The 230,686-nt window shown below is 54.0% G+C and carries 205 protein-coding genes, 3 pseudogenes and 1 riboswitch (2 of these 209 only partly in view); of the genes and pseudogenes, 89 read left to right on the forward strand and 119 right to left on the reverse strand.

The window, feature by feature from the left end:
- Positions 1 to 193 carry the 5' portion of a M20 family metallopeptidase gene (locus ACXIZX_RS23310; protein WP_479405179.1) on the reverse strand. Its footprint begins 950 nt before the window's first position, so only the first 193 of its 1,143 coding nucleotides appear in the window; the start codon lies at positions 191 to 193; its stop codon lies beyond the left edge, outside the window.
- Between the two features lie 111 nt (positions 194 to 304).
- Here ACXIZX_RS23310 and ACXIZX_RS23315 point away from each other — a divergent pair, with 111 nt between their 5' ends.
- On the forward strand, positions 305 to 1,225 hold the full coding sequence (locus tag ACXIZX_RS23315; protein WP_479405180.1) for a LysR family transcriptional regulator: 921 nt from the start codon (positions 305 to 307) through the stop codon (positions 1,223 to 1,225).
- 15 nt (positions 1,226 to 1,240) lie between these two features.
- On the opposite strand, the gene ACXIZX_RS23320 is transcribed toward ACXIZX_RS23315, so the two are convergent.
- The 7 genes from ACXIZX_RS23320 to ACXIZX_RS23350 all read right to left on the reverse strand — a co-directional run bounded on the left by ACXIZX_RS23320 (position 1,241) and on the right by ACXIZX_RS23350 (position 5,472).
- On the reverse strand, positions 1,241 to 1,738 hold the full coding sequence (locus tag ACXIZX_RS23320; protein WP_286176287.1) for a surface-adhesin E family protein: 498 nt from the start codon (positions 1,736 to 1,738) through the stop codon (positions 1,241 to 1,243).
- Complete coding sequence (locus tag ACXIZX_RS23325) at positions 1,735 to 2,358, reverse strand: hypothetical protein (protein WP_479405181.1); 624 nt, start codon at positions 2,356 to 2,358, stop codon at positions 1,735 to 1,737. Before ACXIZX_RS23325 ends, ACXIZX_RS23320 begins: the two co-directional genes overlap by 4 nt.
- Positions 2,359 to 2,466: 108 nt before the next feature.
- Positions 2,467 to 2,652, reverse strand: coding sequence for a hypothetical protein (locus ACXIZX_RS23330; RefSeq protein WP_179452561.1), 186 nt, complete (start codon positions 2,650 to 2,652; stop codon positions 2,467 to 2,469).
- A gap of 12 nt (positions 2,653 to 2,664) precedes the next feature.
- Complete coding sequence (locus ACXIZX_RS23335; protein ID WP_179452560.1) at positions 2,665 to 3,141, reverse strand: hypothetical protein; 477 nt, start codon at positions 3,139 to 3,141, stop codon at positions 2,665 to 2,667.
- A gap of 302 nt (positions 3,142 to 3,443) precedes the next feature.
- Positions 3,444 to 3,947: a VENN motif pre-toxin domain-containing protein gene (locus ACXIZX_RS23340; RefSeq protein WP_479405182.1), complete on the reverse strand. Its 504-nt coding sequence runs from the start codon at positions 3,945 to 3,947 to the stop codon at positions 3,444 to 3,446.
- 207 nt (positions 3,948 to 4,154) lie between these two features.
- Positions 4,155 to 4,412 carry a DUF6966 domain-containing protein gene (locus ACXIZX_RS23345; protein ID WP_179452559.1) on the reverse strand — a complete coding sequence of 86 codons (258 nt, stop codon included), beginning with the start codon at positions 4,410 to 4,412 and terminating at the stop codon, positions 4,155 to 4,157.
- Between the two features lie 529 nt (positions 4,413 to 4,941).
- On the reverse strand, positions 4,942 to 5,472 hold the full coding sequence (locus tag ACXIZX_RS23350) for a hypothetical protein (RefSeq protein WP_179452558.1): 531 nt from the start codon (positions 5,470 to 5,472) through the stop codon (positions 4,942 to 4,944).
- A 24-nt stretch (positions 5,473 to 5,496) separates the two neighbouring features.
- Here ACXIZX_RS23350 and ACXIZX_RS23355 point away from each other — a divergent pair, with 24 nt between their 5' ends.
- On the forward strand, positions 5,497 to 5,649 hold the full coding sequence (locus tag ACXIZX_RS23355; protein ID WP_353620997.1) for a SymE family type I addiction module toxin: 153 nt from the start codon (positions 5,497 to 5,499) through the stop codon (positions 5,647 to 5,649).
- Positions 5,650 to 5,696: 47 nt separating this feature from the next.
- Here the strand turns inward: ACXIZX_RS23355 and ACXIZX_RS23360 are convergent, their stop codons facing one another.
- Genes ACXIZX_RS23360 through ACXIZX_RS23370 form a run of 3 tightly spaced genes read right to left on the reverse strand, consistent with a single transcriptional unit; the run spans position 5,697 to position 6,715 of the window.
- Positions 5,697 to 5,984: a MafI2 family immunity protein gene (locus ACXIZX_RS23360; protein WP_179452556.1), complete on the reverse strand. Its 288-nt coding sequence runs from the start codon at positions 5,982 to 5,984 to the stop codon at positions 5,697 to 5,699.
- A 14-nt stretch (positions 5,985 to 5,998) separates the two neighbouring features.
- Positions 5,999 to 6,202, reverse strand: coding sequence for a polymorphic toxin type 50 domain-containing protein (locus ACXIZX_RS23365; RefSeq protein WP_479405183.1), 204 nt, complete (start codon positions 6,200 to 6,202; stop codon positions 5,999 to 6,001).
- A gap of 3 nt (positions 6,203 to 6,205) precedes the next feature.
- Complete coding sequence (locus ACXIZX_RS23370; protein WP_479405184.1) at positions 6,206 to 6,715, reverse strand: VENN motif pre-toxin domain-containing protein; 510 nt, start codon at positions 6,713 to 6,715, stop codon at positions 6,206 to 6,208.
- On the opposite strand from ACXIZX_RS23370, the gene ACXIZX_RS23375 reads away from it, so the two are divergent.
- A complete protein-coding gene (locus ACXIZX_RS23375) occupies positions 6,698 to 7,009 on the forward strand; it encodes a hypothetical protein (RefSeq protein WP_479405185.1) in 312 nt (103 codons plus the stop codon). The genes ACXIZX_RS23370 and ACXIZX_RS23375 overlap by 18 nt on opposite strands.
- Positions 7,010 to 7,215: 206 nt before the next feature.
- On the opposite strand, the gene ACXIZX_RS23380 is transcribed toward ACXIZX_RS23375, so the two are convergent.
- From ACXIZX_RS23380 to ACXIZX_RS23405, 6 genes and pseudogenes are all read right to left on the reverse strand, one after another.
- Entirely contained in the window at positions 7,216 to 7,563 is a 348-nt protein-coding gene (locus ACXIZX_RS23380; protein WP_179452552.1) for an immunity 8 family protein, read from the reverse strand.
- A gap of 1,083 nt (positions 7,564 to 8,646) precedes the next feature.
- The gene (locus tag ACXIZX_RS23385; RefSeq protein ID WP_479405186.1) at positions 8,647 to 8,961 is read right to left on the reverse strand and encodes a type II toxin-antitoxin system RelE/ParE family toxin; all 315 of its coding nucleotides are present in this window, start codon (positions 8,959 to 8,961) and stop codon (positions 8,647 to 8,649) included.
- A gap of 2 nt (positions 8,962 to 8,963) precedes the next feature.
- Positions 8,964 to 9,239 (reverse strand): type II toxin-antitoxin system ParD family antitoxin, encoded by a 276-nt coding sequence (locus ACXIZX_RS23390; protein ID WP_008105709.1) that lies wholly within the window; start codon positions 9,237 to 9,239, stop codon positions 8,964 to 8,966.
- Between the two features lie 482 nt (positions 9,240 to 9,721).
- Entirely contained in the window at positions 9,722 to 10,018 is a 297-nt protein-coding gene (locus tag ACXIZX_RS23395) for a contact-dependent growth inhibition system immunity protein (protein ID WP_353620993.1), read from the reverse strand.
- Entirely contained in the window at positions 10,015 to 10,266 is a 252-nt protein-coding gene (locus tag ACXIZX_RS23400) for an RNase A-like domain-containing protein (protein WP_479405390.1), read from the reverse strand. Before ACXIZX_RS23400 ends, ACXIZX_RS23395 begins: the two co-directional genes overlap by 4 nt.
- A pseudogene (locus tag ACXIZX_RS23405) lies at positions 10,205 to 10,420 on the reverse strand (hypothetical protein); the annotation flags it as partial. The gene ACXIZX_RS23400 and the pseudogene ACXIZX_RS23405, both read right to left, overlap by 62 nt.
- A gap of 8 nt (positions 10,421 to 10,428) precedes the next feature.
- Between ACXIZX_RS23405 and ACXIZX_RS23410 the strand changes: the two are divergent.
- A pseudogene (locus ACXIZX_RS23410) lies at positions 10,429 to 11,030 on the forward strand (tyrosine-type recombinase/integrase); the annotation flags it as partial.
- 377 nt (positions 11,031 to 11,407) lie between these two features.
- On the opposite strand, the gene ACXIZX_RS23415 reads toward ACXIZX_RS23410, so the two are convergent.
- The 11 genes and pseudogenes from ACXIZX_RS23415 to ACXIZX_RS23465 form a co-directional block, all read right to left on the reverse strand.
- Positions 11,408 to 11,662, reverse strand: a complete 255-nt coding sequence (locus ACXIZX_RS23415) for a MafI family immunity protein (RefSeq protein ID WP_179452548.1) — start codon at positions 11,660 to 11,662, stop codon at positions 11,408 to 11,410.
- A gap of 13 nt (positions 11,663 to 11,675) precedes the next feature.
- A complete protein-coding gene (locus ACXIZX_RS23420; RefSeq protein WP_353620994.1) occupies positions 11,676 to 11,990 on the reverse strand; it encodes an EndoU domain-containing protein in 315 nt (104 codons plus the stop codon).
- Positions 11,905 to 14,511, reverse strand: coding sequence for a hemagglutinin repeat-containing protein (locus tag ACXIZX_RS23425; RefSeq protein WP_479405187.1), 2,607 nt, complete (start codon positions 14,509 to 14,511; stop codon positions 11,905 to 11,907). Before ACXIZX_RS23425 ends, ACXIZX_RS23420 begins: the two co-directional genes overlap by 86 nt.
- Positions 14,512 to 14,641: 130 nt before the next feature.
- Positions 14,642 to 14,938 (reverse strand): barstar family protein, encoded by a 297-nt coding sequence (locus tag ACXIZX_RS23430; protein WP_179452547.1) that lies wholly within the window; start codon positions 14,936 to 14,938, stop codon positions 14,642 to 14,644.
- A complete protein-coding gene (locus ACXIZX_RS23435; protein WP_479405188.1) occupies positions 14,935 to 17,121 on the reverse strand; it encodes a VENN motif pre-toxin domain-containing protein in 2,187 nt (728 codons plus the stop codon). The genes ACXIZX_RS23430 and ACXIZX_RS23435 overlap by 4 nt, the downstream gene beginning before the upstream one ends.
- The gene (locus ACXIZX_RS23440; protein ID WP_479405189.1) at positions 17,102 to 17,317 is read right to left on the reverse strand and encodes a hypothetical protein; all 216 of its coding nucleotides are present in this window, start codon (positions 17,315 to 17,317) and stop codon (positions 17,102 to 17,104) included. Before ACXIZX_RS23440 ends, ACXIZX_RS23435 begins: the two co-directional genes overlap by 20 nt.
- Positions 17,314 to 17,907 (reverse strand): annotated as a pseudogene (locus ACXIZX_RS23445) (NAD(P)H-dependent oxidoreductase). Before ACXIZX_RS23445 ends, ACXIZX_RS23440 begins: the two are co-directional and overlap by 4 nt.
- Positions 17,908 to 17,969: 62 nt before the next feature.
- Entirely contained in the window at positions 17,970 to 18,422 is a 453-nt protein-coding gene (locus ACXIZX_RS23450) for a GNAT family N-acetyltransferase (RefSeq protein ID WP_179452546.1), read from the reverse strand.
- Between the two features lie 323 nt (positions 18,423 to 18,745).
- Positions 18,746 to 19,372 (reverse strand): hypothetical protein, encoded by a 627-nt coding sequence (locus ACXIZX_RS23455; protein WP_179452545.1) that lies wholly within the window; start codon positions 19,370 to 19,372, stop codon positions 18,746 to 18,748.
- A complete protein-coding gene (locus ACXIZX_RS23460) occupies positions 19,362 to 29,723 on the reverse strand; it encodes a hemagglutinin repeat-containing protein (protein WP_479405190.1) in 10,362 nt (3,453 codons plus the stop codon). Before ACXIZX_RS23460 ends, ACXIZX_RS23455 begins: the two co-directional genes overlap by 11 nt.
- Positions 29,724 to 29,735: 12 nt before the next feature.
- Positions 29,736 to 31,400 carry a ShlB/FhaC/HecB family hemolysin secretion/activation protein gene (locus ACXIZX_RS23465; protein WP_479405191.1) on the reverse strand — a complete coding sequence of 555 codons (1,665 nt, stop codon included), beginning with the start codon at positions 31,398 to 31,400 and terminating at the stop codon, positions 29,736 to 29,738.
- Positions 31,401 to 31,853: 453 nt separating this feature from the next.
- On the opposite strand from ACXIZX_RS23465, the gene eptB reads away from it, so the two are divergent.
- Positions 31,854 to 33,506, forward strand: coding sequence for a kdo(2)-lipid A phosphoethanolamine 7''-transferase (gene eptB, locus ACXIZX_RS23470; protein ID WP_479405192.1), 1,653 nt, complete (start codon positions 31,854 to 31,856; stop codon positions 33,504 to 33,506).
- A gap of 60 nt (positions 33,507 to 33,566) precedes the next feature.
- Here the strand turns inward: eptB and ACXIZX_RS23475 are convergent, their stop codons facing one another.
- Positions 33,567 to 34,139, reverse strand: coding sequence for a helix-turn-helix domain-containing protein (locus ACXIZX_RS23475; protein WP_479405193.1), 573 nt, complete (start codon positions 34,137 to 34,139; stop codon positions 33,567 to 33,569).
- A 63-nt stretch (positions 34,140 to 34,202) separates the two neighbouring features.
- Here ACXIZX_RS23475 and ACXIZX_RS23480 point away from each other — a divergent pair, with 63 nt between their 5' ends.
- Both ACXIZX_RS23480 and ACXIZX_RS23485 read left to right on the forward strand, forming a co-directional pair.
- On the forward strand, positions 34,203 to 34,712 hold the full coding sequence (locus tag ACXIZX_RS23480) for an N-acetyltransferase family protein (RefSeq protein WP_479405391.1): 510 nt from the start codon (positions 34,203 to 34,205) through the stop codon (positions 34,710 to 34,712).
- A gap of 44 nt (positions 34,713 to 34,756) precedes the next feature.
- Positions 34,757 to 35,290: a GNAT family N-acetyltransferase gene (locus ACXIZX_RS23485; RefSeq protein WP_154156721.1), complete on the forward strand. Its 534-nt coding sequence runs from the start codon at positions 34,757 to 34,759 to the stop codon at positions 35,288 to 35,290.
- A gap of 589 nt (positions 35,291 to 35,879) precedes the next feature.
- Here ACXIZX_RS23485 and malT read toward each other — a convergent pair.
- Positions 35,880 to 38,582 (reverse strand): HTH-type transcriptional regulator MalT, encoded by a 2,703-nt coding sequence (malT, locus tag ACXIZX_RS23490; RefSeq protein WP_479405194.1) that lies wholly within the window; start codon positions 38,580 to 38,582, stop codon positions 35,880 to 35,882.
- A gap of 274 nt (positions 38,583 to 38,856) precedes the next feature.
- Between malT and malP the strand changes: the two genes are divergently transcribed.
- Together malP and malQ are read left to right on the forward strand one after the other, a co-directional pair.
- Positions 38,857 to 41,250, forward strand: a complete 2,394-nt coding sequence (malP, locus tag ACXIZX_RS23495; RefSeq protein WP_479405195.1) for a maltodextrin phosphorylase — start codon at positions 38,857 to 38,859, stop codon at positions 41,248 to 41,250.
- A complete protein-coding gene (gene malQ, locus ACXIZX_RS23500; protein WP_479405196.1) occupies positions 41,247 to 43,289 on the forward strand; it encodes a 4-alpha-glucanotransferase in 2,043 nt (680 codons plus the stop codon). Before malP ends, malQ begins: the two co-directional genes overlap by 4 nt.
- Before the next feature lie 143 nt (positions 43,290 to 43,432).
- Here the strand turns inward: malQ and malM are convergent, their stop codons facing one another.
- The 3 genes from malM to malK all read right to left on the reverse strand — a co-directional run bounded on the left by malM (position 43,433) and on the right by malK (position 46,906).
- Entirely contained in the window at positions 43,433 to 44,356 is a 924-nt protein-coding gene (gene malM, locus ACXIZX_RS23505; protein ID WP_479405197.1) for a maltose operon protein MalM, read from the reverse strand.
- Positions 44,357 to 44,453: 97 nt separating this feature from the next.
- A complete protein-coding gene (locus tag ACXIZX_RS23510) occupies positions 44,454 to 45,755 on the reverse strand; it encodes a maltoporin (protein ID WP_179452535.1) in 1,302 nt (433 codons plus the stop codon).
- 41 nt (positions 45,756 to 45,796) lie between these two features.
- On the reverse strand, positions 45,797 to 46,906 hold the full coding sequence (gene malK, locus ACXIZX_RS23515; RefSeq protein ID WP_061719670.1) for a maltose/maltodextrin ABC transporter ATP-binding protein MalK: 1,110 nt from the start codon (positions 46,904 to 46,906) through the stop codon (positions 45,797 to 45,799).
- Between the two features lie 363 nt (positions 46,907 to 47,269).
- Here malK and malE point away from each other — a divergent pair, with 363 nt between their 5' ends.
- Genes malE through malG form a run of 3 tightly spaced genes read left to right on the forward strand, consistent with a single transcriptional unit; the run spans position 47,270 to position 50,941 of the window.
- Positions 47,270 to 48,460, forward strand: coding sequence for a maltose/maltodextrin ABC transporter substrate-binding protein MalE (gene malE, locus ACXIZX_RS23520; RefSeq protein ID WP_061719671.1), 1,191 nt, complete (start codon positions 47,270 to 47,272; stop codon positions 48,458 to 48,460).
- A 60-nt stretch (positions 48,461 to 48,520) separates the two neighbouring features.
- A complete protein-coding gene (gene malF / locus ACXIZX_RS23525; RefSeq protein WP_479405198.1) occupies positions 48,521 to 50,041 on the forward strand; it encodes a maltose ABC transporter permease MalF in 1,521 nt (506 codons plus the stop codon).
- Between the two features lie 9 nt (positions 50,042 to 50,050).
- The gene (gene malG, locus ACXIZX_RS23530) at positions 50,051 to 50,941 is read left to right on the forward strand and encodes a maltose ABC transporter permease MalG (protein WP_479405199.1); all 891 of its coding nucleotides are present in this window, start codon (positions 50,051 to 50,053) and stop codon (positions 50,939 to 50,941) included.
- 327 nt (positions 50,942 to 51,268) lie between these two features.
- Here the strand turns inward: malG and ACXIZX_RS23535 are convergent, their stop codons facing one another.
- From ACXIZX_RS23535 to ACXIZX_RS23570, 8 genes are all read right to left on the reverse strand, one after another.
- A complete protein-coding gene (locus ACXIZX_RS23535; RefSeq protein ID WP_479405200.1) occupies positions 51,269 to 51,886 on the reverse strand; it encodes a hypothetical protein in 618 nt (205 codons plus the stop codon).
- 117 nt (positions 51,887 to 52,003) lie between these two features.
- Positions 52,004 to 52,492 (reverse strand): DUF4236 domain-containing protein, encoded by a 489-nt coding sequence (locus ACXIZX_RS23540; protein WP_479405201.1) that lies wholly within the window; start codon positions 52,490 to 52,492, stop codon positions 52,004 to 52,006.
- Positions 52,493 to 52,574: 82 nt separating this feature from the next.
- On the reverse strand, positions 52,575 to 53,054 hold the full coding sequence (locus ACXIZX_RS23545; protein ID WP_479405202.1) for an Hcp family type VI secretion system effector: 480 nt from the start codon (positions 53,052 to 53,054) through the stop codon (positions 52,575 to 52,577).
- Positions 53,055 to 53,064: 10 nt separating this feature from the next.
- Positions 53,065 to 53,256 carry a hypothetical protein gene (locus ACXIZX_RS23550; RefSeq protein ID WP_479405203.1) on the reverse strand — a complete coding sequence of 64 codons (192 nt, stop codon included), beginning with the start codon at positions 53,254 to 53,256 and terminating at the stop codon, positions 53,065 to 53,067.
- Positions 53,253 to 53,951, reverse strand: a complete 699-nt coding sequence (locus ACXIZX_RS23555; RefSeq protein ID WP_479405204.1) for a hypothetical protein — start codon at positions 53,949 to 53,951, stop codon at positions 53,253 to 53,255. The genes ACXIZX_RS23550 and ACXIZX_RS23555 overlap by 4 nt, the downstream gene beginning before the upstream one ends.
- 277 nt (positions 53,952 to 54,228) lie before the next feature.
- The gene (locus tag ACXIZX_RS23560) at positions 54,229 to 54,996 is read right to left on the reverse strand and encodes a 3-oxoacyl-ACP reductase (RefSeq protein ID WP_479405205.1); all 768 of its coding nucleotides are present in this window, start codon (positions 54,994 to 54,996) and stop codon (positions 54,229 to 54,231) included.
- A 110-nt stretch (positions 54,997 to 55,106) separates the two neighbouring features.
- Positions 55,107 to 56,555, reverse strand: coding sequence for an acyl-CoA reductase (locus tag ACXIZX_RS23565; protein ID WP_479405206.1), 1,449 nt, complete (start codon positions 56,553 to 56,555; stop codon positions 55,107 to 55,109).
- The gene (locus ACXIZX_RS23570) at positions 56,552 to 57,634 is read right to left on the reverse strand and encodes a LuxE/PaaK family acyltransferase (RefSeq protein WP_479405207.1); all 1,083 of its coding nucleotides are present in this window, start codon (positions 57,632 to 57,634) and stop codon (positions 56,552 to 56,554) included. Before ACXIZX_RS23570 ends, ACXIZX_RS23565 begins: the two co-directional genes overlap by 4 nt.
- Before the next feature lie 101 nt (positions 57,635 to 57,735).
- A riboswitch (TPP riboswitch) is annotated at positions 57,736 to 57,863 on the reverse strand.
- 112 nt (positions 57,864 to 57,975) lie between these two features.
- On the opposite strand from ACXIZX_RS23570, the gene ACXIZX_RS23575 reads away from it, so the two are divergent.
- Together ACXIZX_RS23575 and ACXIZX_RS23580 are read left to right on the forward strand one after the other, a co-directional pair.
- On the forward strand, positions 57,976 to 58,242 hold the full coding sequence (locus ACXIZX_RS23575) for a DksA/TraR family C4-type zinc finger protein (protein WP_479405208.1): 267 nt from the start codon (positions 57,976 to 57,978) through the stop codon (positions 58,240 to 58,242).
- 336 nt (positions 58,243 to 58,578) lie between these two features.
- The gene (locus ACXIZX_RS23580; protein ID WP_479405209.1) at positions 58,579 to 59,268 is read left to right on the forward strand and encodes an NYN domain-containing protein; all 690 of its coding nucleotides are present in this window, start codon (positions 58,579 to 58,581) and stop codon (positions 59,266 to 59,268) included.
- A gap of 18 nt (positions 59,269 to 59,286) precedes the next feature.
- On the opposite strand, the gene ddpX is transcribed toward ACXIZX_RS23580, so the two are convergent.
- The 8 genes from ddpX to ACXIZX_RS23620 are packed head-to-tail and all read right to left on the reverse strand — an operon-like array spanning position 59,287 to position 68,526.
- A complete protein-coding gene (gene ddpX / locus ACXIZX_RS23585; RefSeq protein WP_154156709.1) occupies positions 59,287 to 59,847 on the reverse strand; it encodes a D-alanyl-D-alanine dipeptidase in 561 nt (186 codons plus the stop codon).
- A gap of 15 nt (positions 59,848 to 59,862) precedes the next feature.
- The gene (locus ACXIZX_RS23590; RefSeq protein ID WP_479405210.1) at positions 59,863 to 60,975 is read right to left on the reverse strand and encodes a M24 family metallopeptidase; all 1,113 of its coding nucleotides are present in this window, start codon (positions 60,973 to 60,975) and stop codon (positions 59,863 to 59,865) included.
- Entirely contained in the window at positions 60,975 to 62,201 is a 1,227-nt protein-coding gene (locus ACXIZX_RS23595; RefSeq protein WP_479405211.1) for a M20 family metallopeptidase, read from the reverse strand. The genes ACXIZX_RS23590 and ACXIZX_RS23595 overlap by 1 nt, the downstream gene beginning before the upstream one ends.
- A gap of 10 nt (positions 62,202 to 62,211) precedes the next feature.
- Entirely contained in the window at positions 62,212 to 63,849 is a 1,638-nt protein-coding gene (locus tag ACXIZX_RS23600; RefSeq protein WP_479405212.1) for a dipeptide ABC transporter ATP-binding protein, read from the reverse strand.
- Positions 63,849 to 64,676, reverse strand: a complete 828-nt coding sequence (locus ACXIZX_RS23605) for an ABC transporter permease (RefSeq protein WP_479405213.1) — start codon at positions 64,674 to 64,676, stop codon at positions 63,849 to 63,851. The genes ACXIZX_RS23600 and ACXIZX_RS23605 overlap by 1 nt, the downstream gene beginning before the upstream one ends.
- Positions 64,669 to 65,616: an ABC transporter permease gene (locus ACXIZX_RS23610; protein ID WP_007885920.1), complete on the reverse strand. Its 948-nt coding sequence runs from the start codon at positions 65,614 to 65,616 to the stop codon at positions 64,669 to 64,671. Before ACXIZX_RS23610 ends, ACXIZX_RS23605 begins: the two co-directional genes overlap by 8 nt.
- Before the next feature lie 9 nt (positions 65,617 to 65,625).
- Positions 65,626 to 67,224 carry an ABC transporter substrate-binding protein gene (locus ACXIZX_RS23615; protein ID WP_479405214.1) on the reverse strand — a complete coding sequence of 533 codons (1,599 nt, stop codon included), beginning with the start codon at positions 67,222 to 67,224 and terminating at the stop codon, positions 65,626 to 65,628.
- Positions 67,225 to 67,245: 21 nt separating this feature from the next.
- Positions 67,246 to 68,526 (reverse strand): M20 family metallopeptidase, encoded by a 1,281-nt coding sequence (locus ACXIZX_RS23620; RefSeq protein WP_479405215.1) that lies wholly within the window; start codon positions 68,524 to 68,526, stop codon positions 67,246 to 67,248.
- 79 nt (positions 68,527 to 68,605) lie between these two features.
- Between ACXIZX_RS23620 and ACXIZX_RS23625 the strand changes: the two genes are divergently transcribed.
- From ACXIZX_RS23625 to ACXIZX_RS23635, 3 genes are all read left to right on the forward strand, one after another.
- Complete coding sequence (locus ACXIZX_RS23625; protein WP_479405216.1) at positions 68,606 to 69,376, forward strand: GntR family transcriptional regulator; 771 nt, start codon at positions 68,606 to 68,608, stop codon at positions 69,374 to 69,376.
- A gap of 129 nt (positions 69,377 to 69,505) precedes the next feature.
- Positions 69,506 to 69,739 (forward strand): YgdI/YgdR family lipoprotein, encoded by a 234-nt coding sequence (locus tag ACXIZX_RS23630; protein ID WP_155727019.1) that lies wholly within the window; start codon positions 69,506 to 69,508, stop codon positions 69,737 to 69,739.
- A 27-nt stretch (positions 69,740 to 69,766) separates the two neighbouring features.
- The gene (locus tag ACXIZX_RS23635; RefSeq protein WP_479405217.1) at positions 69,767 to 69,997 is read left to right on the forward strand and encodes a YgdI/YgdR family lipoprotein; all 231 of its coding nucleotides are present in this window, start codon (positions 69,767 to 69,769) and stop codon (positions 69,995 to 69,997) included.
- 75 nt (positions 69,998 to 70,072) lie between these two features.
- On the opposite strand, the gene ACXIZX_RS23640 is transcribed toward ACXIZX_RS23635, so the two are convergent.
- The 4 genes from ACXIZX_RS23640 to ACXIZX_RS23655 all read right to left on the reverse strand — a co-directional run bounded on the left by ACXIZX_RS23640 (position 70,073) and on the right by ACXIZX_RS23655 (position 74,597).
- Positions 70,073 to 70,867 carry a sugar phosphate isomerase/epimerase family protein gene (locus tag ACXIZX_RS23640; protein ID WP_479405218.1) on the reverse strand — a complete coding sequence of 265 codons (795 nt, stop codon included), beginning with the start codon at positions 70,865 to 70,867 and terminating at the stop codon, positions 70,073 to 70,075.
- 99 nt (positions 70,868 to 70,966) lie between these two features.
- Positions 70,967 to 71,965 carry a 4-hydroxythreonine-4-phosphate dehydrogenase PdxA gene (locus ACXIZX_RS23645; protein WP_479405219.1) on the reverse strand — a complete coding sequence of 333 codons (999 nt, stop codon included), beginning with the start codon at positions 71,963 to 71,965 and terminating at the stop codon, positions 70,967 to 70,969.
- Positions 71,966 to 71,975: 10 nt separating this feature from the next.
- Complete coding sequence (locus tag ACXIZX_RS23650) at positions 71,976 to 73,271, reverse strand: MFS transporter (protein ID WP_479405220.1); 1,296 nt, start codon at positions 73,269 to 73,271, stop codon at positions 71,976 to 71,978.
- Positions 73,272 to 73,811: 540 nt separating this feature from the next.
- Positions 73,812 to 74,597 carry a MipA/OmpV family protein gene (locus ACXIZX_RS23655; RefSeq protein WP_479405221.1) on the reverse strand — a complete coding sequence of 262 codons (786 nt, stop codon included), beginning with the start codon at positions 74,595 to 74,597 and terminating at the stop codon, positions 73,812 to 73,814.
- A 124-nt stretch (positions 74,598 to 74,721) separates the two neighbouring features.
- Between ACXIZX_RS23655 and ACXIZX_RS23660 the strand changes: the two genes are divergently transcribed.
- From ACXIZX_RS23660 to ACXIZX_RS23675, 4 genes are all read left to right on the forward strand, one after another.
- Positions 74,722 to 75,417, forward strand: a complete 696-nt coding sequence (locus ACXIZX_RS23660; RefSeq protein WP_179452515.1) for a response regulator transcription factor — start codon at positions 74,722 to 74,724, stop codon at positions 75,415 to 75,417.
- Positions 75,414 to 76,607, forward strand: a complete 1,194-nt coding sequence (locus ACXIZX_RS23665; protein WP_479405222.1) for a sensor histidine kinase — start codon at positions 75,414 to 75,416, stop codon at positions 76,605 to 76,607. Before ACXIZX_RS23660 ends, ACXIZX_RS23665 begins: the two co-directional genes overlap by 4 nt.
- A 79-nt stretch (positions 76,608 to 76,686) precedes the next feature.
- Positions 76,687 to 77,832, forward strand: coding sequence for an efflux RND transporter periplasmic adaptor subunit (locus ACXIZX_RS23670; protein WP_479405223.1), 1,146 nt, complete (start codon positions 76,687 to 76,689; stop codon positions 77,830 to 77,832).
- Positions 77,829 to 80,894 (forward strand): efflux RND transporter permease subunit, encoded by a 3,066-nt coding sequence (locus tag ACXIZX_RS23675; protein ID WP_479405224.1) that lies wholly within the window; start codon positions 77,829 to 77,831, stop codon positions 80,892 to 80,894. Before ACXIZX_RS23670 ends, ACXIZX_RS23675 begins: the two co-directional genes overlap by 4 nt.
- A 36-nt stretch (positions 80,895 to 80,930) precedes the next feature.
- Here the strand turns inward: ACXIZX_RS23675 and ACXIZX_RS23680 are convergent, their stop codons facing one another.
- Entirely contained in the window at positions 80,931 to 83,630 is a 2,700-nt protein-coding gene (locus ACXIZX_RS23680; protein ID WP_479405225.1) for a cation-transporting P-type ATPase, read from the reverse strand.
- Between the two features lie 507 nt (positions 83,631 to 84,137).
- On the opposite strand from ACXIZX_RS23680, the gene ACXIZX_RS23685 reads away from it, so the two are divergent.
- Both ACXIZX_RS23685 and ACXIZX_RS23690 read left to right on the forward strand, forming a co-directional pair.
- Complete coding sequence (locus ACXIZX_RS23685) at positions 84,138 to 85,226, forward strand: efflux RND transporter periplasmic adaptor subunit (RefSeq protein ID WP_479405226.1); 1,089 nt, start codon at positions 84,138 to 84,140, stop codon at positions 85,224 to 85,226.
- Positions 85,226 to 88,270 carry an efflux RND transporter permease subunit gene (locus ACXIZX_RS23690; protein WP_479405227.1) on the forward strand — a complete coding sequence of 1,015 codons (3,045 nt, stop codon included), beginning with the start codon at positions 85,226 to 85,228 and terminating at the stop codon, positions 88,268 to 88,270. The genes ACXIZX_RS23685 and ACXIZX_RS23690 overlap by 1 nt, the downstream gene beginning before the upstream one ends.
- 74 nt (positions 88,271 to 88,344) lie before the next feature.
- Here ACXIZX_RS23690 and ACXIZX_RS23695 read toward each other — a convergent pair whose 3' ends face one another.
- Complete coding sequence (locus ACXIZX_RS23695; protein WP_154191602.1) at positions 88,345 to 89,385, reverse strand: AI-2E family transporter; 1,041 nt, start codon at positions 89,383 to 89,385, stop codon at positions 88,345 to 88,347.
- A 125-nt stretch (positions 89,386 to 89,510) separates the two neighbouring features.
- Positions 89,511 to 92,198: a cation-transporting P-type ATPase gene (locus ACXIZX_RS23700; RefSeq protein ID WP_479405228.1), complete on the reverse strand. Its 2,688-nt coding sequence runs from the start codon at positions 92,196 to 92,198 to the stop codon at positions 89,511 to 89,513.
- 761 nt (positions 92,199 to 92,959) lie between these two features.
- On the opposite strand from ACXIZX_RS23700, the gene ACXIZX_RS23705 reads away from it, so the two are divergent.
- The 3 genes from ACXIZX_RS23705 to ACXIZX_RS23715 are packed head-to-tail and all read left to right on the forward strand — an operon-like array spanning position 92,960 to position 98,069.
- On the forward strand, positions 92,960 to 94,045 hold the full coding sequence (locus ACXIZX_RS23705) for an efflux RND transporter periplasmic adaptor subunit (protein WP_312663913.1): 1,086 nt from the start codon (positions 92,960 to 92,962) through the stop codon (positions 94,043 to 94,045).
- Complete coding sequence (locus ACXIZX_RS23710; RefSeq protein ID WP_479405229.1) at positions 94,045 to 97,107, forward strand: efflux RND transporter permease subunit; 3,063 nt, start codon at positions 94,045 to 94,047, stop codon at positions 97,105 to 97,107. The genes ACXIZX_RS23705 and ACXIZX_RS23710 overlap by 1 nt, the downstream gene beginning before the upstream one ends.
- Positions 97,104 to 98,069 (forward strand): acyltransferase, encoded by a 966-nt coding sequence (locus tag ACXIZX_RS23715; RefSeq protein ID WP_479405230.1) that lies wholly within the window; start codon positions 97,104 to 97,106, stop codon positions 98,067 to 98,069. Before ACXIZX_RS23710 ends, ACXIZX_RS23715 begins: the two co-directional genes overlap by 4 nt.
- Here the strand turns inward: ACXIZX_RS23715 and ACXIZX_RS23720 are convergent.
- Together ACXIZX_RS23720 and pagP are read right to left on the reverse strand one after the other, a co-directional pair.
- The gene (locus ACXIZX_RS23720) at positions 98,056 to 99,573 is read right to left on the reverse strand and encodes an alpha/beta hydrolase (protein ID WP_479405231.1); all 1,518 of its coding nucleotides are present in this window, start codon (positions 99,571 to 99,573) and stop codon (positions 98,056 to 98,058) included. The two genes, ACXIZX_RS23715 and ACXIZX_RS23720, sit on opposite strands and share 14 nt — an antisense overlap.
- Entirely contained in the window at positions 99,563 to 100,120 is a 558-nt protein-coding gene (gene pagP / locus ACXIZX_RS23725; RefSeq protein WP_479405232.1) for a lipid IV(A) palmitoyltransferase PagP, read from the reverse strand. The genes ACXIZX_RS23720 and pagP overlap by 11 nt, the downstream gene beginning before the upstream one ends.
- A 352-nt stretch (positions 100,121 to 100,472) precedes the next feature.
- On the opposite strand from pagP, the gene fic reads away from it, so the two are divergent.
- From fic to ACXIZX_RS23745, 4 genes are all read left to right on the forward strand, one after another.
- A complete protein-coding gene (gene fic, locus ACXIZX_RS23730) occupies positions 100,473 to 101,549 on the forward strand; it encodes a protein adenylyltransferase Fic (RefSeq protein ID WP_479405233.1) in 1,077 nt (358 codons plus the stop codon).
- Between the two features lie 484 nt (positions 101,550 to 102,033).
- Positions 102,034 to 103,935: an acyltransferase family protein gene (locus ACXIZX_RS23735; RefSeq protein ID WP_479405234.1), complete on the forward strand. Its 1,902-nt coding sequence runs from the start codon at positions 102,034 to 102,036 to the stop codon at positions 103,933 to 103,935.
- A gap of 261 nt (positions 103,936 to 104,196) precedes the next feature.
- Positions 104,197 to 104,409 (forward strand): transcription antiterminator/RNA stability regulator CspE, encoded by a 213-nt coding sequence (gene cspE / locus ACXIZX_RS23740; protein ID WP_007885867.1) that lies wholly within the window; start codon positions 104,197 to 104,199, stop codon positions 104,407 to 104,409.
- Between the two features lie 191 nt (positions 104,410 to 104,600).
- On the forward strand, positions 104,601 to 105,248 hold the full coding sequence (locus ACXIZX_RS23745) for a dTMP kinase (RefSeq protein WP_479405235.1): 648 nt from the start codon (positions 104,601 to 104,603) through the stop codon (positions 105,246 to 105,248).
- Positions 105,249 to 105,275: 27 nt separating this feature from the next.
- Here ACXIZX_RS23745 and ACXIZX_RS23750 read toward each other — a convergent pair whose 3' ends face one another.
- On the reverse strand, positions 105,276 to 106,178 hold the full coding sequence (locus ACXIZX_RS23750) for a LysR family transcriptional regulator (RefSeq protein WP_479405236.1): 903 nt from the start codon (positions 106,176 to 106,178) through the stop codon (positions 105,276 to 105,278).
- 94 nt (positions 106,179 to 106,272) lie between these two features.
- On the opposite strand from ACXIZX_RS23750, the gene ACXIZX_RS23755 reads away from it, so the two are divergent.
- A complete protein-coding gene (locus ACXIZX_RS23755; protein ID WP_479405237.1) occupies positions 106,273 to 107,280 on the forward strand; it encodes a zinc-dependent alcohol dehydrogenase family protein in 1,008 nt (335 codons plus the stop codon).
- Positions 107,281 to 107,377: 97 nt separating this feature from the next.
- Here the strand turns inward: ACXIZX_RS23755 and ACXIZX_RS23760 are convergent, their stop codons facing one another.
- The 8 genes from ACXIZX_RS23760 to ACXIZX_RS23795 form a co-directional block, all read right to left on the reverse strand.
- Entirely contained in the window at positions 107,378 to 107,566 is a 189-nt protein-coding gene (locus ACXIZX_RS23760; protein WP_008110591.1) for a YjfB family protein, read from the reverse strand.
- 91 nt (positions 107,567 to 107,657) lie between these two features.
- Positions 107,658 to 108,884 carry an L-fucose:H+ symporter permease gene (gene fucP, locus ACXIZX_RS23765; protein ID WP_154182697.1) on the reverse strand — a complete coding sequence of 409 codons (1,227 nt, stop codon included), beginning with the start codon at positions 108,882 to 108,884 and terminating at the stop codon, positions 107,658 to 107,660.
- 36 nt (positions 108,885 to 108,920) lie between these two features.
- Positions 108,921 to 109,271 (reverse strand): L-rhamnose mutarotase, encoded by a 351-nt coding sequence (locus ACXIZX_RS23770; protein WP_479405238.1) that lies wholly within the window; start codon positions 109,269 to 109,271, stop codon positions 108,921 to 108,923.
- Positions 109,268 to 110,044: an L-fucose dehydrogenase gene (locus ACXIZX_RS23775; RefSeq protein WP_479405239.1), complete on the reverse strand. Its 777-nt coding sequence runs from the start codon at positions 110,042 to 110,044 to the stop codon at positions 109,268 to 109,270. The genes ACXIZX_RS23770 and ACXIZX_RS23775 overlap by 4 nt, the downstream gene beginning before the upstream one ends.
- On the reverse strand, positions 110,022 to 110,876 hold the full coding sequence (locus tag ACXIZX_RS23780; RefSeq protein WP_479405240.1) for an amidohydrolase family protein: 855 nt from the start codon (positions 110,874 to 110,876) through the stop codon (positions 110,022 to 110,024). Before ACXIZX_RS23780 ends, ACXIZX_RS23775 begins: the two co-directional genes overlap by 23 nt.
- 1 nt (position 110,877) lies before the next feature.
- A complete protein-coding gene (locus tag ACXIZX_RS23785; RefSeq protein ID WP_479405241.1) occupies positions 110,878 to 112,164 on the reverse strand; it encodes an L-fuconate dehydratase in 1,287 nt (428 codons plus the stop codon).
- Entirely contained in the window at positions 112,164 to 113,009 is an 846-nt protein-coding gene (locus ACXIZX_RS23790) for a fumarylacetoacetate hydrolase family protein (protein WP_479405242.1), read from the reverse strand. The genes ACXIZX_RS23785 and ACXIZX_RS23790 overlap by 1 nt, the downstream gene beginning before the upstream one ends.
- Before the next feature lie 13 nt (positions 113,010 to 113,022).
- Positions 113,023 to 113,763: an SDR family oxidoreductase gene (locus ACXIZX_RS23795; protein ID WP_479405243.1), complete on the reverse strand. Its 741-nt coding sequence runs from the start codon at positions 113,761 to 113,763 to the stop codon at positions 113,023 to 113,025.
- A gap of 195 nt (positions 113,764 to 113,958) precedes the next feature.
- Between ACXIZX_RS23795 and ACXIZX_RS23800 the strand changes: the two genes are divergently transcribed.
- Complete coding sequence (locus ACXIZX_RS23800; protein WP_179452484.1) at positions 113,959 to 114,705, forward strand: FadR/GntR family transcriptional regulator; 747 nt, start codon at positions 113,959 to 113,961, stop codon at positions 114,703 to 114,705.
- A 151-nt stretch (positions 114,706 to 114,856) separates the two neighbouring features.
- Here the strand turns inward: ACXIZX_RS23800 and ACXIZX_RS23805 are convergent, their stop codons facing one another.
- Positions 114,857 to 115,750: an ABC transporter six-transmembrane domain-containing protein gene (locus ACXIZX_RS23805; RefSeq protein WP_479405244.1), complete on the reverse strand. Its 894-nt coding sequence runs from the start codon at positions 115,748 to 115,750 to the stop codon at positions 114,857 to 114,859.
- A gap of 94 nt (positions 115,751 to 115,844) precedes the next feature.
- On the opposite strand from ACXIZX_RS23805, the gene ACXIZX_RS23810 reads away from it, so the two are divergent.
- The 6 genes from ACXIZX_RS23810 to ACXIZX_RS23835 all read left to right on the forward strand — a co-directional run bounded on the left by ACXIZX_RS23810 (position 115,845) and on the right by ACXIZX_RS23835 (position 125,572).
- Entirely contained in the window at positions 115,845 to 116,417 is a 573-nt protein-coding gene (locus ACXIZX_RS23810) for a TetR/AcrR family transcriptional regulator (RefSeq protein ID WP_479405245.1), read from the forward strand.
- A gap of 366 nt (positions 116,418 to 116,783) precedes the next feature.
- A complete protein-coding gene (locus tag ACXIZX_RS23815; RefSeq protein WP_179452481.1) occupies positions 116,784 to 118,019 on the forward strand; it encodes an oligosaccharide flippase family protein in 1,236 nt (411 codons plus the stop codon).
- A 5-nt stretch (positions 118,020 to 118,024) separates the two neighbouring features.
- Positions 118,025 to 118,894 carry an ATP-grasp fold amidoligase family protein gene (locus ACXIZX_RS23820; RefSeq protein ID WP_479405246.1) on the forward strand — a complete coding sequence of 290 codons (870 nt, stop codon included), beginning with the start codon at positions 118,025 to 118,027 and terminating at the stop codon, positions 118,892 to 118,894.
- Between the two features lie 261 nt (positions 118,895 to 119,155).
- Complete coding sequence (locus tag ACXIZX_RS23825) at positions 119,156 to 120,235, forward strand: mechanosensitive ion channel family protein (protein ID WP_061718967.1); 1,080 nt, start codon at positions 119,156 to 119,158, stop codon at positions 120,233 to 120,235.
- Positions 120,236 to 120,494: 259 nt separating this feature from the next.
- Complete coding sequence (locus tag ACXIZX_RS23830; protein ID WP_479405247.1) at positions 120,495 to 121,727, forward strand: autotransporter strand-loop-strand O-heptosyltransferase; 1,233 nt, start codon at positions 120,495 to 120,497, stop codon at positions 121,725 to 121,727.
- A 74-nt stretch (positions 121,728 to 121,801) separates the two neighbouring features.
- On the forward strand, positions 121,802 to 125,572 hold the full coding sequence (locus ACXIZX_RS23835) for an AIDA repeat-containing protein (RefSeq protein WP_479405248.1): 3,771 nt from the start codon (positions 121,802 to 121,804) through the stop codon (positions 125,570 to 125,572).
- Between the two features lie 53 nt (positions 125,573 to 125,625).
- Here ACXIZX_RS23835 and ACXIZX_RS23840 read toward each other — a convergent pair whose 3' ends face one another.
- A complete protein-coding gene (locus ACXIZX_RS23840; RefSeq protein WP_479405249.1) occupies positions 125,626 to 126,162 on the reverse strand; it encodes a GNAT family N-acetyltransferase in 537 nt (178 codons plus the stop codon).
- A 198-nt stretch (positions 126,163 to 126,360) separates the two neighbouring features.
- On the opposite strand from ACXIZX_RS23840, the gene ACXIZX_RS23845 reads away from it, so the two are divergent.
- Positions 126,361 to 126,822 carry an OsmC family protein gene (locus tag ACXIZX_RS23845; protein ID WP_154156670.1) on the forward strand — a complete coding sequence of 154 codons (462 nt, stop codon included), beginning with the start codon at positions 126,361 to 126,363 and terminating at the stop codon, positions 126,820 to 126,822.
- Position 126,823: 1 nt separating this feature from the next.
- On the opposite strand, the gene ACXIZX_RS23850 is transcribed toward ACXIZX_RS23845, so the two are convergent.
- From ACXIZX_RS23850 to ACXIZX_RS23860, 3 genes are all read right to left on the reverse strand, one after another.
- Positions 126,824 to 127,900, reverse strand: coding sequence for a diguanylate cyclase (locus ACXIZX_RS23850; protein WP_479405250.1), 1,077 nt, complete (start codon positions 127,898 to 127,900; stop codon positions 126,824 to 126,826).
- A gap of 170 nt (positions 127,901 to 128,070) precedes the next feature.
- Positions 128,071 to 129,906, reverse strand: coding sequence for a methyl-accepting chemotaxis protein (locus tag ACXIZX_RS23855; RefSeq protein WP_179452476.1), 1,836 nt, complete (start codon positions 129,904 to 129,906; stop codon positions 128,071 to 128,073).
- Positions 129,907 to 130,055: 149 nt separating this feature from the next.
- A complete protein-coding gene (locus tag ACXIZX_RS23860) occupies positions 130,056 to 130,973 on the reverse strand; it encodes a LysR family transcriptional regulator (RefSeq protein WP_479405251.1) in 918 nt (305 codons plus the stop codon).
- A 110-nt stretch (positions 130,974 to 131,083) separates the two neighbouring features.
- Here ACXIZX_RS23860 and ACXIZX_RS23865 point away from each other — a divergent pair, with 110 nt between their 5' ends.
- The gene (locus ACXIZX_RS23865; RefSeq protein ID WP_479405252.1) at positions 131,084 to 131,524 is read left to right on the forward strand and encodes an ester cyclase; all 441 of its coding nucleotides are present in this window, start codon (positions 131,084 to 131,086) and stop codon (positions 131,522 to 131,524) included.
- A 303-nt stretch (positions 131,525 to 131,827) separates the two neighbouring features.
- On the opposite strand, the gene ACXIZX_RS23870 is transcribed toward ACXIZX_RS23865, so the two are convergent.
- Entirely contained in the window at positions 131,828 to 132,877 is a 1,050-nt protein-coding gene (locus ACXIZX_RS23870) for an NAD(P)-dependent alcohol dehydrogenase (RefSeq protein WP_479405253.1), read from the reverse strand.
- Between the two features lie 111 nt (positions 132,878 to 132,988).
- Between ACXIZX_RS23870 and ACXIZX_RS23875 the strand changes: the two genes are divergently transcribed.
- Entirely contained in the window at positions 132,989 to 133,420 is a 432-nt protein-coding gene (locus tag ACXIZX_RS23875) for a winged helix-turn-helix transcriptional regulator (RefSeq protein WP_479405254.1), read from the forward strand.
- Here the strand turns inward: ACXIZX_RS23875 and ACXIZX_RS23880 are convergent.
- Complete coding sequence (locus tag ACXIZX_RS23880; RefSeq protein ID WP_479405255.1) at positions 133,362 to 134,186, reverse strand: helix-turn-helix transcriptional regulator; 825 nt, start codon at positions 134,184 to 134,186, stop codon at positions 133,362 to 133,364. The genes ACXIZX_RS23875 and ACXIZX_RS23880 overlap by 59 nt on opposite strands.
- 103 nt (positions 134,187 to 134,289) lie before the next feature.
- Here ACXIZX_RS23880 and ACXIZX_RS23885 point away from each other — a divergent pair, with 103 nt between their 5' ends.
- A complete protein-coding gene (locus ACXIZX_RS23885; protein ID WP_479405256.1) occupies positions 134,290 to 135,177 on the forward strand; it encodes an SDR family oxidoreductase in 888 nt (295 codons plus the stop codon).
- Between the two features lie 62 nt (positions 135,178 to 135,239).
- Here the strand turns inward: ACXIZX_RS23885 and ACXIZX_RS23890 are convergent, their stop codons facing one another.
- Together ACXIZX_RS23890 and ACXIZX_RS23895 are read right to left on the reverse strand one after the other, a co-directional pair.
- A complete protein-coding gene (locus ACXIZX_RS23890; RefSeq protein ID WP_008109141.1) occupies positions 135,240 to 136,061 on the reverse strand; it encodes a Cof-type HAD-IIB family hydrolase in 822 nt (273 codons plus the stop codon).
- Between the two features lie 122 nt (positions 136,062 to 136,183).
- Positions 136,184 to 136,822 carry a TetR/AcrR family transcriptional regulator gene (locus ACXIZX_RS23895; protein ID WP_154190738.1) on the reverse strand — a complete coding sequence of 213 codons (639 nt, stop codon included), beginning with the start codon at positions 136,820 to 136,822 and terminating at the stop codon, positions 136,184 to 136,186.
- Positions 136,823 to 136,913: 91 nt separating this feature from the next.
- Here ACXIZX_RS23895 and ACXIZX_RS23900 point away from each other — a divergent pair, with 91 nt between their 5' ends.
- Entirely contained in the window at positions 136,914 to 137,582 is a 669-nt protein-coding gene (locus ACXIZX_RS23900) for an O-methyltransferase (protein WP_479405257.1), read from the forward strand.
- 34 nt (positions 137,583 to 137,616) lie between these two features.
- On the opposite strand, the gene zigA is transcribed toward ACXIZX_RS23900, so the two are convergent.
- The 3 genes from zigA to ACXIZX_RS23915 all read right to left on the reverse strand — a co-directional run bounded on the left by zigA (position 137,617) and on the right by ACXIZX_RS23915 (position 140,976).
- Positions 137,617 to 138,837 (reverse strand): zinc metallochaperone GTPase ZigA, encoded by a 1,221-nt coding sequence (zigA, locus tag ACXIZX_RS23905; RefSeq protein WP_479405258.1) that lies wholly within the window; start codon positions 138,835 to 138,837, stop codon positions 137,617 to 137,619.
- 163 nt (positions 138,838 to 139,000) lie between these two features.
- Positions 139,001 to 140,107 (reverse strand): ABC transporter substrate-binding protein, encoded by a 1,107-nt coding sequence (locus ACXIZX_RS23910; protein WP_479405259.1) that lies wholly within the window; start codon positions 140,105 to 140,107, stop codon positions 139,001 to 139,003.
- 116 nt (positions 140,108 to 140,223) lie between these two features.
- Positions 140,224 to 140,976, reverse strand: a complete 753-nt coding sequence (locus ACXIZX_RS23915) for an IclR family transcriptional regulator (RefSeq protein WP_008109148.1) — start codon at positions 140,974 to 140,976, stop codon at positions 140,224 to 140,226.
- 391 nt (positions 140,977 to 141,367) lie between these two features.
- Between ACXIZX_RS23915 and ACXIZX_RS23920 the strand changes: the two genes are divergently transcribed.
- The 6 genes from ACXIZX_RS23920 (at position 141,368) to ACXIZX_RS23945 (ending at position 146,185) form a co-directional block, all read left to right on the forward strand.
- Entirely contained in the window at positions 141,368 to 141,760 is a 393-nt protein-coding gene (locus tag ACXIZX_RS23920) for a RidA family protein (protein WP_008109150.1), read from the forward strand.
- Between the two features lie 142 nt (positions 141,761 to 141,902).
- Positions 141,903 to 142,739, forward strand: coding sequence for an ABC transporter substrate-binding protein (locus ACXIZX_RS23925; protein ID WP_479405260.1), 837 nt, complete (start codon positions 141,903 to 141,905; stop codon positions 142,737 to 142,739).
- A gap of 50 nt (positions 142,740 to 142,789) precedes the next feature.
- Complete coding sequence (locus ACXIZX_RS23930) at positions 142,790 to 143,527, forward strand: amino acid ABC transporter permease (RefSeq protein WP_008109154.1); 738 nt, start codon at positions 142,790 to 142,792, stop codon at positions 143,525 to 143,527.
- Entirely contained in the window at positions 143,524 to 144,168 is a 645-nt protein-coding gene (locus ACXIZX_RS23935; protein WP_061718986.1) for an amino acid ABC transporter permease, read from the forward strand. Before ACXIZX_RS23930 ends, ACXIZX_RS23935 begins: the two co-directional genes overlap by 4 nt.
- Positions 144,165 to 144,902, forward strand: coding sequence for an amino acid ABC transporter ATP-binding protein (locus tag ACXIZX_RS23940; protein ID WP_008109157.1), 738 nt, complete (start codon positions 144,165 to 144,167; stop codon positions 144,900 to 144,902). Before ACXIZX_RS23935 ends, ACXIZX_RS23940 begins: the two co-directional genes overlap by 4 nt.
- Positions 144,903 to 144,913: 11 nt before the next feature.
- Positions 144,914 to 146,185, forward strand: coding sequence for an alanine racemase (locus ACXIZX_RS23945; RefSeq protein WP_479405261.1), 1,272 nt, complete (start codon positions 144,914 to 144,916; stop codon positions 146,183 to 146,185).
- 100 nt (positions 146,186 to 146,285) lie between these two features.
- Here ACXIZX_RS23945 and ACXIZX_RS23950 read toward each other — a convergent pair whose 3' ends face one another.
- Both ACXIZX_RS23950 and ACXIZX_RS23955 read right to left on the reverse strand, forming a co-directional pair.
- The gene (locus ACXIZX_RS23950; RefSeq protein WP_479405262.1) at positions 146,286 to 146,975 is read right to left on the reverse strand and encodes an aspartate/glutamate racemase family protein; all 690 of its coding nucleotides are present in this window, start codon (positions 146,973 to 146,975) and stop codon (positions 146,286 to 146,288) included.
- A gap of 15 nt (positions 146,976 to 146,990) precedes the next feature.
- Positions 146,991 to 149,048, reverse strand: coding sequence for an FUSC family protein (locus tag ACXIZX_RS23955; RefSeq protein WP_479405263.1), 2,058 nt, complete (start codon positions 149,046 to 149,048; stop codon positions 146,991 to 146,993).
- Between the two features lie 254 nt (positions 149,049 to 149,302).
- On the opposite strand from ACXIZX_RS23955, the gene ACXIZX_RS23960 reads away from it, so the two are divergent.
- Positions 149,303 to 150,250 (forward strand): sulfonate ABC transporter substrate-binding protein, encoded by a 948-nt coding sequence (locus tag ACXIZX_RS23960; protein ID WP_479405264.1) that lies wholly within the window; start codon positions 149,303 to 149,305, stop codon positions 150,248 to 150,250.
- A gap of 37 nt (positions 150,251 to 150,287) precedes the next feature.
- Here the strand turns inward: ACXIZX_RS23960 and ACXIZX_RS23965 are convergent, their stop codons facing one another.
- The 9 genes from ACXIZX_RS23965 to ssuD all read right to left on the reverse strand — a co-directional run bounded on the left by ACXIZX_RS23965 (position 150,288) and on the right by ssuD (position 160,344).
- On the reverse strand, positions 150,288 to 150,488 hold the full coding sequence (locus ACXIZX_RS23965) for a hypothetical protein (RefSeq protein ID WP_479405265.1): 201 nt from the start codon (positions 150,486 to 150,488) through the stop codon (positions 150,288 to 150,290).
- 382 nt (positions 150,489 to 150,870) lie between these two features.
- Positions 150,871 to 152,085 (reverse strand): acyl-CoA dehydrogenase family protein, encoded by a 1,215-nt coding sequence (locus tag ACXIZX_RS23970; RefSeq protein WP_479405266.1) that lies wholly within the window; start codon positions 152,083 to 152,085, stop codon positions 150,871 to 150,873.
- Positions 152,082 to 153,521 carry an MFS transporter gene (locus ACXIZX_RS23975; RefSeq protein ID WP_293792463.1) on the reverse strand — a complete coding sequence of 480 codons (1,440 nt, stop codon included), beginning with the start codon at positions 153,519 to 153,521 and terminating at the stop codon, positions 152,082 to 152,084. Before ACXIZX_RS23975 ends, ACXIZX_RS23970 begins: the two co-directional genes overlap by 4 nt.
- A gap of 177 nt (positions 153,522 to 153,698) precedes the next feature.
- The gene (locus tag ACXIZX_RS23980) at positions 153,699 to 154,574 is read right to left on the reverse strand and encodes a MetQ/NlpA family ABC transporter substrate-binding protein (protein WP_479405267.1); all 876 of its coding nucleotides are present in this window, start codon (positions 154,572 to 154,574) and stop codon (positions 153,699 to 153,701) included.
- Complete coding sequence (locus ACXIZX_RS23985) at positions 154,571 to 155,269, reverse strand: methionine ABC transporter permease (RefSeq protein ID WP_479405268.1); 699 nt, start codon at positions 155,267 to 155,269, stop codon at positions 154,571 to 154,573. Before ACXIZX_RS23985 ends, ACXIZX_RS23980 begins: the two co-directional genes overlap by 4 nt.
- Positions 155,266 to 156,285 carry a methionine ABC transporter ATP-binding protein gene (locus ACXIZX_RS23990; RefSeq protein ID WP_479405269.1) on the reverse strand — a complete coding sequence of 340 codons (1,020 nt, stop codon included), beginning with the start codon at positions 156,283 to 156,285 and terminating at the stop codon, positions 155,266 to 155,268. The genes ACXIZX_RS23985 and ACXIZX_RS23990 overlap by 4 nt, the downstream gene beginning before the upstream one ends.
- On the reverse strand, positions 156,282 to 157,676 hold the full coding sequence (locus ACXIZX_RS23995; RefSeq protein ID WP_061718995.1) for an LLM class flavin-dependent oxidoreductase: 1,395 nt from the start codon (positions 157,674 to 157,676) through the stop codon (positions 156,282 to 156,284). The genes ACXIZX_RS23990 and ACXIZX_RS23995 overlap by 4 nt, the downstream gene beginning before the upstream one ends.
- A 74-nt stretch (positions 157,677 to 157,750) precedes the next feature.
- A complete protein-coding gene (locus tag ACXIZX_RS24000) occupies positions 157,751 to 159,157 on the reverse strand; it encodes an FAD/NAD(P)-binding protein (RefSeq protein ID WP_479405270.1) in 1,407 nt (468 codons plus the stop codon).
- 14 nt (positions 159,158 to 159,171) lie between these two features.
- Positions 159,172 to 160,344 carry an FMNH2-dependent alkanesulfonate monooxygenase gene (ssuD, locus tag ACXIZX_RS24005; RefSeq protein WP_479405271.1) on the reverse strand — a complete coding sequence of 391 codons (1,173 nt, stop codon included), beginning with the start codon at positions 160,342 to 160,344 and terminating at the stop codon, positions 159,172 to 159,174.
- Positions 160,345 to 160,618: 274 nt separating this feature from the next.
- Here ssuD and ACXIZX_RS24010 point away from each other — a divergent pair, with 274 nt between their 5' ends.
- Positions 160,619 to 162,550 carry an aliphatic sulfonate ABC transporter substrate-binding protein gene (locus ACXIZX_RS24010; protein ID WP_479405272.1) on the forward strand — a complete coding sequence of 644 codons (1,932 nt, stop codon included), beginning with the start codon at positions 160,619 to 160,621 and terminating at the stop codon, positions 162,548 to 162,550.
- Positions 162,551 to 162,999: 449 nt separating this feature from the next.
- Here ACXIZX_RS24010 and ACXIZX_RS24015 read toward each other — a convergent pair whose 3' ends face one another.
- The 3 genes from ACXIZX_RS24015 to ACXIZX_RS24025 form a co-directional block, all read right to left on the reverse strand.
- The gene (locus ACXIZX_RS24015; protein WP_008109175.1) at positions 163,000 to 163,971 is read right to left on the reverse strand and encodes a ParB family protein; all 972 of its coding nucleotides are present in this window, start codon (positions 163,969 to 163,971) and stop codon (positions 163,000 to 163,002) included.
- 7 nt (positions 163,972 to 163,978) lie between these two features.
- The gene (locus ACXIZX_RS24020) at positions 163,979 to 165,178 is read right to left on the reverse strand and encodes an AAA family ATPase (RefSeq protein ID WP_008109176.1); all 1,200 of its coding nucleotides are present in this window, start codon (positions 165,176 to 165,178) and stop codon (positions 163,979 to 163,981) included.
- A 1,614-nt stretch (positions 165,179 to 166,792) separates the two neighbouring features.
- Positions 166,793 to 167,722 carry a RepB family plasmid replication initiator protein gene (locus tag ACXIZX_RS24025; protein ID WP_007886110.1) on the reverse strand — a complete coding sequence of 310 codons (930 nt, stop codon included), beginning with the start codon at positions 167,720 to 167,722 and terminating at the stop codon, positions 166,793 to 166,795.
- A gap of 481 nt (positions 167,723 to 168,203) precedes the next feature.
- Here ACXIZX_RS24025 and ACXIZX_RS24030 point away from each other — a divergent pair, with 481 nt between their 5' ends.
- The 4 genes from ACXIZX_RS24030 to ACXIZX_RS24045 all read left to right on the forward strand — a co-directional run bounded on the left by ACXIZX_RS24030 (position 168,204) and on the right by ACXIZX_RS24045 (position 173,044).
- The gene (locus ACXIZX_RS24030; RefSeq protein ID WP_179452449.1) at positions 168,204 to 169,580 is read left to right on the forward strand and encodes an aldehyde dehydrogenase family protein; all 1,377 of its coding nucleotides are present in this window, start codon (positions 168,204 to 168,206) and stop codon (positions 169,578 to 169,580) included.
- A 182-nt stretch (positions 169,581 to 169,762) separates the two neighbouring features.
- Complete coding sequence (locus tag ACXIZX_RS24035) at positions 169,763 to 171,037, forward strand: nucleoside permease (RefSeq protein WP_479405273.1); 1,275 nt, start codon at positions 169,763 to 169,765, stop codon at positions 171,035 to 171,037.
- A 17-nt stretch (positions 171,038 to 171,054) separates the two neighbouring features.
- Positions 171,055 to 172,077 (forward strand): ADP-ribosylglycohydrolase family protein, encoded by a 1,023-nt coding sequence (locus ACXIZX_RS24040; protein WP_479405392.1) that lies wholly within the window; start codon positions 171,055 to 171,057, stop codon positions 172,075 to 172,077.
- Complete coding sequence (locus ACXIZX_RS24045; protein WP_479405274.1) at positions 172,064 to 173,044, forward strand: PfkB family carbohydrate kinase; 981 nt, start codon at positions 172,064 to 172,066, stop codon at positions 173,042 to 173,044. The genes ACXIZX_RS24040 and ACXIZX_RS24045 overlap by 14 nt, the downstream gene beginning before the upstream one ends.
- Here the strand turns inward: ACXIZX_RS24045 and ACXIZX_RS24050 are convergent.
- Entirely contained in the window at positions 173,031 to 173,771 is a 741-nt protein-coding gene (locus tag ACXIZX_RS24050) for a GntR family transcriptional regulator (protein WP_479405275.1), read from the reverse strand. The genes ACXIZX_RS24045 and ACXIZX_RS24050 overlap by 14 nt on opposite strands.
- A gap of 141 nt (positions 173,772 to 173,912) precedes the next feature.
- Here ACXIZX_RS24050 and ACXIZX_RS24055 point away from each other — a divergent pair, with 141 nt between their 5' ends.
- Positions 173,913 to 175,019 carry a glycosyltransferase family 9 protein gene (locus tag ACXIZX_RS24055; RefSeq protein WP_479405276.1) on the forward strand — a complete coding sequence of 369 codons (1,107 nt, stop codon included), beginning with the start codon at positions 173,913 to 173,915 and terminating at the stop codon, positions 175,017 to 175,019.
- Between the two features lie 108 nt (positions 175,020 to 175,127).
- On the opposite strand, the gene ACXIZX_RS24060 is transcribed toward ACXIZX_RS24055, so the two are convergent.
- The gene (locus ACXIZX_RS24060; RefSeq protein ID WP_008109189.1) at positions 175,128 to 175,313 is read right to left on the reverse strand and encodes a tautomerase family protein; all 186 of its coding nucleotides are present in this window, start codon (positions 175,311 to 175,313) and stop codon (positions 175,128 to 175,130) included.
- Between the two features lie 167 nt (positions 175,314 to 175,480).
- On the opposite strand from ACXIZX_RS24060, the gene ACXIZX_RS24065 reads away from it, so the two are divergent.
- The 4 genes from ACXIZX_RS24065 to ACXIZX_RS24080 are packed head-to-tail and all read left to right on the forward strand — an operon-like array spanning position 175,481 to position 180,124.
- Positions 175,481 to 177,007 carry an ABC transporter substrate-binding protein gene (locus ACXIZX_RS24065; RefSeq protein WP_479405277.1) on the forward strand — a complete coding sequence of 509 codons (1,527 nt, stop codon included), beginning with the start codon at positions 175,481 to 175,483 and terminating at the stop codon, positions 177,005 to 177,007.
- Positions 177,007 to 177,942 (forward strand): ABC transporter permease, encoded by a 936-nt coding sequence (locus tag ACXIZX_RS24070; RefSeq protein ID WP_479405278.1) that lies wholly within the window; start codon positions 177,007 to 177,009, stop codon positions 177,940 to 177,942. The genes ACXIZX_RS24065 and ACXIZX_RS24070 overlap by 1 nt, the downstream gene beginning before the upstream one ends.
- A complete protein-coding gene (locus ACXIZX_RS24075) occupies positions 177,939 to 178,724 on the forward strand; it encodes an ABC transporter permease (protein ID WP_479405279.1) in 786 nt (261 codons plus the stop codon). Before ACXIZX_RS24070 ends, ACXIZX_RS24075 begins: the two co-directional genes overlap by 4 nt.
- Entirely contained in the window at positions 178,721 to 180,124 is a 1,404-nt protein-coding gene (locus ACXIZX_RS24080) for an ABC transporter ATP-binding protein (protein ID WP_479405280.1), read from the forward strand. The genes ACXIZX_RS24075 and ACXIZX_RS24080 overlap by 4 nt, the downstream gene beginning before the upstream one ends.
- On the opposite strand, the gene ACXIZX_RS24085 is transcribed toward ACXIZX_RS24080, so the two are convergent.
- Positions 180,121 to 180,642 carry a GNAT family N-acetyltransferase gene (locus ACXIZX_RS24085; protein WP_008109198.1) on the reverse strand — a complete coding sequence of 174 codons (522 nt, stop codon included), beginning with the start codon at positions 180,640 to 180,642 and terminating at the stop codon, positions 180,121 to 180,123. The two genes, ACXIZX_RS24080 and ACXIZX_RS24085, sit on opposite strands and share 4 nt — an antisense overlap.
- 141 nt (positions 180,643 to 180,783) lie before the next feature.
- Positions 180,784 to 181,332 carry a helix-turn-helix domain-containing protein gene (locus ACXIZX_RS24090; protein ID WP_061719009.1) on the reverse strand — a complete coding sequence of 183 codons (549 nt, stop codon included), beginning with the start codon at positions 181,330 to 181,332 and terminating at the stop codon, positions 180,784 to 180,786.
- Positions 181,333 to 181,434: 102 nt separating this feature from the next.
- Here ACXIZX_RS24090 and ACXIZX_RS24095 point away from each other — a divergent pair, with 102 nt between their 5' ends.
- Together ACXIZX_RS24095 and ACXIZX_RS24100 are read left to right on the forward strand one after the other, a co-directional pair.
- A complete protein-coding gene (locus ACXIZX_RS24095) occupies positions 181,435 to 182,109 on the forward strand; it encodes an AzlC family ABC transporter permease (RefSeq protein ID WP_179452440.1) in 675 nt (224 codons plus the stop codon).
- Positions 182,099 to 182,419 (forward strand): AzlD domain-containing protein, encoded by a 321-nt coding sequence (locus tag ACXIZX_RS24100; RefSeq protein ID WP_008109204.1) that lies wholly within the window; start codon positions 182,099 to 182,101, stop codon positions 182,417 to 182,419. The genes ACXIZX_RS24095 and ACXIZX_RS24100 overlap by 11 nt, the downstream gene beginning before the upstream one ends.
- Here the strand turns inward: ACXIZX_RS24100 and ACXIZX_RS24105 are convergent.
- On the reverse strand, positions 182,401 to 182,943 hold the full coding sequence (locus ACXIZX_RS24105; protein ID WP_479405281.1) for a GNAT family N-acetyltransferase: 543 nt from the start codon (positions 182,941 to 182,943) through the stop codon (positions 182,401 to 182,403). The genes ACXIZX_RS24100 and ACXIZX_RS24105 overlap by 19 nt on opposite strands.
- 93 nt (positions 182,944 to 183,036) lie before the next feature.
- Between ACXIZX_RS24105 and ACXIZX_RS24110 the strand changes: the two genes are divergently transcribed.
- Genes ACXIZX_RS24110 through ACXIZX_RS24120 form a run of 3 tightly spaced genes read left to right on the forward strand, consistent with a single transcriptional unit; the run spans position 183,037 to position 185,257 of the window.
- On the forward strand, positions 183,037 to 183,507 hold the full coding sequence (locus ACXIZX_RS24110; RefSeq protein WP_008109208.1) for a GNAT family N-acetyltransferase: 471 nt from the start codon (positions 183,037 to 183,039) through the stop codon (positions 183,505 to 183,507).
- A 43-nt stretch (positions 183,508 to 183,550) separates the two neighbouring features.
- Positions 183,551 to 184,519 (forward strand): magnesium/cobalt transporter CorA, encoded by a 969-nt coding sequence (gene corA / locus ACXIZX_RS24115; protein ID WP_081113251.1) that lies wholly within the window; start codon positions 183,551 to 183,553, stop codon positions 184,517 to 184,519.
- A gap of 51 nt (positions 184,520 to 184,570) precedes the next feature.
- A complete protein-coding gene (locus ACXIZX_RS24120; RefSeq protein WP_479405282.1) occupies positions 184,571 to 185,257 on the forward strand; it encodes a DJ-1/PfpI family protein in 687 nt (228 codons plus the stop codon).
- Positions 185,258 to 185,301: 44 nt separating this feature from the next.
- On the opposite strand, the gene ACXIZX_RS24125 is transcribed toward ACXIZX_RS24120, so the two are convergent.
- Positions 185,302 to 186,033: an SDR family oxidoreductase gene (locus tag ACXIZX_RS24125; RefSeq protein ID WP_179452438.1), complete on the reverse strand. Its 732-nt coding sequence runs from the start codon at positions 186,031 to 186,033 to the stop codon at positions 185,302 to 185,304.
- A 159-nt stretch (positions 186,034 to 186,192) separates the two neighbouring features.
- Between ACXIZX_RS24125 and ACXIZX_RS24130 the strand changes: the two genes are divergently transcribed.
- Positions 186,193 to 187,125: an AraC family transcriptional regulator gene (locus tag ACXIZX_RS24130; protein WP_479405283.1), complete on the forward strand. Its 933-nt coding sequence runs from the start codon at positions 186,193 to 186,195 to the stop codon at positions 187,123 to 187,125.
- A gap of 336 nt (positions 187,126 to 187,461) precedes the next feature.
- Here the strand turns inward: ACXIZX_RS24130 and ACXIZX_RS24135 are convergent, their stop codons facing one another.
- Complete coding sequence (locus tag ACXIZX_RS24135) at positions 187,462 to 188,166, reverse strand: SDR family oxidoreductase (RefSeq protein ID WP_179452436.1); 705 nt, start codon at positions 188,164 to 188,166, stop codon at positions 187,462 to 187,464.
- A 105-nt stretch (positions 188,167 to 188,271) separates the two neighbouring features.
- Between ACXIZX_RS24135 and ACXIZX_RS24140 the strand changes: the two genes are divergently transcribed.
- From ACXIZX_RS24140 to ACXIZX_RS24180, 9 genes are all read left to right on the forward strand, one after another.
- A complete protein-coding gene (locus ACXIZX_RS24140; RefSeq protein ID WP_479405284.1) occupies positions 188,272 to 189,162 on the forward strand; it encodes a LysR substrate-binding domain-containing protein in 891 nt (296 codons plus the stop codon).
- Positions 189,163 to 189,412: 250 nt separating this feature from the next.
- Entirely contained in the window at positions 189,413 to 190,600 is a 1,188-nt protein-coding gene (locus ACXIZX_RS24145) for a M20 metallopeptidase family protein (RefSeq protein WP_479405285.1), read from the forward strand.
- Between the two features lie 21 nt (positions 190,601 to 190,621).
- Entirely contained in the window at positions 190,622 to 191,470 is an 849-nt protein-coding gene (locus ACXIZX_RS24150; protein ID WP_479405393.1) for a transporter substrate-binding domain-containing protein, read from the forward strand.
- Positions 191,471 to 191,482: 12 nt separating this feature from the next.
- On the forward strand, positions 191,483 to 192,202 hold the full coding sequence (locus tag ACXIZX_RS24155; protein WP_479405286.1) for an ABC transporter permease: 720 nt from the start codon (positions 191,483 to 191,485) through the stop codon (positions 192,200 to 192,202).
- 9 nt (positions 192,203 to 192,211) lie between these two features.
- On the forward strand, positions 192,212 to 192,898 hold the full coding sequence (locus tag ACXIZX_RS24160) for an ABC transporter permease (RefSeq protein ID WP_008109229.1): 687 nt from the start codon (positions 192,212 to 192,214) through the stop codon (positions 192,896 to 192,898).
- A complete protein-coding gene (locus ACXIZX_RS24165; RefSeq protein ID WP_061719023.1) occupies positions 192,895 to 193,671 on the forward strand; it encodes an ABC transporter ATP-binding protein in 777 nt (258 codons plus the stop codon). Before ACXIZX_RS24160 ends, ACXIZX_RS24165 begins: the two co-directional genes overlap by 4 nt.
- 284 nt (positions 193,672 to 193,955) lie before the next feature.
- Complete coding sequence (locus ACXIZX_RS24170) at positions 193,956 to 195,263, forward strand: sensor histidine kinase (protein ID WP_479405287.1); 1,308 nt, start codon at positions 193,956 to 193,958, stop codon at positions 195,261 to 195,263.
- A gap of 4 nt (positions 195,264 to 195,267) precedes the next feature.
- Entirely contained in the window at positions 195,268 to 195,879 is a 612-nt protein-coding gene (locus ACXIZX_RS24175; RefSeq protein WP_179452432.1) for a response regulator transcription factor, read from the forward strand.
- An 86-nt stretch (positions 195,880 to 195,965) separates the two neighbouring features.
- The gene (locus tag ACXIZX_RS24180; RefSeq protein WP_008109237.1) at positions 195,966 to 196,436 is read left to right on the forward strand and encodes a GlcG/HbpS family heme-binding protein; all 471 of its coding nucleotides are present in this window, start codon (positions 195,966 to 195,968) and stop codon (positions 196,434 to 196,436) included.
- A 33-nt stretch (positions 196,437 to 196,469) separates the two neighbouring features.
- Here the strand turns inward: ACXIZX_RS24180 and ACXIZX_RS24185 are convergent, their stop codons facing one another.
- The 3 genes from ACXIZX_RS24185 to ACXIZX_RS24195 form a co-directional block, all read right to left on the reverse strand.
- Positions 196,470 to 197,225 (reverse strand): molybdate ABC transporter permease subunit, encoded by a 756-nt coding sequence (locus tag ACXIZX_RS24185; protein WP_179452431.1) that lies wholly within the window; start codon positions 197,223 to 197,225, stop codon positions 196,470 to 196,472.
- On the reverse strand, positions 197,225 to 198,148 hold the full coding sequence (locus ACXIZX_RS24190; RefSeq protein ID WP_479405288.1) for an extracellular solute-binding protein: 924 nt from the start codon (positions 198,146 to 198,148) through the stop codon (positions 197,225 to 197,227). The genes ACXIZX_RS24185 and ACXIZX_RS24190 overlap by 1 nt, the downstream gene beginning before the upstream one ends.
- 115 nt (positions 198,149 to 198,263) lie before the next feature.
- Positions 198,264 to 198,824, reverse strand: a complete 561-nt coding sequence (locus tag ACXIZX_RS24195) for a thioredoxin (protein WP_479405289.1) — start codon at positions 198,822 to 198,824, stop codon at positions 198,264 to 198,266.
- Between the two features lie 280 nt (positions 198,825 to 199,104).
- Here ACXIZX_RS24195 and ACXIZX_RS24200 point away from each other — a divergent pair, with 280 nt between their 5' ends.
- From ACXIZX_RS24200 to ahr (ACXIZX_RS24210), 3 genes are all read left to right on the forward strand, one after another.
- On the forward strand, positions 199,105 to 199,374 hold the full coding sequence (locus ACXIZX_RS24200; protein WP_008107999.1) for a hypothetical protein: 270 nt from the start codon (positions 199,105 to 199,107) through the stop codon (positions 199,372 to 199,374).
- A gap of 122 nt (positions 199,375 to 199,496) precedes the next feature.
- Positions 199,497 to 200,513: an NADPH-dependent aldehyde reductase Ahr gene (gene ahr, locus ACXIZX_RS24205; protein WP_008108001.1), complete on the forward strand. Its 1,017-nt coding sequence runs from the start codon at positions 199,497 to 199,499 to the stop codon at positions 200,511 to 200,513.
- A 151-nt stretch (positions 200,514 to 200,664) separates the two neighbouring features.
- The gene (gene ahr / locus ACXIZX_RS24210; protein WP_479405290.1) at positions 200,665 to 201,681 is read left to right on the forward strand and encodes an NADPH-dependent aldehyde reductase Ahr; all 1,017 of its coding nucleotides are present in this window, start codon (positions 200,665 to 200,667) and stop codon (positions 201,679 to 201,681) included.
- Positions 201,682 to 201,729: 48 nt separating this feature from the next.
- Here the strand turns inward: ahr (ACXIZX_RS24210) and ACXIZX_RS24215 are convergent, their stop codons facing one another.
- The 3 genes from ACXIZX_RS24215 to glsB form a co-directional block, all read right to left on the reverse strand.
- Positions 201,730 to 203,460, reverse strand: coding sequence for a DUF2534 family protein (locus tag ACXIZX_RS24215; RefSeq protein ID WP_479405291.1), 1,731 nt, complete (start codon positions 203,458 to 203,460; stop codon positions 201,730 to 201,732).
- Between the two features lie 72 nt (positions 203,461 to 203,532).
- Positions 203,533 to 203,949 (reverse strand): DUF2946 domain-containing protein, encoded by a 417-nt coding sequence (locus tag ACXIZX_RS24220; protein ID WP_479405292.1) that lies wholly within the window; start codon positions 203,947 to 203,949, stop codon positions 203,533 to 203,535.
- Between the two features lie 346 nt (positions 203,950 to 204,295).
- Complete coding sequence (gene glsB, locus ACXIZX_RS24225) at positions 204,296 to 205,219, reverse strand: glutaminase B (RefSeq protein WP_175501710.1); 924 nt, start codon at positions 205,217 to 205,219, stop codon at positions 204,296 to 204,298.
- Positions 205,220 to 205,457: 238 nt separating this feature from the next.
- On the opposite strand from glsB, the gene ACXIZX_RS24230 reads away from it, so the two are divergent.
- On the forward strand, positions 205,458 to 205,808 hold the full coding sequence (locus ACXIZX_RS24230; RefSeq protein ID WP_061719033.1) for a cupin domain-containing protein: 351 nt from the start codon (positions 205,458 to 205,460) through the stop codon (positions 205,806 to 205,808).
- An 82-nt stretch (positions 205,809 to 205,890) separates the two neighbouring features.
- Positions 205,891 to 206,355 (forward strand): heme-degrading domain-containing protein, encoded by a 465-nt coding sequence (locus ACXIZX_RS24235; RefSeq protein WP_176972027.1) that lies wholly within the window; start codon positions 205,891 to 205,893, stop codon positions 206,353 to 206,355.
- Positions 206,356 to 206,476: 121 nt separating this feature from the next.
- On the opposite strand, the gene ACXIZX_RS24240 is transcribed toward ACXIZX_RS24235, so the two are convergent.
- The 5 genes from ACXIZX_RS24240 to ACXIZX_RS24260 form a co-directional block, all read right to left on the reverse strand.
- Positions 206,477 to 207,790 (reverse strand): c-type cytochrome, encoded by a 1,314-nt coding sequence (locus tag ACXIZX_RS24240; protein WP_479405293.1) that lies wholly within the window; start codon positions 207,788 to 207,790, stop codon positions 206,477 to 206,479.
- Between the two features lie 2 nt (positions 207,791 to 207,792).
- Positions 207,793 to 209,562, reverse strand: coding sequence for a GMC family oxidoreductase (locus ACXIZX_RS24245; protein ID WP_479405294.1), 1,770 nt, complete (start codon positions 209,560 to 209,562; stop codon positions 207,793 to 207,795).
- An 18-nt stretch (positions 209,563 to 209,580) separates the two neighbouring features.
- On the reverse strand, positions 209,581 to 210,309 hold the full coding sequence (locus tag ACXIZX_RS24250; protein ID WP_479405295.1) for a gluconate 2-dehydrogenase subunit 3 family protein: 729 nt from the start codon (positions 210,307 to 210,309) through the stop codon (positions 209,581 to 209,583).
- Between the two features lie 245 nt (positions 210,310 to 210,554).
- The gene (locus tag ACXIZX_RS24255; protein ID WP_179452422.1) at positions 210,555 to 211,379 is read right to left on the reverse strand and encodes a sugar phosphate isomerase/epimerase family protein; all 825 of its coding nucleotides are present in this window, start codon (positions 211,377 to 211,379) and stop codon (positions 210,555 to 210,557) included.
- Between the two features lie 17 nt (positions 211,380 to 211,396).
- On the reverse strand, positions 211,397 to 212,410 hold the full coding sequence (locus tag ACXIZX_RS24260; RefSeq protein ID WP_479405296.1) for a LacI family DNA-binding transcriptional regulator: 1,014 nt from the start codon (positions 212,408 to 212,410) through the stop codon (positions 211,397 to 211,399).
- 405 nt (positions 212,411 to 212,815) lie between these two features.
- On the opposite strand from ACXIZX_RS24260, the gene ACXIZX_RS24265 reads away from it, so the two are divergent.
- The 3 genes from ACXIZX_RS24265 to ACXIZX_RS24275 all read left to right on the forward strand — a co-directional run bounded on the left by ACXIZX_RS24265 (position 212,816) and on the right by ACXIZX_RS24275 (position 215,386).
- Positions 212,816 to 213,994 (forward strand): Gfo/Idh/MocA family protein, encoded by a 1,179-nt coding sequence (locus ACXIZX_RS24265; protein WP_008108027.1) that lies wholly within the window; start codon positions 212,816 to 212,818, stop codon positions 213,992 to 213,994.
- Positions 213,995 to 214,002: 8 nt separating this feature from the next.
- Entirely contained in the window at positions 214,003 to 214,944 is a 942-nt protein-coding gene (locus tag ACXIZX_RS24270) for a sugar phosphate isomerase/epimerase family protein (RefSeq protein ID WP_479405297.1), read from the forward strand.
- Between the two features lie 97 nt (positions 214,945 to 215,041).
- Positions 215,042 to 215,386: an ArsR/SmtB family transcription factor gene (locus ACXIZX_RS24275; protein WP_110867017.1), complete on the forward strand. Its 345-nt coding sequence runs from the start codon at positions 215,042 to 215,044 to the stop codon at positions 215,384 to 215,386.
- On the opposite strand, the gene ACXIZX_RS24280 is transcribed toward ACXIZX_RS24275, so the two are convergent.
- Positions 215,379 to 216,569, reverse strand: a complete 1,191-nt coding sequence (locus ACXIZX_RS24280; protein WP_179452417.1) for an MFS transporter — start codon at positions 216,567 to 216,569, stop codon at positions 215,379 to 215,381. The two genes, ACXIZX_RS24275 and ACXIZX_RS24280, sit on opposite strands and share 8 nt — an antisense overlap.
- A gap of 229 nt (positions 216,570 to 216,798) precedes the next feature.
- Here ACXIZX_RS24280 and ACXIZX_RS24285 point away from each other — a divergent pair, with 229 nt between their 5' ends.
- The gene (locus ACXIZX_RS24285; protein WP_008108032.1) at positions 216,799 to 217,332 is read left to right on the forward strand and encodes a sterol desaturase family protein; all 534 of its coding nucleotides are present in this window, start codon (positions 216,799 to 216,801) and stop codon (positions 217,330 to 217,332) included.
- Here ACXIZX_RS24285 and crtB read toward each other — a convergent pair.
- The 5 genes from crtB to ACXIZX_RS24310 are packed head-to-tail and all read right to left on the reverse strand — an operon-like array spanning position 217,271 to position 223,038.
- Positions 217,271 to 218,200, reverse strand: coding sequence for a 15-cis-phytoene synthase CrtB (crtB, locus tag ACXIZX_RS24290; RefSeq protein WP_479405298.1), 930 nt, complete (start codon positions 218,198 to 218,200; stop codon positions 217,271 to 217,273). The genes ACXIZX_RS24285 and crtB overlap by 62 nt on opposite strands.
- Positions 218,197 to 219,678: a phytoene desaturase gene (locus ACXIZX_RS24295; RefSeq protein ID WP_479405299.1), complete on the reverse strand. Its 1,482-nt coding sequence runs from the start codon at positions 219,676 to 219,678 to the stop codon at positions 218,197 to 218,199. Before ACXIZX_RS24295 ends, crtB begins: the two co-directional genes overlap by 4 nt.
- A complete protein-coding gene (gene crtY, locus ACXIZX_RS24300; RefSeq protein WP_479405300.1) occupies positions 219,675 to 220,841 on the reverse strand; it encodes a lycopene beta-cyclase CrtY in 1,167 nt (388 codons plus the stop codon). The genes ACXIZX_RS24295 and crtY overlap by 4 nt, the downstream gene beginning before the upstream one ends.
- Complete coding sequence (locus tag ACXIZX_RS24305; RefSeq protein ID WP_479405301.1) at positions 220,841 to 222,118, reverse strand: glycosyltransferase; 1,278 nt, start codon at positions 222,116 to 222,118, stop codon at positions 220,841 to 220,843. Before ACXIZX_RS24305 ends, crtY begins: the two co-directional genes overlap by 1 nt.
- Before the next feature lie 14 nt (positions 222,119 to 222,132).
- Complete coding sequence (locus ACXIZX_RS24310; RefSeq protein WP_323271755.1) at positions 222,133 to 223,038, reverse strand: polyprenyl synthetase family protein; 906 nt, start codon at positions 223,036 to 223,038, stop codon at positions 222,133 to 222,135.
- Positions 223,039 to 223,227: 189 nt separating this feature from the next.
- On the opposite strand from ACXIZX_RS24310, the gene ACXIZX_RS24315 reads away from it, so the two are divergent.
- The 3 genes from ACXIZX_RS24315 to ACXIZX_RS24325 all read left to right on the forward strand — a co-directional run bounded on the left by ACXIZX_RS24315 (position 223,228) and on the right by ACXIZX_RS24325 (position 226,165).
- Positions 223,228 to 223,689, forward strand: a complete 462-nt coding sequence (locus ACXIZX_RS24315) for a helix-turn-helix domain-containing protein (protein ID WP_479405394.1) — start codon at positions 223,228 to 223,230, stop codon at positions 223,687 to 223,689.
- A 234-nt stretch (positions 223,690 to 223,923) separates the two neighbouring features.
- The gene (locus ACXIZX_RS24320) at positions 223,924 to 224,865 is read left to right on the forward strand and encodes a 2-hydroxyacid dehydrogenase (RefSeq protein WP_479405302.1); all 942 of its coding nucleotides are present in this window, start codon (positions 223,924 to 223,926) and stop codon (positions 224,863 to 224,865) included.
- A 118-nt stretch (positions 224,866 to 224,983) separates the two neighbouring features.
- Entirely contained in the window at positions 224,984 to 226,165 is a 1,182-nt protein-coding gene (locus tag ACXIZX_RS24325) for an NAD(P)/FAD-dependent oxidoreductase (protein ID WP_479405303.1), read from the forward strand.
- A gap of 18 nt (positions 226,166 to 226,183) precedes the next feature.
- Here ACXIZX_RS24325 and ACXIZX_RS24330 read toward each other — a convergent pair whose 3' ends face one another.
- A complete protein-coding gene (locus ACXIZX_RS24330) occupies positions 226,184 to 227,518 on the reverse strand; it encodes an aminotransferase-like domain-containing protein (protein WP_479405395.1) in 1,335 nt (444 codons plus the stop codon).
- A 143-nt stretch (positions 227,519 to 227,661) separates the two neighbouring features.
- Between ACXIZX_RS24330 and ACXIZX_RS24335 the strand changes: the two genes are divergently transcribed.
- Positions 227,662 to 228,513 (forward strand): DMT family transporter, encoded by an 852-nt coding sequence (locus ACXIZX_RS24335; protein WP_479405396.1) that lies wholly within the window; start codon positions 227,662 to 227,664, stop codon positions 228,511 to 228,513.
- A 46-nt stretch (positions 228,514 to 228,559) separates the two neighbouring features.
- On the opposite strand, the gene ACXIZX_RS24340 is transcribed toward ACXIZX_RS24335, so the two are convergent.
- Positions 228,560 to 229,987, reverse strand: coding sequence for an alpha,alpha-trehalose-phosphate synthase (UDP-forming) (locus ACXIZX_RS24340; protein WP_479405304.1), 1,428 nt, complete (start codon positions 229,985 to 229,987; stop codon positions 228,560 to 228,562).
- 279 nt (positions 229,988 to 230,266) lie between these two features.
- On the opposite strand from ACXIZX_RS24340, the gene ACXIZX_RS24345 reads away from it, so the two are divergent.
- Positions 230,267 to 230,686, forward strand: partial view of a Gfo/Idh/MocA family oxidoreductase gene (locus ACXIZX_RS24345; protein ID WP_479405305.1) — the beginning only. The gene runs 606 nt beyond the window's last position; only the first 420 of its 1,026 coding nucleotides appear in the window; its start codon is at positions 230,267 to 230,269; its stop codon lies beyond the right edge, outside the window.

Consider the following 230,686-nt stretch of genomic DNA (forward strand, 5'->3'; position numbering starts at 1 on the left):
GATTGCCGTAGTGTGGTTGCTCATCAATCTCTGCTGCCACGCCCAAACGTTTGGCAAACAGCGATTGTAAGACTTCGCCACAACGATCCACGGCGGCATTATTCATTGATGGTGATTCCGCTGCGACCAATTCCTTGATATCCAGAAGAATTTCATCGGCATGTTGTTGCAGGTAATTTTTTATAGTTTTCATTTGTACTTCCCTCGCATAGTGAATCTTCGAGTATGGAGATAAAAATGCGCTTAAAAAATGGAGATAAAAGGCTATTATTGTTGACCTCAGATCAACAGATAGGAAAAACCTATGGCGATGCTGCTCTATCCAGAAAAATCCATAAGGTATCTGTATGAAGTGGGCAATTACGGCGGTATTCGTCGGGCGGCGGAAGCCTTGGATGTTGATCCCGCCGCCATCAGCCGTCAGTTATCGCAACTGGCGCGGGAGATGCAGTTGCCGCTGCTGGAGCGACGTGGACGGAATGTGGTGCTGACCGAAGCTGGAAAGTTGCTGGCTGAAGATTATGCGCACACCCATCAGCGCCGCAGCCAGTTGGATCGTCAGTTAAAAGATCTGCGCCATAAGCGCGGTGGCTCGATCAAATTACGCGTCGGTCAGGGCATGGTGGATGAAGTCGTCAGGCATGTATTGCAGCCGTTTTCGCGAACTTATCCCGACGTGTTTATCGATATCCTGTCGGGCGATATGCAAACCACCGTGTCGCTGATTGCCAAAGGCGACGTTGATATGGCGGTGGGTTTTGGCCCGATTGGCCCTCCCGGCCTGAAGTGTTTGAGTTTTCACCGCGGACCAATCTGTGCGGTGGTGCACAGCCAACATCCCATCGCGGATTTCCCGCAAATTGAAGTGGCCGAACTGGTTAATTATTCGTTGATTGGTATGGACAAAAATTTTGGCATTCAAAGTTATATGAATGCCATGTTCAGTCAGGAAGGATTTATATTCAGCCCGGCTTATAGCTGTAATCTATTTTCCAGCGCCATCGCCTTGAGCCAGGCCGGAATGGGCATCGCGTTTATGACCGCCAAAGTGGTTGAAGACGACCTCATCGCCAAGAACTTAGTCGCCGTGCCGATTCACCATCGCATCGCCCGCGAAAGCCAATGCCACTTATTACGCAGCGCCGATCATCGCTTCACGCCCGCAGCGCAGCATTTGTGGCAATTGCTGGTGGCGTTTTTTGAAGGTACGGCGGGAGCGGTTTAATCGCTGCTTATTTGATTACAAATCTAATAATGGCTTGCGGCTCTCTTTTGCGGGTTCCGGTTTGAGTTTCTCAACTGGAATTCGGCACATCATCCCAGCAGTTATGCCTATAAGAGAGTTATCCGGGAATGATTCCCACTGTCCTATTTCGACACTCGCATGAACAAGTTCACCTTCGGCAAAAGGTTTGGAAAAGAAAGATCTTCCCATCACGGCACGCTGATTTTTATCACAGTTAATAACATATATTGCCCGTGAACTGGCAATATACAACGGTGGGTTATCAATGATCTTCGTCTGCTGCGCATAGTTATTGATGAAATAATACCGCCGTAAATGACTATTACCTTGATAAGTTGAAATCACTCGGAAATCGATATAGGAGGTGATTTTGTCATCCTGAAGAATTTTCACAAAACCCGGTGGTGCCTTCTCAGGTGTTTGCGGCTGGGGTTTATTATTCATGGCACAACCCGTGAGCATCAATAATGCTAATCCTGTCAGCTTTTTCATTTTACTGCCCCGCTGGTTAAATCAGGGCGTAATGACTTAAGCATGTCAGGCGTGACATTGCCCTGAACTGAACAGAGCAATAATGTTCCTTCATTGCTTTGGCTAAGCATCAACAGTTTTTCAGTGCTACCTTTTTCTGGCGCAATGCCGGACACTGCCTGGTTATTTATTTCCCATGCACTGTTTTTATCCGCCTTGATCATCGCTTGAGCAACGTAATCATCGCCAGCCTTATTCCAGCTTAGCTGGTTAAGCGCGGACATCACCGCTTCAGGTGATTCTTTGATAATCAATCCCCAGTAATAATATTTACCGTAGTTCATTTCACTTAAGTCGCTGGTTTGCAGATGATAGCCAGTCAGCGTTAGTTTTAACTCTTGCAGAGGCTGAGCGAACCAGACTTTGCCATTTCCTTCTGGCGGTGTTTTGAACCAGGCATGATGTTGCTGATCGAGTGTTAATGGAGCCACACGGCTAATTGAAGTACGCTGATGATAAATTTCACTGAAGAACGAAGCGTCGCAGCGCGTTAGACTTTGCGTCAATGTGTTGGCTTGAGCAGATGTCGTTATACCTGTCATTCCCAGAATCAAACCAAAAGTGCAGATAATATTACGCATTGAATATCCTTATAATAAAAAACATCTTTTTTATCGGCATGCTGAGATGAAACTTTAGGTTTTTTATCATTGACCGAAATTTCGCCAGGCGAGTGCGTGTTGCTTAGATTAAGCTAACAGAAAAGCCTCCATTTCTTGCCACACATCTTCATTTTTATCTGATGCAGGGACTAACGATTCAATTAATCCAGTTGCCGTCGCGATGGATAGCGCTTCGATGTCGGATGCCATTCCTTTTTCAATATGTTGGGTTTGCCTAATCTCGCTGTGAATACGGTTGCTGAAGCCAGGCATAAAACCCACTGTTTAGCTCAAAAGATCAATAAATGAAATATTATAATCAGACGACTCGAAAGGGTTAAGGTTCGTAAACAGCAACTCATCACCTGCATTAATTAAGAAAATATCAGGATTGTTACTGAATGATAATTTCATTCCAACTATAGCATTGTCATCCTGTGAAAGAATAGAGTGAAAATTATTAGGGCTTAGCCCAATATAACGTGAATAAGGCTCTGCACCCGAAATATCCATAACTATTTCCTTTCCATACTCGCCTAAGTCTCGATTAATTAACCAAGCACGCTCTAAAGCAAGAGTGGTTCCATCCCTACCGCATGAAAATTGATATTCCTCATTGCTGCCTGAGAATTTTATTTGCAATCTTTGAGGAGCATCTAAATCAGGGCTATCAAGGAAATAGATAAGACCATATATAGCCTCTATCTCTTTATCAAAGAATTTTTTGGCCCATATTTTCATGTTTTCCAATGAGCTGTTCACCTTGCATCTCCTTTTAAAGAATTTATCACTTAGGTGTTTTCATTTACACCGTCGTTAAGAATTGTGACAAAGCTTCCATCAGGTTTTGTCACCACTGCGTCATTTCTTTTTATCCTGAAAAACACATCTCTACGGCTTGCCCCAGATCCTATACTTTGGCCAGCGAACCTTTCAGGAATTACTTCGTCTGGATTTTCCCTATATCATTGATTAATTCTACAACCGGACCCGACGCCACAGCCCCTTGGGAGGCGTCAGTTCAGAGGCCTTCGAAAAGGTCTCGTCGTGAGGACAGGGAATGTCTACAGGTTTTGGGGTTCAGTGCAGGCAAGGCCCCCTGCTAAGCCTGCTGCCAACTGGCTCAACGCACTCACTGTCTGCTTCTGGCTTTCTGTAAGGTCACTGGCCTTAACGCCAGGATACATTACCGACACTATCGCCCGGGCTATCAGCTCACCGCCTGCGGCTCCAGCAGCACCGGCCGCAGCATCTCCACCGCTAATCTCTGCCAGAATCGCACCTGCCACGGCGTGAGCCATGGTGTTTGCTACCAGATTAGTCTTTTCTGTGCCGTCAGCGTTGTATGATGTGGTGGCTTTCTTTATAGCATTAGCAATATATGATGCCATCGCGCCGCTGGCTGCCGCGCCCATGTTGTTAGCACTTAAGCCGCCAAGCGCACCCGCGGCTGCACTGGCCACCATCGAATAAGAATTTTCCAAACAATCTTGACGGGCGCTTTGGTAAAGAACCAAACGCCAAATTTGTCTAAATCCGGCACATACTGACTGGATATTTACACTCAAGTAGGTGATTTTTGCTAATTCTGTCTAATGAATTTTCAGTTATACAAGGATCGGATCCTTAAAGAATCGCATATTGCTTAGGTTAACTCCTTGAAGTAACAACGCCCATTTACATGATTTTTTAATCATTTATGACGCATGATAATTCCTTTGAAGAACATCAGAGCACCAAGGCTAAACGATTTTTACGACGTCCATATCTTATACTTAGAGAATATTATTAATCCATTTTAAATCATCATATAACTCAGATCTGATTTTATCGAACTCTTCATTTTCATCGATGCTGATCTTTCCATTTATATAAATCAATAAATCATTTAGCGACCCCATTCCACCATATAAATTCAAAAAATCTGAACGGACTCGTTCGGAGGAGTATTCGAAATCATTAGCAAGACTTCTAATGCTTGCCGACCAATCATTATAGCCACCTAATTGCAGCAGTGCGTCCATACGATTCATTTTTTCTATTATCCTGGACTTATCTTCAGACGTCATTTTAGTGGATTTATCTCTATGATTTCGGTGCCTGTTATAGACCACGGCTTAGGTACGACAATTTGCCGAGTTCCACCCACGTAAAATCCATTTTGTGTACCAACTTCACCTAGATATACCTTAGTGCCAGCAGGAATTTTTATCGCAATTGATGAATCAATTGGGGAGGTAGCCCCCCAGGCCACTGAGGTAACACTGCTTTATCAATTCGTGTCTGCAGTACTCCCTGAGGTGATTCGAACTGAAAAACTGCCCATAGGGTTTATCTGCTACTCCCGCACGATACAGGATGGTATCCTTTTGTAACACAATTTCTTTATATTTGCCGCCGCTAAAGATCTCAGATAAGTCATTTGATAGAGGACCCGGTTTTACGGTTGAGTATTCACCTAAAATTTTAACTGGGAAATCAAGATTTAGCGATTTCCCAGCATTAATAGCCAGCTTTCCCGCTACGGTTGTAACAACTTTATCAGTTATTCCAGCCGCCAATTTAGTCGAACCCAAACCGCCCGTTAGCAGGCCGACTATGTCTGAAACAAGTTTTCCTCCCTTTAAATGAGCCACTTGTTCCGGCTTTTTGATACTCGGCTTCCATTAGATTAATACGGTCAATATAGGACTGTTTAACGACTTCTGAAACATCGCCCAGTACATCACCGTTGTTAAAAAGAGTTTTCAGTGCTTCGTAGGTTTCAATCGGGCTGCTCGCGGTTTTCACTATACCGTCAATAGTGTCGTATAAACTCACTGGGACACCGGCTATCATTCCAGCAGCAAAGCTTCCATCCTGACCTAAACTAATAGCAGTCCATTTTACTCCAACCTGAACAAGGCAAATTTGGCCCTGGCACTCTTCAAGTTTGAGTCTTTTGTTTGTCGCTAAGATGGTTATTCTCAACAACAACTTTATCCGGTGCAGAGTTAACCGACGTACAACCTTTTTTCCCTGTGCTTTCCGTGGGTTAGAGGTGGTTTTTCCTGACGCGTTTTCAGTACCGTAACTTTTTGACCCGACGCGCATTTTAACAACACCGTTCTGTCTGTCATTACCGGGTTTACAGCGAGGAAGTTTACGCCGTCACCATCCATCACCCTTAAGGGGCACTGGATGGGAGATCTGGGGTTTGAGACCGGGCAGAAGATCGAGGTGATCACAAAGCCGGGGCAACTGATCATCCGGCTGGCGACTGAAGGGTAACTGACTGATAAAAAAATAATCCCGGCACGGTGGCCGGGATTACTTTTTTATTCTTTTCTAAGATAAAGTAAAAAGCCGCTGGATTTTATTGGCTCAGGATAATCCAGCCTTGTGACAACTGTATGAACAACTGAACTATCATCAAGATCAGCAATAATTTCGGTTTGTACTATAGAAGCATTTTCTTCATCATCTTCACTAATTATTCCATCATAAAAAAATTTTAAAGTAATGCTATCACCTTCCAATAATGCCGATATTGCTCTGATATTTTTAGTTATATTTCCAAGTAAAGCCCTTTGAATAGATAACTTAAAATAATCATTACTTTTCATATACTAACCCTTCATTACTTTTCTGCTGGTCTTGCTGGAAAAATATGAACACCATTCTTTCCATAATGGACTATTTCATTAGTCTTTGGAGCCGACACACCTGTCTGTGGATCGATATAATTACCAATATTCTGCCCATAATTAATTCTTTCCTTTGAACCCGGACTCCCTACAGGGAGATTGCTAACTTGCTGCCCTGTTCCTAACTTTGGAAGCAATGACTATGCGGGAACAGTAATTATACTTTTATTCAACCCTGCTTCAGATGCGATTTTATATTCATTTGTGCCGGGAACATGCTTCTTTTGCTGCCCTTTGTGGATGGATGTTTTGGCTATTCCACCGCCTCCAGCCTTAAGTGGATCTCCGTCTCCGTCAAGCACATTCGGTCTCATCGGGTTGATCGAGTAACTATTCACAGAGGGTTTCTTGCCATCACTCAGTGCATTATTCTCCACTTCCGTCCTACCCGCAGACGCGCCACTTACAACACCAACCCGTCCATCAACTGCGCCTCCAGCCGCTGCTCCCGCCAGAGTAACGATGTTGACGACCAGCATTTTTTCATCTTCAGAGAGTTCAGAAACAGATTTGCCAAAGAACATCTGGCTCAGCTTGTCACTTGAATTCATTACACCGGCGACTAATCCTCCGGCAGCTCCGCCTGTTGCGCTGCCGCCCTGCGCTTTGGCAATTAAACCTGATGCGAGAGTGTGCAGAATCACGCGCATAGGCTCATTGCCTTCAGACACCACTTTCACCATTTTCGCCAGCAACGGCGCTGCCCCGGCCGCTGCTGCGCCGCTGAAGTTTCCACCCGCGAGACCGGCAAATACGCCGCTGATGGCCTGCGCCGCTATCTGCAGGTCCTAACCGATGCCGTATTGCTTTTCGACCTCTTTGTCACGATCGCTGAGATATTTCTCTTGCTCCTGTGCGGTCATTTCATTGAACGTTTTATCGTTCTTAAGCTTGTCGCGCTCCTGCTGCTTCGCCTGGAGCTTAAGGTAGTCGAAGTCTGCTGAATGACCTGCTGTCCCAGCACGGCCATTTCACGCTGTACGGCTGTACTGTCCTCGGCCTTTTCCGCATCAAACTTATCCTTCAGCGCATTCTCCGCAGAGGCGGTATCACGGCTGATTTGCGACACGTCCTGCTTTTGAGCATCCGGTTTACTAATGAGTAAGTGGCTGGTAAAACGATCTTGACGCGATTCCTCGAGATATTTTATTTAAGACTGATAGTCTTCATATTCCCAAGCAAAAAAGTGAGAGAGCTTTTGTGCTATCTCCATCCAGTCATTGCCTTCACACCGATCGATGTAGCCTGTGATGTTTTTTTTAATTTCATCCAGATCGTATTTACGTACCAGAAGCGTATGCCGTATCAGTTCCGGAAGCCAGAGGTGCTTGCAGAGCCATTCCGGGGTGCATATACGGAGATCAAAGTTGTCTGCCCCAGAGCTATCTTCACCTCCAATACGCAATAACAACCGGAGAGAAAAACACTGCTCATTTTCCGGATGAAAATTATCCAATTCAAAATCGTCATTTGAAATACTTTTCAAAATAGCCTTCATTTTTATTTCCTATTCTATATCAAGATGACCATTACCAATCTTACTCCTATCTCCAGTCGTCGGGTCTAATTACAACAAGCTCAAGTGTGCTCAAGTTAAAATGACGTTAAGCTGTAGAAACTCGTTCTTAAAATAAATCCCATTTAGTTGGCCGGGATTTACTTTATAAAAGTATAATATTACTCCAACAATTGGATGTCATCTGGATACACGGTTAAAACATATAACGTTTCACCATTCGCATCCATAAACTCTACTTAATAGCCCAGTGTTGGGTCTGTATATACCATAACAACAGTCCCCTTACATCCTACAACAACAGAGTCAGATAACACTTTGAGAGTTTATAGCAAGCTGCTTCGCTTCTGGAGAGTCCCCCGACATCAATGCATTGTGAATAGCAGCCAACCTATCCGCTTCCAGCTGAATTGAAGTAACCTGAAGGATTGAAAGTTCGTACTGTTCTTCTGCACTTAGCTTGCCATTAACTCGTTTATGCGATTGGCATAATCCGTCATTAATTGGCTAACTTCATTAGCTTTGTTGACACAATCCAGAGCGCCTGTGCATCCAATAACACTCTGATGCTGCTCTGCATTTAGCTTTTTATACTTTTCAATCACGTTCTTTTCACAGTCAGAATTGCCCCTGCACTGTGTCATTTCGTGAGCGCGTGACTGGTTCTGCTTAAGAGTCAGCGTATTATTCTCAACAACAATATCTTCCGTTGCGGAGTCAGCCGACGTTCACCGCTTTTCCCTGTGCAGTCAGCAGTTTGCAGCGCATTTTTGTCGGTGCGTTTCCGGGAGCAGAGTTTTTTGCCCCGATGCGCTTTTTGCCAATGTTATGAATAATCGGCCGCCGTGCATTACATCAGTGCTGCCGCTGTGATTGCTGCTGCCCTTCACCTGATGCACCCGTTACCGATTTTGTGTTTGCTCACCCTGACCAAAACCGAACCGGGCAGATGATAATTCGCCTGGCAATAGACGATTGCTCACTCCATGCAAAGGCTCTCTACCCCAGGATAGAACACAGCATGCTTATAAAGAGCCGACGAACCCATTACTGCGCCCCTGACACTCAGTCCGCTTCATCGCTAAGCAGATCATTTTCGTAATCCTGCCCGCCGTGCCATACACCCAGAACACTCACTGTCTTATCTCGGACCATAAAGGCGATGATTGTTCTCTTGCGATAGTTCGTAACTCTCAGCCCTGGCAGGATATCGTCCCGGCGATTTCCCCGATGCGGAAAACGCTCCAGAGACTCACAGTAACTGATAACGCCTTCCGTATAGCTCAGAGCCGTTTCCGGTGTCGCCGCCGTTGCGATGTATCGATACAGTTCCGCCAGTTGTTCTTCCGCTTCCGGTGCGAATACTACCCTGTAGTCCATTTTTACTCTCCGGTTGCCTTCCTGTGCTCGGCTTTCAGTCTGTCCCTGATATCGTTACCACTGAGGCTTTCTGTTTCACCGCGTTGCAGTGCTTCCCAGGCCGGTACTACCTTTTCCCGCAGCCATTGTTCCACCGCATTATCACGAGCCATCAGCGCCCGCAGACCTTCCCGGATAACTTCACTCTCTGAGGCATATTCGCCACTGGCAACGCGTGCTTTCACCTGTGCCGCCATTTCATTCGGCAGCGTGATACTCATCTGCTGTGTTGTTCTCATTGGAACACCTTCACTCCGCTAAGTAGGATTAAATCCTACTTTCTTTTTTCGGCATTGTCAGTGATCTTTACCTCGTTTTCTTCGATTTTAGTCAGGCATTACCTCAACAACGTGCTTAAGCGCAGCAGTAGGAGATAGGCAGCTGACAGAGAGAATTTTTGGCGCGGACTGAACGTGGTAAGACGTCGACAACCCGCTAGCCACAACGACTAGAGGAGCGAGTTACTATGGCTGAACTGCATCAGAAGTCAGAGGTGTCATACGCCCGCAAGCTGTCACCGGCTTTACAACGCAGGTTATGTGCGAGATTACCGAAACTTCACGCAGCCACCGGCCATCCCCCTGAAGGGGTAATGGATGGCGGCGCTGGGGTTTGAGACCGGGCAGAAGATCGAGGTGATCACGCAGCCGGAAGAGATGATCATCCGGCTGGCGATAGCTGGCTGATAATGTAAAATCCCGGCTCGGTGGCCGGGATTTTTTTAGCTTAACTGATCAGCAATGTGTTGCAGCCACGATTCTGATGAGTCCCATGCATTAGGGTAGTAATAGTTACAATCCATTTTATTAAGCAATATGTCCTGCAATTTGTCCTCTGGCAGAGCAAGTACAATCAGATTTTCTATTTCAGTTTTCATCTTCGACTGCTCTTCTGCTGTTTCCGTCACTCGATAAGCTGCTATGGTTTCATCAGCGCTACCGAACAGCACATCAAAATCCTGATGGAAATAACTTGTTAAAAAATAATTCAATGATGGATACTTTTCTTCAATATTCACGGTGTTGGATATCCTGTAATAATTTTATACCCATCAGGCATAGAAGAATCTCTTCCAATAACAACTTTTGCATTTGTTGCCTGAACTACACTTGTTGAGCCATTTGTAACACTAATACCAATCGCAGAGGAAGATTGGTAGTTAAGTGTCAAATATCCCTTTTGATTACCAGATAGATAGCTTTGGATAGCGGCTGCCGGTCTGGTTAAGAACGGTGTTGCTAACGTAACGCGTATCAAATGCCGCATCGCCAAGGAAAGTATTCACGTCGGTATACTGCTGACGGCTTTCCTGTGGTGCGCTGCCAGGCTGTTTACCCAGCAACTGATTGAGGTCACCAAACAGGCTGGCGTCCAACTGCCCCAGACCGTTTAATTTCGGGTTTACGGTGATGAGATAGGGACTGCTGCTGGTCAGGCTCCAACAAGATGGAGCAGAGCCGCGATTTGGCATTTCTGCATGTGGCATATACCACGTTGCTGCGTGTCAGTGAACTTGGACATCTGCGTGTGCGGCATCTCTCTCACGCAAGATGGCCGAATCTTTCTAGATGTGGCCGGGACCAAAAACTTGTGATGACCGGAGGCCTGATAAAGGCGCTGGGAGATCTGTTATTGCATAGGTTGACCTAGTGGATAAACAAATCAGGGCTGATTGCTAATCCTGATGCATTTATCTTCGGTCCTGTTCATCGAACTAATTGTGCGACAGCCCTAACTCTAAAGCCTTTGTCTACCCGCACGATGGAGGATATTTTTGCCCGCGCATGGCGTGAAGCTGGCTCCGGGCAGGATGCGCCGCCAAATAAAAATTGTTATCGGTATCGGGGATGGTCAGGCCACAGCACTCGCGTGGGCGCTGCGGTCGATATGGCCACAAAAAATATAGCACTGCGCAAATTATGCAGGAAGGTACGTGGAAGAAACCAGAAACGGTAATGCGATATATCCGGCATGTTGACGCTCATTCCGGCGCTATGGTCGACTTCATGGATAATTACGCTCAAAACTAAGAACTTAAGTCTACAGTTAGTCAACATTAAAAGCATACGGTGGCTTTGATCTTAGTATCGAAACTGTTCAACCTTTACTCTGCCTCAGCGTTGCCACAAATAAAGGAATATTATCCTGCAGCTTGCGATAGCTCAGCGTTTGGTAAGACAGGAGTTAACGCGCCTGCGACCTACCACCGACTTTAAACCGTGCATTATGTTCGAAAGCAGGGGAACCACAACGTAACGGGCCATCCTCCGGAGGTGCACTGAATGATGGCACATGGGTTCAGGTTGGCCGAAAAATCGTGGAGATCCCGAGGTTGGTAGAGATGAACACTTAGCTGACAACTGCTGGGTGATAAGGTAAAACCCCGGTTTGGTGACCGGGGTTTTTATCATACAACCAACTGTTTCATATGCCTAAATGGAACATCATTCACATCTAACCCCATGTCTTTTGCAAGCGCTATCACTTCGTCATACTCTGCTTGATTGAGTGCTACGTCATACTCACATATATGATCACAGAGAATCTCCAAAGCCAAGGGCTCCTCATTAAAATTTATATAATCCAAAGCACCTTTTAAAAGCTCCTGGTCTAACTTGTCATCAAGCTTGCGTCCAAAGTTAGTTATTCGATCAGCAAACATCCCTAATTTACCTCTATTGTTTTGCCGGTTTGTATGGTGGCATTGGGTTACTATCTGGGAATGCAGTTATTATTTTACCATTAGCGGGTTGGTAGACGACACGAATACGTACTCCATCTCGCTCTTCGTATGCAACCCACTTAGCAGGGTCCCCTTTACTGGTATATTTACCACCAGTACCAGTTTGGGCATACCAGACAGTGTCCGGTGAAGTAGCAATATCACCTATTTCATGTACAACCTTATCGGCTGTCCAATCTTGTGGAAATACTGTTTTTCCTGGATTTCCGGGGGTATAAATGCCCCCCGCTAGTCGGCCCATCTCCATATAAAATATGCTGCTTAGCTTCAGGCGAAAGGATATCAACATATTTCTGATTTGCCAGGTTGATTGAACTTTCAGCGATTAATCCGTTTAGTTTTCCGGCAGCAGCAGCACCCAGCACTGGCGCGACAGATGCAATAACTAGCTTCATCCCATCATAGGTTTCAATGTATGCAGATGCCGCGGCTTTATCAGTATGGAGATACCCCATGACATAGTTCACCATCGCATCTTTCACCTGCTGCTGATTTTGCGCATCAACGCTGGTGATGTTCAGCAGGTTTACTATCTCGCCGTAAGCATCGGCATACATCTGGCTGGCTTTCGAGTTATAGTTGCCGGTGCTTTCGTACTCAACCTTCACAGCATAAGCCTTCAACCTAGCGCTAGCACAACCCGCACTTGCCGCCTGACCATTGCTACAAACCGCTATCACGTTCTCATCCCTTGAAAAATTGAGTTCCGCTAATCGGGTAATATCTTTCTCAGCTTGCTCACGCTCTGCCGGGTCTCGGCTGTTTTTAAGTTTTTGCTTCGCTATTTCAAGTTCTGATTTTTCCGACACACTCAGATAGTTATTTTCAACTTCCGTTCTACCCGCCGATGCTCCACTTACAACACCAACCCGCCCATCAACCGCGCCTCCAGCCGCTGCTCCCGCCAGAGTAACGATGTTGGCGACCAGCATTTTTTCATCTTCAGAGAGTTCAGAAACAGATTTGCCAAAGAACATCTGGCTCAGCTTGTCACTTGAACTCATTACACCGGCGACTAATCCTCCGGCAGCTCCGCCTGTTGCGCTGCCGCCCTGTGCTTTGGCAATTAAACCTGATGCGAGAGTGTGCAGAATCACGCGCATTGGCTCATTGCCTTCAGACACCACTTTCACCATCTTCGCCAGCAACGGTGCTGCCCCGGCCGCTACTGCGCCGCTGACGTTTCCACCCGCGAGACCGGCAAACACGCCGCTGATGGCCTGCGCCGCTATTTGCAGGTCCGAACCGATGCCATATTGTTTTTCGACCTCTTTGTCACGCTCGCTGAGATATTTCTCCTGCTCCAGTGTCGTCATTTCATTGAACGCTTTATCGTTCTTAAGCTTGTCGCGCTCCTGCTGCTTCGCCTGGAGCTTGAGGTAGTCGAACGTCTGCTGAATGACCTGCTGACCCAGCACGGCCATTTCACGCTGCACGGCCATACTGTCCTCGGCCTTTTGCGCATCAAACTTATCCTTCAGCGCATTCTCCGCAGAGGGGGTATCACGGCTGATTTGCGACACATCCTGCTTTTGAACATCAGGATTACGGATCTCAATCGTCCCTGCCGAGATGGCGCTGTAGGTGGTTGAACTCGCGCGATCTTTAGTCTGCTCCAGTGTCGCTACAGGCATAGGATTGTTACCCGACTGCTGCGACAGCCCACCGTTCGGTAATTTTGAAATAAAGCTACCGGATTCCGGCGCAGTAGGAGCGCCCACGCTGCCACTGACCGCCATGCTGTAGCCATTGCCGCCCGAGTTGGCGTGGTTTTCAATATTGGTCCAGCCGAGCGTCCCGGTGCTGAGGTGGTTTTTGTCCGGCGTTGCGGATGAAGCGATGATTGCGCCGTCCAGCTGTGTGTGGTTGCCGACAAAAATGTTGTAGCCATTGTCACCCGCAGTGATACCGCTCTGCTGCTGCACGGAGGCGTAATCGTTATAGATTTTGCTGCCGCTCATGCCGGCGCTGCCCTGCACCGGTACGCCGGCACAGATAGGCGGCACGCAGATGCTGGCGCTGAAACCCGTGGAACTTTGCTTGCTGTCGTAGCTGGCGCGGTCCTGCTGGCTGGCAATCTCAAGGTTACGGCCTGCATCCAGGTCCACGTGGTTGCCGTTCAGGTTGGCACCGTTGAGTGTGACGTCCTGACCCGCTTTCACCGTCAGGTCGCCCGCTGCCGTCACTTCGCTGTTATGGTGGGTAACGCTGCTGCCGTTGCCTTTAGCGCTGCTCTGGCTGGCGGCCAGCTCAATTGAGAAGCCGTTCTGGCTGCCGCCGAGACCAAACCCGACGCCTACGCCGTAGTGGCTGCCACCGCTGCTGGATTTCTGGCTGTTGTTGTCCTCACTGCTGCTTAGTGCGATATCGCGGCCTGCGCTGAGTGAGACATTGTCGCCACTGATTTTTGCACCCTGGCCGGTAATATCCTGCTTTGCAGTCAGAGAAGTATCACCGCCGGACTTAAGAACGGTGCCGCTCTGTTCGCTGCTGTTCTGCTCCATCGACTGGTGACTGCTGCCGGCCGTGGCGCTGACGGTGACTTTTACCGCCGCACTGCTCTGCGTGTATGCCGAAAGCGCGGTCATCGCCGCCTGCGCTGCATAAATTGCCTGCAGGCGCGGATCGCTGCTGTTCTTGTGCGAATCCACAACCTTATCTGCTGCCTGTGCGAGGCTCACGCCATAGCCTGACATTTGCACCGTCACGCCGTACTGGGTGGATTTGCTGTCGCTGCTGGCTTTACTGCTGTCCAGCGAAGTCGTCACGTCCCGATTACCTGCACCTAGTATCGGGTACAGCGATCGGTTAGTAATGTCAGTTTGTTAATCTTCGATTTAACGCAGGATATCCTCGATTGCCCCCATTAAATATCAGCCATAAGGCTGAGATCAATAATTACTCCAGCACGTAATCAAACTTATCATCCCATGAAAAATCAATGTCTTGTTTTTTTGTCCGCTCGAATATTTGGATGATTTTATCAAATCTATCCCCAAGACGTTGCTTTGATAATTCCGAATGCACCCATGTTATTTTTACTGGTCTTTCCACATCTGTACTTAAACGATCCCATAAAGCGTCTAAATTTGAACCATAATAAGGACCGAAGTCCAGTAAATCGGCTAAATACCGGTGTACATCTGATTCGCTAAATATCTTTAACCCATCTAAAACTACATCGTTTTTACTCATTTCCACTTACCTATAGATGTGGCTGTTTCATAATGGTCTGTCGTGATGTATAGCAACCCGTCGTCTGAATACAACAATCTTGTCCCTGCTTGATTGCCTCTTGACATCGTATTATCTATGCCAATATCTGCTTCGCGCCATACTCTTCCCTGTACAGAAGGTAATAAATTGTTCGAGTTTTCAAATATATCCCCTCCAATCTGCTTCCCGGGGGATGTGTTATTTAAAGCTTTACCTGCCTTCCAGCCATTTTCAATAGCTTGAGATTTGTTTACATAATTATCAGGTAGTTTTCCTGTGTTTCGTAAACTATCCACAAGATCATTCGCTGCTTCAGTCGTTTTTAAATCTAGCTTTAGAGCAGCATATTTCGCCGCATTGTGAGCTTCATTGCTAGCTTTCGCTGCAATCAACTCAGCATGGCCGGCTACTTTCGCTACGATTTTTTCCGTTACACTGCCAGTGACTTTAGCGATACCACCACCGCCAGCAAGCAGCCCGGCTATATCCGCAACTAGCTTACCACCTTCAACTCCCGCATTAAACGAACCGCTAGCTCCAGCTTTTTGATATTCCATTACCAATTGGTCAATGCGTTCAATATAGGACTGCTTGACAGCATCCGCGATGTTACCTAGCAGATCATCGCTATTAAATAGCGTTTTTAGTGCCTCGTAGGTTTCAACTGGGCTACTAGCCGTTTTAACAACACTCTTTATAGTGTCATATAAACTCACAGGGACACCGGCTATCATCCCAGCAGCAAAGCTTCCATCCTGACCTAAACTAATAGCAGTCCATTTTACTCCAACCTGAACAAGGCAAATTTGGCCCTGGCACTCTTCAAGTTCTTTCTCCCTCTGAGTCTTTTGTTTGTCGCTAAGATAGTTATTCTCAACTTCCGTCCTACCCGCTGATGCACCACTTACAACACCAACCCGCCCATCAACCGCGCCTCCAGCCACTGCACCCGCCAGAGTAACGATGTTGGCGACCAGCATTTTTTCATCTTCAGAGAGTTCAGAAACAGATTTGCCAAAGAACATCTGGCTCAGCTTGTCACTTGAACTCATTACACCGGCGACTAATCCTCCGGCAGCTCCGCCTGTTGCGCTGCCGCCCTGTGCTTTGGCAATTAAACCTGATGCGAGAGTGTGCAGAATCACGCGCATTGGCTCATTGCCTTCAGACACCACTTTCACCATCTTCGCCAGCAACGGTGCTGCCCCGGCCGCTACTGCGCCGCTGACGTTTCCACCCGCGAGACCGGCAAACACGCCGCTGATGGCCTGCGCCGCTATTTGCAGGTCCGAACCGATGCCATATTGTTTTTCGACCTCTTTGTCACGCTCGCTGAGATATTTCTCCTGCTCCAGTGTCGTCATTTCATTGAACGCTTTATCGTTCTTAAGCTTGTCGCGCTCCTGCTGCTTCGCCTGGAGCTTGAGGTAGTCGAACGTCTGCTGAATGACCTGCTGACCCAGCACGGCCATTTCACGCTGCACGGCCATACTGTCCTCGGCCTTTTGCGCATCAAACTTATCCTTCAGCGCATTCTCCGCAGAGGCGGTATCACGGCTGATTTGCGACACATCCTGCTTTTGAGCATCAGGATTACGGATCTCAATCGTCCCTGCCGAGATGGCGCTGTAGGTGGTTGAACTCGCGCGATCTTTAGTCTGCTCCAGTGTCGCTACAGGCATAGGATTGTTACCCGACTGCTGCGACAGCCCACCGTTCGGTAATTTTGAAATAAAGCTACCGGATTCCGGCGCAGTAGGAGCGCCCACGCTGCCACTGACCGCCATGCTGTAGCCATTGCCGCCCGAGTTGGCGTGGTTTTCAATATTGGTCCAGCCGAGCGTCCCGGTGCTGAGGTGGTTTTTGTCCGGCGTTGCGGATGAAGCGATGATCGCGCCGTCCAGCTGTGTGTGGTTGCCGACAAAAATGTTGTAGCCATTGTCACCCGCAGTGATACCGCTCTGCTGCTGCACGGAGGCGTAATCGTTATAGATTTTGCTGCCGCTCATGCTGGCGCTGCCCTGCACCGGTACGCCGGCACAGATAGGTGGCACGCAGATGCTGGCGCTGAAACCCGTGGAACTTTGCTTGCTGTCGTAGCTGGCGCGGTCCTGCTGGCTGGTCAGCGTCAGGTTATCTTTATCATTGACGCGGCTGTTCACGTATTCGGTTCTGTTGCCGTTCTCCAAGCCGCTGGCCTGCACGCCGATGCCGGTGTTTACTGACGCTCGCTTCTTCCGCCACGCGTCCTAACGTCAGCGCATCGCTTCCCTGCTCGCGCACCAGATTCCACGCCACGCCTATCAGTTGTTGACGACGTGCCTGATGCGTCATGCGCTGCCGAGTGGGTTGATTCATGCCGGTTCCTTCACGCTGAAAAGTCGCTGTCCGTGTTGATGTGCCAGCGCGAAGTGTGCGTCGGGATAATTTTCATCGGTTGGCAGCAGTTATTCGCTGGTCACCACCGGCGCGCTACAGTAGCCAAAAATCCCCTCATCGATCTGCGTGCGCATGCTGCTGAAAATAGCCGCGACGCACATAGGTGCGATGACTCGCCGCGCCCAGCGCCAGCAAATGCACCTGCAAATAGCCGAGCTTTTTCACCACGGTTTGGCCGTCAACATCTACGCCCAACCTTAGGTAAATACGCGATCGATCCAGCCTTTGAGCTGCCCCGGAAACGACCACCAGTAAATCAGGTAGACCAGCACCAGCGCATCTGTTCGATCCAGCCGCTGCTGCTCCGCTACGGCGTCGGTGGGCGACGGTGCGACACTTTTGAACTGTTCAAAATCGGCTTGATTGAAGCGCGGATCGAACTGCTCCGCCGCCAGATCGGCAATTTCATAGCTGTGGCCGCAAGCAGCAATACCTTGTGCCACCTGCGAAACGATGTGGTGCGTGTGTGAATGTTGGTCCGGATGAGCAGTAACGATCAGAGCATGCATAGCGACAACCTCCGTCATGGGTAAGCTACTAGTAGCAACTTACCATTGGTAGGTTGTCAAACTCACAGCGTTTTAGCAAAACAGATCGATTCGTTTCTGCCGATGTAAGGTTCATAGCTCTGGATTTGCGCGTAGCCGGAACGGTGATAAAACGCCACGGCACGGCTATTGATAACGCGGGTCGATAGCCGAATTTCGCGGTATCCCATACTTTTGGCCCGCGTTTCCAGATACTCCAATAGCGCTGCGCCAACGCCCGGCACACTACGATCGGAGTACATGCGTTTTACTTCGGCGGTATTGTTCCCAAGCGACCGCAACGCCCCGCAACCCACGGCATTGCCGGCTTCATTTCTGGCTAGCACCCACAAAGAACACTCATTGTTGAGTTCCTGGGCGTTGAAATGACTTTTGCCGTTGTCGCCTGTAATGTTGGCGAGTTCGGCTGATAGTTTCTCAACCAGTAACTGGGATTCTGATGAGAGGGGATCGGTTTGCTGGATTTTGATGTTCATGGAGGGTTTTGATTCCTGATTGAGGGGCTGGGACGCTGTATGCTTATTATGTTGAATTGGGTACCTAAACGCGCACTCGACGCTATTCACTTAGGTCAAATGCCACCCTTTGCAAGGAACGTACTGTTCACCCGAAATAACAAGACCTTCTATCACGAACGTCTAAAAAGATGTCAAGACGGAATATTATCAGGTGTTAACCCACGAATTTAAGATGGCGTATGTGTCGCCTACTTATCCATGTAACATCCCCAAATATTCTCTAATGATTTCATCACTGGCCATCATCTGAATTGAAGAATGATGGCCAGCATTCCAAACTTTCATTTTTTGCTCAAAGGATGAATGTTTTTACTCTTACCTAGCGCAACAATCTCACAAGATGTGTCATCATTATATCCTAGTGGGAAAAATATTATGCCATCGCGCTCAATAATTTCCTCCATCCATTTAGACTTGTTAATATCATAATCAATATCTCCTTGAAGTAAAGTCGATTTTTTATTTGCAAGTGCAAAAAAAACGTCCTCATTCGATTTTATCAGGCTTTCTATGACATTATTATTTTGAATATCAATTTCGCCAAAACCAATTAGTTTTAGTCCACCTTCAAAATCAAATGAATAGTTTTTTTTGTTTTTGATCATGGTACTATTCACTCCCCTTTCCTCCAGCAGCCCCCAAGTTTTTTTATGTTTAACAACCGCATTTTTAGGTTGCGGTGCAGAAAATTCAACAAACACCAGTAAACTATTAAGGTGAAAATTCATTAACTTAGAAACCATCTCCTTGAGTAAGACCTCGGCACCTTTGCTTCTTGTAAACTCTAATAGCTCCCAGCTTATAGCAGAAGTATTTTTTAAAAAAACATTATACCGAGTACTAAAATTAGCTATTTCGTTTTTCTCTTGAATATCTGTTGCATGCCTAACTATCACATCAGTAATCATAATGATTTCCTTTAGGATCATTAAAATGTGCACCCCGATTTTGAGGATTGTCACTGCCAAAACTATGGCCCCCAGCATCATCTCTTATATAGACCTTTGCAGTACCGCCGCCTGACTTTGGCACATCAAATTCATATATTAACCCTGGTTGAGAATTACCACGTTTATCAACATTAGGATAAACATTACTTGGATTTTGCCCAACAGGAATTCCTGCTTGCCGCTTTGCCTCTCTAAATGCACCATTTCTTCCTGCACCTTCAGGAGACATGTTAGGTGGTCGAGTCGCTTTACCACTAATTTCTTTAGAAACAGCGGAAGCACCCCCACGCCCACCACCTCCTGTAAAGAGCATTTCATCAGGCTTGCCGATGCACATCGGTTCATTAGAACCCATGCAACCCATGGCATTATTCTCTGCGGCATTCTTACCCGCCCTCGCACCAGCTGAGATCCCGGCTGATGAATTCGAGGCAAGGCTCCCCGCAAGGCCTGCTGCCAACTGGCTCAGCGCACTCACGGTCTGCTTCTGGCTTTCTGTAAGGTCACTGGCCTTAACGCCAGGATACATTCCCGACACTATCGCCCGGGCTATCAGCTCACCGCCTGCGGCTCCAGCAGCACCGGCTGCGCCATCTCCACCGCTAATCTCTGCCAGAATCGCACCTGCCACGGCGTGCGCCATGGTATTTGCTACCAGATTAGTCTTTTCTGTGCCGTCAGCGTTGTATGATGTAGTGGCTTTCTTTATAGCATTAGCAATATATGGTGCCATTGCGCCGCTGGCTGCCGCGCCCATGTTGTTGGCACTCAAGCCGCCAAGCGCACCCGCGACTGCACTGGCAACCATCGAATAAGTTCCACCAGTACCCCACTTATCCGCCACGTCCTTATATCCAGAATCGTTGCGAACCAATGTGTTGAAATCTTCATTAGATAAACTGGCGTATTCAGGATGTTCCTTAAGGAGGCGGTCTGAGGTCTGTTTTGCAGCTTCATCCAGCTTGTAAGCTTTGACATCACTGACAACCTTGCCCGCCAGTTCCTGTACGCCTTGTGCAAAAGCCATCTGGTTTTCGACTTTTTCCTTATCGAAAATCTTACCAATACTGCCGTTCGCGTTATCGGTATCGCGGCTTAGATCCGCTACATCCTGCTTCTGGTTCCGTTCATCCCGAACCGTAATGGTGCCAGCTGAGATCGCAGATTGTGTTGTGCCGGATGCACTTCCATTCAAATTCACTAAAGCCGGCAGCGCGGAGCCTGCATATTGCTCTCCCGGTTTATTGTTGCTGTTATATCCTCCACTGATACCCATTGCCGCACTGCTGGCGCTGTAAGAAGCATGATTATCTATGCTTCCCCAGCCCAGTGTGCCGGTAGACAGGTGGTTGTCTGCCGCTTGGGCGGTTGAGGCGATTACAGCACCATTCAGCTGTGTATGATTGCCAACGTAAATGTCATAGCCACCGTCACCCGCAAACAAACCGCTCTGATCCCCAACGCTTGCGTATTCACTCTTAACTTTGCTCTTGCTAATACTCAGCCCAGCCGAGCCAGTCATACTGCCAAAGGTGAAACTGAAGCCACCGCTGGCGCTCTGCTGCTTACTTTGGTAGTTGTCGATATCCTGCAGGCTGGTCAGTGTGAGGTTGTTACCTGCATCAACGGTGATACGGTTACCCAGCGCCTGAGCTCCGGAGAGTAGCGTATCGTTCCCACTGCTCAACGTCAGATTATCTTTCGCGTTGACGCGGCTATTAACGTAAGACGTTGTGTTGCCATTCTCCGAGCCGCTGGCCATGAACCCGCTGGCCTGCACTCCAATACCGGTTTCCTGACCAATAGCAATATGTACGCCCGCACTCCAGCCAGATGACTTATTGCTACTCTTCTGATCGCTATTGTTGCTGGCGGCGATCAGGTTGAGGTCATGCGCTGCGGCAAGAGTGACGTTACCTCCAGTGATACCGCTGCCAGTCAAATTCAGGTCACCACTGGCACCGTTTGCACCCGTGGCAACCACAGTGACATTACCACCGCCGTTAAGCGAACTGCCGCTAATCGTATTGGCGTTGTATTCTGAAGAAGACTTGCTTTTGCTGGCACCGACGCTCAGCTCAATCTTAATGCCGGCATTATTTAAATCACCCTTCGCCAGGGCTGCCGCAGACTGTCCTGCCGCGCCTGACATTGCCCAGCCACTCTCCAGCATTTTTACCGCGTTAAGCGCTTTAAGACGATCGTCTCCTGCCTGTCCGGCCTCTTTAGCCTGAGACCCCAAACTCAGTAACGCGTCAGTAATCGGGCTGGTTAGCCTTAAGGTCAGACCACTTTGTTTCTGCTCAAAGCTCTGACGGCGCGTTAACGTGTCGTTGCCCGGATCGATAGTGACCGAGCCGCCGACCAGGCTGATGTCCTGCTTAGCAATCACATCCGATCCCGCTACGTGCGCGTCATGACCCGCAACCAGCGTTACGTTGCCACCCGTGCTGCCAACGGTACTGGCACTCTGACTTTCTGTAGTGCCGTCCTGCTTAAGCTGCTGTTTCGAGGATGCGCTGCCAAAAGTGACCCCAATCCCGCCACCGCTAAACATGCCGCTCTTCTTGGTTTCACTCAGCCGATAGCTGCTCTGGGTATCGGTTGCCGCCGTAATAGTGAGATCGTTGCCAGCTTTAAGACCAACATTGTTTTCACCGACAACAGTGGAGCCTTTTAGAGTCAGGTCATTACCCGCGACGATTGAAATCTGGTCGCCATTTAGCTGAGAAGCTTTTCCAGTGGTTGAGCTGTCTTCGCTGATGGTGTGAGTCGTTTTCTTGCTGAACAGGCCTTTTTTGGTTTTAGTTTCTTCCTTGTAGGCATAATCACTTTCCGTCGCCGTGGTGATATTTACGTCGTGGCCGGCCTGTAATCCAATATCTTTGTTTGCGGTGATGCTAGCGGCCTGAGTGGTGATGTCGTTCCCGGCAAGCATCGTCGTGCTGCCACCACTGACAATTTCAGTGCCCTGCTGACGCACTGCTTCGTTGATAACCGTTTTTTTACTGCCGCGCTCGCTGTCGCCTGAACGGTTTTCTACGGAATTCAGATTGATATCGCGGCCCGCATGCAGACCAATATCGCCTTCGGCTGCCAGCGCTGCCGCCTGGCTGGTAATATCCTGCCCGGCTACCAGCGTCAGGTTGCCGCCGCTGGAAACGGTCGTGCGTTCAGCTCCGGAGCTATGCGTTTCCTTGTTACCCGTTTTACGGCTTTCGCTGGTCTCGATGCTGTTGAGACTGAGGTCGTGCCAGGCATTGAGCAGCAAATCGCCGCCTGCGTTCAGTGAGGCACCGGTGATGTTGATATCGTTGCCGGATTTCAGGCTGAGCGCATCCAGTGACGTAATCGCCGCCGTCTGGCCAAGCAGTGTCTTGCTTGCCTGCACTGGCACGTTGCCGCCGATCGTCCATTGTGAGCTGATGGTAGTGTTGTTGATGTCACCGTTGACGCTTTCCAGCGCCACCTTTTTACCGCTGATTGTCGAGCTGACGTTGTTGATGCTATTCAGCGCGCTGAGATTCAGCTCGCCTCCGGCTTTAATCAGCCCGGCTTTAAGGTTGGCGATATTGTTCTGGCTGTCGGCGCTGACAGCGTTCTGCGCCACAATGCTGCTGGCGCTGTTGGTGATGTTACCGCCAGAAAGCGTCACGTTGTTCCCGGCAATCACGCTGCCGTTGTTCATCGCCGCATCTTTTTCGGACAGGTACACTTTCGGCACCATCACCGTCTGACCATTCACCGAGGTGGCTTCCCACCAGATGATGCTCTTATCCAGTGAAGCAACCTGATCCGCAGTAAGCGACACGCCAAACTGCAGGCCTAAAGCCTGCTGTGACGCGGCGGCGTTATCCATCAGGTAACGCATCTGGTCCAGATCGGAACCCACGCCATTCAGATAGCGGCTGCCGGTCTGATTAAGAACGGTGTTGCTGACGTAACGCGTATCAAATGCCGCATCGCCAAGGAAGCGGTAATCGTTGTCAGGCTTGAGGTTCAGCCTGTCCAGCAGATAGGACGAACCGAGGAAAGTATTCACGTCGGTAAACTGCTGACGGCTTTCCTGTGGCGCGCTGCCAGGCTGTTTACCCAGCAACTGATTGAGATCGCCAAACAGGCTGGCGTCCAGCTGCCCCAAACCGTTTAATTTCGGGTTTACGGTGATGAGATAGGGACTGCTGCTGTCGCCAGAGACAAAGTAGCCATTGTCACTGGTGGGGAGCGGATAGGCGCTGGTATCCACCGCTGAAGCACCATAGCTGCCCAGAGCCGATGGTTTTACTGCGCTGCCTGACGCCAGTTCAGCGGTTTTCCCAAGGTTCGCGTTGCCCTGTTGTTTGCCATTGTGACTTGAGAGCCCAACGGTTTCAGACTGTGCATTTTGCAGCGATGTGCCACCGTTGACCTGCTGCAGGGCATTTTGCAGCTGGTCGCGCCATTCAGGAGAATTAATCGCCACTTTATTTGTGGCGGCGAGCTGCTGACGCTGCTGAGCTGCCACCTGGCCGATCGCGGCGAGCTGATTTAATGCAGGCGCATTGACAGTGGTGCCTGTCCAGCCGGCGTTGGAAGTCGTGGAAGTATTGCTGATATCACCGCTGAAGCTGGCGTTAACGTTGCCGCCTGCTTGAATGACGGCACGATAGCTATATCCGTCCTCAACTGAGACATATTCAGGTTGACCTATAAAGCCAAAACGGAAAGAGGAGGCGTTGGAAATTTTTCCATCTTTGACATTCTGGTTGCAGCTGGTAAACCTTGTGGCGCCACAATCATATGTTTGCCAGGTCTGATAACGTCCCGTCGCAGAGGAGCTGTTGTTCAGACTATCACCAGATAAGAAAGCGTTCCTGCCCGCCAGAATATCACTGGCTACATTATCAAGCGTTGTAGCGCTGGCCATTATATCGCGACCTGCTGCGATTCTTGCGGCTCCTCCACTGGCAGTCGCGCCTACAATTTTCTCTTCGACAAGTACCTTTTGCTGATGCTGATCCTCATTAAGGGTTAAGGGATAGCTCGTATGGCAGCTATCGTTGCGCCCTCCTCCACAGCTCACATATTTGGTTAAGGTGTACTGCGTTGGATCAAACGTAGAAAAGGGTAAATCGATGTAAGCAGCGCTGCCGTCAAAATACTGATGCGTTTCCTCCGTGACCAGATATCCGTCTCTCTGATTCAGCAGATGTGCGGTTTTAATCGTGATATCACCACTCTCAGACTCAATGGTTCCCGAAGTATTGATCACCTCGCCATTGGCATTCCCCGCCGCGTCGCGCTGCATCCACAGACTGTTACCTGCCAGCATATCGCCACGCTGATTTTGAATGCTGTTGGCGTACAGGTTGAGATTCTGTCCGGCGTAAAGTAACGCCGTATTCACAATGCTGCCTGGCGAGGAAATGGTGAGGCTGCCACGCGTGCCGGTGAAGCCATTGAGTGCTACGTCGCTGCGGCTGGCCAGCGTAATGTTGCCGCCACCCTGCAGCGAGCCCGCGCTGTTCATATTGATGCGGTTACCGCTCAGGCTGCTGTCACCGGTTCCGGTGGTGAGCTGGCCGTTGTTCGTCAGATCGCCGCCAGCACTCAACGTCAGTGCCTGCCCCTGTAATGTGCCCTGGTTCTCAATCGCTCCGTTACTGGTTACCGTCAGGCGATTACCCGCAGCCAGCGTGCTGCGTGCAGTAAAGCTGTTGATGAGTTTCAGCGTGGCATCGCCCAGCGCCACCACTTGGCCCAACTGATCGAATCCGGTACTTTCAAGCAGCAGGTTGCCGCCGCTGAAAAGTTTACCCGCTGCCTGCTGCGTGACCTGGCTGGTCTTCACGTTCAGCTGATTGACACCCAGCAGCGTGCCGCTGTTGTTGAGCTGGCTATAATTGACCGCCAGCGAGCCACCCTGCGCAGTTCCCTGATTCAGCAGTTGCGAGCCGGTTAAGGTTCCCTGCTGATCGGCCAGCAAGGTGCCGCTGTTGCTGGCGTTGGCAGCATTCAGCGTCAGCTGCGCTGCCTGCAACCAGCCGCTATTGGTGAGTTGAGGCGTGGTGAGCGTAAGTTCACCAGCGGACAGCATTTTTCCGCTGTTGGTCGCGCTGCTGCTGGCGGTGATGCGGTTGGTGGTGCCCTGAATCAGGCCGTAGTTATACAGCTCTGGCGTGGTCAGCGTCAGAACGCTCTGGCTTATCAGCGTCCCGCTATTGTTGTTGGTGATGCGGCCACGGGTGGTCAGCAACAGGCTGTTATCTCCCTGCAACCGCCCGTTGTTAGTCAGTGTTCCAGTGGTGATCGTCAGATCACCGCCCTGAATGCGGCCATCATTGCTAGCCGTCGCCGCCTGAACATCCAGTTTGCCACCTGATAACAGCGCGCCATTTTGCTGCTGCGTCAGCGTGCCGCCGAGCACTGCCGTCAGTCCGTTAACGCCGGAGATTTCTCCACCGTTGTTCAGCGTCGTGCCTTTCAGCGTCAGGTTTCCGGCAATCCACTGCCCCTGATTGGTGAGGCTGAGTGCGTTGAGCGCAGCGTTGCCGTTCGCGGTGATTTTACTGCCAGTGGCGGACGTCAGCGCATCGCTGAGGTTGAGCGTCAGATCGCCCGCGCTCTGAATCGCGCCGTTGTTAGCCAGGCGGGTGGCGTTCAGCAGGATTTGCTGTCCCTGCCAGCTGCCGTTGTTGGTGATGACATCACCGGTAATGTTCAGCGCGCCCTGCGTAAGTAGCTGACCGCCGGTGTTGTTGATTAATTCACGTGCGGGCTGCGACTGTACCGCCAGCATGCGGAAACCACGGGCCAGCGCCGGACCGATAGTCAGTGATTGTAAGCCAATCAGACTGCCCTGATTGGTCACGCTGGCCGGGGTAATAGCCAGCGTTTCGCCCTGCACGCTGCCGCTGTTATTCAGCGCATCGCCACTCAGCGTCATCGCTTTATCCGCCAGCAGCGAGCCGCTGTTATTCAGGTTCTGCGCGCTGACCTGTGCCGTGCCCTGCGACAATATTTCACTGCTGTTGCGCAGCTCACCCGTAACGTCCGCAGACACGCCTTCGGTGCCCAGCAGCGAGCCCTGATTCTGCCAGCGTCCTGCGCTGATTTGCGCATTGTCACCCTGGATTGTGCCCGCCGTGTTGAGGTCGGCAGCGTTCAGCAGCAGGTCACCGCCGGTCAGCGTTTTGCCGCCAGCCGCCTGTGTTAAAGCGCCGCGCGATTGCGCATCCAGCGAGGATGTTCCCTGCCATAAGCCACTGTTGCTAAGGTTATTTCCGCGCAGTACCAGATTATCGGCAAGCACCTTACCGCTGTTTTGCAGGTTACTCGCCGTCAGGCTGGCGTTGCCGCCCGCAGTCAGGCTGCCACGGTTATCCAGCAGCCCGTCAGATTGGCCTTTAAGTGCGTCAATACCGTAAACCGTGCCACTGTTGGTCAGCGAGCCAAACTGATAGTCAATGCTGTTGCCCTGCCACACACCGGCGTTATCAGCTGTGGCGCCCTTCACTGCAAGAATACCGTTGCTCAGTAGCTGCCCCGCGCTCAGGTTGCTGAACTGCCTGAAATTCGCGTTAAGTCCGCTGTCACCCTGGAGCAGGCTTTGATTCTTCAGCACATCACCTGAAACGTTCAACTGCTGTGCCGCAATCGAACCACTGTTATTCAGCGTGCCGCTCAGGTCTGCTTTCAGATTGGTTGCGGTGATGCGTCCGCTGTTGGTGAGGTCACGGCCATTAAGGCTGAAGTCATCCGCCACCTGTAACAGGCCCGCATTGGTCAGCTGTACCGGGGAAAGCGTAAGCGAACCGCCGCTAATAAGCTGACCGCTGGAGGCGTTGGTGATATTCGCGCTGTTCAGTAAGAGCGAGTTGTTACCCTGCAGCAGTCCGGCGTTGGTCAGCTGAGGTGCCGTGATGCTGAGTCGGTTAGCCGCCAACGTACCGCTATTAGTAATTTTATCGCTGATGAGGGCAAAATCGTTCTGGCTCAGCAGCGTGCCTCTGTTATCCAGCGCGCCGCTCAGCGTACCAAGGAACTGCGTGGTCGCCTGAGCACTGCCGGCGTTCTGCCAGCTTTGCAGCCGCATATCAAGCATGTCGGCCTGAATGCTGCCCTGATTATCCAGGCTTCCAGCCTGAGCAGTCAGCGTGCCGGCACTCAATAACTGGCCGCCGGTTTTATTACTGAGCTTATCGCCCATCACGGTCAGTGCATCACTGCCCTGAATCAGCCCGCTGTTAACCAAATCGCCCTGAAGCCTGAGCGCCTGCGCCAGCAGCCAGCCGCTGTTATCAACCGAATCTGCTTTGAGCTGTAGGTTCTGCTGACCAAGAATTTTGCCACTGTTATCAAGCGTTGCGGCGTTGAGTACGCCTTCACCCGCACTCAACGCATTGCCGCTGTTATGCCAGTTGCCCGCCGTCACCGCCAGCTGTTGTCCTTGCAGCTGGCCCCGGTTAGTGAGCGTGTCTGCTGCGATGGTTAATTTGCCGTCACTCAGTAACGTACCGCTGCTGGTTATCACCTTGCCGCTGGCCTGCAGCGATTGTTTGCCCTGCAACGTGCCGCTGTTGTTCAGCGTACTGGCATCAACAGTGGTTGTCGCTGCGGCGATTTGACCGTCATTGGTCAGCGCAGCGTTTTGAAGACTGAGGGTGTTATCCGCGAGCAGCAGGCCGCCCTGCTGATTATTCAGCTGCGCGTTTGAGGCAAACAGGCTGGCAGCGTTGATTTCTCCGCTGTTGGTGAGCGCGTCGCCACCCAGCGTCAGTGCTGCCTTGCTGGTGATGAGCCCGCTGTTACTCAGCTGCGGCAGATTGAGTGCAAAGCTGTTATCCGAACTCAGGGTGCCGCCCGCCAGATTATTCAGGCGGTTGCCGCTGTAGGTCAGCGCTTTGCTGCCCTGAATTAGCCCGCTGTTGTCGGTTTGCACGCTGCTGAGTGAGAGCACCGGCGCTGACAATACGCCCTGATTCAGCAGACTGTCGCTGCTGAGGCTTAGACTCTCTGCGCCGGAGATGGCCGCGCCCTTACCATTCTGCAGGCTGCTTGTACTAATGCCGGTGGTGTTACCGGCCAGCATGCCGCGATTATCGAGTTGTTTTGCCGAGATATTGAGGTTTTTTCCGGCCGTCAGCTGGCCGCTGTTGCTGATCCGATCCTGCGCCTGCAGTCTGATATCGTTACCGGCTTTCGCGACGGCATTGCTGTCCGTGACAACGGTTGCGCCACTCAGCTGAATATCACGTCCTGCCGTGATGCTGGTGCCATTGGTGGTGAGATTTCCTTTCGCCGTGACGCTTACTCCGGCGTCGCTGACCAGCGTCCCTTTGTTGAGCGTTGCATCCTGCTGTGCACCGAGCGCGACCTGTCCGGACGCTTTGTTTTCCCCACCAAGCGTCACTGATTCAGCATTTGCCGTCAGCGCGCCGCTGCTCAGGCTGTTGTTGAGCGTCAGTTTACCACTGGCATCCAGCTGAATATCACCTTGCTTCGCCACCAGGTTACCGAGGTTAACCCCAACGCCCTTTTCGCTCGACACCAGATGAATGCGGTTGGCATACATGCCGCCAAGCGCGCCGGTATCCACCGCCACCGACGGCGCCGCACCTTCACCGGCAATCGGCGTGACGGAACCATCTGTACCCACGCGGTTTGCCCCGACCGTAACAGACAGATCTTTCGCATGGATCCCGGCGTTGATCTCCGTTGCGCGCGCGACGATCGACACCGCATCGGCGCTGCTGCCGTCCAGTCCCTGACCTTCGACGATCACCGATCCTTTCGTCACCTCCAGCGCAGCCAGATTGCCGTTGGCATCCAGCTGCGGTTTACCGGTGGTCAGCGTGACGTTCGGTGTGTTAATAAAGCCGCAGCCGTTACAGGTAATGCCGTACGGGTTGGCCACCATCACGTTAGCGGCTTTACCCGCCACTTCGGTGTAGCCCTGCAACTGCGAGCGGTTAGCGCCAACCACTTCGTTGATGATCGCCTGCGCTTCGTGCCCGGCTTTAAGGTTGGGGTTGTTCTGGACCAGGCCGCCAAGCTGCGTCTGGGTAAGCTGGCCGGTGGCGTTATTGAGGATTAAACCTTCTTTGCCAACGTTGTACTGCTGGTACTGGTTATGCGAAATCCCGGCGCCGTTGGGCGTGGTGATATTCACCACCGGCACGCCGTTGCCGGCGGCATCCATTTTTGTGCCCGGTGTTACCGGCGTAATTTGCGCGGCGAAAGCAGGCAGCATCGGCTGGACCGCCACCAGATAGCAAATCAGGTAACTCAGCGCGCGACGGGCGAGGGAAACGGGTTGACGATCGTCCATAATCTTTGCCTCTTAGAAAACCAGCCCGACGCGGGCGTAAATGCTGACGTGATCCGGCTGGAGATGGCCGGGATAGCTAAGCGGAATGCCGACGGTGTACTGGGTGTAGAAGTTGCGGCCACGCGTGCTGAGACCTAGCGCGCTGCCCCACAAGGTGCCGGTGGACTCGCGGTTCTGCGCGTCGCTCTTTAACCAGCCGCCGTCGATGGCGGCCAGCGCACTGACGTCGCCCAGAACCGGCAGCGTGAACAGGCTGTAACTCAGTTCGTTGCGCAGATAGCCACCGGCATCACCGGAGAGATACTGCTCCTTAAAACCGCGCACCGAGCTTTCGCCACCCAGCGTCAGGCGTTCACTGCCGTACAGCCGATCCGGCGACCACTGACCGTAAATGCTGCTGAGCAGCCACAGTTTGTCAGCCAGCGGCCGCTGGAAACTGCCGCTGATGCTCCACTTGCGGAACTGCGCTTTGGGCAGATCGCCGGTCTTGCCCGCGTCATCTTCGGCATCGAACCAAGGCATGCCGCGGCTGAACGTTGGGTTGAGCGTGGCGACGCCGCCGAGGATTTTCTGCGTGTGATTGAGTCCCAGCTGCGCGCTGGTGATTTTGCGGCTGCTGCTCTGCAACAGGGTATTGTTGAGATAGTTGTGACTGGAGTAATGATTCAGGCCGAGCTGAACGCCGGTTTTGATATCGCCGTTACGGAACAGCACCCATGAACCGTTAAGCTGGTGCGACACGTTGTCGCCGTTGCTCAGCCAGGTAAAGCCGTTGTTAACGAAGCTGCTGTGATAGTTGCTCCAGCTGTAGCTATAATCGAGTAAGCCGTAGCCGTAGGGCACGCTGACACCCGCCTGCAGGTTCTGCGCATCACGCCAGTCGCTGAAGGCGCTGCTACGCCCGCCGCTGATAAACCAGCGGTCAGCCAGTCCCAGCAGATTGTTTCCCGTCAGCGACGCGTTGAGCTGACCAACGCCGGTACTTTTCTGTCCGCTATTATCGAAACCTAATGATGCGCTGATCGGAAATTCCGGTTTGGCCGTTAGATTGACTACCGAATAACCGGTTTTAGGCGACGGCTGTATTTCGATCTGCACCGGCATCGTGCGCACGCGGTTAATCTGCTCCATGCCCTGCTCAATATCGCGCAGGTTAAGCACCTTGCTTTCCAGGCCGGGAAATGCCATCTGTAATGAACGCGGATGCTGGCCGTCGAGACGAATGGCATCCAGCTTCCCTTCCAGCACCGGAATAATTAACTCGCCCTGCGATAAATCCTGTTCAATTAAAAATGCCCGGCTGGTGATATAACCGCGCTGCATATACCAGTCAGAAATGGTATGCACCAGCGAATTAATTTCGGTTAAGTTCAGGCAGCGATGAATATAAGGTGCGGCCAGCGATTGCTGCTGGCTGGCAGAAATTAGCGTGGCGTTGCGAATAGCGATATGCTGCACCGGAAAGCAGGGGCCGGCCTGGCCGGAATCCACTGCTGGCGTGCTCTGCGGCGCGGTAGCACTCCACAATGCGTCACGCTGCTGCTGGTCATTTTGCAAACGTTGCTGTTGCTGGTTCTGAATATAATCACGGTCGCCGGGATTTAACGGTGCCGCAAATGCAGAAGTTGTGATCATACCGACGCACAGCGCCAGTGACATCCATGTTTTTGCCATCATAATAAGACTTAAGGGAAATTGATTGTAAGTTTTGTGTAAGCACTTTTGTGCAGAATATCACCTTAACAATCAGAAAGTTCCTGGCTCCTTATAAAAACTTTAATTTCCTGTTTATTCAATTTTATAAATCATGAAGTTTCCCCTTAACGCAAATAGTCAGTCATTCCATCATTTTTACCGACAATGTTTACTTTCATGGTCATGCATGCTGAATGAAATGATGAGAGAAATGCATATACAGAATGAGGATCTTCACTGCATTGATTAGCAGTCTGAGGGGAATGTGGTGGTAGCGAGCCCTAATCGAGGCATAAGCGCCTACCTTTGGTTGTTACATTATAACATACTTTAGGCCCAGCAATGGTTGAACTGATCCCCAAATCCATCCTCTTACCTAGGGCTGTCAATTTACAGGCAAGTGATTTAGTTGTTCATTATAATAACGGGGAATACATGTTTAAAAAGGGTTGGGTTAAGCAGTTTTATATACCGGCGTTTATTTCGCTCTATATCGGCGTACTTCTTAATATTCCGATTTTCATCCGTCGCTATACGCAACTGCAGTTTGATAACACCCTTTCATTAGTGACGGAGGTCATCGCTGCATTTTGTTTGGTGATGCTGTTAACGTTGTTAACAACATTAACCGGAAAATATCTGTCGCGCGTATTAATGACCATGCTGGCGATATTCTCCAGCGCTGCCAGTTATTACATGATTTTCTTTAATATTGATATTGGTTATGGAATTATAGCCGCAGTTTTAGCCACCGATTCATTAGACCTTTCTAAGGAATCGGTGGGTTGGCACTTTATGCTGTGGATGGTGATCATTAATATCGTCCCGCTTTGGCTAATCTGGCGCGGAATGCGCATTAATCCAGTAACAAATATCAGTAAAAAGCGTTACTGGTCCTATAAAACTATCGCCATTGTTATCGCCGCATTAGGTTGCTGGTTGCCGTTGAATTTAATGGGCAAAGTGCAGGATGAACAGGATAAGAAGAATAATCGCATGATGGCCAGCTACGGCGGCATTGTTGCGGGTACCTATTCACCGTCTAACTGGTTATCGGGCGTTGGCTTGCTGGCTTATAGTTCGTTCAGCCAGGCTGAAGATAATCGTAATCTTTACGATCCCGCTGAGCACTTTAAATACGTTCCACCGAAAAATGCGGATAACTTGTATATTGTGTTTGTGATTGGTGAAAGTGCCCGCCGCGATCATATGGGTTTATATGGTTACGATCGCGATAACACGCCTTATCTCGATCACGAAAAAAACCTGGTTCACTTGCAGGGCTATTCCTGCGATACCTCCACCAAGCTCTCGCTGCGTTGTATGTTTGTCAGAGAAGGTGGCGCCTCAGAAGCCCCGCAGCGCACGCTAAAAGAGATGAATGTCTTCACGGTGATGAAGAAGCAAGGCTTCTCGGAAGATCTCTATTCCATGCAAAGCGAAGCCTGGTTCTATAACAAAGTCATGGCCGACAGTTATTCGATGCGTGAATCTATTCAGGCGGAGAAACGTAATGTCGGTAAGCCGGTGGATGATATGGCGTTGATTAATGAATTGCAGGACTCAATTCAGCGTCATCCGCAGGGGAAACATATTGTGATTCTCCATACCAAAGGCTCACATTATATGTATACCGAACGCTATCCACGCGCGTTTGCACGCTATACGCCGGAGTGTCAGGGCATTGATGATGCCTGTAGCACGCAGGAGATGATCAATTCTTACGACAATAGCCTTTTGTATACCGATTATTTTCTCAAGCAGACTTTCGATAGCCTGAAAGATAAAAATGCCATCGTGTTTTATGCCTCAGATCATGGGGAATCGATTTCCGATAATCTGCATTTCCACGGCACGCCACGCGATCATGCACCGATGGCGCAGCGCACGGTGCCGATTATGGTTTGGGCATCCGACAAGTTTTTAAGTGACAGTAATAACAAAGCGTCATTTGCCAAACTTCAGCAACTGCAGAATGACAAAACGCCGGTATTCCACGAGAAGTTATTCGACTCGATATTAGGTTGCTCAGGTTTTACCTCACCGGATGGCGGAATTAATTCGCTCAGGAACTGGTGCGCGCATTAAGGTACAATCCAGGCGGCAGTTTTACGTCCATTAATAATGGATGTTTAACTGCTGCTGCTTTTATTTGAGTACGATTACCGCATAGCGACAACGTTGTTCCGAGTCATTCCTGAAAATACAGTCAGCAGGATCGCCCAGTTCAAGACAATCGCCCGCCTGCATTTCGAAGATTTTATCGCCTTCTTGAAAACGTAATTCACCCTCTAGAACCCAGATAAGCTGACGGCGCGACACATAGGAAATAACCGGCATCGGCACGCTAACGCCGGGCGGCAATTCTATGCTGACAAGATCGAGCGGTATCTGCCCCGGCGACACATGTCGTCGGATATATCCCGTTTCAGGATCCTGCCAAACCGGTTGCTGATGCTGCTTCAGTAATGTGCCCGTTTGCACTTCACTCAACGCAATCAGTTGCGACATGCTCATATCAAACGAACCCGCCAAACGTGCCAGCAACGTTGCTGTAGGACTGCTTTCTCCCCGTTCAATTTTATGGATCATCGCCCGTGATACGCCTGACTGCTCAGCCAATTCGGTCAGCGACCAGCTGCGTTTTTCTCTTTCAGCCTTCACTTTTTTGCCAATTCGCGCGTTTAAATCATCTTCTTTAGTGGATTTTTCGTCTGACATAGTAGATATATAAGATAGTGTACGAAGCGTCTACTTTAGTGGCATAACAGCGAGGTGTCTATGGTGAACATACGTCCGGCAGTTGAAAAAGATGCAGCGATTATCACGGATATTTATAACCATGCAGTGCAGAACAGCACAGCCATATGGAACGATAACACGGTCGATATTGCTAACCGAATCAAATGGTTGTCAGATCGGCAATCGGCAGGATTTCCGGTTCTGGTCGCTGTTGATGAGGATGACATTGCGCTCGGTTACGCTTCCTATGGTGACTGGCGTCCGTGGGATGGATACCGCTATACGGTTGAACATTCGGTTTATGTCCATAACGCCGCCCAGGGAAAAGGTCTTGGATTAGCATTAATGCGGTCACTTATCACGCATGCGACCGCGCAAGGTAAACACGTGATGGTGGCGGGCATTGAGTCTGAAAACACACCTTCAATCGCGTTACATCTCAAGCTAGGATTTACCGATGCCAGACAGATAAAACAGGTAGGAACGAAATTTGGCCGCTGGCTGGATCTAACATTTATGCAGCTACGGCTGGATAACAGGGACCAACCTTAATTGACGATGACCTGGCTGGAGCCAAAGCCCAAAATGGAGGAACTATGACGCCAGAAATCAAAACGGAACGACTAATCCTGAAGCCGCTGGAAAGCCGCGATGGGCAGGCGATGCAAATCGCTTTCCCACGCTGGGAGATCGTGCGTTATCTCAATGCCAATGTACCCTGGCCTTACCCTGAAGGTGCCGCGCAGGATTATGTCGATAACGTGGTGTTGCCCGCCGTCAAGGAAGGTCGATGCTGGTGCTGGAGTATCAGACGCCAGGAGAAACCTGAGGAATTAATTGGGCTGATCGAACTGCGCGATGGAGAAAATGATAACCGCGGATTCTGGTTGGTGCCTGAGTGGCAGCAACGTGGATTCATGAGTGAAGCCTGCAACGCCGTGAATGATTTCTGGTTTAAAACGCTGGGCCGCGAAGTTTTACGCGTGCCAAAAGCGGCGGTGAATACCGGCTCGGTGATGATCTCACGTAACTCTGGCATGCGTCTGATAGAAACCGGTAAAAAAGAGTATGTGGCGGGTGTTCTCGATTACGAATTATGGGAGTTAACCCGCGAAGAGTGGCTCACATAAAAAATCAGCCAAATCAACGTAGGTCCGCCATTTATGGCGTAATGCTTGTCAGTTAAGAAAGCATGTTGATCTACATTTGGTGCGGGCTCTGACACATCTGCTGCGTCACGGGCCGTCCTCGCGCCGCTAACGCGGTACCTTCGGCTTCCACGTTGTGCCAACGGACCGTTCGCGGATCGGCCGTCCTGGCCGGCCCCGAACTGCCTCACGCATCCATGCGTGAGGCTCCTGGCCCAACGTAAAAGCCTCAGCGCTGCGAATGCCCTTTTGCCGCAGCAGACGTGCCAGCGCCTCTGAAAATGTGCCCTTTTCAACAACACGCACTGAAGCTTACGAGCAGGCCGGGGACACTTTTGGACAGGCAATCCGCAGCGCTGAACGGAACGAGGAAGCCAGGAGAGCCCGCAGGACGCGGGCGAAAGGCGGAGCCGGGACAGGACGTCCCGGCTCCGCCGGTCCGTCAGGCAAACGAGCGAAGTGAAGGTACCGCGCTAGCGGCGCGAGGACCGCCAGCCCAAAAGAGGCACCGGCCAGCGCCATCGCCGCTGGCTTAATGGATAAGCATTACGCCATTTATGGCGACCAACCCCTACACATACCCCATCATCCGCAGCATCGACTGCGCCTGATTCATCGCTTCCGCGCGGTGCGTCACGCCCAGTTTTTGGTACAGATTGCGGATATGCGTTTTGATGGTGGTGGCCGCAACATCCAGCTCGCCAGCAATCTGATCGTTGCTGTATCCCGAATAGATCAGCCCCAAAACCTGCCATTCGCGTTGGGTCAGCGGGCTGGTGCGGATCAGCTCCGGCACATCGGGATGATTAATCAGGCGGCTAACAAAGCCTTCGTCAAAATGGGCAAACTTATGGCGATGATATTTATTAATCTCGCTGAGGATGCGTCTGGCGCGATGGTTATCGAGTTCATCCAGCGTATTCAGCTGAATCAGCTGACGCAGCTGCTGCGCCATCGCTTCACCTTCAATCACAAAATGGCTGACGAAACCGGTGCTGCGCGCCAGTTTCAGCGCTTCGGTCAGCGCCAACTGCGCTTCTGCTTTACGCTGGGTTTGCCAGTAAATCTGATTTAACAGCAACAGATTGCGGTTCATGTCGCTCATCAGGTTGAGCGCGCGGGCGTTATCATTCAACTCGTCCAACACCACTTCGGCCTGGCTCATATTTCCCAGCAAAATCTGCGCGCGCGCCACGTTGCGCCACTGCCCTTGCAGGAAGTGATTATTGGCAAACTCCGGTTTCGCCGTCTGGCGCATCCAGCTGCTGGCGCTTTGGCTGTCGCCGGTCATCTGCCAGAAAATCACCCGCACTTTATCGGCATTGGCGATCCAGTCGCTGTGCAGCGATCCGTTGTTGAGTAGATTCTCAAGCCGACTAAGGTGGCTGCGGGCGTTATCAAGATTGCCGCGCGCTAGCGAACACTGCACCAGCAAGCCGAGGCACTGAATCTGCTGCTGCGGCTGATAGCCTTTCAGCACTTTTATCCCTTCCCGCGCCGCCTGTTCCGCTTCGTCGAGTCGGCCCCACGCCCATAACAGTTGCGCGCGAATACGCAGCAGGAACTCATGCATCGGGAACTGCGTCAGATGCTGCTCTTTGACCAATACAAACGCCCGATCCTGCATCTCATAAGCGGATTGTAAAAATCCCTGCGCGAACAGAATTTCACTCTGCTGGATCAGGCTCCACAGCGCGTAATTCCACGCTTCTTCACGGCGCGCCATCTGCTCGGTCTGACGCATCAGCTTCAGCGAACTGGTTAGCTCGCCTTTGCAATGCATCACTTCGCCCAATACCGAAGTGGCCACAATGCAGCTGTATTGACGGCTTTCCGGCAGTGCCTCAAGCGCCAGCATCGCCAGCCGCTCGGCTTCCTCGGCGTTACCGTCGTTGATGGAAACCTGCGCCAGCAGCGCGTTAAATTCGCCGCGCAGCACATCATCAATCTCTTCGCTGCAGGAGTGCTCAAAGCGCGTCAGCAAACTGCTCACCTCGGAAAAACGGTGCTGGCTTTGCATCAGCCACGCCTGCAACAGCAGCAGCTTCGGATTTTCCAGTAGAATCTCCCACGGCAGCGCCTTGAGAGAATTTTCCAGCAGTGTGAGTTCGCTCTGATTAAACAGCGTCCACGCGTATTGCAGCAGCACGTCGCGCAGCATTAGTGCATCACCGGCAGCCAGCGCGTGATGGATCGCTTCGCCGGGAAAACCCAGCCGCATCCAGCTTTCAGCCGCCGCGCGATGCAGTGCAGGCAGTTCCGCCGCCAGTTCCCACTGACAGCGTTGACGCAAAAAACTGCCAAACAGCGGATGATAGCTAAACCACTCGCCCGAGTTATCCATGCGCTGCAAAAATAGGCCCTGACGCTCAATCTCTTCCAGCCGCATCTGCCCTTGCTCTTCACCGGTTACGCAGGCGATCAGCGTGTCATTCATCGATCGCAGCAGCGCGCTTTTCAGCAGAAACTGTCGCGTGGCGCTATCGACGTTATTCAGCACTTCCTCAACCAGATAATCCGCCAGATGGCTGGCGTTAATGCCGGACAGGCGGCGCGCAGAATCCTGGGCAGAGCTGGCGCCCTGACGCGTCGAGAGCGCGATCAGCTGCAACGCCGTCGCCCAACCCGCCACGTCATCACACAAACGCCCGCTCTCTTCCGATTCCAGCGGCGTCGTCAGGCGGCAATCAAAAAACTGTTTGGCTTCGTGATGGGTAAACGCCAGCTGCTGGCTGCCCAATTCAATCAGCTGTTCACGCACGCGCAGGTTGGCAATGCCGAGCTGCGGCAAATTACGCGACAGCAAAATCAGCGTCACATTTTCCGGCTGGTTACGGAGAAAGAAGCGCATCGCGTCATGAATCGCGGGATTGGTGATGTGATGGTAATCATCAATGATCAGCCAAATCGGCTGCTGCCACGCCGCCAGCTCACTGAACAGTTGAGCGAACAGCGCATTTAAGTTGATGTACTGCCGTTTCTGCGCCAGCGCTTCGCTGGAGGCACAGCCACCCTGCGTTGCTTGCTGCAGGGCGGCGATTAAGTAATCGACGAAGCGTTCAGCTTGATTGTCGCCCTCATCCAGTGAATACCAGCCCAGATTGGCTTTCCCCGCCGCCCATTGTGATATCAGCGTGGTTTTGCCATATCCCGCCGGACTGGTCACCAACACCAAACGGTAATTGCCCGCCGCGCCCAGTTTTTGCATCAGGCGCTCGCGCGCAACGGTGTTCTCAAGGCGGACGGGTCGGCTAAGTTTGGAGGGTATTAACATCGGTGAACGCTTCTCCCTAAACGTGGCGCATCATTATTTTACGCTTCGTAATTAATAGTCACATACGTTCAGACATTCATTTACCTATTGCAAGCGAACCCATTAAGCAGTCTTAACAAAAGCGACGGTTATCACATTCCTGTCACACTTTAAGATTTCCCTCAGCCTCTCCTCCCCGCTCATCCTCCCCGCTGAATTTGGTGCAGGAGGAGGAGCGCGTAATGGCTGACGCGCAGAATGAAGCACATTCACCTCCGCCCTTACAGGACTGATTATGAAATTTGATCGCACCCGTTTTAAACACGCGCTAACCCGCCAATGGCAACGTTTTGGTCTGCACGATGCGCAAGAGATGACGCCTAATCAATGGTGGCAGGCGCTGAGTGGCGCGCTGGCTGATATGCTGGCGGAGATGCCTGCGCCGCCATCCGCCACGCCGCAGCGCCACGTTAACTACATCTCAATGGAGTTTTTGATTGGCCGACTGACCGGTAACAACCTGCTCAACTTAGGCTGGTATGACGAGGTCAACGCGGCGCTGGCCGAATGGAATATCACGCTGAGCGATGTGGAAGAGTGTGAAACCGATCCGGCGCTGGGCAACGGCGGTTTGGGCCGGCTCGCTGCCTGTTTTCTCGATTCGATGGCGACGGTCGGACAACCCGCCACCGGCTACGGACTCAATTATCAGTACGGCCTGTTCCGCCAGCACTTCGTTGATGGCGCGCAGCAGGAGATGCCGGATAACTGGCAGCGCGATAGTTATCCGTGGTTTAACCACAACGCGGCGTTAACCGTGCCGGTCCATCTTGGCGGCAAAGTCATCACGCAGAATGGCGTTGTGCGCTGGGAGCCTGCGGTGCAAATTCTTGGCGAAGCCTGGGATCTGCCGGTGGTCGGTTATCAGAATGGCGTCACCCAGCCGCTGCGTCTGTGGCAGGCGAAACATGCGCAGCCGTTTAATCTGCAGCGCTTCAATAACGGGGATTTCCTGCGCGCCGAGCAGCCGGGCATTGAGGCCGAAAAACTCACTAAAGTGCTCTATCCCAACGACAATCACGACAACGGCAAAAAGCTGCGCCTGATGCAGCAATATTTCCAGTGCGCCTGCTCGCTGGCGGACATTCTGCGCCGCCACCAGCGCGCCGGACGCAGCATTGCCAGCTTGCCGGATTATGAGGTGATTCAGCTCAACGATACCCATCCGACGCTGGCGATCCCCGAGTTGATGCGTCTGCTGCTGGATGAACACGCGCTAAGCTGGGATGAGGCGTGGCACATCACCCAGCGCACCTTTGCGTATACCAATCACACCTTGATGCCTGAAGCGCTGGAGTGCTGGGATGTACGCATGGTGCGCGCCCTGCTGCCGCGCCATATGCTGATCGTTAACCAACTCAATTCGCAGCTGAAAAAGCAGGTGGAAGCGCAATGGCCGGGCGACGAAGCGACCTGGGCGAAACTGACGCTGGTGCACAACAATCAGCTGCGCATGGCCAATCTCTGCGTCACCAGCGGCTTTGCGGTGAACGGCGTGGCGGCGCTGCACTCGCAGCTGGTGGTAAAAGATCTGTTCCCGGAATATCACGCGCTGTGGCCGGAGAAATTCCATAACGTCACCAACGGCATCACGCCGCGCCGCTGGATTAATCAGTGCAATCCGGCGCTGGCGGCGTTGATCACTAAAACCCTCGATCAGCCGTGGCTCACCGATCTCGATCAGCTGAAAGCGCTAGAAACCTACGCCGATCACGCCGCATTCCAGGCGCAGTATCGCGCCATCAAGCAGCAGAACAAGGTGGCGCTGACCCAATGGATTGCTGAACGCACCGGCATCCAGGTGAATCCTGAGGCGATGTTTGATGTGCAGATCAAGCGTCTGCACGAATACAAGCGTCAGCATCTGGCGCTACTGCACATTATCGCGCTGTGGCAAACGCTGGTGAGCGATCCGCAGGCCAACCTGACGCCGCGCGTGGTTCTATTTGGTGCCAAGGCCGCGCCGGGATATGTGCTGGCTAAAAACATCATCTACGCGATTAACAAAGTGGCGGCCACCATCAACAACGATCCGCGCATTGGCGATCGCCTGAAAGTGGTGTTTGTGCCTGATTACAACGTTTCGGTTGCCGAGCGGCTGATCCCGGCGGCGGATCTCTCCGAGCAGATTTCTACCGCTGGCAAAGAGGCATCCGGTACCGGCAATATGAAGCTGGCGCTAAACGGTGCCTTGACCATCGGCACGCTGGATGGCGCTAATGTGGAGATCGCCGAGCAGGTCGGGTCCGATAATATCTTTATCTTTGGTCACACCGTTGATCAGGTCAGCGCGTTGAAAGCGGAAGGCTATTCGCCTGATGCCTGGCGCAAAAAAGATGCACAGCTGGATCGGGTATTGAAAGCGTTAGAAGACGGCACCTTTAGCGACGGCGACGTCACCGCGTTCGAGCCGTTGCTGCACAGCCTGAGCGCTAAAGGCGGCGATCCATACTTGGTGCTGGCCGATTTTCGTCACTACCTCAATGCGCAGGCGCAGGCAGAAACCTTGTGGGCCGACCAGCACGGCTGGACGCGCGCAGCGATCCTCAATACCGCGCGCTGCGGCATGTTCAGCGCCGACCGCGCCATCCGCGACTATCAGCAACGCATCTGGCAGGCCGCGCGATGAATAGCACTATCACACCAACCGCCGAAATCGCCAGCGAATACATCGACGCCCACGGTCAGCTGCAATCGGTCTCTGCCGTTACCCGCCAGCGTTTGCTGGCGGCGATGCATCCCGCAAAACCGCACGCTTCGCCGCTGCCGCCGGTGCTGATCGTGCAAGAAGAACACGCAGAGATTGTGCTGCCTGCGCCCGGCATGGCAGGCGAGTGGCAGCTGATCGCGGAACAGGGCGAAAGCTGGCACGGGCGCGCTATCGCCAACCAGCCGATCGCTTTGCCTGCGCTGCCTTTGGGTTATCACCAGCTCAGTTACACCGCACATCAACAGACCTTTCACTGCCGGATTATTGTCGCGCCGGTTCGCTGTTACGAGCCGTCAGCCATCCAGCAAGGGCAATCGCTGTGGGGCGCCTGCATTCAGCTTTATACGCTGCGATCGGCATCCAACTGGGGAATCGGCGATTTCAGCGACTTAAAGCAGATGCTGGTCGAGGTCGCGCAGCGTGGCGGTGCCTGCATTGGGCTGAACCCGCTACATGCGCTGTTCCCGGCAATGCCGGAAAGCGCCAGTCCGTACAGCCCGTCGTCGCGGCGCTGGCTCAATATGCTGTATATCGACGTCGCCGCCGTTGAGGATTTTACGCTGAGTGAAGAAGCGCAACGCTGGTGGCAGGCGGCTAGCACGCAGCAGGCGTTACAAGCGGCGCGGGATGCTGAGTGGGTTGATTACTCAGCGGTAACTGCGCTCAAACTGCAGGCGCTGCGTCTCGCCTGGCAGCACTTCAGGAAGCGCGGCGCGGACGATGATCTGGTTATCGCCTTTGAACATTTTATGCAGCAAGGCGGTGAAAGTTTGCTGCATCAGGGCATTTTCGATGCGCTGCACGCCGCGCAGATCGCCGAAGATCCTCAGCGCTACGACTGGACAACCTGGCCTGCGGCGTTGCAGTCGCCCGACAGCGCAGCGGTGCGCGCATTCCGCATCGAACACACCTATGAAGTGCGCTTTTATCTGTGGCTGCAATGGCTGGCCGCCCGTCAGTTCGCCGACTGCTGGGCGGTTTGCCAGCAGCAGGCGATGCCGATTGGTTTATACCGCGATTTGGCGGTGGGCGTGGCGCAGGGTGGCGCAGAAACCTGGAGCGATCGCGAGCTTTACTGCTTGCAGGCCAGCGTCGGCGCGCCGCCAGATATTCTCGGCCCACTGGGCCAGAACTGGGGATTGCCGCCGATGGATCCACAAATTATGCAGGCGCGCGCCTACGAGCCGTGGATTGCGCTGCTGCGCGCCAACATGCATGACTGCGGCGCACTGCGCATCGATCACGTAATGGCGCTGTTGCGGCTGTGGTGGATCCCGCAGGGCGAAAGCGCGGCGGAAGGTGCCTATGTCCATTATCCCATCGACGATCTGCTGGCGATTCTGGCGCTGGAGAGTCAGCGTCATCACTGCATGGTGATTGGTGAGGATTTGGGGACGGTGCCGGAGAAGATTATCGGCAAGCTGCAGCAAGCGGGCGTCTACTCCTACAAAGTGCTCTATTTTGAGCAGACATCCAAAGTGGCTTTTCGCGCCCCTGCCCGCTGGCCACGTCAGGCGATGGCGGTCGCCACCACTCACGATATGCCAACCCTGCGCGGCTGGTGGCAAAGCGACGATTTACGGCTGGGCAGCGAGTTGGGACTGTATCCCGATAAGCAGATTCTTGCCGGGCTAAACAAGTCGCGTTTGGCCGCACGACGCGCGCTGTTTAAGAGCCTGCAACGCAGCAATTGCTTGCCCGAGCAGGCCGAACCGCAGGTGATGGATCGCGCGTTAAGTGCGGCGATGCAGCGCTATCTGGCGGAGAGCAACAGCGCGCTGCTGGGCCTGCAACCCGAAGAGTGGCTGGATATGGCTTCTCCAGTGAATATCCCCGGCACCACCAGTCAATATCCCAACTGGCGGCGCAAACTCAGCGCCTCGCTGGAGGAGATGTTTGCTGACGCGCAGATTAATGCGTTGCTGGCGGATGTTGATAAACGGCGGAAGCGGGTTTGATTGGGCATTTATATGTAGCTGGTCGCCATAAATGGCGACCCTACAGGCTGCACGGTTTTGTAGGGTGCGCATTTATGCGCACCTGGCAAAAAAAGGTGCGCCGAAGCGCACCAGATGGGACAAATCAGCACTGCCGGGGCGGATTACCCCTTGCCTTTAACACTGCTGATAAACACTTGTCTGGCGGAGGTGGAACCTAAACGTTCGGCCTCATCCAGCAGCTTCAACGCCTTATCGATATTGCCCTTCTCAACCGCTTCGCGGATGTTCTGATTAAAGTAACCTTCGGTATCCGTCATGATCGGTTTAGGTTTTGCATCCGAAACCGGGGCAGCACGATAAGTCGCCGGCGCAACTGGCTGCGTATTACCGACGGTTACCGGCGCCGGGCCCGATGATCCAAACAGCGGCCCAACCAGAATTGATGAACCTGAACTGGTCTTCACTTTGAGTTTCAGCGTGCCATCGCGGCTGTGCTGCGCAATCGGATCGGGGATATCCGGCACCGCATTACCGGTGCCGCGAGCGTAGGCTTTCGCCGGATCCAGTAACGTGGTGGTTTCGGTCAAATCCTTCTCGGTGGTAAACACCAGCAGATAGATTTTTTGCTGACCCAGCGCCGGCGTCAGTTTCATCACACCTTCCAGCCGATCTGCCGCCATCACGCCCGGCTGCTGATAGGTGAAAAAGCGCGCCGGGAACCAGGCTGCTGGACGCATATTCTCATCCAGCACCAGCACATTCGGCGCAAATACCTGATTTTGTTTTACTTCACTGCTCAGCGTAATGGTGAGTTCACCGATATTGGCTGGCAAGCTGTAGGCCGCCACCGAACCCGTCACGCCTGCGGCATTAAGATTGGTGTGGTTTTCACTCAGCGCGGTGACCTGCGTGCGGGAGGTATCTACCGGCAGCCAGCTCAGCGTTTGCAGGCTGGCGGCGGGGAATGTGGGTGCGGCAGAGAGATCCTGTGGCACCAGATTGACATCAGCCAGCGCCGGTAAACTTTGACCGGCCAGCAACGCGGCGCTCAGGCAGAGCGCAAAAACCGTTTTTTTCATTCTCATTTTATAACCTCAAAAAACTGTCAGGCGGCGGCGCGAACCAGGCAATGGCGCGCCGCGCCAAAAAGAGATCGTCTCAGTTAAGCCACAAGCGGGAGCATTACCACCAAATCTCCATCTGCGCCCCGAATGTCACTTCGTCGTTGTTGCCACGGCTGTTGGTCAGAATGCCGTTACCGCTGCTGTCGTTAGAGGCAAAGGAGGTCAAATCACCTGAGCTGTCTTTGCTGTAGCCCCACTTCTCATCCCACTTGGCGTAGGTAGCGAACAGACGCAGCGCCGGACGCGACCAGATGCTGTCGCCCGCCTGCCACTGTTGCGCCAGCGTCACTTTGTACTGGCCGTTGCGCTCGTTAACCTGCTGCGATTTCACGTTGTCGTAGCCCACTTCAAGCAGCGTGCTCATGATCGGCGTCCATTTGTACATTGGGCGCACGCCCACGGTGTACCACTCGGTACCACGGTTGTTGTCGAGGTCGGTGTTCTGGTACATGGCGACGTACATCAGATCCCAGCGATCGGCGAGGTTAATTGCACCGTGGTCGAGTACGCGATACATGCTGCCGCTGTTATTGATGTTGGTGCCCTGCGGCAGCCCTTTGCCTTGTGAGGTCAACGCATCGGTGGCGTACTGCAGCACGAATTTGTTGTAGCCCTTCATCATGCTCTGCGTATGTTCGGCGGTGAACATCCAGCCATCTTTGGAGGCGTTATCTTCGAGGCGATAACCGTCACGCGCGTTGGCGCGGCCATAATCGACGCCCAATTCCAGCACGCCGTTCGGGTTGGTTTCGAGGCCCGCTAAACGCACATCAAACACGTCGTTGGCGGTGCTGGTAGCGTAATCACGAATCTGATCGCTGGAGAAGGTGTAAGAACCGCCCGCTTCCGAGGAGCGCGTGGCGGCAAAAGAGAGTTTGCCGAAGCCGAGATCCACATCTTCCAGACCAGCACCGGGACCGGAAATATCCCAGTAGTAGAAGTCGATCATATGTACGTCATGACGCTGGTAGAAACGCTTACCGGCCCAGATGGTGGAACCCGGCAGCGCATCAATCAGGTTTTTGCCCTTCACGTTGGCTTCGCGGAACGCCGGGGATGTCGCTTCCCAGTCATTCTGCTGGGAAACCGAATAGGCGACGTTGGTATCGAAATAGAAGCTCTTATCGCCCTCTTTCCACACTTCCTGGCCCAGCTTCAGCTCAGCGTAGGTTTCACATTCGTTGCCCAGACGGTATTTACTTTGTGCGCCGGTGGCCTGAAAACATTGCTGTTCCCCGCCGCTGCCGGTCCAGCCGATGCCGGAACGGGCATAGCCGGTAAAATCGACTGCCATCGACGGGGCAGCGAGCGTACCTGCCGCGATAGCAACCGCGATAGGGAGTTTGCGCAGAGTTAACATTTTCTATCTCCTGAGGTCATTGCTTTTATTGTTTTGCAGGGCTAAACACCGGGTTCCTGATGCAACCTGCGACAGGCGCTGCCATCTTCACGGAAAAGATGGCAACGCTCCGGCGGCAGGCCGATGCCCATCAGGGCGCCCTCTTCTACCAGCACGACGTCCTCCTGGCGATAAACCAGGCTTTGACGAATGGCGGGAATCTGGATATGAATTTGCGTTTCGTGTCCCAACTGCTCCACCACCGTCACCTCGCCTTCAAGGGTGACGTCAGCGATATCGCTGGAGAGCAGATGCTCGGGACGAATGCCTAACGACATGTTGCTGCCCACCTGCACACCGGCGCTGTCGACCGGCAGCCACACCAGTTGGGTGTTGGGTAAACGCACCTGCACCTGATCGATGGCGGTGGCGGTGACTTTTACCGGTAAGAAATTCATGCGCGGTGAGCCGATAAAACCGGCGACGAAACGATTGGCGGGATAGTGATAAAGCTCCAGCGGCTTGCCGACCTGGGCAACGTGGCCGCCATCCAGCACCACGATCTTGTCCGCCAGCGTCATCGCTTCGGTCTGATCGTGGGTGACGTAAATCATGGTGCGCTTCAAACGCTTATGCAGACGTGAGATCTCAATGCGCATCTGCACGCGCAAGGCGGCATCAAGGTTGGAGAGCGGCTCATCGAGTAAAAACACGCGCGGTTCCGCCACCAGCGTACGGCCAATCGCCACGCGCTGACGCTGCCCGCCCGACAGCGCTTTCGGACGGCGCTCCAGCAGATGCGCCAGCTGCAGCACTTCCGCTACCTGATTGACGCGCTGCTGGATCTCCGCTTTGCGCGTGCCCGCCAGCTTCAGGCCGAACGACATGTTCTCGGCCACCGAAAGATGGGGATACAGCGCGTAGGACTGAAACACCATGCCGATGCCGCGCTCGGCGGGCGGCACCTCATTCATGCGTTTGTCGCCAATAAACAGATCGCCGCTGGTGATGGTTTCAAGCCCGGCAATCATGCGCAGCAGCGTCGATTTGCCGCAGCCTGAAGGTCCGACAAAAACCACGAACTCTCCTTCGGCGATCTCAAGGCTGATGTTTTTCGACACCTCGGTTTCGCCCCACACCTTGGAGACACTGCGCAACGTAACGCTCGACATGATGCTTTCCTCTCAGCTTGCTATTCCTTGTCCGCAAGTCGGCGGACAGACCCCGGCGACCACTATGGGCAAGGACATCAAGGCCGACATCCTCCACCGCAGCGCGTCGGCGTGGGGGAGGAGACGGGAGGAGGAGATCGTGCAGATGCGTCTGATAAAACGCGGCAGGCAACCATTTTTGTGAGCTATGACGCAGAGCAGAGCGACGATTGTGTGCGCCAGCCCGTGATAACCGGGTGGTTCTGCAACGCAGATCACATCAGATGAGAGGCAGGCGTAGAACCGGGGAGGATGAGAAGCGGCGGCAGATACTCACAATGTGGCAGGTAAAACGATTTCCGTTTCCGCTAACAGGATGGAGTTATGACAATGAAAACCGGTGCACGCATTCTTGCCCTTTCCGCCCTGACGGCCGTGCTGTTTTCAGCTTCTGCCGTTGCAAAGATTGAAGAGGGAAAGCTGGTCATCTGGATCAACGGCGACAAGGGCTACAACGGCCTGGCTGAAGTGGGTAAAAAGTTTGAGCAGGAGACCGGCATCAAGGTGACGGTTGAGCATCCGGACAAAATGGAAGAGAAGTATCCGCAGGTTGCCGCCACCGGCGATGGCCCGGACATCATCTTCTGGGCACACGATCGCTTCGGCGGTTATGCGCAGTCAGGCTTGTTAGCGGAGATTTCCCCGGACGCGCGCTTCCAGGAGAAAATCTTCCCGTTCACCTGGGACGCGGTGCGCTTCAACGGCAAGCTGATCGGTTATCCGATTTCGGTGGAATCCTTGTCCCTCATCTACAACAAAGATCTGCTGCCTGAGCCGCCAAAAAGCTGGGAAGAGATCGCCGCCATCGATAAGAAAATGCGCGCGCAGGGCAAGAGCGCCATGATGTTTAACCTGCAGGAGCCGTATTTCACCTGGCCGCTGCTGGCGGCGGGCGGCGCTTATGCCTTTAAGCTCAACGATGGCCGCTACGACGTGAAAGATACCGGCGTGGATAACGCTGGCGCCAAAGCGGGCATGAAATTCCTTGTCGATCAGGTAAAGGCGAAAACGCTGAATGCCGATACCGATTACTCCATCGCTGAAGCCGCCTTTAATAAAGGGCAAACCGCCATGACCATCAACGGGCCGTGGGCGTGGAGCAACATCGATAAGAGCAAAATCAACTACGGCGTCACGCTGTTGCCAACGCTGAACGGCAAAAATTCCAAAACCTTTGTCGGCGTTCTGAGTGCTGGGATCAATGCCGCCAGCCCGAACAAAGAGCTGGCCAAAGAGTTCCTGGAAAATTACCTGTTGACCGATGCCGGTCTTGATGCGGTCAACAAAGACAAACCGCTTGGCGCGGTGGCGCTGAAATCGTTCCAGCAGACGCTGGAGAAGGATGAGCGTATCGCCGCCACCATGACCAACGCGCGTAACGGCGACATCATGCCGAACATCCCGCAGATGGCCGCCTTCTGGTACGCGATGCGCACCGCCACGCTGAATGCGCTGAGCGGACGTCAAAGCGTCGATGCGGCGCTGAAAGATGCGCAGGCACGACTCAACAAGTAATCCTCTCTACCAGAGCCGGCGCAATCCGGCTCGTTACTGGCTGTTAAGGAAAACCGCATCATGTCAGGAAAACCGAAAACAGCACGGTTCAGCGCCGTGCTGAAGGCTCTTTTTCTCGGTATCTGCTGTCTGCTGGTCGGCTATCTGCTCGTGCTGATGTATGCAAAAGGTGAATATCTGTTTGCGCTGGTGACGCTGATTATCAGCGCCGTCGGCATCTGGATTTATGCCAATCGTCGCGCTTATGCCTGGCGCTATGTCTATCCCGGCCTCGCCGGCATGGCGCTGTTCGTGCTGTTTCCCCTCGCCTGCACCGTGGCGATTGCCTTTACCAACTACAGCAGCACCAATCAGCTGACGCTGGAACGCGCGCAACAGGTGTTGCTGAGCCGTCAATATCAGGATGGTTCAGCGCTGAACTTCTCATTGATTCCGGCGGGCGAACGCTGGCAGCTGGTGTTGACCGAAGCGGGCAACGGGCAAACCTTCGTCTCGCCTGCGTTTGCCTTTGGCGGATCGCAAAAGCTGAAACTAGCCAGCGCCCCGCCACCGCCAGGTGAACGCGCCACGCTGCGCATCGTCACTACCAACCGCCAGGCGCTGAACCAGATTCAGGCCGAACTGCCGGATGGTCGTTTGGTGGTGATGAGCTCTCTGCGCCAGTTCTCCGGCACGCGCCCGTTGTATGTGCTGCAAGCCAACGGCGATCTGAAAAATCAACAAAGCGGCGCGCTGTATCAGGCCAATCGTGAGAGTGGTTTCTATCAGAACAGCAGCGGTGAAGCGCTGAGTCCGGGCTTTACGGTGAATACCGGCTGGAAGAATTTCATTCGCGTGTTTACCGATGAAGGGATTCAGAAACCGTTTCTGGCGATCTTTGGCTGGACGCTGCTGTTTTCTTTCGTGACGGTGATTCTCACCGTGGCGGTCGGCATGGTGCTGGCGTGTCTGGTGCAGTGGGAAGCGCTGAAAGGCAAAGCGGTGTATCGCGTGATGCTGATTTTGCCCTACGCCGTGCCCGCCTTTATCTCGATACTGATTTTCAAAGGCTTGTTCAACCAGAGCTTCGGTGAAATCAACGTGATGCTGCAAGCGCTGTTTGGCTTCCAGCCCGCGTGGTTTAGCGATCCGACGCTGGCGCGCACCATGCTGATTATTGTGAATACCTGGCTCGGTTATCCCTACATGATGATTCTCTGCATGGGGCTGCTGAAAGCGATTCCGGACGATCTCTATGAAGCTTCGGCGATGGACGGTGCCGGGCCGCTGCAGAACTTCTTCCTGATTACCCTGCCGCTGCTGTTGAAGCCGCTTATGCCGCTGATGATCGCCAGTTTTGCCTTCAACTTTAATAACTTTGTGCTGGTACAGCTGCTGACCAACGGCGGACCGGATCGTATCGGCACCACCACGCCAGCCGGTTACACCGATTTGCTGGTCAATTACACCTGGCGCATTGCGTTTGAAGGTGGCGGCGGGCAGGACTTTGGTCTGGCGGCGGCGATTGCCACGCTGATCTTCCTGCTGGTGGGCGCGTTGGCGGTGATCAATCTTAAAGCCGTGCGGATGAAATTCGATTAAGGAGTCGTTATGGCTATGGTGCAACCCAAATCGCAAAAGCTGCGTCTGTTGATGACGCATCTGCTGCTGCTGATATTTATTGCGGGAATCCTGTTTCCGCTGCTGATGGTCTTAGCCATCTCACTGCGCGCTGGCAACTTCGCTACAGGTTCGCTAATCCCAGAGCAGATTTCCTGGGAACACTGGCAGCTGGCGTTAGGTTTCAGCGTGGAGCACGCCGATGGCCGCGTGACGCCACCGCCCTTCCCGGTGCTGCTCTGGCTGTGGAACTCGGTGAAAATCGCCGCCATCAGCGCGATTGGCATTGTGGCGCTTTCCACTACCTGCGCGTATGCCTTTGCCCGCATGCGTTTTGCCGGGCGCGCCACGCTGTTAAAAGGCATGCTGATTTTCCAGATGTTCCCGGCCGTGCTGTCGCTGGTGGCGCTGTATGCGCTGTTTGATCGTCTGGGACAATATCTGCCGTTTATCGGCCTGAATACGCATGGCGGCGTGATCTTTACCTATCTCGGCGGCATCGCCCTGCACGTCTGGACTATTAAAGGCTATTTCGAAACCATCGACGGTTCGCTGGAAGAAGCCGCGGCGCTGGATGGCGCCACGCCGTGGCAGGCGTTCCGGCTGGTGCTGTTGCCGCTCTCGGTGCCGATTCTGGCGGTGGTATTTATTCTGGCGTTTATCGCTGCGGTTACTGAAGTGCCGGTGGCGTCACTGCTGCTGCGCGATGTGAACAGCTACACGCTGGCAGTCGGCATGCAGCAATATTTGAACCCGCAAAACTATCTGTGGGGCGACTTTGCAGCGGCGGCGGTGCTCTCTGCGATTCCGATTACGCTGGTGTTCCTGCTGGCCCAACGCTGGCTGGTCAGCGGCCTGACCGCCGGAGGCGTGAAAGGCTAACCCGTTTATTATCCTCCTTCCTCAATGTTCACTGCAATTGAGGGTTTTGGCGGCCTTCGGGCCTAATGCACATCAGTTAAGCGTAAAACGGTCGCCATAAATGGCGACCCTACAATTGTTTGGGTAGGTTTTCGTAGGGTGCGCATTTATGCGCACCTTCATAAACATGCAATTTATTGCTTAACTGAACGGCATTAGGCCTCAAGGCCGCTTCTTTTTTGGAGTGGAGTTATTACAGATTCTTCTGTCCCCAGTTTTAGACCAAATGAATGCGGTTTCGTCAACGTTGTTTCGGGCTACAGAGTAATAGAGGCCCAGCCCCTATTCTTAAGCAATAGGTGTAACTGGCTGAAAAATGAAAGTTGCGCTCATGCGACGATGTGTTTGGAATTGATCAAAAGCTTCAATCGGGCTGACATTTTCCAGATTACTAAAGTTGAGCCGTTCAAATAAATGGCGTTCAATACGTGAGGATATGATGTATTCGTCATTAAGGTGCCCAGTCTGTTTACTGATTCGCTGAGTAAAGCCACTGACGATAACGGTATTAAAAGGCAGCGCGCAAAAAGCCATACCAGCCAGCCGCAATACGATCCCGTGCACATGAAGAGCATAACGTTCGCGTATAGCCTTTTGTGACAGCTCTTTCTCAATAATCTCTGTTCCACGAGCATTCACCCGCACTGATGAAGTGGGCAGCATTTCATACTCTGGCAAATCCACTTCAATAAGAATTTCAGATGCGGAGCTATTCACCTGAAATGAAACCAGCGTCTCACGTGGCCAGTCAGCAGCCTGAATGACTTCGGACAGAAGTGATTCGAAATAGCTGCTATCGGTGGCGAATTGCGATGCAACGTTCACCGCTTTGCTTGCAATCTTCTTTTCATGCTCAGCCGCATCGAATTGCCAGTTAGCGTACTGCTCCGCCCAGTGCTGGCGCATCGTCTGATAACGCTTAAGGGAAAGTTCGTTTTCCTGTTTGCACTCTGCGACTTCTCGTTGCCATTGCTCAAAATTACGTGTTTGCCGCTCCTCGCGAGCAGAAGCTGATTCAAATATTCAGCCAATCAGACCACGACCTTGATTTTCTTCAGGCTGTTCAGGTGCGATAAGGGGAACGGGTTTCTCCGGACGGACAGGTGCAGGCACATTGTAAGGTTGCAACATTAACTGGCGATAATGCGCTTCCAGCTCCGAGTAAGAATGCCCCGTACGAGGATCGGGTGTAAGGAGATAGATATTAACAATATCGTCTACTGCCTGATTAAGCGCTTCAACCTCTTGCTCAAGCTCCTGCCGTAAATAGGGATCCTCATGTCGAGAGACATTACGTTTTCTGCTCGCTGCACTTGCTCGATCGAGCCGGGTGCGATAGCTCAATCCCGACCCCGGAAGCCCAAAATTGGCAAACGTACCGCGTTTGCCGAACGAAACGGATGCCCCACGCGGCCCAACACTCATACTCGCACCTGAGGAGCTCAGGTTCATCCTTACACCTGGAATAATGCTTATCGATTTTCGAAATCTAAACCCCATGTTTTTAACCATTCCTTTTGATTATTGAGTAAGGGCAAATGTTCTCATTTTTCACAGCTTAATGCGTCGATAAAATTGACAACATTGAATGAAGCTAAGCAATCATCCTCTCATTCCATCCATCCTTAAACACAATATTGCCGTCCACGTATTTCCATGTGATTGTTTCATATCGTAGCTCAATATTTTCCAGATGCGTGCTGTTCTGGCCGTTTGGCAGCAAAGCCGGAGAGATGCTGGAGATTTTGACGTTTTCCAAAAGAATATTGAAATACTCAACCTCAATGCCCGCTTCGTTAATTCGGTACATCTTGATGGTCGCTGATTTAAGCGTTCTGGGCTGGCATAGCGCACGAAGCAGCGTTGGCGTTGTACGATCAAACTCCTTCTGAATCGATATTGGGGTATGCACACGCGTTCCCGTCAACCTGCCCGTGTGCTGGTCTACCGGGATTGTAATATTGTGCATCACCGTGTTCAGTTCAATCGAACCGAGGCGGGTTGGCATCGTACAGGAACCCACAATCGGGGAACCATTTTCATCTTCTAACCATAAATGCGCTGGAACAGACATATTTAATCCTTTAAAGTTTTCGACATTTATAAACAACAAAAATATACGCACACAAGTAAACGATCCCCACGCTCAACATGCCGCTGTCAGGGAAAAGGTAAAATTGCAACATGCCGTACAGCACAGTAACAATAACTGGCACATAGATACGCAGCAGCATTTTTGATTGTGACCTCAGCCACTGCATAAAGAAACGTTTCATGCTCTTCCCATCAATTTCGCGAGCACCTGAGCGAGTTCATATTCTGAAAGCCATTTATTCATGAGCGCGCCAGCCCGAATAAATTCGGACTCAATGAGAAAATACATCATTTCAAGCCTGCGTATGTATAGCGCCTGATAATAAGCCGGATGCATTACTTGCAATCGTTTTGCGCTTTCTGCCGCATTCTGGACGATACCGTATATTGTCAGAACACCCACTGCGTCTCCAAAATAACCCCCAATACTGTTGGCAACAGGAAATCTGATATTCATTCCTACAATCACTGCCATTGTCGCCCCGACCGCAAAGGCGTTTGATGTCAGCGCGCTTGCCGCAATGTGAATATTTAACCGCATCATATGGTTTTTAATTACCGCAATCTGCTGCATAGAACGGTGCTCAAGTTGATAATCGATGTAGGTTTTAAGAAGTTCGAAAACAATACGCCGGTCTTTTACCAACTGAACCATTCCCATCATGAAACGCTTATCTTCGATCGCTTGTTTTCTGCAAACATCAAAATAGTCCTCAGTAAAGCACGATGCATAAAATGAAAGTCGCGTCGCCCCTTTATTGATCTTACTGACTTGATCGGAAACTGCATCAATAACGCCGGAAACGGCGTTATCGAGCTTTTCTGCCAGAATCCTTTGCGCCTGAAGCTGCTTTATGACCGCATCACTGTGGTACATATATATCCCTATAGTTAATTCCGTTAACCATAAAAACTATAGGGTAATGATATTACTCCGTGAAGATAAATTTTAACCAGATGTGATCCTTATTCATAAAATAAGGAAGTGTAAATCCGCACTTAAATGTGTGTTTTATTCGTTTCAGTAAAGAAAACACTGAGATATGTTGGTGCTTGAAATATCTATTATTTAATACGTAATTGCGTACAGATATATATCATTCGTCTTAAGCAGATTAATGCGAAACGGTCGCCATGAATGGCGACCCTACGGGTTAATTCATTACTAATCCGCCATCGACGTATAAGGTTTGCCCGGTGACAAATTCGCTCCAGTCGGACGCCAGAAACAGCACCGGGCCGGTGACATCTTCCGGTCGTGCGATACGCCGTAGCGGGGTTTGCGCGGTGAGAAAATCGCGCACCTCTTCGCGTGTGGTCTGGCTGGCATCGGTGGGATACACCAAACCGGGCGCCACGCAGTTAACACGAATCCCCAGCGGGCCAAGCTCCGTCGCCAGCGTGCGGCTAAAGCCGGTCAATGCGGCTTTAGCGGTGATGTAATCGTGATACGGCACCGATGGACGCGCCACCAGATCGCTGGTGAGATTGACAATGCTGCCTCGCACGCGCGCACGCATTAAAGGTAGCGCCGCCTGGCAGACGTTATAGGCGGCTTTCACCGCGCCATCGAACTGCGACTGATATCCCGACCATGGCGTTTCCCAAAAGCGTGAACGATTTTCGGTGTCGAAAACGTAAGGTGCGAAGGCGTTGTTGATCACCGCATCGAGGCGGCCGGTGGCGTTGACGATCTGCTCCATCATCGCGTTGACCTGTTGTTCAGAGGTGACATCTGCGGCAATCGCCAGCGCATCGCCGCCTAATGCGCGGCACTCTGCAACTACGCCCGCTGCAGCAGCTTCATTGCGCAGATAGTTCACCACCACAAATGCGCCTTCAGCGGCGAAGGCTTTAGCGATTGCCGCACCAATGCCGCGACTTGCGCCGGTTACCAGAACGGTTTGGTTGGGGAATTTCATTATTGCTCCTTAGTGATGGAGTGTGATTCAGCCAGGTGCGCATTAATGCGCACCCTACAAAACCCAATATGCATAAACGCGTCGTAGGGTCGCCATTTATGGCGACCGCGTCAGTCCGTATACGGTGCGTAACTTTCGGCAGCAGCTTCTGCGCCCTGCTCGATCTCCGTGATGGTCACCAGGTCGAGCAAACTAAAACGCCCGTCGTGATGCCAACCTGCTTCCGGCGAGGTCATGTTGCCGAACGCTGCGATGCGTGTGACGCCCACTTGTCCGAGCAAAGCGGAAATGCGAAACAATTCCTGCGGCGAGGCCGCCACGCCTGCGGTTTGCAGAAAATGTCGCTGCTGCGCCACCATATTGACCACTTCCTCCAGCGCATCCACGGACACCACTTTCAAGGTGCGACCGAGCGCAGCAGGCGATAAAGGCTCCGCATGATCAACACTCACCACCGCCCAACTGTCTGACGCCTCGCCGTAAAGCGTACGATCGCCGCCCAGCGCACGAATCTCCTCGCCATTACACCACGCGGCAATGCTGTTCATTTCATTATTAGCCAGCGGACGGCGCGGATGTTTGTGCGCCAGCGCGGCGAGTTCATGGGCGATGTAGCTGGCGAACTCATCCGGCGAAACCTTGCCGCCGCGCTCGACAAACAGCATCTGCGGCGAGTAGCAACCGGCCTGGTCGTAACGCATCACGTCATAGGCCACGCGGCGCGCCAGTTCCGCGCCCTGCCGAGCATTCAGCGCTGAACGCGCCACCAGCCCAAAGCTGATTTTGTGGCCGTGCGGCAAAAAGCGCGTGGTAACTGGCAAACGCTGTTGGATCGCCGCCAGCGTTGGGTTGCCGCCATAAGCCACCAGCACATCGGGTTGGCGCAGCCAGGTTGGCTCGGTTTGCGCATCGCCGCCTTTCCACCACACCACCGCGATGCACTCGCCGAGTTTTGGGTCGATTTCCGCCAGCAACTGCGCGAACCAGCTTGCCATCAGCGGCTCATTACCCGGCAGTTTGCCGATGGTGCCCGCCTTGACCAGCAGACCACAGATCAAACTCCACAGCGGTAAGCCCGGCACGTTGCCCGCCCAGATATGCATCAACAGTTGCGGGCCAAACGCACGCGCGAAGCCGCCTTTGGGGCGTGGCTGGAAATCGTCGAGCATCTGCGGATCGGCGAAATCCTCCGCCAGAAAGCGCTTCAGCTGCGGCTGACGGAAAGTTTTCAGGTAGCCGGTGAGGCCAAGCCGCACCATGTCGGCGTCGTAACCGGTGACGATAGGCAGCAGCTTTTCGGCTTTGATACGCAGTGGATGATCGCGATCGAGCAGTCGCGCCACCGCTTCATCAATGATGGCGATGATCTGCGCCACGCTTAGCTGATGAAGATAAGCGCGGGCGTTGGTGCGGATGCGCGCTGCGAGCGCCGTTATCTGCTGGTCATTGAGTTGCGGCACGCTAACTTCGAGGCTTTCGCCATGATGATTGAAGCTCAGCGTGTGCCACTGCACTTCGTCAGCGGAAAGGCCCGGCAAATGTCCGGCAACTTCTTTCACAGCGGTGCCTGCGCGCTGGCGAGAAACGCTTCCATGGTCAGTGAACAGCCTTTGGCATCAGCGCCGTTCGCGCGTCCCAAAAGATGGAATCCGCCGGGCACCATCACGCCCGCGTCTTCCGTTAACAAGGCGGAAACCGAGTTGAAATGTGCCAAATCATGATGCACCAGCACGCCAACCTCGCCGTCCGGCACATCATCGCCGGTAAGCGGATTGACCACGCGCGTGCGGATCCAGTGCGGCCCGGATTTCACCGGCGGGCAGCGCTCATTGCCCGCATCGTAAAACTGCGTGCTGATTTCTGTCATACCGTACATGTTGATGCAGTGTGAACGCGGGATGTCGAAGGCGTGAGAGAGCGAAGCGTAGAATTCCTCTGCGCCAATCTCGCGCGACTGGCCTTTAAAACCGCCGGTATCGAGAATTCGACTGCCGGCAGGCAGCGCGAAGCGGCGTTGCTGGCGCTGCATTTCATCCAGCAGAGGCATGAAGCTGTAGCTGGCACCCAGCAGCGCATAAGGTTCACCGCTGGCTTCGGCCTGCTCGAGCGCACTAAACAGGCGATCGATATCGAGGCCATGCTCGCCCACCATTACTTCGCTGTCTGTCGTGCCACACTCCTGCATCGCCAAATCGAGATAGGTCGCCAGCGACGAGTTCGGCATCGCCACTTTATCCGGGAACAAAATGCCCATGCGCATGCGTTCGCTGCCCGCCATAAAGCGACGGCGGAAGTTGAGTAGCATCGATTTCTTCCACACGTCCAGCGTCGGATGGTAGCTGCGCCCTTTTACCGTGCCGGTGGTGCCGCTGGTCATGAAGATCTCGGCAATTTGGTCGGTGGGACGGCAGCTGAGCGTCAGATCTTTGAAGGCATTAATCGGGATGGCGGGAATGTTGCGCCAGCTTTTCACCGTCAGCGGCGTGCGTCCGCGCTGGATGGCAAAGCGGCGATAAGGTTGGTTGTGTGCGAACTGATAAGCGAAGATTTCGAGGGCCAACTGGTTGAAATCGTCGTCTGAAGACTCTTCACGCTGCAGGAATGTCAGCAGAGCCTGAATGATGTGTGTTTCGTTCATGTACGTCGCCACCTTTGCAATTGCGCAGAGACTCTCAGGCACCGCCTGAAGAGCGCGAACTGTCCGCTACAAAGCACAAAGAGGGAATCAGGGCGCAATATCGCCCTGCGGTTCCGCATCCCTACGCCGGTATTAGCCGGATCAGGTTCGGAGGGTCACTACGTTGCCAGCGCATACACGCCAGCCGGTAGAATCTCAGCCCCTTAACAGAGCACCCCTTGGAACAAGCCGCAGTCTAGGATGGCGCGCGATGATGTGTCAACCTTGTTAAATTCTGGCCTGTCCGGCATTCATCACGCCATGTCTTATACTTTGGGCATCTGTTTTTTTGGAGGTGAAGTATGGCTGGCGGTTGGTCAGAAGACGGTGCAGTGCACAAACAAATTGATGCCACGGTCGATGACGCGGTGGCCCGCGCGCGCGCGAATCTCGGCCACGGTGAAAGCGCCGAGTTTTGCGACGAGTGCGGCGAACCGATCCCGGAAGCGCGTCGCGCGGCATTAGCTGGCGTGCGTTACTGCGTGAATTGCCAGAGCAAGATCGATAAAAAACAGGCGGCGATCGGTGGTTATAACCGCCGCGGAAGTAAGGATAGTCAGTTGCGGTAGTTATCTAAATTAACGATTCAGGTTAATGGACATTTTAAAATATTATCTGTACTAAATACTTTTGATTAGAAATACCGTTAACCTGAAGTAAGACCATTCGCATATAACCAGTCTTTTCAACAATAAATACTGCTGCACTACTACTGGAAGCGAAATTAGCGCCTGAACTTATAATCTTCATGGATTAGCTTTTACCTTGAGCAACTTGAGTTTAGCCAGTAATGCTGATAAGTTAGCCACACAACTCAACCCTGTACGCAGCGATTCAGTTCGCTGGCCGTTAGGGTGAAAAAACCGGCTCAGGCCGGTTTTTTCGTATCTTAAGGAAGGATAAGAGTGCGTACTGCAATATTTATTGATGGATACAATGTATTTTATGGACTCCTTGCAGGTACGCCTTATAAATGGCTCAACTTGTCATTGCTGCTGTCGTATATATGCCGGGTACAGGATCCGACTGCCATAATTGAAACAGTAAATTATTATACCTCCTCGGTTATTCCCCACCTCGCCACACGCGGTATTGAATCCCGACACGCTCAGGATACTTATATTCGCGCGCTGAAAACGACCGGAATAAATATCTTCACCGGACGTCATCGACTTGAGCACGCTCGGGCTCCGCGTTTCATCAGTAAAAACGTGCCCGCATCACGTCTGGATAAGGTAGATATCTGGGAACTTGAAGAAAAAGAAACCGACGTGAATATTGCCATCAGCATGTATCGTTTGTTTGCAAAACAGCAGAAGTTGCCAGCAGAAGAGAGGGTCGCGCAGCTGGTGTTAGTATCGGCTGACACCGACATGACGCCAGCACTTAAGGCTATTCGCGAAGATTATCCCGAAGTTCGCATCGGGATAATTTTACCGCACCGCCAGGGAAATGTACGTGGTGTTCCGGGTTCGCTGCAGAATCATAGTCACTGGATACGCAGAACGATCACCAATGAAGAGCTTGATGCATGCCAGTTTCCTGTTCGGGTTGCGACGCATAAAAAACCTGCGGTTAAACCCGAATATTGGTAGGCATTACAACCACATCATTCAACGAGCAACGCAGCCAAATCGCTCATCAAGTAATGGATAATTTTTCGCGTCAGGCAACTCGAAGTGCCACCATTCGGTTGGCATAGCGACAAAGCCGCCGCCAAACATAATTGCGTTCAGTAGCAGGCGATTACGTTGTGCTTCGGCGGGGACATTCGGATGATAGGGATGCGATTCCACTTCCATCGCATCAAAGGCGGTGCCCATATCCAGCGGCTGGCCTTGTGCATCAAGTAACGTCAGGTCAATCGCCACACCGCGACTGTGATTCGATCCCTGCGCGGGCGGCACCACATAATCTTTATCCGGACAGGCATCCCACAAGTGCCACTGCGCTTGCTGCGGCCGATAGGCATCGAGTACCAACAAACTGAATCCCGCCAGCCGGGCGATCTCAATACTTTTTGCCAGTGCGTCGGCGGCGGCCGGATGCAGCAACGCTTTGGCCTCCTGGTAAATGGCATAGCCCGCGATGTTATCCGCCGTGGCATATTTCAGATCGAAACGTAAAGCGGGAAAGGTTACGGCTAAATCAATCAGTTCAACGTCCTGCGTCATAAGACATCCTGTTCATTACTGGTCCGGCAATGATAATAACTGACGCGGTAAATTTGTCAGCCGTTCTGCGCCAGCGGGCGTAACGCGCACCGTTTCGCTGAACGCCAGGCCTTGCGCGGAAATATACATGTGGAACACCATATTCTCTTCCAGCAGCCACTGCGCATTAGCGTGAAAACTGCAGGAAAAATCACTCGGTCGTGGCGTGCGAGTATAAAGCCCCAACGCATAACCGGTGATATTGGGATAATCCGCGCGCAATCCTCTACTCAGCACCGCATCGCGCACGATGGCATCCACTTCATGCGCCGTCATGCCCGGTTTCATGGCCGCAAATTGCTGATCCTGTATGGCGATCAGCTGTGCTGCCAGTTCGGCACGCTGCGCCGAAATCTCCCCGACGATGTAAGGCCGCATCAGGCGTGCGCTGTAATGTTTCACTTTTGGGATCAGCTCGACGTGCAGCACATCGCCTATTTCCAGCCGCTGCTCGTGGCCACTAGCATGCAGAAAACCATTATCACCGCTGGCGATCACAATCGGCCCGGTTTCGCCGGTATCCGCGCCAAGCTGTAAAAACTGTCCGGCCGCCAGCGCGGCGACATCTCGCACGCGCCAGCCGCCTTCCACTTCCGCGCCAATCGCCATTAGTGTGGCATCCGCGATGGCAGCAGCCTGACGCAACGCGGCGATTTCCGCTGGGAATTTAACGCTGCGCAGCCGGTCGCTCAGCCCGGTTAAATCACACCACCTCACGTCTGGCAGATAGCGCGAAAGCTGCTGCCAGCTGTGTACCGTCATGCCGTAAGAATAAAAATCTGCGCCGATGCGCGCCTGTTGATATCCGCGACCTATCAGACTTTGCGCCACCGCGTGCCAGGCATCCTGATCATCGCGATAGCTTTCCACGTCCAGATTCGGCGATTGCATTCGGCATGGCGCTTCATCCAGCTGGCGCAGCACCATCCAGGGTTCGCCGTTGAGCGGCACCAGGCAGGCTCGATACAAGGTTTCGGAGACGGTAAAGCCGGTGAGCCACGCCAGCAGCTCACCATGATCCACCAACATAATATCGACCGCGTTCTGCTGCATGGCGGCACGCAGACGCATCAGCGCTTCGGCGTGCATTACGCGGCCTCAACCGGCTGGCAAATCTCCAGAATGGCCAGCAAATAGATGCGCACCATATCGAGGAATTCACTGATTTCAACCCGTTCATCCGGCATGGTGTTGTATTTTCCGCCCGGCCCACAGACGATCCCTTCCATGCCCGCATGCTGATAGAGATGCGCCGCGTCGGTGCCAAAGAATGCCGGAGGCGTGATCACGCCGGTCGGTTGCTCGGTGCCGCGCACGGTTTTCCAACCGCGATTCACCGCTTTAACGATGGCCGATTCCGGTGACACTTCGAACGGCAACATGGTGGGTTTATCGCGAATGCCATCATCATAAAGCTCGGCTTTCAGGCCCGGGTAGCGCTGGCACAAGGTGTTCAGCAATGCCTGCAGATCGGCGAGCACACCTTCCACCGTTTGCCCCGGCGCAAAGCGTGCCGAGCCTTTTAAGCGCACAAAGTCAGCCACCTGCGGCGGTCGCCACTCTTCCAGATCGCGGCCCAACGCACCATGCACGGTACCGATGTGTCCACGGTTAATCTTCAGATGCTCAGCAGTTTTCGCACCGCTAAAGGTCATACTGTTAATCTGCGGAATCAGCTCGACAGCGGCGCTGATCGCATCGACCGCTTCTTCACGTTTCGATAAATGGCGCGTATCGCCGGTGAGCTCAATGGTAAACATCAAGGAACCGGCGTGCATGGTGAGCGCTTGCAGATCGGTCGGTTCCGCATTGATGAAGTAGTCGGCGCGCACGCCTTGCTCAATCGCCGCCAGCGTGCCAATGCCGCCCTGCAACTCGCCCACCACGTAGGTCAGAATCACATCGCCTTTCAGCTTTACACCGGCATCAATCAGGGTTTTCAAGGCGCAAAAGTAGGCGGCATCACCCGCTTTCATGTTCGACACGCCGATGCCGTAGATAAACTGCTCGTCAATTTTTCCTGCCCAGGGATCGACGGTCCAGCCTTCGGTGACCGGATTGGTATCCAGATGTCCGTTGAACAGCAGGCTTTTGCCGCCGCCGCTGCCCGCCAATCGTCCAATGGCGTTCAGTCGATCGCCAGGCACGTTCTGCAGTTCGGTTTCCAGGCCCAGCTGCGCCATCTGCGCAGCCATGTATTTCGCCAGTTCACGCTCGCCATCGGTGGCGCTGTAGCTTTTGTGTTGCACCATTTTTGCCAGGAAAGAGAGGCAATATTCGCGATCGATATGATGAATTAACTGTTCAGGATTCATGTTTTTCTCGTCATGCAACGGACTTGGATAAGTCGGGAATATGCACCGCATCAAGCAGTGCACGGGTATAAGGATGCTGCGCCAGCGCCGACATGTTGTCGCCGGGCAGCACTTCCACCACGTCACCGCGATACATCACCGCCACGCGATGGGCGATTTGGCGAATCAGGTTGAGATCGTGGGTAATAAACAGATACGCGGTGCCGTAGCGGCGACGCAGTTCCAGTAGCAATTCGATAATGGTAGCCTGCACCGAGACGTCGAGTGCGGCGGTGATCTCGTCACAAATCACCAGATCCGGTGGATTGGCAAAGGCGCGGGCGATGGCGACGCGCTGCTTCTGGCCGCCCGATAGCGCATGCGGATAACGCTGCGCAAACTCCGGCGGCAAACGCACTTCCTGCAGCAGGCGCGCCACCGCCTGTGCTTCGGTTTCACCCGGCGGCAAACCGTACAAGCGCAGCGGCCGCGCGATGATCTCGCCGATGGTCATACGCGGATTCAGCGAGGCATCGGGATGCTGGAAAATCATCTGCACGCGGCGGCGATACTCTTTATCCATCTGCGCGCGGCCATGCAGCGTGTAGCCACAAAAATCGAGCTCGCCGCTGAACGGCACCAGGCCAGTAATGGCTTTACCCAGCGAGGATTTACCGGATCCCGATTCGCCGACCACGCCGAGGATTTCTCCCTGATGCACAGTGAGCGAAACCGCATTGGCGGCGCGCGTGGTATTGGCCTCGCGCTTCAACAGGCGGTCGAGCAAACCTTGTTTACCATAGTCGATGGTGAGCTGCTTCAGGCCGAGTAACGGTTGAGTGCCTGGCGCGTCCTGCACCAGCCGATGTTGCGGATTGGGCACCGCCTCAATCAGCTTGCGCGTGTAGGCATTTTGCGGCGCGTTAAACAGGCTGCGCGTGTCGGCCTGTTCGACAATGCGCCCTTGTTCCAGCACACAGACGCGGTTGGCGACTTTGGCGACTAACGCCAGATCGTGCGAAATATACAGCGACGCGACGCCGGTCTCTTCGCGCAACCGCTCGTAGAGATCGAGGATCTGCGCTGAGCTAATTACATCCAGCGCGGTGGTTGGCTCATCAAAAATCATGCAGTCCGGCTGGCAGGCAAAAGCGGTAGCGATCAGAATGCGCTGCTTCTCGCCCCCCGAAACCTGATGCGGATAGCGGCGCATCATGCGTACCGGATTTTTGAGTTCAACGTCATGCAGCAGCGATTCGCCCAGCTCCTGCGCTTCACGTGCGGACAAACCGCGATGGCGGCGTAACACTTCGGTGACCTGCTCACCCAATGTCAGCGTGGGATTGAGCGAGGCGCTGGGATCCTGAAAAATCATGCCCAGTTTGGCCCCGCGCAGTGCCGTCAGTTTGGCCGCTGGCAAGGTCAGCAAGCTGTCACCGTTCAGGCGGATATCGCCTTGCAGCTCGCGCGCATTGCCCGCCAGCCAGCGCATAATCGCCCAGCCGAGCGTGGTTTTGCCGGAACCCGATTCGCCCACCAGCCCGAGTACTTCGCCGGGCATCACTTGCAGGTTGATGTCACGCAATACCGGCAGCGCATGTCCTTTGGCTAACGCGTAATCGAGGCTGTAATTTTCTACCGACAGCACCGGTGCAAGCTTGTCACTCATCAGTGGCTCCTTGGGTTGAGCACATCACGCAGCCCGTCACCCAGTAAATTAAAACCAATGGCGACCAGCGCAATGGCGAGGCCCGGAATCATCATCATCCACGGCGCATTGAAAAAGTAGGCGCGCGCTTCCGAGACCATCAATCCCCACTCCGGCTCTGGCGGCTGTGCGCCCAAACCAAGAAAACTCAGGGTGGCAAACAGCATGATGGCGAAGGCAACGCGAATGGTGGCTTCAACGATGATCGGCGCCAGAATATTCGGCAGCATTTCACGCAGGATGATGTAGTGCCCGGCTTCGCCGCGCGCGATGGCGGCGTTGATGTAATCCTGCTGGCGGGCGGCTAACGCCACGCTGCGCGAGATGCGCACCATGCCCGGCACAAAGGCGATGGTGATCGCCAGCACCGCGTTCATGCTGCTCTGCCCCAGCGTGCTGACAATCAGTAACGCAAACAGCAGGCTGGGAATCGCCATCACCGCATCCATGGTGCGCATCATGAACTCATCAAATTTGCCGCCCAGATAGGCGCTGGCAGTGCCGAGCACCGAACCGATCACCATCGCCAGCGCGGTAGCCAGCAGCGAGAGTAAAATGGTTGAGCGCGCGCCCACCATCACGCGGCTGAAGATGTCGCGGCCCATCTGATCGGTACCAAACCAGTTTTCCGCGCTGGGCGGCTTATAGCGCGTCAGGATGGAGATCGATTCAGGATCAAAAGGCGCCACGTGCGCGCCGCCCACCACCATCAGCAGCGCCAGCAAGATAATCAGCACGCCTGCGGCGCCCTGCGGTGAACGCAGCAAACGTTTCAAAATATCAGGCATAGGAGATCCGCTTATCGAGAGTGACGTAGGCCAAATCAGCCAGGAAATTCACCACTGAATAGGTCGCGGCGAGGATCATCACGCCAGCCTGAATAGTGGGCAGATCGCGCGCCTGCACGGCGACAATCAGTTCGCGGCCAATGCCGGGAATAGCGAAGATCTCCTCCACCACCACAATGCCGCCCAGCAGATAACCGACATCCAGCGCCACGATGGTGATGGTTGGCAACAAGCCGTTGCGCAGCGCATGTCGCCAGAGAATGCGCCGACGCGATAAGCCTTTCAGCCACGCGGCGCGAATGTAATCGGTATGCAGCACATCGACCATCTCTGAGCGCACCATGCGCGAGACGTGCGCCACCAGAATCAGCGCCACGGTCACCGACGGCAGAATCAGGTGCTGAATGCCGCTGACAAAGTTCTCACTGAGCGGCACATAGCCAGTGGCGGGCAAAATCTGCCAGACATCGGCAAACAGCAGTAGCACCAGCGTAGCGGTGACGAATTCCGGGAAGGAGATGCCGATGTAGGAGATAACGCTCACCAGCACATCGGCGGTTTTGCCGCGACGCACCGCCGCCCAGATGCCGAGGGGAATGGCGATAATCAGCATCAGAATTAAGGCGCACACCGCCAATAGCAGCGAACGCGATAACGCCGTTAGCAGTGTCGGTGCCACTTCGAGGCCATTGCGCATCGATACACCAAAGTTGCCTTGCAGCGCCTGCGTCAGCCAGTGCCAGTATTGCAACCAAGCCGGGGCATCCAGCCCCAGACGTTCACGCACCGCCGCCAACGCTTCCGGCGTGGCGTTTTGTCCCAGCAAAGTGACAGCCGCATCGGCCGGTAACAGTTGAGTGATGCCAAAGACCAGCAGCGACACCACTAACAAGGTGTAAACCATCAGCAGAAGGCGTTTAAGCAGATAACTTGCTGTCACGTTCGCTCCTTACACTGCGCGCTTCGGCGCTTTGTCGGTCAACCAGATATGGTCAAGACGGAACACCGCACCGCGCGGATGCAGGTGATATCCGCCGACATAATCGCGGCTGGCGGCAAGCAGATCGAAGAAGGTTGGGATCACCGATGGCACTTCGTCATGCATCAGCTGCTGCGCTTTGCCATACAGCGTGGCGCGCTGGGCTTCATCGCGGGTTTCACGCGCTGCGCCGACTGCTTTATCAAACTCCGCGTTGTTCCAGCGCGTTTCATTCCAGGATGCGGTTGAGGTGTAGAGCAGAGAGAACACCGCGTCCGGCGTCGGCTGCATGTTGTAGAAGCCGACGTAGAAATTGCCTTTCTTCCATACCTGATCGAGATAGGTGCTGTGCGCCATGGTCTGCACGTTGATGCGGAAACCGCCCTGTTTCGCCATCTCGCGCAGCGCGATGCCCAGCTGCGTGCGGGTGGCTGGTTTATCGGAGGCGATAAGCGTTAAATCCAGACCGTTGGGATAACCGGCATCCGCCAGCAGCGCCTTGGCTTTGCTGTAATCCACCGCTTTTTTCGCCAGGTTGGCGAAGAATGGATACGCGCCGTTGATCGGCGTGTCATTGCCCGGTGAACCCAAGCCATCCGCCACGAAATCCACTGACGCCTGACGATCAACGCACAGCGCCAGCGCCTGACGTACCCGCACATCGTTGAACGGTTTTTGATCGCAGCCCATGTTCACATTGAGGAACTGGCCGGATGCCACGCGCAGCGGCAGCACGCCGGAAGATTTGGACAGGCGCGCAAACTCACTCGACTGCGCGCTCAGCATCAAATCGGTGTCACCGGAGATCAGTGCAGAACTTTCCGCGATACCATCCGGATAAACCACTACTTCCACGCCATCCAGATAAGGGCGCGCCGGATCGTAGTAATGCGGATTGCGCTTCACCACAATTTTGCGTTCCGGATCGTAGGAAACCAGCTGGAAAGGACCGGCGCCGAACGAGGCTTTGCTCAGCTTGTCATACTGGCCTTGCGCGATGCTGGCCGGGATGATTTTTGCGTCCGGATAAGCCAGCATCACCGGCAAATCGGCGTAAGGCGCATCGGTTTCAATCAATACCGTATTGGTGTCTGGCGCGCTGACGGCTTTAATCGGCCCAATGTTATGCAACGCCGGTGAAGCATTTTTCGGATCGAGCAGCGCCTGCAGGCTGGCGACCACATCCGCTGAGGTTAAGGCGGAACCGTCGCTGAACTTCAGGTTCGGGCGCAGGGTGAATGTCCACTGCTTGAGATCGGCGCTCGCCTGCCAGGATTGCGCCAAATCGGCTTCGGCTTTCATCTCCTGCGTCAGACGCGTTAAGCCGCTGTACAGCAATTCCGCCACCAGATATTCCGGGTTGACGCGAACCTGATGCGGATTCAGCACGCTGACGGCCTGGTCAACGCTGATGCGCAACACGCCGCCTTTACGCGCGGTGCCGCCCGGCGTAGCGCTCGCCACCTGCGCGGCATGGGCCGAGAACGACCAGGGCAGCATCGCTGCGCCCGTCAGAGCGGTAGAACTGGCGATAAACTGTCTGCGGTTTAACCCTTTCATTGCGCACATCTTCTCTTCCTCGTTAATTAGTTAACTACCCTGGGTTGGCTGAAAATCATCGGCGAGATACGCCAGAATGGACTGCGAAAGTGCGATCAAATCTGCCAGCGTGGTGTACTCATCGGCGGCATGAATGCGATTGTCTGGACGGGCGAGGCCGCCGAGTAAAATCTCCTGAATCCCGGCTTGCTGGACCCAGCCCATATCGGAACTGGTGGACGATCCCCAGGGTTTGAACTCGCTGGGTTGGAAACCAAATCCCTGACTCAGCGCCGCCTGCCAGCGCGGCCAATGCGGGCCGTCAGGGTTAGCGACCGGCGCGAGATGACCAATCATTTGCAGCGTGACGTCGAGTGCGCGGCTGTCGCGCATCGCGCTTTCCACACAGTGCGTCAGCTCTTGCCACACCGCGTCAAAGTGCTCTTCCGGCGCATAACGGCGATTAATCAACAGCTCAAAACGCTCAGGAATAGTCGAGCCTTTGCTGCCGCCCTGCGCGGCGGCCAGCGTTAACAGTGACGTCAGCGGTTTGCCTTGATAATGCGGCGGGGAAGGCATCGCCGAGGTGCGTTGTTCCACCTCGAGCTTCAGCTGATAAAGCGCGTTCATCAGCGGCAGCGCCGCTTCGATAGCATTGATGCCGTTAACCGGATCGCCAGAGTGCGCCGAACGTCCGGTGATAATCACTTTAAGATCGATGCTGCCAAAGCAGCCGGCCCAGATGCGCGGCACCGCGCCACCGTTGAAGCTGAGCAGGTGACCTGAGAAAAGCTGTTGTTCCGCCAGATAACGGATGCCGGGATACAAGCCGCCCTCTTCATCAGTGCACAGCAGAAATACCGGATTAAAACGCAGCGTAATCGCCGCCGCCTGCGCCGCGCGCACCGCCGCCATCGCCGCAACAATGGTGCCTTTCATGTCTGCCGCGCCGCGCCCAAACAGCTTGCCTTCCGCTGCAGTCAGCGTCAGCGCCGGAAAACGCCAGCCATCGCCGGCGGGCACGGTATCGGTATGAAAGTAGAGATTGCAGTTTTCAGCTGCACCGGCATCGAGTGACGCCAGCAGATTGACGCGTTCACCGTACGCGCTGCCGTCCGGTGCCTGCCATAAATGTTCCGGCACCGAGACGCGCGCAAAGCGAAAATCCAGCGGCTCCAACAGATGCGTCATCACGTCAGCAAATGCGCCGTAACCGTTGCCCGGCGGGAAGCAGGTATCGACCTCGAGCATCTGTTTGAGGTCATCCGTCATTTGCGCGCCGTCGTTGGCAATCATCGCTAATGCACTGTTAAAACGTGAATTTTGCATCATAGGATTATCGTCTGTTGTATTTCTATATAGTTTATAGATAATGCAATTCAACCACTGCGGTCAATCGGTAATCGGAAACATGCAAAAAAACTATGACGCGAACGATGCTCAACCTTTCGCCAGACTCAGCGAAGGTGAAGGTGCGCCGCTGTATGAAGTGGTCAAGCGCCATATCAGCGAATCGATCCTGCAAGGCGAACTGCCCGCAGGCACGATTTTGCCGAGTGAAAATAGCCTGGCGGCGAAGTTTGGTGTGTCGGTTGGCACGGTGCGCAAAGCGCTGGCGGCGCTGACCACGGAAGGCATGCTGATGCGCCGTCGCAAAACCGGCACCGTGGTGACCGGCTGGGCGCCGCTGCACAATCTCAGCCATTTCTTCCAGTATTTCCGGCTGCACGATAAAAGCGGCGGATTGCTGCAATCCGATACCCGATTACTCGATTACCAGCTCAGCCAAGCCAGCGCCGATGAGGCTGAGAAACTGCAAATTGCTCAGGGTGATGAGGTGATCCGGCTGAAGCGTTTGCGTCGTGTGAAGGGAATCGCCGCGATGCATGAAACGCTGGTATTGCCCTCGGCGCGTTTAGTCGATTTTCCTCCCGCCGATCAGTTGCCGCCGCTGCTTTATCGCTATCTGTTTGAACGCTACGATCTACGCGTCGCCGCCGTGCGCGAGCAAATCACCGCCACGCTGGCAAATGAAGAGGATGCGGCGCTGCTGGAGCTGAGTTTGCCACACGCCGTGATGGTGATTGATGAAGTGTCGTTTGATCAAAGCGCCCTTCCGGTGATTCTGGCGCACCACCGCTTTAGCACCGAACACTTTATGTACGTGAATGAGATTCGCTGATCGCGCGGCATGAACCGCCGTTTGAGTCAGGTTAAACAGCGCAGATGCAACGGGTTTCTGGAAGTTTCGGGAAAATGTTCTACGCTTTAAAGGTAGTTAAACGTATTCCACTGAAAGGAACTCATCATGATGAATAAAACAGTACTGGCAACGGCATTTCTTGGCACTTTTATGGCAATGACATTGACCGCTTGCTCTTCTAATCAGGCGATTAAAACCACCGACGGACGCACTATCGTAACGTCTGGTAAGCCGCAGATCGACAGCGACACTGGCCTTGTTTCTTACAAGGATGCGCAAAGCGGTAAAACTGAGCAGATCAATCGCGACAAGATTACCAATATGAGCGAACTGGATAATTAATATCCTTTTACTAGCCTGGAGAGACTAATGAAAAAAACAATTTTGCTTTCTATTACTGCGCTTATTGCCCTGTCCGCTCTGACCGGTTGTACACGGACCTCGTACGCCATTCACACCAATGATGGACGCACCATCGTGACCGATGGCAAACCACAGGATGCCGAAACCGGCCTGCTGGGTTACGTCGATGCTAATGGTGTTAAGCAGCAAATCAATAAAAGTGACGTGAAAGAGATCTCTGAAGTTCCGAAGAAATAACTTTTCTGCCTGAAGCCGCCCGCTAAAGTGGATTTTCGCCATAGCGGGCGTTTTTAATGACCTGATGTGCTTGCTTCAACCGAAGTCGCTCTGCAATCCATCGATATACTTTTTACTCTCCCTCAGCACTTCAACAATCCGTTCCAGTTCCACTGGCGTATCACTGCGTACCGGCGTGCTGTCAGCCAGTCGATGCATGCGCAGCGGGATTTCCAGCGTGCAGGGAATATCGTGCATTGCCAGTGACTTGATGAGCGGCTGATACGCTAATATGCCCTTCCCGATGGGCGGAAAGTGAAACTCTGTGCCCTGCTTATATACATCTTTAATGTGACAATGCCGCATCTGTGGCGACAGCTGCATTATCTGTTGTATCGCATCCGCCTGAGGTCGCAACGACACCATATTGCCAGCGTCGCCATTAAACGCTACAGCTGTACTGCCCACCTCTCTCAGCAACTGTTCACCCTCGGCTGCCAGCGCAAAAGCATCATAATTATGGTCGCCACCATTTTCGATCAGTAAGCAACAATCGGCCTGCTCAAGATATGGCGCGATCTGACGTAAATTACTCACCAGCGCCGCATAATCCTCACGCTTTGCCGTACAGGCGTTGAGCAGCTTGACGCCTATCGCCTGAGCAAAACCGATGCGTGTTTGCAGGTACGCAACCGCTTCGGGTCGCGCCAGATTAAAGGTGCAACCGAGCGCCAACGTTTTCAGCTGATGCTTGTCCAGCAGTGTCCGTATGCGTTGCGCATTGGCCGGGCTATACAGGCTGTCATCCAGGTCACCGACATAACCTTGGTTATAAGCGACCTCAACGTACTCATAACCTAACTGGCTAATGATTCCGAAGGCGACATCCATGTCGTGCCCATCGAAAATCGAGGTGTTAACACCGAGTTTAAGCGAATTTGGCATAGCGAAGATTCTCCTGATAATCGGATATCGAACGATAACTGGGAATCAAATCGCGCTGGCTGCCATACGCACCAGCAAGCGGAAAGCGTTCTCAAACGCCGATGGCGTTGCAAGATTTTGCCCATATAAGTTGTATGCGGTGCCGTGATTGGCGGTCGCGATTGGAATCGGCAGTCCGCCCTGTACGGTAATACCGCGTTCGAAGCCAAGCATTTTTAACGCGGTGGCGAACTGATCGTGGTACATCGAAACCACGGCATCCAGATGCTGCGTATCTACGGCTTTGTAGGTGGTATCGGCTGGATATGGGCCATAGACATCAATACCTTGATATTTGGCTTTTGCCATCGCCGGTTTAATGATGGTTTGTTCCTCATCACCAAACAAACCATTCTCACCACCATGTGGATTCAGGGCCTGCACGGCAATTTTCGGCTTAGCGATGCCCGCCTGACGCAGCGTGCGATCCATCAGCGCAATGGTATCGACTACGCCTTCGACACTGAGGTTCTTCACAATATCGCGGAAGGGAATATGCGAAGTGGCGCGTCCAGCCCAGAGGTCATCCACCACATTCACCTCACAGCAGAAGCTATCCCACTTCAGTAGTTCGGCGAACCAGTGCAATTCATCGCGATGCTGCAGCCCTCCCATATGCATCGCTTGCTTATTCAGCGGCGCAAAACAGACGCCTTGCGTAATGCCCTGCTGTGTCAATTCGACCGCACGCGCCAGCGTTTCCAGGATATACACGCCGCTCTGCTCGCTAGCATTGCCATAATCAAAAGGCGTGCGTGAAGACCAGTCATGATTGAGCAGCAACGGTTTACCCGACGTGAACCTGATATCTGCGGTGTCAGTAATTTCGTCATAGTCGAAACGTTGATCGGCAATGGTCATGCCTTTTTCCAGCTCCTGGCGGTCGGCAATGATAATCACGTTAGCCAACTCACGTAGCGCCGGCTGCGACAATACTTTGGCCACCAGCTCTGGACCAATACCTGCTGGATCGCCCAGCACCAGTGCAACAGAAGGTTTTTTCATCAGGATTTCCTCAGTGATAAGCATTATTTGCGGGCTGTACTTCACCGCGAGAAGGGGAATCTTCAGACAACGGAATGTCCGGGCGCATAAAGAAGGTAAGCACGATGCCCACCATCAGTAGCACAACCGAGCCATAAAATGGCAAGCTCCAGTTGCCGGTTCTATCAATGATGATGCCAAACAGAATCGGCGAAATGATGCCCGCCACCGCTGAGCCGGCATTCACCAGGCCGCTGGCGACGCCAACGTACTTGGGCGTGATCTCCATTGGCACTGCCCAGATAGGCCCAATGGTCAGTTCCAGGCAGAAGAAGGCCAGACCAAGACAGGCGGTAATCACCGTCATGTTGGTGGAGCTAATCACCGGAATGAGCAGCAAACCGGCGCTCAGAAAGCTAAAGATAATGACGTTACGTCGCGCCGCCACTACATTGCCGGTACGTTTTAGGATTTTGTCACTCACGATGCCGCCGACGGTATTCCCCACCACACCCGAGAGAAATACTGCTGAGGTGAAGAGTGCGGACGATTTCAGGTCCATGCCGCGACCGTTCATAAAGAAAGTCGGGAGCCAGGTGAAGAACAACCAGCCGGTCCAGCCGTAGCAAAAATAGACGCCCATGGTTGGCCCAATACGCTTGAGCAGCGCTTTCCATGGCGTGGGGGCTTTCACTTTGTCCGTCATGTAGGCATCAAGTTTTGGCAAAATCTTGCGTTCTTCTTCGCTCATATCGGCAATGTGATGCGGGTTATCGCGGAAGCCTGCAATCCAGAAACCGAGCCATACGGCGGTAATAACGCCCAATGCGATAAATGAGAAGCGCCAGGAGTGCATCAGAACTAACAGCGCCACCAGCGATGGCGTAACAGCATTACCAAAGCGTGAAAATGAGTGGGTGATACCTTGTACAAAGCCACGCTTCTCGCTGGAGAACCAGAATGTCATGGCGCGCGCTTGTGACGGCAATGCCGCGCCTTCGCCTACGCCAAGCAGCATGCGTGACAGGAACAACGAAGCGAAACCACCCGCGAAACCGGTACAGATGGTTGCGACCACCCAGATGCTGCCGCAGATGATAATGGTTTTGCGTGCGCCGAAACGGTCAACAAACCAGCCACCGATAATCTGAAACACTAAGTAGGTGTAAGCGAAGGCAGAAAAAATCAGGCCCAGATCGGTGTTATTGAGGCCAAGATCCTGCTTTATCAGCCCCGCCGCAGTTGAAAGGTTGACGCGATCGACGTACATCAGAAATGACAGGGCGCAGAAAAGCGCCAGTACTTTCGTACTGTATCGGTTTTTCAAGGATGAACCTTTTGGGTTAGGTCAGAGGTTGTGGGCTGCACCTTGCTCAAATGAACGCTTGTTGTTCATTTGTTATATTTTATCGCTTATTTTTCGCCTGCTCATTGTGAGCACCATCACAATAAGCCTGCTAAGTAGTTTTCAGCGTTCAAGGTGTGATCGTCATCTCAGCATTGCCAGCTGACGATGAACATATGCACAATCAACCACTAAGCCATAAACAAAAGCTCATTGAATAAACGTTACGATCTGTTCCTGATGCGTACATATGCGCAGTGAATGTTGCGGAGTGAAGCTGGTTTATCGGTCGACATAAATGGCGACCCTACCGTTGTTTGGCGAGGTTTTTGTAGGGTGCGCATTCATGCGCACCTGGATAAATAGACAATTTAATGTGCCGCTACAGTGCGTGTCGCTTTTCGTCTAAGCACTTTCTTAAGCGATGTAGATAAGATAGACAGCCAGATGTACCATAGCGCAAACGCTAATAACCATCAGCAATGTCAGTACGCCTTTGCCAGGATTCAACGCGTAAAGTCCCTAGAACGTATACGTCACCGCCGCTGTTGCGGTCAGCTGGTTCTGCCTAAATACAATAGGACTGTCTGCCGCGTGATCGTCCAGCCACGTGTAACCCGCGCTCAGTGCGCCGCCCCAGTGCTGAGTAAACTGATGACTCCATGTCAGGTCGGTTTCTACTCCATAAAATCCTGCTGCTGCTGAGTAAGTCGTATAGCCACTCTTGACGCTTTGACGTGCATTAACGCCGTACCAGGTTTGCATGTAGCGCGCATCCCCAAACAGCGCGGAGGTCTGCAAGGAAAGGTTATCTTCCTGGCTTTGCAGCGGAATCAAGGTTAACGAAGTGCGATAATTTACGCCCTGGCTGGCTGTCAGCGGCAGTACGGCTTTCGCTTCAAGAATCAGCCATGGCGAGATCGCCCAACCGGCAGCAATTCCGGTGTTGAACGTGGCATTGATTGTGCCCATGCCACGAAGCTTGTCAGAACCATCGCGCCAGTCGGAATCCTTGTCCGCCCTGCCCAGGCCATATCCCAATGTATGTTCCAGATACAGGCCGCTGTCACTTTGCAAATCGTAGCCGACACCCTTTTGCGAATCGATAAAAAATGCGCCCTTTCGGGCCTGCACCATCGGCACCACCTGCCAGCGTTGCTTATTTGCGCCGCTATATTTCGGCGTGGTCTGCGCGCCTACGCCCATCATCACGCCATCCTGCGCTGCGCTATCATCGGCGCGCGTGCTGGCACTGAAACTGACCAGTAACAAACAGCCACTGTACAGCGCCTTTTTTCTGGTTATCATCGTGTCACCTCAGTTACCCATCTGTTTTTAGCCCCTTGCCCGGGCGTTGCGTCACAGGTCGGAGTATCCCGAAGCAATGTCAATTAAGTGCCAGGGATTTATGAAGAAACTGTCAAGGTGAGCCATGAACAACAGACGAGTATTGGTTATTGAGGATGATGCAGACGCGGCAGACGTGCTGGAAGCCTATCTGCTGCGCGAAGGATATGCCGTAGAGATTGCCGGTAATGGGCTTAGCGGACTTGAGCGCGTTGAGAAGTGGAAACCCGATCTCATTCTGCTCGACATCATGTTACCCGGCATGAACGGCACCGAGGTGCTGGCTGCCGTGCGACGCCGCGCTGACACGCCGGTGATTATGATTACCGCGATGACGGACACGCCCGACAGAATCGGCGCGCTGCGCTTAGGCGCGGATGACTACGTGGTGAAACCCTATCATCCGGGTGAAGTGGTTGCGCGCGTGCAGGCCGTGCTGCGCCGCAGCCGTGCGGCAGTTGCCGAGGATGAAGTGCTACGCTGGCAAGCGCTTGAAGTTAATACTGCGGCAATGACCGCCGTCGTCGCGCAGCCAGAGCAGCATCCAACCCGGATTGACCTCACGCCAACCGAATTTTCTCTGCTGGTGACGCTGATGCGAGCGCCAGTGCGCGCGCTTAGCCGTCAATATCTGATCGAAACCTGTATGCCTGAAAGTGAGGCGCTGGAAAGGGTGATCGATACCCACGTCTACAACCTGCGTAAGAAGCTCGAAATCGCCGGGTTGTCAGAGATATTACTCAACGTGCGCGGCGTGGGTTACAGGTTCAGACAGCCATGAAAAAGTCACCTCCTCAAACGCTGTGGCGCTGGATCTGCGTGCGTATTTTGACGCTGGCCATCGTCACGGTTATTGCCGTCGCCGGGATTATGTTCCTGCGCTTTGCGCTGCAAAACCTGTGGATCATCCACCATATGCCGCCGGACATGCGCCAGGAATTTCTGACACTGCGTGCGCATCCGCAAACCAATCTGCCGCGCTTCCACGAGATCGTTGATGAACGCTGGGGTGTGCGCTACTCCGATCCTTCGGTCGGTGCCGCTGACTGGCTGATGGTGATCATCCTGATTTTCATCATTACGCCGTTTGTTGCTTTCACCGTTCTGCGCTACGCCCGTCCGCTAGCGCTGCAATTCAGCCACCTGAAAAAAACCGCTGATCGGGTATCCGAAGGGCAGTTTGGTTCATCCGCCACCATGGTAAAAAGCGCCCCGGCGGAGCTGTTGCACTTCGCGCACGACTTTAATCGCATGAGCCAGCAACTGGCGCTCTACGATCGTGAACTGCGCGCCTCGCACGTGGCGCTGGCACACGAACTACGCTCGCCGCTGACGGCCGCTATTGGTCGAATGCAAGGTCTGCTGGATGGTGTGTTTCAGCCCGAACCGCAGCAGCTGGAAATGGTCATGAAACAGTTGCGTCACATGAGCCGACTCATTGATGAGCTTCACCTGCTGTCGCTGGCCGACGCCGGGCAACTTAAGCTGGATCTGCATGTGATAAATCCGGGAGAACTGGCACGAGAGCGTGTGGCCTGGGTACGACCGCAAGCCGAAGCCAGCGGCATGATCATCAGCGTGGCAGCAGACAGCACGCTCACCTGCCGCGCCGATCCCTTCCGGTTGGGTCAGGTTTTTAGCGTGTTGATTGAAAACGCCTTGCGCTATGGCAAACCTGCGGGCCAGTTGCAGATTATCGCCCGGGCGGTGCCGGGAGGCTGCAGTATTGAATTCAGGGATGATGGCCCCGGCGTCGCACCGGCGTTTCTGCCAGAGATGTTTGAACGCTTCACGCGCGGCGAAACCTCACGCGCGCGACACTCAGGCGGCAGCGGACTTGGCCTGTCGATCGCCCGCGCCATCTGCGTGGCGCACGGCGGCAGGATTAGCGCCAAACTACCCAAAGAGGGTGGCCTCAGCCTGGCAATTTTTTTGCCTAACGTCAGTACGGAGCCGTTGTCGCGCTCTTGACAGGATCTTGACTCACCGTACAAAGAATCTCGACAGTAAGCCGTTTTAATGGCGCCAAATCCTTGTACGGAGAGGCGCCATGACAGACTCTTTCACCGGCCTGGTCAAACAGGCCGCCGATCATCTTATCGATGCACCACGCTTAATAGCGTTGCTGCCGTTGTTGCCCTGCATGGTGGTCATCGCCTTGTCGCTCACCGCCTGCGGGCCACGCGATCCCTTACCCCCTGCGCCTCCCCGGCCGGTAAAATTCATCATCGTGAAGCCCGCCACGCAAGGGCGGCAGGTGCAGATGACCGGCGATATTCACGCCCATGACGAAACATCGCTGGGTTTCAGGTTGGATGGGCGGATTCTGGCGCGATCTGCCGAAGTGGGCGACCGCGTCAACGCTGGTCAGGTGCTGGCCACATTAGAAAGCAGCACGACCAAAAACGCGTTACAGAGTGCGATGGCTGACACCGACAGCGCACGGGCAACGGAACGCGTCGCGGCGCTGAATCTGCACCGCATGAAACAGTTGATGCCCTCCGGTGCGATTGCGCGGGCGCAACTCGACAGCGCGCAATCAGAATGGCAATCCGCCGCAGCGCGCCTGCAAAGCAGCGAAGCCACACTTAATAACGCGAAAGAAAATCTGCGCTGGACGCAGCTAACGGCCCCTTCCAGCGGTGTGATCACCGCCGTCAGCGCATCTGCCGGACAGGTAGTGAGCGCCGGTCAAAAGGTGATGTCGCTGGCAAGCGGTGCACAGCGGGATGTGGCTCTCGACGTGCCCTTCCCGGCAGCATTTTCCTCGCTCCCCGGCGACGCCTTTCTCGTAACTCTGCTCTCTTCACCGGCGATCACCGCGCAGGCGCATCTGCGCGATATCAGCCCGCAGGCTGATCCACAGACGCGCACCTGGCGGGTTCGATTAACGTTGGACGATCCGCCGCCAGCGATGCTGCTGGGCGCAAGCGTCAGCGTTGCGCTGCCAGAAAGCGATCCGCGAACCTTCATCCTTCCTGCATCCGTGCTCACTCGACTGGCAGGCAAGCCGGCGGTGTTTGTGCTGGATGCGCAGCGCGGCAAGGTAACGCGCCGCATAGTGGTGATTTCCCGCTTCACCGTCAGTGAAGTCTATATCGCGAGTGGTCTCACAGCAGGCGAAAGCGTGGTCACGGCAGGCGTGAGCACATTGCGCGATGGCGAAGCGGTTTCGCTGGGAGATGAGCAGCCATGAATGAACATTCAGCTCGCGCTAAATTCAACCTTTCCGCCTGGGCGCTAACTCATCAACAGCTGATGGCTTTTCTGATGCTGATGATCATTGGCGCGGGCGTGCTCAGCTATCAGGCGCTGCCGCGTAACGAAGATCCTGCTTTTACTATCAAAACCGCCGTGGTCTCGGCGCAGTGGCCCGGCGCCGATCTCAACGATACGGTGCAACTATTGACTGAGCCGCTGGAGAAGAAGCTGCAGGAAGTGCCGTATCTGGATTACGTGCAGAGCGAAACACATCCCGGCAAAACCGTTATCTTTGTGAATCTGCGCGATAGCACGCCGCCCGCCAAAGTGCAGGACATCTGGTATCAGGTCCGCAAGAAAATGCAGGATGTCAGCAGCACGCTGCCTGCGGGCGTTACAGGCCCGGCGGTCAATGACGATTTTGACGATACCTTTGGCACGATTTACGGTTTTACCGCTGAAGGATTCAGTGCACGTGAATTGCGCGATCGCGTCGAATCCATTCGAGATCGGCTGATGAGCGTGCCAGACATCGGCAAAATTGCGTTGCTCGGTGTGCAGGAGGAGCAGATTGTTGCCAGCTTTTCTCCGCGCAAACTCGCAGGTCTGGGCCTGAGCCTGCAGCAGGTCACCGATGCCTTGCAGGCACAGAATGCCTTATCACCCGCAGGCGTCATTCGCACCGACAGCGATAACATCTCGCTGCGCGTCAGCGGTGCCTTCAACTCGGAACAAAGCCTGCGCGCCGTTACGCTGCATATCAACGATCGCTACATTCCCCTGACCGATATCGTCACGCTGTCGCGTGTGCCTGCCGAACCGCCAACGCCGCTTTATCGCGTCAACGGTAAGCCCGCGATTGGGCTGGCGATCTCCATGGCGCCGACCGGCAATATGCTGGACTTTGGCAACGCGTTGACGGCTAAGATATCGCAAATTGCCCGCCAATTGCCGCACGGCATTGAGGTTACAAAAGTGGCCGATCAGTCGCGGGTGGTCAGCAATGCGGTCAGTGGATTTGTGCGGGTTCTCGGCGAAGCTATCGTTATTGTGCTGGCCGTCTCTTTCGTGTCGCTCGGGCTGCGCGCCGGTTTAGTGGTGGCAGCGGCAATTCCATTAGTGCTGGCGATGACGTTTACCGGCATGATGCTGGCGGGCATTGGGCTGCAACGTATTTCCCTCGGTGCGCTGATCATTGCGCTGGGCTTGTTGGTTGATGACGCGATGATCGCGGTGGAAACCATGGTCGCTAGACTTGAAGCCGGTGATTCCCGCTGGCGCGCCGCCACGGTGGCCTTTGAAACCACCGCATTTCCGATGCTAACCGGCACGCTGGTGATGATTGCCGGTTTCATTCCCGTTGGCTTCGCTGCATCCGGCGCGGGAGAATATTGCTACTCGCTGTTTGTGGTAGTGCTGATCTCGCTACTCAGTTCCTGGGTTGTCGCGGTGCTGTTCTCTCCGTTGACCGGCAGTTGGATTTTGTCATCAAGGCCAGGTAAATCGCACGCCAAACCCGGTTTATTGCTGCGTTTCTATCGCCATCTGATTTCACAGGTCCTGCGCCATCGAGGTTTCACGCTCGGTCTGGCGGGTGCTTCGCTGATGGTCGCCATCTGGGGCATGAGCCATATGCAGGGCGAGTTTTTCCCCGCCTCCGACCGCCCGGAGCTGCTGGTCAGCCTCACGCTGCCCGCAAACGCATCGCAGGCGCGCACGCTAAGTGTGGTGGAACAGCTCGAAGCGAAACTCAGCGGCAACTCGAACATTGACCATTTATCCTCCTACAGCGGCAGCGGCGCCGTGCGTTTTTATCTACCGATGGACGTGCTGAACGATGATGAAAACATCGCCCAGCTGGTAGTGGTAGCCAAAAATCTGGCGGCGAGAGATCGGTTGAAAGCCCAACTCGACCGCCTGCTGGCAGGTGAATTCAGCGATGTGGTGACGCGCGTATCGCCGCTGGAACTGGGTCCGCCGGTTGGCTGGCCGATCCGCTATCGCATCAGCGGGCCGCATTACGATGTGGTGAAACAGTATGCAGAAAAGCTGGCCGGCATCCTCGGGCAATCCCGCGCGACGCGCAGTGTAAACCTGACGGCGGGCGAGGCCGAACGCGTCATCACCTTTGCGGTGAACCAGACCGCAGCCCGCGCGGCTGGCGTCTCTTCACAGGATATCGCGCAGCTGCTGAACCGCGTGTGGTCCGGTCAAAGCGTGACTACCGTGAGAGATCATAACCGGCTGGTTGATGTGGTGTTGCGCGCCAACGATGCTGACCGGCTGGATTTGAGTAGCCTCGCTGCGCTCAAACTGACCACCGCGGCAGGCACGAAGATCGCCATCGGCCAGGTGGCGACGCTGCAGTGGGGATTGCAGGATCCGGTGATGTGGCGTCGACAGGGTTTTCCCTATGTGGTGGTACAAACGGATGTGGCAGCAGGCATGCAGGCGGAAGCCACATCCGCGCAGCTTAGTACGGCTGTTCAGCAGCTGCGCGTTAAATTAGCGCCGGGTTACACCCTTGATGAAGAGGGCACGGTTGCCGAATCGGATAAAGGTAACGGTTCAGTGTTTGCCGTATTACCGGTGACGTTGTTTGTCATGTTGATTCTGCTGATGGTGCAGCTGCAACGAATATCGCGCATGTTGCTGGCATTGGCGATGGCGCCCTTTGGACTGCCTGGCATTGTTCTGGCGATGCTGCCCAGCGGTACGCCGATGGGATTTGTCGCCCTGCTCGGGATGATTGCGCTGGCCGGCATGATCATCCGCAACGCCGTTATCCTGATCATGGAAGCCGATAGCAATCTGCGTGCTGGCATGTCGCGCAACGATGCGGTAAGCAAAGCGGCAGAGCATCGTGCCCGCCCGATTCTTCTCACCGCATGCGCCGCGATTTTAGGCATGATTCCAATTTCTCATCAGGTGTTTTGGGGGCCGATGGCCTACGCCATCATTGGTGGGTTACTGGTGGGAACAATGATGACGCTGACGGTGTTGCCCGCTGCGCTCAGTTTGGTGATGCAGCGTGAATCAACGTCTTCAGCTAAATGACAAAGTGTTGGCTGGCATTGCGCCAGCCAACATGACTTAACGTGCCAGACGCCAGCCGCGTGTCAGGCGCTTTTCTATCTCCACCAGCACAAAGATCCCCACACTCACCGCCAGCGAAATCAGCCAGTATTTAAACGGCAGCGGCGCGGTGCCAAACAGCGTGTTCATCAATGGTACATAGATAATCATCGCCTGCAGCGCGATAAGCACCACGGTGACCAGCCAGATTCCACGGTTTTTCAGTAAGCCGGCATCCAGCGAGAATCCATTACTGTTGCGGCAGTTCAGCATGTAAACCCACTGCGCGGTTACCAGCATCTGCAGCAGCACGGTACGGATGAACTCCGGCGTATAGCCGCGCGGCTGAAGCCAGGCTTCCAGCACGAAGGCGCTAATCGAAATCAGCAGGCCGACGAAAATCACGCGCCAGATGGCGTAACCATCCATCACCGGGCTGCGTGCGTTACGCGGCGGACGGCGCATGATGTTGCGCTCTGCCGGTTCGAATGCCAGACCAAACGACAGCGTTGCCGAGGTCGCCATGTTCATCCACAGAATCTGCACCGGCGTTAGCGGCAGCAGGTTGCCCATCAAAATCGCAATGATGATCAGCAATCCCTGCGCCAGGTTAGTCGGCATGATAAACAGAATGGTTTTCTTCAGGTTATCGTAGACGCGTCGGCCCTCTTTTACCGCTGCCGCGATGGTGGCGAAGTTGTCATCGGCGAGGATCATATCCGCCGCCTCTTTGGTCACTTCGGTGCCTTTGATGCCCATCGCGATACCGACGTTGGCCTGCTTCAGCGCAGGCGCATCATTGACGCCATCACCGGTCATGCCGACGATCTCACCGCTGCTCTCCAGCGCTTTCACCAGACGCAACTTATGCTCGGGGCTGGTACGGGCAAAGATGTCGTACTCACGCGCCGCCACGCCCAACTCCGCATCATCCATGTGCTCCAACTGATAGCCGGTAATCGCAGAATCGCTGTTACCAATGCCCAGCATCTGGCCAATCGCCATCGCGGTTTCTGGGTGGTCGCCGGTGATCATCTTCACGCGAATTCCTGCCTGCTGGCAGTCGCGAATCGCGGTGATAGCTTCCGGACGCGGCGGATCCATCATGCAGGCCAGGCCCAGCATCTTCATGCCGTTGCGTAAATCGTCGTGATCGATATGATGCTGCGCTTCCGGCAGCCAGCGCCACGCGGCGGCAACAGTGCGCAACCCTTCGCTGGCGTACGTGGTGATCGCCGCTTCCCAGTAGCCGCGATCAATCACTTCCGCTTCGGTTGCGCCCTGCTGCTGCTGACACAGCGACAGCAACACATCGGGCGCGCCGGTCATCAGCAGGCACGGTTTGCCATCAATCAGGCAGCTCACCGCCATGTATTTGTAGGCGGAATCAAACGGCAGCTTGCTGAGAATCTGCACCTTGTCACTCGGGATGCCCGCCTTGGCGGCCAGCACTTTCAGCGCGCCTTCGGTTGGTCCACCGACAATGCCCCAGTTGCCGTTGGCGTCCTGACGCAGCTGGCTTTCGTTACAGATATCCACCACCTGCAAGAAGCCCTGCATCAGCGCATCGCTCTGCTGACCAGCTTCAAGGGTAAACTCGCCTTTAGGTTCGTAACTGTTGCCGCTGATGCGCCACTGGCTGTTCGCCAGCACCACCGCTTTCACCGTCATCTCGTTCATGGTCAGCGTGCCGGTTTTATCCGAGCAGATCACCGTCATAGCACCAAGCGTTTCGACCGTCGGCAGCTTACGAATGATGGCGTGATTTCGCGCCATCGACTGCACGCCAAGCGACAGAATGATCGAGATAATCGCCGGTAAACCTTCCGGCACCGCCGCCACCGCCAGGCTGATCACCGACAGCAGCAGCTCCGTCACCGCGATGTCGCGCAACAGGTAACCAAACACGAACAGCGCAATCATCATCAGCATGATGATGCCGAAGATGGCTTTGCCGAGTTTGTCGATCTGTACCAGCAGCGGGGTTTTCGCCTCTTCAATCGAAGAGATCATCGCATTGATGTGGCCCAGCTCGGTATCGCCGCCGGTAGCAATCACCACGCCCAGCGCAGTACCCGAACTGACGGTGGTGCCGGAATAGGCCAGATTCAGGCGATCGCCAAGCGCCTTTTCGCCCTCAAGCGCCACGGTGTTTTTTGACACTACCGTTGATTCGCCAGTCAGAATCGCCTCTTCGACGCGCAGGTTATGCACCTCGAACAGACGCAAATCCGCCGGGATCTTATCGCCTGGACGCAGCATCACCACATCGCCCACCACCAGATCCTGCGTAGCGACGGTGATCTGCTGGCCGTCGCGCAGCACCATGGCATCGCTCGACATCATGTTCTGGATGCTTTTTAGCGACTTTTCGGCGTTGCTCTCCTGAATGAAGCCGATCATGGCGTTGATCACCGCCACGCCGAGAATCACAAAGGTATCCACCCAGTGGCCCATTACCGCCGTGATCACCGCCGCAGCCAGCAGGATATAGATCAACACATCTTTGAAATGCGCCAGAAAACGCATCAGCAATGATTTTTCCGCTTTCTGCGGCAGCACGTTCGGCCCGTTGGCGTCGAGTCGTTGCTGGGCATCGATGGTGCTCAACCCCGCTGGTGAGCTGTTTATTGCGTTAAATACCGCGGCGTTATCCTGCTGATAATAGGGCCGCGCGGATGCCTCCGGACGTTTTGGCTGAATAGGAATAACAGTCATAATTAACCCCGTGCTATTGAATTGAAAATATAAAAGCGTGCGAAAATAAAAAACACATTTTAATTATATTTTCCCAAAGCATACTGACCGTGGTCATGTTTTTACCGATTTAGAAGTGTGATGCTAATAGAGATAGCACTGATTGCGTAGCGTTATTATTTAAACACAAACAGAAAGAGTGCGTAACGAATATTAATTTTAGTTTCATCCTGGAATCTATTATTCATAGGGAGAATTATTATGAATAAAATACACAACCTGACAATACCGATAATTATTTCCTTTATTATCATTGCAGTATCATCAGCCACCGCCATCGGTTTACTCTCTTACCATGTGGTCTCGCGCATGGTGGCATAATTGATCTCGCCAGACACAGCTAAATTAAACCAAGTTTAAACACACAGAATTCATTTCCTCTAATGACCCTTATTTTGCGAAGGGTCATTATTCCCTCCTTCAGACAATGGCATATTCCCGCCCTTTCTCTCTTATTGAGGCTGGGGCATGAATAATTGGCCAGTGCTGGGCGCACTTCTAATTTGTTTGGTTTTGATCGGTTGTGACAATAAAAGCGGTGATGAAATCAGCGCACCGCGCGTAATTAAAGCGCTAACGCTGACGGAAAATACCACAGAAAAAGTCAGGGTATTCCCGGCGCGTATTTCAGCGGGCGATTACACCGAACTGGCGTTTAAGCGTACCGGCCGGCTGGCGCAGTTGCAGGTGCGTGAAGGCAGCCATGTTAAGGCTGGCGAGGTGATTGGCCGACAGATCGATACCGATGCGCAGCTGCGGGTCAACGATCAACAAAACAGATTCCTGCTGGCAGATCGCCAGTATCAACGCTTCAGCGCGCTGGCCACGCGCAGTGCGGTTTCGCAGGCAGATATGGATGTGCAAAAGGCGAACCGCGACTCCGCCGCTGTGGCGCTCAACATCGCCAAAGAGGAGCTGGATTATCACACCTTGCGCGCACCCTTTGATGGCATCGTCACCAGCGTAGCATCCCAAAATCATCAAGTGGTCGCCGCCGGACAAACGGTGGCGGTGATCAGCCGCAACGATGTGCTGGATGTGATTTTCAGCGTGCCGGAAAACCTGTTCACCAGCCTCGACGTGCAGAACCTGAGTTATCAGCCAGAGATCAGCCTGAATGCGCTGCCGGGCCGGACGTTTCGCGCAGCATATAAAGAGCATCGCGCAGAAGCTGATGCCGCCACGCTAACCTGGCAAGTGGTGCTGACGATGCCGCGCCCGACGGATTTACCGCAGGTCAGCGGCTTGAGCGGCACGGTGAAAGTGCAGATGCATAACCTGCCCACTTCCGATGGCACGCCGCTGCTGCGCGTGCCAGCCAACGCGGTGTTTAACCCGGATCATAGCCTGCCGAATCAGCCTTACGTGTGGCTGGTAAGCGGTGAAGGCGATGCACTTAACGTCCAGCAGCAGCCGGTAGTGGTGGGAAAACTCAATGCGCAGGGCATCGAAATTCTCTCCGGCTTAAAAGTGGGCGATCGCATTGTGGTGGCGGGCGTCAGCGATCTGCGTGATGGTCAGGCGGTGCGCCTGTGGACACGCGAGCGAGGTCTGTGATGCGCCTGCTGGAACAGTTTCTCAAATACCCGATTCGCAGCTGGCTGGTGATCCTGCTGCTCGGCGTGGGTGGCATTTTTGCGCTGCTCAACATTGGCCGCCTGGAAGATCCGCTTTTCACCATCAAATCGGCGGTGATCGTGACGCACTATCCCGGCGCGTCGGCGCAGCAGGTGGAAGAGGAAGTCACGCTGCCGCTGGAGAACGCCTTGCAGCGTTTGCCGTCGCTCGACAACGTCAGTTCGATCTCCAGCAACGGTTTATCGCAGATCACCGTTACGATTCACAGCCACTATCGCGCCGACGATTTGCCGCAGGTATGGGATGAACTGCGTCGCCGCGTTGACGATGCCACACGCCAGTTTCCTCCCGGCGTCAGCGCACCGCTGGTAAATGACGACTTTGGCGATGTGTACGGTTACTTCTTTACCCTGTCGGGCGAGAACTTCACCAACAGCGAGCTGCGGACTTACGCCGATCAGCTGCGGCGTGAACTGAATCTGGTACCCGGCGTGGCGAAAGTGGCGATTGCCGGTATCGAGCAGGAGCAGGTGAATATCACGCTCTCCAGCCAGAAGATGGCGGCGCTGGGCGTGACGCCGCAGCGCGTGGCCGCGTTGCTCAACAGCGTTAATGCCGTCTCCGATGCGGGCCAGATTCGCATCGGCAATGAAGCGATCCGCTTCCATCCCACCGGCGAATTCCAGTCGCTGGACGAGATCGGTGCGCTGCCAATCTCTGCGCCCGGCAGCAGCCAGCAAGTGTTGCTGCGCGATATCGCCACGCTCAGCTATGGCGTTAACGATCAGCCGGGCAATCTCTATCACGCAAACGGCAACGCCGCACTGGCAATGGGCGTTTCCTTTGCGCCTGGCGTCAACGTCATCGACGTTGGCGATGCGTTAAGCGCCAAAATTCAGCAGCATCAGCAGGCCAAACCGCTCGGCATGGATCTGAACGTGTTTTATAACCAGGCGCAGGAAGTGAAGCAGTCGGTGGATGGCTTCATCAATAACTTCCTGATGGCGTTGGCGATTGTGGTGGGAACGCTGCTGCTGTTTATGGGTGTACGCAGCGGTATGGTGATCGCCGCCTCGCTGGCGCTCAATGTGCTGGGCACGCTGCTGATCATGTATCTGTTTAAGCTTGAGCTGCAGCGCGTGTCGCTGGGTGCGCTGATTATCTCACTCAGCATGCTGGTGGATAACGCTATCGTGGTGGTGGAAGGGATTAAGGTCGATCGCCAGCGCGGCAAGCCGTTGCAACAGGCGATGATGCAGATGGTAAAACGCAGCGCGCTGCCGCTGCTCGGCGCCACGGTGATCGCCATCATTGCCTTCGCGCCGATTGGGTTATCGCAGGATTCCACCGGCGAATACTGTAAATCGCTGTTCCAGGTGCTGCTGATTTCTTTGCTGCTGAGTTGGATCACCGCGCTGACGCTGACTCCGGTATTCGTGCAGTGGATGGATGGTCGACAGGTTGTCAGCAAAGAAACCGCGCAGCCGTATCAGGGCGTGGTATTCCGCCTGTATCGCCGTGTGCTCACTACGCTGTTGCGCTTCCGCATTACCACCTTGCTGCTGATGGCCGCGTGTCTGGCCGCCTCGATCTATGGCTTTGGCTACGTGAAGCAGAACTTCTTCCCTGCCTCCAATACGCCGATTTTCTTCACCGATCTGTGGCTGCCGTATGGCACCGATATCGATTACACCGCACAAACCGCGCGCGAGATTGAAGGCTGGATCAGCCAGCAGCCGGGCGTCACAAGCACCGTGACCACCATTGGTCAGGGCGCGATGCGGTTTACGCTGACCTACGACGCGACGCGTCAGTACAGTAATTACGGACAGATTATGGTGCGCGTGCAGGACGCGAAGCAGCTGGAAACGCTGGCGCAGCAGACCGAGCAGCACATCCGCGATCGTTTCCCGCAGGTGACGGAGCGCATCAAACGCATCAATTTCGGCAGTGCCAGCGACAGCGCGATTGCGTTGCGCGTAACCGGCCCCGATCCCATCACGCTGCGGCAGATTGCCAGCCAGATAGATGACATTTTCCTCGCCGAAGGCAGCGCATTTCCACCGCGTAATGACTGGCAGGCGCGCAGTAAAGTGATCCGTCCACAGTATTCGCCGCTGCGCGGTCAGGAGCTGGGCGTGGACAAGCGCGATATCGACCGGGCGCTGCGTATCAACTTCAGCGGCGATAGCGTCGGCTTGCTGCGCGAAGGCTCGCGGTTGATGCCGATCATGCTGCAAACCGCCGAGCAGGAGCGGCAGAATATCGATCATCTTGGCAATGTTCAGGTGTGGAGTCAGGCGCAGCAGCGCTATGTGCCGCTGGCCAATCTGGTGAGTGATTTCCAGCTGGAATGGGAAGATCCGCTGATTATGCGTCGCGACCGCATGCGCGTATTAACGGTACAGACCGATCCCGATCCGGCCAGCGGTCGCACCGCTGCAGAGATTGTGGCGCGCGTGCAGCCTGCAATCGAGAAACTGAACTTGCCCGCCGGATACCATCTGGAATGGGGCGGCGAGCTGGAGAGTTCCCGTGATGCCCAGAGCGGCCTGCTCGGATCGCTGCCGTTAGGTTTCCTCGCGATGTTTATCATTACCGTGCTGATGTTTAATTCGCTGCGTGATGCGCTGGCGATCTGGATTACCGTGCCGCTGGCGCTGATAGGCGTCACCTGCGGCTTCCTGCTCACCGGCATTCCGTTTGGTTTTATGGCGTTGATTGGTTTATTGAGTTTGTCGGGGATGTTGATTCGTAACGGTATCGTGCTGGTTGAGGAAACGCGCCAGCTGGCGCGGCATCAGCCGTTGCAGCAAGCGATTCTGGATGCCGCAACGTCGCGTCTGCGCCCTATTCTGCTCACCGCCTTCACCACCGTGCTCGGCCTGCTACCGCTGCTGCGCGATGTGTTTTTCCAGAGCATGGCGGTGGTGATCATTTTCGGTTTAGGCTTCGCTACGGTGCTGACGCTGCTGGTGTTGCCGGTGCTGTATCAGAGTTTTTATACGGGTAAGAGGGTTTGATGCTTTGGGGTATGTTGAGGTCGCCATAAATGGCGACCCTACAAAAGCGAGATCTGTGTTCGTAGGGTCGCCATTTATGGCGACCTTTTTGAAAAATGCTCTCCCTGCGTTTCATTCCCAGCGCTCGCCAGCAATATCTTTTTCAACATAAACGTCAGCGGAATCGCCAGAATTGCGCCAATGATGCCCAACAGCGACTGCCAGATAAGAAACGCTAGCAGTTGTGTAGTGAGCGCCATATTCAACCGCTTGCCCAATAATAACGGTTCAATCACTGAACTCAGGATTAAATTCAGCGCCACAAAGAACAGCGCGACCACCAATGCGGTTTGGATATCGTACAGCATATAACTTTGCAGCACCGGCGGGATGGCCGCCATAAATGAACCCAGCACCGGAATATAGTTGAAAACAAACATCAACACGCCCCAGAAAAAGGCGAACTTCAGGCCGAGAAGATGCGCGCCTGCCCAGACAATAATGCCGCCGACAATACTGGTCAGAGTTTTTACCTGGGCGTAAACGATAACGCTTTGCACGCCCTCTTCAAGCGCCACGTAATAGCGCTGATATTTCCCTTCGGCTTGTTTACGTAACAAGGTTTTCAAATTTTTCATTTCATACAGCATGAAAAACAGCATCAGAAAGACCATCAGCCACCAGGAAAGAATGCTGGGAATTTGCGTGAGGAAACCAGTGACAAAGCGTACCACCGCACCTGCATCCACAAACGCCAGCATGTCGTTGGGCGTCAACACAATGCCCAGATGACTAAACGTCTGCGTCACCGGTTCGAAGCGTTCGGCCAGTAGCTGCGGAGCCTGGCGGCTAAGTTGGATTAAATCGGGGGTTAATACCGTGAGTTTGATGATGGTGAATACAATCACCAGTAACAGCAGCACAATCACCAGCAGGGATGACAGTAAACGCGGAACGCGTTTTCTTTCCAGCCGACTAATTAATGGGTCGAGCATTATCGCCAGAAACAGCGACAGCATCACCTGATTAATTAACGCTGATGCCAGATAAATACCGGTCAGAATTATGGTAAGCGTGGCGAGAATTAACAGCACGCGCAAAAGTCTTGACCATAAAGGAAACTCGTTCAATCCCATCATTAAGATCCTTCATCCTATACAAAATGTATTATAGAGAAAAACCTGTGCGCTGGGCCTTGTTTGAGGTCAAGTGACGAAAAACATTCAGGCCGTAATTGCAGCGGCCTGAATGTCACGCGCTATTAATTGATTCTGAATCTCCGCGTTAATGGTTTTTCGATTTCGACAATTAAAAACATCACGAAGCCAATGATCAGGGTAATAATCCAGTAGCGTAACGGTAGCGCGGTGGTACCAAACAGCAGCTGCATAAAGGGCGCGTAAATAATCAGCAATTGCAGGACCAGCAGCACGCCGCTAACAATCCAGATGCCTTTATTCATCAGCAAGCCTTTGCTTAATGAGAAGCCGTCAGACACACGGCAGTTCAGCATATAGAACCATTGCGCCGTCACCAGCGTTTGTAATAACACGGTACGGATAAATTCCGGCGAATAGCCGCGCGGTTGCAGCCAGGCTTCCAGCACGAAGGCGCTGATGGCAATCATCGAACCAACAAAAATCACGCGCCAGATGGCGAAGCCATCCATCACATGCAGTTTGGGATCGCGCGGTGGACGACGCATGATGTTGGGTTCACCCGCTTCAAACGCCAGGCCGAAAGAGAGCGTGGCGGAGGTCGCCATGTTCATCCACAAAATCAACACTGGTGTCAGCGGAATTAAGTTACCCGCCAGCAAGGCAATGATGATCAGCAAGCCCTGCGCGAGGTTGGTTGGCATGATGAACAAAATGGTCTTTTTCAGGTTGTCATACACTCGCCGCCCTTCCCGCACCGCGCTGGCAATGGTGGCGAAGTTGTCGTCAGTTAACACCATATCGGCCGCTTCTTTGGTCACTTCAGTGCCTTTGATCCCCATGGCTATACCGACATCGGCCTGCTTCAGCGCAGGCGCATCGTTAACGCCATCGCCGGTCATCCCGACCACTTCTTTCTTGCTCTGTAGCGCCTGTACCAAACGGAACTTATCTTCCGGGCTGGTACGGGCAAAGATGTCGTAGGCCTGCGCCGCCTCGCCGAGTTGATGATCATCCATCACCTCCAATTCGCGTCCGGTGATGGCGGTGCTGGCGTTGCCGATCCCCAGCATCTGCCCAATACTCATCGCGGTTTGTGGATGGTCTCCGGTGATCATTTTCACGCGAATCCCGGCTTGCAGACAGTCGCCAATCGCGGTGATGGCTTCGGGTCGCGGCGGATCCATCATCCCGGCGATGCCGAGCAATATCATGCCCTGCTGCAGATCCTGATGCGTCAATTCACTTTGCCCTGGCGTGGCCGGTTTCCAGGCCGCCGCCACCATGCGTAAGCCCTCGCGCGCATACTCTTCAATTTTGGCTTCCCACCACGCCAGATCGATCGGTTGCAGCCCGGCTTCGGTTTGCTGCTGCTGGCAATGTCTGAACAGCACGTCAGGCGCGCCGGTCAACAATACGCACTCTTCATCGCCGATCAGATAGTGCGTCGACATGTATTTGTATTGCGAATCAAAGGGGATTTTATTGCGCAGTTCGGTGGTGACTGAAGGCAGATGTCCTTTGGCGGCCAGCACCTTGAGCGCGCCTTCCGTCGGGCCGCCGGTGATTTTCCACAGGCCGTTTTCATCTTTGATCAGCTGGCTGTCGTTACACAGATCGATGGTGCGCAGATAGCGCTCCAGTATCGAGCCTTGCGCCACTTTCACCGGCACGGCGTCATCGGCTTTATGGATGGCGCCGACCGGTTCATAGCTAACGCCATCAACGCGGTAAATTTGATCGGCGGTGATAATCGCTTTCACCGTCATTTCATTCATGGTCAGCGTGCCGGTTTTATCCGAGCAGATCACCGTCATCGCACCCAGCGTTTCTACGGTAGGCAGTTTGCGGATGATCGCCTGCTGCTTCGCCATGGTTTGCACGCCAAGCGACAGAATGATCGAGATAATCGCCGGTAATCCTTCAGGAACCGATGCCACGGCGAGGCTAATCAGTGACAGCATCAGTTCAGAAACCGGCATGTCGCGGAACAGCAAACTGAAGACAAACAGCGCGGCCATCATCGCCAGGATGATCAGGAAAATGGCTTTGCCGAGCTTATCCATCTGCACCAACAGCGGCGTGCGATGCTTTTCGATATCGGACATCATCTGGTTGATGTGGCCAAGTTCCGTGGCGCCGCCGGTGGCGATCACCAGCCCTTTACCGCCGCCCGAACTCACGGTGGTGCCTGAGAACAGCAGATTGGTGCGGTCGCCGAGCGGCAGCTCTCCGGTCAACGCGTCCGTGCCCTTCTCGACCACGGTGGATTCGCCGGTCAGAATCGCTTCTTCAACGCGCAGGTTATGCGCCTCAATCACGCGCAAGTCCGCCGGGATGCGGTCACCGGCGCGGATCACCACCACATCACCCGGCACCAGCGCGGTGGTAGGCAGCGTTTCGTGATTGCCGGCGCGGATCACCACCGTTTCGCTGGAGAGCATATTGCGAATACTTTGCAGGGATTTTTCCGCGTTGCTCTCCTGAATGTGTCCAATCAGGGCATTCACCACCGCGACACCAAGGATCACCAGCGTATCGACCCAGTGTCCCATTACGGCAGTCAGCAGCGCGGCGGCGAGCAGAACATAGATGAGAACATCGTTAAAGTGGGCGAGAAAACGCAGCCAAACCGGCTTGCCGGGTTTCTGTGGCAGAGCATTTTCCCCGTACTGTGTTAAGCGCGCCGCCGCTTCAGCACTACTGATTCCCTCGCTGGAACTTTGCGTACTGGCCAGCGTTTCATCGACAGAAAGTTGATAATAGGTACTTTCCGGTTTAGCAGTATTCATCGCTTTCTCCTCAAATCCTGTTTCGGAAATCAAGGCGGTGATATCCCGTGATTAACAAGTCGACATTGAACGAAAAGATCAGACCTGACTTACTCAGCTGGAGAAGTGGTCCGTTTCAGATTGAAATATATGTAATTAATGACTGCTCAGCGGCAGTGGAGCAGCCGTATTATCTATACGAGATTGAAAGTATTTTGAAAAATGAACGCTATAAACGTAGCACAGGGATATTCAACACATTCATTTCTCAATAAAAGTCGCGAGGCGAAACCCATTTATCTCATCAGACTAATCCGATCACGGAGAATAATAAAAATATAGTGTGATAATTCATAAGGCTGGGCGTTTTTAAGCAATTAATGAGGTTACTTTGCGTAAGTATTTTATCCTGCCAATGCGGATTTTAATTCCTGATAATTGAAATTACATGAAGTTAAATGTTGTTTATTTCGTCAAAAATATTACAAGCTATCTGCCTTTACTTTTTTTGACATCTGCGTCTATGCTCATCGATAACAAAAACATCCCGTTAATACTTCTCACCTTTTAGGGCGATGGCGCAGTTTTTCTGTGGTCATGGTTAATGGAGGCAACGATGTATGGTTATAGCCTGCTCCGTCTGAGTCTTTATGTTGTCATTGCAATCGTTACCTGCTCCGCCGTAGGACTATTCACTTACGCGGTTGTTTCTATGCTTGGTAATTAAATTATCCACTCAAAATAATGCCAACAATGGATTCGTTGTTGCTGAGGATAAAACAGTGACTCGTTATATTACGCTGGTTGCCATTGTTATATTTATAACAACTGGTTGCGATCAAAAAACACAGGAAGTCACGCCACCGCCGCGCATGGTTAAAGTCGTTGAGGTTATGGCTTCCGGCGAATCTCAACAACGCATCTTCCCGGCACGCATTGAGTCCGGCGATTCCACCGATTTGTCGTTTAAACGTGCTGGGCAGATTGAATCGCTGGATATTCGTCAGGGCAATCGCATTGAGCAGGGCCAGCTCATCGCCAGGTTAACGGCGCGTGAAGCACAGCAGCGCGTCAATGAACGCCAAACCGCCGCCACTCTCGCCCAACGGCAATTTGACCGCTTCCAAACGCTATCCGGTCGTCAGGCGATTTCAAAGGCAGAAATGGACGTACAGCGTGCCAACCGCGATGCGGCGAATGCTGCGCTACAAATTGCCCGTGAAGAGTTAAGCCAAATGACGCTGACTGCGCCGTTCACTGGCGTGGCCGCCGTCGTCAACGTGCGCAACCATCAGGTGGTTGCCGCCGGACAGACCATCGCCACGTTGACCCGCAACGATCTGCTCGACGTGGTGTTCAGCGTGCCGGAAAACCTGTTTACCGCGCTGGATATGCGCAACCTGAGTTATCGCCCGGTGGTGCGCATTAACTCGCTGCCGGACCGCGAATTCCAGGCCGATTACAAAGAGCACACCAACAGCAGTAATACCAACTCGCTGACCTGGCAGATCATTTTAACCATGCCGCGTCCGGACGATTTCCCGGCGGTGGGCGGCGTCAGTGGCACGGTGACGATTAACCTCGCCAATCTGCCCGCCAACGTGAACCGCGAATCGCTGGTGGTGCCGGTGGAAGCGGTGTTCAATCCCGATAACAGTCAGCGCAATGAACCGCATGTTTGGGTGGTGCAAGGCAGCGGCGAGCAGTTGACGTTAGAAGATCGTAAAGTCAGCGTCGGTGAAGTGACCGATCGCGGCGTGGTGATCACCGCCGGGCTGCATGCCGGTGAGCGCGTGGTCGCCGCTGGCGTCAACGAGTTGCATGCTCAACAACCGGTTCGCATCTGGACGCGTGAGCGGGGGCTGTAATGGATATCTCCCGGCAGTTTATCGACAATCCAGTCCGCGTCTGGCTGGCGATTCTGTTACTGGGCGTCGGCGGCATTTTTGCTCTGCTCAATATTGGCCGTCTGGAAGATCCGGCTTTTACCATTAAAACGGCGGTGGTTGTCACCCATTATCCCGGCGCGTCGGCCCAGCAGGTGGAAGAGGAAGTCACTTTGCCACTGGAAAATGCGCTACAGCAGTTGCCTTATCTGGACAATGTCAGCTCCATCTCTTCCAATGGCCTGTCGCAGATTACAGTGAACATTGACTCGCGTTACCACTCCAACCAGTTGCCGCAAATCTGGGATGAACTGCGGCGCAGAGTCGGCGACGCAGCGCGTTTCTTTCCGCCCGGCGTGGCCGCGCCTTTCGTCAACGATGATTTTGGTGATGTGTTTGGTTTCTTCTTCGCTATCTCTGGCGACAACTTCAGCAACCCGGAACTGGTGCAATACGCCGAACAGCTGCGTCGTGAACTGGTGCTGGTGCCAGGCGTAGGTAAAGTCGCGCTGGGCGGCGTGATCCCGCAGCAAATTAATATCGATGTTTCCCTGACGATGATGGCCGCGCGCGGCATTTCGCTGCCGCAACTCGCCAGCGTGTTGAGCCGCCTCAACGTGGTTTCTAATGCAGGCGACATCAAAGCCGGCACGGAATCGATCCGTCTGCATCCAACCGGCGAGTTTCAGAACATCGAGGAGTTAGGCGACTTGCTGGTCAGTACGCCGGGCGATCACGCCACCACTCGCTTGCGCGATATCGCCACGCTGTCGCGCGGGTTGAGTGAATCGCCCGCCAGCATTTACCACGCCAGCGGACGTCCGGCGGTCACCATGGGCATTTCGTTTATTCCCGGCGTGAATGTGATTGATGTCGGGCGCGCGCTGGAGGCCAAACTGCAGCAGATGTCGGCAGAAAAACCGGCGGGCATCCAGATCAATGTGTTCTACGATCAGGCAGCGGAAGTGGCGCACTCGGTTAACGGCTTTATTGCCAACTTCCTGATGGCGCTGGCGATTGTGGTTGGCGTATTGCTGATTTTTATGGGCGTGCGCAGCGGCATTATCATCGCGCTGTCGCTGGCGTTGAATGTGCTGGGCACGCTGCTGATCATGTATCTGTGCGGCATTGAGTTGCAGCGCATCTCGCTGGGTGCACTGATTATCGCGCTCAGCATGCTGGTGGATAATGCGATTGTGATCGTTGAAGGCGTGCTCATTGCGCGTCAGCAAAATTCGCCGCTGATGACCACCATCAACTTTGTCATTCGCCGCACCGCCTTCCCGCTGCTGGGCGCGACGATTATCGCCATTCTGGCGTTTGCGCCAATTGGTCTTTCGCAGGATTCCACCGGCGAGTACTGTAAATCGCTGTTCCAGGTGCTGCTGATTTCCCTGCTGCTGAGCTGGTTCTCGGCGCTCACCATCACGCCGGTGCTGATCAAATGGTGGTTGTTTAAAGCGCAGGCACCGACCAAAGCGGCAGCAGAGGTTTCACCTTACGGCGGCGGTTTTTATCGCCTCTATCAGCGCATGCTCAAGGTGTTGCTCAGGCAAAAAACTGTCACGCTTGCGCTGATGGCGGTGCTGCTGGCGCTGGCGATTTGGGGCTTCGGATCGGTACGGCAAAACTTTTTCCCTTCGGCCAATACGCCGATCTTCTTCGTCGATCTCTGGCTGCCGTACGGCACCGACATCAACGCCACTGAGCAGATGGCTAGCGACATTGAAAAATCGATCACCGGGCAGCAAGGCGTGGTGTCCACCGTCACCACCATTGGCCAGGGCAGCATGCGCTTCATTCTCACCTACAACGGGCAGCGTCAGTACAGCAACTATGCGCAGATCATGGTGCGCATGGACGATCAGCGCAATATCGCCGCGCTGTCACACCGTATTGATGCCTATATTGCGCGCCAGTATCCGCAGGTCAACGCCAGCACCAAACGGGTGATGTTTGGTCCTTCGGGCGGCAGCGCAATTGAGGTGAGGATCAAAGGTCCCGATCCCGACAGAATGCGCCTAATCGCCAGCCAGGTTGGCGACATCCTCACCGCCGATCCCGCCACTGACACCGTTCGCAATGACTGGCAAAACCGCAGCAAGGTGATTCGTCCGCAGTTCAATCTGGCGCTGGGCCGCGAGCTTGGCGTCGATAAACAGGACGTGGATAACGCGCTGGAGATGAATTTCACTGGCAGCCGCGTCGGGCTATACCGTGAAGGCGCTGACCTGCTGCCGGTGATCGTGCGGCCACCGGCCAGTGAACGGCAGGACGCCAATCATCTCAATAACGTGCTGGTGTGGAGCCAGAGCCAGCAGCAGTACATCCCGCTCAGCAACGTGGTAAGCGGCTTTACGCTGCAATGGGAAGATCCGCTGATTCTGCGCCGCGATCGCAGCCGCGTCCTCACCGTGCAAACCGACCCGAATCCACTCAGTAACGATACGTCCGGCGATATTGTGGCGCGCGTGAAGCCGCAGATTGAGCAAATACAACTTCCGCACGGCTACAGCATAGAATGGGGCGGCGATGCGGAGAGCTCCAGTGAAGCACAGCAAGGCGTGTTTACCTCGCTGCCGCTGGGCTATTTAGTGATGTTCGTGATCACCGTGCTGATGTTTAGCTCGCTGAAAAACGCCGTCGCTATCTGGCTGACGGTGCCGCTGGCGCTGATTGGCGTAACGCCGGGCTTTTTGATCACCGGGATTCCGTTTGGCTTTATGGCGTTGATTGGCCTGTTAAGTCTGAGCGGCATGCTGATTCGTAACGGCATCGTGCTGGTTGAAGAGATCGAACAGCAGAAGCTGTTGAAGCCGCAGGCTGAAGCGATCATCTACGCCGCCACTTCGCGTCTGCGCCCTATTCTGCTCACCGCCTTTACTACAGTGCTCGGGCTGGCGCCGCTGCTGCGCGATGTGTTCTTCCAGAGCATGGCGGTGGTGATCATGTTTGGCCTGGGCTTTGCCACAGTGTTGACGCTGCTGGTGCTGCCGGTGATTTACGCCTGCTTCCATCGTCAACAGGTGGCGACTGCATCATGAATGTGACCGGCCTCAACGTGATTAAAACGCTGGGATGTATGACGGCGGTGACGTTTTTTACCGTGTACAACACCTGGGATCGCTACGACTACGATTATCACTGGATTCTGGCGTTTTTGACCTTTATCTCCACCATCGCTACGCCGCTGTTTTTTGTCGTCGCCGGGATTATGGATGCCCGTTCCGAGCAGGACGTAAACTGGCAGATGGGCAAGATTCGCAATCTGGTGATCGTGTTTCTGTTCTGGATGACGGTCTATTATCTGTGGGAACCCTATCAGCGCGGTTATCTGATTCAGCCGTGGTTCGTCTTTTCGTTCATTATCATCTACAGCTTTCACCCGCTGATGCTGTGGCTCAGCCAGCATCGGCGCGCGTTTATTGGGCTGGTGTTTGCGCTGCTAGCGTTCTCGTATGGCTACGATTTGCTGGCGGTGCTGCATCCGGACGATCCGCTGTTCCGGCTTGAGCCGCAGTATCGGCTCTGGACCTGGCTGCTGTTTTATTTAACCGGCCAGCTGCTGTGCGATCCGTTGATTAATGAGTGGATGGAGCGTAAAAAGGTGGCGCGCGGCGCGGTGATCGCCCTGCCCTTTATCTACCTGTTTACCTGGTTTTATGAGCAACACTTCTTCTTTGCGTTATTCAAAGCCGATCGCAACGCCTTTATTCTCACCGGCTCGCAGATCTATCTGCTGGTGGTGGTGCTGGTGATCGCCGCCAGTCAGGTGCGCTTTCGCCGCAATGCGCTGGTTAAAGAGACCATTCTGGCGACCATCAGCAAAACCATGACCGGCGTTTATATTCTGCACTACTCGGTTTTCCATCTGCTCACCGCGCTGATTCCAATCACCTCACTTGCTACCAAGCTAACGCTGATTGCCGTGACCTTCGCCGCTTCGGTGCTGCTCTCCAAATTGATCCTCGCCAGCGGCTGGCTGAAAAAAGTTATAACGCTTTAAAGCAAGTCGGCAGATTGGGCTGGCTGCTGCAATCAATGCGCCCTTTTATTTTCAGCATCATATAATCAAAAAACGGATTGGATGTGTTGCGCATCAGCGTATCCAGCCCAACGATCAGGCTGGCGGTTTCACCGCGCAGCGAGATGGTACCGAAGCTAATGCCATAGCGATTCTTCTCCGTTGGCTCGCGGCCATACAGCGAATCGCTGAGCGGGAACGGCACGGCAATGTGCGATAACGAATAGGTATCCTGCGGCCAGGCTTCATGCATCGAACGCACGATCTCTTGCGTCTGATCGGCTGGGGTCATGCGCGCCACGGTTTGATAAGTGGTCGGTGATGCGTTGGTGATCACCGTTGAGGCGTAGCGGCGCGGCGCAGGCGGCAACAAATCATTGACCGCTGAATAGAGCGCTGGCCTGAACAGCGCGCGTAAGTTAGCGGCCTGATTGACGTCGAACATCACCAGTTCACTGCCGTTGTCCGGTAAATAGCGGTAGAACGCATTGACCACCGCGCGGGTGCTGACGGTGGAATCCAGCACCGACTGGAAAGTCAGCACTGGCGGAAACGCCCGCATGGTGCCGCCGCGAATCACATGCAGCAGCTGATCCTGCATCGCCTGAGTGAGCAGCCACGATTGACGCGCCGCGCGCACCGGAAACGAGTTGTACTTAAAGGGATTGTATTCCGGGATGATGCTGAGCCACGCCGCTTTGGCGAAGCCAGGAATGATGGCGGGCCAGCCAGCTAATCCGGCAAAGCGCGCATAAGCGGTGACGCCAATCATCGGCGACAGCAATACCAGCTGTTGCGGCTTGCGCAGCGCACTATTCTGCAGCGTATCGAGGCTGTATTTCACCGCCAGCGCGCCGCCGTTCGAGTAACCAACCAGATGCAAAGGCACCTTTGTTCCCGCCAGGCGCGTCGCTTCCCGCACCGCTAAGCGGGTTGCCGCCATCCACATTTGCCAGTCAACTTTGGTGAGCGAACCGGGCGCCGTGCCGTGTCCCGGCAGTCGCGGCACCACCGCCACAAAACCTTTCTGCTGATACGCCTGCGCCAGATAGCGCATGCTGTAGGGTGAGTCGGTTAATCCATGCAGCAGCACCACCGCACCTTTCACTTCGCCCTCTGGCTCGAGGATATAAGAGCGATTCCAGTCGGTATCAAATCGCGCCGGATAAACCGGGCTTTGTGCGTTGAAGCGATTGAGTGCCGTTCTCTCATCGTCACTGAGTTGATCGGTCACGTTGATTTTCATGTCGTGGAAAATGGCCGCTTCGCGCGTCAGATAATCCGCGAAGCTGGCATGATCGATCTCATCCACCGACATTTCATCCGCTGACCACGTATGCCAGCGATGCAGTGGCGGTCCCTGCTCGGATTGATAACCGCGGATCACCAGGAACATCACCAGCAAAACCAGCAAACCTAAAGCAATGCGCTTAAGGACTTTGCTGATGCGGTCTTTGTGCAACGCGTTGGCGGAATCAGAAGGCATAGCGTACCCAGGCGAACAGCACGTTACCGTTATTGTACGTGCCGGGAATGTAGGTGAACTGCACGTTGAAACGTTTATAACCGGCGGAGAACAGCGGCAAAACAATCGGCAGCGGCACGTAATTGGCGAAGTCATCGCGCGCGGTAATCCCGGCGGTTAACCCAAGACCGAGACGGAAATCTTGCGCTTGATCCAGATACCAGCCTTTCTCCCAGCCATAACCCACGATCGGCTGCCATTTGTTATGCGAATCTTTAAACGCCATGGCATAGAGCGCGCTCCAGTTGCCGTCTTCATTAATACGAGAGACGCCAAACCCGCCGCCCCACGGAGTTTCATTGTAGTTATCGGTTTTCTCTTTATCGTAGGCGAAGCGGGCATGCCAGCTGATGAAAGGCAAATAGAGGTCGTAATACTGCGGTTCCTGCCAGGTTTGTGAGACGTCCTGCTTGAGCCACTCCCAGCCATCGCTCAGCGAGTTGTTCGCCGAGGCGGGACAGACAAATAGGGCCAGAGTAAGCAACCAGGCCGCCTGAAGAGTTCGCATAATGTATGCCTCTGAAATTCACCGCCACGAAAAGGAGTGGAAAAGCTGATGTGCTCAAAAGGCAGATCAAGCCACTTAACCTGTTAGATTATAGTTGCTTGTAATTACTATAGGAAATGACCTGAAAGGGCTAATGCTGAATTAGCTGTGATCGCGTTTTCACCCAAAGCACGTGAAAGGGATATGTCGATAAAATCGAGTTTTCTAAACATGTCGCCCCAACATGTTTACGCTATCGACACGTTAAGCGCATATGTCGATAAAATGCGTTTTTTTAAACATAACACCGTGACATGTCGATGCCATCGACATATTATGACCATATGTCGATAAAAATGGTTTTTTTAAACATATGACCTGGAAAGCTCAAACCCCTTTCAACGACCTTCCTCTGTTGCCGCCGGAACTCGAGCGCATTGAAACACGTAAGGTACTCAAAGCATGTATTACTGCTCGCGCGGCAATAGCCGAGCTGAAAACTGCAGGGGAATTGATCCCGGACCAGGGTTTACTTATCAACATCCTCCCGCTTATGGAAGCGAAGGATTCATCACGTATTGAAAACATCGTCACAACCAGCGACCAGCTGTTTCAGTACGCCGATCGAGAAGAGAATGCTAATCCGGCAACCAAGGAAGCACTCCGCTATCGCACCGCGCTCTACAATGGTTATACCCATCTGGAAACGCATCCTTTGTGCACCAACACGGCAATAGCGATCTGCACCAAACTGCGGGCCGTTCAGACAGATATTCGTAAAACGCCAGGCACGGTACTCCGCGATCAGAATAACGATGTTGTTTACACGCCGCCCGTGGGTGAAACCGCCATTCGTGACTTAATGGCGAATTGGGAATGCTTTATACATGGTGAGGATGATCTCGATCCGTTGGTCAAAATGGCTATTTCACACTACCAGTTTGAGTGCATCCACCCATTCCCGGACGGTAATGGCCGAACCGGCCGCATCCTGAATATCCTGTATTTGATCCAGACTGAATTACTGTCACTACCGATTCTCTATCTTTCACGTTTCATTCTGGAAAGACGGGACGATTATTACACTCTCCTGCGCGGAGTGACTGCTGAAGAAGACTGGGAATCCTGGATATTGTTTATGCTGGAAGCCGTGGAGAATACCGCCCGATGGACAACCAAAAAAATCGCTCTGATTCGCGCGCTTATGGCTGAAGTCACCGAGTATGTTCGTGAGAAGTTACCCAAAGTGTATACCCATGAACTGCTGCAGGTGCTCTTCGCTCAACCTTACTGCCGAATTGAAAACCTGGTAAATCGCGGGGTGGCAAAACGTCAGACGGCCTCAGCTTATCTTAAGCAGCTCGTCGAAATCGGTGTGCTTGAGGAACTGAGTTACGGGCGCGAGAAGTTGTATATGAACACGCGGCTGTTACAAGAATTGAACCAGTAGATCAGATGTTTCGATAATTGCTATGCGAAGTTGCGAGGAAGCACATTTCAGGCTTCCCCAATTGTTATCAGAACGGCCCCCACTTAATCGCCACGCCAATCAGTAGCATCACCACGCAGATAACAAACCACACGGCGATAACCGATGCGACAAAACGCAGCCATTTGCCAGTTTGGAACAACCACCGCGCATTACCTTTGGCAACTGCTGAGCCAGTTTTTTACTGCGTCTTTAGAAACAGAAGCGTACGGCCTATTCTGAATATTAAGTGTGGTTTCTGATTTCAAAAATAAGCTGTTTGAAAAAGAGTGTGTTGATAAGCCGCTGAAATAGTTATTCCGCTTATTGAAAAATAAGATTAATGAGCTAGCAGACAGTTCCATTCTTATGAAACCAACCGAAAGTGATGGCTTTCACATCTGTTGATTCATATTTTCACAATCCTTACATTGTTTCTTATATTCTTCTGCGTGGATAACGCCTCATGAATTTCCGCACCGACATTAATGGCCTGCGCGCCTATGCTGTGATGCTGGTTATCCTTTATCACTTCGGATTCTCCAGCGTCAGCGGGGGTTTCCTCGGTGTGGATGTGTTCTTTGTCATCTCCGGGTACTTAATGACGGGGATAATTCTGACGCGTCTCAATAAGCAGAACTTCTCTTTATTGGGATTTTATGCTGCGCGCTGCCGCCGCATTATCCCACCGTTGATGGTGCTGTGTCTGATATTAATGCTGGTGGGCTATTTCCTGATGCCGCCGGATGAATATAAGAAAATGGCGGAGCATGCCGTCTCCAGCCTGAGTTTTATTTCCAATGTGGTCTATTTCAAACAGGGCGGTTATTTTGAAACCGGCTCGGTGTATAAATGGTTGCTGCATACCTGGTCATTAAGCGTTGAGTGGCAGTTCTATTTGCTGTTACCGCTGGCGCTGATGTTCACGGCACGTTTTCTACGCCAGCATTTTGCCTGGGCAATGGGCATCGCCGCGCTGCTTTCATTTGGGCTGGTGCTGGCAATGGTGGCAACCAATTTCCATCTCACCGCGACTTATTATCTGTTGCCAACCCGTGCGTGGGAGATGCTGGCAGGCGGATTGGTCTATCTGGCACCAAAAACCGCGCTTAGCGGCCAACGCGCGGTTCCGCTGCTCGCCATTATTGGGCTGATTGTCTGTGCACTGTGGTTTGATGAAAGCACCGCCTGGCCGGGCATCATGACGCTGATTCCAGTATTGCTGACCGCGCTGATCATCCATGCCAACGTGCAAAACAGCATCTGGTTTAACAACCGAATTGTGCAGCACATCGGTAAAACCTCGTATTCGATCTATCTGTGGCATTGGCCGCTGTGGGTGTTCTGGCATCTGGCCGATTGGCCGGTCACGCTGGTTAGCCAGGCGATGCTGATTCTGCTGTCACTCGCCGCTGGTTGGGCGTCATACGTGCTGGTAGAGAACAAACACGGCTGGCTGAGTGGCAGAACCTACGTGACGCTGGGACAAACCGCGCTGGTGCTGCTAGTGGGCGTGCTGATCGTGGCAAAAGCAGGATTTCCCTCCCGCGCGCCGCAAGTGGTCGCCAGCATCAAACAGTATTCACTGGAGCGATTTGTGCGTGGCGAAAACTGCTTTGTATTCAGTGGCACCACGTCTCCGCAATGCATCTTCGGCAATGCCAGCCAGGTTAATCTGGTGGTATTAGGCGATAGCCACGCCGCCGCGATGCTGTCTTCGATTGTCGGCAGCGCCAGAGCGGAGGATTCAGTGGTGTTTATCGCGCAGTCCGGATGCCCATCTGTACCGGATATCCATCGCAGTGCCAGCCCTGATTGCGGCGGCTTTGTGAAGAATGCCATCGCGGATATCGAACGGAAATATCCCCATGCGTCGGTGCTGATTATTAACCGCCTATCCTTCTATCTACATGGCGATTATGGCAGCGGCAGCAATACGCCTAAATACTCATTTATCAATGACGGCAGCTCAATTGCCGCCTATCAGCAGCATTTTGGTGCGGCGGTGAAACAGCTCGCCACGCATCGTCGGGTGTTTATCATGACGCCGGTTCCTGAGTTCGGTTACGACGTGATCTATCGCATGTCGCGCGATGCCATGCGCGGCAAAGCGCTGGCGATTCAGCAGACGCGCGCAGAATATCAATCTCACAATCATGAGACGCTGGCGATGCTCAACAACATCGCGGCTCAATCGCCAAATGTCGCCCTGCTCGATGCGACCCAGGGATTTTGCGACAACGACTTCTGCTACGGTGCCAAAGATGATGTGCCGCTATATCGCGACGATAATCATCTTTCTGAAGTGGGGAATAAAAATCTGAATGGCGTGTTTGGTGGCATGTGGAAAATGATCGACAGGATTTAGCAGCCGTTCAGCCGTCCAGGTCTTTAAACGGTTAAAATAATTAAACTTATTCGTTGCTAAATTATTATCGCTATGTCTTAATGCATCACCGGTTTGGAACACAGACCTTATGAAAGCAGTTTTAGTAAAGCAGTCCTCAGTTCAAGTGTTATCCACAGATATCCTTCTTCGAGAGCCTCCTCCTAAGTGCCCAATAAGTAAATCTTTCACTTCAGGCCAAATTTGCCGCAATTTAGTGGCTCATCAAATAAGGAATTATCTATGTCTAACAAAATGACTGGTTTAGTAAAATGGTTTAACTCTGATAAAGGTTTTGGCTTTATTACTCCAAACGATGGCAGCAAGGATGTTTTCGTCCATTTCTCTGCTATCCAGAGCGACAACTACAAAACTCTTGATGAAGGTCAGCAAGTTTCCTTCACCATTGAAAATGGCGCCAAAGGCCCAGCAGCGGGCAACGTTACTCCGCTGTAAGCCGCGCTCATTATCCGCGACGCTTACAATAGCGATGAAGACAATAGTCTGAGCAGATAAGAACCGCTGATAATAAAAGAAACCCGCTTAGTGCGGGTTTTTTGTTGTCTAAAGTTTAAACAAGAAGGAAATAACATGCTCATACCAGATTTGATTTTTACACGTACGGTATATCAACCGTCATTTCAATTATGAGTCGTCCGTTGTTTGTTTCACTGGATGGGCCTAAGGGCGTCGGTAAAACCACGCTTCTGGAATCCATTACGAAAGAACTCAGGGCCGATAACATCAAAGTGATCCGACTTAGCGAGAAAAACAGCGATCCCTACAGAAAAGAAACAATGGCCCTTGTGAACCGACTCGCCAGAAATCCATCCCGGGATTTAGAGTTGGAAGTTTGTCAGCGCTTTGCTGATAGCCGTGCATGGATTTCCCAGCATGTGCTGACTAAACAGCCACCGGACAGCATAATTTTGATGGATCGCTGGTATCCGTCGGAAGCCGCGTTTCGCCAGATGGTTCCCTTTGCAGAGATTTTACAGCTCAACATTGAACGAAACGTGCAAGCGCCGGACCTGCATGTCGGGGTTGTTACTGCGCCTGAGATTTCGTGGGCAAGGGCCGCGGCCAGAACGCGTGGGTTAAGTAGTACGGTGATTCATCAGCTGGAAGATCATGTCGCCTGTACCAAGGCATTCGAGCGAACCGTTGCAGAACACGGCTGGGTTTTATGCCGTAATGAAGGAACAATCGAACAGGCAACGAAGCAGGTTATTACTGAGATCTACAGATTGCCTGGATGCCCTTTAGGCATCAGTTCTGCTGGATCCCGCCAGTAATTACAGCAATCTCTTGGTGGGAACGAACTACCAGCGTGGAACAGCAAACCACTCCACCAGCCACTCCGTTAACGCACTGATCTTCGCTGACTGCAATTGGCTGGAAGGTTTCATCAACCAGACACCGTCTTCCCCTATCGCCTGCCAATCCGTTAGCACCGGCACTAACGTGCCTTCTGCCAGTTCCTTTTGCACCAGCCAGTTGGCAGCCAGCGCTACGCCCATGCCAGATTGAGCGGCCAGTATCAACGCATCCATCTCATCACTTTCATAACGTGTTTGCACCGGAACCGCTATCTGCTGGCCCTCTTTTTCCAGTCGCCATTCAGGCCAACTGTGCATTGGTGTAAATCCCAGACAATCGTGCTTACGCAGGTCCTGTGGATGCGTGAGCGCTGGATGGTGATCCAGATATGACGGCGCAACGCACAATATGCGGCTGGTATCCGCCAGCTTTCGCGCAATAAGCCGGCTATCCGTGAGAACACCAATGCGGATCGCCATATCGAAATTGTCACCGAGTAAATCGACGTAACGATCGCTGCAGTGCAGCACAATGCGAATATCCGGATAAGCCTTTAAAAAGCCCGGCAGCGCCTGGGCGACCCAGCGCCGCCCAAAAGATGCGGGCACCGTTAAGCGAATCGTCCCCGCTGGACGTGCTGCCAAAGCGCGGGCTTCCTCTTCAGCTTCACGCAGCAGTTCGTCTGCCAGTTCAATTTTTTGTCGATAGCGCCGGCCCTCTTCCGTCGGTCGAATGCGACGCGTAGTGCGTTCAATCAGGCGAATCCCTAACCGTTTCTCTAACGCAGCGATACGACGGGAAATTACCGAGACATCACGACCCAACGCACGGGCACCCGCGCTAAAACTGCCCGCACGCACTACCGCCAAAAAGGCTTCGCGTTGGCGAAAATCGTCATCTTGCATTATTGCACCCCGCGCAACGGTCATTTGGTTTTGGCATCCATTATAGCGTCTGTTTTACCGCACACTGACTGCACTTAGTAAACAGGAGAACGTTATGCAAGCCATTCAGTTAACTGCACCAACAATCGACAGCCTAAATATCTGCGAATTACCGCGCCCACAACCTAACTATGGTGAGGTGGTGATTCGGCAACATGCCGTCAGCCTTAACTACCTTGATTTGGCACTGGCTACAGGTAAGTTCGGCGCCATTGCACAGCCTCTTATTCCGGGTGCAGACAGTGCTGGAGAGATTGTCGAATTGGGTGCGGGCGTGAGCAGTTGGCAAATCGGCGATCGCGTGGTGCCGGGCATGATGTACCGCTGGCATGCGGGTGCGTTAGGCCCCGATCATCATCACGCATTGCGTGGCGTTACGGCTAATGGTGGGCTGGCGGAATACGCTGTTGTCCCCGCCGAGTCGCTAGTGCGTATCCCTGATTTTCTTACCTGGCTGCAAGCCGCGACTTTACCTATCGCTGCCACTACGGCCTGGAACGCCATCGTGCGCGCTAAAATTCAGCCCGGCAGTACGGTTTTGCTGCTCGGCACCGGAGGTGTAAGTCTGTTTGCGCTGCAATACGCCAAAGCAGCGGGCGCACGGGTTATTATTCTGTCCTCTTCCAACGAGAAACTGGCCAGAGTGAAAGCTCTGGGTGCGGATGAAGGGATTAACTATCGCGAACAACCCGATTGGGATCAACAGGTGCTCAAGTTGACGAATAATCATGGCGCAGATCTGGTGCTGGAATCGGTGGGCGCCTCGACCTTTGCCAAATCAATTAATGCCGCCGCCTACAACGGAACCATATTTGTGATTGGCTTTATTGGCGGTGAAGAGCTTAACGTGCCGGTGCTGCCGATTATGCAGAAGATGTTAAATATCGTCGGTAATAATACCGGCTCGACGTCCGATCTGCGCGCGGCAGTCCGGGCGATTGAAACCACCGCAATCCAACCAGAAATTGACCGTGTTTTTGGTTTTACTGAGGTTCAGGAGGCGTATCGTTACCTGCAATCCGCCGGGCATGTCGGGAAAGTGGTGATTGATTTGCATGCTTGAGTAGTGTGGACTTGTTGCCGTTCACATATGCAATATTCCAGGTGCGCATAAATGCGCACCCTACGAAAATCCCGCCATATAACCGTTAATGCTGACTTCAGGCAGTGGTATTAATATTCCGCCCAATTGCCGGATTTGCCGGCAACTGAGGAATCGAATCCAAAATACCTGCCGCCATCGTTTGCTGATTATCCAGCGTCTTCTTCAATACCAGCGTACTGATTTTATTCGCCAGTTCCATGTTATCAAGGCCGGTAGCCAGTGATGTAATTTGTGATACATCCATCTTGCTCTCCTGATTAATACGATTATTGATTACCTAAAAAGCCAGAAACAGTTATCGGCAATTTGGCGAAAAGCTTTAACTGCGCCATCCCTCACGAATGCTTGCGCTGCCTCAATGCATAGGCCAGCACCACCACAAAGCACAGCAGCGGCAAACTGTATGCCACGGCGGTACTGACGTGGTCAGAGATCAGTCCCATGAAATAGGGCATGATCGCGCCGCCGACAATCGCCATGATCATAAATGAGCTGGCCTGTTTGGTTGATTCGCCGAGATTTTTAACGCCCATGGCAAAGATGGTTGGGAACATGGTGGACATAAAGAAGAAGATGGCGATCAACGCAACCACAGAAACATCCCCCGCGCCCAGCATCACAACCGCACACAACACTATATTGATGAGCGCGTAAGCCGCCAGCATCGCTGCCGGTTTCACTCGTCCCAATAGCCAGGTTGAGAAGAAGCGTCCGAGCATAAAGCAGATCATCGCAACCGAAAGCATATAAGCCGCGCTTTGGTTGGTCACACCGTGCCAGTGTTCGGTGGCGTAGTTAATAAAGAAGGCGCCCACGCCAACCTGCGCGGCAACATAAAAGAACTGCGCGATCACGCCGCCGACAAAATGTTTTTGCTGCCATAAAGTAGCGCCGGGCTGCTGAATATGTTGGCTGGCGGATTCACGAATATCCGGCAACGCGGTGCGTTTAAATAACAGCGCGATGGCAATAACTACGCATGCAATTACTACATAGGTGATTTTCACGCTGTCCTGCGCCGCATCCTGGCTGGCCTGAGTAAAGAACAGCGAGCCGCCAATCATCGGTCCAACAAACTGCCCTAACCCGTTAAAGGATTGCGCCAGATTGAGACGACGCTCCGCGCCGTTGGGATCGCCCAGCACCGTGGCATACGGGTTCGCAGCGGTTTCAAGGCAACCGAGCCCACACGCCAGCACGAACAACGCAAACAGGAATACCGAGAAATCATTGACCATCGCCGCCGGCACAAACAGCAGCGCGCCAATCGCATACAACGATAATCCCGCCAAAATTCCGGCTTTATAACCGTGACGCTGCATAAAATAACCGGCCGGCAGCGCGACAATAAAATAGGCACCGAAATAGGCCGCCTGTAATAATCCCGATTGTGCTTTGGTGACGTTTAACGTTTCCTGAAAGTGTTTATTCAGCACATCCAGCAGGCCGTATGAGACGCCCCACATAAAAAACAGGGTGGTAATTAGCATGAACGCCCAGCGCAGGCTAATAGTTCCCCTGACGCCCATATTTTCAGGCGTCTCGACGCGTTGTGTAGACATGGTTATATCCTCGTAGGGTACAGTCGGTAAGTGTTGTTATTGGTCCTGCAAAGAGAATATTCGCGCCATCGCCACCCATTTTTCCCCTTCGGGCGTCCAGGGCGTTGGCTGTTGGAACTGCCACATCAGCGCTTCCCAGCGCTGAATATGCGGATCCTGTTCAGATGCCTGAGCAAAATCCTGCGTGTTAAAGCGATCGTTCACCTCCATCAGCATAAAAAGTCGGGTGCCAAGCCGATAAATCTCCATATTCACAATGCCGTGCTGGCGCAAATGCTGCGCCACTTGCGGCCAGATGCGCTGATGCAGGCGCTGGTATTCGGCGATCTTCTCCGCCTCGTCCACCAGATCCAGCGCCAGACAATAACGCCCGGTTGCGCCACTCATAACAGCGCCCGATCGAGATGCAGATAGCCGCCATCGACGCTCAGCCACTCGCCGGTGGTGTGCGAAGCGCGCGGCGACAGCAAAAACACCACCGTGTTAGCGATCTCTTGCGGCGTGGTCATGCGTTGGCCGAGCGGAATACGCTGGGTGATTTTCTCCAGTTCGGATTGGGGATCGGCGAAGGTGCCGATCCAGCGTTCGTACAGCGGCGTCATCACTTCGGCGGGAACCACGGCGTTGACCCGCACGCCGCTGTGTCGCAGTGATACCGCCCATTCGCGCGTCAGTGACAGAATCGCCCCTTTCGCCGCGCAGTAACCGCTGGTACCACCTTGCCCGCTCAGCGCGGTTTTGGAGGCAATATTGACGATCGCTCCACGGCTGTTTTCCAGCGCTTGCTGGCAGAAATGGGTCATCTGGTAATAGTGGATGAGGTTCTTTTCCAGCGAGGCCACAAAGGCGCTGCGCCCAGCTTCCAACCCAACGCCATCATTGACGCCAGCGTTATTCACCAGACCGTCGATACGGTCAAACTGCTGCTGCACGGCTTCCACCGCTTGCTGGCAGTTCTGCTCATCACAGAGATCGGCGAGCAGCACTTCAGTTTGTGGCTGCAATTCGCGCAGCGCGGCCAGCCACATCTCATCTGGCTGTGCGTTGCTGACGATGACGGGAATCGCGCCCTCTTCCGCCAGCAGGCGTGAGATGGCGGCACCAATACCCGATCCGCCGCCGGTGACGATAATCACTTTATCCTGCAAAAACAGATTCATTCTTCTCTCCTGTCAGGCTGTAAACCTGCGCGGCGGTGTTGCCCCAAATGGCGGCCTGTTCATCGGCGGACAGCTCCGCTAGCGCGTCGTCAACTAACTGCGCCACCGCGTGATATTCCGCTGCCAGCAGGCAAACTGGCCAGTCTGAACCAAACATCAGGCGATGCGGACCAAAACGCGCCAGCGCCTCATCAATAAAGGGCCGCAGCTGCGCGCCGCTCCACTGACCGTGCGGTGCTTCGGTGACCAATCCGGACAATTTGCACACCACGTGCGGCATCGCGGCCAGTTCTGCAACCTGCTCGCCCCACGCCTGCGCACCGCGCGCAATATCTGGTTTTCCCAGGTGATCGAGCACCAGCCAGTGGCGATCGTGCTGCGCAGCAAAGCGTGTGGCGTCGGCCAGATGTCGCCAGGTCACCAGCATTTCCCATACGTAATCACGCCGTTGAATCTGAGTGATGCCGGTTGTCACGCGCGGTTGCTGCAGCCATGCGGCGGGATCCTGTTCATCCTGCACCTGATGACGAAAACCGCGCAGCAACGGATGCTGCAATGCCGTCAACTGCTCCACCAGATTTGTAGCGGTGACTTCGATCCAGCCAACCACCTGCGTTGCCGGTTGTTGCTGCGCCCACTGCAACAGCTGCTGCGTCTCCGCCACGCACTGTCGCGCCTGCACCGCAATCGAACCCTGCAGCTGACGTTGCGCCAGCAGCGGTGCGAGATCGTCCGGCAGATAATCTTGTTGCAGGCGCGTCATGGAATCCGTGATCCACGGAAAGTCCGCCGCGTCGTAACGCCAGAAATGCTGATGAGCGTCGATTCGCACGTCAGCCTCCCTGCGCGCGATAGCGATATTGCTCACGCGAAGCGGGATACATTTCGATTGAGAAGCCAGGCGCGGTGGGCGGCATATAGGCAGCGCCGCGGATTTCGCACGGATTAAGGAAATGTTCGTGCAGATGATCGACGTACTCGATGACCCGACCTTCATGGCTGCCGGCAATACAAACAAAGTCGATCATCGACAGATGCTGAACGTATTCGCACAACCCAACGCCGCCCGCATGCGGACACACCGGCAACTGGTATTTCGCTGCCATCAGCATCACCGCCAGCACTTCATTCACGCCGCCGAGACGACAGGCATCAATCTGCACCACATCAATCGCCTCGCGCATAATCAGCTGTTTAAAGATGATGCGGTTCTGGCACATTTCGCCGGTTGCCACTTTTACCGGCGCAACGCCCTGACGAATTTTGCGATGTCCTTCGATATCGTCCGGGCTGGTGGGCTCTTCGATAAACCACGGCCGTGCGAACGCCAATTGCTGTACCCAATCCACCGCGTCATTCACTTCCCAAACCTGGTTGGCATCGATCATCAGCTGACGATCCGGCCCAAGCACTTCGCGCGCAATGCGCACGCGGCGAATATCATCTTCGAGGTCGCGTCCGACTTTCAGCTTGATATGGGAGAATCCGGCATCAACTGCCTGCTGGCAAAGACGGCGCAGTTTCTCGTCGTCGTAGCCAAGCCAGCCCGCCGAGGTGGTGTAGCAAGGATAACCGTGCTGCTCGAGTTGGCGGATGCGCTCCGCTTTACCTGCCTGTTGCGCCGTCAGCAAAGCCAGTGCTTCGTCCGGCGTGATGCAGTCGGTGAGATAGCGGAAATCGATGCAGCGTACCAGTTCCTGCGACGACATATCGGCCACCAGCCGCCACAGCGGCTTCTCTTCTGATTTCGCCCATAAATCCCATACCGCGTTGACCACCGCGCCGGTCGCCAGATGAATCGCGCCTTTGTCCGGGCCGATCCAGCGCAGCTGGCTGTCGCTGGTGATATCGCGCCAAAATTGCCCCATATCGGCGACGATCGACTCCAGTTGACGGCCGACAATCAAGTGCTCAAGCGCACGTATTGCCGCACAGCAAATTTCATTGCCGCGCCCGATGGTAAAGGTCAAACCATGACCGCTGATCGCCGCGTTATCCGTCTCGATGATCACGTAAGCGGCGGAATAATCCGGGTCGGGATTCATTGCATCCGAACCATCGAGATGTTGGGACGTGGGAAAACGGATATCTTCCACACGCAGTGCCGTAAGTTTGGTCATTATTCGCTGCCCTCGGTGATTTGACGCTGCTCGCCCAGCCCGGCGATGCCCAATCGGATAACCTGCCCTGCACGCAAGTAGATCGGCGGTTTCTGTCCCATGCCGACGCCCGGCGGCGTGCCGGTGGAGATGATGTCGCCTGGCTGCAAACTCATAAAACGGCTGAGGTAGCTGATGATGTGCGCGACCGAAAAGATCATGGTGCGAGTGTTACCGTTTTGATAGCGCTTGCCGTCAACCTCCAGCCACAGATCGAGCTGCTGCGGATCGGCAATCTCATCGGCGGTCACCAGCCAGGGACCAATCGGGCCAAAGGTGTCGCAGCCCTTGCCTTTATCCCAGGTGCCGCCGCGTTCGATCTGATATTCACGTTCCGAGACGTCGTTAACCACGCAATAGCCCGCGACATGCGACAGCGCATCCTCTTCGGCGATGTAGCTGCCGCCTTTGCCGATCACCACGCCCAGTTCCACTTCCCAGTCGGTTTTCACCGAGCCGCGCGGAATGCGCACTGCGTCATTTGGCCCGACTACCGCGCTGGTCCATTTGCTAAAAACTACAGGCTCCAGCGGGATGTCCGCGCCGGTTTCGGCGGCGTGATCGGCATAGTTCAAACCGATACAGATGAATTTGCCAATCTGTCCGACGCAGGCACCAATGCGCGGCTGGCCGCTGATTTTCGGCAGTTCGCTAAGCGGCAACTGGCGCAATCTCTCCAGCGCGGAGGGCAGCAGCGCATCGCCCGCCAAATCATCGATAAAGTGCGACAAGTCGCGCAATTCGCCCTGCTCATCCAGCATTGCCGGACGCTCTTTGCCCGGTTCGCCGACGCGTAATAATTTCATTCTTCCACTCCTGTTAGTTGCTCCAGCCGCCATCGATAATCTGTGCGGTGCCGGTGGTATAGGCGCTGGCATCGGAAGCCAGATAGGCCGCCAGATAAGCGATCTCTTCTGTGGTGCCGATACGGCCAATCGGTTGACGCGCGACAAAGGCGTTGTAGACCTCGGTTTCGCTGCGCCCTTCTGCCTGCGCCTGCGCGGCAATGCGCTGACGCAGCGACGGTGAATCAATGGTGCCTGGGCAAATGGCGTTGCAGCGGATGCCTTCGCCAATGTAATCGGCCGCCACCGAACGCGTCAGACCAATCACTGCTGCTTTGGTGGCGCTGTAGGCGAAGCGATTGACCACGCCTTTCACACTCGACGCCACCGATGACATGTTGATGATCGACCCTTGCTGCTGTTGCAGCATCGCGGGCAGAAACGCCTGGATCATGCGAAACATCGCCGTGACGTTGAGGTCGAGCGCGAACTGCCACTCCTTTTCGCTGCATTCCAGCAGGCTGCCGCTGTGAACCACGCCGGCGCAGTTGAACAGCACATCCAGCGTACCGAGCTCCTGCGCCGCCGCGCTAATCGCCTCGCGGTCGGTGACATCCAGCTGATAAGCGCGAATGCCTGGTAATTCATGCAGCGCAGCAATGTTGATATCGCTGGCAATCACGTCTGCGCCTTGCTGAGCAAAGTAGCGCGCACTGGCTAAACCGATGCCTTGTCCGGCAGCGGTGATCAGCACGCGTTTTCCATGTAAATTCATTGCATTTCCTCTGGTCCAAAGATCTAATGGTCAGGCCATTGAAAGTAGATTTCTTCCCAGCGGGGGAGCAAAATATCGCTGGCTACTTTTTCGCTTACGCATTACGTTTTATTGACAATTGCGTAACATTGACAAGTGTCCTGACGATTATTTGTGCAACTGATCACTTAATTTATTTAGACAGGGAGCAGCGCAATGCCGATCAAAAAGATGGAAAACCCCAGGCTTTACAGACAAATAGCAGACCAATTGATTGCGCTTATCGACAATAACGAATTTCCACCCGGCAGCCGCCTGCCAGCGGAGCGTGAGTTGGCTGAGCAACTGCAGGTCAGTCGTGCATCGGTGCGTGAAGCGCTGATCGCGCTTGAGGTGATTGGTCTGGTGGATGTGAAGGTCGGCAATGGCGTGATTGTGAAAGCGCGTTCCAGCACGCAGGAACCGGTGATGATGCAGGCCGGACGCGATCAGTGGAATGAGCCGGATGATGAGCTGGGTATCAACCTCGATTTTTCCACCGAGCTGCCGCCCTTCTCGCTGTTGCAAGCCCGCCGTCTGATTGAGCCGGAAGCCGCTGCGCTTGCTGCGGTGCATGCCAGCGAGCAGGAACTGGCGCTGATTCGCGCGGCTTATCAACAAAACTGCGAGGATAACCGCGCGCAGTCGCGCACCCATCCCGGCGACCGCCTGTTCCATATCCGCATTGCCCAGGCGAGCGGTAATCCTGCCTATGGATTTATCATCGGCCACCTGCTCGGCCATCGCTATGGCAGCATGTTCCGCATGTTGCAGGCGCATTACACGCCTAGCGATATGCCGGTCGTCTCGGAGTCCGAACATATGGCGATTCTTTCCGCGCTGGAGAAACGCGATGCCAAAGCAGCGAGGAGCGCGATGAAGAAGCATATTGATCGGGTGATCGCGACCTTTGAGCGTTCGTAGGGTGCGCATTTATGCGCACCAGGTCGCCATGAATGGCGCCCCTACAAAGGATTGGTGCGGTTTTTGTAGGGTGCGCATTCATGCGCACCTGGTCGTCATAAATGGCGACGGGATTGAGCGGTTGCCGTCCTTACAGCGGCCATCGCGGACTTCAGATAGGATCAGTCTTCACCCTTTTCCCTATATCCTTCAGCTGGGAATATTTCTCCAGCAGTTGGGGCGCATCATCCAGGCTCATCGCGAACATCCAGAGATAAGTCATGACAGAATAAATATGGCCGGCATCGGTCCCACCACGTAAAGCCATGGTGAAAATAGTCATGGCAAACAATATAGCGGTGACCGCGCCAATCGAAAGATATCCCATCGCTTCGCGATCGGACAGGCGGATACGCAGCCCCGCCAACACCCGATAATGTCTGCTCAAAGATGCAACTGGTGCACTGCTGACAAAGCCCACCTCTTTTTCAAGTCGACCATTAAGCCGGAAAAATAGGGCCTCATTTTTATTGGTGTAACCTGGCAGAAAAAATGAAAAGAACACTAAAACGGCTAGGCAGGCGATGCCCGACCAGAATTCAATCGCCAGCAGCATCAACGCCGCCCCGGTGATAGAAGCCAGGGAAGTAATCAATACCGGCAGATGTTTTTCAAAGAAGTCGACAAACTCTCTTGAAAGCGCAACGCGCGCGGCGATGGTTGAATGACTGTGATTTTCCCGACGCTGGGCAACAATAACCGGTACGGCCAGTTCAGCATAAATTCGCGCGAAAGTGCGCGTATCAAGACTGCGCCTGGCGGCACCAATCACCCACATGGTAAAAACCATTAGGGCATAAAATACGGCATGCCATGCCTTACCGGCGACGATGGCATTGATGGCAAAACCAGCCAGCAATGGATAAAGCAGATAGGTCACGTTTTCGGCAATAACCAGCAATAAGGTAAAGAAAAGCTTTCTGTAATGACGGCGTCCAATGTTTTTAAGGATATTAACCGCGCTGCCGGAGACGTTAACCGGTTCAATAATTTCATGCGTTTGCATAGGTTCAATTTCTGTTAATATTAATTTGAGCGAATGCTCAAATTCTGATGAGAAGTCTATTTGAGCAACTGCTCAAAGTCAACGGAGCCGCAACATGAAAGAAACCAAGGAAGCGCTGAAAGCACGCATATTGGATGGCGCTGCCGCGCTATTCATAGAGAAAGGTATTGAGAACGTTGCAACGCGCGAACTCACTGAAAGGCTCTCGATCTCCCGTAGCCATATTTACTATTATTTCAGCGATTGGCAGACGCTATGCATTGAAGCCCTGACAAGGTATTTGCAGAACGAACTGGATGATTTTTCACGATCCATTGAATCAACGCCACCTGCTGACAAACTGAATACTGCCATTGAAAACTATTTGCCGGATGCCCCGGACGCCGTCTGGCTGCTTTATGGTTCACTCTGGCAGATGGCGGGCCGCGACAAAGCCTTTGCTGAGCTGGCAGAATTGTTTATTAACAAGTGGACCCAATTCATCATCGCCATCGTTGATGAAGGGATTGCTCAAGGTATTTACCGTCCTGTTGAAAGCGCGCGTTTTACACGCCAGCTCGGCGCCATGCTTAACGGCTATGCCGACAGCCTGATGATCAGCCCTAGTCCGGCAAAACATCGTGAAGCTGTTGAGGATATTCAGGCGTTTATTCGGCTTACGCTTTGAGGTGTTTTTAGGTGAGTGGATTGGCAGGTTAGCTATATGTCTGGTACCTGCCGCTCTGACTTATCAGCTCATTTCTCATCATATTATTTACTACAAACAACACTAAATAATGGACTCAATATTTATAAAACCCTGTCACTATTCTGATTAATCAAAAAACCCTTCACTAATTCTATTTCAGCAGCCACACTGTCAACCAAATTAATCAAGTATAAATAAATAGTATGACATTGATCGCTGCTCATATATGAGCATGCTGCAATAAAACATAACATTAACGCATATAGCAAAAAAGTTTCATATTGCTGATGATTCATTACACGCGCTGAACATCATCAATACTGCTATGGATATGAGAAACGAGCAATGTACTCTAACTCAATATGGATCATGTTAGAAAAGTCGGTCAATATCATCGGGCTCATCTATATTAATGCACTGATGGCAAAATACATTGGCCCTGAAGACTTTGGTAAGATCAACATTTCAACTTCTCTATTTATATTTGTGCAAACGCTGTCGTGGTTTGGTGGTCAGAACATCCTGTTTAAGCGCATGAGTGAAAATACTAAGTCAGGAATTGCGTTAGCGATGCACACGCAAAATCAACGGCGTATTTTCTTCCTGCTGTCATCAAGCTCAGTGTTGATCTATCTCTATTTTTTTACAGACATCATTGTTTTTTTATTTGGTGTGGCCAACGGTATTGCCACCTACTATATCGTGATGGACTTCTTTTCCATCTACAACAACACCCAATTAAAATCAAAAATCAACACCATCACTAATGTGATTGGTTTATCTGTTGCTCTGGTAATTCGGTTCTATATCTCACACTTTAAACTGCCGGTCTACTACTTCACCATTCCGATTATTCTCATTCCGCTGATACCTTACATCCTGCGTTTCATCTATTTTAAATATACGACAAAAATAAATGAGAATCGTAAGGGCGCCGGTATGTATAACCGGCATATGCTGTTTACCGGAGGAGCGCTGATTTTATCGAGTTTATCTGCGGACATCTACACACAGATATCGAGTATTTTTCTGGCAAAAATTATTTCTTACTCAAACCTGGGCGTTTATAGCGTCGCGTTAACCATAGGAGGTGCCTGGTCATTTATCGTGCTGGCATTAATAACAAGCTTCTTCTCAAAGATCTACAGCGAAAAAGATCAAATCACCGTTGAAATGCTGCTGATTAAAATCAATCGCATTGTCATCTTGTTTTCGCTTATTGCATTAGGTGGATTCTATATTTTTGGTGATTACTTTATCCATTTACTGTATGGCGATAAGTATATGGATTCGGTAAATATCATTCCCATTATTATCATTGGTACGATGTTCTCTGCATTAGGCACAATTTGCTATCGCTATATGATAAAAGAGTCCGGATACAGTTACCTGGCTAAAAAGATGTTTTTATGTTGTGTCTTAACCATACCGCTATCCTGGCTAATGATTAATTCTTACGGGATTAATGGGGCTGCATACTGTTTTTTGATCGTTGAGATTTTGTCTTGCACTTTACTCAATTACTTTTTCAGAAACAAAACAATCATCAAAATGCATCTTAACATTTTCAAACTGAGATAATTTTAATGAAAATGATAAAACACACAGTCAAATCCGCATTAAAAATCAGCGCTCACATGTACCCGGAATTTTGCGCAAAAACTCACTACTACATTAAGTTCAAGAAAAAGCTTAACTTAACCAACCCGATCAATTTCAATGAAAAAATTCAGTGGCTTAAATTCAATGAGCTAAATGGTGACATTTATACATTGTGCGCAGATAAGTATAAGGTGCGGGAGTATGTTAAATCGAAAGGATGTGGTGAAATACTTAACCAACTCTACGGCGTGTATGATGATCCGCAGGAAATAGACTACCGCGCATTACCCAATAAGTTTGCCCTCAAGTGTAACCATGGCGCAGGCTATAACATCATCTGCGACAACAAAGCTTCACTGGACATTGAACAAACCAATAAGCAACTCAATAAATGGTTAAAACAGGATTTCTCAAGCCATTTTATTGAACCCCAGTATAAGAGAATAGACCGCAAAATCTTATGCGAAAAATACATTGAAAATGAGCGCGGTGGTTTTCCAGAAGATTACAAATTCTACTGTTTCGATGGAAAACCTTATGCGGTGATGGTTTGCATGGAGCGAGAAAAAGGCAAACCTAAGTTCTATTATTTTGATATGAGCTGGAACCCGCTTCCCTTTGAAGATACTGTTGAATTAATCAATGCCAACAGCTATCCGAAAATGCCCGAAGGTTTTCATAAAATGAAGGAGTATGCGGTTAAACTGGCTTCGGATTTTAAATTTGTCCGTGCTGATTTTTATCTTCTCAATGGTAACGTTATTTTTGGCGAATTAACTTTCACGCCTTCTGCTGGGCTCGATGTTACATTGCAGGAAGCCGATGCAATTTTAGGCAGTCAGCTAAAGTTATAGCGTCGAAAGTGACTGATTTGCCAGTTTCCACAATAGGTGCGCATGAATGCGCACCCTACGAAAAACGCGCCAATCCATCGTAGGGTCGCCATTAATGGCGACCGATGCACCCACCATCTTTCCCCCTAACGATCAAGCCAGCCACAGCGTCTATACTGATATGCGTAAAGAAATAATCTGCAGATAACCGATTAAAGAATGGTTACTGATTTTTTAACTTATCTGACAACCCAGGTTGTTGGCTTAATAAAAGGGAAAGTAATGCCATTACTATTTGATGAGTTATCTGGTGCGCCAACTTGGGTGCCTGCTGTGTTACTTGTCACGCTCTCACTCGCAGTGGGTTTTCTGGCGCGATTTATCCTGCTCAGGTTCATCCGCTACTGGCAGAATCGTGACAGAAAACTGTTCAAATCACTGGAAAAGCACCTGCGTGGATCGATGTTTCTGTTTATTCCTTTACTGTTAATCAGTGTAGGGCTTAATTATGTTAACATCCAACCGGGATCTCTGAGTTTTATTACCACCACTGTTAATATATTTATTATTCTATCCTTCTGCTCTGTACTAATTCGATTGATTAATGTGGCGCAGGATATGCTGTTCATTCGCTATGATATCAATCTCTCGAATAACCTTCGCGCGCGAAAAATTCGCACGCAGATAATGTATGTGAAAAAAGTCGCGATCGTCATATTGGTGACGTTGTGCCTATCACTGATTCTGCTCAGTTTTCCTGGCGTGCGAAAATTCGGTACCACCATCCTCGCCGGTGCTGGCGTTGCCGGTATCATCATTGGCTTTGCGCTGCAGAAGTCGCTGGTCAACTTGTTTGCCGGTATTCAGATTGCCTTCACGCAACCAATAAAAATAGATGATGCTGTGGTGGTGGAAAATGAATGGGGCTGGATAGAAGAGATTAACCTGACGTATGTGGTGGTGCGTATCTGGGATCTGCGCCGTCTGGTTCTGCCCATTACCTACTTTACTGAAAATGCCTTCCAGAACTGGACGCGTAATAACGCCCAAATATTAGGCTCGGTGTTTCTTTACCTCGATTACTCCATGCCGTTAGAACCACTGCGCAGGCATTTTGAAAAAGTGCTCAGCGAAACTAAACTTTGGGATCAGCAAACTCAGGTGCTTCAGGTTACAGATACGACGGACAAAACCATGACGATTCGTATGTTGATGACGGCACAAAACTCCCCCACCGCCTGGGATTTACGCTGTTACGTGCGGGAAAAGATGATTGAGTTTATTCAGCAAAATTATCCGCAGAGTCTTCCTCAGGTGCGCGCAACATTGACTGATGCTGGGGTTCGAGAGGCGAATAGTTAAGTGTAAATCGGTCGCCATGAATGGCGACCCTACGATTATAATGGCGTCTTAGCATCCTCGTTATGAATGAAACCCACTACAATTTTTTTCATATCGCCCTCTATTGAAACTTCTCTCTCCTCCGATAACCCCTGATATCGCTTTTTCAATGTAAGCCGTGCTTATCTTTTAAGCATCAGGGAGTCGCTGTGATGATCATCATTAGCCAGCAGATTTGGCATGCGCGTTCGTTGCTGGCAACACGTCGTAGAGGCCGGCCATGACGGGAATAATCCCCATCGCCGACAACATCGCCGTAGCATCGGTTATCGCGGAAGAATCTCATCCTTATCCATTTGTTTGTGCGCCGGCGCAACCTACGATTCAGGGGCCTGAAGGGATTTTGTACGACTTTAATGACGGTGCCAGGGTGTTGCTTCCGCAAGGACGCTGGCGCGTGGCGCTGCTGGACGACGATTCAGGCAACATCCTGTTCCATTGTGAATCTGGCGCGGGCTGGGTCACGTCGGCTAAAAAATATTTTGTCCGTTTTCGCATTCAAGTCTGGCGTGGCGACGAAGCGATCCCCTTACTGGATGAAACCCTATCCCTTAAAGATCGAGATGTACTGATCTCCTTTCCTACCGGCACGCTGGGTGACTTGCTGGGCTGGTTCCAGTATGCGGAGCGTTTTCGCCTGCTCCACGAGTGCCGCCTTGAATGTGCCATGGCGCAGAACATCATCACTCTGCTTGAAGGGCAGTATCCCGAGATACGGTTCTCGACGCCGGATACAATCCAGCATCCTACTCCCTACGCCACCTATCGGGTCGGCCTGTTTTTTGGCGGCAACACTACGCACCAGCCGATTGATTTTCGCCAGGCTGGGTTTCACCGCATCGCTGGGCACATCCTTGGCGTTGATGTCAGGGAGGAAGCGCCGCGTCTGAACCTCAATGCACCGCGCACCATAACCGAGCCGTACGTCTGCATCGGCGTCCAATCAACCTGTCAGGCCAAGTTCTGGAACAACGGCCATGGTTGGGCGGAAGTCGTCATGCATCTGAAAAAACTCGGTTATCGAGTGCTGTGCATTGACCGTGATTCCCGCACCGGCCAGGGCTTTGTCTGGAACCACATCCCATACGGAGCCGAAGACTTCACTGGCAATCTACCGCTGCAAGAGCGTGTAGATCTGCTTCGGCATGCCAGCTTTTTCATCGGTCTTGCCAGTGGCTTGTCATGGCTTGCGTGGGCAGCGCAGATACCGGTCGTCCTCATTAGTGGTTTCAGTCTGCCCGGCGCGGAGTTTTACACGCCATGGCGGGTATTCAGCAGCCATGGATGCAGTGGCTGCTGGGATAGCCTGCAAGAGACTTTCGATCACCGGGACTATTTCTGGTGTCCCCGTCACAAAGGAACCGACCGGCAGTACGAGTGCACCCGCCTTATCACCGGCAAGCAGGTATGCGGCGTAACGGATCGGCTCCATGCACAGCTTCAGGACAAGTAACACCACGACTACGTAATGACATACAGCAAGGTGAGTCATTCACCTTAATACAATAAAAAAAGAGAGATAGGGAAATGAATAGAGCGTACAGAATCGTCTGGAGCGCGGCGCGTCAGGCATGGGTAGTGGCTTCTGAGCGTGCCGGAAACGGTGGCCGCCCACCAATGGCGGTGAAGAAAGCAGCAGTTGCCTTTCTGCTGCTGAGTGGCATGACTTCTTTGCCAGCCTCGGCACAGAATTACAGTGGAACGGTTGTGACCGGTGCCGGAAACTCGCAAACACTGAATAGTGGTGATACCTCAACCTCCGTTACCGTATCCAACAATGCAAAGCAGTACGTAAACAGCGGCGCAACAGCATCGGGCACTCAAGTCACCAGCAGTGCCGCTCAAACAATTTATGCCGGCGGCCTGGCAACATCCAGTGTGTTAAGTGACAAAGGTTCATTCCAGTACGTTCAAAGTGGTGGTGTGGCAACAGGCACTGTAGTCGACAATAAAGCAACGCAGTATGTCTATGCTGGCGGTTCCGTTACCTCAACCACATTGAGTAACGGCGGCAGTATTGGGCTGAACCCGAATGCCAATGCGTCCGGTATCACGATTAATTCTGGTGGGCGTGCGAATATTGCTGGCGGTTCTGCCAATACAATTCTCATCAACTCAGGGGGAACGCTGAGCATCGCGGGTGGCGCGGTGGGGATGAATATTAACCAGCAAGCCGGTGGCACGCTGACGGCCGACACCAGCACCACGCTGATGGGTATCAATAGATTGGGTGCGTTCTCCATTAGCGGCGGGCAGGCACAAAATCTGCTGATGGAGAATAACGGCATACTCAGCGTTTTGTCTGCGACCAGCGCGACCAACACCATTGTCTCATCGGCGGGCTTAGCTTTGGTGACGAGTGGCGGAACAGCTATCGGTACCACCGTGTTAGACGGTGGCAATCAGACAATTTATAGCGGCGGCTCTGCCCTCTTTTCTGTGATTAATGGTGGCCAGGAGGTGGTCTCCGGGACAGCCACGGGCACCACAGTGAACAACAATGGGCAACAGAATGTGAGCGCAGGCGGCGTAGCTGCAGGCACTGTGGTTAACTCTGGCGGCCAGATAAACAACTTTGGAACGGTTACCTCAGCCACGATCAATGATAACGGTAAAGTCTTCGTTAACAGTGGTGGCTCAACGGTGTCTACCACCATTAATTCTGGTGGTATCGAATACCTTAACTCAGGCGGATTAAGCACCGCCGCTCAGCTCAATTCAGGCAGTTACCAGACGGTTTATGCGGGCGGTGAAGCCATCTCGGCATCGGTAACGGGTGGCACGCAACAGGTTCTGGGCATTGCAACCTCAACGATGCTGAACTCAGGCGGCGCCCAGTACGTCTATGCGGATGGTATCGCGAACGGTACGTTGATCGGCAATAACGCGGCGCAAGGTGTCGGCGGTACGGCAAACTCAACCACGGTGGCCGCAGGCGGCGCACAATACGTGTATGACGGAGGCAGCGCAAACTGGACCACTGTCACTAATAACGGCTACATGAATGTTCAAAGCGGTGGTTCGGCATCGGGTGCTGTAGTCAAAAGTGGCGGGACGCTTTATACCAATGATGGTGCCACCGCCACCGGCCTGACGTTGGCATCCGGCGCGGTGCTCAACACCCGAACGGGTGCCACTCTGAACGGTAACAACGCGCTGGGGGCCTTTTCCATCAGCGGTGGCCAGGCGAAAAATGTATTGCTGGAAAATAACGGTTTTCTGGATGTCGAAGCCGGTGACGCTTCAAGCGGCACGATCCTAAACTCAGCTGGACGGGAATCCGTTAGCGGCAGCGCCAGCGGCACCACGGTTAACGCTGGCGGTCTGCAGTCCGTAAAAGCGGGCGGAACCGCCACAGGCACTCTCGTAAACTCCGGTGGTCGGGAGTACGTTGAGGGCAGCGCTATTGCCACCACCGTCAACGACGGCGGTATGCTGACTGTCTTCAACGGCGGCATTGCCTCAAGATCGATCATCAATCAGGGTGGCCTCTTGTCAGTCGCCAGCGGAGGCGTTGCCACTGACACCACCGTTGCAACCGGCGGCTTGCTGAACATTGCCGATGGCGGCGTTTTAACGCTGGCAAACAGCAACTTTATCAACGATGGTGTCACCACTTATGACACCAGCACTAATGCATCCTTATACTCCAGCGTATCCGGCAGCGGACAACTCACCAAGAGCGGTGCTGGTACGCTAACGTTGGGAGGCACCTTCAGCCAGTCGCAGGTCAATCTTAACGCTGGTGCGCTGATTATGGACGGCCTGCAGGCAACCACTAATATTGTAGCGCTGTCCGGTACATCGCTGTCACTGGTTAACAGCACCGTCCTGACGGGGATTATTGATCCGACAGACGTGACCATCGACCAAAGCAGTAGCTGGAATATCACCGGCGATTCGCTGGTTGATACGCTGACCAATGCAGGCAGCATTGTCTTTATGCCGTCGCAGGGGGCATTTACGCCGCATACGCTGACGGTGACAAACCTTGCAGGCAACGGCGGCACCATCACACTCAATACCGTGGCAGGCGACAGCAGTTCACCGATTGATAAAGTGATCATTGATGGTGGACAGGCCACGGGCAGCACCGGGCTACGGATCCTAAACCGCAGCGGACTCGGCGCACAGACTACCGGCAGTGGTATTGCGGTGATCCAGGCCATCAACGGTGCCACGACCGAAGCTGGCGCGTTCAGCATGAATCAGCCGCTGGTCGCGGGTGCTTACGCCTATAGCCTCTACCGTAACGCGGATCAAAGCTGGTATCTGACTTCGCAGCAGACGCAACAACCGAGTACGGATAACAGCAGCACGCCTGACGTAGTGGCAACCGGCCCGGTGAACTACCGCGATGGAATGTGGAGTTATGCGGCCCTTCCGTCACAGTCACTCGACTATGACCGCCTGATGGCAGGAACGGCAGACACACGATTCCAGTATGCGCCTGACAGCCGGGTCTGGGGCCGCCTCGCAGCGGGACAGCTCGGTCATCCTGATCGCGGCAGCCTAACCTCAGGCAGCGTGCCGGAAAGCAGCGGCGAGTACAGTTTCCTGCAGCTGGGTGGCGATCTTTGGCAGCTGGATGGCGTGAATGCCAACTGGCGCGCGGGCCTCTACGGCGGCATCGGCCTGGTGCGCAGTGACGTCTGGCGTGACGGCGGCACCGGCGCGGCGGGTACCGATCGCGACACGGTTTATACTGGCGGCGCTTACCTGTCGGGCCGCAGCAATGCAGGTCTGCACATTGACGGCCTGCTGCAGGCGAGCCATCACAGCCTCTCTGTTGCGTCTAATGATAGTACGCGGCTGAAGACCAGCGGCACCGGCTGGTTGGCTTCTGCAGAAGTCGGACAGGCTTTCAGTATAAATTCAACCCTGGCTCTGGAACCGCAGTTGCAGTACACGGTGCAGGGCTTAAGTCTGGATGATGGACAGGATGAAGCAGCCTCGATCAACTGGTCTGACAGCCACCGCCAGTCGGTTCGCGCAGGTTTAAAACTGAGCGCGTTCCAGGACGCCAAAACCAGACTTTCCTGGTGGGTGACGCCATCCGTGACACAGACATATGGCGGCCACAGTGAGGTCAAAGCGTCAGTCGAAGGCGTATCAGGCTCGGATGCGTCGTTCCGGAGCAAGCTGTCGGGTACCGGTATAGGATTAAACGGCGGCGTGGATGCGAACATCCGTGAAAACGTTACGTTAGGCGTGCAGGGCGGCTGGTCTGAATCTCTGCATGGCGGAGAATCTGAAGGCTACTCCGGTATGGTCAGACTGGGCGTGTCGTTCCGGTAATTGCAACGTCACATGCCGGGCATTATTGCCCGGCATTAAGTGAAACAAGGTTCTTAACTTAGCTGTTGGTTGAAAATCTTATACAGCACGTGCTCAGCAAGATGGTGGTCGGCAGGTAACGCGGGATGGAGAAATGTTGTTTGTTTCTGCATCCCCAATCGCGTCATTAAATTCTCAGATGGCGTGTTATGAATGCTGGTAAAGGAAACGACCTCACGAAGATGCAAAACATCAAAGGCATAAACCAGCGATGCTTCGGCTGCTTCTTTGGCAATCCCTTGTCCCCAGAATTTTTTATTGATACGCCAGCCAATTTCCGTGCAGGGAGAAAAGTCAAAGCGCTCTGGCTGATGTGCTAAACCCACGCTACCGACAAATTCGCCGGTGGCTTTCATCTCAACGGCCCAGAAACCCCAACCTTGGTTTGAAACAATCATTTCTATGAATCTTGAAACGACGTTGTCGCTTTCCTGGCGACTCAACGCTTTCGGGAAGTAGTTCATTACCTCAGGATCGGCGTTGAGTTCGGCAAAGGGTTGTAAGTCCTTTTCCTGCCATTGTCTGAGGATCAGGCGGTCTGTCTCTAACATTTAAAACTCACCCTGACAAACGCTAACGATTCCCTTAGTTTACCTAATAGCGTCTCGAAAAGATCCTATCCATTGATGGAAATTGATGACTCGGAGCACATACACTTCAACGATGCCAATTAGTGAGTAATGCTTGTATCTAATGCTTAAATTGGTCGCCATAAATGGCGGCCCTACGATTTAAAAAGGAGCTTAAACATGGCAGCAAAGGAACACCATTATCAGGTCACGGTACGCTGGACCGGCAACCGTGGCAAAGGCACCGCATCTTATACCGCTTATGACCGCAACGCGGAGCTGATTGCCGCTGGCAAAGAGACGGTAGCGCTTAGCGCCGATCCGGCGTTTCGCGGTGATGCGGCGCGCTGGAATCCAGAAGAGTTACTGCTGGCTTCAGCCTCGGCTTGCCACAAATTGTGGTATTTGCACCTCTGTTCTGACGCTGGAATTGTGGTGGAAGCCTATGAAGATGCGGCGGAAGGGACAATGATTGAAGGCACACGCGGCCGGTTTACCAATATCACGTTGAAACCGCGTATTGCGCTGCGCGATCCGGCTGATGCGGACCGCGCACGTGAATTACATCATCAGGCTCATGAAGCCTGTTTCATTGCTAACTCGCTTAACTTCCCGGTGAACTGCGAACCCGAATTCGTGTGACTTAGGCCGCGCCTGCCAGCGACGGTTGCCACAAGCGCACGCCGTTGCGTCCGGCGCGTTTCACCTCATACAGCGCTTCATCGGCATGCCGCAGCCAGTGACGAATCGACTCCGCATTGGCCGCCGATGCAATACCAATACTCACCGAACAACGAAACTCTGCCGATGCCGGTAAGCGCACCTGAGCGATCTTTTCCTGCAAACGTTGGGCCAGCGCCACCACCGATTCGTCGCTGGCATGATGCACAATCACGCCCAGCTCATCGCCGCCAAAACGCGCCGGAATATCCTGCAATCCCACATGATTTCGCAGCAGCGCGGAGATTTCTGCCAGCAGGAAATCCCCAGCTTCATGGCCCCACGTATCGTTTACCGTTTTGAAATAATCCAGATCCATTAGCAGCAAATAACCGGCGCTGTCGCCACGACGCGTACTGAGAAATTCGCTCTCCAGCCGACGCTCAAACAGGCGACGATTGGGAATTTCCAGGCCGGGATCCATCAGCGCAATGCGCTCCAGCTCGCGGTTACGCTTACGTAATTGCCAGGTGAGATTGTAGGACGTGACGCTGAGCACCAGCATGTAGCAAGTCGCGAGCGGCAAGGTCAGCCAAACGGTTTGTGTGCTGAACGTCAGGTTTACGCCAGCACCATCCATTAGCCATACCAAGACAAAGCCGCAGAGAAATGCCTGCATCGCTGCGATCAACTGCGCGGCACCGCCGGCGGCATATCGATCCGAGGCCAGCACCGCCATGATGACAAACGAAGGCAGCGGACTCAGCGCCATCAGCGCCACCCAAATGCCACCAAAGGCGGCGTCGAGGGTTAAATTATGCCGTTCGGTGGTGGTGGAATCTTCGGCCCGCAACGCGCGATGATACGCCAGCCACGGCCAGAGAAACGCATTCACAAATAACAGGGCGCTAAACGCCACGCCACGATCCATCTCCATCAGTACCGAGAGGATTGGGAAAAAACATAAAATCGTGCCGAGCTGACGCATGATAAACATGCGACGGACGAAGCGTTGGGAACGCCGCTTCAAGTGACTATCGTCAGGTGAGTAGTAGTTCATGCACGGGAAGTATCAGGACGACAAGAATTGCAGTTTAACGGGAAAAGTTATCAGTGGAGCGGAATATTTTAAGAATATTTACCTTGCACTTCTGCAACCGCACAAAAAAGTCGCGTGTAGCTCAAAAGAGAAACAGTGGAAGTCAATCTGGACCGACTTCCACTGTAATTTTAGCGTACAGCACCCTGCAAGCGGAACTGCGCCACCAATCGTTCCAGCATCAGCGCCTGCTCTTCCAGCGAATTCGCTGAGTGCGAAGAGGCGCTAACCAGCGTGGCGTTCTGCTGCGTGGTGGTATCTAGCTCGCCCACCGCACGGGCAATTTGCTCAATGCCACGGCTTTGCTCATCCGATGCTGCTGAAATCTCTTCCATGATTTCATTCACGCGCGCAATGCTGCCGAGGATTTGATCCATGGTTTCACCGGCGCGCGCCACCTGCTGGTGACCATTGCTGATGCGTCCCACCGATTCACTGATCAACCGTTCGATGTCTTTCGCCGCACCGGCACTGCGCTGTGCCAGATTGCGCACTTCACTGGCGACCACGGCGAAACCACGTCCCTGCTCACCGGCACGCGCCGCTTCCACCGCCGCGTTCAGCGCGAGGATATTAGTCTGGAAGGCGATGCTGTTAATTACGGCGGTGATATCGGCGATCTTTTTCGAGCTGTCAGAAATTTCGCCCATGGTGTTCACCACATCACGCACCGCGATGCCGCCTTTGTTGGCGTTGTGTGACGCTTCCGCCGCAATCTGACTCGCCTGACGCGCATTGGCGGCATTGTTCTTCACCGTGGCAGTAAGCTGCTCCATGCTGGCAGCGGTTTCCACCACCGCCGCCGCTTGTTGTTCAGTGCGCGAAGATAAATCGAGGTTGCCCTGATTAATCGCACTGGCCGCCTGTGACACACTGCTAACGCTGCTCAGCACATCGCCGATCATGCTGCGCAGCCGTTCATTCATGCGTCCCATCGCCGACGTCAGCTTGCCGAGTTCATCATGGCGATCGGTGGCAAATTGCGAGCTGAGATCGCCGTTGGCGATGCGCTCCGCCAGTTCCAGGTTATGGAATACCGGACGCGTAATTTGACGAATGATGTACCACGCCACCAGCACACCGAACAGGATCGCCAGACCACCAATCAGCAGTGAAATCGCCGCCGAGCCGTTGGCGAGTTCATCGTTACGCGCTTTGACGATGGTGATGATCTGTTTGATCGCCGCACTGCTTTTATCGCCAGCCACTTTGACGGTATCTTCCGCCGAGCGCAGCTGACCGTAGGCATCCGCTGCTTGCAGGCTGAGGCTTTTAAATTTCTCGGTATCCTGCCACAACGCAGTGAACTCGCCCTGCTGTTCCGGCGGCAACTGCGCCAGCAGCGCTTTCATGCCCTGATCCGCCTGCTGGAAATGGTTCTCCAGTGTTTTACGCAGCGCATCACTAACGTTAAAACGCAGCGCCCAGGCTTCTTCACGCACATTGCTAATGGCGAACAGCTGTTCGTAGATTTGGTTGGTTAGTTCAGGATTAGTAACCGGAGTGCGAATCAGTTGGGTGTAGCGCGAGGTCATGTCTTGCTGGCTTAAGGCATCAAGCTGCGAGCGCAGGCTATTGAGTTGCTGCGTGGCTTGCGTCATGGCGCCAATGCTGTTCTGGAAACTGGCGAGGTGAGTAGCCAGTTCATCCACCCGCGCTTTGGCGCCATCCGACCATGAAAGCTGTTTCGCATCGCTGGTAAGCTGCTGCGCATGCGTAACGTAGTTCGCCATCACCTGGCCAGATTTGTCATCGCCATACAGATATTTAAGGCGATTAATTTTGGCCTGGAACACTTCAATGTTGATGTCATAAATCAGATTAGTTTTCTGATAGATGTCATGGATAGCGTTGAAGCGCTGCACGCTCAATCCGGTTGCCAGTGCCACTAACAACAGCACGATGCCGAATCCTGCCGACAGTTTACGCGTGATGCGCACATTACGTAATCGGGATACCAGCCCCATGTTCCCTGCTCCTGCGATTGTTGTTTTTGTAAAGTTTGTAAGGGAGTTATCGGAGCAGTGCGGGAAATGTTTATTCAGGATTGTGCAAAAAGTGATTGCAGGATGTGACGCGTCGCCGGAAATGTGGTCGTGATGTGCACAATAAATTGTCAGGTTTGGCAGGCAGCAGCAACATCGTTGATCACTTGTCGCAACCATTGATGAGCCGGATTGTCCTGAGTGCGACGATGCCACAATAAATGAAAAGTTATGGTTGGCAGTTCAATGGGTGGCGTGAACACGTTGATAAGCGTTTGATTTGCTGTGTGAGTTGCCACACGACTTAGCACGGTGGCGATAAAATCGGTGCCAGGTAACAACGCCGGAACGAAAAACATCGTGGGTAGCGTCAGGCCGATATCGCGTACCAGGTTGAGTTCACGCAACTTTTGATCCACCAATCCATAATGATTGCCTTCCGGCGACACCAGAATATGACGCATCGCGACAAAAGATTTCAGGTCAATTCCTTTTTCTGCGACGTCATGGTGGCGTCCAATCATAGTGACAAAATCATCGGTTAATAACGGATGAGAAAGTATCCGGTTTTCAGCCTTGGTCGGTGGCACGCCAATCGCTATATCAATTTTCCCGGCATCTAATAAGGCTACGGTTTCATCACGATCGGTAAAATAGCGCACGTGAATACTGCAATTCGGCGCTAATAAAGCCAGTTTCTGCGTTAAAGAAGGTAAAAGTACGTGGAGTGGATATTCCGTCAATCCCAACGTGAAGCTGCGCGCTTTTGTGGCAGGATCGAAAATGTGAGTTGGATTCATCAAGTTTCTCACCTGCCCTAACGCTTCAGCAACCGGCACGGCGATCTCTTGTGCTTTGGCTGTCGGCAGCAAGCCTTCGGCACTACGAATAAACAGCGGATCGTTAAATACGCGCCGTAAGCGAGATAATGCTGCACTCATCGCCGGTTGGCTTACGCCCGCAATGGCGGCGGCTTTAGTGACATTACGTTCCAGCATCAACGCATTAAACGCCACCAGTAGGTTGAGGTCGAATCCATCAAAATTCATATTTTATATAATGCTGTATATTAACCATTTGTTGGATTGATAGTGACAGATTCAGGAATACTGCTCAAGCCGGTGAGATGCACCCTTAAACTTGATGCAAAGGAACCCCTATGAATGTCACAACCGAATTAAACCAACGCCTTAAAGCAGAGCGTGAAGCGGTAGAAATGCTGTATCGCGCCTTTAGTGATAAAAACCCTGATTTACTGGATTTAGCCGTAACTAAAGATTGGAATGACATTCCTTTAGGCCCGGGACAAGGTCCGGGACCCGAAGGCTTTAAACCGTTGCTGGCGGGTTTTATTAAAGCGTTTCCTGATATCAACATCACCGTGCACGATATGGTGCAAGAGCAGGGGAAAATCGCGGTGCGCGCCGAGATCACCGGCACGCATCACGGTGAGTTTATGGGGATTGCGCCAACCGGACACGGGATTCGCGTGCGTCTTCATGAGTTTCATCTGCTGGATGGTGAACGCGTTACCACAACCTGGCATATGGAAGATTGGCTCGCAATGTTCCAGCAGTTGGGCCAGTTTCCACCGGCTTAACACTATGAATTCTCCGTACTGAATTACCCCCTAATCTGACCCTATTTATATATAAAATTTTAACCTTGATTACAGGTAGCTATAGCCAACTTAGTTGCCTGATTAACTAAACCACAGCAGCGAGGCCAGAATTTACGGGGGAAATCATTAAAGTATGTTGTAACTATATCGTGTAACATTGGGGCGCCGGCGAATTTCAATCCGCAATGACGGGTAAAGTTGAGCGTCATCAGCGTCTTATCGCGCCAGGCTCAGGCGATTTCAGGGTGAAATCGCCTGCAACCATGTGCAGGCGATTAACATTTACCAGCGCGTCGCTTGCATATCGATAACGAAGCGGTACTTCACATCACCCTTCAACATGCGTGCAAAAGCGGTTTCGATCTCTTCACCGGCAATTAACTCAATGTCAGCAGTGATATTGTGCTGGCCGCAGAAATCCAGCATTTCCTGGGTTTCCTGAATACTACCAATCGATGAACCGCTGATGCTCAAACGACGATTCACCATCGGCGTGACGTTAGGAGACTGGTGCGGCTGCTCGGGAATGCCGACCAGCACTAAACGACCGTTGGTTTTCAGCGTGGCAAGGTAAGGATCGAGATCGTGCGGCGCTGAGACGCAATCCACTATGAAATCGAGTGAAGTTTGTGCCGCCGCCATCTGCTCCGCATCACGTGAAACCACTACGCGCGCAGCGCCTAAACGCAGCGCATCTTCACCTTTGGCCGGTGAAGTGGTGAACAGCGTGACTTCCGCGCCCATCGCGCTCGCCAGCTTAACCGCCATATGACCTAATCCGCCCAGGCCGACCACGCCAACTTTATCACCGGCTTTCACGTTAAAGTGACGCAGCGGCGACCACACAGTGACGCCCGCACACAACAGCGGCGCAACGCCCGCTAACGGCAAGGTTTGCGGTACGGACACCACGAAGTGCTGATCGACCACGACATTTTGTGCGTAGCCGCCCCACGTGCTGTCGCCAGTGTATTTATCGATGCCGTTGTAAGTTGCAACAAAGCCGGATTCACAATATTGCTCTTCTTTCTGCTGGCAAAATTGGCATTCGCGGCACGAATCGACCATCACGCCCACGCCCACGACATCGCCCGCTTTGAAATGGGTTACGTCCGCACCGGTTTCGACAACGCGTCCGACGATTTCATGTCCCGGCACCAGCGGATAGCGACTGACCGCCCATTCGTTACGTGCCATATGCAGATCCGAATGGCACACGCCGCAGTACAAAATTTCAATTTTGACATCCTGCTGCTGCAGCGGGCGCAGTGCAATCTGGCTGGAAGAGAGCGGTTTAGCCGCGTCTTGCGCGACTAATGCATTGATTTTCATAGTGCCTCCGTAATGAACTAGCTTTAGCTAGCTGAAGGCGGCAGACTATAGTGAACATGGTGCGAAATTGATAGTAGTTACCATTTGGTAACCATATAGGAGACGTAAACGATGCCCGCAATTGTTGACGGTAAGCTGTTTTTTTATGCGGATTCGCCGCCGCGCCGGCTAATGGATCTGTTTTCGGTGAAATGGAGCAGCATGGTTCTGCACGCGCTGTATCACTGGCCGAACCATCGCGCACGTACTGGCGAGTTGCAGCGCAGCCTGCAGGGAATTTCGAAGAAGATGTTGTTTCAGACATTGAAAGAACTGGAGCAGCGCGGGCTGATTGCACGTCACGTTTATGATGTAGTGCCGCCGAAAGTCGATTACCGCTTAACGCCGCTCGGCATGACGTTCGCGGCACCGATTGAGCAGATGTATCAATGGGGGCTGGAGAATCAGGCGGCGCTGGATGAGATGGAAGCCCACTATCGCGCCGCTACGGACACGCCATCAGCCGCGCTACACATTCCCGGTCCTGCTGCTGACGCGGATTAAACACCACCAGACTTAAACCCGATTTGCCTTCAACCGCGAAGGTGCTGTATTCCAGCTCCAGCACACCTTCGTCCGGCAGCCACAGCTGTTTGATGCCTTCGCCATGCTGGCTCACTTCTTGCGATTGCCATAGCTGGCGGAAGGTGTCGCTCATCTCGCACAGCTCTTCTACCAGCGCGCGCACATGCTCGCTGGCGCCGGTTCGCGCCACGTCCGCGCGGAAGTTGGCCACCATGCCGCGCGTTACTTTATGCCAGTCCGGCAGACGCTTTTTCATCTCCTCGTTACGGAACATCATTAGCAGGATATTGCGCTGGGCAGGCGGCAGCTCGGCATAATCAACAAATACTTTCGTCGCCGCACGGTTCCACGCCACCACTTGCCACTCTGCGGTTTTCACCAACGCTGGCGTGTTCTCCATGCTGTCGAGTACGCGCTGTAGCGATGGCGAAACATCCACGCCCGCTTGCCATGTCACGCCCGGCAGACGATTTTGCGCCAGCAAAAACAGGTGATCGCGCTCGGCGGCGCTCAGTTCTAATGCGCGGGCTAAACGTTCCAGCAATTCTTCCGAAGGCGCGCCGCCTCTGCCCTGCTCCAGCCACGTATACCATGTGGTGCTGACGCACGCGCGCACCGCCACTTCTTCCCGGCGCAGGCCTGGCGTGCGGCGGCGCAGCAAGGTGTAGCCGAGTTTCGCCGCATCCAGCCGCTGGCGGCGTTCGCGCAGATAGTTGCCGAGCACGTTGTCATCTTGCTGAGTCATGCCTTTATCCTGTTAGTGCGTATACCTGTATAAGCTCACGACTTTTCGCCGCGTCACAGACTTTTATGATAGTGCTTCAACTTTGAAAAAGTGGAGCACCAATATGCGAATTTTTGTGACCGGGGCGAGCGGCTTTATCGGTTCCGCCATTGTGAAAAAACTGCAGGCACGCGGTTATCAGGTGCAAGGTCTGGCGCGCAGCGAGGCTTCCGCAGAAAAATTGCAGCAGCAAGGTGTGCAGGTGATTCGCGGCGATCTTGAAGACCTCGTCGGTCTGCGCAGGGCTGTTGAAGAGAGCGACGGCGTAATCCATGCCGGTTATATCCACGATTTCAGCCGCATGGATCATGCTGCCGACGTCGATCAACGCGCGATTCTGGCGATGGGGGAAGTTTTGGCAGGTTCAGATCGTCCGCTGATTGTCACCACCGGCACCGCGTTGGTGTCGCCTGGACGTCTCGCCACCGAACAAATCAGACCGACAGCGGGCGTGCATCCACGTTCCAATTCTAACGTCGCCGCGTTGGCGCTGGCCGACAGCGGCGTGCGCGTGGCGCTGGTGCGCTTGCCGCCAACCGTGCATGGCGCGGGCGATCATGGATTTATTCCGATGATCATCAACATGGCGAAGGAGAAAGGTGCGGCGGTATATGTCGGCGACGGCGAGAATCGCTGGCCTGCGGTACATCGTGATGATGCAGCTGAACTGTTTTGCCTGGCGGCCGAAAAGGCTGAGCCGGGTGCAATTCTGCATGCGGTGCAGGAGGAAGGAGTGCCGTTCCGTCAGATTGCCGAAACCATCGGCGCCGGATTAGCACTGCCGGTGAAAAGCCTGACATTGGAAGAAGCCAAAGCGTGGTTAGGTTGGATGGCATTTTTCGCCTCTACCGATAATCCGTCCTCCAGCGCGTGGACGCGTGAGACGTTTAACTGGCAGCCGAATGGGCCGGGATTACTGCAGAATATACGTGAGGCGGGATATTTTAAATAACGGTCGCCATGAATGGCGACCCTACGAAGTCAGGTGCGCATTTATGCGCACCTGGAAATGCATCAACCAAACGGCACTTCGCGCGCCAGAATGCGGGCGATCACGTTAAGTGCGCCTTCGTCATTATTGCTTTCGGTTCTGTAACGCGACACCGCGCTAACCGGTGCTGCGGCGTTCGCCATTGAGAAGCTATAGCATGCCTGACGCAGCATTTCGATGTCGTTGGCGCTGTCGCCTACCGCAACCACTTCACAATCATCGATGCCCCATTTTTCCTGTAGCAGCGCGATGCCGTGCGCTTTGTGGCAGCCGGGAATGATCAAATCAACAAAACCAAAACCGCTGGAAACCGGATGCATAATGTTTTCAATCGCGCCCAGCTCAGCGTGCAACCGCTCCATCAAGGCATCAACGCCTTCGTGCGCTAGATTCAGCGAGAACTTAAAGATGGTGTCGTCGATATCGTAGAGATTGTCGCGCTTTTCCAGACGATGGTAGTGATTCGCCAGCATGGCAATCACTTCGTCGGACATTGACGTGTGCACGTACGCACCGTTGCGGCCACAAACCACGGTGCTGATGTCCGGTTCTTTGGCGAGAATATCGAGGATTTGATGCACGCGTTCCTGCGCCAGTTCACCGCAGAAGATCTCTTCATTGCTGTCAGAAACCCATGCGCCGTTTTCCGCGACAAAAGCGATCTCATCTTTGATGTCAGGAAAGTAGCGCAGCAACTGATAATACTGATTGCCGCTGGCGACCACGAAACGAATGCCCTTCTCTTTCAACAACGCATATTGACGCGCAAAGCGCTGCGCGTTGTACTGTTTGTTGTCATCGAGAAAAGTGCCATCCATATCCACCGCAATCATCTTCACTGCCATTTTGCTCTCCCGTTTGCTCATTCGGCTCTATAAAGGTTTTGTTAAGCTTACTCGCGGTGTGGATTATTGAGAATGTGAATAATGAGTTTGTTAACCGCTTTCAGAGATTTCCAGTCCATCTTTTACTGTAAATCGGCGCCTTTTTCCCTGATCCAGGCACAAAACATCTCAGCCATCTCGTGCGCGTAAGCCTGAATCTCTGCTGGCGTGCGCGGCGATTCGGAAAAGTGTTTCCCAACATTGCCCAGCGTACTGTTCAATAAATCTGCGGCGCGCGCCCGTTCGCTCTCCTCTGACTGCGGTAATACTTCACGCAGAAAATCACTGATGACGTTTTCACCTGCCGCGCGCGCTTCCTGCACTTCCGGCGCATCACGATACAGAGGCGCGGCGTCATTCAGCGCGGTGCGCATCGCCGCTTCTTCGCATTCGGAATGTAAAAACGCCAGCGTAAGATCGTGCAGTCGCTGACGCGGTGTGTTGGCGGTATTTCGCAGAATCGCGCCTAACAAATTGCCGGTGCGCTGCCATTCCTCGCTTTGCAATCTGAAAAGAATAGCCGCCTTATTGGGAAAATATTGATACAGCGATCCAATACTCACGCCCGCGCGTTCCGCCACCCGCGCCGTGGTGAAACGCGCGGCCCCTTCCAGTTCCAAAACCTGAGTAGCCGCTTGCAAAATGGCGGAAACCAGCTCGCTGGAGCGTGCCTGCTTGGGTCTTTTTCGCTCTGAAATCTTAGTGTTACGTGGCTCAGCCATCATCATCCCCTGAACACGAATAGTGAAACGCGAATAATTCATCGTATTCTGTTGGCACAGCAAAATCCACTTTGTATGCCCGGAGAACAATATGAATACCTTAACTTCTGCGCCACTGGCGCCGCTGCTCAATTACCTGTTTGAGCTGGCCGATAATATGGCGCATCCAACCAACGATGCTTTCAGAACCATGTCTGATGCCGAACAACATCGCCTGCTGCACAGCAAAACCGATTACCTGGAACTTTACGGACATCTGAAGGAAGTCCCGCTGGCAGTCTCGCGTGAAACCGGCAAGTTGCTGTATATGCTGGCGCGCAGCAGCCATGCCAAAACCATCGTTGAATTTGGTACCTCGTTCGGCATTTCCACGCTGCATTTGGCGGCGGCAGTGCGCGATAACGGTGGCGGCAATATCATCACCTGCGAATTTGAGCAGGGGAAAGTGGCGTTAGCCCGTAACCATTTCGCCGATGCGGGCGTCAGCGATTTAATTGAGGTGCGCGTGGGCGATGCGTTGCAGACATTAAGCCGCGACCTGCCGGCCATCATCGATATGCTGGTGCTGGACGGCGCAAAAGCGATCTATCCGGAGATCGTGACGCTGGTGCAGCCGTTTTTGCGTCCTGGCGCGCTAATTGTTGCCGACGATGCCGATTTCAGCCCGGAATATCTGGAGCTGGTGCACAGCAGTAGAGGGTTTATGTCGCTGCCGTTTAATGATGGGGTTGAGGTTTCGATGTGGTTGGGTGCAGCGTAATTGAGGAGGTCGCCATGAATGGCGACCCTACAAATCAATTAAACCATGGCTGGAAGGGATCGGGGAATTCTGCCCAATTATCGGGGCCGAGCGCCATTTCCTCATCGGTTAGCAGCGCCTGTTCCAGTTTGTTTCGCAGCGCTGTTTCATCCATGTCGATGCCGATAAACACCAGTTCCTGACGCGCGTCGCCGCTACCGTCAACCCAATTCTCTAAGATGTAGCCAAGGTTTTCCGCATCTTCCGGCCAGCGATCCTTAGGTACGCTGGCCCACCACATCCCGGCTAAACCCTGGCGCGACACGCCGCCCGCCTGCGACCATGAACCGGCATGGCGCGGACGGCTGGCGAGCCAGAAGTAGCCTTTAGAACGCACCACGCCGCGCATCTCGTTTTCAATCAACTGGAAAAAACGCATCGGATGGAATGGGCGACGTGCGCGGAACACGAAGTTACGAATGCCATATTCTTCCGTTTCTGGCGTGTGTTCACCACGCAACTCCTGCAGCCAGCCCGGCGCCTGTGCGGCGGCATCAAAATTAAACAAACCGGTGTTGAGCACCTGATCCAGCCCGACTTTGCCAAATTCAGAGGTAATGATGTTGGCGCGTGGATTGAGCGACGTCAGGATCGCCATTAATCGCGCTTTTTCCGTCTCATCAATCAGGTCGGTTTTGTTGAGGATCAGCACATCACAGAACTCAATTTGATCGACCAACAAATCCACCACCGTGCGCTCATCCTCCGCGCCCAAGGATTCACCGCGCGACTGAATGCTTTCGTTCGATTCATAGTCACGCAGGAAGTTGAAGCCATCGACCACCGTCACCATGGTATCGAGCGAGGCGACTTCAGACAGACTTTGCCCGTCTTCATCGGCGAAGGTGAAGGTCTCCGCCACCGGCAACGGTTCAGAAATGCCGGTCGATTCGATCACCAGGTTATCGAAGCGGCCATCCTTTGCCAGCCGATTCACCTCCAGCAGCAAATCTTCACGCAGCGTGCAGCAGATGCAGCCGTTGCTCATTTCCACCAGCTTTTCGTCGGTGCGCGACAGCTCTGCCCCGCCCTCGCGCACCAGCGCGGCATCGATATTCACTTCCGACATATCATTGACGATCACCGCCACGCGACGACCTTCGCGGTTATTAAGAATATGATTGAGCAGCGTGGTTTTACCTGCGCCGAGAAAGCCAGAAAGCACGGTGACGGGAAGTTTTTTAAAATCATGCTGATTTTGGGTTAATGCTGACATAGCAACTCCTCTGAATGACAACGTTCACAAGGCGTATAGGCATACGCGCAGTGCTGTTTTTAGTTATGTTATAACATAACAATTAGCGTTGTCATCGAGGAATGTTGATTGAACGGATGGGTCGCCATAAATGGCGACCTTACGGCGTAACAAAAACCCGCGATTACTGATTGTTCGGGTAACTTAAATCGATCGCGTTATCCGGCAACGTAGTGAATTTTTTGATGATGGTGCGGAAATCTGCGTTCGGCTTTAGATCGGCAAACTGTTGCGGATAGAGATCCTTCGCCAGAATTTCCATGCCGATGATGTTGTACGGATGGTTATAGAAATGGTGATAAACACCGTACACGCGGCCTTGTTTCACCGGCTCAATCTGCGCCAGGCCGGTGCGCTTCAGCAGCGTCTGGAAGGTAGCTTTCACTTCCTGCGGTTGCACGCCATAACCAAATGGCAGCACATTGGCGTTCGGACGCTTCGAACCGGTCATGATGTAAACATCCGGTTTCATGGCGATGATTTTCTCCAGCGCGACAAATCCGGCGTTGCCCGGCAGCAGTTCAGAGCCGATATTTTTACCGCCCACCGCTTCCACTAATCCGCCCCAGCCATTGTGACTGTGCGTAAAGCAGCAGTTGTCGCTATTACCGGCGATTGGTTCGATAAACACCGTTGGTTTGTCTTTCACTTGCGCCACGCCTTGAGTGATGCGCGCGAATTTCTGCTGATAAAAATCGGTGTAAGCCTTGGCCTGAGTTTCGCGGTTCAGCACTTTGCCGAGCAGCGTCACGCTCGGTGCAGTGTTCTGCGCCGGATGCAGTTCGTAATCCACGAACACCACCGGAATATGCAGATTCTGCAACGTAGCGAGCACGCCCGATTGCTGCAACGCCGGTTTGGCGCGCAGTTGCGCAATCATCAGATCCGGTTTCTGCGCCAGCACGCTTTCGAGGTTGACCTGGCCCTGATCGCTAAAGCCCATATCGACGATTTTCGTCGCTTCCGGCCAGCGCCCTTTCAGAACATCCCAGGTTTGCGTGTCCTGCTTTTTCGGCAGATTATTCCACGCCACCACGCGCTTAAACGGGTCATCGCGGTCCAGCAGCGCCAGCGTCAAAATGTCGCGCCCATCCTGCAGAATGATGTGCTGCGGCTCTTTATTGATGGTTTGCGTACTGCCGTCCATATCTGTAACGGTCAGCGGATAAGTGGAGGCGGCAGCCGCCGTTGAAGCCAGTAATCCCATTGCCAAAAGCAGGCGCGTTTTCATCCCATAACTCCGTGGTAAAAAGAATAGTTATTATTATCAATTACCTTAACACAACCTTAAGTGGCGAGAATAAACGCCACTTCAATCAGGTGTAACGGAGTTTTACGAGAGCGCTGTCAGGTGAAATCAGACAGTTTTTGTCCGGAGGTGATCAGTTCCTGTAGCAACATCTGACGGCGTTCCTGCGGCGTATCGCGGCTGACCATAAAGCAGATTGCCGCCACGGCCTGGCCGCTGCGTGAACGGATCGGCGCCGCCATGCAGCAGGTAAAGCTTTCCGACAAGCCTTCCGTCATGCAGTAACCGAGTTTTCCGGCGTGATGAATTTCATCAAGAAACGCCTGCTTATCGAGGATCTGGCCGCTGGCGAGGCGATAATCCTCCTCCGGGATCAGATCCAGAATCGCGCTATCCGACCAGTTACTCAGCAGTAAGCGGCCGGTCGCGGTCCAGGTAATTGGCACACGCACGCCGATATCTGAGGTGATTTTGAACGGATGCGCATTACTCTCAGAGAGCACCACGGTGTATTTATTGCCTTCCAGCATACAGAGCTGCACGGTTTCGCCGTGGCGCGCCACAATCTCCACCATCAACTGATGCGCCCGGCGGATCAGATCGTTGTGCGCCATATAATCCGCACCGTAATAGTGCATCTCACGGCCAAAGAACACCGCGCCTTCGGCATCCAATTCCACCAAACCGGCTTCACTCAACAGGCTGACTAATTCATAGATACTGGAACGAGGTGCGCCGGTTGCGTCGATCAACGCGCGCATCGACATCGGTTGGCGTGCGCTGTGCAACTGCCGAAAGATATCAATAACCCGGTCAACGCCGCGCGCCCGCGAGGTTTTTTCATCCGGCATAAACTCACTCCTTGGTGGCATGGCTATAAAAGGCATAGGCAATGAAAGAGAGGCATGATACACCGCGCATCAACTTTTACCCATCCCGGATTAAATAAATATTAATCACCCGCCATTTATTATCACGATCAATTTTGGTGCCTCATTATGGCGCACCACGCTCACTTTACCGTTAAAAAAATACGATAGCGATCACACTCCAATTTAAATACACACTCGACTTAAATTTATTTTGCGATCCGGACGACATCACAAAAAATTAAATAGCGGTGCACATATTGCAAAAGAAAAATTCCTGTGCAAATCTTGCCCTATCCAGTATTGCAGATAGCAGTCTGGTATATCAGACAACATAGTTAGCAGATTTTCGCTGCAACAGGAGCAGGAACGGATGACGATTAAACGTTATGGCGTCGAAGGCGGAACCGGCACCGGCGGGCAGAAACTGCCGTTTGCCCGCGCGGTGGAAGCCGATGGCTGGCTCTACATCTCCGGCCAGACGCCGATGCGCGACGGCGAAGTGGTGGAAGGCGGTATCATCGAACAGACGCAGCTGGCGTTCGAAAACTGTCTCACTATCATGCGCGAAGCCGGTTATCGCGTGGAAGATGTGGTGCACGTTACGGCGGTATTAACCGACGCGCGTTATTTCAGTTCATTTAATAAAGTATTCAGTGAGATATTCAGCGGAAATCCACCGGCACGTATTTGTAGCGTGCAGGATTTAGTGGTCGACTGCAAAGTCGAAGTCGATATGAAATGCTTCCGCGCCGATCGTAAATAAATATTACGGTTAAAACAGGCTGGCGAATGTTTACTTTCTCCGCCCACACCAGGACAGCCTGTTATTAATTGATGCCTTTCTATTTTGCTGTGAAATAACGGTATTACGCCGTCTCGTCAAAATTTCTAAAGAGAGCATAACAATGAAGATAACATCGCTAAAAGTGAGTCTCAACGCGCTAGCCGGCGCGCTGGTATTACTGACGCTGGCGGGCTGTACGCCAACCGAAGAGAAAAAAGAGGCGGGCGCCGCACCGCAGTCAGCGCTGCAAACCGTATTGCAACGCGGCACGCTGCGCGTCGGTGATTGCCTGAGTTTCGCCCCGTTTGGGTTTTACGATAAAGACGGCAACCCGGATGGCTACGATGTTGATCTCGCCAAAGCGCTGGCTAAAGAGATGGGCGTGAAGCTGGAAATGGTCAACACCACCAGCGCCAACCGCATCCCTAATCTGCAAACCAATAAAGTGGATGTGGTGTTCTGCAACTTCACCCGCAATCTGGAACGCGCCAAAGAGATCGGCTTCACCAATCCGTATGTGGTGGCGAGTGAAGCGATGCTGGTGCGTAAAAACAGTGGCATTCAGTCCGCACACGATATGGGCGGCAAAACCATCGCCACGGTGAAAGGCTCAACCAACGGCGATGAAGTACGCAATCTGGGCATTGACGTGAAAATCCAGGAGTACGACTCTTCGCAAGCGGCCATCCTCGCGGTGAAACAGGGCCAGGCCGATGCGATGATCGAGGATAACAACTTCCTCGCCTATCAGGCCAAGCTCGACCCGACATTAACCGTAACCAACGAAGCGCTGGTGCCGCTGGAATACAACGCCTTCGGCGTGAAACAGGGCGATCAGGTCTGGACCAACTACCTCAACGAATTCCTGTTTGAAATTAACGCCTCCGGCGAAAACGCCCAGCTGTATCAGAAATGGTTTGGCAACAAACCGCGTTACCCGCTGAATCCGCAATATTGATCCCCACGCGGCGCGGCAGCTGATGCTGCGCCGCCCGAAGGAGCAGAACCATGAGTTATCAATGGCTAACCCTGTGGCGCTACGCCGACACTTTTCTTGACGCCGCGTGGCTCACCTTGCAGGTGACGTTGCTGGCGTTTGCGCTGGCGGTGGCGCTCGGTTTGCTCTCGGCGCTGGCGAAAGCGTCGCCGCTGGCCCCGCTGCGCTGGATCAGTCACTGCTACGTTGAGTTCATCCGCAACACGCCAGTGCTGCTGCAGATCTTCATCATCTTCTTTGGTCTGCCATCGCTCGGCATCACCATGAGCGCCTTTACTGCGGGCGTGCTGGCGCTGGGGATTAACGTCGGTGCCTATCTGTCCGAAACCTTCCGCGCGGGCATTCAATCGGTGCCGAAAGGCCAGCTTGAAGCCGCGTGGGTGCTGGGCATTCCGCGTCGTCAGGTGTTTCTCACCGTGGTACTGCCGCAGGCGGCGCGCGCGGTGTGGCCCGCTATTATCAACAACCTGATTCAATTGCTGCTCGGCACCTCTTTGCTGTCGGCGATTGCGCTGCCCGAACTGACCGGCACCGCCACGGTGATCAACGCGCGTACGCTGCTGTATATCCAGACCTTTAGCGTGGTGGCATTGGTGTATCTGGTGCTGAGCAACCTGTTCTCCTGGCTGGGTACGATTGCAGGACGGCGCATGTTTCACCCGCCGCTGGTGACCCCGATAAAAAAGTCCGCCTGGTGGTGGGCAAGAAAATGGCTGACTAATCCAGTGAAACGGGAGAACGCGCTATGAACGAGTTAATCATCAGTTCGTTACCGATTCTGCTAAAAGGGCTCGGTATCACACTGCTGCTGTCGGTGGCTGCGATTATTGGCAGCACGCTGCTGGGCTTGCTGGCGGCGGTGTTGCGCACCAGTCGCTTGCCGGTGCTGAAGCAGGTTGCAGTGATCTACACCGAACTGTTTCGCGGCACGCCGGTGCTGATCACGCTGATGTTCATCTACTTCGGCGTGGCCTATTTTGGCTATGACATCAACCTGTTTGCCGCCGGTATTCTTGGTCTGAGCATCTATCAGGGCGCGTATATCGCCGAGGTGTTTCGCGCGGGTATTGAAGCGGTGCCGAAAGGTCAGTGGGAAGTGTCATGGATTTTGGGCCTGTCGAAGCGTCAGACCTTTATGAGCGTGATCCTGCCGCAAACGCGCGGCATCGTGCTGCCGCCGCTGGCGGGCCAGTATCTTTCCCTGATCAAAGATACCTCGATCGTCAGCATGATCGGCATGTCCGAACTGATGCATCAAGGCCAGGCGATTGTCGATCGCATCGGTCAGCCGGTCATCGTTTACGGCCTGGTCGCCCTGCTCTACTTCGCTGTCTGCTTCCCGCTTTCCCGTTGGGTTCAACATCATCAAACCAGGAGCCAAATTTCATGAGCAAATCCGCCATTACCTTAAGCCGGATAACAAAATCGTTTGGCGCAACTCAGGTGCTGAAAGAGATCAGCCTTGATGTTTCACCGGGTGAAGTGCTGGTGCTGATTGGCGCGTCCGGCTCCGGCAAAAGTACCGTGTTGCGCATCATGAGCGGACTGGAAGTGGCCGACGGCGGTGAAGTGTGGGTCAACGACGTGCCGCTGCATCAACGCAAACGCGCCAGTGAAATTTGCGGCCACGTTGGCATGGTGTTCCAGCAGTTCAACCTGTTCCCGCATAAAACCGCGCTCGGCAACGTCACGCTGGCGCTGATCAAAGCACAAAAGCTGTCGGAAGCCGAAGCCAATAAACGCGGCATGGCGGCGCTCACGCGCGTCGGACTCGCCGAGCGCGCGCATCACTATCCGGCGCAGCTTTCCGGCGGTCAGCAGCAGCGCGTGGCGATTGCCCGTGCGCTGGCAGTCGAACCGAAAATCATGTTCTTCGATGAAGCCACCTCAGCGCTGGATCCAGAACTGGTGGGTGAAGTAATGGAAGTGATGCGCAGCCTGGCGCGTGAAGGCATGACCATGGTGGTGGTAACGCACGAGATGGGCTTTGCGCGCAAAACCGCTGACCGCGTGGTGTTTATGGATCAGGGCGTGATTGCCGAACAAGGTTCGCCCGAGCAGATCTTCGTTAATCCGCAGAACCCGCGCACTCAGCAGTTCTTATCACGCGTACTTGAGCACTAACAGGAGGATCTATGTCGATTCGCTTTCCGCTGCAGGCGGATGGATTACTGGATGCGCAGCAAACCGCGCCACGTTTTAAATCGGTTGCGGGTGCCGGTGATGCGCCGCTGGCTATCGGCACCGCAGTACTCAGCAGCGATCAGGTGTTCTCGCCGCTGATGATCATGAAGCAGTCGGCGCTGGAGAATAACCTGCGCCAGCTGGCGGACTTCTGCCGTGAAAACGGCGTGATGCTCGCCGCGCACGGGAAAACCTCGATGTCGCCCGCCATTCTGCGCCGCGCGATTACCGAAGGCGGCGCGTGGGGTTTGGGTGCCGCTACGCCTGCGCAGGTTCGCGCGCTGCGCCAGTTCGGCATCCGCAATGTGTTTCTCGCCAATCAACTGGTCGATCCGGCGGGCATTCGCTGGATTGCGCAGTGGCAGCAGCAGCATCCCGATCACGGCTTCCTGTGTTACGTCGATTCGCTGCAAGGCGTAAAGCTTTTGGCGCAGAATCTGGGCGACAGCCAGATTTCGGTGCTGCTGGAGATGTCAGTAAGCGGCGGCCGCACTGGCTGTCGTTCTCAGCAGGACGCAGTGGCGATTGCCGAAGCGATCGCCGCCTGCCCCGCGCTCAAGCTGGTGGGCGTAGCCGGATATGAAGGCGCGCTGGGCGCAGGCCGTGATGAAAGCGGCATTCAGCGCGTGAAGGATTACTGCCAGATGATGATCGCTACCGCTGAATTGCTTGCAGAAAAGCAGCTGTTCGGCAGCGATCACATCATCCTTAGCGCCGGTGGCGGCGCCTGGTTTGATGTGGTGACGGCGTGTTTTACCGCAGCAAAACTGCCGTTGCCGATGACGCCGCTGATCCGTTCCGGCGCTTATATGGCGCACGACAGCGGATTGTATGCGCGCATCGCGCCCTTTGCTCAGCCGGGCGCAACACATCATTTTGCTGCCGCGCTGGAGATTTGGGGCCGCGTGTTATCGCGCCCGGAACCGGGCCTGGCGTTAGTGGATTTCGGTCGCCGCGATGTACCCTTCGATCAGGATCTGCCGAATCCGCTGTGGGTCCGCAACGCCGATGGCAGCACCCCGCGCACCGCAACGCATCTGCGTATCAGTGATGTAAACGATCAGCACGCTTATTTGCTATTGCCGGAGGATGAGCCGTTGCAGGTAGGCGATTGGGTTGGCTGCGGTATTTCGCATCCTTGTACCGCATTCGATAAATGGCGCTATCTACCGCTGGTGGATGATGATTATTGCGTCACAGATTCACTGGAAACAGCGTTTTGATGAGTTTTTGTACCTTTTATGCAGGGTCGCCATTTATGGCGACCCATTGCGCATAGATTTGTGCGTTATGAAATGTGGATGGTCGCCATAAATGGCGACCCTAAAAAAGCGCGAGTTTAACGGCGTCTTCTGCGTGGATTAAGGTGGTATCGAACAGCGGAACGCTGGCGTCTTCGGCTTTTACCAGCAAAGTGATTTCGGTGCAGCCGAGAATGATCGCTTCTGCGCCCTGCTCCACCAGCTCGGCAATAATCTTGCGGTATTGCGCGCGTGATTCATCACGGATCACGCCAAGACAGAGTTCCTGATAGATGATGTCGTGCACCACTTTGCGTCCTGCTGCATCGGGCACCAGCACCTCAATCTCCGACTGATTAAGCCGACCTTTATAGAACTCCTGCTCCATGGTGAATGCCGTCGCCAGCAGACCGACTTTTTTCACGCCCGCCTGACGAATGCGCTGTGCGGTGGCATCAGCGATATGCAGCAGCGGAATGCTGACCGCATCGGTGATCTGCTGTGCGACTTTGTGCATGGTATTGGTACAGAGCACGATAAAATCTGCGCCACCTTTCTCCAGGCTAACAGCCGCTTCTGCCAGAATTTCACCCGCTTTTTGCCACTCGCCTGCGGCCTGCAACTTTTCGATTTCATGGAAATCAACGCTGTACATCAGGCTGCGCGCGGAGTGTAAACCGCCTAGCTGCTGCTTCACCTGCTCATTGATAATACGGTAATAGAGCGCGGTGGATTCCCAGCTCATCCCGCCAATCAAACCGATCATTTTCATCTGCTTAACTCCGTTTTAAACATGCTGTTCAGCACTGTAATGGTTTTCCGGCCAGCGCGCCGCAGGAAACAGCGATAAACGAATATTGAACAGGTGGAACATGGGCGCAAATAGCGTGTTCTCCTGCAGCGCCGCCGTTTCCAGTCGCAGCAACAGCGTGTTCAGTTCCGCCAGCAATTCCGGTTGCGGCGTGGTTTGCAGCGACTTCAAGCGGCGCTTAAGGAACTGGCTTAGCTCGTGGAACATCGCCGCGCTTTCGATGTGATGTGCCAGCAGCAGCTCACGATGACGCGTGTAGTAGTCGTAGCAGTTTGCGCCCAGCCAGGCTTCAGCGATCAGATTGCCGCCGGAGACCAGCTCTGGCACCGGATCGACACGTTTACGCGGCAGGATGATGTTGACCTTATCCAGCGTGCGCGAGACAAACTGCTGCCGCGCGGTCAGCGTGACGCTGTTGAGCCGCACCGTGGCGATAAAATGCAGCAGCTCGCGGATACCTTTGCGCACCGCACGTTTGGCGGTCCACGACGGACGCTTGTTGCGAATCAGCGCCGTGATCACCACCGCGAAGGTAATACCCACTAGCGTCGAAAGGATAGCGTTCACTATAAGCTGTAGATCGGGCTTAAAGTTGTGGCTCATGCCAATCAAGCCAGGAATCTGCGTGGCGACAATCAGGCCAATCAGGTTGGTCGACGGATTAGCGATAACCAATCCCAGCGCCAGCAAGCCCGGCGCAAGGCAGATCACCAGCGCTTCGAAGGTCACCGCCTGCGGAATCAGCAAGGTGATATACAACAGGCTGATCACCACGGAGATCAGCACACCTTTCAGGAACAGCTTCATCGGTGCAATTGGGCTGTCCATGCCGGCAAAGAAGGAGCACAGCACCGCCGCCATCATCGGCGCGGTGGCACCATCCACCCAGCCGCTGCCAATCCAAAATACGCAGGTGACGAAGGTGGCGATAAAGGCGGTGAACGACGACAGCAGCAACAAACCTTTATCGACGTGTTTATGTGCACGCGCCATCTTTCCGGCTTTAACTGCGGGCGTCCATTCACTGACGCGTTCGCTAACGCTTTGATAGGCATCAACGATGCGCACAAAATTGAGCAAGCGTTCCAGCAATCCCATTAGCAGAATGCTCTCTTCACTGTTGAGCCTTCCCTCTTGCCACGCCTCTTTCAGCTGCTCTTGCGCGTGGCTGAGCTTGTCGCGCACCGGCAGCTGATCTTCACCGTTTAGCCACAGCAAAAATTGCTGGAAGACCTCAGCGATGTAGTCGGGAAAACGGATTTGCTGCTGCGCCAGCAGATTGAGGCGCGACTCGATTGCCGTCAGCGTGGGGATGAAATAGGAGAGATGCTGATATTGCACGCTAACTAAACGCACCAGACGCCGCGCGGCATCGCCTTCATACACGCAGTGCGTGATGAGCGTTTCGACGTTGAGCGGATAGTTGGCCATCTGAATCAGGATATCTTCGCGCTCCACCGACTTTTCAGTGGGCATCGCCGTGACCAGCTCGCTGCACAGCGAGCGCGCATTCTGATACCACTGGTTAACGCTCTGCTCTAACAAATTGCGCATCGAGACCGGCCACAGCAGGCGATGCACCAAGCTGCTGCAAACAATCGCCACGGTGATCTCCTCAACGCGGGAAATCACCGTGTAGGTAATGGCCGAGGGCGACACCACATCGGGAAAACCCATAATCGCTGCGCTGTAGCCCGCCAGCATAAATACGTAGCTCTTCGGCGTGCGGTCGTGCAGCGAAAGATAGAGGCAAACCGCTACCCAAAGTGAGATGCACAGGCTGAACAGCAGCGGATCCTGCACCGTGGCGGGATAGATCAGCAGCGTAAACAGCCCGCCCAGCAGGGTGCCGAAGAAACGGAAAACCGATTTCGATACCGTCGAGCCCGAATAGAGCTGCGAGGCAACGTACACTGTAGTCAGTGACCAGGCCGGTTTATCGAGATTGAGTTCCAGAGCAATGTAAAAAGCCAGAAAGGCAGCAAGACAGGTTTTGGCAGAAAACAGCACTGCGCTTCGTGAAAACCACTTCATAGAACGGGTAAAACCTTATGCAGGCAGCGGAATGGCTTATCCTGACAGAAGCTTTTAGTAATGGCATTTTGATTTGTTATACAAATTATTACCGTGCTAATTATATGGGCATCTATGGAAATCCAAACCCTGTTTGCTGATTACAGTGAATGATCCAGATCACATAAAAAACGGTTATAAGCGATCGAAATTAGTTATTTATTGGTTATATAAGGGCTTTGCTAAGGTGGCAAAAAAACCACACGAGAATCATCATGAAAGCAAAACTTCCTGTCCTGAGCGCTTTAGCTCTCAGCGTTGGCCTGCTCTCCACACACGCCTTCGCCGCCAACCCAGAAACCGTCACCATCGGCTATCAGAAAGCCAACATCTTTGCCCTGCTGAAATATCGCGGCACGCTGGATGAAACCTTTAAAAAGGAAGGCATTGCTATCCGTTGGGTAGAATTCCCAGCTGGTCCGCAGATGTTGGAGGGCTTAAACGTCGGCAGCATTGATTTGGCGGCTACCGGCGATGCGCCGCCCGCCTTCGCGCAGGCCGCGAAAGCCGATTTGATCTATCTCGGTCATTCTCCGGCTAACCCGAAAACGGAAGCCATCGTGGTGCCGAAAGACTCCACAATTAACAGCGTGGCCGATTTGAAAGGCAAACGCGTCGGCCTGAACAAAGGCTCTGACGTTAACTATCTGCTGGTGAAAGCGCTGGAAGATGCGGGGCTTAACTACAAAGACGTGACGCCGGTGTATCTGCCGCCTGCCGATGCGCGCGCTGCGTTCCAGAAAGGCGCAATTGATGCGTGGGTGATTTGGGATCCGTACCTGGCAGAAGTGGAAGCCAACGCCGGTGCGCGTGAAATTCGCAACGCAGAAGGATTGGTGCCGCATTACACCTTCTATCTCGCCAGCCGTCCGTTTGCGGAAGGGCATCCTGATACCGCGAAACAGGTGGTTGATGAACTGAGCAAACTCAGCGATTGGGCGAACAAGAACCCGGATGACGCGGCAGCGATTCTGTCGAAATCGACCGGCCTGGATAAAGCCATCTGGCAAACCACCATTAAACGTCTGCCTTATGGCGCGTCACGCATGACACCACAGGTGTTTGATGAGCAGCAAGCGCTAGCGGATACCTTTACGCGCGTGGGTCTGTTGCCAGTGAAAGTGGATGTGCGCAGCGCTACCTGGTCGCTTGATAAAAAGTAAATTATTAATTAATCCGGGCCTGATAAATGGCCTGGATTTATCTTTTACTCGTAATACGCACAAAAACGGCCTGAGACAGGTTGAGGTTTTCGGGTAAATCACACAGTTTCTGTGGTGCAATGGTCAACGGCGCGCACTTGCTGACCTTGTATGTCTTAAGCGTGATGTTTCCGTCTTGATGATCTTTCAGCTCCTGCATACCCGTCATTAGTTCACTGAAAATATCGCGTTCAGTCATGTCTCAGCCCCTTTTTAATCACGTTCCGCGCCTAACTCAGGCGTCGCGTTGCTGTTTGGTCAGATCGTCACGTTGATCCTTATTGTACTAGCGAAGCATCTCCCTTGATTACGTTTTGATTAGCGTGCGGACAGGTGTTGTGTCAGGGCTGATTGCATTCTGTTGCTCCCTTTTATTGATATCAACTTAAAAACCAGGGCCAATCTTAATTAATAATTCACCGATGCCGAATAAAAAATTTGGCTTAATAATGAACAACTTTGAATTTTGGATTGTGATTCACAAAGTGATGTAACGTGATGATTTAACGGGTTTGGAAGTTATGGTCGCCATGAATGGCGACCCTACATGCCAGGTGCCGATTCATGCGCACCTGGTTTTATCAGCCCTCGCCTCTGCCAATCTGCCAAATCCCCGTCGGGGCGGTGCCATTCACTTTCCAGTCACCGATATCGCGGGCTTTGTACACCACCGGATTATGTGACGATACGGTTCGCGCGTTGCGCCAGTGACGATCCAGCGCTTTGCTGACGCGCGTATCTGATGCGCCCAACGCGTTGAACAACTCAGTAGCGGCGCGCGTTACCAGTTCGCTAGCGATCACCTGCGCCTGGCCCGCTTCGGCTTCGGCCTGCACATTCACTGCGGCAACTTGCGCTTCATCGCTGCTCAAATGGACAACATATGCTGATTGCAGTGAATATGTCGCGCGGATTACCGTGGCTTCTACCGCAAAGGCCAGGCTGGTGATCTCCCCGATGACCTGAAGAATCTGCGCATCCTGACGCACAGCGCCGCCGTTGCCGTGGCTGTAAACCCGATTTCGGGCCGCCACCGCCTGTGCGCCATCGCGCGCCACCGCACGACCAATTCCCGCCAGCGTTGCCAGCAACACATGCTGATAGAAGGCGGTTTGATAACGGAAGCGAGTGGCGAAATCGTAGACGTGTTCCTGCTCGACATGGGCACTGTCAAAACGCGTGGTGCCGCTGCCGGTTAAGCGCTGGCCAAATCCGTCCCAGTCGTCTTCACGCGTCACGCCGGGTTGGTGAGTGTTTACCAGAGCGATAACGTCGCCTTGGTTGTCGTTGCGGCGCGCAAAGACGTCAATCCAGTCGGCGAACAGCGTGCCGGTGCTGTAAAACTTCTCGCCGCTCAGCGTCCAGCCGCTTTCGCCTGGCGTGACGCGCGTAATGACATCGCCGAGTTTGACCGTGCCAATTTCCGTCCAGCCGCTGCCCACCAGCTCGCCATCGATAAAACGGCCAAACCAGCGATCGCGTTCCGCGCTGTCCGGTTGGTTCAGCCGGTCTTCGACAAAGGCGAAATGGGCGCGCAGCGCCTGCGGCAGATTCGAGTCGGCTTCTGCCAGTTCGGTTAACAGCTGGAATAGTTGCGGCAGCGATGCGCCCCAACCGCCCTTCTCTTTTGGAATGCGCACAGTGCCGAATCCCGCCGCTTTCAGCCAGCTAATCGGCTGATGCGGCAAAATACGTTCGCGCTCGCGCGCTACCGTTCCTTCTGCGATGCGCGTGAAGATGGGTCGGAAATGCGCTGCCAGCGCCTCATAATTGGTACCTGTTTCCAGTAAACTCATGGTGACTCCTGATGTGAAAGATCGTCGATGTCATGCAGCGTGGGCTCGTGGCGCACCGCCAGCAGGAAGAAGATCGGGATGATCGCTGCCAGCGAAACCACCCAGAACATGTTGGTGCCGAGTGCAGCTTGCAGAATCGGCAGGATGAACAGCGCTAACGCACTGCCGATGCCGGAAAGTGCGCGGCTGAAGCCCACGCCGGTAGCGCGAATCGAGGTTGGATAGGAAAGCGCCGGATAGACCATCAGCTGCGCGCCCGGGCCGAAGCCTTCAGCAAACAGCCACAAGCCGAGCATCAACACCGCAAAGACGATTCCTGCGATGGCTTCTGGATGACCAATCAACGCCAGCGCAATCAGCGCAAAGAATTGCAGCGCAAAGCCAGCGATGGCGACGTGGCGCGACGGATATTTCCACGCCAGACGCATGCCGAGCAGGCCACCAGTGAAGGCGAACAGCGCGTTAAGTCCCAGCGAGGCCGAGATGGTTTCAAACACGCCCGCGCCAAGGAACTGCGCCAGAATCGATGGCAGGAAGAAAGCAATGGCGGTGTATTCAAACGAGATACAGATGTTCATCACGCCCGCGACGATGGTGCGTTCGCGCCACGGTTTCTCAAACAGCACGCGGAAACTCACTTTCGGCGCCGCAGCAGCCGGTGGCGCTTCGTGTTCCGCTTCGTGTGCGTGGATGCCGTAGGAATCACGCAGGATGCGAACCGCCGATTTCAGATCGCCCTGATTTGCCGCCCACAGTGGCGATTCGTTCATGAATTTGCTACGCACCGCGATGATCAGCAGCGCCGGTACCGCACCGAACAGCAGCGACGCGCGCCACAGCCAGTCAAGATGCTCTTTTGGCAGCAGGAAGTAGAGCGCGAAGATCAGCAGGAAGCACAGCGTTGACGCGGCGTACCACATTGGGCACCAGGCTGCGAGTCGCGCAGCTTTGTTGCCTTTACCGGCGAATTTGGAGAACTCCGCCAGATACGACATCGCCACCGGTAGATCGATCCCGACGCCAACGCCCATCAGGAAGCGCGCGCCAATCAGCACCCAAACATTCGGCGCTAAGCCCGCAGCAATCGCTGAAACTACGAAGAACAGCATGTCGGCCATAAACACCGAATAGCGGCCATATTTATCCGTCAGCCAGCCGCCCACCAGATTACCAACAATGGTGCCAACCATAATTGAGGAGGTGACTAAACCGGTGAGCAGCGGAGAGAGCTGAAACTCACGCACCACATCATCGATGCCGTACGACAGCGTGGTGAGATCGTAGGCGTCGAGAAACACGCCGCCGAGCGCGAGGAACACAATCATGCGCGCGTAGTTGTCATTTTTGGTGCGAGTGTTGATCAGTCTTGCCACGTCACTGACCGAACGTACCGGTTCGGAAACCGGGATGGTGTTTTCTAAAGGAAGAGAACTCATAACGCCTCACGTTGTTGTTTTGTAGTGCAGGTGAGGTTGTTATAAGCGTTTTTTTAGCTGTACCAAAACAACAATTCTTGATATTAATTTACATTAAAATCAATTAGATAATTGAATTTTCGCCAACACAAAAACCCGGACACGCCTGACGCGTCCGGGTGTGCAATCAACAAAAAATTAGTTGGCTGAGACCGGCACCAACACCCCTTTTACCAGCGGATCGTCGGTGGTCTTCAACCACTGCTGGACGCGCGGATCGGAGAAGGCTTTTTTCAGCTTCTCGATGTTTTCCTGGTCCAGATAAGGCGTGCCAATCACCAGCTGTGAGGCGAAAGTGCGCGGTGCAGGCGGGAAGAGAATGCCTTTTTCGCGCGGCACTTTACCGGCGTCGAATTGCGAGACGTAACCAATCGCCGCATCCACCGAGTTGAGCGCACGCGGCATGGTCAGCAGATCGAGCTCTTTAAACACGAAGCCGTGCGGATTGCCGACAATGTTCTTCAGTTTGGCCGTGCGCGGCTCGACGTTAGGATCGAGAGTGATTAAACCCTGACGCGCCAGCAACCATAATGCCTGGCCCTGATTGGCGCCGTCATCCGGCACCACGATGGTCGCGCCCTGCGGCAAATTCGCCACCGACGTGTAGCGATCGGAGTAGATACCAAACGCCCACTGAAACAGCGGCAGCGTTGAGGTCAGCGCAAAGCCGTTGGCATCCACCACTTGCTTCAGCCACCATTGGTGCTGATATATCGTCGCAGCATACTGCCCTTCCGCTACCGCGCGGTCGGCTTGCACCGGGTCCTGCACGCCCACCGCTTCCAGCTTCAGGCCGTAATCCGGCGCGATGTGCTCACCAACGTATTCGATCAGCTTCTGCTCGCCCGCCATCGCCGGTTCAAAATGCACCTTCAGCGTGGTACCAAATACCACCGCCTGCGCCTGTTGGCCGCGCCAGAACCAGCCGCCTGCAGCAAGTACAACGACCACTATAATCAGTAGCAGCCACGGCCAGCGGCGGGTTTTACGCAGTTCGAAATCTTGTGTTGTCATAATGATGTCCCCTGAGGATGGCGTAATACGGTGACCAAACGGTCGCCGAGAAATTGGATGGTTTGAATGAGGACGATTAGCACCACGATGGTGGCGATCATGATGTGGTTGTCGAAGCGCTGATAGCCGTACACCACCGCCAGATAACCGATCCCGCCCGCGCCGATGGTGCCGGCAATCGCGGAGTACTCAATCATTGAGATCAGGTTGAGCGTCACCGCCGCAACAATCGCCGGCAGCGCTTCGCTGAGTTGTGCCGAGCGGATGATCTGCCAGCGCGATCCGCCGCACACTAAACCCACCGCCGTGACTTCGCCGGGCAGCTCTCGAAGCGCGTTGTCCACCAGACGGCCAAAGAACGGAATGCCGGCGGCGATCATCGGCACAACGGCAGCGGGAATGCCGATGGTGGTGCCGGTAAGCCAGAAGGTGAACGGAATGATGGCCGCCATCAGCACCAGAAACGGCAGCGAACGTCCCATGTTCACAATCCAACTCAACACTCTATTAATTCCGCGATGCGGAAACAGACCGCGCACAGAGGTATTAAACAGCACCACACCGACGATGCCGCCGAAGGTGACCACGAACAGCATCACGATCACCACCATCAACGCGGTTTCGCCCAGAGCGGGCAGCATCAACGCCGGGATTTCTGGCCACGGCGTATCCTGACTCATCACTGATACGCTCATACCGCCTCCCGCAATGGCAACACGCTGCCGGAAACGCTGGCAACCAAGCCCAGTTGTTCAAGCTGCGACAGCAAACGTGCCAGCGGCACGCGCTCTTGCTGATAGTGAATGCCCACCTTTAGCCGGCCCGCCTGCAGACCGTTCACCTGCTCAACGTGTGCGCCGAGCAGATCAATACGCAAACCAAACTGCTGGCTGAGGCGCGATATCCAGTCGCTGGCGACCGGCACATCGGTGCGATAGCTGAGCTGCAACACCAGCTCGGCATCGCCCGCCTGCGCCGCCAGTGGGAACAGGCGCTGTCCCAACAGCGAATCCGGCTGCGCCAGCAACTCTTTCACCACGCCGTACTGCACGATTTGGCCGTCGCGAATTTCCGCTACCGCGTCGGCCGCCTGACGTACCGCATCCATTTCATGGGTGATCAGCACTATCGCCAGCTTGTAGTCATCTCGCAGTTTTTTCAGCAGGTCGAGCACGGTGACGGTGGCTTCGGGATCGAGCCCTGAGGTGGCTTCATCCGCCAGCAACACCGATGGGCGCAACGCCAGCGCCCGTGCGATGCCAATACGCTGCCGCTGACCACCGGAAAGCTGGCCGGGATAGGCTTTGGCTTTGTGGCTGAGGCCGACACTGTCGAGCAATTCGCCCACGCGCGTGTTGATATCGCGATCCACCACGCCGAGATAGTGCAGCGGCAAGGCGATGTTCTCCCACGCGGTTTTGCGTTGCAGCAGCGCAGAAGACTGAAAAACGGTGCCAATAGAACGACGCGCCTGACGCAGCGCTTCGCCATCCAGCCGCGAGAGATCGCTGCCGTTAACGCGGATGCTGCCGGCGCTCGGTTGCTCCAGCAGGCTGATGCACTTCGCCAAAGTCGATTTACCCGCGCCGCTCGGCCCAACAACGGCCGTAATGTTGGCTTGCGGCACCTGCAGGCTGATGGATTTCAGCACCTCGGTGATGCGGCCGTCGGGCGCGCGATAGTGTTTGCTGAGGTTATCTATTTCGATCATGAGACCTCCTGCAGCGTGGAGGATTTAACGCGATAGCCCGCGCCGGGATGCGGTGCCTGCAGCTGCGGACCGGCGGCGAATAACTTCTCGCGCAGCGTGCCCTGCGCGTACTCTTTTTTGTAGACGCCGCGTTTTTGCAGCTCCGGGATCAGCAGCTCCACCACATCTTCAAAGGTTTCGTGCGTCAATGCGTAGGCGAAGTTGAAGCCATCGACGTCGGTCTCTTCGACCCAGCTTTGCAACTCATCCGCGACAGTTTCCGCACTGCCGACAATCAGCGGACCAAAGCCGCCGATGCCGACCCAATCCGCCAGCGCTTTTACCGTCCACTGACGATCGGGATCGGCGGTGGAGAAGGTTTCAACCGCCGATTGGATGGCGTTGGTGTGAATATATTTCAGCACCTGATCCGGCTGATACTGGCCGAAGTCGATGCCGGTCCAGCCCGACACCAGCGCTAGCGCGCCTTCGTAGCTGACCCAACCGGTGTACTCTTTCCACTTCGCCTGCGCCGCCAGATCGGTTTCGCCGACAATCACGGTTTGCAGATTGAAGATTTTGATGCTGTAAGGATCGCGTCCCGCTTCCGCCGCGCGGCGGCGAATATCGGCGACGGTTTTCTTCAGCAGCACTTTTGACGGCGCAGCAACAAACACGCATTCGGCATGTTCTGCCGCAAACTGTTTGCCCCGACTCGATGCGCCTGCCTGATACAGCACCGGCGTGCGCTGTGGTGACGGTTCACACAGGTGAATGCCCGGCACGTTGAAGAAGGTGCCCTGATGATTGATGGGATGGATTTTGCGCGGGTCGCTGAAGATGCGGCGTTCACGGTCACGCAATACCGCATCCTGCTCCCAGCTGCCTTCCAGCAGCTTGTACACCACTTGCAGATACTCGTCGGCGTAATCGTAGCGGCTATCGTGATCGGTCTGGGTTTTATGCCCAATGTTGCGCGCCCCGCTCTCCAGATACGAGGTAACGATGTTCCAGCCGATGCGGCCTTTAGTCAGGTGATCGAGCGTCGATAAGCGGCGCGCAAACGGATAGGGATGTTCAAACGACAGCGACGCGGTGAGACCAAAGCCGAGATGTTCAGTGACCAGCGCCATCGGCGTAATCAACGCCAGCGGATCGTTGACCGGCACCTGCGTCGCCTGGCGGATCGCCGCATCGCCGTTGCCGTTCAGTACGTCGTAAACGCCGAGCACGTCGGCGATAAATAAGCCGTCAAATTTGCCGCGTTCCAGCAGGCGCGCTAAATCGACCCAATACTCCAGATCTTTGTATTGCCAGGAACGGTCACGCGGATGCGCCCACAAACCCGGCGACTGGTGTCCGACACAGTTCATATCAAATGCGTTCAAGCGAATTTCACGTTGCGATGGCATAGCAATCTCCATAGCGAGGCCGTGATCGTGTTACGACCCGGCGTTCGTCAGTTAATTTTTAGGATGTTGAGAGATTAAAGCGCTGAAGGGGGACATCGCTCGGCATGAGCGATTTGCAGTTCTTGTAAAATATGCTGCGCCACGGCGGCGGCGTGATCGGCAACCTGCGGCAATCCCATCAGTTCACCGAAGCGCGCACGCGCAGCGGGACCGACAACAAACAGTCGTGCGTTGGGTTGGCCGCTGAGATTGAGCGTGCGCGACTGGCTGTCGACATCAATACCAAAACCGAGCTGGTCAGCACGAATCAAACCTTGCCGACTGAGCGATTGCAGCAGTGGCTGGCTGGCGGTTAAGGCTTCATGGCCTGGACCGGTGGTGACAATCAGATGATCGAGGCGATGGGTTTCGCTGGCACCATCGCGCGTGCGTAGCGTTATTTGCAGCTGATTGCCGAGTTTAGAGATGTCGCTAAGGCGCGCGGCCAGCACCTTCAAACTGCCCTGTTGGCGACGTGCACCGATCACCGCTGATACCTGCGGCGCTATACGATAGCGATGCACGTCCCACCACGAGCGCAAATGACGGACAAAGCGCTGCTGTTCGCGCAGCGGCAGCGACTGCCAGATATCCTGACCTTGCACACGCACCTGATCGAGCACGCGCTGCCACGGCAAATCCTGTTCAGCGGCACGCGCGACCTCAGCGCGGATATGTCGTAGCCACAGACGCGCGCTGGACGCATCCTGCGGGGCTAACGTCCATTCAGGCCACTCACCGCTTAGGTTATCGCGTGAGAGCTGCCCACGGCGCGAGAAGGCGATTAACGGGCCACGATGCTGTCTGGTGCCCAGCGAAGCCACCACATCGGCCATACTCAAGCCGGTACCGATAATCGCCACTGAGGATTCTGGATCGATGGCGTCCATTACGCCGTGTTGCCACGGATTAGCAATCAACGCCGGATGTGTCGAGAACGGTTGCAGCGCACGCGGCAACGAAGGCGGCGGATGACTGATCGCTAACGCCAGCACATCACCTTGCAACGTTTCGCCGTTGCTAAGTAACAGCTGCTCGCCTTCCCAGGCTATGGCGCTGGCCTGCACATGGCGCAGCGTGACGTGTGGATGCGCCTGCGCCGCTGCCGCAAACTGTTCTGCCAGATAGCGTCCGAACAGGCTGCGCTGCGGATAAACCGCTCCGTCATCGCAGTGCGCTACTGAATCCAGTGAACATTCCGGCTGTTGGCGATACCAGCGATCAAACGCGCCCTGCTCTTCACCGTTTAACTGCATGCGCGAAGCGGGCACGTTGATGCGATGCGCGGGCTCCTGTGTGGAATAGGCAACGCCGCCGCCGAGGCTGGCGCGCGGTTCGACCACTGTAATCAGTAATCTGCTCGATGAGGTTCGTGCGAGATGAATTGCCAACGCTGTGCCGCTAAAGCCACCGCCAACAATGATTACCTGTGTCGTTGCCATTGCCTTCTCCTGCATTAGCTGGCGCTCGTCTGTTTTGAAGGACGCTTATCGCCACCAATGGTTTCACCAAACGGCCCGGTATTGATGGTGCGTTCACGCTGCTGTTGCGCATTCGCCAGCGGGAGCAGCGGCAACAACAATTCGGCCACGCGATGTGCTTCTTCCAGATGCGGATAACCGGACAGAATAAAGTTGGAGACGCCCAGCGCCTGATATTCACGGATACGTTCAGCCACTTGCTCAGGGCTGCCGACCAGCGCTGTGCCCGCGCCACCGCGTACCAGACCAACGCCAGCCCACAGATTCGGCGAGATATAAAGATTGTCGCGCGAACCTTGGTGCAAGGCGCTCATCCGCGCCTGACCGGCAGAATCCATACGCGCAAAAATTTTCTGTGCCTGCGCAATAGTCTCTTCATCAAGATGACCAATCAACTTATCTGCCGCCGCTTTGGCTTCTTCTTCGGTCTCGCGCACAATCACGTGCAAACGAATGCCGTATTCCAGTTTACGTCCGCGCTGTTGCGCACGCGCGCGCACCACTTCCAGCTTATCGGCAACCTGCGCTGGCGGCTCGCCCCAGGTGAGATAGGTATCGATCTGTTCCGCGGCAACATCAATCGCCGCCTCTGATGAACCACCAAAATAGAGCGGCGGACCATTCTCCTGCACCGGCGGGAACAGCACTTCCGCACCTTCGACGTGGATATGTTTGCCTTCGTAATCCACTCTCTCACCGCGCATCAGGCGGCTGTAAACATCGAGAAACTCTTTGGTGACTTCATAACGTTCACTGTGGTTGAGGAAAATGCCGTCACCTTTGTTCTCGACGGGATCGCCACCGGTCACCACGTTAATCAATAAGCGTCCTTCGGACAGACGATCAAGCGTGGTCGCCATGCGTGCTGCCAGCGTTGGCGGCTGCAGGCCAGGGCGCACCGCCACTAAATAGCGCAGACGTTTGGTGATAGGCGCTAACGCCGAAGCAACCAGCCAGGAATCTTCGCAGCTTTTGCCAGTGGGAATTAATACGCCATAGAAGCCGAGATTGTCGGCTGCAAGTGCCACTTGCTGTAAGTAGGGTAAATCCACCGGGCGTCCGCCTTCAGTGGTGCCGAGGTAGCGTCCATCACCGTGTGTCGGTAAAAACCAGAAGACATTAATTTTATCGTTCGCGGAATCGGCCATTATGCTTTTCCTATATAACTTTATTAAAAAATGATCATTTTGAACTGCTTATTTGGTTATATAGCTGTTAGCAGAAAGCGTGCCAGGTTGTTGATTAGCGTGAAGTGCCGTATTTCAGAGGGTTAACGTTGTTGATTAGGGCATATCGAGTTGCAATTGCAACTCTGACGCAACAGCTATTGCTGCATATGCAACTGCTTATGCTTTTTACATGGTGTTAATAGTCAGCGTGAGCATTTAGCGTAGCGATATGCTCGTTACCGGACTCAATGCCATGCTAACCACCTTTAACAATCACACCGATTCTCCGAGCTTAGTCGATCCCGCCTCTCTGGCGTTTCAATCGCTGCTGGATAAATTCGCCCCTACGGATGCTACCGTGCTGATTGTCGGCGAAACAGGCACAGGGAAAGAAGTGGTGGCGCGCTATCTGCATCATCACAGCCAGCGGCGTCACGGCCCTTTTCTGGCAGTTAACTGCGGCGCACTAACGGAAAGCCTGGCTGAAGCCGAGTTGTTTGGCCATGAGAAAGGGGCTTTTACCGGCGCGACGCAGTCTCATCCCGGCTGGTTTGAATCCGCGCAAGGCGGCACCTTGCTGCTGGATGAGATTGGTGAGCTCAGCCCTTCACTGCAGGTTAAATTGTTGCGTGTGTTGCAGGAGCGCGAGATTACGCGAGTGGGATCGCGTAAAGCGATCAAGGTGGATGTGCGGGTTATCGCAGCTACGCATGTGGATTTGACGCAGGCGATTCGCGAACGACGCTTCCGCGAAGATCTGTTTTATCGGTTGAATATTGCGGTTGTTCCATTGCCGCCGCTGCGTCAGCGTCGTGAAGACATTCCTCTGCTGGCGCAACACTTCCTCGCTCTCTACGCACGACGCTTAGGCCGCCCCGCACGTCGTCTGTCTCCTGACGCGCTTGAGGCGCTGCGTGAATACAGCTGGCCGGGCAATATCCGTGAACTGGAAAACACGCTCCACAACGCCGTGTTGTTGAGCCGCGAAGAGACGCTGACGCCCGCACAGCTGCGACTTGCTGGTTACAGTGAACATGGTTTTAGCGAGTCAAACGATTCAACGCTCGATAGTTTTCTTCAGCAGCAGCTGACCAGCCAGCCGTTACAGCTGTTTGATCGCGTTATCAGCAGCCTGATTAGCAATGCGCTATCGATGACAGATCAGAATCAAACCCAGGCCGCCGCGCTATTGGGTATAAGCCGCCATACCTTACGCACGCATCTGGCGAATCAGGGAATGATTAAAGGACGCCGAAAAGTGCTTGTTACTCCATCCTCGTCCAGTGCGCATGGAACTCAAGAGCGTGAGTTACGTATTGGCTATCAGAAGTTCGGCAATCTCGGCGTGTTGAAAGCTCGTCAAAGCCTCGAACACTGCTTCGCTCAGCAAGGCATTAGCGTGTTATGGAGTGAGTTTCCTGCTGGGCCACAGCTGCTGTATGCACTGCAAAACAACGAAATCGACTTTGGTACTACCGGCGAAGTGCCGCCAATCTTTGCCCAGGCAAGCGGCAATGCAGTGACTTATATCGCGTGGGAGCCACCAGCACCGAGCAGCGTTGGCATTGTGGTGCCGCATGACAGTGATATTCGCACCATCAGCGATCTGCGCGGTAAGCGCATATCGGTTAATAAAGGCTCGAACGTTCACTGGCTACTGCTGCAGTTACTGGAGGAAGCGGGCATTGGTCTGGATGAACTCAAGGTGGTGTATACGCCGCCTAAGTATCCACTGACCGCCAGCGATTATCTGTCGGTTGATGCGTGGATGATGTGGGATCCGTTGCTTAGCGCCGCGGAAAGCAATCCCGAGCTGCGGGTTTTGGTTAACGGTGAAGGGCGCGTACGCAATCATCAGTTCTATCTGGCGCGACGTGATTACGTTGAACAGCATGATGATATCCTCAGACAGCTGGTGGAGAGTTTGCAGCAAACTGGCTTATTCATTGATAGCCATCGTCAGGAAGCATCAATGTTACTGGCTCAGGAGCTGGGATTGGAAGTTGCGTCAGTAGAACGCGCATTGACTCGCCGCAGCCACAAAACGCGTGCGATGGCCTTCGAGGTGATCAAAGAGCAGCAGACAATTGCCGATCGTTTTTATGCGTTGGGGCTGATCACTAAACCGGTGCGCGTGCGCGATGCAGTCTGGCAATTGTCATCAGCGCTGGCGTTGATTGAGTAAGGTTAGTCTTGAAAGTTATCCACGCTTTCTGTGGATAAATCGTTGAATATCATCTGGCTAATCTCGCTTAGGGTCTTGAGTTGATGGCTGAAATTACAATCTTATTTGGCGATTTCAGCCTGAAATTTTATTTAAAAAGCTATATTTTTCATGGTAATAGAGATGAAATCGCTTGGGCGAATGGATGAAATTTCATTCGGTTGCTGCTCGGCTTTTATGCCTTCACTGGCGATTGCCGGTTTAGCGGGCAGCTGGTTAAATTGGCTGCAGTTAGTTTATCGGTATTGGTGAGTTAGAACCGGATGCCTTTTAGCTGCTGGTTGAAATGATGGCGATTTCAGCCTGAAATTTCCGCAGCGACAATCAATATTTCATACAGTTAGCGCTGAAATTGCGCTGGCGAGACATTGAGAAGGGCATAAAAAAACCGCCCGAAGGCGGCATTACGCTTACTGATTTAGATACTTGTTGAGCGTCTCGTTAATCACTCTATCCAGCTCTTCCTGCAACTCTTTTGACTGGCGATTAAACTCGTAGCTGAACATGCGTCCGCGCGTTTTCTTACGCGCAAAACGATCTTTATCGGCGAAGCTCCATAAAGGCGTCGCAACGGTTTTGTCTTTCGCCGGTGACTGAATCAGCGTCTGGCTGCCGTTACGCACTAAACGCAGAATGCCGTTCTTCACTTCATCTTCCGCTAAACCATCGCGTGCGCATACGGTATCAACATCCATGCCGATGGTATCGATCAGTGCATCAACCGTTTGTCCGGTTTCCTGCAGCTTCTCGTAAGCTTGCAGCAGCGATTTATAGTCTGGATAAGTCAGCTCAGAATGATTCGGGAACAGCGTCACCAGCTCAAGCGGCACGCTTGCGGCTTGCAATGCACGCGTTACTTTGGCCTGAGAAAGTCCTTCGCTTTGCGCAATTTCCTTTTGCGATAATCCGCCATCTTTAAGTGCCAGCAAACGCATGCCCACTTCACGCAGGTTGTGCTCGCGCGCGGTCTGAATATCCTGCGCTAAACGACGCGCTTCTTCCGCAGAGATAGCCACTTCAGTGACCAGCACATCCAGCCCGGTTTTGCAGTGAAGAGCCGCAGCACGACGGCGTGAACCATCGAGAATCTCAATGCGGTCGTCACGCTTTACGCCAATCGCCGGGAAAAATTGCTGCAATTTAATAGTACGAATGATGTCGCGCAGCGATTCTGGTGTCAGGCCGGACTGATCGCGGCCATTGGTTTCCATCTTAACGAAAGTTTTCTCTTCGATTTCTTTCGCAGGGATGTGTTCCAGCGTGAACAGGGCGCGTTTGCCCGTCGCCAGGATAAAGGTCTGAGAATGGCCATCGGCGCTTTCCTCAGTCTGCAATGGTGTCTGGCTGAAGGTTCGGCCAATGGTGATTCTTTTTGCGCTCATAGTAACCTCAGTTCAGGCGAATGAATTCAATACGGTCAAATACGGCTTTCGCGAAATCTTCCGCCGCTGAACGCGCATTCTTTAAGGCTTCGGTGCTGCCCACATAGGTTGATGGATTGGCCGAGATAACCGTGTCAAACGACTCTCCGCAGCGCTCAAAGCCATCCAGGCGTGGTAAGGCAGCATCGAGCATATCGCCACCAAAAATCTCTTTCGCCAGGCTGTGACACAGCTTGTGGTCTGCTTTATTCGACAGTTTAGACATAAAGCCAATGTTGCCCTGCAAACGGCAGGCTGCACCTGATTCTTCAATGATGCCAATCAGCTCTGGTAAACGCGTTAAGTACTTCAACGTGGAGTGGAAATCCACCTGCGCGGGAGGTACCGGTGTCATCAGCAAGTCCGAAGCGGCAATGGCGTTCTTCAGGAAGGCATCAAGATGCGGGCCGCTATCGATAAAGATAAAGTCGTAATCTTTCTTCAGCTTGGCCACCACATTGTCATACAGCACCGCGTGGATGTTTTGATCGGGCAGGTGAGCCGCACACAGCTCTTCCCAGCGCGAGGCAATAAAGGCGTCGTCAATTGACGCCGGCAGCACATCTACGCCCGGGATAATCGATGAAACGATAAATTCGTTGAGCAACTCTTCACGGCTGACATTCTGCAGCATCGCCTGCGCAGCGGTAGCTTCCACTAATCCTACTGAACGTTGGTGGTTCAGGAACATGGTGGCAGAGGATTGCGGGTCCAGATCGATGACCAGAATACGCAAATCTTCAAACAGCAGATGCGGATGGGCGCGCAATGCGTGTGCCAGCGAAACGGTAGAGACCGTTTTCGACACGCCGCCTTTAAGGTTGCCGACAAAGATGCTGAAGGCTTCATGATGGCGATCGCGATATTTAGGCACGCCGCGATGATGATAGATATCAATGATGTTCTGAATCGACATCGCATATTTGGTTGAGCTGCCAGCTGCACGCTTATCGAACGGATAACCGTTCTCTTCCATCTCATTTACAGCGTAATCCACGCTCGCACGCGTCAATTTAGGCAGTTTGGCTAACGCCGCTTTAGCGTAAACCTGATAGAACGTGTTTTCCCGCAACTCTTCTTTCTGCGCCTGAATCTGTTCTGTCAGGCTCATCAGCATTCTTTCTGAACGTTGTGCAACCTTCAGAACTTGCTTCTCATCGTTAGCCATACTTGCTCCACACATGTAGGATTTATGACTTTATACATAAATCCAGCACACGAGGCAAATATATCTCTTCTGCACAGGAAGAATCAGTTATATGGAAACACCTTGATTAAGAGCGGTTTAACGCAAAGATTCACTTTAATCAGTGATCGTTATTTAGCCCTCATGATTATTCGTACAATATTGAACCGCCGTATTCTTGCTCATTGGGGCAAAGATTCACTGTAATCAGTAGCTGGCTTCTCCTTGGTAGGCTTTTAAATAGAGAAAGGAAAAGGGTGGTTGTGGCTGAAATTGCTGGAACGTTCACTGTAGTCAGCAAGCCGAAGAGGGCAAATGTTCACTGCAATCAGTAAAAGGTTCACTGTAATCAGCAAGTGGCAGGCAAAGATTCACTGTAATCAGTAGAGCCTATGTGGACGAAAGGAGCAGGCAAGCGAGCAACGACGAAGTTCACATTGTTGGGATGTTCACTGTAATCAGTAAAACTTGATGACTTTTCTTTCTCAACGCCTAACATTCACTGTAATCAGTGAAAGCCTTGTGCTCATCATAGACAAAGATTCACTGTAGTCAGTAGATGCTCATCGCGCTTCGATTAAACGTTCACTGTAATCAGTAAGTCAAATCGGCCAGTTCGACAGAACATTCACTGTAATCAGTAAAAGTTATGACCCGGTGAAGAACGTTCACTGTAATCAGCAAAGCTTGTTTAGTACTTTGATACGAGCGTTCACTGTAATCAGTAAACCGAACTTTGCCGTCAAATGGATGTAGCTGAAATCGCCATAAGCGATTCACCGAAATCAACGGAACGCCCCCTCCGACATTCACTGTAATCAGTACATGCATCACGTTAAATGGCTTTCTTGATGACAGCTGAGTGATGCTGATGTTCACTGTAATCAGCAAAACCATGGTCACTCAACGTTCACTGTATTCAGTAAAAGCGACGCGTTGCGCTATTGATTGTCATGCTGCAAAACCGGTGGGGCAGGGGAAGTGGTGACAGCGTTCACTGTAATCAGTGACAGCGTGACGTGCTCTTAAGTCGACATATGAGCGGCAATTCAAATGCTCCTCGCTACCGTTCACTGTAATGAGAACAGGAGGCCAAGCGTTCACTATAATCAGCACTGTAACCAACCCTGTCACTTTTACTGGCTGTATTAACAGTTAAACCGCTGATTACAGTGAATCCATTGCGCCACTTCTTTATTAATGCATGTAAATCATTGACTTAACCTCAATCATTCACTGTAGTCAGCACACGTTCTGCTATTAGCATTCACTGTAATCAGTAAAAAAGAACGAAAAACCTAACGTTCACTGTGATCAGTAGGATCGCAGTGAAAAGGGCGTTTTTGTTCAACTTAACCGCCCTTGTAAGTACTCACTATCATGATGGATTGCTTAAAATGGACAAAATGACATGCAAGATGCAGTAGAAGATATACTAATGCCAGAAGGTTTCTGATTATAGTGAACGTTGCTGATTACAGTGAATGGCTTGAGGGTGTCTGATTACAGTGAATGCTATGAGAAGAGCATGTGTCACTTTTGCTCAAAAAGTGACACTGCTTGAGGGGATTTGCTGACTACAGTGAACGGATAAAATCACTCTTCGAATTCGATATCTTCCAGCGAATCGATACTTTCGAGGTTGCTGATGCCATCGAGTTTTGGCGTCCTGCTGTGGATGATGAAGAACACTGAGCGGCCACGTTTCACTTCCGAATAGTCGAGATAGCCGATCTCTTTAAGCTGCTCCATCGCACGTCGAACCACGTGATTTTGCGTGGTGGTTTTCGAGCCCAGGTTTAAACGCATACGCAAACGCGCCAGAGAAATTGGCGCCGGATTGGTCGGCAAACTTTCGAGATAGGTATACAACGCCTGAGCTGATTCTTTACGCTTCAAACGAGAAATGGCCCGCAGCTGCAGTAACACTTTGTGGTCGAAATTATAGAGCTCGAACAACTTAGGATCGGCCTGAATGCGCACCAGATCCTTTTCACGATCGTAATACGCCGATTGCACAAGGTGAGTGTGATAGGCTTTGCCATTACCTTCAAAGGACAACGTATTGGTGGCAATGCGTCGCAGAGAGGCATCTAAACGCTTACGCAACGCGGCCGAGGAGTTTGCCGAAGGGATCCCGCACATCTTAACGAAATCGATAAACGGCAGCGTCACGGTGTCGCCCTTTGAGGGATAACGCGAGAAAGACTGAATAATACCGGCCCAGGTTTTGAAATCATTATCCATATCCAGCCTTGCGCCGGTGATGGTAATCTTTTCATAACCTTCCGATTTTACTAAAGAAAGGTTCTTCAGCTCTTTCGTAGCATCGGTCGATGCCATCGCGCCTGATTTACCGCGCGCGGTGGATTTCAATGTAGGAACAAACAGACCCAGGCGCATTAAAGCGACCGGTTGTACGGTGTTATTTTTATTGGGGTGGAGTTGAATAACTTCACCGCTGTTTTTTGTCACCGACAGAAAAGGCTCGAGTAACGCCTTGTTTTCACTCTCTTTATCTGCCATAGCCTGAGATCTTCATTCTGTGGATGAAAAGGGTCGTTTTCTGATTACAGTGAACATTAACACTGTTTATAGTGAACATTCTACTCTCTATAGTGAATAAACTACTGACTCCAGTGAACACTTTACTCATTATAGTGAACGCGATCACCTTCTAAGCCCTTGCGGGGTGCGGCCTGCGACGATCGGGGATCTCTTAGGATCTCTTTAAGATCTCTATATGATCTTTCTTTAAGATCTATTCACTGTATAACTTAATAACGCCAGGACTGAAGCGGCTTTGGACACGCAAAACGTTTAAAACAACCGCATCGCGATAACATCCTATTCGATCCCACCAAATCATCAGTTCTGTGCGACCAGGATCCTTCTAATTCTCCATAAATGAACAACTTCCTCATTATTATTCATTTTTAAGAAACCTCTGCCCGGCGTAAGGTGAGCACCATTGAACATCACATCACTTATGACGAGGACATCTTTCATGACTGACAACGTTATTTCCCGTAACCCTACTACTGGCGAAATTCTCGCGACCTATCCACTACAGAGCGCAACTGAGCTGGAAGCCGCATTGCAGCAAAGTTCTGATGCCTTCGCAGAGTGGCGCTATACGGCAATGCCGCAACGGGTCAAAGTGCTGCGTCAACTGGCTGAACAGATTCGCCAACGTCAGGATGAGCTGGCTACTATGGCTACGCTGGAAATGGGCAAGCCTATCGCTCAGGCACGTGCTGAAGTACTGAAATGCGCAAATCTCTGCGACTGGTATGCAGAACACGGCCCAGCGATCCTTGCCGACAAACCCACGCTGGTAGAAAACCAGCAAGCGTGGCAGTCATTTCGACCGCTCGGCGTGATCCTTGCAGTGATGCCATGGAACTTCCCTTACTGGCAGGTTCTGCGCGGCGCAGTCAGCATGTTGCTGGCGGGTAATACCTATGTACTGAAACATGCACCAAGCGTAATGGGATCCGCCAACCTGATGTCGTCACTGTTTGATGCTACAGACCTGCCTAAAGGCGGCTTTACCGTGATCAACGTCGATAACGATGGCGTTTCGGCAGCAATCAAAGATCCGCGTATTGCCGCTGTAGCGGTAACCGGCAGCGTGCGTGCAGGCGGTGCAATTGCAGCGCAAGCTGGTGCTGTATTGAAAAAAACTGTGCTGGAACTGGGCGGCGCGGATCCTTTCATTGTGCTGGCAGATGCAGACCTTGATGCTGCAGTGGCCTCAGCGGTCACAGGACGCTACCAGAACACCGGACAGGTCTGCATGGCAGCCAAGCGCTTCATCATTGAAGAAAGCGTCGCAGAAGCGTTTGAGGCGCGTTTCAGCGCAGCGGTGCAGGCATTGAAGATCGGCGATCCTTTGGCAGAAGAAACTTACATCGGCCCAATGGCACGTTACGATCTGCGTGATGAGCTGGATAATCAGGTGCAGCAGACCATCAAGGAAGGCGCACGTCTGGTATTAGGCGGCCATAAGATCGACGGCCCAGGCAACTATTATGCCCCAACGATCCTCGCTGATGTCACACCAGCCATGACCGCTTTCCAGCAGGAAATCTTTGGTCCAGTTGCTGCAATCACCGTCGCTCGTGATGCACAACACGCCCTTGAGCTGGCTAACGACAGCGAATTCGGCCTCAGTGCAACAGTGTGGAGCGGCAATGAAGCACTGGCCAACGAACTGGCGGAGAAACTGGAAACCGGCGCGGTGTTTATCAACGGCAATGGCGCGTCCGATCCGCGTGTCGCGATTGGTGGCGTTAAGAAGAGCGGCTATGGTCGTGAGTTGTCGAGCTTTGGTGTCCACGAATTCTGCAACATTCAGACGGTATGGAAAAACCGCCGCTAATTATTACCGGGCGCGTTAGGCGCGCCCTCATCCACATCTCCCGCATCCAGTTACCTCCCGCCTCAAACCGTTGCACATCGGTTAAAATGTTGTGGACGAGTTCAAAAAATCCACCAATGGTATTATAAAGGTATTATTACTGGTGTTAGATTGGCCCCACCTACACCGGGGAGTCCTTTTAAATGAAAACAATAATCCCAAAACTGTCGTTCATGATGTTTCTTGAGTGGTTTATCTGGGGCGCATGGTTTGTACCGCTCTGGGCATTTCTCAGCAAAAACGGCTTCTCGCCGGTTGAGATCGCCTGGTGCTACGCCTGTACTTCAATAGCCGCCATCCTGTCGCCGATCCTTGTCGGATCGCTGGCCGATCGCTTCTTCCAGGCGCAAAAAGTGTTGTCGCTGCTCACCATCGTCGGATCCATTCTGATGTTCTTCGCAGCCCAGCAAACCCACTTCGGCGGCTTCTTCCCGCTGTTGTTGCTGTATGCGCTCACTTACATGCCAACCATCGCCTTAACCAATAGCATCGCGTTTTCACACGTCGCGGATGTGGAGCGTGATTACCCGCGCATTCGCGTCATGGGCACACTTGGCTGGATCGCGTCCGGCATCGTTTGTGGTTTCCTGCCGCCGCTGCTGGGCTATGGCGATATTTCTGCCAGCAACGTACCGTTATTGATCACAGCGGCAAGCTCGCTATTACTCGGCATTTTTGCCCTGACGTTACCCGCGACCGAGCCGAAAAGCACCGGTAAATTCAGCCTGCGCGTCGCGCTTGGCCTGGATGCGCTGCATCTGCTAAAGGATCGCAGCTTCCTCGTATTCTTCGTCTGCTCCTTCCTGTTCAGCATGCCGCTGGCGTTTTATTACATCTTTGCCGAAGGCTACCTGACGGAAGTCGGCTTGCCGCATGCCACCGGCTGGATGACACTTGGCCAGGTTTCGGAAATCTTCTTCCTGCTGGCGCTGCCGTTCTTCATTAAACGCTTTGGCATCGGCAAAGTGCTGCTGCTGGGATTAACCACTGCCGCGTTGCGCTACGTGTTCTTCGTGTTCGGCGGCGATCAAAACATGCTGACGTATGGCTTGCTGTTCATGGGCATTCTGCTGCATGGCGTCAGCTACGATTTCTACTTCATCACCGCTTACATCTACGTTGATAAGAAAGCGCCAGTGGCGATGCGTAATGCCGCGCAAGGGCTGATCACACTGGCCTGTCAGGGCATCGGCAGCCTGCTCGGTTACCGCCTTGGTGGCTACCTGATGCAGGAAATGTTCGCCTACGACCAACCCCGCAACGGGCAGACTTTCAACTGGGCCGGAATGTGGATGTTTGGCAGCGTGATGATCGTAATGATCACCATCGCCTTTATCGTCCTGTTCCGTGACGGCAAAAAACGCAGCGATGAACTCACCGCTTTCGATAATTCAGCAACCGCTGACAGCCATAAATAAGGGATTTCACCATGACGATGACAACGCAAGAAAAACGGATTTTAGGCGCGTTTTACGGCCAGGCGCTGGGCGATGCGATGGGCATGCCATCGGAATTGTGGCCAAGAACGCGCGTGAAGCAGCACTTTGGCTGGATCGATCGCTTCCTGCCCGGTCCGGCTGAAAACAACGCCGCCTGCTACTTTGGCCAGGCGGCGTTTACCGATGACACTTCCATGGCGCTGGCATTGGCTGATGCGATCGTCTCTCATGATGGCGAGATCAACGCGGAAACCATTGGCGCGAATATCTTGCACTGGGCTGAGTCGTTTGATGCCTTCAACAAGAACGTGCTTGGACCGACCTCAAAAATCGCGCTCAACGCCATGAAAGCCGGCACACCAGTGTCGCAGCTGGAAAATAACGGCATGACCAACGGCGCCGCGATGCGTGTGTCGCCGCTCGGCTGTTTGCTGCCAGCACGCGATTTATCCGCTTTCATTGATGCCGTCGCGCTAGCATCGAGCCCAACGCATAAATCGGATGTCGCGGTTTCCGGCGCAACGGTGATTGCATGGGCGGTTTCGCGCGCTATTGATGGAGCCAGCTGGGCAACGATCCGCGATGAACTGCCTGCGATCGCTCGCGCGGCGCAGGAAAAGCGTGTCACCACCTTTAGCGCATCAATGGCGGCTCGCCTCGAACTGGCGATGAACGTTGTCCCGCAGGGCAGGGGCGTGGAATCGACTATGCAGCAGATTTACGATCTGGTTGGCACCGGCACCAGCACCATTGAATCGGTACCGGCGGCGATTGCGATGGTTGAATTAGCCGAGACCGATCCGAATCGCTGCGCGATCCTTTGCGCTAACCTCGGCGGCGATACCGATACCATCGGCGCGATGGCGGTAGCCATTTGCGGCGCGCTGCACGGCATCGACAGCATTGATGTTGCCCTGAAAGCCGAGCTTGATGCGGTAAATGCGCTTGATTTCACCCGCTACAGCGCCGCATTCCTGCGCTTCCGCCAGCAGCGCGAGGCCGCTTATGCTGACGCCTGATGATCTGAAGAGACTTGAAGGCCGTCTGCCGGTATGCGTGATAGGCGCGGCGGTGGTTGATGTGATTGCCGATGCTTACTCGTTGCCACATCGTGGCAGCGATATTGAGCTCCACCAGCAGGGCGTCAACGTGGGCGGCTGCGCGTTGAATGTAGCGATTGCGCTGCACCGGCTTGGCATCCCGTCCATCAACGCGTTGCCGCTCGGTAACGGTATATGGGCGAGCATAGTGCGGCAAAAGCTGACGGAATATGGCATTCATAGCGTACTGGAAACGGCGAAAGGCGATAACGGCTGGTGTTTAGCCTTAGTAGAACCCGATGGCGAGCGCACATTTTTGTCAGTAAGCGGCGTGGAAAATCAGTGGGATGCGGCGCTGCTCGACACGCTGCCGCAACTGGCTAATCGCTGGATTTACCTTTCCGGCTATCAGCTCACCAGTAAAAGCGGTGATGTGCTGATCGACTGGCTGGAACAGCAAAGACAGCCGTATCAGCTGCTGGTGGATTTCGGTCCGCGTCTGGCGGATATCGGTGATGCGCAGTTCGAACGCATAATGGCGTGCCATCCACTGATTACAGTGAACAGACAGGAAGCCGAACTGTTGTGGCATGAGCGTTTGAATCAAAAAGAACCCTTAACTGCGCAACTGTTATTGACGCGCTGGCAGCAGCGTTTTGGTGGCGCAATGGTGGTGCGACTCGATAGTGAAGGTGCCGGCTTCGTTGACGCGAATACGCAAGGTTGGATACCGGCGCTGCCAACAACGGTGGTCGATACCATCGGCGCAGGCGACAGCCACGCGGGAGGATTATTGGCGGGATTGGCGTCGGGTTGGTTGCTGGGTGAAAGCGTTGCGCTGGGCAATGCGGTGGCGTCTTATGTGGTGTCACAACGGGGCGGCGATTGCGCGCCGGATCGCGCCACATTAACGGCTTATTGGCAGCAGCGCCTTATTCCGCAATAAACACATACATATCGCTACGACAGTAGCTAATGCTGTACTCCAGCGGATTGCCCTGCGCATCTAACGCCAGCTGCTTGATCACCAAAACAGGCACGTTGTCGGGTAGGGCGATCTGCTGCTGGAGCGCCTCATCAGGCATGCGAGCACTCACTCTGCTTTGTGACGTCACCGGCAGAATTTGTTGCTGGTGGAAATAGTCGTACAGTGAAATCCCAATCTCATCCGCATCGGCGATATAGCGCGCCGGCACCCAGGATTCTTCCACCGACACCGCTTGCTGATCGACATAGCGAATACGCTTCAGCAAATACACCTCGCTGCCTTTACTCAATCCCAGTTTTTCGGCGATTTCTGCGTCGCAATGGATTTTGCTTTTGTTAATCCACACGGTGTCGGGCTTTTTACCGCGTAATACCGCTGGCTGTGACAAACCTTTCGGCTCTTTGAGCGAATACTCAAACTGGCTGCAGATCTGCGTGCCGTAGCCACGAGAACGCAACACCACGCCCTCTTTTTCCAGCGCATCCATGGCCTTACGCACGGTGATGCGCGAAATGCTCAGCGACTGGCTGAAGTCACGCTCACTTGGCAGGATCTCTTCATGCACTAATACGCCATCGCGCACCGCATCTTTAATTGCAGTGGCAAAGCGTTTGTACAGCGGCGTGCGGCTGTCATCGGCAAGGGTAGAAGTCAGCCGCGAAAAAAGTGCAGTTTGATCGGTCATAGTGGTCGGGTTCACCTAATCCGGTAAGCGGATGAAAGCGTTATGATACTGACTTTTTAGCGGTAGCGAACCATTTTTGGGCTCTTTATCTTAAAGTTAACAAATAGTACAATACTTGAAATTCCCGGACCAATTATTGACATGAAATTTATAAAAAAAATTAGAGAATTAAATAGAAAAAGAAATTATTTAAAGAAAAAGATGAAGTATAAAATCGCTTTATATAAAGCGACAAAAAAATGGCGTCGAATGCCAACAGAAAAGATCGCACCATCTAAAGTTCGCACAGCGCTGATGATCAGGAACGAAGGTAAGATTGGTGATGCTATAGTATCAACATGCATATTACGCGCGATGCATGAAGCAGGGATAAACATTGATGTTTTAGCGATAAAAGCAAATGAAATGATCTTCTCAGGTAATCCTTTTATCAGAAACCTTTATCTAACTGATGAAATGGATCCTCGGGATATGTATAACCATGCGATTCCCGATGATCTAATAATCACATTGAAAAACAATAATTATGATTTGATGATTGATACGGGTATCTGGGATACAGGCTTATACATGCCGAAGATGATACAAGCTATCTCACCTAAAATTTCATTAGGTTTCAATAAACAAAAGTGGCTATCGCATTACGACGTCAACATTGCATTTAATCACTATCAATCTCATGTTAAAGAGATTTATGCTGCGATTATGAATTACCTTGGCTTCCCTGATGCTTCGAATCAAAGGTATGAGGTATATTATAAGCAATCCATTTCAGACGAAGTTAAAGCAATCGATTTTTTTACAGGAGATAATAAAAAAATCATCATTAATATGTATGCAAGTCACGATGATAGAAATTTAACACCACAACAAACTAAAGAAATAATTAGTGGTATTCTATTAAAGAATAAAAATGTAGACATTGTCGTTCTGGATTATAAAAAATCTTTCGTGAAAGACTTCTTCATTGGAGCAAAGGTATATCATGTACCATCGCTATATCATGCTATGGCAGCGATAAACTTATCCGACCTGGTTATATCACCTGATACGGCTGTCGTCCATGTTGCAGCTTTGTATGACAAACCGCTAATTGGTATTTATCGTGATATCCCTGATAACAATAAATTATGGTCGCCAGGTTACAAAAATGGTCATCAAATTTTCACGTCGACTTTTGTTGTTGGGGAAGATGCATCACTGGTCGATAACGTTTTAAACGCTATTGATAAGTTCAATCTAAATTAGAGGGATCAGGCATAGAGTGAACATTATAAATTCGCAAATTTTTTCAGTAATGTTTTCCGCTCTATGCCTGTTATTCCTTTTCAACGTAACGCCTAACTTAGCGTTATTCTAACGCTCATCAAACGGCACGCCGCCTTTTGACTTGTGATGTTTTGGCGTTTCGATGATGGAAACCGTCACTGAATTAGCATCGATCTCAAACGAATCGGCCACCGCTGCGGTCACGGCTCTCAACAACTTCTTCTTCTGCTCAATCGTGCGACCTTCCGCCGCATACACAACGATTTCTGGCATCTCTGCTGCTCCTTAAAGTAAATGTTCGTTTTCAGCATACCGCAGCCAAAGCTCTGCGTGCAGCGTCAATCACCCATCTTCACCGGCAATCTGTGTTGAAATGTGTATTGTTATGTTATAACGTAATTAACTCTTTTAATATGTAGCGGTTTCAGTCGGAAATCATAATGAAATCAATGAAAAATGTGCTTATCGCTTCGGCGTTAGGCCTGGCTTCTTACGCCTCAATGGCGGCTGAACATCAGGATAAACCAGTGCGCATTGCGGCACCGTTTGAAATCAAAGGCACCGATCCGGCGCTCTCCGGCGACATTCTGTTGCGTATGGATGTAGTGGAAACGCTGGTAGAAGTGAACGAACGCGCCGAGCCCATTCCGGCGCTGGCGCAGAGCTGGGAGGTTTCTAATGATGGTTTGCAATGGCAATTGCAGCTACGTCCCAACGTGCGTTTCCATAATGGATCGCGACTGGATGCGGCTGCGGTGGTGAAGTCACTTAACACCGCGCGCAGTAAAGCGGGCTTGCTGGATAAAACGCCGATCACCGCTATCAGCGGGGAAGGGCAACGCGTCACGATCACCTTGCGCGAACCTTTTACGCCGCTACTTTCGGTGTTAGCAGAAAGCCGTTCCCAGATTCTGGCATTAGCCAGTTGGGATGCGCAGGGCAACATTACCCGCATCATCGGTAGCGGGCCGTTTATGCTGACGTCGTTCCAGCCGCCGCAATCTTTGGCGGTAAAACGGTTTGACGATTACTGGGGCGAAAAGCCGGCAATTGCGGCCGCCAGCTATCTCTCTTCCGGACGCGCCGAAACCCGCGCCTTGCTGGCGGAGAGCGGCGACGCGGATTACGTCTTCAACATGGATGCCGCCAGCCGTCAGCGTTTAGCGCGCAAGCCGTCGCTGCAACTGCCCGCTATTCCGGTGCCGCGTACGCTAATGTTAAAACTCAATGCGGGCGATCCGCTGTTAGCTGAACAGCCGGTGCGTGCTGCCATCAGCATGGCGATTGACCGTAATGCGCTGGCGATGGCGGTGCTACGTTATCCGGGCGCGGCCAGCCAGTTATTCCCGCCGAATATGGGCGAATGGCACAACAGCGCACTGCAACCGCTACAGTTCAATCCGCAACTGGCGGCACAACAGCTGCAAGCGGCGGGCTGGAAATTAGGCGCGGACGGCGTGTTAACGCGCAACGGCCAGCGATTCAGTGTGACGCTGCTGACGTTCCCCGATCGTCCCGAACTGCCGCTGATGGCGATGGTTATCCAGCAGCAGCTGCGAAAAGTCGGTATTGAAGTGAAGATCAACTCCACCAACGCCAGCGAAATTCCAGCGCAGCATCACAGCAATCGACTGCAACTGGCACTGTTTTCTCGTAATTTTGCGCTCACGCCTGACCCAACCGGCACGTTACTGCAGGATTATGCGGAAAAGGGCGGCGACTGGGGCGCGATGAACTGGCATCCAGCCGGTTTCAGCGCAGCGTTGCACACCTTAACGCAATCCAACGATGCGGCCGAACGTGCGCAGGCGCGTAACCTGATCACCGCCTCCTTACAGCAGGATTTACCGGTGATCCCAATTGCCTGGTATCAGCAATCTGCCGCGATCAACAGCAAGTTGAAAAACGTCACGCTCGATCCATTCGAACGTCACTTTGGTCTGCGCCAGATGCAGTGGGAGCAATGATGATCAAGCTTTTAGGCTGGCGCTTAGCGCAGGCGGTTTTCGTGGTGCTGGCGGTCGGTTTACTCACCTGGTTTCTGGTGCAGGCCTTGCCCGGCGACATGGCGTGGCGCATAGCCAGCGGGCGTTATGGCTACGATCGTGTGGATGCCAACGCGGTGGCGCTGGTGCAGCAGGAACTGAGCGGCTCGTTGCAGCAGGGCAACGCGTTGCTGCATTGGCTATTTGATCTGCTGCAGTTCAACTTTGGTCGCTCGCTGGTTTCCGGTGAACCGGTGATGGATGAACTGCGCTGGCAGCTGAGTCAAACGCTGGCGCTGGCAGGAACATCACTGCTACTGACGATTCTCTTCACCTTGCCGCTTGGCATTTGGGCGGGATGTCACGCCAATGGCAAACTCGATCGCGCATTGTTCTGGCTGAGTGCGCTGCTGAAATCGGTGCCGCATTTTGCGCTTGGCATGCTGCTAATTGTCCTGCTGGCGCTGCAACTTGATTGGCTGCCCAGCGCCGGGCACGGCGAGCTGCGTCATTTTCTGTTGCCATCGTTAACGCTGGCATTGTCTTTAACCGCAGTGGGCGTGCGCGTAGTGCGCGAAGCCACGTATCAGGTTATCACGTCAGGCTATTACCGCTGGGGCGCACAGAAGGGGTTAGCGCCTGCAACGCTAATGCGCCGTCACGGCTTGCGAAATTTGGCATCGCCGGTGTTGACCTGGTTCGGCATGCAGTTTGTCTGGCTGGTGGAAGGCGTGGTGGTGGTGGAAACGCTGTTTGCCTGGCCCGGCATTGGTCACGCGCTGGTGCATGCCATCTTTGCCCGCGATGTGCCGGTGATCCAGGCCAGCGCCATGGCGCTCGGACTGCTGTTCGTGCTGCTGAATATGCTGGTGGATGCGGGTTGTCATCTGCTTGATCCCCGAGGAGCACGCGCATGACAATTTCATTATCGCGTCTTATTGGTCTGCTGTTGTTGTGCTTGCTGCTTGGCTTCGCCTTTCTGCTGCCCCTGATTCATCACGGCGATCCGCTGGAACAGGATCTGCTGCAGATGCTGCACGCGCCGAGCGGCGGCAATCTTCTCGGATTTGATCATTTGGGTCGCGACATGCTGCCGCGCCTCAGTGCAGCATTACGCCTTTCGCTTGGCCTTGCGGCATTATGTGTGATTAGCGCGCTGCTTGCGGGGGTGCTGGCTGGCGTAGTCAGCGCGCTGTATGGCGGTTGGCTGGATCGTCTGCTCAGTATGCTCGGCGACATGTGTCTGGCGCTGCCAGGATTGTTGCTGGTGCTGCTGTTAGCAGCGATTGCGCCGGATTCTCCCGGCATGTTGTGGCTGGGGATTTCGCTGGTGCTGTGGGTGGAATTCTTCCGCGTCACGCGTGCAACGCTGCGCCCGATTGTGCATGCGCCCGGCATGCAGGCCTCAAAGCTGCTTGGTTTCACGGCGTTCTACCGTTTTCGTCGTCACCTGTGGCCTGCGTTATCGCCGGTATTAACCACGTTGACACTGTTCTCGTTCAGCAGCGCCATCATGGCGGTATCGGCGCTCGGGTTTATCAGCGTGGGCGTTCGTCCGCCCACACCAGAACTGGGGTTGATGATGACCGAACTGCTGCCGTTCGCCTGGGAAGCGCCGTGGCTGTTAATGCAGCCGGTAATCGCACTGTTTCTGCTGTTGATCAGCCTGAATCTGTTGATGAAAAAGGAGAGTAAATGAAAGGATTACAGGTTATCGGCATCAGCGTCACAACCGCCAGCGCCACGCTGGTGGAACCGGTTGATTTCACCTTGCAGCCCGGCCAACCGCTGACCTTGCTGGGTGAAACCGGTTCAGGTAAAAGCCTGCTGGCGCAAGCGATCATGGGCATTTTGCCAGGCGATTTGCAGGCCAGCGGTACGCTGATCATCAACGAACAACGTTTTATACTGCCGCAGGATGCTGGATTGTTGCGCGAATTATGGGGCCGCACCTTAGCTTCGCTGCCGCAGGAGCCGTGGCTGTCGCTGGATCCCACCATGTCAGTGCAGCAGCAGGTTGCAGAAGGCTATCGCTTTGTACGCGGACAGACGAAAGCCGCCAGCGCAATCGCCGCGCGTCGCGATTTACAGCAGCTTGGTTTACAGGACGCGGCGCCGCGTTTTCCGTGGCAACTCTCCGGCGGGATGGCACAACGCGCCGCGTTTGCCGCCGCACGGGCAGGCGGCGCGGAAATTCTGATTGCCGATGAGCCAACCAAAGGGCTGGATGTGGCACGTCGCGATGAGGTTGCGGCTTTGCTGCGCCGCGAAGTGGCCGACGGCGGCACACTGCTCACCATCACCCACGACATCGCGCTGGCCCGTCAATTGGGCGGTGAGGTTATCGTGATGCATAAAGGCAAGGTGATCGAGCAGGGCAGGGCGCAACAGGTGCTACATGCGCCGCAGCAGCGTTACACGCATGAATTACTTGCCGCCGATCCCGCCGCCTGGCCTGCACGGCAACAAACCATTATTGGCAGCAAAGCGGTGGTGATTGCTGAGGGCATCCGCTTGCAGCGCGGCGGTAAACCGCTCGGCGTGCCGCAAAACTTCACGCTGCACGCCGGCGAAATCGTTGGATTACACGGCGCCAGCGGCAGCGGCAAAAGTAGCTTTGGAGATGTGCTGCTCGGTCTGTTAACGCCGCAGCAAGGCAAGGTTACGCGCCATGCGGCGGTCGATGCGCTGAAATACCAGAAGATTTATCAGGATCCGTCAGCGCTGTTTCCGCCGACCCGCACACTGGCGCAAAGCCTCGACGATGTGTTGCGCCGACATCGCATTGCCTCCACGCGGCGGGATGCGATGATGGAGCAATTGGCGCTGGCGCCGGAACTGCTGACGCGTCGGCCCGATTCGCTGTCGGGCGGCGAGCTGCAGCGCTTCTCGCTGTTACGCGTGATGCTGCTGGATCCGGTATTTCTGTTTGCCGATGAACCCACATCGCGTCTTGATCCGCTGGTGCAGCAGCAAACCATCCAGCTCATCACCGCGCTGGCGCGTGAGCAGCAGTGCGCGGTGTTGCTGGTGAGCCACGATCGCGATCTGCTGGAAAAAGGCACGCATCGAGTGATCGCGATGGAGGACGTCGCTTAACGCTCTGGCGGCTGGCTATCGCCGTGACCGAGTGAACGCTGCATCACCACGGTATCGAGCCAGCGGCCATGTTTGAAACCCACCGATTTCATGACACCGGTGTGCTCAAAACCGAGCGCCCGGTGTAATCCCAGCGATCCTGCATTCTCGCTATCGCCAATAATCGCGATGATTTGGCGAAATCCTGCCGCTTCCGCCAGCGCAATGGCTTTGTGTAACAGCGCGCGACCAATGCCTCTGCCGGTTTGCTGCTGATCGAGGTAAATCGAATCCTCCAGCGTAAAGCGATAGGCATAACGCGGGCGATACGGCGCCAGATAGCAGTAGCCCAGCACCTGATCATCCTCCTGCGCCACCAGCCAAAAACCGCCGCGCTGCTGCACATCCTGCACGCGATTCTGCATTTCGCTCGTCGAAGGCGGTTCGGTTTCAAAAGTCGCGGTGCCGTGCAGCACATGCCATGCGTAGATTTTCTGAATGGCAGCGGCGTGATGAGGTCGGGCGGGAATAATGTCCATATGTTCCTGATTCTTAGCGGAGAAAACCACAGCATGCCACTGCGCCGCACGCGAATCATCGGATTTAACAATAGGAAATTCTGATGGCTAACCTTCTGTGTCGTAGGGTCGCCATTCATGGCGACCTGGCCTAACTCACGCTCAATTCTGCTCCGATAATTGCACCGCCATAGTATCCGCCTCTAAAGCCTCGAAAACATGCGGTTCGTCGGCGGGATAGCAAATATAGTCGCCTGGATGCAGCTCGACCGGCGCATCGCGCGGTCCCACCAGCGCACGTCCACGGGCGATGATCACATGTTCCACCGAGCCCGGCGGATGCGGTTTTGAGTCGCGCGGTGCGCCAGGTTGGCTGGTGACCAGATAGAGATCGCGGCGTCCGCCGGGCGGGCAACTTGCTAGCAAGGCCGCCTGATAATCCGCCATCTCCGCTGAGACGATCATGCCTTCGCCACGACGAATTACCTGCAAACGCTTCACTTCCGGCTCCATCAAACGCGCGAAAGGAATATTCAACGCCACACACAGCGCCCACAACGTTTCAAGACTGGGATTACCGTTACCCGCTTCGAGCTGCGACAGCGTGGATTTGGCGATCCCGGCGCGACGCGCCACTTCTGTCAGTGAAAGCCCCGCGCGCTGGCGTTCGCGCAGTAATCCGACAGCAATAATATCAATTGGCGTGGTCAAACCCTCTCCTGTTCTTTATATCGAACGATTTGTTCGTCTTGTAAAACGATTCTGGCGCGTTCATTATAACGGCTTTCCTGTTCGATATGAGATCAAATTGTGATGCGTCTGGGTGCAGTGCCGCTTGATCGCGGAGTAATAAAAGCCATATTCCTGGTTTGTCTGGCCGACGGTATTGTCGGGCTTTCTTACGGTTCGCTAGCGGCGGCCGAAGGGTTTCCGCTGTGGGTGCCAATTGCGCTCTCAACGCTAGTGCTGGCAGGCGCGTCGGAATTCCTGTTTATCGGCATTGTGGCGGGCGGCGGCAGTCCGCTGACCGCAGCGGCGGCCGGTTTACTGGTCAACGCGCGTCATCTGCCGTTTGGTATCGCGGTAAAAGATCTTGTGGGTAAAGGCAGCCGCAGCCTGCTGGGATGCCACATCATGAACGATGAAAGCGTGGTGTTTGGTATTTCCCAACCAAAACTGGCGCAGCGTCGTGCCGCGTACTGGATTTGTGGTTTGGGCATTTTCACTATTTGGCCGCTGTCGGTGATTGGCGGTGCGTTGATCGGCCGCTTTATTCCCGATGTCTCGGCCATTGGTTTAGATGCGGTGTTCCCGGCGATCCTGATTGCCCTGATTTTCCCGGCGCTGCGTCAGCGTCGCACGCTGATCCCCGCTACGCTCGGCACCGCGCTGTCAGTGCTGGCAACGCCATTTGTGCCAGCGGGCATGCCGGTGCTGTTTTCATTGCTGGGATTACTGAGCTGGCGGGAGCGTAAAAATGCAAAATAACCTGATCATTGGCGGTATAGCGCTGCTGGCGGTGGGCACTTATGCGATCCGTTTCGCCGGTTATCGTCTGGGCAGCCGTATGCAGATGTCGGATCGCGCACGCAACATGCTGTCTGATGCCGCCACCGTTTTGCTGCTGGCGGTAGCTGTAACTACCGCACTGTTTGAAGGCACGCATTTTGCTGGTGTGGCGCGTATCGCCGGCGTGCTGTTTGCGGTGTTTTTGGCCTGGCGGCGCACACCGTTGATTCTGGTAATTATCGGTGCGGCGCTAATGACCGCGTTGCTACGCTACTTCGGCGTGCCCTGATCGCGCCAGGTTTGCGCGCGTAATTCATATAATAAACTGGCGGGTGCGCCTGGAACATCGTGAAACTGGTCGTAACAGCGCAGTCCCGCTTTCTCTAACACCCGCTGTGACGCGAAATGATCCGGGCGCACCGCAGCATCAATCACCGGAAGCTGGCATTCATCGAAGCCATAAGCGATCACCGTGCGGGCGAACTCGGTGGCATAACCTTTTCCCCACGCCTCTTCTGCCAGACGATAGCCAAGATTATTGACTGGCTTGCCAGCAAACTCGCGTACCGTTAAGCCGCCAAATCCCAAAACCTGATCCGATTGCTCGCGCAGGCAGATGGCCCAGTTACCAAAGGGGAAGGATTGCCAGTGCGCCAGCCAGCGATTTAATACCTCTTCTGCAAAGGCTAAATCGGGAAACGGACCGGCCGGATTGAACATATTGGTATCCAGATCGCCATAGATGGCAAACAGCCGCTGAACATCGGTGGGGTCCACCGGCCGAAGAAACAAACGTGATGAAGTGAGTTGCATTGTCGTAACCTTTTGTAGCCGGAATCGGCGTTATCTTCCTGATGAGTTTTGTTACTGTGATACTCCACGGATTATTAGCATAGAGGAAAACGTATGAAACCGCGTTTAGCCCGCTGTGATGAAACGGCCACGTTGTGGCGTATTCGCAACCTTGCGATTCGCCACGGTTGCCAGGCCGTTTATCCAGCAGATGTTATTAGCGCATGGACGCCCGATGCGTTACCGCACGGCTATTTTGAGGCGGTCAAAAGCAACCCGTTTTATGTGGTCGACGATGCTGAATATGGCGTCGCCGCGACCGGGTTTCTCGATCTGCACAGCGGCAGTGTAGAAGCAATTTTTACGCTGCCCGTTTGCAATGGCAAAGGTTATGCCAGCGCGATAATGCAGGCAATTATCGATGAAGCGCGTCAGCGTGGTTTTACTCAACTGACGCTTGCCGCCACGCCTAACGCCAGTGGCTTCTATCAGCGCCACGGTTTTCGTGTGGTGCGTGAAGCGCTTTATCCCTCGGCGCTGGCGCAAGCCGACCTTCCCTGCGTCGAAATGATCCGCGAGCTCTAAGGCTAAAATGACAAACAGTGCAAACAACATGGACCGCGCGAATATGGTAATTAACTGCGTAGCGTATCGCCACGGCAAGCGCGAAGAGCATGTCGATATCGCTGATATCAGTGAAGTATTAAAAGAAGAGAAATCCTTCGTCTGGATGGGTTTGTACCAACCCGAACCGGCTTTTATGCAGACGCTGCAGCAGGAATTCAGCCTGCATGAACTGGCGATTGAAGATGCGCTGGTGGCGCACCAGCGACCGAAGATCGAGCAGTATGGCGATTCGGTGTTTATCGTGGTGAAAACCGCCCACATGGACGAGCAGCAGCGCATCACTTTCGGTGAAACCCACTTCTTCCTCGGCAAAAACTTCCTGATCACTGTGCGTCACGGTTCTTCGGAAGGCTATGCAGACATCCGCACCAAAGCCGAAAAGAATCACGCGCTACTGTGTGAAGGACCGGGTTATGCGCTCTACTGCATCCTCGATTTCATCGTTGATAACTACAGCAAAATCACCGAGTCCCTCAACGATCGCATTAGCGGGTTGGAACAGGGCATGTTCACCACGCGTTTCGACAGCGATGCGCTGCAGAACGTTTATCATCTGCGTCGTGAGCTGCTGGCGCTGCGTAATGCGGCGCTGCCGGTGACCGAAATCTGTCAGCAGCTGGTGCGCTTCCACGAGGATATCATTCCGAAAAATCTGCGCGCCTATCTGCGTGACGTGCAGGATCACGCGCATCACGTGATGATCGATGCGGAAGATATGCGCGAAATGCTCACCAGCGCGATGCAGGTCAATCTGGCGCTGGTGTCAGTGCAGCAAAGCGAAGTGAATAAAAAGCTCGCTGGTTGGGGTGCGATCCTGATTGTGCCGACCATCATTTTCAGCATGTACGGCATGAACTTCCCCGATATGCCGGAGCTGCATACGCACTTTGGTTATCCCGCAGTGGTGGGCGTAACCGTCGTTATCTGCTGCGTAATGTGGTGGCGACTGAAAAAGGCCGGTTGGTTATAAACGTTAAATGCCTGCATTTTTTGCACAACTTCCTGCAACCCGGAGTGAAAGATGTCCTTTAATATTGGTCTTCTGCTGTTCCCCAACCTCACGCAACTCGATCTCACCGGCCCGTGGGAAGTGTTTGCCCGCATGCCCAACGTTAACAACTATCTGATTTGGAAAGATCGTCAGCCGGTGATGTCGGATCGCGGGCTGGCGATCGTGCCAACCATGACCTTTGACGATTGCCCCCAACTCGATCTGATCTGTATTCCCGGCGGTCCCGGACAAATTGCGTTGATGGAGGATGATGAAACGCTGGATTTCGTGCGCCGCATGGCGGAAAACGCCAAGTGGGTGACATCGGTATGTACCGGTTCGCTGGTATTAGGTGCAGCGGGTTTATTGCAGGGATATCGCGCGACGTCACATTGGGGTTCGCTTGATCAACTCAGCTTGCTCGGTGCCACGCCGGTAGCAGAACGTGTGGTGCGCGATCGCAACCGCATCACTGGCGCGGGCGTCACCTCAGGCATTGATTTCGCTTTAACCGTGGCGGAAGAGCTGCTTGGACGTGAAACAGCGGAAAATATCCAGCTGCAGATGGAGTACGATCCGGCGCCGCCATTCCATTCCGGTTCGCCACGCAGTGCGTCGCCGGAACGGTTAGCCGAGGCAAAAATCCAGATGCAGGATTTTATTGCCCGCCGACGTGCAGCGTCCGAAAGTGCCGCAGCGCGGCTCAAGTGTGACTGAGAAAACTGGCGATTTCAGCCTGAAATCGCCACAGGTTTTACCGCTTAATGTGCGCTGGCAGTAGGGCGCACGGTGATTTCACTGGTATCCACCTCGCCAGGCTGATCGATGGCCCAACTCACCGCTTTGGCAATCGCTTCCGGCTTGAGGGCAATCTGGCGATAGCTCTTCATCGCCTCACGCGCGGTGCTATCGCTGATGATATCCGCCAGTTCAGATTCCACCACGCCGGGATTGATCACCGTAACCCGCAGATGCTGCGACTCCTGACGCAGGCCATCGGAAATAGCGCGAACGGCGAACTTGGTGGCGCAATACACGGCGGCGGTTGGCGAAACAGTCAGTGCACCAATGGAGGCGATATTGATAATGTGACCTAACTGCTGCGCTTGCATGGTCGGCAGCACCGCAGCAATGCCATACAGCACACCGCGAATGTTGACGTCCAACATCAAATCCCATTCATCGACTTTCATTGAGCTCATCGGTGACAGTGGCATCACGCCCGCATTGTTGATCATCACATCAATACGGCCATATTTCTCCAGGGCAAAATCGGCCAGCTGCTGTGTATCGGCGCGCTGGGTGACGTCGGTGGCGAGATAATCCACGCTCGTGCCGCCAAAACGCAATTCATCACATAACGCCTGCAGACGATCGGTACGGCGCGCGCCGAGCACCAGCTGATGACCTTGTTGCGCCAGATGACGTGCAATGCTTTCGCCAATGCCGCTGCTGGCACCCGTCAAAATAATCACTTTCTTCACTGTGTTCATGATGCATTCCTCGTTGAGTTGACGAGGCTATTGTTGATAAATCACACAGTGCGCAACAGACCGGATTGTGGCGCATCTTTGCCTGATTCTCTCGTGTGCATTGTGCAGCCACGATTTACACAGCTATGCTTTGCCTGAATCTCTCTGAGGAAATTGTTAATGCCGCAAACCGTGCAACAGCGCACCTGCGCTTTACTCAGCCAGCTCGCGCGCCAGGAAGGCTATACCGAATCGCTGCTCGATAGTGTGCGCTTTATGCGCGCCGATCGGCAGTGGGCGCGCACGCCGGTATTGTATGAGCCGAGCATCATTATTATTTGTCAGGGATCGAAACGCGCGTTTCTTGCAGACAAAATGTATCGCTACGACGCGCAACATTATCTGGTGTTGTCGGTGCCACTGCCGTTTTCTGCTGAGACGGAAGCCACATCAGAAGAGCCGCTGCTAGGCATCGCTGTTCGTCTGGATGTTGCCATGGTGGCGCGGCTGGTGGCGCAACTGGCCAACAGTGAAACGGCGGTAACCGCTACGCCGGCGGGCATCATCTCAACACCGATCAACGAAACGCTGGCGGAGAGCACGTTGCGTTTACTGGAAGCGTTGAGCGATCCGCTTGAAGCCAAAGTGTTGGGACCGGCGCGCGTCGAAGAGATCTGTTTTCGCGTATTGATAGGCGAGCAGGGCGGTGCGGTGCGTGCGGCGTTAACCTATCAAGGCCATTTTGGTCGTATCGCGCGTGCTTTGCAGCGCATCCATGCCGACTGGCGTCAGCCGCTGGATGTACCACATCTGGCGAATGAAGCCGGGATGAGCGTGCCGCGTTTCCATCTGCATTTTAAAACGGTGACGCAAACCTCGCCGATTCAATATCTAAAATCGCTGCGTTTGCATCAGGCGCGTTTAATGATGATCCGCGACAATCTCACTGCCGCTGGTGCCGCAGCGCGCGTCGGCTATGAAAGTGATTCGCAGTTTAATCGTGAGTTCAAACGGATGTTTGGTCGCAGTCCGGCAGAAGAGGCGCGGGAGATGAAGCGAGCGTTTGAGTTGTTACCGCCGGAGCAGCTGTCCGGCCGATTACAGGTGCATTAACTTAGCGAATGCTCATGATGGCAACGACCATCAAAATCCAGAATACCGCGCAGCCGGTAAACATCATTTTCCAAACTAAACGGCGTTCTACTGTCAGAAAAGCAGAAAAACGTGAACGTAAAATCGATTGCATAGCGACCTCAAATCAGAATTTTAGAAGAAAGTTTGTTGGCTGAAGTAAGAAATACCTGTCAGCGAATCAGACTATTCTGTCTTTTTGTGGGTAATGAAATCGACGAGACCAGTCTTGTTTTTTGCCTGGAATTTAAACCACAGATAAAGAAAAGCCGCACAGGGCGCGGATCCCTGTGCGGCTGAATTCCAGACATTTGCTGGCTAAACGTTACGCGTCACGCCGCCATCAACACGAATATTCTGAGCAGTAATATAGGCCGCGCCAGGCGATGCCAGGAAGGCGATGGTTGCTGCCACTTCTGCAGACGTACCGTAACGCTGTAATGGCACGCTGTCGCGACGTTCGTCGGTTTTCGGCAAGCTATCGATCCAGCCAGGCAGCACATTGTTGATGCGAATGTTATCGGCCGCGTAAGTATCGGCGAAGATTTTGGTGAAGGATGCCAGCCCGGCACGGAACACCGCTGAGGTTGGGAACATATCGGTTGGCTCGAACGTCCACGCGGATGAGATGTTGATAATGCTGCCGCCGCCCTGTTTCTGCATAACTGGCGTGACCAGACGCGTGGCGCGCACCACATTCAAAAAGTAGGTTTCCATGCCGAGCTGCCACTGCTCGTCGGTTAATTCCAGAATCGGCGCGCGCGGACCATGACCGGCGCTGTTCACCAGCACATCAATGCGGCCCCAACGCGCCAGCGTTTGATCCACCAGCTTCTGCAGATCTGCAACCGACAGATTGGAACCCGTCACGCCCAAGCCACCCAGCCGCTCCGCCAGCGCTTCACCTTTGCCGGATGAAGAGAGGATCGCCACTTTAAAGCCGTCGCTCGCCAGTTTCTCCGCTGCTGCTGCACCCATGCCGCTGCCACCAGCAACGATTACTGCCACTTTTTCTACTGTCATCATTGATCTTCCTGTTAATTAAAAATCGATTAAATCCAGTATAAAAGGTAATTTCGGCAGCAGAGAGTCAGTCTGTTTGCCAATTGACGATAGGAAAACTACAGGATGAGCCAGGGATTCAGCGAGCTGCCGCCGCTTAATGCGTTGAAAGTGTTTGAAGCGGTGACGCGGCATCTTAATTTTCGTCTGGCGGCGGAAGAGTTAGGCGTGACGCAGGGCGCGGTGGCGCAACAAATTCGCGGTCTGGAAGCCAGCCTTGGGCTGAAATTGTTTGATCGATTGCCGCGCACGCTGGCGCTAACCGGCGCGGGTGCAGGTTATGCGGTCAGTATTCGCCAGGCGTTTGAATTGATCGATGAGGCCACGCGCACGCTGCGTCCGGAACCGAATCGCTTAACGTTGAGCGTAACGCCCACCTTTGCCAGCCGCTGGATGCTGCCGCGCTTACCGGGTTTTACCGCCGCGTGGCCGGATATCGATCTGCGCGTGCTGGCTTCTGAGCGGCTGGTGCAGTTTCATCATGAAGGCGTCGATTTAGCTGTGCGCTACGGCAGGCCGCCGTTTGGCGCGGGTCTGGATGCCACTTTATTGTTTAGCCAAACGGTATTAGCGGTGGTGAGTCCGGCGCTGCTTGCCGAGCTGGGCGATCCGGCCGAAAGCGATAACTGTCTGCGCTACGCCTTGCTACACGACGGTCATCATCTTTGGCCCGCATTTCTGGCGTTTACCTTCCCGCATGTATCGCTACATCATCAGCATCACCTGCGTTTCAATCAAACCGCGCTGGCGCTGGAAGCGGCGATCAGCGGGCAGGGCATTGCGCTCACCAGCCCGCATTTCGTGCAGAACGATCTGGCCAGCGGACGTTTGGTGCCGACGTTTGCGCAGCAAATGACCATGGATGCCGGTTGGTATCTGGTGTGGCCGCGCCGTCCGCGCGAACAAGCACCGGTGATGGCGGTGCGCGAATGGCTTTTAGCGCAGGTTAGCGGCTGATTATTGTTCAATAACGAAATCAGTAAAACTGATGATCCGCATGGGATCATGAATGTTATAACTGCTTAATGATGCAGATGTGGGGTTTTATCCTGCTAACGCAGTGAATTAGCAAAATATCGCGAAAATTCAGCAAGTAAAGCGAAGGATTGCGCGTTGCATTCTGTCGGATGCTGTGAATAAATACGGAGTCAATTTTAATAAAAATGCCATAAAGGCCAGGCTCGCGCCTGAATAAAGATCTTTGCATATGACCGATCATAAAGATGTTTTAGCCAGGGACATCAGCGCCAAAAGCGAAAGCATGCAGGCGCATCTCATCGCCATCCGCCGTGACATTCACGCGCATCCGGAGTTGGGTTTCGACACCGTCCGCACAGCCCACATTGTTGAGCAGGAGCTGCTGCGCCTGGGTTTAACGCCGAAGACCGGCGTCGGCAGAACCGGCGTGATGGTCGATATTGTCGGCGCGTATCCCGGTAAAACCGTGCTGTTACGTGCGGACATGGATGCATTGCCAATCCATGAACAAACCGGCTTACCTTTTAGCAGCCAATATCCCGGCAAAATGCACGCCTGCGGCCACGATATTCACACCGCGACCATGCTTGGCGTGGCGGCGATTGTGCCACACTATCGCGCGCAGTTGCATGGCACCTTGCGTTTGATTTTCCAGCCAGCAGAAGAGACGCCCGATAGCGGTGCCGAGGCGATGATCGCCGATGGCGCGGCAGATGGTGTCGATCTTGCCATCACGCTGCACAACAAACCGGAACTGGCCGCCGGCGAAATTGGCTTAACACGCGGTGCCAGCACCGCTTCAAGCGACGAGTTTGATGTGGTGGTGCACGGTAAATCAACGCACGCCGCCCGTCCGCACATGGGAACCGATCCGATCATTGCCGCCGTGAATCTGGTCAGCCAGCTGCAAACCATTATTTCGCGCGAGCTCGATCCCGCCAACTCGGCAGTGCTGACCATCGGCCACATTCATGGCGGCAGCACGCACAACATCATTTCCGATAGCTGCCTGATTCAGGGCACGGTACGCGCCAAATCACCGGCGGCGCGTGCGCATATCGAAGAGGCGTTCAAACGTATTTGCGCGGGCGTCGGGCTGTCGCTGAATGTGCGCGTTGAGGTCAATTACCAGCGCGGCGTACCGCCGTTAATGAACGACGATGCGCTGATTGATGCGCTGGAACCGATTTTGTCGCACCAGTTTGGTAAGGCTATTGTCGCCAAGCCGAGCGCCAGCTTTGGTGCTGAAGATTTCTCGCTGTTTACCGAGCGCGCGCCAGGTTGCCAGATCCACATTGGATCCGGTGCACCGGGACGCGACGACCATCTGCACAATTCGGATTACCAACCCGACGAGCGCAGTATCCATGCCGGCACGCAGGCATTAGCCCGTTTAGCCATTGATTTACTCTCTTAAAATAACGAACTTCGAGGTTTTCTGATGATGCGTAAAGGACTGTTTACCGCTTCTGTGGGCATGCTGCTGCTTGCCACTTCCGCTCTGGTGCAGGCAAAAGATTTTGGTACGCTGAAATTCGCCACTGAAGCTGCCTATCCTCCGTTTAACCAATCCACGCCGAACGGCAAAATCGTTGGTTATGAGCCGGATATGGTGGCTGAAATCGCTAAACGTGCCGGTTTCAAATACGAAATCGTGGCGCAGAAATGGTCCGGTATGATTCCGGGTTTGGTCGACGGCAAATATGACGCGGTGATCGATGCCGTGACCGTCACGCCGAAGCGTGAAGAAGTGGTGGATTTCTCTCGCCAGTACACCGTGAGTGTTTCAGGTTTCGTCACTCTGAAGGGCAGCGCGGTTGATACCTTGCCAGGCAATGGCGAAGTGGTGCTGGCGGATGACGAAGCTGGCATGACCAAATCTATCGATGCTTTGAAAGCCAAATTCAAAGGCAAAACCATCGCTGTGCAGGTTGCCACCATTCAGGCGGATTTCCTCAACAAATATCTGGCGGATGTGGCAACGATTCGTACTTATCAGGCCGGACCGGAAACCTTCGCCGATCTGCTGAACGGCCGCGTTGATGCGGTAATGGCGTCACGCACCAACCTGAATGCCTATGTGAAAAAGCATGCGGATACCGTTAACAGTACCGGTTACGGTTTCTCGGGCGGCGTGTTGGGCCAGGGTTCAGCCATCGCGATTCAGAAAAACAATCCTGAGCTGAAGGCGGCGCTGGATAACGCGTTAAATTCAATGATCAAAGATGGCACGCTGAAGCAGCTGTCTGAAAAATGGTTCGGCGAAAACGTCGCACCTAAAGAGTAATTCCAGGCGCTTATGGCTATTGATTGGCAAATCTTAGGTTTTGGTGACGAAGGTTGGGGCGGCGTGTTGCTTAACGCCGCCACGGTGACCGTCACCGTTTCATTATGTGCATGGCTGCTGGGCGCAATTCTCGGCAGCTTGTTGTGTTGGATGCAGATTGGTGGCGGGCGCTGGCAACAGCGTCTTGCCAACGGTTACATCACGCTGTTTCGTGGTGTGCCTGAGCTGCTGGTGATCTACCTGTTCTATTTTGGTGGACGTCAGGTGGTGTCGTTTGTCGGGGAAAGTCTTGGCCTGCAAGGACCGTTTGATGTGAACGGCTTTGTCGCGGGTGCGATTGCCATCGGCCTGATTTCCGGCGCCTATCAAAGTAGTGTGTTCCGCGGCGCGTTCTACGCGATCCCGAAAGGGACGCTGGAAGCCGCAACGGTAACCGGCATGGGCCGTTTGATGCTGTTCCGCCGCATGATTGTGCCGCAGGCGCTGAAAACCGCGCTGCCGGGCATGGGAAATCAGTGGCAATCGGTGATCAAAGAGTCGGCGCTGGTTTCAGTCACCGGCTTAGTGGAAACCATGAACCAAATCTCCACCGCCTCGAACTCGACGCAAATGCCGTTCTTCTTCTACAGCGTTGGCGCGGTGATCTACCTGATCATCACCACCTGTTCCGATCTTGTTTTCCGCTATGTGGAAAAAGTGGCCATGCGCGGGCAACAACGCGCGCGGTTGTAAGGAGCCACGATGGATGTCACTTTCCTGCAGCACACCTTAGCTGCGTTGCTGCGCGGCCTGCCGCTCACGCTCAATCTGGCGCTGTTATCTTTGTTAGGTGGCGGCGTGCTGGCGCTGCTGCTCAATCTGCTGCGCCAAAATCGCTTCGGAAGCTACGTTACGCGTTTCTACGTCTGGGTGTTTCGCGGCACGCCGCTGCTGATTCAGATCTTCATGATCTATTACGGCCTCGGCAGCTTGCCAGCGGTGCGTGAAAGCGTGCTGTGGCCGCTGCTACGCGATCCTTACTGGTGCGGTTTGATTGCGCTGGTGCTTAACGATGCGGCTTACACCTCGGAGATTCTGCGCGGCGGGCTTAACGCCGTGAGCGTACAGTCGCTGGAAGCGGCCAAAGTGAGCGGCATGTCGCGCTTTACCACGCTGCGTCGCATCACGCTGCCGCTGGCGGTGCGCCAGGCTTTGCCGGCATACAGTAATGAAATTATCTCGATGATTAAATCGACCTCGCTGGTCAGCACCATCAGCCTGATGGAGATGACCGGCATCGCTGATTCCATTGTCTCTGAGACTTTCCGCGCGCTGGAGGTGTTTATCAGCGCGGCGATTATCTATCTGCTACTGACCGTGCTGGTGAGTAAAGCGGTGGCGCTGCTGGAGCGCCGTTTGTCCCCTTATCACGTTGGAGCACGTCCATGAGTAAACCCACTATCGCCCTGAGTCATCTCAGAAAAAGTTATAGCGGGCACGAAGTGCTGCACGATATCAGCCTGACGGCGCAGGATGGCGACGTGATTTCGCTGATTGGTGCCAGCGGCTCGGGCAAAAGTACCTTGCTGCGCTGCATTCCGTTTTTAGAAGTGCCGCAGGGCGGGGAAATTGCGGTGGGTGACGAAGTGGTCACTATCGATAATCCCGACGAGAAGCTCAGCCGCGAGCAGCAGCGTCGTATCAAGCTGATGCGCATGCAACTCGGTTTTGTCTTCCAGAGCTTCAATCTGTGGCCGCATAAAACTGTACTGCAGAACATCATCGAAGCGCCGATTCATGTGCAGAAGCGCAGCAGCAAAGAGGCGATTGAAGAGGCCGAAGCGCTGCTGCAAAAAGTGGGTCTGTACGAAAAGCGCAACGCGTGGCCATCGCAGCTTTCGGGTGGTCAGCAACAGCGCGTGGCGATTGCCCGTGCGCTGGCGCAGCAGCCGAAGGCGATTCTGTTTGATGAGCCGACTTCAGCGCTTGATCCCGAGCTGGTGGGCGAAGTGCTGCGCGTGATTCGCAGCCTGGCGGAAGAGGGGCGCACCATGATCATCGTCACGCATGAAATGGGCTTCGCGCGCGATGTCTCGAACAAAGCGGTGTTTCTGCATCAGGGCAAAATCGAAGAAGCCGGTTCGCCACAGCAAGTGTTCAGCGATCCCATCTCCGCGCGCTGTCGCGCATTTGTGAGTAGTCACTTACAGCGCAATAGTTAACAACAATTCCCTTTCCCTGTGCACCAGCTATGTGAGTGAGCTGGTGCGCCTTATGTTTTCCCTTTATTTCCTCTTAATCAAAGCCATTGCTGTTGCAGCGGGTGGTCCGAATAGCAGCGACCGCGCGCCAGGCAGACTTCTGAAAACACGCGCCGACCGGGAAAAGTCGTTGAATCCCAATACGGCGCGGGTTACAACGTTTGACTTTAGTCAGGCCTCCTTTGCCGGAGTACTTCTTTACTGCATAACCACGGAATTCTATGCCGCACACTTACCGACCATGGATGAAAAGGTATTGGCTGGTCTGGCTACTGTTAACGCTGATCACCTTGATAGCGTTATTTGCCGATCAAATTTTGCAGCAGCAGCGTGTGGGCGAGGCGCAATTTAATCAGCAATTTAACCGCCTTGCCGCCTATCAAACGCAGAATGAAACGCTGTTGCCGCTGCTGAATGGCGATGAGGATCTCGCTGCTTTGCAGAGCAAATTCCCGCAGCTTGTCCTGCTGGAACACACCGTAAATCGTCCGTTAACCGCGCCACGTTTTGAAGAAGTCAGCGGTGGACGCTATTGGCTCTACAACCCTTACCGCCAGATCCGCATGCTGATCGATTTGCACTTTGCCCTGCAAACCTCGGATGTGGCGCTGGCGCTGGCTTTTCATATCCACGCGCCGCCCGCCATGCAAACGGTGAACTATTCGGACTCGGCGCGTTGGCAATGGCAGCGGCCGTTCATCAATCACTATCAGCCGTTCTTGCTGAAAGGCAGCGCCAATCCTGACTGGCGTGCGCTGCATATGCTGCCATTTACGCTGGCGCTGCTGTTGTGGCTGGTGATTGGCGGCCTGGGCTGGTGGCTGTTGCGTCACTGGCGTCAGCATGTGGAGATGCGCCTGCGCGCGGACTATTTCCAGCGTACGCGGCGTGAAGCGCTGGGCGAGTTTACCGCCGGCATCATTCATGAAATCAACCAGCCGCTGACCGCCATTAACACTTGGTTGCATAGCAGTCAGTTACTGTTGAAGCAGGGTAAACACGAAAATCTGCCGCAGGCGCTTAACGCGATGAGCTTGCAAACCGAGCGCCTCGCGGCGTTGCTGCAACGTTTTCGCGACATCGTGAGCGAACGTCCGGTGGCAATGACCGCCGTGAATCCGGAAGCCATCTGGCGGCGCGTGACGCTGCTGCTGCAACAGGAACTGGATGATGGCGATGTCGCGCTGCGTCAGCAGTTGCAGCACGGTCAGGCGAAAGTGCTGAGCGATCCACATTGGCTGGAACAGGTGTTCCACAACCTGTTGCAAAATGCCATTCACATGCAGCACGGACGTCCCGATGCATGGGTGAATATTGCATCGGAACATATTCCACACGGCATCAAAATCATCATCAGCGATAACGGTCCCGGCTTCTCTGCGGAAGGATTAGCGCAGGCATGCATGCCGTTTTACAGCTCACGCGCCAATAGCATGGGATTAGGCATGACGCTGGTCGAGAGCTTGATGTTACGCATGAACGGCCAGCTGCGGCTGGCAAATCGCGCCGAAGGCGGCGCGGAGATTACCTTAATTTTCCAACTGGCGGAGTAACGGAATGGTCGCAAAGGTTTGGTTAGTGGATGATGATTTGTCCGTGCGTGAATCGCTCGGTTTTCTGCTTAAAACGCTGGAATATGACGTGGCCGATTTTGCCGATTTGGCCGCATTTGAAGCGGCCACGCAAGCGCAGGAACCGCTGCGCGGCTGTTTGCTGCTAGATGTGCGCATGCCGGGTATTAGCGGCCTGAGCTGGCTAGCAGAGCAGGGCGATCGCCATCCGCTGCTGCCAGTGATCATCATGACTGGTCACGGCACCATTGATGCCTGTCGTCGTGCATTTCGTCAGGGCGCGTTTGAGTTTTACACCAAGCCGCTGGATATAGAACCGCTGCTGGAAACCATTCATTTGGCATTCAACGAGAGTGAACAACGTGCCGAGCGCTGGCAGTCACAACAGGGATTGCAGGCGCGGTTTGCGCAGCTATCGGCGCGTGAAACTGAAGTGATGCAGCTGATGATTGCCGGGCAAACCAGCAAAGAGATTGCGCGTGATTTATCGCTGTCACCGCGCACCGTGGAAGCGCACCGTGCGGCAGTGTTTGCCAAACTGGAACTCAATAATCTCGCGCAACTGATTCACGCATGGCAGCAGCTGAACCAGGTATAACTACCTGGATGAACGGGTAATCGCCCGAATATTTCTTTTCTCTGCCGCGCTCTAAAGTGTCACTCACTATTAAACAGGAGTGACACATGAACATCCGCCTTTCTCTGATTGCCGCTGCGGCGGCCTTTGTTTCCTTCGGCAGCCACGCGGCATTAACCGAATCCAACCTTTCACTGGCTGACGCACAGAAGCTGGCAAGCGCCGCGATTCAGTCGTGCGCGGCGAAAAACTACAACGTTGCCGTGACCGTGGTTGATCGTGCCGGTGTGGTAAAAGCGGTGCAGCGCATGGATAACGCCGGTCCGCACACCGTGGAAGCCAGCCAGATGAAAGCGTACACCGCGCTCAGCACCAAAAACCCAAGCGGTAAAGTGATGGAAGCGGCGCAGAATAATGCTGGTGCGCAGAATATGCGTGATATTCCTGGCTTCCTGCTGTTGGCGGGTGGTGTGCCGGTGAAAAGCGGCGATCAGGTAATTGGCGCAATCGGCATCGGCGGCGCGCCGGGCGGCAATCTGGATGAAGCCTGTGCGATGGATGCGCTGAAAGCGTTATAACAAAGAGTAGGGTCGCCATTCATGGCGACTTGGTTACATGCGGCGTGACAGCGCAAAACAGATCAGCGGCATCGGCAAGGTAAACAGCAGCAGCAACCACAGCAGCACATACACCGCATCGATGCCGTTATTTTGCAGGTTGTTATAAAGCTGAACCGGCATGCCCTGCGGGAAATAGGCGAAGATCATCACGATGCCAAACTCGCCCATGGCACGCGCCCACGCCAGTGCGCTGGCGGTTGCCAGCCCCGGCGCAGCAAGCGGGATCGATAAACGCCAGAAACGCTGCCACGGCGACGCGCCCAATGTGCGGCCCGCTTCCAGAATCGGCTTTGGCACACCGGCAAACGCCGAACGTGCGGTGGTGACGAAGTAGGGCAACGCGCCGTACCATTGTGCCAGAATAAACGCGGCCGGATTATTCACCAGCGTCCAGCCAAACTTCCCCAGCAACTCGCCCGGCAAGCTATACGGCCCGTAAGCGCTCACCAACAAAATCCCCATCGCCAGCGGCGGCGTCAGCAGTGGGATCATCACCAGTAGTTCGACGATTAACCGCATCCGACCGCGCGCCTGCGACAGCCACCATGCCAGCGGCAATCCACTGACAAAAATCAGCAATAGCGCGATCACACCCAAACCGAGCGACGTAGCGATAGCATTGCCATCGCCCCACGCCAGTTGCAGATGCTGCCAGTTGGTGACGCCAATCAGCGTGAGAAAAGGCACCGCCAGCAATAGCAGTGCTGGCAGTGACAGCCACAGCGCGGTGGCGTGACGGGTTTTCATTATGGGTAGATCGAACCGCCTTTCGGCGCGGCATAGCCATTCTGTTTAAACAGCGCCTGACCCGGCTGACTCAGCATAAAATCGACAAAGGCTTTGCCGGCTGCGGTGCCGTGCGGGGCGTTTTTTAACACAGCGGCGTAGTAAACCAGCGGCTGCGTGTGCAGCACTTTGTCTTTGCCCGCGCTGTCTTTCACGCTGAAACTCACCGTGTCGTACCACTGTTTTGCCATCGCCGGATTGCTCAGATTAATCTCGTCGGGCAGTGCCACATATGGCAGATGCGCGGAGATCACTTCGCTCTCGTAACCGGCTGCAGCGTCAACCTGGCCGCTTTCCAGCCGCGTTAGCAGGCCGCCTTCCAGATGGGTTTGTGCCGGATTTTGATAGCCGCCCATAATTTTATCGGCGATGCCCGGCTGCTGGTAATACTTCTCGGCCAGCAGCAGGGTAAAGATGATGTTCTGACCTTTTGGATCGTTGATCGGATCGGTGCGACCAAACTTAATGCCCGGCGTTGCCAGTACCTTCAGCCAGCTGGCGTCGCTGCCTTTGCCCTGCGCGAACTGCTGCGCGTATTTTCCTTTCGGGCTATACGCTACCACCATGCTGGTGCTCGCCACCGGAATTGCATCATCAATCAATCCGGCATCTTTCAGGATCTGCATCGGCCCCGGCGTGATGGAAACAAACACATCGGCGATGATTTTTTTGCTCGCCAGCAAACGTGCCATGCCATAGGCGCCCTGGCCCTGACCTTCGTACTTGCCGTTATTTTGTTTAGCAAAGGCTGGACCTAATGATTGGTCCATCACTTTGCCCATGGAACCGGCGTAGGTCACGCGGATATCGGTATTCGCTTGTGCATGCAGACTAAAGCCCGCGCCGGCAGTGAGCAGCAGCGCGGTGAGGTGAGTAAATCGCATTCCCTTTCTCGCTATATAATTAGGTAGATAACGATTATCGGAGTTGTCATCAGCAGTGCAAGCGAAAATCTATTGCGAAATCATACCAAAGGCCCGCCACAACGGGCCGACGCGCTTAGGCAAGAATGCGTTTGGCCCAGGATTCAATCTCGTCGCCGCTACCGATATCCAGCTGCACCAAACCGTTGGTAATAAAGGTTGGTGAAACGTGGATGCCATTTTGCCGCGAATATTTGCTGTGCCATTTGATCTCATTTTGCAGTTCGGCACGCAGGAATGGTTCCCGTGCGTTAACGCCGCTGTACTGCTCCAGACGATCGAGAATCTGATTCGGCGTGGCGTCCATATTCGGGCCATGGCTGTGATCGGTAAACTCAAACTCTTCACGATGATCGGCCACCGCTTGCAGCACCTTTTTGGCTGCTGCTTTGCCTTCAGGCAAGGTTGAGGCGGCAAGGATGTATCGCACAATCACGCCGGAATACATATGCCATGGCTGTGATTGCAAACGGATTTTTAACGTCATCTTCTCTTCGCCCACTAATTTTAGTAGCGCGTCGAGCTTGTTGAATGCGCGCACAGAGAACGGGCAAGTGGGTTCCAGAAATACTTCAAACACTTTCGGGCCGTGGCCCCAAACCAGCGGATCGGCGTGTAATGCGGTGGATTGGCTCATGGTAATTCCCTGTTGCAGCGATAAAAGTTGCCTTACTTTGGCAAAGCGCTGCGCTGACAGCCAGCGCGGGCTTGTGCTTTTTTGTTACAAAGCCATTCGATTGCTGCAAAAGTGGCGAAAGAAAAATCGTTTTATAGATCCGCGAGCTACAAGAAACTCGGCCCGTAGCGGCTTTGCACAGAAAATAAGCGGCTATAGTTAATCCTGTTTCAACCTTCATACTTGTAGCATTTTTAGTTCATTTGCCTGGAGCCAAACGTTAAGAGCATCGAGGTTCAATGTGTTTGCCAATCTCTCCTGGAAAATCATTCATCAGGTTCTCAACGAAACCATTGCTGAGTTAATGGACGAACATCAAACGCTGGACGTTCCCACTCTGCGTGAGCGGCTGCTGGAGATGGCGGAGAGCGAATCCGATGAACTCATGGTGTTGTGTTACTGGCAAGCGAGCAGAGTGCTAACGCGCTTGCCGCCAACGGTAACCGCCAGCCAACTGATTGAAGAGGCGCGCGTCGCCTATCGCACGCCGATTAATCACGATCCGCTTTAACCCTTGATGCTTTTCAGCGGTTTAAACGCGTTAAAGCGGCTAAGTGACGGATTTATGGTCAAGAGCGGGAAACACGCTCTGCTAGACTTGCCCTGTCAAAAACCTGGATACAGAGGACAGTAATGAAAATCAAAAGTTATGCCGCCTTGAACGCGGGTGAAGCGCTGGTGCCTCACGAGTACGAAGCTGGTGAACTGGCTGCTGAAGAGGTGCAGGTTGAGGTCGATTACTGCGGTGTTTGTCACTCAGATTTGTCGATGATTGATAACGAGTGGGGCATCTCCTCGTTCCCGGTGATTGCCGGCCACGAAGTGATTGGTCGCATCAGCGCCTTAGGCGATGCGGCGCAAAACAAAGGCTTGAAAGTGGGCCAGCGCGTGGGCATCGGCTGGACGGCCAAAAGCTGCCAGCACTGTAACGCCTGTATCAATGGCGAGCACGTCAACTGTGAAAACGGTTCAGTGCCAACCATCATGAACAAAGGCGGCTTTGCCAGCCATCTGCGCGCCGACTGGCAATGGGTGATCCCGCTGCCGGAAGCGATGGATTACACTTCGGCCGGTCCGCTGCTGTGTGGCGGCATCACCGTGTTTAAACCGCTGTTGATGCATCATGTCACAGCAACCAGCCGCGTCGGCGTGATCGGTATCGGCGGCCTGGGCCACATGGCGATTAAATTGCTGCGTGCAATGGGTGCAGAAGTGACGGCATTCAGCTCCAACGCCAGCAAAACCGAGTCGATCAAAGCGATGGGCGCGGACCGCGTGGTTAACAGCCGCGACCCGCAGGCGCTGAATGCGCTGGCTGGGCAGTTTGATTTGATCATCAGCACGGTAGCAGTCGATCTCGACTGGGCGCCGTACTTCCAGGCGCTGGCGCCGCACGGTAAATTCCACACCGTCGGCGCGGTGATGAAGCCGTTTGAAGTACCGGCGTTCAGCCTGATTATGGGCGATCGCGCGGTGACCGGTTCCTCTACCGGTTCACCAGGCCAGCTGCGTTCACTGATGAAACTGGCATCGCGTGCGGATATCGCGCCGCAGGTGGAAGAGTTCCCAATGTCCAAAATCAACGAAGCGCTGGACCATGTGCGCGCGGGTAAAGCCAATTACCGCGTAGTGTTGAAAGCAGATTTTTAATACGTTGTTCGGTGCGCAATAATGCGCACCGATTTACCTATCGCACCTCCCTCCCAAACAGCATTCACTATCTTAATCCCCTGATTGTTCGGCATATAATTACGCATCGCTTTGATAAACTACTGTCAGCCAATCCAAACCGAGGACAGCAATGAAAATTTCCAGCTATGCCGCTCTGCAAGCGGGTGAGGCGCTGGTGCCTTACGAATACGATGCCGGTCCACTGGCCGCTGAAGATGTGCAGGTCGCGGTGGATTATTGCGGCGTCTGCCATTCTGATTTGTCGATGATCGATAACGAATGGGGCGGCTCGCGCTATCCGCTGATTGCGGGTCACGAAGTAATTGGCCGCGTGGTGGCTTTGGGTGATACGGCGCAAAACAAAGGGCTGCACATCGGTCAGCGCGTGGGCATTGGCTGGACGGCGAAAAGCTGCCAGCACTGCGATGCCTGTATCGAAGGCGATCAGGTGAACTGCGAAAACGGTAAAACCTCCACCATCAATAATCACGGCGGATTTGCCAGCCACCTGCGCGCTAATTGGCAGTGGGTGATTCCACTGCCGGACGCGCTGGATATTGCCACCGCCGGGCCGTTGCTGTGCGGCGGCATTACGGTGTTTAAACCGCTGTTAATGCACAATATCTCCGCCACCAGCCGCGTTGGCGTGATCGGCATTGGTGGTTTAGGCCATATGGCGATCAAACTGCTGCGGGCGATGGGCGCGCACGTCACCGCATTCAGTTCTTCAGCCGCGAAAACCGATTCGATTAAAGCGATGGGTGCCGATCGGGTGGTGAACAGCCGCGATCCGCAGGCGCTGAGCGAGTTGGCAGGGCAGTTTGATCTAATCATCAGCACCGTGGCGGTGGATCTGGACTGGAAGCCGTACTATCAGGCGCTGGCGCGCCGTGGCGCGTTCCATACTGTGGGCGCGGTAATGAAGCCGTTTGAAGTGCCGGCGTTTAATTTGATTGTTGGCGACCGCGCGTTAACCGGATCGTCAACCGGTTCGCCGGGACAGCTGCGGGCGTTGTTGAAGCTGGCATCGCGTACTGATATTGCGCCGCAAGTGGAAGCGTTCCCGATGTCGCAGGTGAATGAAGCGCTGGAGCATGTGCGTGCCGGGAAAGCGAACTATCGCGTGGTGTTGAAAGCAGATTTTTAACACGGTGCGGTTGGTAATAAGGTCGCCATGAATGGCGACCCTACGAAATCAGCCTCGGTCATCCTTTTCGCCGAGGAAGAAATACCACAGCGGAATTGACGTTAGTGCGGTAAACACCGTGGTGTACAACGCAATCATAAAGCCTTGCGTGATGTACATGGTCAGCGACCAGTGGCTGAACGGAATGCCATATTGATCGATGACGCCGCCGATAATTGCATTGCTCATCACCGTGCCGACAATCAGCGCCAGAATAAACAAACCGCGCAGGAAGTAGCGCATCTCTTTACGCTTCACGGCAAATCGCGCGCGAATGATGCCCAGCGGAGATTGCTGTGAGGCCAGCAGCGCCGCTTCATCGAGCGGGGCGCGTTGCTGTTTGCGCCAGCGCATAATATCCAGCAGCAGGAACGCCAGCAAACTCGCGCCCATCACCGGCAGCGCATAACCCAGCGCCAGCGCCAGCATCAACCAGGCACCTTTGGCGTAATGCGGCAACGCCATCCAGGTTTCGGTCAGGGTTTGTGCCGGATTCGCTTCCACATCTTTTGGCCGGCGAATCCACCACATGCGATAACCGAGCACAATCATGCTGCACAAACCGAGGCCAAAGAACGCCAGCAGCAGCTGATTAGGCAAACCAAACAGCACGCCCATATGCGCATCCACGCCCCAGCGCGTGAGCTTCGCCACCAGCGGGAAACTGGCAAAGTAGACGTGATCCACCACGCTAAAGTCCTGCGGATTCACCGACACCGCATCCACTTGCGTTGGCCAGCTGCGATCGATTTCCGTTACCGCCCACGCTTTGTCGGCGCTTTTCGGCTGACGCAGTTCGAGCTTCGCCGCGCTCAGTCCATCCTGACGCGCCGCATGCAGCACGCGATCCCAGTCGGCATCAGCGGCGTTATTACGCACCGGTTTGGCGGGTGCCGCCGCTGGTTTGGTCATGGATGACATCGGCATACTCATGCCCGACATATCCGCCCTATGCTCGGCGTGTGGATCGGCCGGTGCAGCAGGTGTATCGCTGTTGAGCGAGGTATTCACCTGTGGCGTCAACCAGTTCAGTTCAGTACGCATGCGATCGATATTGCCGCCCGCCCATTGCGACCACGTCAGGCCGGTCACCGAGAAGAACACCAAACCGATTGCCAGCGTCAGACCGAGTGTAACGTGCCAGTGGCGGCTGAAGGCGAAACCGCTGCGTGGCTGTTTTAGCTTACGTTTCGGACGCGTTCCCAGCCACAGCACCACGCCGCCCAGCGCGGCTACCCACAGCCAGGACGCCGCCAGCTCGCTGTAGTTGCGACCGAAATCGCCGAGCAGCAGGCTGCTGTGCAGCAAGTCGATGGTGGTGCGCAGCGGCAGCACGCCGCTGGTGCCGTAAACCGGCATATCGCCTTTCACTTTCAGGCTATGAGGATCGATAAACACCGCGCGCGACAGCGATGCACCGAGCGTGGAATCGCTGAACTGCACGCGCGTGGTATCCGTTGCGCCCGGCGCAGGACGCACCGCGTAGATATGCTGATTCTCGCCCGCATAAGCGCGGGCCGCGCTGATTTGTGCGGACAGTGGCTGCGCGTTGCCGTGTGGTTCAGCAGTCAGCGCATCGGCATAAATCAGGTTTTCCAGCTGGGGCGTTAACACATAAAGGGTGCCGCTGAGCGCCGCAACGAAGATGAACGGGGCGACAAACAGACCAATATAAAAATGTAAGCGACGTAGCAAATTAAGCACCGCGCCGCGCGGTGCTGCAGAGTGAGCAGCAGACAAAGCCGTCTTCCTTCCAAAAAGAAATTGTCTTAGCACATCGCTCGAGCTGAGCGTGCGCTGCAATAAATGGGGTCAGCAGGAAAGCGGTGCAGGCGGGGCGCGCGGACGATGAATGCTGCTAAAGCGACGCACAATCGGCGCAACCACGCGGGGCAGCGGCGGGGCGCGCGAGATCACCATGATCAGCCAGATGAACGGAATAAACACCCACATCAAAAGCGGGACATGCACCAGCAGATCACAATAGCCGCAGGCAAACTCGCCGTCGTCCATCATGTGATGGCTCATGCCGGGCATCGGCATATCCGCCATCATCATTTCATGATGGCTCATTGAGCTATCCATCATGCTGTGCTGCGGCATCGCCAGCAGCTGGCTTTGACGCTCCATAAGCGTTTTCGACACAATCGGCGCGACGAACAGCAGCAGCACCGCCACAATGGCGACGCAGGCAGTGAAACGCTGGCGAAAGTGATGTGTAAACGTCATGGTTGCTAGTGGATGATTCCGTAAATGAGGCGGAAGTGTAACGCGAATGCCGATGGTGGGTTAAAAAAATAGAGGTTATTTAAGGAAAAATTCGCACCTTTTGAAAATAATCACTTAAAGAGATGCGGCTGTTAACGTTAATGCAACCTGTTAAAAACAGAGTGGAAACATTAGGGCCAGGTGTAGGAGTGAATGGGCGCGCTTATTACGTGATGCACGTTAACGTGGGTCGGTCGCCATGAATGGCGACCCTACAAAAACCCGTAGGGTGCGCATTCATGCGCACCTGGATACAAAGCGCACAATAAATTGTGCCGCTACGGCTTGTACGGTGATTGAAGACGCCTTAAAAAATCGATCTTCCCAGCCGCTCGGTGAGTTTCTCCAGCAGCGCAGTGCCTGCTAAGGAGTTACCCGAATGATCCAGCGCGGGCGACCAGACGGCGATACTCATATCTCCGGGGATCACCGCCACAATGCCGCCGCCGACGCCCGATTTCGCCGGCATACCCACGCGCCAGGCGAATTCTCCGGCACCATCGTACATGCCGCTGGTCATCATCAAGGCGTTCACCTGACGTGCCTGGCGCGGCGAGATCACCGCTGATTCATCATCCTGTGTGCGGCCCTGATTGGCGAGATAGAGGAAGGTGCGCGCCAGTTCTTCACAGCTCATCGCTAACGAGCAGTAGTGAAAATAGGTTTCCATCACTTTGCTGACATCGTTATGAAAGTTGCCAAAGGATTTCATCAGCCAGGCAATCGCGGCATTGCGTGCCGAATGTTCGTATTCAGAGCGCGCGACGACGCGGTCGTAGTTGATGTCATTTTGCTGCGCCAGACGACGCACAATTTCCAGCATGCGCTGACGCGGTGCTGTCAGGCGGCTTTCCAGCAGATCGCACATCACCAGCGCACCGGCATTGATAAACGGATTGCGCGGTTTCCCTTGTTCCAGCTCCAACTGCACCAGCGAATTAAACGCCTGTCCGGATGGCTCTTTGCCGACGCGTTGCCAGATTTCGCCATCCTCATACAAGGTGAGCGCCACGCTGAGCGACAGCACTTTGGAGATCGATTGAATGGAGAAGCGTGTCGCGGCATCACCCGCCTGAAAACAGCGTCCGTCAGGCGTGCAAATGGCGATGCCGAGCTGGTCGGCATCCACGTCGGCCAGCGCCGGAATATAATCCGCCACTTTTCCCTGTTGGGTGAGCGGGCGAACTTCGCTGACAATCTCTTCTAGCAATGCATTACTGAGTTCCGACACCTTCACGCTCCTGCTGGTGCACATGCATGCGCACCCTACGAAAATTGACGCCGGGCATTCGTAGGGGCGCCATTCCTGGCGACCTACCCGCACGTCTCTGACAAGTCTGGACATTCGTGGCCAGGATGATGGTGATTTGCGTGCAGCGCGTCAATCGGCGGCGCGAAATTCTGTGAGCCTTCTGGGTGAAGCCTGCGTTACAGTGCGAGCTGATTTCATAAAATGTCGAGCCTGCGCGATGATAACTAACCTGTTTCGCGATTTTCCCGCCGCCGCACAGAACGGCAGCGCAGAGACGTTCGAAGCGCTGCTGACGCAGCCCAATCTGCATATCGAACGCATCGTTTCCACCGGGCAAGTCAGTCCGCCGGATTTCTGGTACTGCCAGACGCAAGGTGAATGGGTGATGGTTTTACAAGGATCGGCAGGATTGCAGCTGGAAGGGGAAGCGCAGGAGCGTATTTTGCGGGTCGGCGATTTTGTGAACATTCCTGCAGGCTGCCGCCATCGCGTCAACTGGACGGACAGCAGCGGCCCAACGGTGTGGCTCGCGGTGCATTATGGCGCGATTCCGGTTAGCGGAATCTGAACTGAGAAGCTCATCACATGCGAAAAATATATTCCATGTTATAAAATATGGAAAATTTATTTCAAATTGAGAGGTTCCTATCATGTCATCGCTCCCGTCACTTGAAACCCTGCTGCAGCAGGAAGCTGAGCATCGTTTACCGCAGTTTGATTTCGATTTAGCGTGGCAAATTGGGCAAAGCATTCAGCAGCGCGCCCGTGAAGACAATGCGCCTGTGGCTATCGAAGTCTATGCTTTTGGACAGGTGCTGTTTTTGGCTGCGTTGCCAGGATCCGCCCCAGAAAATCTGGAATGGATGCGTCGCAAGCGCAATACCGTGCTGCTGACCGGTCATTCATCTATGTATGTGGGGCTTTTCAATGAGCAGAAAGGCGAGCGGATGGCGCAGCAGGGTTACACTCGCCAGGAAGATTACACCGATCACGGTGGTTCCTTCCCGCTGCTCACTTCTCAGGGCGCGATCATCGGCGCAGTCACCATCAGCGGTTTACCTTCCGAAGACGATCATGCGTTGGCGTTGTGGGGGATTGCTCAGCTGCTGCGTTGATCCAGAATAACTGTAAAAAGGGTCGCCATGAATGGCGACCCTACAGGGATTTCGTAGGGTGCGCATTCATGCGCACCTGGGATTAGGTCGCCATAAATGGCGACCCTACGGTGAACAAACGCTATTTCATTGCCGGGACTTTCAGCTTATCGCCTGCGCCGGTGACTTTGCGCAGATCGGCGACCTGGCTGGCCTTCACTTCTGCAGCCTGATTTCCCCACGAATTCCTCACGTAGTTCAGCACATCCGCCATCTCCTGATCGTTAAGTTTCCAGGAAAATGCTGGCATGCCTGCGGACGTTGGGCGACCTTCGGTGTGCGGCGCGCGGGCACCGTCCAGCAGCGCGTGGATCATGTTGGTGGGATCGTTCTGCATCGCGCCATTGCCGGCAAAGGCGGGCACCATGCCGGTGATACCTTCACCCGACAAACCGTGACACGCCGAGCAATCCACTTCATAGCGCAGTGCCGCCTGATCGTGACGGGTTTTATCCATCACAAACCCGGCGGATTTCGGCGTGGAAGAGGCTGGTAAGCTGCGCAGATAAGTGGCGATAGAGTGCAAATCGACATCGTTGAAGTACTGCGTGGAGTGCTCAACCGCTTCCGCCATTGGACCCGCCGCCACGCTTTCGCCGTTAGAGCCGGTTTTAAGGTAGTCAGCAATCTGCTCATCGCTCCATTTGCCAATGCCAGCGTGAGGATTTGGCGTGATATCCGGCGCGTACCAGCTTCCTAAGTTGCCGCCTTGCAGGTACTGGCTACTGATTTCGCCGCCCAGCGCGTTGCGCGCGGTGTGACAAACGCTACAGTGCGCCGGGCCATCAACGATGTATTTGCCGCGATTCCACTCGTCATTCTGCGCAGTTTGTGGCTTGAACGCGTTGTTATCGAAGAACAACAGGTTCCAGCCGGCCATCGCCAGACGAATGTTATACGGGAAATTCATGCCCGCATTCTCATCGATGGCGTTGTGCACCGGTTTTTGCGCCGAGAAGTAGGCCCAAAGATCGTGCATATCGCCATCGCTCATTTGGGTGTAAGCGGTGTACGGCATCGCCGGATAAAGGAAGCCGTGTTCGCCGCGTCCCTGACGCACCGCGTTGAAGAAATCGCGCTCGGTCATGTTACCGATGCCGGTTTCACGATCCGGCGATATGTTCGAGGTCTGCAACGCGCCAAAGGGCGTATCGATTTTGTAGCCGCCGGAGAAGTCCGCATTATGACAGGCGGCGCAGTCGGCGAGGCGCATCACGTACTCACCGCGTTTGATGGCGGCATCGTCGTTGCTATGGAAATCGGCCAGCTGCACCTTGTTGTCGGCAACGTTGGAGCGCGCGCTGTCTAACACCACCCACAAACGGCCCGACGCCGCGATGCCCGCAATTACCGCCAGTGCGGCGAGCGTGTAGGTAATTTTCTTTGCTTTCGCCATGATTACGCCCCCACCAGCGGTGCCGGATTATTGATGTACTTCTGGTGGATCGCCTGCGCGGCGCGCACCGCCAGCGCACCAATGGTGATGGTGGGGTTATAACCTCCGTTGTTCGGGAAGGCGGATGCACCGACCACAAACAGGTTGTGCGCATCCCAGCTTTGCAGATACGGATTAAGCGCCGAGGTGCTGGGATCGGCACCCATCACCGCGCCACCAATGGTGTGCGAGCTATGCTGCTGGTACGGATTCCAACTCTTCTCCGCCTGGTTATCCACCACGATATGCTGTCCGCCGGTCTCTTTCATGATGTTGATGGCGCGATCGGTGACGTACTTCGCCATGCGCACATCGTTCTGGTTCCAGTCGAACGTGGTGCGGATCAGCGGCTGGCCGTGACGGTCTTTGTAGTTGGGATCGAGATCGAGATAGGCTTCGCGCATCGGCATCGAGGTACCCTGGCAGAAGATGGTGCCAGCGGTTTGGTAATCGCGCTTGTAGCCCGCTTTCCACTCGCTGCCCCAGCGTTTGGTGCCGGGACGCAGGCCGTTCATGTTCTGAATCGGACGACCGTTGGTGGAGAAGCCCATAATGCCCGCGCCGCCGATGAAATCGAGATCGCTGTGGTCGAAATTATCGCCGTTGAAGTCATCAATCTGCACCGCCAATGCGCCGCCGCCGATGAACGGATTCATGTATTCGTTATCGAAGAAGCCGGTGACGCTGGAGCAGGTTTGATAGTTGTAGTTACGGCCAATGGTGCCGCGACCGGTCAGCGGATTGTATTGCTCGCCCACGCCGGAGAGCAGCATCAGGCGCACGTTATCCATCTGATAAGCGGTGATGCAGACAATATCCGCCGGCTGGAAACCTTCCACGCCATCCTGGGTAATGAATTTCACGCCTTTTACTGTTTTACCGTCGTCATGCTTCACGGCGTGCAGCACTTCAGTTTCGGTCAGCAGCGTGAAGTTTGGACGGCGCATCAGCACCGGCAGAATGCAGGCTTGCGGGGATGATTTGGAGAAGTTGCCGCAGCCGTGGAAGTCGCAGAAGCCGCAATACGTACACGGACCCATGCTGACGCCGAGCGGATTCACATAGGCTTGCGACAGGTTACCGGCAGGCACCGTGAACGGGTGATAACCCATATTCTCGGTGGTTTTGCGGTACTTGCTCATCCAATGCGTATCTTTCAGCGGCGGGGTAGGATAGTCACGCGAACGTGGGCCTTCAAAGATATTGCCGCCTGCTTGCGGCTGGCCGTTGAGATTGCCCGCGATGCCGGAAGTCCCCGCAATACGCTCGAAGCGATCGTAGAACGGTGCCATTTCGTCGTAGGTCACGCCCCAATCCTGCAACTGCAAACCCTGCATCTTCTGCGCGCCGTAGCGTTCACGGGTTTGCTTCGCTACTTCAAAATCCCACGGCGTAAAGCGCCATGACATGCCCGCCCAGTGCGTGCCAGCACCGCCGACGTTCCAGCCAAACTGAAACGCCGACCAGTTACGCACCGGCGCCGCAAGCTGATCGCTGCGGTTGCGGAAGGTGGTGGTTTCCACGCTCATCGGTTGCAGGATTTTGCGGCGCGTGTGGAAGCGCAGTTCATCGGCGTCAATGGCGACCGGAAAATCGGTCGAGGTATCGCGCCAGGCGCCGCGCTCAATGGCGACCACGTTGAGTCCCGCGCGGGTTAGCTCTTCCGCCATCACCGAACCGGCCCAACCTAAGCCGACGATGACCACGTCAGCTTTATTTCTTACTAATGACATTGACTCAGCTCCGGCTATTTAATCGTTAGGAATCAGACTGACGGGAATGAGCGCCAGATTTTCGTTGCGGCGTTCGATATAAGGGCGATAGTCATAACGTGCGCCAGGAAAACCGATCATTTTCCAGCCCACCATATTTTTATTTCCGCCATAAATCGGATCCGCTAAATAGCTTTCGCGCGCGTTTTGTAGCATTAATTCAAACAGCGCCTGGCTATTCACGTCTTTTCCTAAATCGATCTTGCCGTCTTCCATTGCTATCAGGAATATATCGATCTGTTCAGCTGATAAGGTATGCAATGAAGCCTGATGCTGTTGCTGCGCCCACTTTTCCAGCGCGGTTAAGCCGGTTAAATAGCGCGCTTTCGGTGGCGTGAGAAATTGCGGGCTGCCCATCAACGCCGCTTCATTTTCCGGATGCAGCGGCGCCTGCAAATAGAGCGCCGCGCCGGAGCCATAATCTCCGGCTAACTGGTTATCGAGGAACTCAATTGCGCCTGCTTCACTGGCGGACGGGCCAAGGTCATCGGCGGGGATCAGACGATCAAAAATGGCGGCCAGATTCTGGCGATCCAGCGGATTAGTGAGCACCTGATAACCGTCTTGCCATGCGGGTTGCGGCAGGTGATCGGGGCTGAGTTTGGTTTCCAGCGGGACATTGTGCAGCTCTTTCGCCCGCAGTTGCGGCGCGACGGCGAGGGATGCCACAATTCCACTGAGCGAAAAGAGCGCTTCTCTTCGGTTCATACTTCTTATCCCTTAATCTTCAAGACATGAATATTGACAGAGCACGACGTTCAGATATTTCAGACGCAATGACATCGCGCTAAATAGCGCGCAGGCGCTAGCGACGAATCTGCGTTCGTTATTATTTTTTCAGAGGTAGGTTAATATAAGGTCACCATAAATGGCGACCCTACGGAATATGTTGTAGGGTCGCCATTTATGGTGACCGTATTCGCGAGAAACCCGTTTATCGGGCGCCCTTTATGTTAATGAATATATTTATTCATATCTTCATAGCAGTGGCGGGAAATATCCCACAGATCGTCTTCCCAGTTTTGCGGGCTTAAGAGTTCCGGTGACCAAACGCCGTCGTAACCTGTAGCTTTTACCGCCGCCACCCAGGCGGCAATATCCACGTCGCCTTCGCCCGGCGCATAGTCGCGTTGTACCCACTCATCCCAGGCTTCGCCCGGTTTAGCTGCGCGACCATCGCAGAAATGCACGCCGTAAATCAGATCTTTATCCATGCGCGCCACTTCGGCAGGCGTGGTGCCGCCGCCAGCATGCAGGTGCCAGAAATCCACCACCACGCCGAGGTTGTCTTTGCCGCTCTGTTTAATCAGATCAAGCGCGTGTTGCAGCGAATTGAACGCGGTGAAGGCGACGACTTCAATCTGGAATTTGATGCCGTGCGGTGCGCCGATATCGGCGATGGCGGAGATATTCTCCAGCAGGATGGCATCACGTTCGGCAGCGGACAGGTGATCGAGTTCGGTCAGCGCCATGATTTGCACTACCGGACAACGCAGCTCCACCGCAGCCTGGCAGATTTTTTCCGCTTCGCGCAGCAGTTCAGCGCGCGCTTGCGGCTCATGGCGACCAATGCGTTTCAGCGCATTGATACAGGTAATATCGACGCTGTATTTCGCCATCAGCTCGCGGTAGGCAGCATAGCTGCCACCGTTTTCCAGATAGCGATACAGATGTTCTGGCAGGATTTCCAGCCCACTAAAGCCTGTCTCATGGGCGATGCGTAACTGAGTGACGGCATTGCTGTACCAAACAGACACGCCATGCAACGACAACTTCATCTCTCCTCCTTGTTACCTCACGGCTTCAGGTGAGAGCGTCGAATACGCAATTCTCCCTGAGACCAAACGCCACCCGGAGTGGCACGTTCATCAATCAGCCGGTTCAGGGCTTCAGTGACGATCAAATCAATACGTTGGCTGAAAGTGGTGAGCTGCCAGCCGGGCAAGCTGGCTTCGTCGATGTCATCGAAACCCACCACCGCCATAAATTTGTTGCCTGCACCTTCGCGCAGTGCCGCCAGCGCGCCGAGCGCCAGCACATCGTTTTCGCAAAACAGCGCTTCTATCCGCTGATCGGGCGCTTGTGCGTTGAGATAGTCGGTCAACACGTCGTAGCTGCGTTCGCGGGCGTATTCACCGGCGGTGAGCAGGACTTCAAGCGCTAAGCCAGCTTCGTTGAGCGCAAGTTGCAAACCCTCTAAACGCAGCGTGTGATGGCTGCTGGTGGCCGGGCCCATCATGTATCCGATGCGCGTATAACCTTGCGCCAGCAGCAGTTCACCCAGCTGTTTACCCGCCTGCAATCCGTCGACATTGACCACTTCAATGCCGGGTTCGTCGTTGTTACGACACACCTGCACCAGCGGAATGTGGTGCATTTCACGCGCCACGGCGATCAGTTCATCACTCAGCACCGTACCGAGAAACAACATGCCATCGACCTGCAGCTGATCGGCCAGCGACAGCACCGCACGGTAGTTTTCACCGCTACCAATATTCAGCAGCAGCGCCATGTAGCCGCGCTGCTGCAGCTGGCGGGTGACAGTGTCGAGCATCAGCATCGAGTGCGGATTTTTTAGCTCGTCGATCACCACGCCAATAATCTGAGTCTTTTTCTGCGACAGGCTGCGCGCCAGCAGGTTAGGGCGATAACCTAACTCGGTGGCAATGGCGATGACGCGTTCGCGCGCTTTCTCGGAAATGGACGCGCCGGGCGTAAAGGCACGCGACACCGTCCATTTCGAGACGCCAGCCAGTCTTGCCACATCGCTGGCGGTGGCTTTGTGGGATTTTGCGGTTGGTTTACTCATAGCACCTGCATAGGGGAAAAAGCGGAGACCCCCAGCATTGAACGTGAAACCCAACGGAAAATAAACACCTAAGCGCACGCATTTGGCGTAAAGCGCGACAATTAACCCTGTTTTTATGATGTTGCGATTATGTTTGATCTTTGCACCCGATTGCAACGTTTTTTGCAATCGGGTGCATTTCATTAACTTTTTGTGATCGCTTTCGCTGATTTGCACTTTGGCAGATTGACTAAAAAGCCGTCTTCGCCGACATTTTGCTCACCACAAAGCAAGAAACATCATTAAAGGCTCACCTGAGTGGCTCGTTTTGCACCCGGTAGCAAAAAGTAAAATATCAGAAAAACAATACCCAACATCTTACCTCAAACCATTTTGCACTCGGGTGCAAAATAAACAGGAGTTGTTATGCTCATCGGTGAAAAGAGTATTCCACGCCCACTGCGCTGGGCCATGATCGGCGGCGGTCGTCTCAGCCAGGTTGGTTATAAACATCGTTGCGGTGCGCTGCGTGATAACACGGCGTATCAGATGGTTGCCAGCGCCTTTGATATCGATGCCGAGCGCGGCCGCGATTTCGGCGTCAACTTAGGACTCGATGCGGATCGCTGCTACGCCACTTATCAGCAGCTGCTGGCCGAAGAGGCGAAGCGTGAGGATGGAGTTGAAGTGGTGTCCATCGCCACGCCAAACGGCACCCATTTTGAGATCACCAAAGCGGCGCTGAATGCCGGTATTCACGTGATTTGTGAAAAACCGCTGTTCTTCACCACCGCCGAAGCGCTGGAAATCAAAGCCCTCGCGGCGGCAAAAGGGCTGATTGTCGGCGTAACTTACGGTTTCTCTGGCCATCCGCTGTTGATGCAGATGCGGGCGATGATCGCCAATGGCGAAATTGGTGATGTGCGCATGGTGGAGCTGCAATACACCCACGGCTTCAGCGCTAATGACAGCGCCGACAAATTCAGCGAAGCGCAAAAATGGCGCGTCGACCCTAAGATTGCCGGTCCGTCGTTTGTGCTCGGCGATATCTCTACTCACACCTTCTACATCTCACAGCTGGTGCTGCCAGAGCTGAAAGTGAAATCACTGCTGTGCGATCGCCAGAGCTTTATTCCGTCGCGTGCGCCGCTGGAAGATAACGCCATGGTGCTGATGCATTACGACAATGGCGCAGTAGGGCGCATGTGGGCCTCATCCATTAATGCCGGTTCGATGGACAGCCAAAGCATTCGCGTGATTGGTTCACGCGCTAGTCTGGAGTGGAGCGACTACAACCCTGGCGAGTTGAAATATGAAGTGCAGGGCCAACCGAATCAGATCATGCATCACGGCATGCCGTATCTGCATGAAAGCGCTCTGGCGGATGAACGTTTGGGCGCGCTGCATACTGAAGGTCTGGCGGAATCCTGGGCCAACATCTATCTGAAATTTGCCATCGCCATTCACGCTACTCAACAGGGCGACCAAAAAACCCTCGATAACCTGATCTATCCCGATATCAACGCCGGGATTGAAGGTGTGCGCTGGATTGAAAACTGCGTGCGTTCTGCGGACAACGGCGCGAGCTGGGTTAACTACGAATAAGGATTGCCATGAAACTTTCGTTTTGTACCGATAGCCTCGGTCATCTGCCGTTTGAACAGATGCTGGATAAATTGCTGGAACTCGGTGTTAACGGTGTTGAGATGACGACCGGCGGCTGGTCACCGGCACCGCATCTGCGTACCGAAGAATTGCTGGCGAGTGCCACGCAGCGTCAACAGCTGCTGCAAGCGCTGGAGAGTCGCGGCATGTCGATTGCGGCGCTGAACGTGTCGGGTAATCCGCTCGATCCGGGCGAATTGGGCAGCAAGCACAAGCGTGATACCGAAAACGCGCTGGCGCTGGCCGGTGAACTGGGCGTGAAAAAAATCGTGATGATGAGCGGCCTGCCGCCTGCCAGCCCGCACGACACCATTCCAAACTGGATCACTTACACCGTGAGCTGGCCGCCGACGCTGAAAAACTGCCTCGATTATCAGTGGAATGAAGTGGCGATCCCTTACTGGCAAGGGCTGGTGCAGCGCGCCAAAAACAGCGGCGTGGAGAAGTTTGCGCTGGAGAATTTCAGTTCGATGCTGGTGTGGAATCCGGAAACCTTGTTCCGCCTGCGCGACGCGGTCGGTGATATGGTCGGCCTGAACCTTGATCCCAGCCATCTGCTGTGGATGGGCGCGGACCCGATTGCCGCCGCGCGCGCGCTTGGCCCGGCGATTCATCACTGCCACGGCAAAGATGTGCGTCTGGAGCGCGGGCTGGTGGACATCAACGGTCTGCTGGAAACCAAGCCGGTGGAAGATGTCGCGAACCGCGCGTGGAACTATGTTGCCGTCGGTTGCGGCCAGGATCTGCAGTGGTGGAAAGAGTTCTTCTCGGTGGTACGCATGATGGGCTACAACGATTGGGTATCGCTGGAGATGGAAGATCTCACCATGTCGGTGGAAGCGGGCGTGACCTCCTCGATTGCGGCGCTTAAGCAAACCATTAGCCAGTAATGTCAAATCCACGGCGGGCAACCGCTCGCCGTGTTCTGTACATCGAGCCTTGCCTGCCGGATAATTCGTGGTTCTACCCACTATTAAGAGGCACGCCATGCTGGAAAACCACCCACAGCGCGACGAAATCAGGCTAGAGAATGTGCTGGCGGCGTTGGGCAATCCGATGCGTATGACGGTGATCAGCATTCTGGCGGACGGCGGCGAACACACCTGCGGATCGCTGCTGAAAGGCGTCTCCAAATCCACCTTAACTCATCACTGGCGCGTGCTGCGCGAGGGCGGCATTATCTGGCAGAAACCCTCAGGACGTGAAAATCTGTTGTCGCTGCGACGCGACGATCTCGACGCTCGTTTTCCGGGTTTGCTCGATTCGCTGTTAAGCGCCACTCAGCAAGATCCCTTGACCCGCACCACGCTGGATGACTTCCAGGTTAAATAACCCGCGCCCGCCCAGCCAGCGTAGCCACAACCATCTGTAGTGCCGCAATCACCAACAGCAGCACCAGCGGCCACTGCCAGTTGCCGCTGACATCATGCAGCAGACCAAAACAGAGCGGGCCCAGCGCCGCTAATCCGTAACCGACGCATTGCGCCATGCCCGACAATTTCGACGCCTGCAAATGATCATGGGTGCGCAGATTAAACAGTGACAGGCAAATCACCATCGATGCGCCAGCGCCTAATCCCGCCAGGATCAGCCACAGCAGCGCATAATTCGGTGCAATTAACAGTCCGGCGACAGCGACAAAAATCGACAGCGAGGCGAGAAAACCAATCGCCCGCTGATCGCGCATTTTCTTCAGTGCACTCATGCAGGCCAGATTCGAAACGATGGCCACAATCTGATAGACAAACAGCATGCCGCCCGCTTCCAGCTGGCTAATGCCGCTGTCTTGCGCGAAAGGCGTGAACCAACCAATCAGGGTGTAAAACACCAGCGACTGGCAGGCCATAAACAGCGAAACCTGCCAGCCTAAGGCCGCGCGCCACGGTGAGCGCGTTGATGTACTGTTGGCACTGTTTTTTGCCTGAGACGCAGGCTTCTTAAGATACGGCAGCCAGGCTAACAGCGCGACGATCGCCGGAACCAGCCACACTGCTAATGAGAGTCGCCAGCCCGCGCTGCTCAGCTCTGCCAGCGGCACCACCACGCCCGACGCAATGCTGGCGGTTATTGCCATGGTCATCGCGTACAAGCCAACATATCGCGCGGTGTGTTCGGTGAAATCCCGCTTAATCAGCGGCGGCAGAAGCACGTTGGCCGCCGCAATCCCCGAGCTCAGGATGATGGTTCCCGCCCACAACGCATATTCACTGCCGCTGATACGCAGAATCGATCCCAGCGTGATGAGCAGCAATGCGCCCCATAAACTGCGCTCAAGACCAAAACGGTTGCCGAACCAGGCTGCAGGTGGCGCTAAGGTAGCGAACATCAACAGCGGCAAGAAGTTGATCACGCCCGCCGCGCTGGCGCTCAAGCCAAACGTCAGCCTGATGTTTTCCAGCACCGGGCCGACCGCGGTAATAGGCGTGCGCAAGTTGGCCGCTGTCAGCAGCAGTAAGAACAGGAAAAAACCAGAACGACGCAGAGCAGGATTCGCAGATAACGCGGTATGGGTCATATTTTCGCACCATAGCAATGAGGCAGACCGAGTCTGCTTATGGTGCGTTGGTTGACGTTAACGCTTACGCAGCGGCGATTGACCGCTGAAAGGAGGGCAATACTAACGAGTGAGTGGGGAGATGTAAAGTCGACGGATTATCGAGTGCGGTCATATTAAATTTGTCGCTTGCGCCATCGCTCATCCGCGTCCACCTTTAGTATTTCCCTTTTCCACAAATGGACGAACAATGCTCTGGTTATGGAACGTGCTTATTTTATTGGCAACCGTGGTGGTGATGGAAATCGTCGCGGCGCTGTCGCATAAATACATCATGCACGGTTGGGGATGGGGCTGGCATTTGTCGCACCATGAACCGCACAGCGGTAAGTTTGAGCTCAACGATCTTTATGCGGTGGTGTTTGCGGTACTGGCGATTGTGCTGATTTATGTCGGTGTGCAAGGCATGTGGCCGCTGCAGTGGATTGGTGCCGGAATGACGACTTACGGTGCGCTCTACTTCATGGTGCACGATGGCCTGGTGCATCAACGCTGGCCGTTCCGCTATATCCCGCGCAAAGGCTATCTTAAGCGCTTATACATGGCGCACCGCATGCATCATGCGGTGCGCGGGCGTGAAGGCTGCGTGTCATTTGGTTTTCTCTACGCGCCACCGCTGAATAAGCTGCAAGCCACGCTGCGCCAGCGCCATGGGCGAAAAATCAACGAGGACGCTGCCACAGACCAGCCGGACGCGGTTCAGGACGAGCCACACGCGAAGTGATGGCCAAACCAGCCCCTTTCACCAGCAGCGCCAGTTTTTCACCTTTACTGGTGCGCTGCCGTGAATCCCAGGCGTGCACACCGGCGTGCTGAACTTTGACGCCAATTTCGCGATAAACGCCGCGAGCCGTAGCGATGGCCCACGCCGAGCGCAGCGGCAAGCCCGGTAAGCCGGATCGCGCCGAGTGATAATAGGGTTCCGCTTCCGTCACTAAACGCGCTGCCAGTGTGGCGAGCGCCGCGCGATGTTGCGGCGCTGTCAGCGTATCGGCGCGTAATCCCGCCTGATCGAGCCAGGTTTGTGGCAGATAGCAGCGGCCATTTTCGGCATCTTCAACGATATCGCGCGCAATGTTAGTGAGCTGGAACGCCAGTCCTAAATCGCAGGCGTGATCGAGCACCGCTTCGTCGCGCACGCCCATCACGCGTGCCATCATCAAACCGACCACGCCCGCGACGTGATAGCAGTAGCGCAGCGTATCATCGAAGCTGGCATAGTGTTCGTCGCGTGCATCCATGGCGAAGCCTTCCAGATGATCAAACGCCAGTTGCTGCGGCAGCTGATGGATGATCGCCACTTCCTGAAACGCCTTAAACGCCGGTTCATCCATGTGCGCGCCGCTGTAGGCGCGACGGGTTTCAATCTGCAGATGCTGCATGCGTGCCTGCGCGTCTTCCACAGCATGCTGCGTGCCGCCTTCGCCCAGCGTTTGCCCATCAATCACATCGTCGCAGTGACGACACCAGGCATAGAGCATCAGCGTGCTACGGCGCGTCGGTGCATCAAACAGCTTGGCGGCGGTGGCGAAACTCTTCGAGCCGACCGCCATGGTTTGCGTTACTTGCTCAAGTAAAGGCTGTCGATTCATTCGGCGCGATCCTCCAGCATCAGCCTGGCGGTGGCCTTGGCCGAACCAATCACGCCGGGCACGCCCGCGCCTGGATGCGTACCCGCACCCACCAGATAGAGATTGCTGATATCGGCATCGCGGTTATGCGGTCGGAACCAGGCGCTTTGCGTTAAAATCGGTTCCAGCGAAAACGCCGAGCCGTGATGGGCATGCAGCGTGTCGCGAAAATCAAACGGGGTAAACATTCTGTGTGTCACTAATTGCTGACGTAATCCCGGCATGTAGTGCTGCTCCAGATAAGCAAAAATTCGATCGCGCAAGCGCGGTCCTTCCTGTTGCCAGTCGATGTCAGCGGTGCCGAGATGCGGCACCGGCGCTAACACATAAAAGCTGCCGCAGCCGGGCGGTGCCAGCGACGGATCGCTGCTGCAGGGCGCGTGCAGGTAAAGTGAAAAATCTTCTGCCAGCTGGTTGCTGTTAAAAATCTCATCGATCAACTCTCGATAGCGCGGACCGAAACAGACGGTGTGGTGCGCGAGCTGTTCATGCGGCTGATTAAGGCCAAAATAGAGCACAAACAGCGAGTTGCTCATACGCTTACGCTTCAGCGATGTCGCACGTTTCATTGCCAGCGGATGATGGCGCAGCAGTTTGTCGTAGGTATGCACCACGTCGGCATTGGAGGCCACAGCGGCGGCATCGAAGCGTCGTCCGTCCTCTAACTGAACGCCGCTAATGCGATTACCGCTGGTTTCCAGCTGGCTCACTTCGGCATTCAGTAACAGCTCGCCGCCCAGGTCCTCAAACAGTCGCGCCATGCCCTGCACCAACGCGCCGGTGCCGCCGCGCGGAAACCACACGCCCCATTCACGTTCCAGCGCATGAATTAAGGTATAGATCGATGACGTTGCAAAAGGATTACCGCCCACCAGCAATGAGTGAAAGGAAAACGCCTGGCGCAGATGATCGTCCTGAATAAACTTCGCCACCATGCTGTAGACGCTACGCCATGCTTGCAGACGTCCCAACTGCGGCGCGACGCGCAGCATGTCACGCACCTGCAGAAACGGCACCGTGCCGAGTTTCAGATAACCCTCTTTAAACACTTCGCGCGAATAGGCGAGAAACTGACGATAGCCTTCAACGTCTTGAGGATTGAACGTGGCGATCTGCTGCTCCAGCAGCGGCTGATTGTTGTCATAATCGAGCTGTTTGCCATCTTCCCAGCACAGGCGATAGAAGGGCGTGACCGGCATCAGCTCGACGTAATCGCTTAGCGATTTTCCCGCCAGCGTGAACAACTCTTTGATGGCGCTGGGATCGGTGATCACCGTTGGCCCGGCATCGAAGGTAAAGCCGCTATCCTCAAACACATAGGCGCGTCCGCCCGGTTTGTCGCGTTGCTCGAGTAAAGTGGTTGGTATGCCTGCCGCTTGCAGGCGAATCGCCAGCGCAAGGCCGCCAAAGCCTGCGCCAATCACATAAGTGCGTTTCATTTTTTCTTCCCTGGTTCGACAGAATTCAACAGCGCGCGCAGCGCTTCACCGATGGGCACCGGCGGCTTGCCGCACAGAATCCGCGTTTTATCGCGCAGGCGCAGTTGCCCGGCGTAAAAGCGGCTAATTAACCCGGCATCAAGCCGGTAAAAGCGTTGCATCACGCGCCAGCGCTGCTGCGGCTTGCCGGCCAAAAACAGCATGCGGTTTAGCAGACGGAAAAATCGCTGCTCGCGCCACTGCTGACGGGCAAAGCGTTCGATGTGTTGGCTGAGCGTACTGGCATCGGTGGGCAACAGCGCTACTACTAACTCCGCCAGCGCCACGGCGGACGGCAAGGAGTAACCGGTGGTGGCGTGAAACAGTCCGGCGCGCAGGCCGCTGCACGGTTGGCCGCGCTGCTGTTGCCAGAATCGATCGATATCGCCGCTCAGGGTAATCGGCAAAATGCCATGCTCTTCACGCAGCAGCGTGCTAAGCCGCCAGCCTTGCTGATTGGCATAGTCGGCGATGTGCTGACGAGCGGTGTTCTCCGCCAGCGTGGGCTGGTTAACGTAATGGGTATCTTCAATCAATAGCCGATCGGCGCTGAGCGGCAGCGTGTAAACAAACCGATAGCCCGCTTGCTGATCGACGGTGGCATCCATCAGGATCGGCTGTTGCAGGCCGTGCGGCTGCGCCAGCTGCCACTCTTGTCCCAGAAACACCTGATAACCCAGCTGCAGATGCGGCGTCGGCTGCAGGCCGCGACCATCAATCACCACTTGCGCAGCAAGTTCACGGCCATCCGCCAGCGTCACCTGCGTGGGTTTTACCTGTTGTACGGCTGTGTTTGTCCACAGATCGTCACCCATCGCCGCGTAAAGATGGCGGGCAAAATCGCCTGATGCGATGGAACAATAATCCCCGTCCAGATTGCGGCGCAGCGCAGGAAAACGCACCTGATAACCTGACCAACGCACGGTAATCAGCGGTTGCAGCCAGCGCAGCTGTTCGGCGCTGAGATCGCTGTAATGAAACGACCAGGTATGATTGCCTGCCGGATGCGCGTCGCTCTCCAGCAACAGGCATTTCAGCTGCGGCTGCAGTTGACGCAGGCGCAGCGCAATCAAGCCATTCGCTAGTCCGGCACCGACCAAAATCACATCATATTGCGAGCGCATCAGGTCGCCTCCGCCAGCACAACTTGCTGCTGACACAGCGCCTGCTCGACGATGTCAGCCGCGCGCTGGCAACCGCCTGCGCGCTGCAGTTGTGCCTGTATCGCTGACATCCGTAGCGCGTAACGATTGTCGGTCAGCAATTGTTGCAGATGTTGCTCCAGTTGATGAACGCGGCTAAAGCGTGATGCGCGGCGACCAACTCCATGCCACTCAATACGCGCCGCCACGCCAGGCTGATCAAAAGCAATCGGCAGCGCCAGCATCGGCGTGCCGCATTCCAGTGCTTCCAGCGCGCTGTTCAATCCAGCATGGGTGATAAACAGCTGGGCGTGCTGCAGGGCGGCGCGTTGATCGACGAAATCCGTCACCCACGCCGCGCCAGCGAGCTCCAGCTGATGCGCCTGTTCGGTGTTCAATCCCCCGCAATGGGCGATCACCAACGACAGCCGCTGCTGGCGGCACGCCTGCGCCAGATGCAGAAACAGCCGGAATCGATGGCCTTGCAGTGTTCCCAGCGAGGCATAAATCACCGGCTGGCGCAGCGCCGGCCAGGGCGCATTGAGCGGCGCAGGCGCAACCGGGACGCGCAGTGGCCCCACGGCGTGATAGCAGGCGGGCAGTTGCTGACGCGGAAAATCAAAGGCCGGCACCATTTGACTGATTTGTGCCAGCGGCGATAGGCACTGATGTAATCCGCGCCGCTCCGTCAAATTAAACGCCCGCGCGTGTTTGAGGATCACGTCGCCGTGACGACGCATGATGCGATCATAAATATCGCTGCTGGCCTGAAAACGTTTCAGCGCTTTCTCATCCTGTGCAAAACGGAAGGGCATCACCGCCAGCGGAATCCCGGCTTCACGATTGACCGGCAAGGCGCAGGCCACCGAGACAAACGGCAGATGCAGCGCTTCAGCAACCAATCCGCCCGCCGCTTCCATCTCATCGGCGATCACGCCATCGATGTTCAACGCTTTCAGCACCGCAGGCAGTTCGCGGCACAGCATATCGGTGCAGGACGCGAGATCGTCGATCACGCGAAACAGCGACAGGCCGCCCGGCGAAGCCAGCCGATGCAACACGGGCGCCAGCGATCCGGCCGGATGCGTCTGCTGGCCGACGGCAACAAAATCAATGCGTTCGTCGCTGAGCAAGGTGCGGGCATCGGCTTGCTGGATGAAGGTGATGCGATGGCCACGCGCCAGCAACGTTTGTGCTAACGCCTGCAACGCGTGAAAGTGGCTATAAAGCGGCGGCGCGATCACCGCAAAGTGGCCCACCGGCGGAGCCGCGCTCAGTTGAACATCGCTAGCTGTTGATTAAACAGCGCGTGCATATATTGGCGAGTGGCGATGCCGCGATGGCAGGCGCAGGCAAGGTGTGCATCGGCGCTACGCAGGTGATCGCGTAAGCGACGTTCCGCGCCGTCAGCACCGAGCATCTGTACCAGCGTGGATTTGCCCTGATCCTGATGCACATCTTTACCGGTGTGTTTGCAACCGTCGGCGAGGTCGTCGAGCAGCTGAAACGCCTGGCCCAGATCCTGGGCGAAGAAGCTAAGACGTTGCCGCACCTGCGGTGAAGCATCAGCGGCAATCGCCGCCATTTGCAGCGTGGCGCGAAACAGCACGCTGGTTTTCAGTTCATTGGTCAGGGCGATCGCTTCTGGACTGCGGCTCTGCGCGCCGTCGTGCAGATCCTGGAACTGCCCTTGCACCAAGCCCTGCAAGCCGACGGCAGCAGAGAGTTCGGCAATCGCTTCAGATTTATGCATGGCAGGCAAACCGGGTGCAATGGCAATCACTTCAAATGCGCGGCTCAGCAGCGCGATGGCAGCAAGAATCGCCACGTTTTCACCAAATTCGCGATGCACGGTAGGGCGACCACGACGCATCTGCGCGTTATCCATCGAGGGAATGTCATCCAGAATCAGCGATGCCGCATGTACCATTTCCACTGCACAGGCGAGATCGAGAACGCCATTTTGCGTCAGCTCGCAACCCATATCGCGCGCTGCCAGCAGCAGTAATAAAGGACGGATGCGCTTGCCCTGCGCCAGCGTACCGGCACGCATCGCGGCACGCACGCGATCGCTTTGCTGTCCGGCAGGCAGTAAATGTTCGAGATGCGCCTGTAAAATTTGCTGCAGCTGAAGGAGTTCGCTTGTTTGATGTGCTGTGGTGTCGACATGGGTGGTCATAATGGCTATCCATGGTTGGTGAATTTTTTATGCTTTTTGATTAACCGTAGACTGCGTAAGGTGAGTTCGCCAGCAAGGGCCGTGTGGTTAATCTGCGTTTCGTTTATTTCGAATGTTGATTGTTTCGTTTATTGCGATTATTATTCTGTGACTGCAATTAGCAACCACAAACAATTAATTGGAAAACGCATGAAAAACTCAATTCTGGATAGCTTGAGCCTTCCGGCTCCGAAGGAGATTGAGGCCGCTTTGCGCGGACAGAGGGAGCTCGCAACGTATCTATCCACCAAGCAGGAAACACAAAAAATAACCATTCAGGATGCAGACAACGAAACGCATCAGATTGAACTGCCAACGTCAGCTCTGACACTACTGATGGCTGTTTTAGGTGAGTTGGCGGTGGGAAATGCGGTTCAGGTTGTTCCTGTACACGCAGAATTAACTACGCAGGAAGCGGCGAATATTTTGAACGTTTCACGCCCACATCTGGTGAAACTGTTAGAGCAAGGTCAGCTTCCCTACCATAAAACTGGTCGCCATCGTCGAGTGCTTTTTGCTGATCTTATGCAATTCAAAGATAAACGTGCGCAAGAGAGTAATGAGGCAATGCAGGAATTGGCCGACCAGGGACGGGATCTCAATTTCTACTGATGAACCATTCACCTTATGCGGTTGTACTGGACTCGCTATTACGGCAAGGTTTACCGATGACAGTAAGCGCATTAGACAAGTTTCGTTTTCTCATTTAGCAACGATTGAATCGCTATGCTGCTACTTGGCATTTATTTCAGCGTGATCTTATTAGCGAAATAAGTAACAGCAACGCCGTAACATAAATAACTCCGTTAGGCTGGTGGTAAATAAATACCGCTAATGGACAATATAATGACGAATACCAAACCTGCCGTACTGATTATTCAGCCGGTCATGCCTCAGTTAGATGAAAAGCTCACGCAACATTTCCACTGCCATCGCTTATATGAGCAGCAAGACGCAGCGCAATTTATTCAGCAGCATGGTAAAGCAATCAAAGCCATCGTCACGCGTGGCGATGTCGGGGTTGAAACTGCACTGCTGGAACAATTGCCAGCGTGTAAAGCGATTGCCGTATTCGGCGTCGGCACCGATCGTATCGACCTTAAATACACGACCGCACACGATATTCAGGTCAGCATCACCCGCGATATTCTGACCGACGATGTCGCCGATTTGGCGCTGACGTTAACGCTGGCGTTCTCGCGTAATTTGGTGGCTTACCATCAGTTTGCAAAATCCGGTGCATGGGAAAATAACGGCGTTGAGCTCTCCAGCCGCGCCAGCGGAAAAAGAATCGGTATCGCCGGATTGGGCGCGATTGGCTTAGCGATTGCGCGCCGTGCCGAAGCTTTTGGCATGGAGGTGGCGTATACCGCGCGTTCGGCGAAAAACGTGAGCTATAAGCGCTGCGACAACATCGAGCAACTTGCTGCCTTTAGCGATTTTCTGGTGCTGGCCCTGCCGGGCAGCAAAGAGAATTTCCAGCTGGTAAATGCCAAAGTGCTCACGGCGCTCGGCAAACAGGGCGTAGTGATCAACATTGCGCGTGGCACGGTAATCCATGAACCCGACCTGATCGCGGCATTGCAGCAGGGAACCATTAAAGGTGCCGCGCTGGATGTTTATCCGGATGAGCCAAAAATTAATCCCGCGCTACGTGAACTGGAAAATGTGCTTTTGACGCCGCATATTGCCAGTGCAACTCATGAAACGCGCGCGCAAATGACCAATAATGTGCTGGAGAATTTGCTGGCCTATTTCGCCGATGGGAAGATTCTAACGTCGGTATAATTTAAGCATCCGGAGTAAGATGAAATTCTTATATCCAGATAAATTATCCCTATTTAGTAATAGCAATTTTCGCTCAGCCAGGCTGTTATGATAGCGGCACTTAATTCAGGAGCCCATTATGACAGCACAGAAAATTGCCATTATTGGCGGCGGCGTTATCGGATTAGCGGTGGCGCGCGCCTTAGCGTTGCAGGGCGTTGAAGTTACCGTATTTGAACAGCAACACATTGGTGCGGGCACCAGCAGCACCACGTTTGCCTGGGTGAACTCCAACGGCAAACAGCCGCAAAGTTATCACCTGCTTAATGCGCTCTCGATGGAAGAGCATCTCAAACTGCAGCACGCGCAGCCGAATGGATTGCGCTGGCTGGAAACCGGCGGTACATGGGAATGGGCCGCCGAGGGCGATGCGCAACAACGTTTGCTGCAGCGTGCGACGTCGCTGCAATCGGCCGGTTATGCGGCGCGTGAAGTGTCGCCAGCGGATGTTTTGCGCGATATCCCGGAGCTACGGGCGCAGGCCATTAGCGGCAGCGTATGGCACTTCCCGACAGAATCGGTGCTGCATCCGGCGCTCTATCTGGCGCGCTTATGGTCCGAAGCGAAAGCGCGCGGCGCGCTGCTGTATCAGCATCAGCGCATTAAAAGCATCAGCGAAAGTGCTGAGCGGGTTACGCTGCAGCTTGAGGACGGCGAGCAGTGGCAGGGCGATCGTATCGTGTTAGCTACCGGACGCTGGGCCAATCAGCTGCTGAATTCACTCGGACTCAATCTGGCGTTGCTGGATACCAGCAAACCGAACGCGGTGGCCTGCAGTTTTCTGGTGCGCACCGCGCCGCAGCCGCTGTCGCTCAGTGCCAATCTCATCTCTCCGCAACTCAACGTACGCCCGGACGGCGGCGGTCGTTTGCTGCTGCAAGCGTTAGAACTGGATCACCTGGCCGATTCAGCTGCGCCACCGTCGAAGACCAGTGATATCGCCGCGCAGTTCCGTGCGCGTTATCACGCGCTGTTTGCGGATGCGGGCGAGTTGCAAATTGAACAAATCGTTGTAGGCCAACGTGCCCGACCTGCTGATGGTTTACCGGCAATCGGTTATGTCACTGCGCATCAGCGCGTCTATGTGGCGGTGACGCACAGCGGCATCACGCTTTCGCCATTGATTGGCAAGCTGGTGGCTGAAGAGCTCGTCAGCGATGTAGTAAGTGAACTGCTCAGTGATTTTCGCCCGAAACGTCTGCTGGGTAAAAGCGTGGAAGAGTTTGCGCCGATAAAGCGTAATTTCCCGGCGGCGCAATAACGCAGCGAGACACTGTTTTTACCGGTCTCTTTCATAATCGATAGTCTCTTTCACCGCCGCCACGGCAAGCCGCAGTTTATCCTTGCTGACCGATCCCAACGCAAGACGAATGGCATGCGGCACATTGATTGAGGTACTGAAGGGTTCAGCTGAAGATACCGAGATCTGCTGCTGGATTAAACGCTGTACCACCCGTTCAGCCCGGACTTCGCACGGCAACGGTAGCCAGAGAAAATAAGAGTTGGGATGGCTGATAAAATCCTCGGGCGCAAGAATCTGCCGGGCGATCGACTGGCGCTCACGGGCATCCCGTCTTTTCAGTGTTTCCAGGCGTTTGATCGTCCCATCCTTAATCCAGCCACACACTAACGAGACCATCAGAGAAGGGGTATTCCACGTAGTGGCACGAATAGCGTGCTCAAGCGCTGCACGCATGCCAGCGGGGCAGACGACGGCGCCGACGCGCAACCCGGTAGCGATATTTTTCGCAAAGCCGGTCACATAGAGGGTTCTTTCAGGTGCATAAAAAGCCATTGGCGGCGGCGGACGAGGCACCAGATAAGCATAGGCGGCATCCTCAATCACCAGAAGATCAAAGGTTCGGGCAATCAGGGCGAGCTCTCTGCGCTGAGCAGCACTCAGAACCCAGCCAAGCGGGTTGTGCAACGTAGGCATGGTATAAATCGCACGGACGCGCCTGCGCTGACAAATCTGTTTTAATGCATTGAAATCAGGACCGTCTGGTCCAGCAGGTATGGCGGCAAGTTCAAGATGATAAAGCGCCGCCAGCGCCTTAAAGCCGGGATAAATCAACGCGTCTACTGCCACAACATCGCCAGGTTTTAGCAATCCCATCACCGCTATGGCAAGGCCGTGCTGAGCGCCATTGACGATCAGAACGTCATCAGCCGAAGGCGTGATCCCGGTTGAGCTAAGCCATGATGCAATGGTATGCCGGTCGCTCTCTTTCCCGGCATGCGGCTGATAGCGTAGCAGCGATTCGATATCCCCCGCATTGGAGAGATTGCGCAGGGCATCGCGCAGGAGATCGGCCTGACCAGGCAATGCGGGATAATTGAAATTGAGGTCCACCACATCGGTTGCGACCACATGCTGATCGACACCAAGGCCAAGAGGCAAAGAAATTTCCCGGACGAAAGTCCCGCGTCCGGTTTCACCGCTGACCAGCCCGATGGCTTCAAGTTCAGCGTAGACGCGTGTAGCGGTTGCTAGTGAGATCCGTTTTTCCGCAGCCAACGCGCGATGCGTAGGCAGGCGCGTGCCTGCAGACAATTCGCCGTTGCGTATAGCCGCAGCATATTCGTCAACCACATCCTTATAACGTGCTTTCACCAATTGTATCCATGACAATATTTTGATTGTTCTGGATCATGGCGTTTATCCTCCGTAGCGTCAATTCATGAAGGAAATAGTCACCTTCACTCAGCTACTGAAAGAGGTTTAACGTGGTGATACAAAAGACGCGTCCTGAGGCAATGTCAGGTTGGCTCAACGGCCTGGTGGGCGTGATTATTTTCAGCGGATCGCTGCCAGCAACACGCATTGCCGTTCAGGACATCGACCCGTTTTTCCTGACTTTTATCCGCGCGTCGATAGCGGGTGTGTTGGCGCTCATGTTGATCTGCGTGTTTAAGGTGAAGCGACCTGATCCAAGCCAATTATTCTCGCTCTTGATCGTCGCTATGGGCGTGGTGATCGGTTTTCCGTTGCTGACCGCCATGGCATTGCAGCACGTAACTTCGTCACATTCGATCGTTTTCCTCGGGTTGCTTCCGCTAGCAACCGCCATCTTTGGCGTCATTCGTGGTGGTGAACGTCCGCGACGCGCTTTCTGGCTCTTTTCCCTCTGCGGCAGTTTGCTGGTTATGGGCTTTGCGCTTTCTCATCTCGCCGCCGTATCACTCAAAGGCGATCTGCTTATGCTCGCATCAGTGATCGTCTGTGGCCTGGGCTATGCCGAAGGGGCAAAACTTTCACGTGAGCTGGGAGGCTGGCAAGTTATTAGTTGGGCACTGATTATTTCACTGCCTTTCATGTTGATCGCGTCATATTTGACCTTGCCTGAATCCCTGAGCCACATCAGCACTTCAGCCTGGCTTGCGCTGGGCTATGTCTCGCTTTTCAGCATGCTGATTGGTTTTATCTTCTGGTACAAAGGGCTCGCTATCGGTGGAATTGCCGCTGTCGGGCAACTGCAGTTGCTTCAGCCATTTTTTGGACTGGGTCTGTCTGCTTCGTTGCTGCACGAGAGCGTCAGCCCGCTGATGATAGCTGTCACGCTTGGCGTCATTCTCTGCGTGATTGGTTCGCGAAAATTTGCGCGTTAATGTTCATGCATATTGGCCGCCCGCAGGCGGCCTCATCCATTTTGGATTAATAACGCAATCGCCCGGTAAAAGCATTGGAAATCATCGCACCCGACTTAAGCGTTAAATCGAAATCCTGTTCTCGCGGCTGCAGCGCATTGATGAAACTTTCGGCCCATTTATGGCAATCATGCAGATGCAGATTTTTTAGCAGGCTGGCGTGACGTTCGCGACGCACCGAAAGCGGCATAATGAGCGCGGTATGAATGGCATCGGCGATGGCATCGGGATCGTAGGGATTCACCAATAGTGCGCCCTGCATCTGTTCGGCGGCGCCAGCAAATTGCGACAGAATCAGCACGCCGGGATTAGCATGATCCTGCACGGCGACATAGGTTTTCGCCATCAAACTCATCCCGGCTATCAGCGGTGTAACCAGCGCCACGCGCGCCGCACGGTAAAATCCGCACAGCTCTTCACGCGAATAGTGATTGCTCAAATAACTCACCGGATACCAGTTCAGCTCGCCGTGCACGCCGTTCATTTCGCCGCAGCGGGTTTCTAAATCGCGCGACAACGCCTTGATGCGATGGCTGTAACCTGACGCCGCTGAAGCCAGTTGCACCAACGAAAACGTGTGGTGATACTCCTCGTGATGACGCAGTAAAACTTCTATCGCGCTTATACGGTAGGGCGTGCCGGTACTATCGTCAAAATGCCCGCCGCTGAGGATGAGATTCTCCGGTAAGGTGTCGCGACATTGCTGCTCCATATACTGGCAGCTGTTACTTTCAGCCAGCGCGCTGGTTTCGGCGGTATCAATGCCCACCGGGAATACGCCGACGCGAATCGGGCGGCCATGAATACGCAGCGTGTAAGGCGTTAGCCGTTCGCAACGGAAGCGGGATTCAACCCACGCCGTAAAATTGTTCATGTCGTGGGTGGTCTGGAAACCAATCAGATCGGCGCATAATAGGGAATCGGCCAGATAGCGCCAGTTGGGCACCGATTCAAATGATTGTCCCGCCGGGAAAGGTTGATGGAAAAAGAAACCAATGCGATTAATCAGGCCGACATCGCGCAGCATTTTAATGCTGGGGATCAGGTGATAATCCTGCAACCAAATATCATCATCGGGCATGGCATATTCACTGATGGCGCGTGTATAGGTTTCATTCAGTTTCATATAACCGATTTGGCTGCTGGTAGAAAAGCGCGCCATATCGGGACGCTGATGAAATACCGGCCATAATCCCTGATGGATATATTGATGATAACCTTCTTCATATTCTGATTTGGTTAAACGGAATGTCAGCGTGTCGAATTGTTTACCGCTAGTAAAATTCAGCTCACGATGAGGTTCAGTGGTAAAAGACTCAAACTCGCCACTCCATTTCACCCACATGCCACCACGACGCGTCAATATACTTTCATAAATACTTGAAAGCGTTGAGTGGTTGTTTTGATTATGTGATACCAATATTAAGCCTGACATATTTTTTACCCGTTGCTTAATCTGCCCGTTATTAATATCTGGCAGGGGATTTGAAAGAGGTTGGCGTAATAATAATTGAATGATTCCGCTCATTATTTTCTTTGATACACATCCTTCACGCTGTCGATAAAATAAGTTATCCGACCTGCCCGTAAAAAAGCCGTAAAAAAATCGTTCAGAACCATAAAAATTTAATACATGTGATTTATTAAATTCTACCCGCTCAGGCTACAGCAACTATCATTAGCCTCGACACTAACGATCTTTCACGGAGACATCATGAAAATTGGCATTGTGGGTTACGGTACCGGCGGCAAACATTTCCACGCACCTTTCATTGAAGCAGCAAACGGATTAGAGCTGGCGGGCATTGTTGCACGCGCGCCTGCGACCATCGCAAAAGCAAAAGCGGACCATCCCGATGTGCCGATCTTCGCCAGCCTGACTGAAATGCTGGCGGCGGGCGTGGATATCGTCACCATCACTACGCCACCGCAAACCCGCCGTGAACTGGTTCTGGAAGCGATTGACGCCGGTGTGGCGGTGATCGCGGATAAACCCTTCGCACCCGATGCCAAAACCGGGCGGGAACTGGCTGCTGCGGCCGCTGCTAAAGGCGTGGTGTTGAGCGTCTATCACAACCGCCGTTATGACGCTGATATTCTGACGCTCAAGAAAGTCATTGAACAACAGCAAGTT

The sequence above is a fragment of the Candidatus Pantoea symbiotica genome (assembly GCF_056491525.1).

Excerpts from the sequence above, each read along its gene's own strand:
- ACXIZX_RS24285 (WP_008108032.1), top strand. The coding sequence starts at position 216,799 with ATGCTCTGGTTATGGAACGTGCTTATTTTATTGGCAACCGTGGTGGTG.
- ACXIZX_RS23795 (WP_479405243.1), bottom strand. The coding sequence starts at position 113,763 with ATGAATTTACATGGAAAACGCGTGCTGATCACCGCTGCCGGACAAGGC.
- ACXIZX_RS24040 (WP_479405392.1), top strand. The coding sequence starts at position 171,055 with ATGACAACGCAAGAAAAACGGATTTTAGGCGCGTTTTACGGCCAGGCG.
- ACXIZX_RS23755 (WP_479405237.1), top strand. The coding sequence starts at position 106,273 with ATGCAAGCCATTCAGTTAACTGCACCAACAATCGACAGCCTAAATATC.
- ACXIZX_RS23860 (WP_479405251.1), bottom strand. The coding sequence starts at position 130,973 with ATGAATTTTGATGGATTCGACCTCAACCTACTGGTGGCGTTTAATGCG.
- malP (WP_479405195.1), top strand. The coding sequence starts at position 38,857 with ATGAAATTTGATCGCACCCGTTTTAAACACGCGCTAACCCGCCAATGG.
- ACXIZX_RS23420 (WP_353620994.1), bottom strand. The coding sequence starts at position 11,990 with ATGGAGATGGGCCGACTAGCGGGGGGCATTTATACCCCCGGAAATCCA.
- ACXIZX_RS23450 (WP_179452546.1), bottom strand. The coding sequence starts at position 18,422 with ATGAACATCAAAATCCAGCAAACCGATCCCCTCTCATCAGAATCCCAG.
- cspE (WP_007885867.1), top strand. The coding sequence starts at position 104,197 with ATGTCTAACAAAATGACTGGTTTAGTAAAATGGTTTAACTCTGATAAA.
- ACXIZX_RS23540 (WP_479405201.1), bottom strand. The coding sequence starts at position 52,492 with ATGGTTAAAAACATGGGGTTTAGATTTCGAAAATCGATAAGCATTATT.
- ACXIZX_RS23980 (WP_479405267.1), bottom strand. The coding sequence starts at position 154,574 with ATGACAACACAAGATTTCGAACTGCGTAAAACCCGCCGCTGGCCGTGG.
- ACXIZX_RS23560 (WP_479405205.1), bottom strand. The coding sequence starts at position 54,996 with ATGAAATTCCCCAACCAAACCGTTCTGGTAACCGGCGCAAGTCGCGGC.
- ACXIZX_RS24320 (WP_479405302.1), top strand. The coding sequence starts at position 223,924 with ATGACGAATACCAAACCTGCCGTACTGATTATTCAGCCGGTCATGCCT.
- malQ (WP_479405196.1), top strand. The coding sequence starts at position 41,247 with ATGAATAGCACTATCACACCAACCGCCGAAATCGCCAGCGAATACATC.
- ACXIZX_RS24190 (WP_479405288.1), bottom strand. The coding sequence starts at position 198,148 with ATGCGATTTACTCACCTCACCGCGCTGCTGCTCACTGCCGGCGCGGGC.
- ACXIZX_RS23870 (WP_479405253.1), bottom strand. The coding sequence starts at position 132,877 with ATGAAAATCAATGCATTAGTCGCGCAAGACGCGGCTAAACCGCTCTCT.
- ACXIZX_RS23455 (WP_179452545.1), bottom strand. The coding sequence starts at position 19,372 with ATGATTACTGATGTGATAGTTAGGCATGCAACAGATATTCAAGAGAAA.
- ACXIZX_RS23475 (WP_479405193.1), bottom strand. The coding sequence starts at position 34,139 with ATGTCAGACGAAAAATCCACTAAAGAAGATGATTTAAACGCGCGAATT.
- ACXIZX_RS24135 (WP_179452436.1), bottom strand. The coding sequence starts at position 188,166 with ATGACAGTAGAAAAAGTGGCAGTAATCGTTGCTGGTGGCAGCGGCATG.
- ACXIZX_RS23925 (WP_479405260.1), top strand. The coding sequence starts at position 141,903 with ATGAAGATAACATCGCTAAAAGTGAGTCTCAACGCGCTAGCCGGCGCG.
- ACXIZX_RS24080 (WP_479405280.1), top strand. The coding sequence starts at position 178,721 with ATGAAAGGATTACAGGTTATCGGCATCAGCGTCACAACCGCCAGCGCC.
- ACXIZX_RS23670 (WP_479405223.1), top strand. The coding sequence starts at position 76,687 with ATGACAGACTCTTTCACCGGCCTGGTCAAACAGGCCGCCGATCATCTT.
- ACXIZX_RS23885 (WP_479405256.1), top strand. The coding sequence starts at position 134,290 with ATGCGAATTTTTGTGACCGGGGCGAGCGGCTTTATCGGTTCCGCCATT.
- ACXIZX_RS23555 (WP_479405204.1), bottom strand. The coding sequence starts at position 53,951 with ATGTACCACAGTGATGCGGTCATAAAGCAGCTTCAGGCGCAAAGGATT.
- ACXIZX_RS23595 (WP_479405211.1), bottom strand. The coding sequence starts at position 62,201 with ATGAATCCTGAACAGTTAATTCATCATATCGATCGCGAATATTGCCTC.
- ACXIZX_RS23465 (WP_479405191.1), bottom strand. The coding sequence starts at position 31,400 with ATGATGGCAAAAACATGGATGTCACTGGCGCTGTGCGTCGGTATGATC.
- ACXIZX_RS23935 (WP_061718986.1), top strand. The coding sequence starts at position 143,524 with ATGAACGAGTTAATCATCAGTTCGTTACCGATTCTGCTAAAAGGGCTC.
- ACXIZX_RS24195 (WP_479405289.1), bottom strand. The coding sequence starts at position 198,824 with ATGAGCCAATCCACCGCATTACACGCCGATCCGCTGGTTTGGGGCCAC.
- ACXIZX_RS24125 (WP_179452438.1), bottom strand. The coding sequence starts at position 186,033 with ATGAACACAGTGAAGAAAGTGATTATTTTGACGGGTGCCAGCAGCGGC.
- fucP (WP_154182697.1), bottom strand. The coding sequence starts at position 108,884 with ATGTCTACACAACGCGTCGAGACGCCTGAAAATATGGGCGTCAGGGGA.
- ACXIZX_RS24255 (WP_179452422.1), bottom strand. The coding sequence starts at position 211,379 with ATGAAGTTGTCGTTGCATGGCGTGTCTGTTTGGTACAGCAATGCCGTC.
- malG (WP_479405199.1), top strand. The coding sequence starts at position 50,051 with ATGGCTATGGTGCAACCCAAATCGCAAAAGCTGCGTCTGTTGATGACG.
- ahr (WP_008108001.1), top strand. The coding sequence starts at position 199,497 with ATGAAAATCAAAAGTTATGCCGCCTTGAACGCGGGTGAAGCGCTGGTG.
- ACXIZX_RS23945 (WP_479405261.1), top strand. The coding sequence starts at position 144,914 with ATGTCGATTCGCTTTCCGCTGCAGGCGGATGGATTACTGGATGCGCAG.
- ACXIZX_RS23545 (WP_479405202.1), bottom strand. The coding sequence starts at position 53,054 with ATGTCTGTTCCAGCGCATTTATGGTTAGAAGATGAAAATGGTTCCCCG.
- ACXIZX_RS23690 (WP_479405227.1), top strand. The coding sequence starts at position 85,226 with ATGCGCCTGCTGGAACAGTTTCTCAAATACCCGATTCGCAGCTGGCTG.
- ACXIZX_RS23345 (WP_179452559.1), bottom strand. The coding sequence starts at position 4,412 with ATGAATCGTATGGACGCACTGCTGCAATTAGGTGGCTATAATGATTGG.
- ACXIZX_RS23955 (WP_479405263.1), bottom strand. The coding sequence starts at position 149,048 with ATGAAGTGGTTTTCACGAAGCGCAGTGCTGTTTTCTGCCAAAACCTGT.
- ACXIZX_RS24105 (WP_479405281.1), bottom strand. The coding sequence starts at position 182,943 with ATGCAACTCACTTCATCACGTTTGTTTCTTCGGCCGGTGGACCCCACC.
- ACXIZX_RS24020 (WP_008109176.1), bottom strand. The coding sequence starts at position 165,178 with ATGGCTAACGATGAGAAGCAAGTTCTGAAGGTTGCACAACGTTCAGAA.
- ACXIZX_RS23665 (WP_479405222.1), top strand. The coding sequence starts at position 75,414 with ATGAAAAAGTCACCTCCTCAAACGCTGTGGCGCTGGATCTGCGTGCGT.
- ACXIZX_RS23320 (WP_286176287.1), bottom strand. The coding sequence starts at position 1,738 with ATGAAAAAGCTGACAGGATTAGCATTATTGATGCTCACGGGTTGTGCC.
- ACXIZX_RS24170 (WP_479405287.1), top strand. The coding sequence starts at position 193,956 with ATGAAAAGGTATTGGCTGGTCTGGCTACTGTTAACGCTGATCACCTTG.
- ACXIZX_RS23900 (WP_479405257.1), top strand. The coding sequence starts at position 136,914 with ATGAATACCTTAACTTCTGCGCCACTGGCGCCGCTGCTCAATTACCTG.
- ACXIZX_RS23315 (WP_479405180.1), top strand. The coding sequence starts at position 305 with ATGGCGATGCTGCTCTATCCAGAAAAATCCATAAGGTATCTGTATGAA.
- ACXIZX_RS23815 (WP_179452481.1), top strand. The coding sequence starts at position 116,784 with ATGTACTCTAACTCAATATGGATCATGTTAGAAAAGTCGGTCAATATC.
- ACXIZX_RS23875 (WP_479405254.1), top strand. The coding sequence starts at position 132,989 with ATGCCCGCAATTGTTGACGGTAAGCTGTTTTTTTATGCGGATTCGCCG.
- ACXIZX_RS23325 (WP_479405181.1), bottom strand. The coding sequence starts at position 2,358 with ATGCGTAATATTATCTGCACTTTTGGTTTGATTCTGGGAATGACAGGT.
- ACXIZX_RS23400 (WP_479405390.1), bottom strand. The coding sequence starts at position 10,266 with ATGCGGCATTTGATACGCGTTACGTTAGCAACACCGTTCTTAACCAGA.
- ACXIZX_RS23785 (WP_479405241.1), bottom strand. The coding sequence starts at position 112,164 with ATGACCAAACTTACGGCACTGCGTGTGGAAGATATCCGTTTTCCCACG.
- ACXIZX_RS23865 (WP_479405252.1), top strand. The coding sequence starts at position 131,084 with ATGAATGTCACAACCGAATTAAACCAACGCCTTAAAGCAGAGCGTGAA.
- ACXIZX_RS24180 (WP_008109237.1), top strand. The coding sequence starts at position 195,966 with ATGAACATCCGCCTTTCTCTGATTGCCGCTGCGGCGGCCTTTGTTTCC.
- ACXIZX_RS24050 (WP_479405275.1), bottom strand. The coding sequence starts at position 173,771 with ATGACCGATCAAACTGCACTTTTTTCGCGGCTGACTTCTACCCTTGCC.
- malE (WP_061719671.1), top strand. The coding sequence starts at position 47,270 with ATGACAATGAAAACCGGTGCACGCATTCTTGCCCTTTCCGCCCTGACG.
- ACXIZX_RS23750 (WP_479405236.1), bottom strand. The coding sequence starts at position 106,178 with ATGCAAGATGACGATTTTCGCCAACGCGAAGCCTTTTTGGCGGTAGTG.
- ACXIZX_RS23895 (WP_154190738.1), bottom strand. The coding sequence starts at position 136,822 with ATGGCTGAGCCACGTAACACTAAGATTTCAGAGCGAAAAAGACCCAAG.
- crtY (WP_479405300.1), bottom strand. The coding sequence starts at position 220,841 with ATGCGCTCGCAATATGATGTGATTTTGGTCGGTGCCGGACTAGCGAAT.
- ACXIZX_RS23775 (WP_479405239.1), bottom strand. The coding sequence starts at position 110,044 with ATGAATCTGTTTTTGCAGGATAAAGTGATTATCGTCACCGGCGGCGGA.
- ACXIZX_RS24295 (WP_479405299.1), bottom strand. The coding sequence starts at position 219,678 with ATGAAACGCACTTATGTGATTGGCGCAGGCTTTGGCGGCCTTGCGCTG.
- ACXIZX_RS23710 (WP_479405229.1), top strand. The coding sequence starts at position 94,045 with ATGGATATCTCCCGGCAGTTTATCGACAATCCAGTCCGCGTCTGGCTG.
- ACXIZX_RS24140 (WP_479405284.1), top strand. The coding sequence starts at position 188,272 with ATGAGCCAGGGATTCAGCGAGCTGCCGCCGCTTAATGCGTTGAAAGTG.
- ACXIZX_RS23615 (WP_479405214.1), bottom strand. The coding sequence starts at position 67,224 with ATGTGCGCAATGAAAGGGTTAAACCGCAGACAGTTTATCGCCAGTTCT.
- ACXIZX_RS23965 (WP_479405265.1), bottom strand. The coding sequence starts at position 150,488 with ATGACTGAACGCGATATTTTCAGTGAACTAATGACGGGTATGCAGGAG.
- ACXIZX_RS23660 (WP_179452515.1), top strand. The coding sequence starts at position 74,722 with ATGAACAACAGACGAGTATTGGTTATTGAGGATGATGCAGACGCGGCA.
- ACXIZX_RS24270 (WP_479405297.1), top strand. The coding sequence starts at position 214,003 with ATGAAACTTTCGTTTTGTACCGATAGCCTCGGTCATCTGCCGTTTGAA.
- ACXIZX_RS23485 (WP_154156721.1), top strand. The coding sequence starts at position 34,757 with ATGACGCCAGAAATCAAAACGGAACGACTAATCCTGAAGCCGCTGGAA.
- ACXIZX_RS24260 (WP_479405296.1), bottom strand. The coding sequence starts at position 212,410 with ATGAGTAAACCAACCGCAAAATCCCACAAAGCCACCGCCAGCGATGTG.
- ACXIZX_RS24165 (WP_061719023.1), top strand. The coding sequence starts at position 192,895 with ATGAGTAAACCCACTATCGCCCTGAGTCATCTCAGAAAAAGTTATAGC.
- ACXIZX_RS24085 (WP_008109198.1), bottom strand. The coding sequence starts at position 180,642 with ATGGACATTATTCCCGCCCGACCTCATCACGCCGCTGCCATTCAGAAA.
- ACXIZX_RS24250 (WP_479405295.1), bottom strand. The coding sequence starts at position 210,309 with ATGAACCGAAGAGAAGCGCTCTTTTCGCTCAGTGGAATTGTGGCATCC.
- ACXIZX_RS23735 (WP_479405234.1), top strand. The coding sequence starts at position 102,034 with ATGAATTTCCGCACCGACATTAATGGCCTGCGCGCCTATGCTGTGATG.
- ACXIZX_RS23810 (WP_479405245.1), top strand. The coding sequence starts at position 115,845 with ATGAAAGAAACCAAGGAAGCGCTGAAAGCACGCATATTGGATGGCGCT.
- ACXIZX_RS24275 (WP_110867017.1), top strand. The coding sequence starts at position 215,042 with ATGCTGGAAAACCACCCACAGCGCGACGAAATCAGGCTAGAGAATGTG.
- ACXIZX_RS24055 (WP_479405276.1), top strand. The coding sequence starts at position 173,913 with ATGAAATTTATAAAAAAAATTAGAGAATTAAATAGAAAAAGAAATTAT.
- ACXIZX_RS23415 (WP_179452548.1), bottom strand. The coding sequence starts at position 11,662 with ATGTTTGCTGATCGAATAACTAACTTTGGACGCAAGCTTGATGACAAG.
- ACXIZX_RS23825 (WP_061718967.1), top strand. The coding sequence starts at position 119,156 with ATGCCATTACTATTTGATGAGTTATCTGGTGCGCCAACTTGGGTGCCT.
- ACXIZX_RS23910 (WP_479405259.1), bottom strand. The coding sequence starts at position 140,107 with ATGAAAACGCGCCTGCTTTTGGCAATGGGATTACTGGCTTCAACGGCG.
- ACXIZX_RS24015 (WP_008109175.1), bottom strand. The coding sequence starts at position 163,971 with ATGAGCGCAAAAAGAATCACCATTGGCCGAACCTTCAGCCAGACACCA.
- ACXIZX_RS23575 (WP_479405208.1), top strand. The coding sequence starts at position 57,976 with ATGGCTGGCGGTTGGTCAGAAGACGGTGCAGTGCACAAACAAATTGAT.
- ACXIZX_RS24220 (WP_479405292.1), bottom strand. The coding sequence starts at position 203,949 with ATGACGTTTACACATCACTTTCGCCAGCGTTTCACTGCCTGCGTCGCC.
- ACXIZX_RS23695 (WP_154191602.1), bottom strand. The coding sequence starts at position 89,385 with ATGGGATTGAACGAGTTTCCTTTATGGTCAAGACTTTTGCGCGTGCTG.
- malK (WP_061719670.1), bottom strand. The coding sequence starts at position 46,906 with ATGTCGAGCGTTACGTTGCGCAGTGTCTCCAAGGTGTGGGGCGAAACC.
- ACXIZX_RS23675 (WP_479405224.1), top strand. The coding sequence starts at position 77,829 with ATGAATGAACATTCAGCTCGCGCTAAATTCAACCTTTCCGCCTGGGCG.
- ACXIZX_RS24315 (WP_479405394.1), top strand. The coding sequence starts at position 223,228 with ATGAAAAACTCAATTCTGGATAGCTTGAGCCTTCCGGCTCCGAAGGAG.
- crtB (WP_479405298.1), bottom strand. The coding sequence starts at position 218,200 with ATGAATCGACAGCCTTTACTTGAGCAAGTAACGCAAACCATGGCGGTC.
- ACXIZX_RS23990 (WP_479405269.1), bottom strand. The coding sequence starts at position 156,285 with ATGATCGAAATAGATAACCTCAGCAAACACTATCGCGCGCCCGACGGC.
- ACXIZX_RS23600 (WP_479405212.1), bottom strand. The coding sequence starts at position 63,849 with ATGAGTGACAAGCTTGCACCGGTGCTGTCGGTAGAAAATTACAGCCTC.
- ACXIZX_RS23715 (WP_479405230.1), top strand. The coding sequence starts at position 97,104 with ATGAATGTGACCGGCCTCAACGTGATTAAAACGCTGGGATGTATGACG.
- ACXIZX_RS23630 (WP_155727019.1), top strand. The coding sequence starts at position 69,506 with ATGAATAAAACAGTACTGGCAACGGCATTTCTTGGCACTTTTATGGCA.
- ACXIZX_RS24075 (WP_479405279.1), top strand. The coding sequence starts at position 177,939 with ATGACAATTTCATTATCGCGTCTTATTGGTCTGCTGTTGTTGTGCTTG.
- ACXIZX_RS24120 (WP_479405282.1), top strand. The coding sequence starts at position 184,571 with ATGTCCTTTAATATTGGTCTTCTGCTGTTCCCCAACCTCACGCAACTC.
- ACXIZX_RS23930 (WP_008109154.1), top strand. The coding sequence starts at position 142,790 with ATGAGTTATCAATGGCTAACCCTGTGGCGCTACGCCGACACTTTTCTT.
- ACXIZX_RS23940 (WP_008109157.1), top strand. The coding sequence starts at position 144,165 with ATGAGCAAATCCGCCATTACCTTAAGCCGGATAACAAAATCGTTTGGC.
- ACXIZX_RS24240 (WP_479405293.1), bottom strand. The coding sequence starts at position 207,790 with ATGGCGAAAGCAAAGAAAATTACCTACACGCTCGCCGCACTGGCGGTA.
- ACXIZX_RS23855 (WP_179452476.1), bottom strand. The coding sequence starts at position 129,906 with ATGGGGCTGGTATCCCGATTACGTAATGTGCGCATCACGCGTAAACTG.
- ACXIZX_RS24310 (WP_323271755.1), bottom strand. The coding sequence starts at position 223,038 with ATGACCACCCATGTCGACACCACAGCACATCAAACAAGCGAACTCCTT.
- ACXIZX_RS23745 (WP_479405235.1), top strand. The coding sequence starts at position 104,601 with ATGAGTCGTCCGTTGTTTGTTTCACTGGATGGGCCTAAGGGCGTCGGT.
- ahr (WP_479405290.1), top strand. The coding sequence starts at position 200,665 with ATGAAAATTTCCAGCTATGCCGCTCTGCAAGCGGGTGAGGCGCTGGTG.
- ACXIZX_RS24100 (WP_008109204.1), top strand. The coding sequence starts at position 182,099 with ATGCAAAATAACCTGATCATTGGCGGTATAGCGCTGCTGGCGGTGGGC.
- corA (WP_081113251.1), top strand. The coding sequence starts at position 183,551 with ATGGTAATTAACTGCGTAGCGTATCGCCACGGCAAGCGCGAAGAGCAT.
- pagP (WP_479405232.1), bottom strand. The coding sequence starts at position 100,120 with ATGCGAACTCTTCAGGCGGCCTGGTTGCTTACTCTGGCCCTATTTGTC.
- ACXIZX_RS24325 (WP_479405303.1), top strand. The coding sequence starts at position 224,984 with ATGACAGCACAGAAAATTGCCATTATTGGCGGCGGCGTTATCGGATTA.
- ACXIZX_RS23770 (WP_479405238.1), bottom strand. The coding sequence starts at position 109,271 with ATGAGTGGCGCAACCGGGCGTTATTGTCTGGCGCTGGATCTGGTGGAC.
- malM (WP_479405197.1), bottom strand. The coding sequence starts at position 44,356 with ATGAGAATGAAAAAAACGGTTTTTGCGCTCTGCCTGAGCGCCGCGTTG.
- ACXIZX_RS24160 (WP_008109229.1), top strand. The coding sequence starts at position 192,212 with ATGGATGTCACTTTCCTGCAGCACACCTTAGCTGCGTTGCTGCGCGGC.
- ACXIZX_RS23920 (WP_008109150.1), top strand. The coding sequence starts at position 141,368 with ATGACGATTAAACGTTATGGCGTCGAAGGCGGAACCGGCACCGGCGGG.
- ACXIZX_RS23950 (WP_479405262.1), bottom strand. The coding sequence starts at position 146,975 with ATGAAAATGATCGGTTTGATTGGCGGGATGAGCTGGGAATCCACCGCG.
- ACXIZX_RS23645 (WP_479405219.1), bottom strand. The coding sequence starts at position 71,965 with ATGAAAAAACCTTCTGTTGCACTGGTGCTGGGCGATCCAGCAGGTATT.
- ACXIZX_RS24335 (WP_479405396.1), top strand. The coding sequence starts at position 227,662 with ATGTCAGGTTGGCTCAACGGCCTGGTGGGCGTGATTATTTTCAGCGGA.
- ACXIZX_RS23370 (WP_479405184.1), bottom strand. The coding sequence starts at position 6,715 with ATGCGCGTGATTCTGCACACTCTCGCATCAGGTTTAATTGCCAAAGCG.
- ACXIZX_RS23720 (WP_479405231.1), bottom strand. The coding sequence starts at position 99,573 with ATGCCTTCTGATTCCGCCAACGCGTTGCACAAAGACCGCATCAGCAAA.
- ACXIZX_RS23330 (WP_179452561.1), bottom strand. The coding sequence starts at position 2,652 with ATGCCTGGCTTCAGCAACCGTATTCACAGCGAGATTAGGCAAACCCAA.
- eptB (WP_479405192.1), top strand. The coding sequence starts at position 31,854 with ATGTTTAAAAAGGGTTGGGTTAAGCAGTTTTATATACCGGCGTTTATT.
- ACXIZX_RS23640 (WP_479405218.1), bottom strand. The coding sequence starts at position 70,867 with ATGGATGTCGCCTTCGGAATCATTAGCCAGTTAGGTTATGAGTACGTT.
- malT (WP_479405194.1), bottom strand. The coding sequence starts at position 38,582 with ATGTTAATACCCTCCAAACTTAGCCGACCCGTCCGCCTTGAGAACACC.
- ACXIZX_RS23830 (WP_479405247.1), top strand. The coding sequence starts at position 120,495 with ATGACGGGAATAATCCCCATCGCCGACAACATCGCCGTAGCATCGGTT.
- ACXIZX_RS23550 (WP_479405203.1), bottom strand. The coding sequence starts at position 53,256 with ATGAAACGTTTCTTTATGCAGTGGCTGAGGTCACAATCAAAAATGCTG.
- ACXIZX_RS24235 (WP_176972027.1), top strand. The coding sequence starts at position 205,891 with ATGTCATCGCTCCCGTCACTTGAAACCCTGCTGCAGCAGGAAGCTGAG.
- ACXIZX_RS24030 (WP_179452449.1), top strand. The coding sequence starts at position 168,204 with ATGACTGACAACGTTATTTCCCGTAACCCTACTACTGGCGAAATTCTC.
- ACXIZX_RS24230 (WP_061719033.1), top strand. The coding sequence starts at position 205,458 with ATGATAACTAACCTGTTTCGCGATTTTCCCGCCGCCGCACAGAACGGC.
- ACXIZX_RS23625 (WP_479405216.1), top strand. The coding sequence starts at position 68,606 with ATGCAAAAAAACTATGACGCGAACGATGCTCAACCTTTCGCCAGACTC.
- ACXIZX_RS23995 (WP_061718995.1), bottom strand. The coding sequence starts at position 157,676 with ATGCCATCGCAACGTGAAATTCGCTTGAACGCATTTGATATGAACTGT.
- ACXIZX_RS23850 (WP_479405250.1), bottom strand. The coding sequence starts at position 127,900 with ATGAACTACTACTCACCTGACGATAGTCACTTGAAGCGGCGTTCCCAA.
- ACXIZX_RS23760 (WP_008110591.1), bottom strand. The coding sequence starts at position 107,566 with ATGGATGTATCACAAATTACATCACTGGCTACCGGCCTTGATAACATG.
- ACXIZX_RS24175 (WP_179452432.1), top strand. The coding sequence starts at position 195,268 with ATGGTCGCAAAGGTTTGGTTAGTGGATGATGATTTGTCCGTGCGTGAA.
- ACXIZX_RS23840 (WP_479405249.1), bottom strand. The coding sequence starts at position 126,162 with ATGTTAGAGACAGACCGCCTGATCCTCAGACAATGGCAGGAAAAGGAC.
- ACXIZX_RS24035 (WP_479405273.1), top strand. The coding sequence starts at position 169,763 with ATGAAAACAATAATCCCAAAACTGTCGTTCATGATGTTTCTTGAGTGG.
- ACXIZX_RS23680 (WP_479405225.1), bottom strand. The coding sequence starts at position 83,630 with ATGACTGTTATTCCTATTCAGCCAAAACGTCCGGAGGCATCCGCGCGG.
- ACXIZX_RS23700 (WP_479405228.1), bottom strand. The coding sequence starts at position 92,198 with ATGAATACTGCTAAACCGGAAAGTACCTATTATCAACTTTCTGTCGAT.
- ACXIZX_RS23845 (WP_154156670.1), top strand. The coding sequence starts at position 126,361 with ATGGCAGCAAAGGAACACCATTATCAGGTCACGGTACGCTGGACCGGC.
- ACXIZX_RS23620 (WP_479405215.1), bottom strand. The coding sequence starts at position 68,526 with ATGATGCAAAATTCACGTTTTAACAGTGCATTAGCGATGATTGCCAAC.
- ACXIZX_RS24065 (WP_479405277.1), top strand. The coding sequence starts at position 175,481 with ATGAAATCAATGAAAAATGTGCTTATCGCTTCGGCGTTAGGCCTGGCT.
- ACXIZX_RS24265 (WP_008108027.1), top strand. The coding sequence starts at position 212,816 with ATGCTCATCGGTGAAAAGAGTATTCCACGCCCACTGCGCTGGGCCATG.
- ssuD (WP_479405271.1), bottom strand. The coding sequence starts at position 160,344 with ATGGCCGATTCCGCGAACGATAAAATTAATGTCTTCTGGTTTTTACCG.
- ACXIZX_RS23605 (WP_479405213.1), bottom strand. The coding sequence starts at position 64,676 with ATGCCTGATATTTTGAAACGTTTGCTGCGTTCACCGCAGGGCGCCGCA.
- ACXIZX_RS23635 (WP_479405217.1), top strand. The coding sequence starts at position 69,767 with ATGAAAAAAACAATTTTGCTTTCTATTACTGCGCTTATTGCCCTGTCC.
- ACXIZX_RS24060 (WP_008109189.1), bottom strand. The coding sequence starts at position 175,313 with ATGCCAGAAATCGTTGTGTATGCGGCGGAAGGTCGCACGATTGAGCAG.
- fic (WP_479405233.1), top strand. The coding sequence starts at position 100,473 with ATGACCTGGAAAGCTCAAACCCCTTTCAACGACCTTCCTCTGTTGCCG.
- ACXIZX_RS24155 (WP_479405286.1), top strand. The coding sequence starts at position 191,483 with ATGGCTATTGATTGGCAAATCTTAGGTTTTGGTGACGAAGGTTGGGGC.
- ACXIZX_RS23380 (WP_179452552.1), bottom strand. The coding sequence starts at position 7,563 with ATGAAGGCTATTTTGAAAAGTATTTCAAATGACGATTTTGAATTGGAT.
- ACXIZX_RS24045 (WP_479405274.1), top strand. The coding sequence starts at position 172,064 with ATGCTGACGCCTGATGATCTGAAGAGACTTGAAGGCCGTCTGCCGGTA.
- ACXIZX_RS23570 (WP_479405207.1), bottom strand. The coding sequence starts at position 57,634 with ATGAACGAAACACACATCATTCAGGCTCTGCTGACATTCCTGCAGCGT.
- ACXIZX_RS24130 (WP_479405283.1), top strand. The coding sequence starts at position 186,193 with ATGCCGCAAACCGTGCAACAGCGCACCTGCGCTTTACTCAGCCAGCTC.
- ACXIZX_RS23440 (WP_479405189.1), bottom strand. The coding sequence starts at position 17,317 with ATGAATCAACCCACTCGGCAGCGCATGACGCATCAGGCACGTCGTCAA.
- ACXIZX_RS24245 (WP_479405294.1), bottom strand. The coding sequence starts at position 209,562 with ATGTCATTAGTAAGAAATAAAGCTGACGTGGTCATCGTCGGCTTAGGT.
- ACXIZX_RS23350 (WP_179452558.1), bottom strand. The coding sequence starts at position 5,472 with ATGCGCGTCGGGTCAAAAAGTTACGGTACTGAAAACGCGTCAGGAAAA.
- ACXIZX_RS24340 (WP_479405304.1), bottom strand. The coding sequence starts at position 229,987 with ATGTCAGGCTTAATATTGGTATCACATAATCAAAACAACCACTCAACG.
- ACXIZX_RS23820 (WP_479405246.1), top strand. The coding sequence starts at position 118,025 with ATGAAAATGATAAAACACACAGTCAAATCCGCATTAAAAATCAGCGCT.
- ACXIZX_RS24110 (WP_008109208.1), top strand. The coding sequence starts at position 183,037 with ATGAAACCGCGTTTAGCCCGCTGTGATGAAACGGCCACGTTGTGGCGT.
- ACXIZX_RS23800 (WP_179452484.1), top strand. The coding sequence starts at position 113,959 with ATGCCGATCAAAAAGATGGAAAACCCCAGGCTTTACAGACAAATAGCA.
- ACXIZX_RS23685 (WP_479405226.1), top strand. The coding sequence starts at position 84,138 with ATGAATAATTGGCCAGTGCTGGGCGCACTTCTAATTTGTTTGGTTTTG.
- ACXIZX_RS24070 (WP_479405278.1), top strand. The coding sequence starts at position 177,007 with ATGATCAAGCTTTTAGGCTGGCGCTTAGCGCAGGCGGTTTTCGTGGTG.
- ACXIZX_RS23790 (WP_479405242.1), bottom strand. The coding sequence starts at position 113,009 with ATGAAATTATTACGCGTCGGCGAACCGGGCAAAGAGCGTCCGGCAATG.
- ACXIZX_RS23805 (WP_479405244.1), bottom strand. The coding sequence starts at position 115,750 with ATGCAAACGCATGAAATTATTGAACCGGTTAACGTCTCCGGCAGCGCG.
- ACXIZX_RS23985 (WP_479405268.1), bottom strand. The coding sequence starts at position 155,269 with ATGAGCGTATCAGTGATGAGTCAGGATACGCCGTGGCCAGAAATCCCG.
- ddpX (WP_154156709.1), bottom strand. The coding sequence starts at position 59,847 with ATGACGCAGGACGTTGAACTGATTGATTTAGCCGTAACCTTTCCCGCT.
- ACXIZX_RS23655 (WP_479405221.1), bottom strand. The coding sequence starts at position 74,597 with ATGATAACCAGAAAAAAGGCGCTGTACAGTGGCTGTTTGTTACTGGTC.
- ACXIZX_RS23915 (WP_008109148.1), bottom strand. The coding sequence starts at position 140,976 with ATGCCGGATGAAAAAACCTCGCGGGCGCGCGGCGTTGACCGGGTTATT.
- ACXIZX_RS23535 (WP_479405200.1), bottom strand. The coding sequence starts at position 51,886 with ATGCGCCAGCACTGGGCGGAGCAGTACGCTAACTGGCAATTCGATGCG.
- ACXIZX_RS23390 (WP_008105709.1), bottom strand. The coding sequence starts at position 9,239 with ATGAGAACAACACAGCAGATGAGTATCACGCTGCCGAATGAAATGGCG.
- ACXIZX_RS24010 (WP_479405272.1), top strand. The coding sequence starts at position 160,619 with ATGCTAACCACCTTTAACAATCACACCGATTCTCCGAGCTTAGTCGAT.
- zigA (WP_479405258.1), bottom strand. The coding sequence starts at position 138,837 with ATGTCAGCATTAACCCAAAATCAGCATGATTTTAAAAAACTTCCCGTC.
- ACXIZX_RS23970 (WP_479405266.1), bottom strand. The coding sequence starts at position 152,085 with ATGAGTTTACTGGAAACAGGTACCAATTATGAGGCGCTGGCAGCGCAT.
- ACXIZX_RS23430 (WP_179452547.1), bottom strand. The coding sequence starts at position 14,938 with ATGAGTAAAAACGATGTAGTTTTAGATGGGTTAAAGATATTTAGCGAA.
- ACXIZX_RS23360 (WP_179452556.1), bottom strand. The coding sequence starts at position 5,984 with ATGAAAAGTAATGATTATTTTAAGTTATCTATTCAAAGGGCTTTACTT.
- ACXIZX_RS23975 (WP_293792463.1), bottom strand. The coding sequence starts at position 153,521 with ATGAGTTCTCTTCCTTTAGAAAACACCATCCCGGTTTCCGAACCGGTA.
- ACXIZX_RS23385 (WP_479405186.1), bottom strand. The coding sequence starts at position 8,961 with ATGGACTACAGGGTAGTATTCGCACCGGAAGCGGAAGAACAACTGGCG.
- ACXIZX_RS23835 (WP_479405248.1), top strand. The coding sequence starts at position 121,802 with ATGAATAGAGCGTACAGAATCGTCTGGAGCGCGGCGCGTCAGGCATGG.
- ACXIZX_RS23960 (WP_479405264.1), top strand. The coding sequence starts at position 149,303 with ATGAAAGCAAAACTTCCTGTCCTGAGCGCTTTAGCTCTCAGCGTTGGC.
- ACXIZX_RS23590 (WP_479405210.1), bottom strand. The coding sequence starts at position 60,975 with ATGCACGCCGAAGCGCTGATGCGTCTGCGTGCCGCCATGCAGCAGAAC.
- ACXIZX_RS23510 (WP_179452535.1), bottom strand. The coding sequence starts at position 45,755 with ATGTTAACTCTGCGCAAACTCCCTATCGCGGTTGCTATCGCGGCAGGT.
- ACXIZX_RS24145 (WP_479405285.1), top strand. The coding sequence starts at position 189,413 with ATGACCGATCATAAAGATGTTTTAGCCAGGGACATCAGCGCCAAAAGC.
- ACXIZX_RS23460 (WP_479405190.1), bottom strand. The coding sequence starts at position 29,723 with ATGGACGATCGTCAACCCGTTTCCCTCGCCCGTCGCGCGCTGAGTTAC.
- ACXIZX_RS24280 (WP_179452417.1), bottom strand. The coding sequence starts at position 216,569 with ATGACCCATACCGCGTTATCTGCGAATCCTGCTCTGCGTCGTTCTGGT.
- ACXIZX_RS24000 (WP_479405270.1), bottom strand. The coding sequence starts at position 159,157 with ATGGCAACGACACAGGTAATCATTGTTGGCGGTGGCTTTAGCGGCACA.
- malF (WP_479405198.1), top strand. The coding sequence starts at position 48,521 with ATGTCAGGAAAACCGAAAACAGCACGGTTCAGCGCCGTGCTGAAGGCT.
- ACXIZX_RS23880 (WP_479405255.1), bottom strand. The coding sequence starts at position 134,186 with ATGACTCAGCAAGATGACAACGTGCTCGGCAACTATCTGCGCGAACGC.
- ACXIZX_RS24025 (WP_007886110.1), bottom strand. The coding sequence starts at position 167,722 with ATGGCAGATAAAGAGAGTGAAAACAAGGCGTTACTCGAGCCTTTTCTG.
- ACXIZX_RS24095 (WP_179452440.1), top strand. The coding sequence starts at position 181,435 with ATGCGTCTGGGTGCAGTGCCGCTTGATCGCGGAGTAATAAAAGCCATA.
- ACXIZX_RS23890 (WP_008109141.1), bottom strand. The coding sequence starts at position 136,061 with ATGGCAGTGAAGATGATTGCGGTGGATATGGATGGCACTTTTCTCGAT.
- ACXIZX_RS24185 (WP_179452431.1), bottom strand. The coding sequence starts at position 197,225 with ATGAAAACCCGTCACGCCACCGCGCTGTGGCTGTCACTGCCAGCACTG.